The organism is Flavobacterium anhuiense (assembly GCF_050990855.1).
In the GTDB taxonomy this organism is placed as follows: domain Bacteria; phylum Bacteroidota; class Bacteroidia; order Flavobacteriales; family Flavobacteriaceae; genus Flavobacterium; species Flavobacterium anhuiense_C.
On record NZ_CP158861.1, the window covers coordinates 4,172,306 to 4,402,991 of the forward strand.

Genomic DNA, 230,686 nt, shown 5'->3' on the forward strand with positions numbered 1-230,686 from the left:
GAACGACTGGAAATACAGGACGCAGCAGAAAATACGCGAAGATGTGAGCATGACCCATCGCGCGCCCTATCCGCAGGAACATGAAATCAATATTCCAAGGCTTAAAATGAGCAATTGACAGGCTGTTTTTTGGCTTTACGGCGGCAGTCTAATATGAACTAAAAAAATAAAGAAGATGATGCTTTTTGATGACACCGAAATTTTTTCATCGGGTAATGGCGGCAGAAGAATATTTGACGTCCCCGATGCCGACCTGCTGCTGATTGATAATTTTTTCAGCAAAGCCCAGTCCGATCATTATTACAATGTCTTATATCATGGCACCCAGTGGAGGGAATATGAAATGCCGATGTATGACAAGGTGGTCACGGCTCCCCGCATGATCTCATGGTACGGGGATTCGGGCAGGCCCAAACGCAGATCCAACCCCGACTGGCCTTTGGAGCTACTCCAGATCAGGGAGCGTGTGGAAAAGGAAACCCGCATAAACTTTAACGCCGTGCTGCTCAACCTTTACAGGGATGGCACCGATGGCGTGGGATGGCACAGCGACAAGACTTCATCGAGCAACAAGGACATGAACATAGCTTCCGTGACTTTCGGGGAAACGCGCCTGTTCCGCCTGCGCCATAAAACGCTCAAACATATTGCTCCGATAGAAATTCCGCTGCACCATGGCACCTTTCTGCTCATGGCAGGCCATACCAATACCTATTGGGAACATCAGGTGCCCAAGACCGCCCGTCCTGTCCTGCCAAGGATCAATCTTACTTTTCGACAGGTCAGGGAAACCTAAGTTTTTTTTATTGTTTTATTGTTTTTGATTTATGGGGCCTTATTCTTTCATGCCTATCGCCCTTGATCCAGTGGTTTATATGGCGATTATAATTCACTGAAAATCATAGCAATCCTATAATATTCCTGTTTTATAATATAACAGCTTTGAATTTACTCAAGGTAACTTTGGATAAACCATTAAAATTAGGAATCATGGAAAATATAAACAGAACAGGGCAAGAGGAAAATGCACATATCGATATCTCCAATCAAAACGAAATACAGCAGTGGGCAGAAAAGCTCAATGTGCCTGAAGAGATTTTAAAAGATGCCGTAAGGGCGGCAGGCACAACGGTAGAAGAAGTTGTGGAGCATATCAGCGAGAATCCCCCTTCAAGGGAAAGCGCCTCGGAAGCGGTCCGCCTCAAAGACGGCCCATGGAATGATGATGATCACCATAATCCCGAAGGGAAAAGCATTGAAGAGGCAACGGATCCTTCAAAATTATCACAGCTTTAAGCTTTTAAAAACCAGTATTCACTGATTTATAGTTTTATTTTTTCTTTAATTATCCATATTAAAACTTTAAATGAAGAATAAAAAATCAACATTATAAATCAAACTATTGGATACTTTCTAAATTTTAATATAATACTAAAACAGAAGATTATGTCTAGAGAAAATCACGATAGCTGCGATCAGGATGAACGTACCTATCACGCAGCAGACGGTTCCATAAATTCAGAACTTATGGAGAAAAAAGATCCGGCAATCAACCAGCACGAAAATGATGCCACCGGAATTCACAGCGAAGATTCAGAACATCACAATCCACGTCCGGATGAGCGTGATCCAGATGCTGACAGAAGAACCCTTGACGAAGAAAAAGCCGTTGAGGATGACGATGAGGATAATTGATTCCTTGAATTTTGGTTGCCATTTAGATTAGATTAATGTGGTTTTTATGCCCTGTGACGGTTATAAGACTATTTTATGAATCAGGATCAGGCTGATGATAAATAAACAGCACAGATCGCTTGTAAACAGTGCAAGAAAACAAGATTGAAGCGATTGGGAATCTTAAGCATGAAATAAGATCTTGAAGAGAATCTGCCGGCCTTATGCGCTGCAGGTTCCCTTCAGGATTTTTATTTTGTCTGGCCTTTCTCTCTTCCCCTTTCTGTAGTTTGCTGTGTATAATAAACAGACAGTTTAGATAGCGTCATATAAAACCCTTTATATAAATATTACAACAGGTTGCAAGTAGGTTTTATCCAAAATTACAATTGCGCGACAGTGCGCCGTACAGCTTGGAAATAATTGCCTAAATTTGCATTACAGGCATTGGTCTGCCTGTTTTGAAATAAAAGTGGCCAAAAAATTATTGCTGCAGAAAATGAACGACCCGATTCTAGAAAACCTTAATCCCAGCCAGCTCCAGGCCGTGAAAACCACAGAAGGATACGTGCGTGTTATTGCGGGTGCGGGATCCGGAAAAACAAAGGCGCTTACCTCCCGCTTTGCCTACATTGTGGACAGGCTTGGGATAAACTCCTCCAACATACTCTGCGTAACCTTTACCAACAAGGCCGCCCAGGAAATGAAAAGACGTGTCAAGGCGCTTATAGGCGATACCTATGACCTGGCTTTCATCACAACCTATCATGGCTTCTGCGTAAGGTTCCTGCGCGAGGAAATCAACAAGATACATTACCCGAAGAACTTTATCATACTGGACGCCGAAGACCAGAAAAGCATACTGCGCGATATTTTCAACGAGCTGCAGATCAATTCCAAACACCTGACCTTCAAACAGGTGCTGCGCTTTATATCCAAGCAGAAAAGCACTTCAAATTACCTGGGCTACATCCTTGAAAACAAAGGCTTTGAACCCGACCAGAGCGATTCGCTCTCCAGCCGCATCTTCCAGATCTATCTGGACAAGCTAAAACGCAACTATGCCCTGGATTTTGACGATCTGATCCATTTTACGGCCTTTATTCTGGACAACAATCCCGATGTGCTCTTGAAATGGCAGGAAAACCTGCATTACATCCAGGTGGATGAGGCGCAGGACAGCTCCGAGAACCAGTTCCATCTGGTGGAAATGCTCTCGCGCCTGCACCAGAACCTTTTCCTTGTCGGGGATCCCGACCAGACCATCTATGAGTGGCGCGGTGCCAAGCCCGAATATCTGGTGGAATTTGACAGCATGTTCCCAGATACGCAGACCATTATCATGAACCGCAATTACCGCTCTACGCCGAACATACTGAAGATAGGGAACCACATTATCAAGAACAATACGGTAAGGGTGGACAAGGATATGATAACCGACAAGCCTGAAGGTTTTGAAGTGGTGCACTTTCACGGAAAGAATGACTTTGAGGAAAGCCGGTGGATAGCCGCTGAAATCAAGGAGATACTGCAGGCCGAGCAGGCCTCCTACTCGGACATCACGATACTGTACCGCTCCAATCATCTTTCCAGAAATATTGAGCAGGCCCTTATCAAGGACAATATTCCCTACTCAATTTTTGGAGGCATCCGTTTCTTTGAAAGAAAAGAGATCAAGGACGTGCTCTCCCTTTTAAGGCTCATTGTACAGGGGGACAATTTCTCTTTCCTGCGCATGCACAACCATCCTTCAAGGGGGCTGGGCAAAAAATTCCTTGAAAGGCTCAGCCTTCTGGCAGGCGAACAGAACCTATCGCTCCTGCAGGCGCTGCAAAACAATATCACCGACAAGGAACTGGCAAAAAAAGGCGCTGTTGAATTTCTGGAGCTGATTGCAGAACTGCGCGAAACAGCCAAGACAAAATCCATATCGGACCTTGTGAAGATTATACTCGATAAAAGCGGACTTTCCGAGCTCTACCGTAAAGACGGCGACGAGGACAGGCTGGAGAACATCAAGGAGCTTGTAAATTCAATGCTGCTGCTCGAAAAGGAAAACAATACTCCGGTGGACATTGTCGAATACCTGCAGGAAGTATCGCTGTATACCGATCTGGATGCCAATACCGACAATCAGGACAAGGTCAAATTGATGACCATCCACATTTCCAAAGGGCTTGAATTCCCGTATGTATTCCTGTGCGGCTTCACAGAAGGCGTGCTGCCAAGCGCGCTGTCCGTCAAGGAAAGAAGGGCCCGTGCTATTGAAGAAGAAAGAAGGCTAATGTATGTGGCCGTCACGCGCGCCGAAAAACGCTTCTATATGACCGATTCGGAAGGCTTTAATTTTACCACGGGACTCAATAAATATCCATCAAGGTTTCTTTTTGAAATCAAGGAGGAATTCTATGTCCGAAAAGGGGTGCTCTCCCAGCAGATCATAGAAAACAGCAAAAAAAGTCTGGGCACTGCCCAGTCTTTGGAAAACACCTCTTTCAGGGAAGGGGACATCGTCATGCACCCGGTCTGGAACAAAGGAAGAATACAGGCGGTAAATCTGGAGAAAAAAGAATATCTGGTGGATTTTTTCGATATCGGAAAAGTAAAGCCCATCGATTTCGGCTTCAGGCATCTCACGGCTTTTTCCGAAGAAACCGGGGATTACAATGGGGATTCTGAGGGCCCGAAGGAACTTCTGGAGCTTGCAGAGCATTTGAAGACAGCGCCGGACCCTTTTGGGAACGATCCTGCATCGGAAGCCCGGGACAATATGGACCTGCCGTCTGATTCTGTTTTTGATGCGGACCAGACGCAGGAGCCGAATGAAAATGCTGGAAAAGACAAAAAAGATGCAAAAAAATGGTGGAAGCTTTAAGAATCCTGAGGATTGGATTTTTATGTTTTTAAATCTTTTTTTTAGTTTTTATTTTTTATTTTTTGCTTTTTTTGTTTCATCCGTTAACAATGCAAAAGCCCAGTGCTGTTATCAGCGACTGGGCTTTTGTATGTTTTTCGGCTTGTATCGGTCCTGCAGGATGGGTTTATCAGGCGCTTGATCGGCTTATATCTATTGCTATACGCCGGAAAATGCGTTTTTAATGTCTAGGTGTATATTTTACTCCTTTGGGTTCTCCATGCCGCTGATGATTTTGGCCACTTCAGCCTCGGTGGATTTAAGCTTGGCCTGGCAGAACTCGATGAGTTCGGATGCCCTTTTTACTTTGGCGGCAAGCTCGTCCACGGAAATGGCCTCATCTTCCATTTCTTTTGCAATCAGGGCCAGTTCCTTGGCAGCCGCCTCATAAGTCAGTGTGTTTTCCTTCATATTCTCTTTTTTTCGTTGACCGTACTTTTCAGTATGGCATCTTTTAATACTATTTCTATTTCCTCTCCTTCTTGTATGTCCTCTGCCCCGTTTGCAATTTTGTCGTTTTTCCGTATCACGGCATACCCTCTTTTCAGCACATTCTGCGGGGACAGCAGTTTTATGGTTTTCTGGTGGTCCTCCAATTGCAGTGTGCGGCTGCGCAGATACTGGCTGGTAAAGATCTTCAGGTTCGCTTTTAAATGCTGAAGATTGCTGTTTTCCTGCTGGATGATGCGCTGCGGCCTTTGCAGCGTTTTTTGCGCAGTCAGCAGCAGGTGCTGCTTTTCTTCTGCCAGCAGGTTTCGGCTAGCCTGCGAAATATGCTGCTTTTGCAGCATAAGCCCTTCTTTCTGCGCGCCGATCAGTTCCCTTGCATTATGGCTGACCAGATTTTTGATCTCAGTGAGTTCCTTGTAATGCCCGAGGAAAAGCTGCTGGGATTTGATGGCTATGGTCCTTTGCAGGGAAAGTATGTGCTGCTCGAAACTGCGGTTGTGCGCTATGATGAACTCCGCCGCCTTGGTCGGGGTCTTGGTATGGGTATGCGCCATAAGGTCGGTGATGCTCACATTTTTCTGGTGCCCGATTCCGGTTATCACTGGAATGGGGAACTTGGCGACCGCCCTTCCGATATTGTAGTTGTCAAAAATCAGGAAATCCGACTGCGACCCGCCTCCTCTTGCAATGACAACGGCATCATAGGGAATCCCTGTATTGTAGAGCTCGATAAGCTTATTTAGGAACAGTTTAGCGTTATTGTCCCCCTGGACAACGGTATGGTAGTCATCGATCTGAAAAACATACCCAAAATCGTTATGCTGCATCGTATGGCGGAAATCCTCGTTTCCGGCAGAACTGCTCGAAGAGATCACCGCAACCCTCTGGATGACCGCAGGAAGCTTCAGACGGCTGTTGAGGGTGGAATAGCCTTCGCCTTCTTTGCGTATGAACTCATTTTCTTTTACCAGCCTTGCCAGTGTGGCATTGCGCTGCTGCTCCAGTATGCCGAGCATGAAATTGCTGTCGATATCCAGAAGGTTTACCGACAGGCCGTAAAGCGGATGGAAATCCACGCTCACCTGCACCAGCACATGAAGATTGTTGGTGAAATGCTGTCCGGTCGTGATTTCAAAATCAAGGATCTTAAGCGCTCCTGCTCCCCACGACTTGCCCAGTATTTTGGCTGTAATCGCGCTGCTGCTGGCTGATTTCTCCACCAGCTCAAAGTAATGGATCTTCTTGTCGGCCTTGAAGGAATGGTTGGTGATATCAGCCACAACCCAGTACGTCTGTCCCTTGAAGCGGGAATTGATCGTATCCTGGATCTGGTCGTTGAGCTGTGAGAGTCTGATATACTGTTCGGGTCCCATATATTTTTAGGGTCTGCTGCTGTTTGTTTTTTCTTCTTCACCGCTAAGGTAGCTATTCTGGAGCGGAATCTCAAAAACACAAAAAAAAGAGATTGATTTTCAATTTAAAACGGGTTAAAAGGGCAGCCAAAGTAGTGTCCGCCCTCACCTGCATGCGCATAACGGCTACCCGCCGCCCTTCGGGACTTATAGCACTCCGGCTCCTTGCGCCCACTGGTTCTTTGCTTTCTTTTTTCCCGTTTTTTCTTTTGAAAAATTTGCGTTGCGCAACGACGGGGAAGAAAACTCGAACAAGTATTCACTAAAAATTTTATGTCATGGAAATCACAGGACGAATTGTAAAAGATGCCTCAGTTTTTAAGGTAAAAGAAAACCGTGAGGTGCTGAACTTCTCCATAGCGGTCAACGACAGCTACAAGCCCAAAGGAAGCACCGAAACCAAAAAGATTGTAACCTATATCGACTGCTCCTACTGGCTCAGCGCAGGACTGGCGCAGTGGCTCAAAAAAGGGACTTTGGTTCAGCTCTTCGGGCGCATCGGGCTGAATGTCTATATCGGAAATGATGCTCAGGCGCACGGCTCTCTGACCTTTCATACCTCGGATATCAAGATACTCGTATTTGCGCAAGCGCAGAATAGTGCGCCTGCACCCGCTCCCAAAAAGCAGGAAGTTTCTGAGAATCCCGACGACCTGCCTTTCTAGAATTTTCAAGCCTTTAAATTTTATACACGCCTAAATACTGCATTATGAAAGCCTTACAAAAATCTTCTTATTCCCAGTACCGTGTAAGCGGTGCCTTTAATCAGATTATCCTGCGAAGCATCACTTCCTATGACGGCAAGCGCAGGGCACAGCTGAAATCCTTTTTCCTTGACCTGCAGAGGGGCGGTTGCATCAGCGGGATGATATCCGAATTCATCTACCACGATGACTGCAGGACATTTTACATCGAGTTTATCGATGACCTTGAAAATATCCGCACCGAACTCGAGGAAGCTATAGGCGAACCTATAGAAAACCGTTTTCAGACCCTGCATTACACTTTTGTATGCTGGCTCTGCTTTGAGGAATACTGCTATGACCTGTATTCAAGGCTCTTTGAGTGAATTTTTAATCTTAAATCTCTTCTTATGAAAGCTTCTGAAAATTTTAGAAAAGCCATAGAGAATTATCTCAGCACTTTGGCGCAGGGCGATGACGCCTTTGCGCCACACTACGCCAAAGCTTCCAAGAATTTGGAGAGCTGTATGCACTATATTTTCGGCGAGGTCAAAAAAACAGGCTTGTGCGCCTTTGACAATCAGGAAATCTTCGACATGGCAGTCAGATACTACACCGATGATTCCATCGGCACGCCCGCCCCGATTGCGTGCAGAGCCGTGGTGCAGACCCCTGCGCCCGCCGACCTGTTCTCACAGCCTGCAGTCCCTGCTGTGCCTATGAGAACCGAGCCTGTTCCAACAATAAAGAAAGACGTAAAACCTGCGGTGCAGACCGCCCTGACACTCTTTGACCTATGATACCCAAAACCATCATCGAAAAGCAGTTGACGGCGCTGAGCGCCTCACTTGCACCCATTAGAGAAGAGATATTTCTGTGGGCGGAGCAGAATATCTTTCTCAAATGGGGCGTATTGTCACGCTCCAAATTTTGCTGTTTGGAATGCGCCCACGTATGGAAACCCTCTTGTGCAGATACCTGCGCCAAGTTCACCACCTGTCCTGCCTGCGCAGGAAAGCTCAAAATGATGCCCTACAATCAGGTGCATTTCAAGGAAACCGAATACTTTGCCGTAGTGGAAACCTGTGCGGGGTTTCAGGTAGTGCGTATGGTCATTGCGCACAAGCACATGAAAAAGAATTTCACGCCGACCTATTTCCACAAAGAGGTCATGCAGCATTGGATAAATTCCAAAGGCGAAGTGCGCACCCTTGCGCTCTCAACCAACGTGTTTTCCTCCACCCTTGATGCATGGAAATTCTATTCCCTGCTTGAAATAAAGCCAAAGGATTTCATCCGAAATGCCAAATACTATATCAATCCTTTCAAGGTTTATCCGCAGATGAAAACGCTTCCGATTTTAAAACGCAACGGCTTCAAGACCTCGGTCTATGACATTGCGCCCCACCTGCTCTTTGCATCGCTTCTGTCCGACCCCATATCCGAGACCCTTTTGAAATCCCGTCAGCTGAACCTTTTGCAGTATTATCTCTGCGCATCACGGCAGAACATCCGCCGAAACTGGCAGGCGGTCAAAACCGTCATCCGAAACGGCTATAAAATTTCTGATGTTCAGATATGGGAGGATTACTTGGAGCTGTTGCGCTATTTCAATAAAGACCTTTCATGCGCCCTGTACGTATGTCCTGATAATCTGCACGAAGCGCACGACCATTTCGTGAAAAAGAAAAGGGAACTGTTCAGAAAGAAGAAGCTCCAAGACCTGCGCCTTGAAATCGAAAAGGCGCAGAAAAGATACGCAAGCGACAAGAAACGATTCTTTGGTCTGCTCTTTACGGAAAAAGACTTGAGCATTTCCGTAATCGAAAACGTCAGGGATTTTATGACGGAGGGCGACGACCTGCACCACTGCGTGTTCACCAACGAGTATTATGATAGAAAGGATTCGCTGATACTCTCGGCTAAAATGGGCGGGGAATCCCTCGAAACCATCGAAATCTCCCTGAGCCGTATGGAAGTATTGCAGTGCAGGGGAATGAAGAACAAACCCTCCAGGCATCACAGAGACATCCTGCGCCTTATTTCCGAGAACCTGCACCAGATAAGGGAAAGGATGAAGAAAAAGAAAAAGAAAACAAAAAAAGAATTGGCTTGAGCCGGCACTATGCCGGCTTTTTTTTCGGCGCTCAGACACTGTAAGGCATCATTTCCCGTCTGAATCCTGTAAATTTTAAGAAGCCCTGATATAACAGCCTTCATTTGGTTTTGGGCTATCTTGGCAGGCTGTTAAAATAGTCTCACTATAAACTGGAATTATGATGCTGTCCTACTTTCTGACCGGCTCACTGCATGACCATGACAATGATTTTGAACTGACCATCCGCCAGAGCGGTTCGGATGCCGGCAGCCCTCAATACATCCTCAGGCTCGAGGACCTCACCTCGGCAGAGAAACTCTGCTGGGAATCGCTCCGGACTGGTTTTGCCGATGCCCTTTCGGCGCTCAGCGATTTTACAGCCGCGAAACGCATCCGCTTCTACGGTAAAAATGCCACTTCTTCTACTATAGATCCACTGATTGACAGGCAGCTTCAGGAATTTATCTACAGCAGTGTCTCCGGACATTTATAACATTTTTTGCAATACTGCGAAAAACCATCACATGTGAATTAAGCAATAAAACCCGCATTATCGGTAAGCGGCCACAGTTCCTATGATGTATATTTGGATATTGCAAAACAGACAGGCCATGAAAGATGAAAACGATCGCACCAGGGCAGCACGAAACTGCCCGGCGTCAAGATGCAGGATGTTCCATGGAGAGAACAATGAACTGATTTTTATTAAGACCTATAACGGCGACTGGGATTCCTGGGACGATCCGCAGACTGATGCGCCTGGCGCCGGTACTGAAAATCCACCGAAAAAAGAAGCCCCGCACTAAAGGAAAATGCCAATTGCGCCCCCAATGCCTTAAGCTGCCATTTTAGCACTAAAAAAATGCAGGATTCCCTTCTGCATCAATAGCTTTTAAGACAGCATTTCGGCGGCATCGACCAGGTCTTCATCCGTGATAAATGCCCTGATGTAGTCCCGCACCTCACTGCCCCTGCCAGCCTGGGCCTCAAAGTAGTTGATATGGTACTGCTCATCCTTGTCAAGGATGTGGATGATTTCCGTGAAGCCCTTTGAGATCAGGCTTCCCTTGAGTTTTAAGATCGTGTGCTGCTCTCTGGCATCCAAATCTTTTCTCACCTGTAGTTGTATCGCTTTTTCCATTGTGAAAGATCTGTTTGTTGTTCCGTTCATTCCCTAATCAAATATAAGCAATCAAACTGGATGTGCAGTTTACTGCCGTGTTAAAAAAACGCGAAGCTGAAGATGTAAATTTTAAAACAACCGATGGTAATTGTATAAAATACAAAAACTTGAGAAAGCTACTTTTAACCCCAGCATATGCGCCGGAGCCAGACGTCCGCCTGATCTTAAAAATTACAAACTATGGAATACGAAAAAAACTGCTATGCAGCGGAAGGGCTCGGGGAAGAGTCCGGACAGGCGGAAGACCTGCTTTTCCATGAAAACACATCGGAAAAATAATTTGCTTACTTTTACAGAAAACCTAAGGCTGCTGCCCTGCGCACTCCCTGCCTAAAATTAAAGACTTGAGCCAAGACCTTGCCAATCCAGACTATTATTTCCTTCAGAACGGAGGAGAATCCGCCGAGCTTATCAGAAATATTGACTGGAAAAGCCATTCATTGGGCGCTGCGGAAAACTGGCCGGAGAACCTCAAAAATACCATCGCCACCATCGTATCTTCAAAATTCCCGATGTTCCTCTGGTGGGGCGAAGACCTTATCCAGTTCTATAACGACGCCTACCGTCCGAGTTTCGGCAGCCAGGGAAAGCATCCCAAAGCCATGGGCCAGAAAGGCGCAGACTGCTGGCCTGAAATCTGGGACTTTATCTTTCCCCTTATAAACAGGGTGCTCACCACCGGGGAAAGCGTATGGTACGACGACCTGCTGCTTCCGATTCTCAGAAACGGAAGAATGGAAGACGTATACTGGACTTTCAGCTACAGCCCCATCAGGGACGATGACCGGCAGATCAAAGGGGTTTTGGTGGTCTGCAACGAAACCACCGACAAGGTAAACAGCGGCATCCAGCTCAAACAGAACAGGGACGAACTCGAATTTGCCATCAATGCGGCTGAATTCGGGACTTATGACCTTGACCCCAAAACACAGCGTTTCTCCGCCAATGCAAGGCTTAAGGAATGGTTCGGGCTTAAAAAAAATGAGGAGATAAAACTGGGCAGCGCACTGCAGGCTATCGCCGAGAAAGACCGCCAGCGCGTCACCGACTCCATCAATACCGCACTGCAGTATGATTCAGGCGGCAGATATGACATCGAATATACCATCATACATCCCAAGACCAGGCAGCCTCGAATAGTGCACGCCCTTGGAAAAGCATGGTTTGACAGCAATAAGGAAGCCTACCGCTTTAACGGCACCGTGCAGGATGTGACCCAGCACAAGAAAGCCGCCGAGGAACTGCATAAATCAAGACAGCTGACCGACCTTACCATACAGAGTATGGGCCTCGGCCTGTTCAGCGTGGATTACGGGGCCAATACCCTTGAGTATTCCCCTGAGTTCAGCAGGATACTCTGCGGCAGCTTCAAGCCCGGGCTCAGCAGGAAGGAATTTCTGAAATACGTGCATCCCGACGACCTGCACCTAAGGGGCAGTGCCATTGAAAGCGGTATGGAAAACGGCACTTTTTATTACGCCCCAAGGGTGGTCTGGGACGACGGAAGCGTACACCGAATTGCCGTATCGGCAGCACGCATCATAAACTCCGAAGGCAAGACGGCGGCTTTTTCCGGTACCGTTGCCGATATCACCGAGAAGGAAAACAGCCGTCTGGCACTCCAGCAGGCCGAATCAAGGCTTGAGAAGACCAAGCGCGAAGCTGACCGCCATTTCAGGAACGTCACCGACAGTTCCCCTACCGGACTATGGCTTTCCAATGCAGAAGGGATGATGACCTATTTCAATAAGACCCTGATCGACTTTACGGGACTTCCCTATGAAGAGCTGCTGGCAGGCAGATGGACCTGGGTCATCGCAGAAGAGGACTACAGCAGGACAAAAGAAACATATATAAAGGCCCTTGCCGAAAAAACGCATTTTGATGTGCTTTTCAGGGCAAGAAAAAACACGGGCGAACTCGTCTGGTGCCGTGCCGCAGGCGATCCTTTCTACGATGTCGACGGACATTATGCAGGCTACGCCGGCTTCTGCATGGATATGGACGAAATCATCTCCACAAGGCAGGCGGTAATCGAGAGCCAGCACAAAGTCACTTCCATGATCGAGCAGTCCCCTGTCGGGATCTGCCTGTTCACCGGAGCGGACATGAAAATCGAGATCGCCAATGATATCATGATCGGCTATTGGGGCAAGGACCGATCTGCCGTCGGGCTTCCCATGGAAGAAGCCGTTCCCGAACTCAAGGGACAGCCCTTTATGGACATTCTGCAGCAGGTCTACCTTACAGGGGAAACCTATTACGGGCACGCCATGCCGGCAGACCTGAAGGTCAACGGCAGGGTCAGCACCTATTATTTTGAGTTTACCTATACCCCCATCCGCGATTCCAAAGGGGAAATCTACGGCATCATGGATATCGCCGTCGATGTGACCGATCAGGTGATTGCCACCAAAAAACTCGAAGAGGCCCGAATGGCGCTCAGCGGCGCCATAGAACTGGCAGAGCTTTCGACCTGGACCCTCGACGCCCAGAATAACACCATAACCTGCTCCGAGCGTTTTAAGGAGTGGCTCGGACTGGAAAACCATACGGCGGACCGTGAAGAGTTTCTGGATCGCATCAGCGAGCCCTACAGGCAGAAGGTCGCCCAAGCTCTTCAGGAGGCACTCAGCGGCTCTGCTGAGCATTTTTATGACTACGAATTTGAGATTGCCAATAAAACAACTGGACAGCACCGCACCATCCACGCCAACGCACAGGTGCAGTTCGGCAAGGACCGACTTGTATCCTCGCTCAGCGGCACGGCGCAGGATGTGACCAAAGAAAGGGAACTCCAGCAGGAACTGGCCTTCAAGGTGAAAGAACAGACCGCCGAGCTTTCCTCCAAAAATGCAGAGCTGGAAGCCAATAACAGGGAACTATCCCAGTTTGCCTACATAGCCTCCCATGACCTGCAGGAGCCTATCCGAAAAATCAGCGTATTTACCGATATGTTGAAAAGCAATCTGGACAAAAATCCTGAAAAAGTGCAGTTTTACATTGACAAGATCCTGTCTTCATCCCGAAGGATGGAAAACCTGATCAAGGATGTGCTGCAGTTCTCCAAACTGGCCAATATAGCACAGCACTTCGAACCGGTGGACCTCAATGATGTGGTCGCCGATATTCTAATAGATTTTGACCTGATCATCGAGCAGAAAAATGCCGTGATGCAGATCGGGCAGCTTCCTATTGTAGAAGCCATCCCGCTTCAGATGTCGCAGCTTTTCGGAAATCTTCTCTCCAATGCCCTGAAATACACCAAACCTGACACCATTCCGCGGATCAGCATTACAGCGCTGCCGATGCCCGAATCCGAAAAAAGGCTCCATGCCCTGAACCTGGAACTGAAGTACATAAAAATAGAAGTGCGCGATAATGGGATCGGCTTCTCCCAGCAGCATGCCGAGCAGATATTCAACATCTTCCAGCGCCTGCATGGAAATGACCAGTTCTCCGGCACCGGCATAGGACTTGCCATGTGCCGCAAGATCATGCAGAACCATAATGGGGAAATCACTGCAGCCTCCCGGGAAGGGGTCGGAACGGCATTCACTGTCATTATGCCGATACAGCATAAAAAAAACGGCGTATTGTAAGAAAACGGCGGGGAAAAATAGTATATTTGACATCCCTTAAGCTACAGTATGAAAACCATTTTTTTAATTGATGATGATCCCGACGACCGTGATTTTTCAGGAGATTCTCGGCCAGGAGCATCCGTCGATTGCATTTCAGCAGGCCGAAAACGGATCAGACGCCTTCGCGAAGTTAAAATCCGGAGATTTTGCAAAACCCGATGTAATTTTTCTGGACCTGAACATGCCCATTATGGATGGACGCGCATTCCTGCAGCAGATCAAAAAAGAAACGTCACTGCAGGATATTCCGGTAATCATCTACAGCACTTCATCAAGTGATATGGACAAAAAATTTGCAGCCGAAAACAAGGCATCGCAGTTTCTGACCAAGCAGTATTCCATAGAGCTGCTTCGAAAAGACCTGAACGCTGTGGTGGAAAAATTCCTCAAGGCATAACAGATAACGGGAATCCTTGGTCAGAGGCTTCCATTTTTTTTAAAACATGCCCGGCGGGCTTATAAAAGCCTGCCAAAACCGATCGGAAGGTCATTGAGGCGTTTTCCCGTCGCATTGAAAACAGCGTTGCGATCGCCGGGGGCATTCCCACCACATCGATCTCTCCTACCCCTTTTATCACCAGATTGCCGATGAAATCATCCTGCTTCTCCACAAAGACCACATTCAGGTCGTGGATGTCGGCATGCACCGGGATATGGTATTACGCCAGATTGGTGTTCATATATTTGCCCAGCTTTTGGTCCAGGATCGTTTCTTCATGCAGCGCCTTGCTGATTCCCCATACCATGCCGTCCAAGATCTGGCTTTCCGCTGTCTTCGGATTGACGATCGTTCCTGCCGCAACCGCTTTGAGGGTCCTTGTGACCTCAATCACGCCTAGCTGCTCGTCCCCATCTGCACTTCCACAAAAACGGCACTGTGCACCGCCCTTGCCTTCCTGCCGAATTTCAAGGGATTGGGCATCGAAGTGCTGGCCGTCTTGATCTGCTTTTCGCCGATGCCTTCAAAGATTTCCCTGATGCTGATCCCGGCTTCCATATTGTGATTGGAGATAAACGATCCGTTGGCAAAGGCTGCCTCTTCGAACTTTATGTCCCTGAGCAAGGAATAGTTTTCTGTAAACCCTTTTGCGGGCAGGTCGATCGAGGTAATGATTTCCCCGTGCTTCAGGCTGTTGTCGATATGGGGCATATCTCCCGGCAGCCTGTGGAATTCCAAAAACATGATCCTTCCTTCTCTGTGAGGTCCACTGATGTTGACCGTGGCGTCAAGTGCCGCCAGCACCACGCATATATCAGAGGGAAATACGGCAATGCAGTTCTTGCTCTGTCCCAGAATGGCATGGATGCGGTTATAACCGCACAAGGCTGAACAGCAAAAACCGGGATCACGCTTCCCCTACAAGTTTAAGCTTCAGAGAAATCTGGAGCTTTTTTATTTCTATAATTCTGATTTTCTTTGCGGGCACAGATTGCAAATCTGCACTATCGTTGTCTACATTTCGGAGGAATTGGGTAAATCAGCATTATTCATCTTCTCTATAAAAAGGTTAATCTCTTTCAACTTGTTATTCTTCAGCTTGAATGAATAAAATAGTTTTTGCTCTAGTATTTTATAAGGCTTAATTGGTGTTTTAATCAAATTTTTGTCTAACGCTTCATAACATAAATGTTTAGGAACTACACTAAATCCATTATTATTTTTTAAAGTTTCTATTATGTCCAAATAAGAGGGTAAAATGTATCTTGGAACTATTCTAGGACTGGTATTAAATCTAGAATCCCAGAACTTTTTTATATCATTTTTGTTATTGTCATATGTAAACCAAGTTTGCTTTTGCAGCCAAGTGCTGAATTGGGTATCATTTTTTTCAATATTCTCTGGAATAACAATAGAATTGGAGCAAATTAATTCTAACTCTTCATTCTTTAGGTATATGAATTGATGGTCGTAAGTTTCGTGTTTTTTTATTCCAACCAATAATTGAATTTTTTCCATTTCAAGAGCTTCAATCAATTCTTCTTCATTTCCAAATTGGGTCACTATATACATCTCAAAAGTATAAATGTGATGTATTAGTTCTTTCTTAAAAAAGTCTGTGGTACAACCAATTGCTATTGCAGATCGTTGTTTTTTTGTTCTTTGGCTTGAATAATATTCTACTTTTTCTAATTCACTTAATGGATTATTAATTTGCGAATATAAAAATTTTCCATATTGGGTAGGCGTTAATTTCCGAGTAGTCCTTTCAAACAATTTTTTCCCAATATGGCTTTCCAGGGCAGATAAATGTTTACTGACTCCAGGTTGAGTCATATTTAATTTTTTTGAAGCTTCTGTTATATTATTACATTCATATATAGCGCTGAAAGTTCTCAGCCATTCTAAGTTAATCATAACATATATTATAAATAAGCAAACAAAAATAATTAAAATTATCAATGTATTGACTCTATATTTGTAAAAAATAACACCAAAACATTCGTAATAAACTATTTAAAAAATTAAAAAAATGACAAAAACATTAGTAATAAACTATACACCCAGAAAAGGCTCTTACACCCAAATTTTATTTGATGAGTTTGTGAAACTAGCAAAAGGAAAAACAGAAATTATACATTTAAATTTAGCTGAAACCCCACCAGAATTATTATTAGAGAAAAATTTGAATTTAATTATGGAATGGAATATGGGTAAAAGAGACTTTTCGGAAACAGATCTCATAACGCTATCTAATCATCATAAACTTATAGACGAAGTTATTGCGGCTGATAATATTGTATTGGCTTTTCCCATTTACAATTTTACAATGCCAGCAACAGTAAAGGCTTGGATAGATGCTATTGTCGTTAGTGATAAGACATTTTCTTTTAGCCCTGAAACAGGCTTTAGTGGTCTTTGTAAAGATAAAAAAGCTTTATCAATAGTAGTTAGTGGATTCGATTATGATAATTCCGATAACATCAAGGAATTTGCTTCCTCTACAATAAAACAAAATTTTGATTTTATGGGCATCTCTTCAGAACAGATTTCAGCTTTTGGGGTTGACCAAAATAGACACCAATTAAATTCAATTCTTGAAAATGCGAAATTGGAAATAAAAACTTTGATTGATAGATGGTTTCCAAATTAATATAATGTTTAAGCATCCCGCTTAGTTAGTATCGTTAATCACCTAAATTTGCAAATTGTGCGAGACGTATATTTTGAGTATTTATATACTGACGTGAGAAACAATAGTTGATTTATCATCCGATAATTTAACAGGATTCGAACACCAGAATCACAATAGAAAATGGTCTTATATTGTCATAAATCCTTTTCAATTTCTATTAATATCAATAATGACATCTATTTGAAAATCTATTATTATTTGATTACCACTAATTCTATCGGCTCTCATATTTCCAATTATAACTTGCTGCTAGACTGATACAAAAAATTGTTGTATTTCTCATGAAAAAATAATTTAAATTTAGACGCAAAATCATTGACTTAAATTCCAGACTTAGCTTAAAACACTGGAATAAAAACACTTAAAATTTTAATTTCGAAAATAACTAAGCATATTATTCCTATATTTGCTTAAAAGACTGCCAGTGACGCCATTCCGATTAAAAAAGCTGGCCAAACAGTCAAAACCAATATGTCATTTACTCCAGATGTCCAATATACTCAAAAACCATATAGCCAAGTTCGCACAGGTCTCAGACAATGACTTTGAACAGATCAAAAAATTTTTCGACATAAAAGAAACGTGTAAAAAAGAAAACCTCCTAATGGAAGGGCAGATCTGCCGGCATCATTATTTTGTTTTGGACGGCCTGCTTAGAAAGTTTTATATTAACGAGAAAGGTACCGAACAAACCACGGAATTTGCCATTGAGACCTGGTGGCTTACTGATAATTTTGCCTACGAGAACCAGCTCGCGACAGAATTTTATATTCAGGCAGTAGAGAAATCAACATTGCTTTACATCACTTTGGAGAAGCAGCAGAGGCTGCTGGAAGAATTTCCGGTAATGGAGCGCTATTTCCGTTTTGTCTACCAGAGGGCTTATGCAGCCGCACAGAAACGCATCAAATTTCTTTTCTCTTTCTCTAAGGAAGAGTTTTATTTCCAGGCAGTCAGAAACCACCCCGAATTCATCCAGCGTGTTCCCCAATACCTGATAGCTTCCTATTTGGGATTTACGCCCGAATACTTGAGCGAAATACGCAAAAGGCTTCTTTCTTAAACCAGTTTAAGTTTTTTCCTTTCCTTATTGTTCAATTTTGCATGGAACAATTTAAAAATAATAATACAATGCAAAAACGACTTAACATTAAGCAGGCCGCTCCGGATGCACTAAAAGCGATGATCGGCCTTGAAAGCTACCTTTCAAAGATTTCCATATCCAAGACAGCCAAAGAACTCATAAAGATACGTGCCTCTCAGGTTAACGGCTGTGCCTACTGCATCAACATCCACACTCAGGACGCCGTTAAAAACGGCGAGTCAAACCAGCGCATTTTTCTCTTGAGTGCCTGGAAGGAAGCTGGGGACATTTTTACAGAAGAGGAAAAAGCAGTGCTCGCGGTAACTGAAGAAATAACATTAATTCATGAGAATGGATTAACGGATGAAACCTATACAAAGGCCTTGCAGTATTTCAGCGAAAGCCAGATAGCAGATATAATAACGGCCGTAATTACAATCAATCTTTGGAACAGGGTTGTTCTCAGCACCCATCTCCGTATAGGAGAAAGTCTTGCATAACATTGCAAAAAAAACTGGTTTAATTACGATGCATCCAAAAGTTTAGAATTACAATTTAAATTTGAAGACGATAGGCCCGATTTGTTTCGGGCTTATTGCTTTTACGAAAAACTCATTTAGGATAACCAATTAGCAAACTATTTAATATAGAAATAAATCAATTTCGAACTTCAGTCGAACGGGTTCTGTCGCATCTGTCAGAATCAAATATAAAAATTGAAGTAATTTAAAAGTTAGCCCGCCAATTTACAGAATGATTTAAACATAGTTATCCCTGGTCTAACCATTTGATTCTTTCTCAGCATATGCACAACTTCAATTCCGCTCAATGTTCGTCTTGCCGATTCAAAACTTTTAAAGCCTAACCCATTTTGTATCCTCCATTTTATAAATCGATGGTCCTGTTCGACAATATTGTTGAGATATTTACACTGCCGGATTTTAATCTGTGTGAATGAACGTTTGTTATAGACTTTGATAGTGGCAGTATTAGAACCGTTTTTATCAATGTTTACTACTCTTGGTCTGTAGTTATTACTAATTGCTTTAATTAGAAATGACTGCGCACTCATTCTTTGTCTTATTCTGGTCAAAAGAAAATCAACCGTATTACCTAATTTATCTACTGCCCTATATAAATAACACCAAATACCTTTTACTTTGATGTAGGTCTCATCCAATCTCCAACTCTCCCCCACTCTGCCTTTTCTCTTCTTCATTTCTGCCTCAAGCAAAGGTGCAAACTTGTAAACCCAACGCTGAATCGTCGCATGATCCACAATGACTCCTCTAATCTTCATTAGTTCTTCAACATCACGGTAACTAAGTGTAAATCTTAGCTTGAAATATACTGCCTGAAGAATTATGTATTTTGGATAACAATGACCTTTAGTATTCATCTTTTGATCGGTTTAAAATTCTAAAGATAAAAGTTATTCCCAGATGCGACAGAACCTTTCCTGTGCTTCGTATGTATGTCCCGAAAACCTTATTGAAGCGCACGACCATCTGGTGCAGAAAAAAAGGGAGCTTATAAGAAAGAAAAAACTCCATGACCTGCGCCTTGAAATCGAAAAAGCGCAGAAAAGGTACGCAAGCGATAAAAAGCGCTTTTTCGGGCTCGTTTTTCAAAAAGATGAATTGTGTATCTCGGTCATTGAAAACGTTCGGGATTTCATGCAGGAGGGCGACGATCTGGGACATTGTGTCTTCACGAACGAATACTACGAGAAAAAAGATTCGCTTATCTTATCGGCTAAGGTTGCAGAGCAGTCCGTGGAAACCGTAGAAATCTCTCTCAGCCGTATGGAAATCCTGCAGTGCAGGGGATTCAAGAACAAGCCGTCCAAACACCACAAACAGATTCTGAGCCTGCTTTCCCAAAACCTTTACAGGATTAAGGAGCGCCTGCAAAAGAAGAAGAAAATAGTCCCTTAAAGACCAAAGCCGATAAATATCGGCTTTTTTTATGCAGCAAAACAATGCTCAAAAGCCCGCCGGCCTGACTGCCGGCGGGCTCTGTATTGTCAAGATGCCATTATTATTTGATGCTGATGGTATCCACCAGGTTTTCCTGATCTATGAAAGCCGCAATATACTGCTGGACTTCATTTCGTTTATCGGTGGCCGTTTCAAAGGTATTGATATGGAACTCCTCGTCCTGGTCCAGGATATGGATGATCTCGGTATATCCTTTTGAAATCAGGCTTCCTTTGAGTCTAAGGATCGTATGCTGCTGGCGGGCATCCAAATCTTTTCTCACCTGTAGTTGTATCGCTTTTTCCATTGTGAAAGATCTGTTGGTTTTTATGTCATATTCTATTCAAATTTAGTGATTTTGATTGTAGGCAGATCTGCTGATGCGTCAAAAAAAATGGGAGTCCGTAAAGTGAAAACCTTGCAAGACCCATACAGCAGATTTTTCATCTGTTTTAAATTTGCGGCAAGTAGTTGGCGTATGCTGTTCTTAAAACAAAAACGTAGAAAAAAGCCAGGGTAAGTTTAAGTCATAAATATAATATCAAACCCAAACTGCTTTTAAAGCTACAATCTCAAAGCATCATTCAACTTTTATTACTGCCGGCGGAGTCCATTTTCCATTTACTACTTCCTGCTTTGGCCAGTAAGTGCGAAGATAAAGCGAAAAATCCCCCTTTTCAACGGCCGGAAGCCAATTGTTCAGCCTTTTTGCCTCAGTTGGTGCTGACTGGACATAAATCGTGAGCGAACCGTCCGGATTATATGCCATTGTCTTGTTCTTTGTGCCCAATGAATATCTGTTGAGCTTGTTGATTTCAAAAAAGTGATGCTCGTTATATAGCGTAAGCGACCAAAATCCATTAACAGGTGGCAGCTGCCCTTTGGCAAAAGTAATTTTATATTTGTTCGAGCTGTTCAATCGGCCTCCTTCTGAATCCAGATCCTGATAAAAATAACGTGTTTCATTAGGGGCATTGACCAGGATATTGGATTTGGCTACCGCAGTGCGCGTAAAATAATCCGTGCCCCACGATGCGCCGTTCGTTACCCCTGACCAGTGAAAAGGCAATTGGATCCCCCAGCTGCGGAATTCCATTAAAGGTTTTATTACCTGACGTTCTGTCTCAACGGCTGCGTCGATCATCGCCTGTTTCAGTTTTGGGTCTTTCTTGGCGGCTTCCACTACAGCAAGTATCTGCTTGTATTTCGCCTCTTCGCCCGGCAGTGGCTTTGCATCTGCCAGCACGATAGGAAGCTCGTCAAAAAATGTCTGGGGGTTCACCCATACCGCTTCTTCTTTTCCTCCTTCGCCTCCGGGAAGTTTTTTGATATTGGCCCAATCGATGGTTTTCATTTTGCCGTCATAATCAGACAAGGGGTACATAACCACTGATTTGAGTACCTCCTGAATTGCTTTTCGGTCTTCTTTTGTGTCATCCAGAAAAACACGGGGCCCTACAAGTCCAGTATTGGTTGACGAGCGGAAAACTTTTATTATTCCCTTAGGCACCTCTCCTTTCCAGTCCGGTCCGGCCAATAAATAAAATCCCGGCTTATTGTCGTACATTTTTCCCAATTTTGCGAAACTTTCGGTGCGCAGATCAACTATCTGGTAGACCCAGAAACGTTTGCCAAAATCAGGCACTTGCACCACAACCGGCGATTGGTCCAAAGCAAGGCATCCAATACCGTAAACCACATCCTGGTTCGGGCAGGCTATGGCACGTTCTGTCGGTATCACATAATCGGTAAGCATGGTAAACTGATTGAGCGGAGCCATAAGCAGAGGCCCGGACAAGGCCAGCTCTTTTACATCCTTGAAAGCCATTCGGCGGTTGTACATGTTTACCAGCGGCCATGCCCAAAAATACGCATCTTTAGCCGCCAAAGCGGCATACTCTTGAGTAATTTTTACATTGGTGTCGGGCCCTGCTGGCAAGGAACGTGATGCTTGAGTTGAAGTAACACTGTCAATTCCTGCAGAATTTGATGCTTCCGCATCACTGTTTTTATTTTGGCTGCATGCCGTCAAGGCAGCAATCAAAATCACGCAGATGAGTTTCTTTTCCATAAGTTTAGCAATTGGTTATTTAACCTCTTCTATATCTCCAAGTTTCCATACCCTGTCAAAAAAGGGCTTTTCCGGGCCGTAAAGCCTGAATAATACTTCAAATTTTCCTTTAGGGTCCGTTGGGATCCAATTTGATTCCTTGCCTGCAGGGGATTTTGGGCCGAAGAAAATATCGACCGAGCCATCTGTGTTCTTTTGGATCTCTGTCGCATTCGATGCTCTGCTTGCACGCGGCAGATTTTTGATAAGGCAATGTGTTGTGCGGTCGTAGACTGTTGCCGACCAGTATTGCTTGGTTGGCACATTTGCAGGCACGTGGAGCATATAGGTTTTATCGCCGTCAAGCGCGCGGCCTTCCTTGTCTTTTCCTGCAATAAGATATATTTGTGCTGTACCCAGGCGTTTTATGCCTACATAACCGATTGAATAGGTTAATGCACGGGCATCAATAGGATAAATATCAGATTCTGCATATCCGGAAGATCCCGCCTTGACAAGTTCCGGCATTGCAGGAACAGCCCATTTGGCATCAGGATTTATCGGCGGGAAGCCTTTTTCAAGCATTGCTTCCAAATAGTCATGCGCACTTTTTGCCGCCGCATTCAGAATCTCGGTGGTTCGTGCATCAGGACTATAGGGCTTCCCTTTTTCAATGCCTATGCTTTTTAGTTTATCAATCATCGCCTTATCGCGCACCAGCATAGGCTGGCTTTGCACAATGCGGTTAAGAGAGATGAAAAACCGGCTGTTGTAGGGGATGACGGAATTATAAAGCACATCCTTCACGTCTGTATATTTTGTTTCGCCGGGATTTTTGGCTTTGGCAAGCGGATATAGCTTTAGCTGTTTGCCGTAATTGACTGCATTCACTATATCGGCATCACTGTGGCTGGGCAGGTTGGAGCGGAATAATCCATAACCCTCATAGGTATCGGCTTTCAGCACAATGTATCCTTTAGGAATATTTTCCTTATAGTCAGGCGGCAATATCAGATATTTGCCGCCTGCGCCCTTGTCTGCCCCGTAAGGGCCTGCATCTTCAAGGGGCATCTGCCAGATATTGTCAATATTGGCGGCAAAGGAGCCATTTGCTGCCGCAGGAACATCTATGACTATTGGCCCGGCATCCTTTGTGTTGAAAAAAAACATAAAGTAAATCGCGTCGGGATTTGGCGTTAATGTCTGATTATGCCAGTCTACGGGTTTTGACCAAAATATGATCTCATTTTGTTTCCCTTTGGTGCTGCCCAGCATTGCCTGAAGCATAAGGTCATAATTAACGGCAGGCATGCCCCATACTAAAGCTTCGATTGCGCGCTGGTAAACAATCTGTTCCTTGATGCTGGCAGGTTTGAATTCTGCCGAAACAGCACCCTCAATATCGGCTTTCTCACCGGAATTTGCTGATGGTGTTTGGTTGCATGACGTCAATAGCAGGACAAATGAAAAGACAAAAAGACTTTTTTTCATAATATATCGAATTTTAGCAGTTATATATCTTCTTCCTTAGTTATACATCCTTCATATAAAAAAGGAAACTATTAAATAATTTGTAGTGCCATTAAAAAAAATCCCTCTGATGTGGCTATTAAAATACTAAGCTTTATGAATTCTTTAAATGCATAACATATAACACTACATATCAAATAATTACATAAAAATAAACAAAATTCCTACAACTTTTATTTTTCCTTTTATTTTTTTATCTGCCTTATTAAATTGAACGGAACTGCAGAATATTACTGTCCAATTTGATGTGCTGCCGAGACAAAAAAAGGTTTATTCCTCAGAATCGGAACGCAGGTTTTAATACATAAGTAGAAGTCTCATCGACAGCGATTTCAGGTGTAAAGTTCATATCCTGCTTTGCTCTTGCAATTAGTCATACGCAAAGAAAATCTAAAAAATGCCGCAATGTTTCAATTCAACAAAACCATTGAAAATTGGACCAGATGCTTTCTGCCGGGATCATATTTTTTTTAAAAATAGGTGTTTTCTGTTTTCTTCTGACCAGTCGAAGCATATTGGTTTTGCTGTTTACAGAGCGGTTACTATAAATTGGCTTCTTCTGTTTTTCTGATGTTCCTCTTCACCGCATATCACCCCATCTGCACACTTATTGACAAGCTGGGTCTCTCCATATCCTTTTCCTGTTAAACGATTTTTGTCCACTCCATTTTTTATGAGCCAGTTTATAGTTGATTTCACTCTTCGGTCAGACAGAGAGTAGTTATATGACCCCGTCGCCCTGCTGTCGGTATGGGAGCGAATATCGAGTTTCATTGTTGGATGCTGATTCAAGACATCCAGAATTTTTTCAAGATCGAATACTGCATCAGAACGGATATCAGACTTATCGAGATCGAAGTAAATCATTTTGATTCCAAAGCATTTTCCCAAGTCGTCCCCTACTGCAACTTTGCATAGCGATTTATCTAATGCGATTGGCAGATTGGTTTTTCCGGCAGCTTTTCCAATAGTTATATTTAACTCTTTTGTTGCGTAATCCGGTTTTTCGGCTCTTACATTATAGGTTTTGCCGCATTCTGCAGAAAAACTGTACTGCCCCGATGTATTGGAAACCGTTGAGTTTATAATTTTTTGATTTTCGTATAAAGTCACTTTTGTTTCTGGAAGCACAGCACCGTTTTCTGAATCTGTTATGGCGCCATATAATTCCTGCAGGCATTTTAACCTTCTTGTTTCCAGAAATTTATAGATATCATCAGAACCTTGCCCACCGTCTTTATTGGAACTGAAATATCCTTTTCTGGAAACGGGATCAATGATATAAGCGAAATCATCTTTAGGTGAATTGATATCATTGCCAAGGTTCCGAATACCGCTTATGGTTCCGTTGTCTTCAATCTGTCCCACAAATACATCGAGTCCGCCCAGTCCGGGATAACCGTCTGAGGCAAAATAGATTTCGTTTTCGCTGGTTGCGTAGGGAAAGGTTTCTTTTCCTTCAGTATTGATGCCTTTCCCTAGATTAATAGGCGTCCCAAAACTGCCGTTTACGTTAATGCTGACTTTGTAAATATCCGACTGCCCAAAAGTACCCGGCATATCGGATGCAAAATACAGCGTTTTTTCATCCGGGCTCAGCGAAGGATGTGCCGTGCTGTAATTATCGCTTGTAAAGGGAAGCGCTGTTACTTTTATCCATTTTCCGTTTTCAAGTCTGGCCTGGTAAATCCTTACCAGCGTAATTTTACCAGCGTCTTTGCCTTTTTTGCCGTTGGCATAATTGTTTCGGGTAAAATAAACCGTTTTTCCGTCTTTGGTAAAAACAGGAGATGATTCGTGAAAACGACTGTTGATCTCCGATTTGATTTTATTTACTTTTAACGCGCCGCCGCTTTGGGCATCAAGATTGGCACTGTAGATATTGGTGAAGTATTCTCCGGTCCATTTGTGCTTTCGCTGCGAGAAATTCCCTGTATCTCTGGCCGAGGCAAAGTATATTTTACTATCGTAGACAAAACTTCCGTAATCCGAATATTTCGAATTGATGCCGGCATCTTCAATCTTGTAGCGGCCTGAATTGGCTCTTATTTCATCCAGATAATGGGCATCATCATTATAGCGCCCTGCTCTGGAATCGTTTTTGTATCTTGCGATGAATTCATTCATGATTAAAGTGGCTTTATCCACCTGCCCTTCTGCTTTTAAAGACTGTGCGTATCTGTAATAATATTCGGCCTCGGGCGAAGCGTTTAATGCGAATAACTCGCCGTACCATTTGGCTGCTCCCTCAAACTCAGAATTGAAATAATAGGAATTTCCGAGCCTCTTAAACAGATCTTCAGACTTGTATCCCTTGTCGGCTACTCTTTCATAGGTTTTTATGGCATCGATATAGGCATAGCCATCGTATTTTTTATCCCCCGATTTCAATTTGGAATCTTGGGCATAGCTGTCAAATGAAAAACAGATTATCGTTAAGGCGAAAAGTATATAATTTTTCATAATCATTTGTTTTTTTAGAAGAAACGGGGAGTTGTCATTTTGCCATGATTTTTAAAGAATTCATAACGTAGGAATATCTCGTGCGATCCTGAATTATAATTGTTCAGTTTTGTGGTTTCACGATCATATCCATAACCTACATACAATCCGTCAGTGATCTGAAATCCAGCCATTGCGCTTAATGAGGCGCTCCATCTGTAGGCAGCTCCGATTACAAATCTGTCAATAAACATAAAATTGGCAGAAATATCAACCTGAAGCGGCGCTCCTTCTACCATTTTGGCCAGTATAGCAGGTTTGAATTTATAATACTGGTACTTATCAAGATTAAGGACATAGCCCCCCATTAAATAATAATTGATTTTGTCCTTATAAATGGCAACATCATTATCATCGTACCTGTTGGTTTCGATAAAATTAGGAACCGAAAGCCCTATATAAGCCTTGTCAGAATGCCAGTAAACCCCTGCTCCCACATTGGGAGAAAACTTGTTCTGAAGGTCTTGAAACTGCGGGTCTCCCTGATCGGCGGGATTTAGTTTATTGATATCCAGATTGAATATATTGGCAGTTCCTTTTATCCCAAAAGAGAGCTTGAAATCAGCTGAAGTCCGAACAGTATAGGATATGTCTGCCGATATATCGTTCTGGTTGGTCGGTCCGATTTTGTCGTTTACAAGCGACAGCCCTACCCCTAGATTGCTGTTGTTGATTGGCGTATTGATCGAGAAGCTGCTTGTCTGGGGCGCTCCATCTAAGCCAACCCACTGGGTGCGGTATAATCCAAAAATACTTAAAGCGCCTCGTGATCCCGCATACGCTGGATTGATATTGATCGTATTGTACATATACTGCGTAAATTGGGAATCCTGCTGGCAGTATCCTGCAATTGCCGTCAAAATCAAAACGAACGAAAAAAACTTTGTTTTCATATGTCTTTAGATTATAAAAGGGATAAAAGCTCCCTGTATGGAATTTAATTTTTTATATACAAATAACCCGATTTCTCCTGCGTCCTATTTGACCTTTCATTCTGATATTTCAAGGTATAGAAATAGGTTCCATCCGGCAGGCGGTCACCTCTTGAGATTGTTGTCCTTCCGTCTGAATATCCCTGGAATATGTTTCTGTTTGACCCATAACCCGAGGTCTCGAAGACTTTTACTCCCCAGCGGTTATAAATCTCAACACTATTATTTGGATAGCACTCCAATCCCTGTATATGGAATTCGTCATTAATTCCGTCTCCATTTGGAGAGACAGCATTAAACACTTCTATGACACAGTTAACAACATCAACCACTGTTGGATTATCACCTAAAAAATTTTCATCGTCAGAAAGGGCATTTACTTTTGCTCCCGAAGGCGACGTCCCTTCTGCCAAGGCCTGATTAGTGACTGATCCTGCATCGATATCAGCGCGTGTAATTACATACACGGCGCTGAAATTTGTTGCATTAATCTCTTGCGGCGCTAAAGTGATCGGGCTGCCGGACAGCACTATTGCAGGCAGATTATCCGTTATCAATACATTTGTCAAGGTCGTATTCCCCGTGTTTTTAACCTCAAAATTATACCTGATTGTCTCTCCTTCTTCGGCAAATCCGTTGCTGTTCTCATCTATTACAACAGCTTTTTTTATTACAGCAATGCCTGATTCTGCGGTCAATGGGGTGATGCTGCAGGTTGGACAGAGGGGATCTACCGGACATGCGGTACATGGCAGCGGATCGGTTGATATTGCAGAAACATCATTTCCTTTAGGATCTTTTCCTATTGCTTTCGCAAGGTTGTAGACTACTGATCTATCAAGATCAGCCTGCGTTACCATATGAACGGCTGTAAATGTCACGGTATCTGCCGCACCTGGGGCTAATGAAGACAAAGGTCCTCCTGCTACAGCGGCATTATCATCAAGTACGATAATATTGTTCAATATTGTGCTTCCAATATTTATCACTGTAAAAGAATATTCTATTCTGTCGCCGATATCAATTTTTCCGTCACCGTTCCCATCCACATAGGTTCCGTGTTTGGCAAGTGAAATGCCAGCGATATTGTCTGTCGGCAAATCGGTCGAACAGCCTGCAGGATTGGTACATGAAGGATCTGGATTCCCAGGATTATTAGGATCCTCCGGTTTAGAAGGCACCTCCGCCCCCCCATTTGCTGATGCTGTGGCAAGGTTTGCAATTGTTGTTATACCTTTAAGATCTGACGCTGTCTTAACTTTGAAGCTGAAGCTCTGGATCATGTCAACTCCCAAATTGGTAGCCGTAAAAATGACTATTCCGTCTGTAAGTGTCCCCCCGCTTACATAAGTTGTATTTGCTGGTACAGCATCTCTAATTGTTACAGCGTCGATTTTGGCACTTCCTGTATTTTTAACGGTAAGCCTATAGGTTAACTCTTCATTGGCCTGCGCTTTGCCGTCTCCATCTGCATCAAGTACTGTTTTCACTAAGGTAAATACAGCAGGACAATTATCTACATTCAATGTAATTAAATTGCTTTGCTTTGAAGTGCATATTCCATTACTTACCAAAGCACTGTAAGTTCCCGCATCAGAAGCTGATGCCTCTGCTATCACATAAGAGGAACTTACAGCTCCAGTGATTGCTGTGCCATCTTTATACCACTGAAAAATTCCTGTGCCTGCTGCGCTGATTGTTGCACTGTTGCCTGCACATATTGACGCTTGTCCTGATAAGCTGATAATTGGATCTTTTGGTAATGCGTTTATGGTTACAACTACAGCCTTGACTGCTGAACATCCCTCTGCTGTTGTTCCCTTTATATAGTAAATGCCACTGCTGGTTACTGCATTTGCGCTGGCAAGAACTGTTGCAGCTGCAGCATCCGTGAAATAACTAAAGGCCAGCCCTGCTGTACTACCAGTGGTTACAGCTGGCAAGGTCAGGTCAACCGAGGTGCCAGAACATACTGCTGCAGGGCTGGTGATTGCTAAAACCGGTGCTGGATTGATATTTACCTGCACTGGCTTGGTATCCCAACATCCATCTGCTGTTGTTCCCTTAATATAGTAAGTGCCAGCCGCTGTGATGGCATTGGCATTGGCCAGAGGCTGTGTACCTGCCGCATCGCTGAAATAGGAATACGTCAGATCTGCTGTGCTTCCAGAGGTTACTGCAGGCAGAGTCAGGTTCACCGAGGTGCCAGAACATACTGCTGCAGGGTTGGTGACCGCTACAACCGGTGCTGGGTCGATGGTTACCTGTACTGGCTTGGTATCTGAACATCCCACTGCAGTTGTTCCTTTTATGTAATATGTGCCCCCTGTTGCTACTGCATCTGCATTGGCAAGAGCAATAGTGCCCGCCGCATCCGTAAAATAAGCAAAACTCAGGTTTGCCGTGCTTCCAGCGGTTACTGCCGCCGCGGTAAGATCTACTGTCGTACCTGAGCATACTGCCGCCGGGCTGGTAATCACTACTGCGGGTGTTGGGGTTACAATAACAGAGCTTGTCGCATTATCAGAAAAAGTATTAACTCCATTGCTCACGGTAGCCTGCAGGCTGACAACATAAGTGCCTGCCGCCGCATAACTATGTGTAGGGGCCAGATCAGTGCTTGCCGTGGTTCCATCACCGAAAACCCAAATCAGGCCTGTCAAGGAATAGCCTGCTGCTATAGTAGAGGCGCTGGTAAATTCAAACGCATTTCCTACAAGGCACTCATTGGCAGGATACACCGAAATGTCAGCCGCCACATTCGGATTTTTGGTTATCGAAATGGCCTCACTTGCGGCTGCCGTACAGCCATAGCCGTTAGTGACTGTCAGGGCTACTGTATAGCTGCCCGCAACATCATACTGGTGCGTTGGAATAGCTGCTGAAGAAGTGCCTCCATCGCCGAAATCCCAGCTATAGCTCAAACCTGCTACCGCAGAGATTGGGGTAAAGACATACTGGTCATTTGCGTTATTGATCGCATCATAGGTAAATGACGCATCCGGCTGGGGATTGACAACGACGTTTACCGAGCTGATTGAAGAACATCCTGTGGCAGGGTCAGTCCCCTGAATATAATAAGTATCACTTGCTGCGATGGCATCAGCATTGGCCAAAGGCTGGGTACCTGCCGCATCGCTGAAATAGGAATATACCAGATTTGCTGTGCTTCCAGAGGTTATTGCCGGCAAGGTCAGGTCAACCGAGGTGCCAGAACATACTGCTGCAGGGGTGGTGATCGATACAATCGGTGCTGGATTGATGGTTACCTGCACTGGTTTAGCATCTGAACATCCCTCTGCTGTTGTTCCCTTTATATAGTAAGTGCCAGCCGCTGTGATGGCATTGGCATTGGCCAGAGGCTGGGTACCTGCCGCATCGCTGAAATAAGAATATACCAGATTTGCTGTGCTTCCAGAGGTTATTGCTGGCACCGTCAGATCAACCGAGGTGCCAGAACACACTGCTGCAGGGTTGGTGATTGCTAAAACCGGTGCTGGATTGATGGTTACCTGCACTGGTTTGGTATCCGAACATCCCTCTGCTGTTGTTCCCTTAATATAGTAAGTGCCAGCCGCTGTGATGGCATTGGCATTGGCCAGAGGCTGTGTACCTGCCGCATCGCTGAAATAGGAATACGTCAGATCTGCTGTGCTTCCAGAGGTTACTGCAGGCAGAGTCAGGTTCACCGAGGTGCCAGAACATACTGCTGCAGGGTTGGTGACCGCTACAACCGGTGCTGGGTCGATGGTTACCTGTACTGGCTTGGTATCTGAACATCCCACTGCAGTTGTTCCTTTTATGTAATATGTGCCCCCTGTTGCTACTGCATCTGCATTGGCAAGAGCAATAGTGCCCGCCGCATCCGTAAAATAAGCAAAACTCAGGTTTGCCGTGCTTCCAGCGGTTACTGCCGCCGCGGTAAGATCTACTGTCGTACCTGAGCATACTGCCGCCGGGCTGGTAATCACTACTGCGGGTGTTGGGGTTACAATAACAGAGCTTGTCGCATTATCAGAAAAAGTATTAACTCCATTGCTCACGGTAGCCTGCAGGCTGACAACATAAGTGCCTGCCGCCGCATAACTATGTGTAGGGGCCAGATCAGTGCTTGCCGTGGTTCCATCACCGAAAACCCAAATCAGGCCTGTCAAGGAATAGCCTGCTGCTATAGTAGAGGCGCTGGTAAATTCAAACGCATTTCCTACAAGGCACTCATTGGCAGGATACACCGAAATGTCAGCCGCCACATTCGGATTTTTGGTTATCGAAATGGCCTCACTTGCGGCTGCCGTACAGCCATAGCCGTTAGTGACTGTCAGGGCTACTGTATAGCTGCCCGCAACATCATACTGGTGCGTTGGAATAGCTGCTGAAGAAGTGCCTCCATCGCCGAAATCCCAGCTATAGCTCAAACCTGCTACCGCAGAGATTGGGGTAAAGACATACTGGTCATTTGCGTTATTGATCGCATCATAGGTAAATGACGCATCCGGCTGGGGATTGACAACGACGTTTACCGAGCTGATTGAAGAACATCCTGTGGCAGGGTCAGTCCCCTGAATATAATAAGTATCACTTGCTGCGATGGCATCAGCATTGGCCAAAGGCTGGGTACCTGCCGCATCGCTGAAATAGGAATATACCAGATTTGCTGTGCTTCCAGAGGTTATTGCCGGCAAGGTCAGGTCAACCGAGGTGCCAGAACATACTGCTGCAGGGGTGGTGATCGATACAATCGGTGCTGGATTGATGGTTACCTGCACTGGTTTAGCATCTGAACATCCCTCTGCTGTTGTTCCCTTTATATAGTAAGTGCCAGCCGCTGTGATGGCATTGGCATTGGCCAGAGGCTGGGTACCTGCCGCATCGCTGAAATAAGAATATACCAGATTTGCTGTGCTTCCAGAGGTTATTGCTGGCACCGTCAGATCAACCGAGGTGCCAGAACACACTGCTGCAGGGTTGGTGATTGCTAAAACCGGTGCTGGATTGATGGTTACCTGCACTGGTTTGGTATCCGAACATCCCTCTGCTGTTGTTCCTTCTATGTAATAGGTTCCCCCTGCGGTTACCAAAGAAGGATTGGACAACACAGTGGTGGCTGCCGGATCGGTAAAATACTTGAAGGCCAGCCCGGATGTGCTTCCTGCTGTTACGGCTGCTGATGTGAGGTCAACCGATCTTCCTGAACAAACTGCTGCCGGGTTGGTGACCGTTACAACAGGTGTTGGGTTAACCGTCACCGCTACGTTCTGGATTACAGAACATCCCTCTGGAGTGGTTCCTTTTATGTAATAGGTGCCTCCTGCGGTTACTGAAGACGGATTGGACAGCAAGGTGGTGGCTGCCGAATCGGTAAAATAAGCGAAGGCCAGCCCGGATGTGCTTCCCGCTGTTACGGACGCGGCAGTAAGGTCAACCGATGTCCCTGAACATACTGCTGGCGGGTTGGTAACAGCTACTGTAGGTATAGGATTGACGGTTATATGCACCGGACTGATCGCATAACAGCCCTCTGGTGTAGTTCCTTTGATATAATAAGTACCCCCTGTTGTGACTGAAGCTGGATTAGAAAGTAAAATACTGCCTGCAGCATCAATGAAATAAGTAAAGGTCAGATTTGATGCACTTCCCGTTGTAACTGTCGGTTCTGTCAAGTCAACTGAAATACCTGAACATACTGCTGGCGGATTAGTAATGTTTAAAGCTGGTATAGGATTAATAGTTACCACTACATATTGCATTGCTGAACATCCTTCTAGTGTTGTCCCTTTTATATAATAAGTGCCGCCTTCTGCTACTGCCTCGGGGTTGGCAAGGACTGTTGCAGCTTCAGCGTCTGTAAAATAAGTGAAAGTCATATTTGCGGTGCTTCCAGCAGTTATTGAGGGCGCGGTCAAATCTACTGTTGTTCCTGAACATACTGCTGATGGATCGGATGTTACCACTATAGGAGTCGGATAAACCGTTACCGTTACAGGCTGGATTGCTGAGCATCCTTCTGGTGTTGTTCCTTTTATGTAATAAATGCCGCTTGTCGTTACTCCTTCTGCACTGTCAAGTACTACAGTGCCTGCGGCATCTGTAAAATATGTAAAGTTCAGATTAGGTGTGCTTCCTGCAGTTACTTCTGCCGCAGTAATATTTACGATAGTGCCCTCGCATACTGGTGCAGGATCAGTCACACTTACAACCGGTATTGGGTTAATAGTTACCTGAACAGGACTGATTGCAGAACATCCCTCTGGTGTTGTTCCTTTTATGTAATAGGTGCCGCCAGCTGTTACTGCATCTGCATTAGCAAAAGCTGCAGTGCCGGCTGCATCTGTAAAATAAGCAAACGTCAGGTTCGATGTGCTTCCTGCCGTTACTGCCGCTGCAGTCAAGTCCACCGAAACACCTGAACATACTGCTGGCGGTGGCGTTGTTGTTACTGTGGGAGTCGGATCAATTGTTACAGTGACAGGCTCTATTGCTGAGCATCCTTCTGATGTCGTCGCTTTTATATAATAAATGCCGCTTGCCATTACTGCATCTGCATCGTCAAGGACTATTGTGCCTGCGGAATCTGTAAAATAAGTAAAGGTCAGATTGGCTGTGCTTCCAGCTGTGACGGACAGAGCCGTCAAATCAACTGTACCCGAACAAACCGCTGGCGGGTTGTCAATCACTAAAGACGGCGCTGGGTTGATCGTTACCAGTACCGGAGTAATCGCAGAGCATCCTCCCGGCGTTGTTCCCCGAATATAATAAGTGCCGCTTGATGTCACAGCGTTTGCATTGGCTAAAGGCTGCGTGGCAGCCGTATCACTGAAATAAGCAAACGATAGTCCCGCTGTGCTGCCTGCTGTTATATCCGGCGCTGTCAGATCAACTGCTGTACCCGCACAGGCTGCCGATGGGCTGTTGACAACTACAAACGGTGTTGGGGTTACGGTTACCTTCACGGGACTTATCGACGAACATCCCTCAGGCGTTGTTCCCTTAATGTAATAAATGCCGCTTGTTGTTATGGCATCTGCCCCATCCAAAGTTTGCGTCCCATCCTGATCAATAAAATAGCTATATGCCAAATTAGCGGTACTGCCAGAAGTTACTGCTGCTGCTGTAATATCTACTGTAGTGCCCTCGCATACTGCTGGCGGATTGTTAACTGTTACAACAGGAAGCGGATTGATAGTTACCTGCACCGGACTTATCGCAAAACATCCCTCGGGAGTTGTTCCCTGAATATAATAAGTACCTCCTGCTGTTACTGCATCTGGATTGGCGAGGGCCACCGTTCCTGTGGCATCTGTAAAATAAGCAAAGGTAAGATTTGATGTGCTTCCCGAGGTTATTGCCGGTGCTGTCAAATCAATAGGAGAGCCTGAACATACTGCCGCCGGATTGGTAATGGTTACTGCAGGTGTTGCGATTACTAGAACAGAACTCGTGGCATTATCGGTAAAAGTATTTACGCCATTACTGACCGTAGCCTGGAGATTTACAACATAAGTACCTGCTGCCGCATAATTATGAATTGGATTCAATGCAGTACTTACTGGTGCGCCATCGCCAAAATCCCAAATGAGACCTGTTAGCGAATAGCCCGATGCTATGATAGAGGCACTTGTAAATTCAAACGCATTTCCAATAAGGCACTCATTGGCAGGAAACACCGAAATGTCTGCTGTCACATTCGGATTTTTGCTTATGGAAATAGTTTGAGCTGTAACGTCAGTGCAGCCATTGAGATTGGCAGCGGTAAGCGTTATAGTATAGGTGCCCAGTAAATCATACTGATGTGTTGGAACAGCTGCAGAAGAAGTTCCTCCGTCTCCGAAATCCCAGCTATAAGTAACATCTGCGGCGGTAGAGATTGGTGTAAAGGTATACTCGTCATTTATGTTATTGATTGCATCATAGGTAAATGAAGCATCAGGCTGCAGGTTGACTTCTACAGCTACTGGGCTGATTGAAGAACAGCCCGTCGCAGGATCAGTTCCCCTGATATAATAAGTACCGCCTGCTGTGATTGCAGTTGCATCAGCCAAAGGCTGCGTCCCTGCTGCATCGCTAAAATAGGAATAAGTTAAACTTGGTGTGCTTCCTGAAGTCACAGCTGCTGATGTAAGGTCTACGGCTCCTGGTGAGCACACTGGTGCCGGATTGGTAATTGCAACAGTTGGCAACGGGTTTATAGTTATTGTTGCTGCAGCGCTAGACGGACACGGTGCAAATGAATATGAGGCAACAACATTTACAGTATATGTACCTGGAGTACTTGCCGCCAAATCAATCTCACCGCTATTGGGATTTATAACCAGACCGGCTGTTGAGGTGAATGTGAATGCATGTGATGCGCCGAGAAGATTGGATCCTGTCAGCCTGTGGCGGCGCAATACGGGATCTGGAGGGGCTGACCATGTGACTATCAGATCTGGCAATACTGTTCCAGATCCGCAGAAGGGACCGCCAGGATATGTCAGACTTGTATCTGCCGGCGCCAAGTTGCTTACTGCCACCGCTTTTATAGCTGAATCGCATCCTGTAACAGTATCTGTTCCTTTTATATAATACGTGCCTGGAATTGTGACTGCAGCGGGATTGGCCAATGCGATAGCACCTGCGGCATCTGTAAAATAGGTAAAAGTCAAATTTGCCGAGCTGCCAGCGGTTACCGCAGGCAAAGTGAGATCCACAGCAGTTCCTGCGCAGACGGGATCAGGGTCAGTGATTGCTAATACTGGAATGGGATTAACAGATACAGTCACAGCCTTGATTGCGGAACATCCTGCCGCAGTTGTTCCTTTTATGTAATAGGTTCCGCCAGCTGTAACTGCACCAGGCGCACCAAGTGCAATTGTCCCTGCAGCATCTGTGAAATAAGCAAACGTCAGGTTTGGAGTACTTCCAGCAGTTACTGCCGGAGCAGTCAAATCAACTGAGGTCCCCGAACATACTGCCGCAGGAGCATTGGTAACCAATGTCGGAGTCGGGTTAATTGTTACAGCCACACCCTGTATTGCCGAACACCCAGCTGCAGTTGTTCCTTTAATGTAATAAGTTCCGCTTGCCGTCACTGCGCTTGGCGAAGCGAGAACTGCTGTAGCAGCCGCATCTGTAAAGTAAGTAAACGTTAGATTTGCAGTGCTTCCAGCAGTTACTGATGGTGCAGTAAGGTTAACTGATGTACCTGAACACACTACTGGCGGAGGCGCTGTTACCACTGTAGGGCTCGGATTAAATGAAACTGCTACAGCCTTAATTGCCGAACATCCAGATGCAGTTGTTCCTTTTATATAATAAGTCCCCCCTGCTGTTACTGCACTTGGCGTATCAAGAACTGATGTTCCTGCTGCATCAGTAAAATAAGTATAGGTAAGGCCTGCTGTACTTCCAGCGGTTACTGACGATGCAGTCAGGTCGACTGGTGTGCCTGCACATACTTTAGGCGGGGCTGTGGTGACCACTGTTGGCACCGGATTGACTGTTACCGTTACAGGCTGGATTGCGGAACATCCTGCCGCAGTCGTAGCTTTAATGTAATAAGTGCCACTGGCAGCAACTGCCACAGAATTGGCAAGAGCGGCTGTGCCTGCTGCATCAGTAAAATAAGTAAATGTAACACCTGCTGTGCTCCCTGCCGTTACAGCTGCATCTGTAAGATTTACTGTACTAGGCGAACATACTGCAGCAGGATTATTAATAACAAGTGTTGGCAAGGGATTTAAAGTTATAACTAAGCCGGCGGTGTTGGTAGTATTGCAAGGCGCTCCAACAGTCACTGCACAAGTATAATTATTTACTCCTGCACTAAGATCAGTGTAGCTGACAGCCGGACTTTTTAAATTTTGATTTCCTGAATTGATACCTGGACCAGTCCATAAATAGGAAGTTGCACCAGATATATCAACATCTAATTGAATGGTGCCTGAATTTAATTTGCATAATGTTGGATTGTTCAAACCATTTGCAGAGGCTGTCGGTGCACTTGCCACACCAATTTGTGCTGACTGTGTTACAACATTTCCGCATCCATCCTGTACTTTGAAATAATAAGTTCCTTTGCTTAGTGCTGTAAACTGATTTGAGCTTTGAAAAACCCCATATGTTGTCCCTCCGTCTCTACTTAAAGCATACGACAATGCATTATTGGGAGCTGGTGAAATACTGATGGCAGTAATTGTAAGTATTCCGTCAGCTGCGCCGTCACTGCAGACAAAACCTCCAGTACTGCTTCTGTCTACCTTGACAGTATTGCTTGCGTCATAGGTAACCGTTTCAGTCAATACATTGGTATTGCCTCCCTTAATCCGCAGTCCGAAAACGTAGGTGCCGTAATTCAAGCCATTAAACGGGAGTGATGCCGTTGTACTGGCTAAATCTCTTACCTGCCCCACATTTGAAGGCCCTGAAACGATAATGACCTGATAAGCACTGGCTACATCGAAATTACCTTTCATTGTATAATTAAAACCTCCGCAGACCGGTGTCATTGTGCCAGCTGAAAGGGTTGCAACATACCCCTGTACAACTGCATTCATGGATTTCGTACCGCAGGGACCTGTTATGCTAAGCGTATAATTCCCTTTTGGCCAATATCCAGCTGGATCTGTCGGATTTACTCTTGGAAGTGTAGCATTGCCTGTCGAATTTAATGTCACGCTGCCCGTTGTTCCTAAGGGCACCAAAGGATTGCTGGATGCTGTTACAGTATAAGTCAGTACATCCCCTATTTGATAAGGAGTATTGGAAAGTATCAGCAGACCATACCCCAGCACATTTAAATTAGGCTGTACAGCTGACAAAAATTGTGAAGGTGTAAATGAAGGCTCAGCGGGAATAATTATTTGAGATGAGGGATTGCCTAAAAAATTTCCAGTTGTATTTCCCGCTGCATCAATGTAGGTAAAATTATAAGTGGCTCCTGCAGTAAAACCGCTTAAGGTCGCAGGAATACTTGACAATGTCTGTGTAATTACATCGGAAGGATCGGCAGTATTGGTAAAAACCATATCCATCGGAAGGCAGGTCAGCAAATTGGCTCTAACGCTCAGTAAGCCAGTTCCTCCACAATTAGATGTAGTTATGGTTCCTCCATTATATACGTGCCTGATTGGAAATTCTTTTGTGTTGCCGCACTGATCCATCAGTACTACCCTCATATTATTAATGTCTGCGTATATGTCTTCACGGGTAGCTGCGAGCGGCATTTTAAAACTTATAGTCTGCGGTGAAATACCATCCGCTCCTACGGTAGCATTTCCGTCTGTACCAATTCCATATAACTGGCCCTGAAATTTTATTTTCCAACTAAACAATGCTGCATCAGCAGCAGAGATAACAGTACTGTTCGAAATATATTGAAAACCAGCTTCCACCATTATGATTATCGGTGATGAACAGGCAGAAGTCTGGTGTTTAGGATACGCATAGCCTATTCCTAGTTTAAAATCGTTTACAGTTACGGTAGGATTGGTGACAGCTGTTGATCCAGTGACAGTTTGTCCGCAGGCATCTGTAGCACTTACAATGTAACTGCCTGCAGGCTGTGCATTAAAAGCAAAATTAGAAGCGCTTACGGCACCGCTATCCTGAATTATTGAACCAGGAGAAGACTGCAGTGCTATCTTGTAGGTTATCGGTAATTTACCGCCTGTAACCGTAGTTGTTAAAACTGCAGATCCTCCAGAACAGCTGGCAACTTTAGTTGGCGTCGCAATGCTCATCGGCGTATAACCGTCTGAAACTGCTATATTTGCGCTAGTAAAAATCGTACCTGTACTTGTATTGCGCCCTTTAAGCGTATAAGTCCCTGTGGAAAGAGCCTCGAAAAGAGGGTTAGTCGTAAATTGAGCAGGATCATTTGGAATTGGTGCAATCACAACATTATTTTTAAGCAATTGATACTGGGGAGAAGTCCATCCTGCATTGTTGCTGGCCGTGATAGTACCTCCGCCCAGACAGCCGGTTGTACCTGGAGTACCCGATACTGTTTGTGCAGAGGAAAAAATACTTAGAAAAAAAATTAAAATTAGAGTTAATGTAAATTTCGATTTCATAACTATTTTTATATTAAATTATAAACTTTACCACTCAAGCAATCAGGATATCCTTTAAGCAGATATTGGGCAGACTTGATCACTCCTTGCTAGCTATTATCAACTAACTGCGAAGAAAAATCTACCAAAATATCATTGAAGACTTAAAAACAATCATCTATTTCAAAAGCAGACTGCTTATCTAACCTGATTCAAATTTTTAGCTGATCAGCAATATCTTACCTTCCAATACTCTAAATTTTGCGACAAACTTTATATTTATCACTGTTTAATTTTATTATTTGGAATCTGGCTTGGGCAATGAAAATTTAACTAGACATTTTCCTTTGCAGTTATTCATTATATGGCATTAAAATAAGTACCACAACTGCAAAAAAAAATAAAGCCTTAGATCATGTAAAGCACATATTAATAGTACGGGCAAATAAAAAGTGCGAATAGGAATAAATTCAGATGGCGGAAAGAAGATAGAATATGATGTAAGACGACGCAATCAATTTTCTAAATGACAGTGCTGCAATTTTTTGAATTAAAGAACGTTGCAGTACATCTGGGCAATATCTTGCATTATCATATATAGTTAAGGCTACAATTAAAGTAAGTAAGCAATTATTATATTTTTTTTATACAATAACGTTATTTCTTACAAAAGTAAACAAGTAGATAAAAAAAAAACTGTTGCAACAACAATTTCATGTTGCAAATTATAAAATGAAACAATATTTAACATAACTGCTTAGCAATAAAAAAACTAATGCTTTAAGCTTTAAAGCATTTAAGAATCTAGTAATTTTCTTATAAAAATCATAGCAAGGTGTTTAAAAAATAAAATTGAGGCATAAAGCGAGATTAGTATTCATTTTTTAATGATTTTTAAAATTTCATTTTCAATTCAACAAAATCAATTAAAATGACACTTTTAGGTTCTGTCGTATCTATCAAAATCAAATCTAAGAATTTAGGGGATATAAAAGTTAACCCGCCAGCATACAGAATGATTTAAATATAGAGATCCCGGTCTAATCATCTGATTCTTCCGAAGCATATGCACAACTTCAATTCCGTTTAGAGTTCTTTTTGCAGATTAAAAACTTTTAAAACCTAATTCGTTTTTTATCAGCTATTTGACAAAACGATAGTCCTGTTCGATAATAGAGCCAAATAAAGACAATTCTGGCTTAATGACAATAATCTTCTCGAATCCTACATAATATTTGTAGAATTGTATATTAGTTTACTGCCATAAACCAATTTAGTTTCTATAATTTTTACATCAATCCTAACAGAACATCCAAACCAAATTTATAAAGCCAATGAAAGACAGGCACTACATGTAGTAAGCTAATTTCTTTAAATCATCCAGAAATGATGTTGTAATTTGTCCTGTCGAGGTCACAACGCCAAATGGCGCCAATTGAAGACAATTGGCGCCATTTTTTATTTATTTTTACTACATTAATCAACTTAAAATAATTTTTTCCTTTACTTTCTCTTTTTGACTGAAATTAAATTTTTACTACAGACGGAGGCGTCCATTGATTTTTAATTACGGACTGCTTTGGGCCGTAGCATCTGAAATATAAACAGAAATCATCTGCAGGGCTTGGCAGCCAATTGGCTTTTTTGTCCCCTTCCGGCTCCGCATGCTGCACATACAATGTAAGGGAACCATCGACATTGTACTTTAAATCCCGGTTTTTGGTTCCAACCGAATAGCGTTTTATGACATTGGGATAGAAAAAGTGATGCTCGTCATAAAGTGTAAGAGACCAGAAGCCGTCTACAGGCGGAAGGTTACCTTTTGCAAATGTCAGGGTATACTGTTTAGAACCATTCAGTCGAGATCCTTTTGAATCGAGATCCTGATAAAAATACTTTGTTTCTTTACCTGCATTCACCAGTATATTGGATTTTGCTATGGCTGTACGGGTGAAATAATCCGTTCCAAAAGCAGCACAGTTATCGGCAGTGGTCCAGTTCCCTGGAAGAGGTATTCCCCAGTTGCGAAATTGCAGTAATGGATCAACCAGTTCTTTGTCCGCTTTATGGGCTTCATCAATCATCGCTTTTTTCAATGCAGGATCTTTCTTTGCTGCTTCGATCACCGACAGTACCTGTGCGTAACGAGCTTCCTCGCCGGGCAATGGAGGAGCATCTTTCAATACAATAGGAAGCTGATCGAAAAAGGTATCTGGAAAGACCCATTTCGTTTCTTCAGATCCGCCATCTTTTGTCGGCGAACCTAAGGATGGAAGCCTACTCCAGTCCTGCTGTTTCATTTTTCCGTCAAATTTATCCAGAGCATAGACATCAATAGAATTAATTATGGCCTGGACTGCATTTTTATCTGAGGGCGTATCATCCTGAAAAACTCTAGGTACAATAAAGGCTGTGCCTGTTTTGCTGTAAAATACTTTAGTGATTCCTTTAGGCACCTCTCCTTTCCAGTTAGGCCCCGCCAGCATGTAAAACCCTGGTTTTGTACCATACATCTTCCCAAGCTGGGCAAAAGCATCTGTGCGAAGATCCACCACCTGATATACCCAGAAACGCTTGCCAAAATCCGGAACCTGTATCACGACGGGAGTCTCATCAAGAGCGGCAATAGCAGCTCCGTAAACCACATCCTGATTTGGACAGGCAACCCAGCGCTGTTCAGGCTTAATATAATCATGCAACATTGCCAAAGAATTTAATGGCGCAAATGGCAGTACGCCATTCATAAGACCTACTTTTGGTGACTGCTTGAACGCAAGACGTCTGTTGTAAATGTTTTCCATTGGCCAAGCCCAGAAATAGGCATCTCTTGCGACCTGTCTTGCATAAGATTCTGTAATCTTTACATTTACATCGGGGCCATTCGGTACTGAATCCGAAAATTTGCCTGAAACATCAGCATCAGTTTCTGCAGAAGATAATGTTCCATTTTTATCACTTTTATTCTGATTGCACGCTGTCATTGCAAGAAGTACAATGATTAAAATCAATTTGTTTTTCATCTTTTAAAATTTAAAAAATAACTATAGCTTATTTAATTTTTTCTACGTCATTTAGTTTCCACCTCTGATCATACAGCTTTGGAGTTGGGCCTTAAAAGCGGGCTAAAATTTTAAATTTCCCTTTAGGGTCCGTTGGAATTCAATTTGATTCGCCGGATTCAGGTGCAGTTGATTTTAGCAAAAGCATCAACCGCTAGTTGAAAATGTACTGCCAGCATGCACCAAATGGCAGATTCTATTCCTCGTTGATACAAAATCTGTTCCTGAATATTAGCGTGCTTAAAATCTGAAATTGCCGAAACCTTACATAATCTACTAAAAAATAAACAATTTCAAATTATTATACAGTTTAAAGCTACAATATTTTTTTTAAAATACATTAACTTTTATGCACAAGTATAAAAATCAACAACATTAACTAGAGCTTCTCGTCCAAGTATCGTTTTTGCTTATGTCAAGTCATGGCAATTTTTGCTCTGGACTTGGTACTATCATGCCACAAAATGTTAATGAGAATATTAAATAAGTTCAGCAAACCATTCAACTACACATATGTACACAAAATATCGGGAAGACTTATCAAACCATAAAAAAATGAAAAAGATTTATTTAAATACAAGATTGTAATTTATAGAGCCATCGAAAGACAATTTTACCTTAACTTAAAACATTCTTTCAAAATCCTCGATAATAGTTGTAGAATTGTATAGTATTTGATAGAAATAAATCAATTTTTAACCTCAATCGAACGACATTTAATGAGTTAATTAAATATTTTTTATCGTCCAGAAAATAGGCAAATTAAATGTCCAATTCAATTACTTTCTGATTGGATTAAAGCAATATGAAAACACTAGTATCCTTACCAAATTTTAATTTGAATAATCTACGAATTATTATATAATTTTACTAAAAACTGGCTCACTTTCTTCAGGAAGTAATAAATTTTATTGTCAAAAATTTTATTCTAAACCTTTATATCTTAATAAATATAAATATATAGATGTTTTAACATTTTTTAACTTTTAACCCTTACAATACATACAAACCGCTTCCAAATAAAAAATCAAAATAATTATCTTACAAATTCACTTGAAAGTAAGCCAATTTCTTTAAATCATTCATAAAATGGTTTGTAAATTGTTCAGTAAGGGTCACTCAGCCAGATGGCGCCAATTGAAGACAATTGGCGCCATTTTTTTATTTACAGTACTAAACACGCTACCTTTGAGTCATTTTTGCTTTTATTTTCTTTCTTTAAAAAAATGACTAAATTGCTTCAGTGTATATATTTACCTAAAAAGCAACACAAATAGTTAATTTGTCATTCGATAACTTAACAGGACTCGAACCCTTGAATGAAAAGAAACTATGACTAATAATTTCTTTTTTTTAATTATTGCTCAAAGTCAGAATTAGTATTGTTGTTTCATTCTTTCAAATATAATTGTCGCTCGACTAAAGCAAAAAATTGATTTATTCCCTGTTTTAAAGTTCAAGAAAAATGAGCTTACTGAAGCAGAATATTTTTGGAGTGTTACGATGTATAATCTTCCTAAACGTTTTCTTGTGCCAAATAAAATCAACAGATATTCTATAGGAAACAAAACCAAAGGCCTGAAATACGAAACAAATGGAGATTTGGTTATTTACCTGCAGAAAGATTCGCCTGGAAAAGACAAAGAGAGCAATTGGCTTCCGACTCCTCAAAAAGGACCATTTATGTTTGTTATGAGAATTTACGGCCCGGATCCTGATGTAATAAACAATGTATGGAAAATGCCTTTGCCAGAAATTTTAAAGTAAAAGCATTGATATTATTAATCATAAAAATTTGTTGATCTTAGTTTCCATATTTTATTAGCTATAGATTTTGATTAGAATATTTTCAGAATTTACATTGCATAATCATTTGAATCTCCCTTCTCATTTTTTCAAATATTATCATTCCTTGACGGAGGCAAAAAATTGATTTATTCATAAAGCGGATAATAACGTAATACAGCTGTAAAGATTAAAGTAAATACATCGTAAAACTTAGGATCATAGAATTAAATTATTGATTTTCAGTTTTTTTTTACCAAACTTTTTTTTAATAACATGCCTGCGATAAATATATAATGCTATCTTTGCTGTAATTGGTATTCTGCCAATGCTCACTCTGATAAGCAGATCTGTCCATCTTGTAAAATTTGTCCTCCCTTACTCTTCAGTTTAGGCATACAGCCGCCTTAATTTTTAAAACATTTTACATTATGAATATCTTTGTAGCAAAACTGGGGTTTGGAACCTCGGAGGATCAGGTACGCGACGCTTTCGCAGCTTATGGAACAGTAACCTCTGTAAAAATAATTATGGACCCGTTTACAGGTCGCTCAAAATGCTTCGGTTTTGTTGAAATGCCTGACCAATCTGATGCTGAAAAAGCAATAAAAGGCCTGAACAACTCTAAACTGGACAGCCAGACTTTAGTGGTAAACGAAGCCCGACCTAAGCCTGATGTTTTGGACTACAGCTCCAGCAGAGGCGCATCAAATTATTCTAAGGACAGAAGAAGATAGCTGCAGTCTCTGGCAATGCTCTGATCAGAACAGCGGCCAAATCTACATAGAGCTGATGCGTAATGGCTCGTTACTATAATAAATTTCTTTGCTTCAGACACTAATCTGAAACCAATAAATCATAATGCTTCTAGCAGGCATGGAATTAAACTTTACCTTTTTTTTTATAACGGAAATTATCTTTTTTTAAAATCAGAGCTGAAAACCTACCTGCGAAAGGCATCAGGTACAACTGCTGCTGCTTTTTTATAATCATCAATTGTATGGCGGTTGCCAGCTAAATTATAAATTTAAGATACTGCCATACATAATAATCATATTTACATGAAAAAATTTTCAGTACATGAGATCTGCACACATCTTCATGGCATAACTGACGGCAAAACGTCGGCAATGGTATCCTCTGCGGGGAGCCCTGAAACCGCCCAGCCACATCAGATTACTTTTCTCGGAAACAAAAAATTTGAAAGGCTTTGGCCGAAATCCAAAGCTCTTGTTGCTGTTGTGGATAAGAATAGCGTCCTAGATCCCGGCCCCGGCAGGGCACTGATCAAAGTAGACAGTGTTGAGCTGGCTATGTGCCGAGTGCTTGAACTTTTCAGACCTGTGGCTGTTAGGTTTGAAAACAACATCCATCACTCTGCAGTAATTCATAAGTCCGCTGAAATAGGCGATCAAACAAAAATAGGAGCCGGCGTCTACGTAGGCGTAGGATGCAAACTGGAACATAATGTCACTATTTACCCTAACGTTACCGTGCTTGACGGCTGTTTTATCGGTTCTGGAACTGTTATATGGCCTGGGACTGTCATACGTGAAAACTGTCGCATCGGCCTAAGGACAATCATACATTCCAATGCTGTTATCGGTGCCGACGGGTTTGGTTTTGTGAAGTGTCCTGTTGAAGGACTCGTAAAGATCCCCCATATCGGAAATGTTGTTATCGGTGATGATGTAGAAATCGGTGCGGGAGTCTGCATAGACCGCGCAAAATTCGCCTCAACTGTTATTGGAAATGGCTGTAAAATCGATAATCTGGTACAGATCGGGCATAACTGCATTGTAGGCGAGCACTGTATCATAGCAGGAAACAGCGGACTGGCGGGTTCTGTGAAACTTGGCAGAGGCGTGGTCATCGGAGGGGGAAGCAGCATTAAGGATCATGTCACACTTGGAGACGGAGCTACCGTCGGCGGAGGATCGGGAGTAATCTCCGATGTCTGTGCAGGTGATACCGTATTAGGATATCCTGCTCTTAAAGCTGCGGTTACTTTGAAACACTGGGCATCGATCAAAGAAAAAAAAAGTAATCCGATTGTTTAATTTAATATTGAAGGAAATATGGCCGACTCATTTTTCAAAAAAGAAAATAACAAGAAAAAAGCTGTTCTTAAAAAGCAGAAAGCACTCAGGAAGCTTGAAAGAAAAACTAACAACCTCAAGGGCAAAGGTTTTCAGAGCATGATTATCTACGTGGATGAACATGGGCATTTCACATCTATGGCTGCTGAAAGCCGCACGGTCAAAGAAAGCCACAAGAGAATGCTGTCCAAAGAACCAAAAACACCATCTGCTACAGGAAAGAACTAGATGCGGTATACTGCCGGCATGGTTGATGCACTGAGCACTGAGCTGTAAAAATTGACAGATACTCTATCGTCAATAAAACTAAAGGGCTGAAATATGAAGCCAACGAGGATTTGATTATCTACCTGCAGAGCACCTCACCACGAAAGGATAAAGAAAGCAATTGACTTCCCTCTCCAAAAATGAAAATTCATGTTTGTTACCCGAATTTATTGTCCGCAGCATGATGTCATTAGCGGTATCTGGAAAATGCCACTGCCTCAACCAGCGGAATAATTATCTATCAGTAAAACTTTATCTAAGACAAAAAATGAGGATGCAAAAAAAGGCAAATATGAAATGTAGATGATAAAGATTCCATGGATAATAAAAAACATCATGGCAGCCAATAACTTAACGCACATAACAAATTTTCATTGCTTAATTTTTCAAGGCATCATAGTAAGTATTTTTATCACTAGTCTCTTTTTATAGTTGACGACGTTTAAGAAATTTATAGTTTAAAAAAACTTACATAATTCCCATGTTAAACATGGGAATTATGTAAAAAATTTAATCTTATTTTCCTATAGCTCTTGCATTTCCGCGAAATACGGTTTTATGCAGTTAGAAATATGCACTGCTTCAGTAAATCCTTGCTTTGCAATTGACTTGAAAAGCTGTACATTTGATTTATGTTGAATTAATGCAAAAAAATATGGCGCAAAGGTTATTTAATCACATTTTGCTGGCGGACGACGATATAGATGACTGCGACTTTTTTGCCGAAGCAGTCAGGGACCACTTTCCTGATCTGAAACTCTCCATTATGCATGATGGAGCCAAATTGATCAGTCTTCTAGAAAATCCCCAAACTCCTAAATCAGAACTGGTCTTCCTAGATCTTAATATGCCTATTATGTCTGGAGAGGAATGTCTTATAAAAATCAGAAATTCAGATGCCTTAAAAAAGCATATCATTATTGTTTTCAGCACCAGCAGCAATACTGCGGATATCGAAAAAATGTATTCCCTTGGGGCAAATTATTTTATCACAAAACCAGTTGCATACAGCCATCTTCCTATTCTTATAAAAAAAGCATTATCTTTAGTGTCGCAGCCCGATAATCTCCAGCCAGCTTTTGAAAACTTTCACGTCAAGATATAAAGACTCCTTTGGGTCACTAAAAAATGGCGAAAATTAATTAGGCGCATCAATTATCATACTGTGTGCTATTCAATTTTTACATTAATCCAAGAAAAGTCGAGTCCATTCATCATAAAAAAATAATGGATTTTAAACATTTCCGCCACAAAAGCAAAGACAGATTTACACAAAATCTGCCATTCAAAATTTTATGAAAGAATGTTGCCGCATAATTTTCTTCCGTGCATCTATCTGCCTGCAAATTTTCTGCCGATATTCAAAATCGTCTATAAAAGCCAAGCATAATATAACATAAGCAGACTGAAAAAAGCGTGTCTGCGATAGAAATATGACAGCATGCCTAAATATTTAAAATCCAATGTGAAATATCCTGGTGTCTTTTTCAGAAGTCTCCCATTCCATTTCTATTACAGTTCCTGCCAGCTTTTTAAGATCTTTATAATTACTCGGCTTGACAGCATAAAAATCTGCTCCCAGTTCAAATGCTTTTTCGATGCTGGACCTATCGCTGTCAGTGGAATAGATAATGATCTTTGCTTTCATGCCTGATCCGGTTTCCTTCCTGATCGTTTCAATGAAATGAACCATCTCTATGCCAGGCATACCGGTATTGAGAAAAATAAAATCAGGAAAAATATCAGACAATTTAGATAACTGGTCTGTAAGCTGGTCTCTTGTGCTGATCTCTAGAATCTCAAATGGCTGATTTAGGGTCAGTAATGCCTCATGGAGCAGCATTCGGTCGTCCTCATCATGGTCAGCAATACATATAATCTTTTTGGAATTTTCAGGCTCGGGCATTGTATTTAGTTTGTCAGGCAAACATAAAACTATAATCTAAGAATCCGCAGCCGCTTATATTTCTATAATCCTTTGTAAATTTTTAAAAAATGGAATTACATCCGTTATCCGGTTAATAATGTTTAAAGATAGTTCTACCATTATTCCGAAACAATTAAAAGTAAAATAGTTTGACAATTTCCATGCTAAAAATGGGAATTATGTAATTTACTAGTAAGAATTTACGTTTAAAAGAATCAAACACTGATTTGACACCTTTTCTGCCGCCAAATTTTACGGCTTCCAATTTAATGAGAGGGATTACATTTGTGCCACAAAACCTAAATAGCATAAAGTAATTCATAGAGCCAAAGAAAGAGAATCCTTCTTTAAATTAAAACATTCTTTTAAAATCCTCCATAAATTTTGTAAATTTATATATCAGCTTAATACGATGAATCAATTGAGTTTTTACAATTTTTGCATCATCCTACTCAGGACAACCAAACCAGATTCACAACGCCAATAAAAGACAGACACTACATGTAGAAAGACAATCTCTTCAAATCATCCAAAAATGATGTAGTAATTTGTCCTGTCCCCGTCACAAACAAGCCAAAAGGCGCCAATTGAAGACAATTGGTGCCTTTTTTATATAACCTTTCTAATTTTTATTAGTCTAAAGAGCTGAAATATACTTTGTTTTATTATATCAGTATAAAAGCTAAGTGTACAGCAAAGCTGAGAGACAACTCCCTGTGTTGAATAGATAGACATCAATTGGGTTTGAATGGTACATCTCTCCAACACAAAAACAGGGCTCTTTGGCAGCCCTTAGCCCCGATTGCTTCGCCAGTTCGCTTCGCTCGTATGCAGTGAAATCCTTTTGTGCCGGGGTTCGGCACAAAAGATTGAAACGGATAGCGGGAAAAAGCTCCCAAAAAATAATATTACATACAATTGACCCGAGGCTGGGCACAAAAGATTGCTACGCCAGTTCGCTTTCGCTCGGGTGCATCTTACAGCGGGAAAAGCTCCTGAAAAATAAATACTAATAATATATACACCACATCCATAAAACAAAAAAGGCACCTGATTAGAGGTGCCTTTATAAGTTAACTGTGATAGTATATTATGCTACAACTACGTTTACTGCGTTTGGACCTTTACGGCCTTCTTCTACGTCATATCGAACTGCATCGTTTTGAGCGATGTTTTCTGACAGACCTGAAGCATGAACAAAAACTTCGGCCCCTCCATTATTAGGAGTTATGAATCCGAATCCTTTTTCTTCATTGAAAAATTTTACTGTACCTTCTTGCATTTTAATGTATTTAATTGCTCAAAGATAAGATTATTAAAATGGGAACCTATTAATATTGAGGGTTTTATTTTCAAAAGTAATTCTGCATCCCAAAAACAAGGTTAAAAGCGCATTATAATTACAGTACACAATGATAAAGACTATTGTTTAATCCTTATGGGATATATTCTTCTCCGAAACAAAAAATAAACTTACAACCGGTCTTAGTAAAGCTTTTGTCCAGTGCAGGAGAAAGACTTTCTTTAGCAGCAACACAAAGCCGGTAAAAGAATTCGGCTTCTGCACGTACAGATCCGCTCCCTTATCAAATGAATCTTCAATATCTGCTGGGTGGCTCCAAGTGGAGAGCATAACGGCTGGGATGTCCCGAAGCTCTTTATCGCTTTTTATTTCTTCCAGCGCCTTCTTCCCGCCTTTAACAGGCATATTGACATCGATAAAAATAATATCGGGATTGGGTTCGGACTGATCTCTGAGAGTATCCAAGAGCTCCTGCCCGTTTTCAACGGTCGTTACCTCAGAGGGGACCTGCGCCTCATCCAGGGCATCGATGAATAATTCCTGATCGTCTTTATCATCTTCTGCCAGTATAATTTTTACAGGCTCTTTTTCATTTGACCCTTCAGGGGCCAGGTGGTGATTCTCGGAACTTATCATCTCGCAGGGGTTTTAAACTTACCAAATGTACAGAATTAATGCATGCAAAGGTTTTAATAAAGCAGCATTCTTTAAATCAGAACCAGATTGCCTGAGCCAGACTCTGCACACCGCTGAGACCTTAAAAGCCAGTTTGAGGCTATTGTTCTTCCCAAAAAATATGCAGATATTTTTGAAAAACGGGCGCAATAGCTTTGTACTAATAATCTTAGATATGCTCGAAGTGAAAAGATCAATGGCGCTCTTACTATTTGCCGTACTGCCGAAAGTAAAATTGAAATTTTCCGGTACAGATTTTATTTCTCCTCCAGTATATTTTTCAGCAGTGCCGTCAGCTCTATAAAAGTATTGGGTTTACTAATATACCGCTCCGTATCATGAATAATCGACAATTGTGCAGCCGCATTTTCTGAATAGCTGGAATATATAATTACCGGAATGGGTTTGAGCTTTTCGACAGCTCTCATTTTTTCTATAAATTCATTCCCATTTAAAACAGGCATATTATAATCTAAAAAAATAAGATCAGGCAGGATTTTTGCATTTTTCAAAAACTCTAAAGCTTTAACGGGATTTGTTTCTGCCAGGCAGTTAACATTTTTATCCAAAGAATTGATGGCTTCGATAAACACATCGGCATCATCACTATCATCGTCAATCAGCAGTATATTTCTATATAACATGGCGCATAATTATTTATAGTTATTATCTAACCGCTTTTAATTTCACTGAACATGAAAGTTTAATTTCGGCATTTTTTTTTAAGTTGCATTGTTTTAAAGTAGAGATGAAACAGTTATTAAACAGAACTTTTTCAATTGGTAATTTTATGGAGATCTTTGTTTTTTTTATAATTTCAGAAAGCCGCTCGTTTTTTAGCAGCAACCGTCAGAATGCTTTAAGTTTTAACTATTCCCAAAATTAAACCACTCTCACTGCTGCATCTTACACAATACTATTTACGTATTACACGATTCAAACATAAAAATCTTTATATCAATATTTTACAGAAAAACCGTTGAAGAAGAAATGAGGATTATCAAATTATTAAAAACTTCCTGCTTGGTCAAATAGCATAGAGGATTTTTTCGTATAAAAAACTTAAAAAAACTACCGCAATTCACTGTAGATCAAAATATTGAAAATGGCAATTATATAACAATGCCTGCTAAAAATCTACTACCTTTACTATCCCGTCAAACTTATTGGTTTAAATTTTATGAAATTTATTAGTAATAATATCAAACTGCCGCAGATCAACTCTATTTAAACGATTTTAATCTTTTATATACCTTGCATTCTCATCATATTTTATCTTGGTCTTACAACTGTAATTTTTATATATGATGCATCCAAGTTAAACACGCAGTAGGTCACCTATTTTTTAAACTTTATACTTTCAATCCGTAATTTGATTTTGAGGCAGCTGCATGGTGCAGCTGCCTCAGCTGGAAACTGCATTAATTAAAGCAGAAGTGAAATGCGCTGCTAAATCAAACGAATGCTTATGGAAACTGCTGCACTTGAAAAAAATCAAATTAACCTTCCCTCTTTTCCCGTCGTTGGAATTGCTGCGGAAGGCTCTGAAATAGATATTGTTAAACAAATCCTTTCTGGTATTACTCCAAATTCCGGTATGGCATTTCTGGTTATGGAGAATTTAGAGTCCCGCCAGAATGCGGATCTTACCCAGCAGCTTGCGGATTGTGTTAAAATGCCGGTTTATGAAATAGTAAATACCGTAGAATTAAAGCCGGATCATATATACGTCATACCCGAGAAAAACTTTCTTATACTTGAAAATGAAATTTTAAAGCTAAAACCGGCCATTCGAGGCAGCAGGACTAATAACTGTCTGGATATTTTTTACAATGCTCTGGCACAAAAATACGAGAGTTATGCCATAGGACTGCTGGCTTGCCAGTCTTCTATAGATGGGGTGGCAGGACTTAAAAATATCAGAGAACAAGGCGGTGCATCGGTTTCTGCAGTCACAAAAAGCGGTTTTGAACTTAATAAGGCTAATGCTGAGTTTATTGATTACTTTACAGCCCCCCTACAAACTGCCGCTAAGCTGCTGGAGATTAGAGATAGTTATTTAATCAATGGAGCCTACGAGGAAAAGGAAGCATCAGCAGAACAGGACGAATTCTTAAGGCAAATCATTGATCTCGTGGCTGCAAGATCCGGTACTGATTTTCATCATTATAAAGAACAGACCATTCGAAGGAGGATTGCCAAAAGAATGGTAATTACCAGACAAGAAAGTGCGGAAAGCTATCTTACCTTACTAAAAAGTAAAACGACTGAACAGGATTTATTATTTAACGATATTCTTATTCCTGTAACCTACTTTTTTAGAGATCAGCTTTTCTTTGATAGTCTGTCAAAAGTAGTTTTTCCCTCTCTTGTAGAATCGCTTAGAGGAAAAGAATTAAGAATATGGTCAGCAGGATGCTCTACTGGTGAAGAAGCTTATTCATTGGCAATTTCACTTACTGAATATCTCGAACAAACCAATAACAGCGAGATCATCATCAAAATATTTGCTTCTGACTTATCCGAAAAATGTATTGAAAAAGCCCGTCTTGGCATATATACGAATCAGGATGTAAAGAATATAAGCGGGGAAAGACTGGCAAAATATTTTACGAAAAAGGAAAGCGGTTATCATGTCAGCAAGTCAATCCGTGACAGCTGTATTTTCGCTGTCCATGATCTCACAAAGGATTTTCCTTTTTCTAAAATTGATTTTATAACCTGCCGTAATGTATTGATCTATTTTAATGCTGATATGCAGAATAAGGTCCTTTCTTCTTTTCATTATGCACTTCGAGACCAAGGTTTTCTTTTCTTAGGAAAGTCTGAATCTGCCGCACGCGTCGAACAGTTATTTACAGCTGTGGAAAGACAGGTAAAAATATACCGATGCAGAAAAGCATACTATCGCTTTACCTCTGAAATGCCGGGTTATACAGCTGAAAAATCAATCAGTAAAATAGACAGTCCTGAAAATACAGTTACGAATTATAAAAAAATTGCAACTGACATGCTTCTTGAACAATATTCGCCTGCTGCTGTTGTAATTAACGAAGATTTTGAAATCGTCCATTTTCATGGTGATACGAGTTCTTTTTTGCAGCCTTCTGCTGGTAAGCCCAGCTTTAATATCATAAATATGGTTTCTCATGAAATTCGTTTTTCACTTAAAAATGCGATTTTAAAAGCCCGAAATGATAAACGAAATTGTATTGGAGGACCTATTACAATAAAAAATCAAACTTTCAGCATTTCTTTTGAAGCTGTATATCTTCCTTCGAATATTGAACTGCTGCTTATTATTTTTTATAGAAAACCAATTTCAGGGGAAAAGGCCGCACAGAATGACAATACATCAGAACAAAAAGAGATGGAAATACAGCTGTTTCAGCTACAGAATGACTTTAAATATTTGACTGAAGAACAACAGGTCTATTTTGAAGAGCTTCGCACCTCTAATGAGGAGCTTCTCCATAGAACTGAAGAACTTCAATATCTAAATGAAGAGTTACAAACTTCTATAGAGGAGCTTCATTCTAACAATGAAGAGCTCTCCTGTACAAATGATGAGCTTCAGAATCATAGGAAGCAGCTCCATTCAATGAGAAATTTCTACGAATCGATTGTTAAAACAATTCGGGAGCCGCTTTTAATAATAGACCGCAATCTCATCATCCACAGCGCCAATCCTTCCTTTTACAGCTATTTTAAAACGAGTGAAGAACTTATTGAAGGAATTTCGATTTCTGAAATAGGAAATGCCCTTTGGAATACAGTTGAATTTCAAGAATTAGTGCTGAAAAAAATAAGCAGGGATCAACCGGTTGTGAATGCCAGAATACAATTCAGTGAAAATCCAGCCGTGAAAAAAGTAATGATTATTAATGCCGCACCAATTACTGACTCTATACCTGAGGGCTTGATTTTAATTGCTCTTGAAGATATTACAGATTTGGAAAAAAGCAATGCAGATTTACAGCTAAAAAATAACGAGCTACTAAAAAGAAACACACAACTGGAATCTTTTACCGCCGCAGCGGGCGAACAGCTCTTGGAACCGATTCGAAAAATGTACATGTTCGGCAAAAAGATTATTGATCATGAACCTGAATTATCGACATCTTCCAAACATAATGTAAGACGACTGCTTCATTCGGCCGCCAATACAAACCAGCTCATAGAAGATTTGGTCACCTATTCCAAACTTAATTTTGCGGAAAAAAGATTCAAAAATGCAGATCTTAATTTAATAATAAAAAAAGCCTTAAACGATCTAAAAAAGGTTATAACAGAGCATAAAGCCATTATTACAGTAGACCCACTGCCTCCTATGAAAATTATAGCTTCTCAGTTTCATCTGCTGTTTGTAAATGTAATTTCTAACGCAATAAAGTTTGCCCAGCAGGATATAGCTCCTCATATTAAAATTGGGATGCATTATCCAAATCAGGAAATATTTGACACATTTAATGCTGATTCTGAAACAGATTATATAATACTCTCGATAAGCGATAACGGAATTGGCTTTAAAAAAGATTTTGAAAACCGCATCTTTGATCCATTTTTCCGCCTGCAGAGCAATGATGAGCAGTACGGCAGCGGACTTGGCCTGGCTTTGGTGCAAACCATTATTTCGAACCATAACGGTTTTGTAAGAGCTTCGAGCGAACCTGGAAAAGGCACGACGTTATATTTGGGCCTGCCTTTAGAAAAATCATTGGTTGATTCTTGTGCGCGAGATTAAAAAATGTGAAATAAAAATATGTTAACGCAAAACTTATAAATCAAAAATCAAATTCTGTAAGCAAAAATCAATGTGTTATAAGATATTTGGATAAATCAAACATTTGGAACAGAATAAATTATCATGTAACGCATTAAATTACAAAAATACAATTATGGGAAATTTATCAAACTACTTTGGACAAAATATCGACAGAAAACGTATTGTCATAACTGGAGGTACAACAGGTATCGGAAAAGCGACTGCCGAGCTTTTATCATCTCTTGGCGGACATGTTTTTATTTTTGGAAGAGATGAAAAAGATTTTCAAAAAGCTATGAGCGATATAAAAGCTCAAGCTCAGGGAAATGTTTTTGGCACTACAGGAGATATTTCAAAAAAGGAAGATTTACAGCTTATCTGCAAAGAAATAGACAATACTCTTGGAGGTATTGATATCTTAATCAATAACGCGGCCTTAGCTGCTGATGGAATCACGGATGAGGATTATGATAATATTAAATACGTACTGGAAACTAATGTTTTAGGATATTTGGCTTTTACGAAAGAGGCTGTTTCAAGAATGAAAAACCAGCAAAGCGGCCACATTGTAAATATTGGATCTATGAGCGCCGAAAGCAAGGAGAAAACCAGTACGGTTTACGTCGCAACAAAATCGGCTATAAGAGGATACAGCACTTCTCTGCGAAAAGAAATTAATGAGTTTGGAATAAAAGTTTCTCTTATTGAACCTGGTGCTGTTACCAGCGACATGCAGCGCGATCCCATTGAGGAACAAAAAGAAAAAATCAAAAAATTAGAAATGCTTGAAGCAGAAGATATTGCTATGAGTGTGTTATTTTGCTTATCGCAGCCCAAACGATGCGATATTGTAACTATGCAGGTTAGACCTCATTTGCAAGCTATATAACGTATCTTAATAGATCAAGAAATTTAAATTGATTTAATGATTATATTTCAGTAAAAAATAAAGCTGCCTTTACTATAAGTTAAGGCAGCTTTATCATTTTGAATACGATATTGTAAAGGTCCTATTGTACTCTTGCATAAAACTTAACCGTTTACTGTTTTGTCTTCGGCATCATGTCCCTCTAACTTAACCAGCTTATTGTAAACTCCAAGTAATAAAAATGGTGATGCCCATTGGCCTACAAATAGTGCAGTATGCTTTCTGCCCAGACATTTTAAGGTTAATGACGTTCCCATTGCAGCAAGTGCCGCGTATAAAAATAAATCTGATGGCAATTTTGAAGTTTGTTCTTCGATTGCTTTTGCCGTAGCTCCTTCTGTGTTTTGGTTTTCAAATGACATAATATTTTGTTTAAAATTAATAATTGGAAAAGTAGAACATCAGTACAGAGGGTTTTTACAGAATTCAACTCTAAAGTTACATGTTAAAAATTAATTCATTAATTATCAGACAAATAACCCAATTATGAAATTTTGTAGCAAAATTAAAAGATTCAATTAGGCAATTTTTAAAAATGTAAAGTTGGTTCTTATTATCTAAAGTTGAAACTTGAAAAATCTTCATTTGCTAAATCATACGATACTGATAATTATACAACTATAAGCTTTTAGATTATAAATTTCAACTGTCTAACTCTTTTACATTTACAAATGATATTTCGTTAAAAGTATCAACTAGCATATCAATAAAATTAATTCAATAAAAAATAATTTAAAAAAAGTATTATGAATTTAGACGCAACAGAAAACTACGGTCAGGAAGATCACGATTTTCAAAATAATGATATTAGAAAAGAAGGACATGAAAATGAAAAGTTATCAACAGATCATTCTATAACCAATAATGCTGAACCAGATTATGGAAATGAATTTAGCAACAATGAATTGAATACTAATGAATTCGAAAATGAAAATCTTGGGAATGAAAATTCAGGAGATGATGAATTTGACAACAAGGAACTTGATAAGAATGAATTTGAAACCGAAGATGATGATGAACTTGGAAATGAGGAACTAGATAACGAAGGTCTTGATGATATTGATGAAGATGCAAATCTAGATCGTACGTTGTAAACCGTATTAAACCGTCTTTTTAGACGGTTTTTTAATTGAAATTATAAAATCCCGATACTTTGCTTTTTAGGAAGATAAATCCAAAAAGTAGTTCCTGCATCAGGCTCGCTGGCAAAATTTATAATTCCATTGTGATTTTCTATAATGCGTTTACATAACGCAAGTCCAATACCATTACCACCAAACTGATCTCGCTGATGTAAGCGTTGGAACATATCAAAAATTCTTCCCGAATATTCTTTACTCATTCCTATACCATTGTCACTAACCGAAATTACATAATAATCATTTAATGATTTATCTTTTTCAAACTCATAATCATTTTCAGACATCGAAGAACAAACTGTGACAATGGGCTGAGAAGTATTAAATTTTAATGCATTATTAATGAGGTTATAAAAAAGCTGTCTAAGCTGCGAACTTATACCTATTACTGTTGGCAATGGGTTTATCGTAATTATCGCATCTTTTTCTTCTATTACCATACTAAGGTCATTTATAGTTTCGGCAATAATTTCATTTAGGTCAACTTCATGCAGATTTTGAGATTTATTGTCTATTCTAGAATAATCGAGAACATCAGTAATCAGCGTAGATAGTCGACCTGCAGCAAGAGTAATTTTGTCAAAATAGTAGAGCTTTTTCTGTTCTTCGGTTAAATATTGCGCAGCTCGGGAAAGCATAATTAAAATTTTACGAAGAGGTTCTTGTAAATCATGACTGGCAATAAAAGCAAATTGTTCTAACTCTTTGTTTTTAAACAATAACTTAGTATTGGCATTTTCAAGCTCACGCTGAATCTTTCTTAGTTCAGAATTGTCCTTAAGGGTTTCTACAACTGTCTTTTGAGCATTAATGTCTACAAAATAGATAAGCCAGCTGTTAAAAGACCCGTCGTCTGCTTTATTAGGAATTATCGATACCAGATGCCAAATATAAGAATTGTCTTTTCTGATTCTAATTTCGCTGGAAAAAGCATTTCGGTCTTTTTTAGCTTTACTCCATCCTTCATAAATGACTGTTACATCATCTGGATGAATAAAGTTTGGTAAAGTTTTTTTATCGAAAATGGTTAATGGAAATTCTAAATATTCATTTAGAGAATCATTTACAGTCGTTACATAATTTTTATCATTAACCACACAAATTAAAACCGGAAGCGTATTGGCCAAACGCCTGTATCTATTTTCACTTTCTCCCAGTTTTTCTGAAAGGGCAATTAATTCAATGTTTTTCTTTCTAATTTCATCATAAGGTGATAAAGGCGGCTCATATTTAAAATAATCAACTAGGCTTTTTATTTTTAAATCAGAAAGAAGTCCTGGCGATAATACCGATTGACTCAATTTTGTTACCGATTGATTTCCAGAATAGGTATACTCTATATTTCCAGATATTTTTGCTGCATATTGATACGCTTCGGGATTGCATTTTTTAAGGTCTATAGTATCTGTAAGTATAGCCAGAATTTCTTTTTGAGTAGGTCTGATAACATTAATGCCTATTGATAAAACAGAGTTTTTTCCTTTTGCTATAGAACATCTTGCTACTTCGGACACCGCTGTAGAAAATCTGGTTTGCGCAGAAGATGGCATTCCGCACATTTCTGAAATTTTCATTGCGCGTTTATGTGCCAGTATTAAGTCCATTTCGTTATCAAGATTAATTTTTACAATCTCTTTCATAGCACTTAAATTATTTTTCCCACAAGAACTGTTGCATCATCCGTTCCCCTAATGTTATCTTTATACAGCGAAGCAGCAATTAATCCGGGATTCTGTTTAATTATAGAAGTTAAATCATTTAAATTCCATCTCGTTCGTAATCCGTCGCTGTGCATTACAATAATCTGATGTTTTTGATACGGAACCGTTGTGCTGTTTAAGGTACGTGGAATATTATGACCAATTATACCATTATAAGGCGTATAGGTTTTGTTTTCTAAGCCAAAACAAATACGCGTACTAATGTTACCTATACCACAGATATTCCATGTTTCTTTTGCATAATCTACACATGCTATTGTAGCTACTAGTCCCCTGCTTTTTTTTACCTGATCGTGTATGTCTCTTAAAATTTCTGAAGGATCATGCTCTCCAGAATGTTTAAAAGCTTTTATAGCTTGTTGAATAGCAAGATTTGCATTTACCCCATGACCTAAACCATCTCCTACAAAAATTTGAAAACCTCTTTTTAAGTATTTTATATGATATCCGTCACCACAGACTCTTTCTCCTGGATAATTAACGCTAAACGCGGAAGAATTAAAGCCACTGGCTAATGCAGGGACACTATAATCTGATTTATCACAAATTTTAACATATTGAACTGTTCCCCAATCTTTTAAAGAATAAATTTGAAAATCATTGCTTAATCTTCTAATTGCACCCAAGCCTTGGCCCAGTGTATTAGATGATGAATAGCCATCATGCATTATTTTACTAATGTTATCAATTCCAATACCATTATCTAGACAATAAATTTCTATCTGGTTATGCCCTTCATCACAATGAGCTCTATATAACAACTCACCTCCGTTGGCATATTTAATAAGATTTGAAGTTAATTCTGCAACTATAATATCTGCCTCTCCAGCCCTATGAGCTGTAAAACCTAATTGTAGTGCCAAATTATGTATTTCTCTTTTAATAAAAGCAATTAAACTCCTGTCTTCAATTTTGTAGCAGGAAAAAGTATTATCCATTTTTCCATTTTATTATGGTTACCGTCGTTCCGTTTCCCATTTCTGTTTTGATAGCAAATTCATTTACAATTCTTTTTGTTCCCGGTAAACCAAGACCCAAACTTTTTCCTGTGCTGTAACCGTCTTTCATTGCTAAATCTATATCGGGAATACCAGGCCCGTTATCAATAAAAGTAACACGCACCCCATTTTCACGTCCATTATTTACCGCTTCAATAATCACTTTGCCCCCGCCTCCATATTTTAAAAGGTTGCGGACAAGCTCGCTTGTGGCAGTAATTAATTTGGTTTGATTTAAAATGCTCATGCCAATTTTGACACCATAATCTTTGACACGGTTACGCAGTGGAACTACATCCTGCTCTTTTACTATCGGGATTTCCTCTTTATTGGTTATCGTTATCATCTGTCTGCTCTTCGTTATCGCCATTATACATTTTCGCGCGAAGCAGATCCATGCCTTTTTCGACATTTAATGCGCTGATAACACCGTTTAAAGACAGGCCAAGTTCTACTAATGTAATGGCAACTGCTGGCTGCATACCTACTACAACAGTTTGTGCATCCATAATTTTAGACATAACTGCTATGTTTCCTAAAATACGTCCCATAAAGGAATCGATTATAGAAACAGCCGAAATATCTATTAACACACCTTTAGAACTGTGTTTATTTATCGTATTTATCAAATCAGATTCAAGGTTTTCTGCTAATTGATCGTACAAGTCTACCTGTATGGTAACAAGCAAAAAATCTCCCATCTTGAGTATAGGGATTCTTTCCATAGTATTAATCTTTTTGATTATTTCCTTTTCACAACAGTAAGCTGAAGCATATCAAAGGCTGTTTGAAGAGCACTGGCAAGAGAGGCTTTAGTGATAATGCCCGTAAGGTCTATACCTAAATGTACCACTGTCTGCGCTATTTCAGGACGAATACCGCTTATAATACATTCTGCTCCCATTAGTCGGGTGGCACTAACTGTTTTTATTAGATGTTGTGCTACAAGCGAATCTACTGCCGGTACGCCAGAAATATCCAATATGGCAATAGAACTTCCTGTGTCAACAATTTGCTGTAAGAGATTTTCCATTACTACCTGCGTTCTTGAGCTATCCAGAGTTCCAATAATTGGTAATGCAACTACACCATCCCAAACTCTGATAACAGGAGTCGAAATTTCGCTAATTTCATCAATTTGTCTTGAAATTACATCTTCACGTCCTCTCATGTAAGCTTCAAAAGTCATGATAGTCATGTTATCTAAAACCTCGCCTAATTGTAAATTGGCATCGTAGAGTTTAGCAGGATCTTTTTCAATTTCTGAAAGAATTTGTGAGGCTGCTTCTTTAAATGAAATAAGATATTGAGCATTTTCTCTAGGCGAAAAACCACGTTTTGCCCTTGAGCTTGATATACCAATTAGTAAATCATGTACTTTTTCGTATTCATCAGAATCGGCATTACCATTGGCATGGTACAATGCATCTAAAAAAAATGAGGCAAATTCTTTTGACTCTTCTTCTTCTGTAATTCCATCAGTCGATCCTTTTTCTAAAAGAAGTTTTGACCAAATAGTAAGTAAGCTGTTTTGGTGCTCTTTTAAGCTCCCTAAAATACTGTTTTGCATTTGATTTTTGTTTTTGGGTTTAAATTTTTAGACCGATAAAGATTTTAATTATAAAAAAGTCAATTTTTACGATAATTAAGTAGTATTAGCTTTACTATCAAAGCTTTAAAATCCTTATTAATTTAATAAATTTCAATCAAATGTATCTTAGATGTCATGATTTCTCTTACACAATAAAGGCATAATGTTTCAGAATTAACATGTTTGCAAAAAATAAAAGCCTAATTTTTAAAAAATGGGCTTTTACTTATCAACTAATTTTCAACTATATATTATGGTTTTGTTGTTCCGTTTATAGTATCTCTACGTTGAGGAGTTGATGTTTCGTTTTTAGGAGTAGTTCCTTTTTTCTTGTTAGAACGTTGTTTCTTAATAGTGTCTCCTTTTTTATTACCAGATTGATGTTCAGAACCATGCTTACTTTTCTTGTTGTAAGTAGAATCTGTTTTAGTAGTAGACTTTGTTTTCGCAGGAGTAGTCTGCGCTGATGCATAGACAAATGATAATGCCATACAACAGCTTAAAAATAAATTTTTCATAATTCAATAGTTTATATAATAATTTGATATAGAAACAAATAGTTTTTTGTTCTGTTGCAAATGTTGCATTGTTAAGAATGAGTTATTTATAAAACCCTTAGTATTAGTTATATGATTACCATTAATGCAAATCTAAACTTGGAGAAAAGTTCAACGTAAGACATAATATGTTTCTATCACATTTTAATTAAACATAAAAAAAACCTGTAATCTTTAATATTTAAGATTACAGGTTTATTTAATTCAAGTTTAAGAATATTTTATTCCTCATCTTCTTCAGAAGCATCAAAATTAATCGTATTATAAGCTGCCTCTGTTAAAATAGTATCCGCTTCTTTTTCTTCATCTAATGTCTGCTGCAATAATGCGGCAGCTTGCTCTTCTCCTAAGGTTGTGGCAAATGCTACCAAAGTTCCGTACGTTGCAATCTCATAGTGTTCGATTTTTTGCGATGCAGCAATAATTCCTGCGTCTCTCACTGGTCCTTCCTGCGTTTCTTCCATTATACTTTCCCCTTCTTTAATCAGACCTTCCATTGCATCGCATTTTTTTGCAGCAGCTTTTTCTCCAATTATTTCAAAGACTTGTTCCAATCTGCTTACTTGTTCTTCTGTTACAGCCAAGTGTTCATTGATCGCCGTAATTAGGTTTTCAGAAGTTGCATTTTTAGCCATCTTAGGCAATGCTTTTGTTAATGCTTTTTCTGCCCAATAGATATCTTTTAAAGAATCTACAAATAAATCTCTCAATCCTTCGGCTGCAGAAGATTTAACTTTTACCGTTTTTCCTTTAGATGCTGTGGTCGTTGCTTTTTTAGCAGTGTCCTTTGTGTTTGTCGCTTTCATAATGTTTTTTTAATAATTAACGATTTTAAAAGTAGCGGGAGATACAGATCGATTTTTACATAATTATAGTAAGCATTTGTAAGATTATCATTTAAGAATTTTCATCTAAACTAACAGAACCATTGTAGTAAAATGAATATTGTACAAATACTGCACATTATTCTATATAAAACATTGAATACGCATCTATATATTTGATTATCAATATTAAAAATACATTATTATGATACAGAGAATTGATGCACCGGCAAATGTTGCAGCATTTAGAGCAATTGGAGAGGTCACTGCAGATGACTATAAAAATATACTTGTACCAGCAGTTACGGAACTGGTTAATAAAATAGAAGAAATTAATTTTCTCTTTTTAATCGATACCGAAATTAAAAACTTTACTGCTGCCGCCTGGATGGAAGATGCTTTAATGGGAATTAAAAATATTGGAAAATGGAATCGTGCCGCCATTGTTACAGATTCTGACCGTGTTATAAGATTTACAAAAGCTTTTAGCTATCTGGTGCCCGGGGAATTCAGGGGTTATAAAAAGGATGCCTATCACGAGGCTTTGAAATGGGTTCAGGGCAATGAAATATCTTCTGTAGATTATAAAACATTAAAGCATGGACATTAATTATTACTAATTAAATAACAAACTGGTAATTATACAATTAGAAACAGTATTAGTATAAAATCGAGCTATCTCACACCCTTACATTTACCAATATATTAATTAATAAAACTATACTATTATGAGTACTTCAAACAACAAAAAAAGCACTGGTAGTGCAAAAGCATCAGATAAAAAAACTGATAAAAAAGAAACTGCTTCAAAAAGCACAGATAAAGCTGCTGATACAAAAAAGGGCACAGCAGACACTAAAAAGGGAACAGATAAAAAATAATCTTAAAAAAAACGAGTATGAGTTTAGATGAGAGAGAAAACTACGGTCAAAGTGATTCGTATTCTCAAGATGACGAAACAAGAACTGGCAATGAAGAGTATACTACTTCTTTAGATAGTACAGACTCTAACGATGAACTTCAAAATAAGGATCGTGATTTTAATCAACAGGACGATTTTACTAAAAGAGATAATCTTGATGATGATCTAGAAGATGATGATGACGATTTCGAAGAAGAAGAAGATGATCTCGAAGAAGAAGATGATTTTACCTCTAGTGAAGACGACGACGATTCGGAGCTGGATTCGGACAATGACTACAACCAAAGTGACATCAACAAATCGCTTTAAAGACAATGCTTAAACCGTCTGAATTTCAGACGATTTTTTTATTATGCAAGAAGGTAAACACAACGATCAATTGTGTAATGAAAATAAAAAATGCTGTAAGTAAAAACATTTTTAAGTATTTAATTTTAATTAATGATAAAATGCAAACAGCAGACAATTTTAAATTTATTATAAAAACTAAAAAAACAATAGTATGGAAACTCTTTCAGCATTAGCAAATAGAACTTCAAAAAAAGCACTAAAAACAAATGTATCGACGCTAGAACGCGTATTAATGGTAACAAGCGGTGCTTATCTCTTATATAACGGATTAACCAATAAAAATAAAAGTATTACCAAAGCGGGTGCCGGTGGCGCTATGCTTTTGAGAGGAATCTCGGGATATTGTCCCGTTTATGATGCTGCTGGGCATTTGATGAATGATAAAGCGTCAAACGTAAATATCAGATTTACAGCTGTTATTAATAAACCAGTTAGGGAAGTATTTGCTTTTTGGCACAATCTGGAAAACCTTCCTAAATTTATGAGTCATCTTGAATCTGTTAAAACCATCGATTCGAATATCTCTGAATGGACTGCTAAAGGTCCTGGCGGAATTGGAAGTATTTCTTGGAAAGCCCGAATTGTAAAAGACAGAAAAGACAGGCTTCTAAGTTGGAATTCTGTTGAGGGAGCTACCATTAGAAATGCGGGAAAAGTAAAATTTAAAGATAATGGAAGTTCTACTGAACTTGACATCACTATTTCTTATCATGCGCCGCTAGGTATTGCAGGCGAAAGTGCGGCGAAATTATTAAAGCCATATTTTGAAAAATTAGTTAAAAATGATATTGCTGGTCTAAAGGAATATCTTGAATCTAAATAATTCATAATTACTTCAATAAATAAAAATACCTGTAGTATATTTTCTGCAGGTATTTTCTGCTTCTATTAAAAAAAAAATGATTAAGAAAATTTACTGTTTAAACATGAAATTAATTCAACAAATAATTGCAACAGGTTTATTTTGTTTTAGCTCTAGTGTTTCGGCTCAGCAGATACAAACCGACAGACCAAATGAAACTGAAAGTCCAAACACGATTTCTGTTCATCATCTACAGGTAGAAAGCGGTTTTTCGTTTGAACAGCAAGAAGGCGAAAAAGCATACGAGATTCCTGAAATCGTATTGCGATATGGAATTTTTAAAAATGCCGAATTTCGAATTGAAAGTGCTTTTACAATAGATCATGATCACGAAGAAGATTCAGGCGGTATTAAACCCATAATATTTGGAGCAAAATATCATCTTATTGATCATAATGGGATTATTCCTGACATCAGTTTATTAGGTCGAATAAGTATTCCGTGGATGGCAGATCATTCTTTGCAGGAGCAGAAATACGGTCCCGAAATTCGAATGCTTGCACAATATTCCCTATCAAAATCGGCTCATTTAGGTTACAACCTTGGTGTGCATTGGCTCTCTGATACTGGTAGACCAGAATACATTTATACTATTTCAGGAGATTATGCTTTGACTAAAAAGATAAAACTGGTGGCTGAAGTTTACGGACTTACAGAGTCTCATCATCATGCCAAAAATACGGCAGATGTGGCAGTACTTTACGTAGTTAACAAGAAAGTGCAATTAGATTTTATCACAGGATCAGGAATTATGCATGCCAATTCTGAAAAATTCGCAGAACTGGGATTGTCTTTTAAAATTTAAGCTAATCTAAATTTCTGCTTGTCATTTTGAATCGAAAGACAATCCATCTGCAAAACTTTTTTAATTAATAGTTTGATATCTTCGAATGTACTTGGTTTTACAGCATAAAAATTGGCTCCAAGCTGCAACGCTCTATTAATAGTGAGTGGATCACTGCTGGTAGAAAGCATTATGATAGGCATTTTATTTAGTTTCTTGTTCTGTTTAATCTGTTCAAGACATTCAAAACCTCCTATTTTCGGCATATTAATGTCCAGAAAAATAACCTCGGGTAATGGTTTTGGATTTTTAGAAAGAATCTCCAGTAATTCCTTCCCATCTTCAGCCTGAGTTAAAACTGCATTACTATTAACTTCGAGCAGTGCTTCATGAAACATTTGCCTGTCATCTTCGTCATCGTCTGCTAAATAAATATACCGTTGTGATTGTGAGATCTGTAATGTCATCTGCTTAATTATTTATATCGCAAAACATAAGACAAGAATTTAGAAATCTGCAAATGTTTATATAAATATAAGCTTCTGAAAATCGATAAACGATCGAATTATATCCGTGAAACGGTTAATAATAGTTAAAGATACTCATTTAACTTAAGAAAAAACACATAAACTAATATTAACTTGAATCTAAATAGTACTATTACTGATAATTTTCAAATAAAAAAACTACATAAACTATGTTAATATAAAAATCATAAACAATTATTCTCATTCAAAAAATAAAAAATAAAGACAATTGCTTCTATTTTACTGCTTTAAACAAAGATTCTGCCATTCCTTTAGCATCTTTGGCATAATTGCGCTTATAATAATTAAGAAGCTGAGATTTCTTTTTATTTTCTCCTTTTGCATGACCGTCCCAAATTACACCCAATGACGCATAAGGCGCAAAAGTAACACCGATGCTGCAGAAAAAATTGGCAATATTTCCGGTCACATGCTCAACACCGTCAGAATCTCCCGTAATAATTACGCCTCCAATTTTACCGTCCAGTGGAGAATCTTCACCAGCCAAAATTTTGTCGTAAACCTCATCAAGACGTTCGATGCATCTTTGTAGTTCAGACGAGTGATTATTCCACCATAAAGGAGTTGCAAAGAGTAGAATTTCTGCATCAAGAATTTTCTGGTAGATTTCGGGCCAATCATCTTTACTTTCCATTTTTGTATAAGTTCCGGGAAGGATATGATGCTCTGCGAGTTTGACAACTTCATAATCAATATTTTGTTTCTCCAGATAAGTGCCCAGAAATTCTGTAAGTGTTTCAGTGTTAGAACTCCCCTTTCTTTTTAGGGTTGCTAATAGTATAATAGCTTTCATAGATTTTGTGCGTTATGAGTATTTATTATATGCTGGAAGTTTGAAATACATTGTCGTTAATTTTACTTCTTCTTTTCCCCAAAAAAGAAATAAACCTGCAGCCAGCAAATGCCACAGGTTTACAAACATTAAATAATAAACCTAGGGCAGTTACTATCTGCCTTTATTATTACTTGTTGCAGTTGAATCGGTTTTTACATTTGTTGTTCCTTCTTGTTGTGTACCCGCAGCTCCAGATCCGGTTGAACCTTCTCCTGTTGCTCCGGTTGTTCCAGCACCATTAACTGTTGTACTGTCTGTACCTGGACCAACGGTGTCTACTGTTGTAGAAGTAGAATCTGCAGTGTTATTGTAATCAGCCTCATTAGTGGATTCATTTTTTTTACAAGACAGAACAGTTGCAAACAAGGCAATCAGCATTGTAGTTTTAAATAGCTTTTTCATAATATTACTTTTTAGTTTGTATATTTTCAAATATACCTTTGCCAATAAAGCCGTTTTTACACAATTAATCTAAAATCTTACACTTTTCGATGCAGCTATCTAAATTGAAGCAATATTTTCAGGTTAACTACCAAGCAATTTGCACTATGCTATCTCCTGTAATTTTATACTCTAATAAAATTTTACTTTTTGCCGTGGGCATAATGCGTTTTTTATTGTGAAGTACATCTATTTTAATTTTACTGCTATTCTCATTAAACAGTATTTTGAAATTACAGTCAAATTCGGCACTGCCTAAAACAGTAAACTGTACCGTATTTTTTGATTTTTTATAATTTACTAGTGGATAATCTGCAAACAATAAAAAATCTTCGTCCTTAACCTTATGATATTGTCTGGTCATTACGCCAAAACCAAGTCCGGCTCCGTATACTTCCTGACCTACCTGCCCACTTTTCTCCCAACCGGTATAAAGATCCTCAAGCGGAATCCATAAATCTTTTACAATTTCACCGGTTTTAACGTCTTCAGAAAGCATTTCCTCGGGAAGCATTGTCGGATAATAATACGGTAATCGGCTTACGGCATATTTTAGAAATTCTGGAATTAAAATTTTTAATGACGGGAGTATTTCTACAGATTCCGCCTGTATTAAATATTCAGAAAGTGCGGCATACACTTCCATCTCTTCATAAGCAGCGGTGTAAGGCGCTTCATTGAGCGGAAATATAGAAAAATAATTACGATAATTTTTTCCATATCCATATTGGCAATCCCATATCTGCATGTTTTTGAAAAGTCCAGCCAGACAGGCATAACTTAAATCTAAATATTCCTGCTTATTTGTGATTTTGTATAATTCTAAAAGTGCTCCCGCAGAAAAAGCTGTAATATTGGCCTGATAAAAAATATCAAATCCCTTACCTATCAGCTTTTTAACTGATTTTTCTGCTTCATTAAAATAGCGTTTTTCATTTGTAAGCCTATACATCAGCAGCATTAGGTGAGCATAAGATCCCGGAACATCTTTTTCGCCGCCTTTACCAGGCGCAGTTTCTTCTTTTATGACTTCTAAGGTGTCCATTTTATAGAAAACCGGCCATTGGTAATTAAAATGATGCGCTACTTTAATGGCATATTCAATCGACTGCAAAACCAGTTCTTCTGCTTTTTTTTCACCCGCTAGTGCAAGCCTTGCAAGGTTCATCAGCGGATGATGCAGATACCACGAATCCATAACCATTTCCTTTTTTTGTTCTTCCGATTTATCAAGATCGTCCTTTAGCTGAGGAAGCCATCGGTTTAAGGTTTTTAATTTTGGATCATAAAAGGCATCCACTCCGCTAAGCAGATCATTATACACAGGATCAGTTTCCGCACAAGTCCAGTTTTTTAGTTCATTTAAAGGGATTAATATAGCGAGCTGTACCATAATTTCTGCAGGCGTATCATAATCGCATAAATAAGCATTGAGATACGGAATTCCTTTGGTCTGGGTCCAGCACCCTTTATTGGTAAAAATATCCTGAAGACAATTTTCTGTAATTTCAGGCCATTTATGATACTGCACTTCGGGATGGGGTAAAAAACGATACACTGCTGCAAGATTGTCTAAAAATTGTGTAGTCTGCTGAATTTCATTTTCAACAGCATCCGCTGAAAAAAGAACATAAGCATCTGAAATAATATAAGCTCGGTCTGAGGGAAGCGGTTTGTTTTCTAATACGGGTAATTTAAATCCTATTTCCGGCCATGCCCCGCCTACAGTTTCTGCCAGTGAGGTTTCTGTTGCTTCACAATAGTCGCTCATAGAACCCAGATTCTGGAAATAGAAAAAAGAACCTGTTTTGGGTTTGGTCATACTACCGAAAAGTATACCGGAGCGTGAACCGATCTGATTCATGTAAATTTTGCCATTTGTATTTTCGACACTTCCATTTTGGGTAAGCGGAATAATGTCGCGCGGCCAGAAAGGAATCATTAAAGGCTGATTTGTTTTAAATGAAGCTGTATAATGCAGCAGCGGAGCGTTATCATCCGGAAAGGAAATCTGAACTTCGTATTGCCCCAGCCTTGTTTGTAAATTGATTACAAGTAACTGCCCGTCATCAAATAAATTGGTGACTTCAAAGCAGCTGTTCATACCAAAAGCAGGACGAAAAGCCATTTTTCCATTATCGGGCCATGTGACCACAGTCCATATCGAGTCGCCGGTATTAAATACCTGAAAAGTATAGTTTTGGAATTCCTTCTCCCAAATTACGGCGCTGTTTTCTAAATCGGCGTGCACGGTTGCAGCCCACGGTGAAATTGTATGCATAAGTGATGGGTTTTAAAAGAATATTTTTATAACACAGAAATTATATCTGAGAACTGTTTATTCTCCGGTTTCCATATGTGGAGCATCTACTGGTTTAGACTGCGAAGAACCTATCTGGCGCAGATAAATGGACAACACAATAATGGCAAAAATCGAGAGAAATTCACTCTGCCAATTCTGAAAAGATTCAAACCAAAATCTTGAATCTGTGAAATATTGCGAGGCGGTTTCTAAAGCTTTTCCCTTTAGCGAAAGCTGTTGGTTTTCATCTTTTAAACTTCCATAAAAATGCAGTAAAAAAGATAAAGCAAACAACAAAAACAACGCAATGGTGAGTGAATGTTTGTAAATCACTAAAACCCAACCGCCTTTTTTAACAGCGCTTGGAGCACCTTTTCGCGAGGCTGAAGGCTCTCTGTTTACTTCTTCATCTTTATCAAAATCTTTAGATTCTGATGAACCTTTTTGCTGTAAAAAAATGGTAAGCACTACCAGAAGTCCCATTTGTAAAAACTCGCTTTCCCAGTTTTCAAAAGTAGATTCTATAAAATGCCCAGTTGTAAGATAAGAGGATAATGTTACCGCCGAGGCGCCTTCTTCAATCAGGTCTTTATTGTATTCCTCAAACCCAAAAATAATTTGTCCAGCCATTGCTGCTGCAAACAGCAGAAAGAAACAGACGGAAAGTCCGTTATTGCGTAAAAAAGTTTTCATGATTTAATATTTAGTATAAAGATGAATTGATTTAAGAACATTTTTTTACATCATTCTTGTATGATGTTACATTATTAAACTTAATCCTTACTATAATCTTTATGCGGCAGTAACTTTAGGATACAACTTGATAATCAAACCTTTAAGTCTATTTTGATAATCTTCCAACAGCCATGTCTTATAATTTCTACTGGCATTATCCAGACATTTTACATACTGTTTTACACGCCAGTCTATCTCTGGTTGCAAAGCTTCTGCCAATGCGATTGCCTGTGAGAGTGTTTCGGCATTGTCCATACACATTTTGGCGTGCTGCCTGATCGATTGCTGAATGACGGTTTTTGGTTTTTTATCGGTATCAATAGCTTCCTTATAATGTCCTTCGATATCAAATGTCATTTCCAACGTATTAGGAAATTGAGCACGTAATTCGGCAGAAAGTCCGTGCGATTGTACTGCTGAAGAACCTCCACTCAATTGATAATGCAGTTGTTTTGCAAATTCCTCCGGACGTTCAAAAACATATTTCCAATCTACAGGTTCTTCCCAAGCCCCGAAACGCTGGATATTATTCCCCAGATCGATAATCGTAAAAGTTTTTTTAGACGGAAGTTTTCTTGATCCGCGACCTATCATTTGATGATAAAGTGTTATCGACGTTGTGGCGCGGTTCAAAATAACATTCTCTACTGTAGGTTCATCAAAACCAGTGGTTAAAATAGAAACCGAAGTCAGAACTGAATCTTTGGTTTTCTTAAACCATTTTAGAATTTCTTTACGTTCGCTATCTGGTGTTTTATTATCAAGATGTTTGATGGCAATTCCTGCTTCAGTAAAAGTTTCATATACTTTTTGAGAAGCTGCAATTCCGTTGTTAAAAATCAGCGTTTTTTTCCTGAACCATTTTCGCTGTAGGCTTTTAGCAATAATTCCAGCATTGCGGGAGAACTATATAATTCATTGGAAGAACTTACTGTATAATCGCCATGTATTCCTGTTTTTAGCGAATTTAATTCTACTTCATATACATGCGATTGTGGTTTTGCTAGAAAACCTTGTGCAATAAGTTCTGAGATATTCTCGCCCACAACCAGTGATTTGTAATGCTTTTTCATAGGTTTAGAAATATCAGAACTAAAAGGCGTGGCAGTAACTCCAATAACGAAAGCATTTTTAAAACTGCTCATTAATTTTCGGAACGAATTATGATGTGCTTCATCTACAATTACAAGACCAACATTATTGGTTTTTATTCTTTTATCTTTTATGCGGTTACGCAGCGTTTCTACCATAGCAACATAACAATCAAAATCAGATTTAAAGTTGCCGCTTGTACTGCTTATAATGTGGTTCTTGATTCCCATCTTTTTTAATGTCGACGAAGTTTGGGTAGATAATTCTTTTCTATGCGTCAGGATAATAACTGTTTTATTAAATTCTTCTGTAAACCTTCTTGCAATTTCAGAAAAGATTATAGTTTTTCCCCCGCCCGTGGGTAACTGATATAAAAGCTTCCCGTTATTTTCACTTTTGATATGATCAAAAATAGTTTCGATATCTTTTTCCTGATAAGCATAAAATGCTTTTTTAGGCTGCGTATTAGTTTTCATTTTGATCTAATTAAATTTATTTTTTGCTTTTTATTCCGCCAGCGACAATTGCGATTCCATAAATTTTCCCGTTACAATTGTACCTTCTTCATCTTCCCATTGTGTAATGACGTTTTCAATCAATTCTGGTTCAAAACCTATGACTTCCATAACCTTATTCCCAAATTCCTGCTGTACTCTTTGACCTTTCTTAAACATATTTTTATAGTTAAGCTGTTATCTAATTTCTTTCTGTGTCAATCAGGTATCAAGATACCTGCATCGCCTTTTTAATACTTTAAAATTACCGTTCGGATAGCTTTGCGAATTACATTATTATTTGAAGATTTTATATTATTATTCATCAGGAAGGATTTGAAAATAAGTTACTTATAAAAACTAGAGTAAAATGAAAATTCTGTAAGAGGCAAGCCAAATTATGTAAAAACCACTCCTCTTCTACCGTTATATTTGAATTCCTGAAAACCAAAATTCTACATCAGGGCTTTTTATTTTAACCACTAATACTGTACAATATGAAAAATTCGCAGGATGATAAACAGAGAGATCTGTCGGTCAACAAATCTGACGGCACTAATAAATTCCTGACCACGAATCAGGGTATTAAAATTAATGACGACAATAATACTTTAAAGGCAGGCGAAAGAGGTCCTTCTTTATTAGAAGACTTTATTTTGAGAGAAAAAATTACGCATTTTGACCACGAAAGAATCCCTGAACGAGTAGTTCATGCGCGCGGCTCAGGAGCACATGGTTTTTTTGAAGTAACAAATCCGATTCCTGAATTAACAAAAGCAGGTTTCTTGCAGGAAATGGGACAAACTACACCTGTTTTTGCAAGATTTTCGACTGTGGCAGGATCGCGAGGATCTACAGATCTCGCACGTGATGTAAGAGGTTTTTCGGTAAAATTTTACACGCAGGAAGGCATATATGATTTTGTTGGAAATAATATTCCTGTATTTTTTATTCAGGACGCTTCTAAATTTCCAGATCTTGTTCATGCCGTAAAACCAGAACCACATAACGAAATTCCGCAGGCAGCATCTGCGCACGATACTTTTTGGGATTTTATTTCCTTAATGCCAGAATCCATGCACATGATCATGTGGGTTATGTCTGACCGCGCCATTCCTAGAAGTTATCGAATGATGGAAGGTTTTGGAGTACACACATTTCGATTCATAAATGAAGCAGGCGACTCTTCTTTTGTAAAATTGCATTGGAAACCAAAATTAGGAACTCATGCAGTGGCTTGGGATGAGGCGCAGAAAATTTCTGGTAAAAACCCAGATTTTCACAGACAAGACCTTTGGGAAGCTATCGAAATGGGGAACTTTCCTGAATGGGAATTAGGAGTTCAGGTAATTCCAAATGAAGACGAAAACAAATACGAATTTGATCTCCTTGATCCGACAAAGATAGTTCCGGAAGAATTGGTTCCCGTAACGATTGTGGGAAGAATGGTTTTGAACAGAAATCCTGATAATTTCTTTACAGAAACGGAGCAGATCGCTTTTCATCCCGGACATGTTGTTCCTGGAATTGATTTCTCTAATGACCCATTATTACAAGGAAGATTATTCTCATACACCGATACGCAGCTTACAAGATTAGGAAGTCCTAATTTTCATGAAATTCCAATTAACCGCAGTATTGCTCCGACTCATAATAATCAGCGCGATGGACATATGCGACAGGAAATCAATAAAGGCCGTGTAAGTTATCACCCAAATTCTTTAGGCGGAGGATGTCCGTATCAGGCACAAATCAGCGAAGGCGGATTTAATAGTTTCCCAGAACGTATTGAGGCGCATAAAGTGAGAGAAAGAAGTGAAAGTTTCTCTGATCATTTCGGGCAGGCAAAATTATTTTTTAACAGCCAGACTCCAGAAGAAAAAAGCCATATTGTAAAAGCGCTTCGTTTTGAATTGGGTAAAGTAGAAACCACTGCTATTCGAGTTAGAATGCTGGGATTGTTATCTCAGGTTGATACAGAACTTGCTGAAAAAGTGGCGATTGGACTTGGAGCAACTGTACCATCCAAACTTGAATTTCCGGTTAATAAAGGCGTTTCACCAGAAAATGAAGGCGGCGAACAGGAACCTAAAACAGTAGAACAATCTGTTAGTTCATCGGATGCGTTAAGCATGCTAAAAAATCCAACCAATACTCCAACAATCGAATCCAGAAAAGTAGCAATACTTTGTTCTGACGGCGTTTCTGAGGCAGCGGTAACGAATATGAAAAACGCACTTAAAAAGGCAGATGCTAAAGGTTTTGTGATTGCACCGCATTTAGGTGCTGTACTTACAGATTCTGACGGAGCTCTTAAGGCTGACTTTAGTTTTCTTACCGCATCTTCTGTATTATTCGATGCAGTTTATGTACCTCACGGATTAGGTCTTAGTGTTTTAGCCGAAAATGACGACGCATTGGAATATCTAAATGATGCTTATAAACACTGCAAAGTAATTGGAGCAGACGGTCAGGCATCAGAATTGCTGAGCGAAACCACTTTTGCTTCAAAATTAACCAATGATGATGCTGGAATTATTGTCACGAGCGATGTTGCATCAGAAGCATTTGCTCAAGAATTTATTGACGCAATGGGTTTACACCGTTTTTGGCAGCGTGAACCAAACCTATACTTATAACCAAAAAAAATCAAACATGAAAAATTCAGAAAAACAAGGTCAGACCAATGCTCCTCAAGCAAAGGCATCTGAAACAAAAGCTATAAAAAATAACAATAAAATCAATATTGTCGAACCATCATCGGATGCAGCGACAGATTTAAAAGAACTTTTTGTTGACAGTTTAAAAGATATTTATTGGGCAGAAAATGCATTAGTCGGCGCATTGCCAAAAATGGCAGCAAATGCAACATCTCCGGGACTTGCAGGCGCAATTCTAGAACATCTTGACATTACTAAACTTCAGGTAAAAAGATTGGAGCAGATTTTTGATCTGATAGGAGAAAAAGCAGAAGGCAAAAAATGCGAAGCGATGGCTGGATTATTAAAAGAGGGCGATTCTATTATTTTAGAAACAACTCCTGGTCCTGTCAGAGATGCCGGAATTATTGCTGGCTCGCAAAAAATTGAACATTACGAAATCGCAACATACGGAACTCTTGTGGCTTTTGCTAAAACTCTGGGAGAAAATGATGCTGCAAAACTGCTGACTCAAACTCTTGCCGAAGAAAAAGAAGCAGACTGTGTGTTAAATGACGTTGCTTTGAATACAGTCAATACTACAGCTGCTGAATACGAGTAGTAAATAATTCATAGACTTTATATTAAAATAAACCCGACAGTTTTAAAAAAGCTGTCGGGTTTATTATATATTGAAATTTCATTTAAAATTTGTTAATGAAAACGATTCTATAATTTACTTCCAAGGATCCAGCACTACTTTCACACAACCGTCTTCACGTTTTTTGAAAATATCATAAGCATGCGCAATTTCTGACAATGGCAGTCTATGCGTAATAATATCATCCAGTTTTACTTTTCCCTGAACTACATATTCCAGCAATTTATCTATATGTTTATGAGCCGGAGCCTGTCCGCCTTTTAAGACTATACCTTTATCAAAAAATTGCCCTAACGGAAAGTTATCATAATTAACTGGATATACGCCTAAAACTGCAACAATTCCACTTCTGCGTACGGCGCTCATACAAGCTTCTAAAACTTTGGTAGATCCTTTTTCAAAATTAATGGTAGCTTTGATTCTGTCACCCAAATTTCGGTCTGGTTCAAAACCTACAGCTTCAATACACACATCGGCACCACGCCCATGCGTTAAGGAACGAATCTGTTCTACAACATCTTTTGGTCCATCTTCCCATAAAATAGTTGTACAGCCTGTGCTTAGTTTTGCTTTATCGAGTCTGTATTGAAGCGTATCGACTACAATAACTTGTGCAGCACCTCTTAAAACAGCACTTTTAGCAGCCATAATTCCAACTGGACCAGAACCAAAAATCGCCACTGTTTCTCCGCCTTTTACTTCTCCCCAATCTACTCCTGTATATCCTGTTGGAAAAATATCAGTTAGAAAAAGAACCTGCTCATCGCTGAGATCTTCGGGTACAATTCTTGGTCCATAATTAGCATATGGAACTCTTACATATTGCGACTGGCCTCCATCATAACCTCCGTATAAATCAGTATAGCCAAAAAGCGCACCGCCTTTTTGGGTCAGTATTCCTCCTTCTGGTCCATAATGCTCGGGATTACTGTGCTCACAATTCCCAGGAACATCATGATTGCAGAAAAAGCAATTTCCGCAGGCAATCGGGAACGGAACCACTACTCTGTCTCCTCTTTTTAAATGGGTAACATCAGATCCAACTTCTTCTACTATTCCCATAAATTCATGCCCTAAAACCATAGGTCTTGGCTGCGGTAATCCTCCCGAATAAATGTGCAAATCAGATCCGCATATGGCTGTGGAAGTTACTTTGAGTATAATATCATCTTTTGCTTTTAAAATGGGATCGTCTACTGTATCGTATTTAATAGATCCGGGACCGTGTATAACTGCTGCTTTCATAGTTCTTTTTATTAAGATTAATAGAAAGCTAATCAACTATTAATAAAGCACTTAATCTTACAGTATTTTGACAAAGTATTATATAACATACACAATGGCAATGATATAAACTTAAAATTTTAACATGTAAATTCTATACATAAACGTCTTTTAAATTTGGCTTAAAACCTTTTTCAACTAAAAAAATAAAATCATGAATAAGATAACAGATCAAATTAATAACGGAAGTATTTCATCAGGAGAAAATGTATCGTTTTGGATTGATTCTACTCCTCCGATAGCCTATAATATCCCTGATCAAAATTGTGGAGCCGAAGTACTTGTCATTGGAGGCGGAATTGCAGGCCTTAGTACTGCTTACAAGTTACTAAAGGCTGGTAAAAAAGTCGTCGTTGTCGAGGATGGGTTTATAGGCAGCGGCGAAACAGGTCGTACTACCGCACATTTAACCTGCGCGCTTGATGACCGCTATTATTATCTGGAAAGTACTTTTGGCAAAGAAGCCTCAAAATTAGCCGCCGAAAGTCACAGCAAAGCAATTGATGAAATTGAAAAAAATGTAAATGATCTAAATATAGACTGTTCCTTCAGAAGAGTCAACGGTTATTTATTCCTGCATCCGAGTGACAAACCGGAGAATTTAGAAAAAGAATATGAGGCTACCAGAACGGCAGGAATCAATACATCGTTTCTAAAAGCAACACCTGCCATAACAGGCGGAGAAAAAACACATTCTATAGTTTTTCATAATCAGGCGCAGTTTCATGTTTTACATTATTTGAAAGGTCTAGCCGATGCCATTACAAATTTAGGAGGCATTATCTACACAGAAGCGCGTGCAGAAAATATAACCAAACATGGTGCAGAAGTAAATGGTTTTACTTTTTCGGCAGAACATATTGTGGTCGCTACCAACTCTCCTATTAATGATACGCTCACCATGCATACTAAACAAGCTGCCTATAGAACTTATGTTATTGCAGGTAAAATACCTAAAGGATTATTGCCTTATTCTCTGTGGTGGGATACTGGTGATGCAGATTCTGAATGGGTTGCAGAGCCTTATCATTATGTGCGTTTAGAAAATTTTGACGATCAGTATGATCTGCTTATCTCAGGTGGCGAAGATCATAAAACAGGACAGGAAGATCAAGAAAATATTTCTGCAGCCGAACGTTATGAAAGGCTCGAACGCTGGACAAGAAGTTATTTTCCTATGCTTGAAGATATATCCTATCATTGGTCAGGCCAGATTATGGAACCTGTGGACGGTTTAGGTTTTATGGGCAAAAATCCCGGAGACGACAATATTTATATTATCACAGGCGATTCTGGAAACGGAATGACACATGCCACTATTGGCTCTATGATTATCAGTGACCTTATATTAGGGAACAAAAATCAATGGGAGGATTTATACAGCCCATCAAGAATTACGCTAAAATCTACAGGGGACTTTTTGAAGGAAGCTGGAAATATGGCCTCACAATACCTAGACTGGATTAAAGGTTCTGACTTGAAAAATACAGCTGATCTACCTGCCGGCGAAGGTGGTGTACTCTCTTCGGGGCTTAAAAAAATTGCGGTTTATCGAGATTACGACGATACTTTAAAAGCCTTCTCTGCAGTATGTCCGCATTTAGGCTGTATTGTTCATTGGAACACTGACGAAAAATCTTTCGATTGTCCTTGTCACGGTTCGAGATTTTCTACAGACGGAACCGTGATCAATGGTCCGGCACAAACTGATCTTAATCCTATACAAATTAAATAAAAATTTTATATATGGACTTTTACACACTGATTCAAATCGTAGTCTCGTCAATCGCAGCTACTTCTGCCATGACTTTGTTTAGTTATGCAGTATCAGCAACTGCCAGAGAACTGTACAAAGAACCTGTACTATTGAGCTATATTTTAAGTCATCTACATTTAGAAGTATCACCTAGTGTCAAAAATATACTGGCGTGGATTTTACATTATATAATTGGTTTTGGTTTTGTAATTGCTTACCATTTTTTATGGATTTATAAAGTTCTCGAGCTAACATGGCCAATTGGTATTCTTTTAGGAGCAATTAGTGGTATTATTGGCATAATTACATGGTTCGTTTTATTTAAAATGGTACCTCAAAAACCCAACATTGACTTTAAGGGGTACTATTTACAGCTTTTTGCAGCACATATTATTTTTGGTTTTATTGCTTATGCAGTTTATATTCTTTTTTAATAATAAAAACTTAACAGCAATTAAAATCTCTACTCAATCCCATTTTTGAAGAAAAAACAAAGTTCAATATTCTGGATTGGTACAAAATTCGCATGCAAAATATTCTACAATAAATATGTTGTTTTTCCTTACTCTACTAATTCCTGAGAGTATATAAAACATCCCCCTGTTAATTACAGATATATCCTTACTGAATCTTGAAGTTAAAATTTAAAAAAAACTTGCCTTTAATTGTGTAACAAAGCAGGAGAATTCTGTAAAAAACACATGTTTTACAAGTCTAGATTTGAATCCGTTAAATTTTACAAGAAAAGATCATTTAACAAATAGTAATCACATTTAAAATAATTATCGACATGCAGACAAATGTACACACCCCAAAAAATAAAGTGACAGAATGTAATTTTTCTACAAGCAGCAATGAACCGCCTCAAAATTACGATATGGTTGTTTTTTGCCATTTAAGATGGCAGTTTGTTTACCAGCGTCCGCAGCATTTAATCAGCAGAATGTCTAAAAACATGAAAGTGCTGTTAATAGAAGAACCAATTGCCTTTGATTCTCATCAGGAAAACACAGCCAATCTTATTATTATCAATAACAACTTGCATGTTTTGCAGCCTCGTGTAAAGAGTATTGAAGACATTGCCACTATATTGCCGCAATACATTAAAAATAAAAATGTCACAACAGGATGGTTCTACTCAGCATCATTTAGTCCTTTAATAGAATCCTTTGAATTTGAAACGATCATATACGATTGTATGGATGAATTAACATTGTTTAAAGGAGCTCCTGAACATTTGATTCATCAGGAAAAATATTTAATGGCCAATGCACATATTGTTTTTACTGGCGGAAAATCATTATATGAATCAAAAAAGCAAAACCATTCTAATGTTTACTGTTTTCCAAGTTCTGTAGATGAAACGCATTTTGCACAGGCATTGAACGGAATTGAGATTCCGGCAGACATTGCAAATTTGCAGTCGCCGGTCGTTGGCTACTTCGGCGTCATCGACGAGCGCATCGATTTAAAATTACTGCATGAAACTGCCTTAAAACTGCCAAAAGTTTCCTTTGTGATGATTGGCCCATTGGCAAAAATTGACCAAGCGGATCTTCCAAAAGAAGAAAATATTCATTATTTGGGAATGCGATCTTATAATGAGCTCCCGAATTATATTAAAGGTTTTGATATTGCAATGATGCCCTTTGCAATAAACGATGCAACTAAATATATAAGTCCGACAAAAACGCTGGAATATATGGCAGCCGGAAAACCTATTATCTCCACTAAAATCACCGATGTAGTAAGGGACTACAGCAATTGCGTAAGCCTTATCGAAACCGCTGAAGATTTTTGCGATGCCATTACCCTGCTTTTTGATAAGAGAGCAAGCGCATTGATTCCATTGAAATATACCGAGATATTAAAAAATACATCTTGGGATAGTACCGCTGCAAGAATGCAGGAAATAATTAAAGAATTTTCAAAATGAAACAAGTAGATATTTTAATAATCGGTGCTGGAATTTCCGGATCGGTATTAGCAGAAAGATATGCCTCGATAGGAAAAAAAGTCCTTATTATCGAAAAACGAAATCATATTGCAGGAAACTGTTACGATTATATAGATGGAAACAATATTCTTGTTTCAAAATATGGAGCACATCTGTTTCATACCAATGAAGAAAGTGTTTGGAAATATGTAAATCAGTTTTCGGACTGGTATTCTTGGGAACATAAAGTTATCGCGAGAGTTGATGAAAAAACAGTGCCGATTCCAGTAAATATTACAACGGTTAACAGACTATTTGGTACAGATATTAATTCGGAGCAGCAAATGATCAGCTGGCTTGAAGAAAACCGTACGCCAATAGAAAAACCTGCAAACGGTGAAGAAGCAGTTCTAAACCGTGTTGGTTCTGTATTGTATGAAAAAATGTTCAAACATTACACCAAAAAACAATGGGACAAATATCCTGCTGAATTAGATGCATCTGTTTTAGATCGTATTCCGGTTCGTTATAATTATGACGACCGTTATTTTTCGGATACTTATCAGGCATTGCCACAAGGCGGTTATACACAATTATTTGAAAATATTACAAAGCACCCCAATATCGAAATTTTACTCGATACAGATTACTTTGATGTAAAAGAACAGTATACGGGATATGAAAAATTATTTTATACAGGTCCCGTGGATCGTTTTTTTGATTTTAAGCATAGTCTGAGGGAAAAGCTTGAATACCGTTCGATCAATTTTGTAAGTGAAACTATTGACGCGGCATTTTTTCAGGAGAATTCAGTCGTCAATTATCCTGGAACTGAAGTAGATTTTACCCGAATTATCGAGTACAAGCATTTTGGAAATCAAAAGTCGGAAAAAACAACTGTAGTAAGAGAATATACAGTGGATGAAGGTGAACCTTATTATCCTGTTCCAAATCCGAGAAATGCAGAAATTTACAAAAAATACAAGGATGAAGCCGAAAAACTTCTTGATGTGCATTTTGTGGGCAGACTGGCGAATTATAAATATTTCAATATGGATCAGGCATTTAAAAATGCCCTTGACCTTTTTGATTCTCTGGAGAAAAAAGACAAAATTACTTATAAGACAGCAGGCTGATGAAAATATTCAATACTTTTTTTATGGGTGGTTATGAATGTGCTGATCATATAAACAGATCAGGGCATCGCATTAATCTTTTGAAAGAAACACAGCATGATCTCAGAGCTGCTGAAGATTATGACATGCTTTCTTCAATTGGTATTAAAACGGTAAGAGAGGGAATATGCTGGAGCGAAGTTGAGACATCGCCTGGTTTCTTTGACTTTTCAGAAGTTTATAACCGCATGCAAACCGCAGAAGAATATGGGATTCAACAGATATGGGATTTGATTCATTTTGGCTATCCAGATGGAATTTATCCCACACACCCTAATTTCTGCGAACGTTTTGCTGCTTTGTGTCATGCTTTTGCAGTGTTTTATTCTGAAAATTCTACGCAGGAATTGTATGTCGTGCCCATAAATGAAATCAGTTTTCTCTCCTGGCATTCCGGTGATGTAAGAGGAACTGTGCCCTTTGCGGTAAACAGCGGATGGGATATTAAATATCATCTCTGCAAGGCAGCAATTATAGGTATAAAAGCTTTAAAGGAAGCAGATCCTGACTGTGTCATCATTTTGGTCGAACCCTTAATAAAAATTCATGGGAATCTTCAGGAAAATGCAGAGCAAATGCATGAGCTAAATGAGCACCAGTTTCAGGCAATGGATATTATCGCCGGCAGAATGTGTCCTGAACTGGGAGGTTCTGAAGAATTTCTGGATATTTTAGGTTTTAATTATTATTGGAATTGTCAATGGAACATAGATGATACTCCGCTGGAATGGCCGGAAACATTAAAACGAAGAACACCGCTTGCGGATCTGCTGCAGATGGCTTACAAAAGATATGAAAAGCCGATTTTTATTTCCGAAACGGAACATTTTGGATCTGGAAGAGTAGAATGGATTGACGAAATTACGCAGGAATGCCTTACTGCAAAAAAACGTGGTGTAGATCTTAATGGTATCTGTATTTATCCGGTTACCGACAGACCAGATTGGGACGATCTTTCGAGATTCAGTAATTGCGGAATTTGGGATCTTGATATTGATGGAAACAGGCTGCCAAATATCCCCTATATTAATGCATTGGAAAGAGCCCAGGCAGAGTTTACAAATACAAACAAGATCTTGGATTTTGTACTTAACTTTTTTAAAAACTAAAATTCATTACGATGGAACTAACGAAGACAAAAACCGGAATTACATTTAGTGCTTTTGATTTGCTTCATGCAGGACATGTAAGAATGCTTGAAGAAGCCAAATTGCATTGTGATTACCTGATTGTAGGTTTGCAGACAGACCCTACAATAGACAGGCCGGAGAAAAACAAACCTACACAATCTGTTGTAGAAAGATACATTCAGCTTAGAGCATGCAGGTTTGTAGACGAGATTATTCCTTACACAACCGAGCAGGATCTTGAGGATATTCTTCAGACTTTGTCAATCGATGTACGGATTCTGGGAGACGAATATAAAGATGTCGCTTTTACAGGAAAGGAGTATTGTGAAAAAATGAATATCGAACTGGTTTACAATAAACGGAATCACCGTTTTTCAAGCAGCGGGCTTCGTAAAGAAGTATATCAATGTGAAAGCTTAAAGATTGTAAATGGTTAACTTTTATTCATTTAACCTCTTATAAAGTTTATTCATTAACCTCTAAAAACTACAGTTATGCCTTCAGAATTTGTAACAAAATGCAGTAAAGTTTTAGCAGCAAAGGAATGGAATATTGCCTTTGCAGAAAGTGCCACTGCGGGAAGAATGAGCGCAGAATTTTCGATGACTAAAGAATCAGGGAAAATTTTGCGCGGCGGCATAGCCTGTTATGAAGTTTTTGTAAAAGAACAAATTCTTAATGTTCCGCATGCAATGATTGAAAAATATACACCTGAGTCAGCAGAAGTCACAAAAAAACTTGCCGAGCAAATGTCAAAATTGTTTAATGCAAAAGTTACGGTAGCAGTTACCGGACTTACTACACCCGGCGGAAGTGAAACCCCTGAAAAACCTGTAGGAACATTTTTTTTCAGTATCATAACTCCCTCTGAAAATATAAATAAGCGCAAAGTATTTAAAGGAGATTCGGAGCAGATAATCATTCAGGCCATTGATGAAGCTGCCAAACTCGTTATTGAAAGTATTGCGAGTTTGTAGTAAAACCAATTCAGACTTTCTATAATGAAGAATATCATTTCTTCTAAATTAATTAAAACATTATCCGATGGAAAAAATAAACGACTCGAAAAAAGATAATGACAAATCTCTTACTTTATATCTAGGTAATAAAAATTTCATAAATCATAAAGTTTGTTGCCAAAATGTATACCTATCTATCTTAATCAATTAATTATTAGAACGTAATTTTAAAAGGATTTAAATCATTGTGTAAGTTTCAATATTGATAAAAACAACGGAAATTCCCTAGGAGAATCGTGGCGCATTATACAAATGGGATGGACAACAACTGCTATCCCTCTTCCTCCGCTGATGGCTTAAGAGGAAACTTTTCAAAATCTACAAATTCAAGCAAACTCTTTATTTCAAATATTTATAATATATTTTTAAAACTAAAAGGATAATAGAACTGCATTTTAATTCGTTAATGTTTTATTTTAATTTTTGTACATAATTTAATATTGGAATAGCAAAAGTTTGAATTTGGGAGCAGAATCGGTGCATTTGATCCAAGACATTTTATAAAATCTGGTATAGACAGCACTTCAGCGATAAAGTTCGAATCCTGCTCTCCTCATCCCTAGTAAATATGCATAATTACCTACTAATTAAATTAAAGCGGCGTAAAAACTCTAATTTCCCAACCAAATTTTGATTTGAATAATCTCCAAATTATTATATAATTTTACTAAAAACTAACCCTTTCTCTTTACATAGTACCAAATTTTATTTTCAGGAATTATATAAAAAGCTATTACATCTTAATAAATTTAAATATACATATGTTTTAACATTTTTTAACGTTTAACCCCTACGATACATACAAACCGCTTTTGAATAAAAATTCAAAATAATTATCTTACAAATTCACTTGAAAATAAGCTAATTTCTTTAAATCATTCATAAAATGGTTTGTAAATTGTTCAGTAAGGGTCCCCTTACTATACAAACCAAACCATTACACATCCTTCATAAACAATTGATTATCTTTACATTACAAACAACAGTAAAAAGATAAAAAAATGGAATACAATGAAAATCAGCGTGGAAAAATTACACCTGAAAAAGCATTAAAAATGTTAACTGACGAAGGGATGAATGTAACCCTAGAAGAAGCTACGGAAATATTATCTTTTTTAAGAATTTTGGCTGAAGCAAGAGTGAAGCATTTTTTAAAAGATTCGGAAAGCCATGAAATCGTAAAAGATGATCAATTGAATCAAAATATTCACAATCCTACTAAAATTAGGCAGAAAAAAAAACTCTCTCCCGAAGGAATAATTTATTGCAAAACTTGTAAATTTTAAACAACAATTTTTAGTTAATACATATTAATTTAACTGTAAAACAAATTTTAAACTTTCAGTATTTTTAAAAACAAGCCTTACTAATTAATAAGGCTTGCTTTATTTCTAAATATTATCCTAATGATATTCTGTTTGCGGCATCCCTTTTTTTCTGGTCAATCACCTTTACATATACCTGCGTGGTCTTAACGCTCCTATGTCCTAGCATTTTTGAAATGGTAAAAATATCTGTTCCCGCAGTCAGCTGGAGCGTAGCATAAGTATGCCTAAAGCAGTGAAAGGTAATATGCTTATTAATGCCTGATAATGCTACCCATACTGGAAGTACCCGGTCAACATCCCATTTATTTAATCCTTTAAACACCAATTCCTTTTCACCTTTTCTTTTTCCAAGCAGTTCAAAAGCTTCATCAGAAATAGGCATTGTTTCTGCTCCTTGAGTTTTTTTCTGGCGGAATATGATATAGTAGCCATCATTTTCAATGTAATGGACCTCAGACCAGAGCAGCTTCGCAATATCTACATAACGTATTCCTGTCAATACAGAAAACATCGAAATTTTACGCACTAAGGAATTTGGACAGGGAGTAGAAAAAAGTTTTCGGGTCTCTTCAATAGTCATAAAATTGCGCTGGGATTCCATTTCTTTAATGGATCCAATTTTTGCGTTTATATCTGTTCTTAGTTTATCTTCTTTATACGCCCCCTTTAGAGTTGTTTTTATTTTATTGTAATAGGAAAGCGCAGTATTGCGAGAAATCTGTTTATTATTCTTCCTCATGCTTCTTGCTTTGAGAAGATAATCCCTGAAGTCTTCAATGACTGTAACCGTAACATCTTTAAACAGCAGATCATTTCCATTTAAAAATGCTTCAAAGTGCGCTATAGCACAGTTCCATATAGATAGATTATTTCCTGTTTTTTTCTCTCCTAGCTTTTTATAGTATTGGAGAAATGATTCGTTTCCGCGAGCCTGAATCTGCAGCTGTTCTTTTTCAAATGGAGAATAGATCTCCGATTTATTGATTTCATTCTGTCTTCTTGCACGGATCAGTTCAGCCGTATGCAGATTTTCAGAATTTGACAGCTTCTGATACTGATCTGCCGGTTTCTGATATATATAGAGTTTCAAAAACTCGCGTCTGGTGTAGTCGTTTGTTCTTGAATCCCACACGGGAGGATAGAAATCCAAATAGAGAGACATTCTTCTCTGAGAAATAGCTTTCTTTCTGAGTGTTACGATACTTTTACTCATGGCTCTGAATGTTAAATAATAAATCTACATCTCTTTTGGAAACATAAACAAACCTGCCTACACTGTATTTTTCAATCCTTGCTCTCAGCAAAATGCCGTATAAAGCAGCAGGAGAAATATTCACCGTCTTCTGTATTTCAGAAATTGTATAGCAGTGCTCAATTCCTGGAAATTTCTGAACAGTTTCTTCATTTTTTCTGCTTTCGTACAACCATTCAAAAAAACTATCAATGTCCGAACGTCTTATAATAGTTTTAGCTCCAATTTTACTAATGGCAATTTCATTCCTTGAAATTACCCTATAAAGCGTCCTCCTGCTTACTCCCATAAAAAGACATGCTTCATCAATAGTGAAAATTTCAAGTTTTTCCAGCTGCTCGATACCTGCGTCATGCATGGATTTCATTTCTTGCCGTCTGGCCTCTTTCTTTTTTTCGCTGCTTCTCTTCTTGTAATTCTTGCTTCCGCAGGTTAACGAGCAAAATTTTGTTTTAATTGTCTTTGCTGTAAATTCACTATTACAGAACTGACAGATTTTGGAAATCCTAATGTTTGAACCCATAATTTTTAAATTTAAGTTTCCTACTGCACTTAAATGTCCTTCGAACTTCCATAATTACTTTCCAAACTCTGGAATCTGCCTTGCCAAAATAAAGGGGCACAGGACAAACGATATGCTCAAAAAATAACATATTTGCTAATTTCTCCTCCAGAAATCCAATCTTTGAAAACCTCAGCAAAATGTACATTTGTGCCATCATTTATCCCGTTTTGTCGCAAAATTTGTACCTCGAAATCCGAGGTACAAATAAGGTACAGATTTAAGCAAAGCAATACCAAATATTCCAAAATAAAAATCAATAAAAAAAGAGTCAAAATGTTAATTACCAACACCTTAACTCTTTTTGTTATTTTTTGTTTTGCGTTTCTTTGTTCCTTCTACTTGCCGATGCAAAAGTTTGCAAAAATATTCCCCAACAATTCGTCATTAGAAACTTGCCCCGTAATCAGCCCAAACTGATATAGAGCTTCACGAATGTCAAGCGCCATCAAATCGCTTGAAAGACCTGATTCTAAACCGAATTTCACTTTCTGAATCTCTTCTAAGGCCTTCAATAACGAATCATAATGTCTTGTATTGGTTACGATAGTTTCGTTATTACGAAGTGCTCCTGTATTTACAAAAGATAGTAATTCATTTTTTAAATCCTCTACTCCTATTTTTTCTTTCGCAGAAATCAATAAAAGTTTCGCATTTAAATTTTCTAACTGATTGGTAATATTTGCTACTTCTTCCGTAGATAAAATATCTTTTTTATTCACCACAATAATTAAGGGTTTCAGCGGATATTTATTCTTAATCTGTTCGATTTCATTAACAAACTCTGAACTCGAAGTTTGAAATTTTAATCCGTCAAACAAATAAATTACTACTTGCGCCTGCTCTATTTTTTCGAAGGTTTTCTTGATTCCGATGCTTTCTACAACATCTTTTGTATCACGAATTCCAGCAGTATCTATAAATCTAAATCCGATACCGCCAATTACCAATTCGTCTTCAATGGTATCGCGAGTTGTTCCAGCAATATCAGAAACGATTGCGCGTTCTTCATTCAACAAAGCGTTCAGTAAAGTTGATTTACCAACATTCGGTTCACCGACAATTGCAACTGGAATTCCGTTTTTAATAACATTCCCAACCGCAAAAGAATCGATTAAACGTTTTAAAACAAATTCAATTCGATTTAACAATTCATGAAATTGCGTTCTATCGGCAAACTCAACATCTTCTTCTGCAAAATCCAATTCTAATTCAATTAAAGAAGCAAAATTTAGAAGTTCTTCACGAAGCTTTGCAATTTCATTACTGAATCCGCCTCGCATTTGCTGCATTGCAATTTGATGAGACGCTTCATTATCAGACGAAATCAAATCGGCAACTGCTTCGGCTTGCGACAAATCCAACTTTCCGTTTAAGAAAGCTCTTAAAGTAAATTCACCCGCGTCGGCCATTCTACAGCCATTTCGAAGCAATAATTGAATAATCTGCTGCTGAATATAAGTCGAACCGTGGCACGAAATTTCGATAGTATCTTCGCCCGTATACGAGTTGGGTCCTTTAAATACCGAAACCAAAACTTCGTCTAAAGTTTTACTTCCGTCTACAATATGCCCTAAATGCAGTGTATGCGTTTTCTGCTTCGTTAAATCTTTGTTTTTAATAGATCTAAAAACCGAATTACCAATTGTAATGGCATCGGCTCCGGAAATACGTATTATGGCGATAGCTCCAGCTCCCGAAGGCGTGGCCAAAGCAACTATAGAATCTTGATTTATCATGCTGCAAAGGTATAAAAAAAGGCTCAATTTCTTTTCTGTGTTAACGTGTCACTCTTCACAATACAAAATCTTTAAATTAATTAAGATTAATAAATCATTAAGTGTTAAAATACTGATAAATATCAGGTTGATTTCTTCGCAGAATGAGTAAATTTGAGAGACAAACCTTAATCTTAAATACGATGAAAAAGATACTATTCCCAACTGATTTCTCTGACGCTGCTACGAATGCATTTATTCATGCTTTAGAATTTGCTAAAGTTGTAAACGCCGAATTAATCTTACTTCATACATTCGAGATTCCTGTTTACGACAGTCAATTCTTTCCAGAGAATTATGCTTCTATATACAGTTCAATTGAATTAGCTAAATTCGAAATGTTTAAGGACGAAATTCCGAAATTGAGAACCATTGCAACCGAACGTAATTTAGAAGATATTGTGATCAAACACCGTTTAATGGATGGCGATCTTATTTACAATCTAAAAAATGCTGTAGAAGAGGACCAAATCGATTTTGTAATCATGGGAACCAACAGTGTTTCTGATTGGACCAAATTTTTCACCGGCTCTAATACTGAATCTGTAATTTCTGGAGTTGAAGTTCCTGTTTTATGTATTCCTATTGAAGCCAAATACAAAAAAGTAAAAACAATTGGCTTCACGACACGCTACCGCGAAAAAGACAAAAAAGAACTCAAAAAAATCTTAAAAATCGCTAAAAAGACAGATGCCAAGGTAAAAAGTTTATATGTAAAAACATCTAATTCAGATGTTACCGATGCCATTAGAAAAGAATTTGAGGCAGAATTTGCTGGAGAAAATGTGGAGTTTTTGGTTTTGCCAAGTGATGATGTTAAAGAAACAATTTTAGATTTTGTACTTTACAAAGACATTGATATTTTGACTACAATTACTCATAAACGCTCTTTCTTTGAAAGTCTTTTTGATTCAAGTTTCAGTAAAAAAATAACAAAAGAAGTTCAGATTCCAATCTTAGTCATGCACGAAGATTAAATTTTAATATCTCATTATTTTGTCGCTTAAAAGCTATATTTGTATTTCAAGCAAACTTATAGAATGAAAGCATATTTAGACAACGTTACAAAATATTCAGAGTTATATAATAAAACCAACAAAAAATACAACAGCATTAGCCTTTTGAGGTTATTAAGCATTTTTCTCTTCTTGTTTTTTATGTTTTATTACATCAAAACAGATCAAATGCTTTATGTAATGCTAGCTGTTTTGTCTTTTGCTGGTTTTATTTTTTTAATGAAAATACATTCTCGAATTTCATTTCAAAAATTGCTGGCAGAAACGTTATTAAAAATCAATCAGAATGAAATTTCTTTTTTGAAAAGAGAAAAAACATCTTTTGAAAACGGAGTAGAATTTATCGACTTTCATCATCCGTATGCTTACGATTTAGATATTTTTGGCGACCATTCTTTATTTCAAAATCTCAACAGAACTGCTTCTTTCGTTGGAAAAAAAACACTTGCTGCACTGTTGCTTCATACACTTCCTCAAACTGAAATTTTAGAAAATCAAGAAGCAGTAAACGAACTGAAAAGCAAAATCGATTGGAGGCAAGAATTTCAAGCTTTAGGTATTATTAGCAATGATTCCAAAGCATCGTACGAAGCCATAAAACACTGGACATCTTTTAAAAACAATTCATTACCTAAAGTTTTAGTTGCACTTTCCTTTATTCTTCCTCTAACTTTTTTCGGGTTTCTAGCAGTTTATTTTATTACCTCAAAAACCATTTTACTTTCTTATCTCACTTATATTTTCATTGCCAATTTATTGGTTTTAGGAAGATCGGTAAAGAGAATTCAATCGGAAATAGCAAAAGCAGATAACGTTGATAACATCATAAAGCAATACAGTTTATTGATTGAAAAAATTGAGAAAGAATCTTTCCAGTCTAAAAAACTAATTCAATTACAGGAACAGCTTAATTTTAAGAATGCAAAAGCGAGCCAGCATTTAAAACAACTTTCTGAGCTGTTCTCGAGAATGGACACGATAAATAACTTTGTAACAGCGACTTTATTCAACGGAACATTCTTATTTAATCTTCATGTTCTAAGAGCGCTTTTAAAATGGAAAGAAGATTATGCTTCCGAAATGAATCATTGGATTTCTATTATTGGCGAAATTGAAGCTTTAAACAGTCTGGCAAATTTAGCCTATAACAATGAAGATTTTGTTTTCCCTGAAATCAATTCGGAGTATAAAATCGAATTTAAAAACCTAAGCCATCCACTGCTTAATCCTGCAACGAGAGTTGGAAACGACACACAATTCCATCCCCAATCTTTTGTGATTTTGACTGGATCTAACATGTCTGGGAAAAGTACGTTTTTAAGAAGCTTAGGGATTAATATGGTACTTAGCGGAATTGGCTCAGTCATTTGTGCATCAGAAGCTAAAGTTCATCCACTTCCAGTATTAGTTTCAATGCGATTGTCTGATTCTTTATCAGATTCTGAATCTTACTTTTTTGCTGAAATTAAACGTTTAAAACAGATCATGGATGCGCTTGAAAATCAGCCAGCTTTCGTTTTATTAGATGAGATATTAAGAGGCACAAATTCAGACGACAAAAGAAACGGAACAATTGAAGTGGTAAAGAAGATAATTTCTAAAAAAGCAATCGGTGCCATCGCAACTCACGACATCGAAGTTTGCCTGACAACAAACGAATATCCTGAAATTTTAACCAATCAATGTTTTGAAGTGGAGATTCAAAACAACGATTTGCACTTCGATTACAAACTCCGAAACGGAATCTGTAAAAATAAAAGCGCGACATTTTTAATGCAGAAAATGAACGTGATTTAATTGTGAATGGTGAGTTGTGAAATGTAAAATATTGATTGTGAAATATTGAATGAGAAATATTGAATGAGAAATATTGAATGAGAAATGTTGATTGCGAAATGTTGATTGCGAAATGTGAAAAAAACTTTGTCAAAGTTTTAAACTTTGATAAAGCTTGATATCGTCCCTGCTTTACAATTCACATTTCTCATTCAACATTTCTCATTTCACAATTAACTAGTTTTCCTCGTACATTTCCATCCACAAACGCGTTTCTTCCAAGTCTAATTCTTTTTCTATTTTACGGAAGATTTCTTCGTTTACAGAACCCAATTTATGCATCGATTCTAATTTGGCTCTTTCTACATTCAATAAATCGATTTGAATTTTTGTAAAATCATTAAAAATTTCGCCACCCAAAAGTTTTCCATTTCCGAAGAAATTGGCAGGAAGTTCCGTCTTTTGCAGACGATTGAATTTTACTTCATATTTGCTTTTTATGTTATGAAGCAATTCATCATTCAATAAAGAGAAATTATCTTCGATATGCGCGATTGTTTCCGAAACAATTACATTTCTAATATTATATTCCTCTGCTAATATCGAATAACGCTCAATTTTCAGCTTCTTAATAAGCCAAGGAAGAGTCAAACCTTGGATAACCAAAGTAGAAAGAATCACGCAGAAAACTAAATAGATGATCAAATTCCGAAGCGGAAAATCTTCTGTTTTATTCAACATTAGCGGAAGCGCCAAAGCTGCTGCCATAGAAACCACACCACGCATTCCAGACCATCCAAAAATGATCATATTTCGATAATCAAAATCTTCTTTTTCACGAATCTTCTTGCTGATTATTCTCGGAAGCATTGTAGCCGGAATAACCCATAAAAAACGAACTAGAATAACTACAACACTTATAACAGCTCCCCAAATAACTAACGTATTACCAGAATAATTACTGATTCCTGCAATAATTTGTCTTAATTGAAGTCCGATTAAAATAAAAATCAAACCGTTAAGAATATTATTTAAAACATCCCAAATGGTATTGGTCATAATTCGGCTTTCATGAGAAAAAATCGTTCCTGACCTCGCTGCCAAAAAAAGCCCTGTTGTTACTACAGCCAAAACTCCCGAACCTTCAAAATGTTCCGCAAGCAAATAAGAAGCAAATGGCGTTAATAAAGTAAGCGTTACTTCAATAATATCATCACAGACAAATCTTTTATGGATGTAGTACATAATATAACCCACAGCCAAACCAATTGCGATACCCAAAACCGACATTAAAACAAAATTTAATCCCGCTTGCCACAAAACGAAATTTCCAGCTGTAATCGCCGTAAGCGCATATTTGTATGCCACAAGACCACTTGCGTCGTTTACTAAACTTTCTCCTTCTAGAATAGCAATTAAACGCGGATTAAGCCCTAAACCTTTTGTAATGGCTGTCGCAGAAACTGCATCAGGAGGAGAAACAATAGCGCCAAGCAAAAAAGCTAACGGCCAAGACATATCATCTATCAGCCAATGTGCAAAAACAGCAACTAATCCTGTGGTAAAAAAAACCAATCCAACAGCAGCAAAAGTGATCGGACGTATAGACTGTTTAAAATCAGACCAGCTGGTATGCCATGCCGCATGATATAAAAGTGGCGGCAGAAAGATAACAAATACGATTTCTGGACTCAAAGCTATTACAGGAAGCCCAGGAACAATACTAATGACAACACCGCATAAAACCAAAACAATTGGAATCGGGAAATTATATCTTTTACTCACAAGACTAAGAAAAGCAACGCCAAAAAGCAGCATTATAATAACGGTAATATTCTCCATTTGAGGTGGTATTTTATAAAGTTTTGGGTTATGTAATTTGGCCACTAAATTAAGATTTTATGACAACTAAATTAGATTAACATTAAAAAAATAGAATATCAATTTATTGACTTACATCAAACTTTTTGGTTTCAAACAAGTCTAGATTTGCTTTTTATTATTTCTAAAAAAGGTTTTATGATAAGTACAGAATTAAATCCGTTGGTGCAATTTGGGGTTTCGAGTAAAGAACGTGTTGAAAATGCTTTGGAACAGCTTAAAATCGGAAAAGGTGTTCTCGTGACGGATGATGAAAACCGCGAAAACGAGGGAGATCTTATCTTTTCTGCTCATCATATGAATGTTCAAGATATGGCATTGATGATTCGCGAATGCAGCGGCATTGTCTGTCTTTGTCTAACAAATGAAAAAGCTGACGAACTAGAACTTCCATATATGGTAAAAGAAAATACAAGCAGTTTTCAAACTCCTTTTACGATTACTATAGAAGCTAAAAACGGAGTTACAACTGGCGTTTCTGCCAAAGATCGAATTACTACTATAAAAACAGCAATTGCTTCAAATGCAAAATCACAAGATTTAGCAAAACCAGGACATATTTTTCCGCTTAGAGCGAATGACAAAGGTGTTTTAGGAAGAAATGGCCATACTGAAGGCAGTGTAGATTTAATGAAATTAGCGGGTTTACAACCCGAAGCTATTCTTTGCGAATTAATGAACGAAGACGGAAGTATGGCTAAACTAGACAAAATTGTTAGCTTTGCACAAGAACACGATTTGATAGTTTTATCTATTGAAGATATTTTGTATTACCGCAAATTCGTTAGAGATTATAATTAAATGATATACGAACAGCTTGGCAATTCCATACGAAAAAGCATTGACGTTTCTGATGAAGATTTAGAGACCATTCTTTCCTATTTTAAACTTGTAAAAAAAGGAAAAAATGAGATTTTGTTAGCACAAGGACAAATTAGTCAAGAAACTTTCTTTGTGGCAAAAGGTTGCTTAAGAATCTTTTTTATTAATGAAGAAGGAAAAGATGCCACTCGATACATTGCTTTTGAAAATCAGTTTGCAACGGCTTTAGTTAGTTTTATTACGAAAATGCCAGCTTTAGAAAGCATTCAAGTGGTTGAGAAATCGGAATTACTGGCTATCTCTCATGAAGATTTTAACCATTTGATGAAAATTATTCCAAAATGGCGTGAGTTTTACAGCAGTTATTTGGAGAAAGCGTATGTCAATAATGCCAATCGTTTAATGTCTTTTACCACTATGGATGCTTTGGAACGATATAATCAGCTTTTGAAGATAAATCCTGCGATAGTGAAAAGGCTGCCGAATAAAATTGTGGCTTCTTATATTAATGTTTCTCAGGAGACGTTGAGTCGATTGAAGTCTAAGGTTTAGTTTTTTATTGATTGAGGAGTTACTTGTGGAGATTCCTCGTTCCTCGGAATGACAAACTGCATGGAAATAAATTGCGGAATTTCTAGTGAGATTCCTCGTTCCTCGGAATGACAAACTGCATGGAAATACATTAAATAAAAATCTGTTTAAATCTGCCAAATCTGCGAGAGACATTTCAACGCATTTTAAAATAAAAAAAAGCCAAATCAATTAAGATTTGGCTTTATGATTTTTATGATTCACAACTGCTGCAAGAAACAAGACTTGTTACTAATTCCTTTGAAACACTTTGGCTTCTTTGGTAGTATAAACTTTTTACTCCTTGTTGCCAAGCTTCGATCATTAGGCGGTTTACATCTTTAATTGCCAATTCCGCTGGAATATTAAGATTTAAACTTTGCCCTTGATCAACAAATTTCTGGCGAATTCCTGCTTGCTGTACAATTTCTAACTGACTGATTTCTTTAAATGTTTTGAAAACATCTTTTTCTTCTCTCGTCAATTGTTCCATATGCTGAACACTTCCTCCGTTTAGCATAATTCCTCTCCAAACTTCTTCGTTATCCAAACCTTTTTCTTCCAACAGTTTTTTAAGGTATTTGTTTTTACGCATAAAATTACCTTTGCTTAATCCAGCTTTGTAATAATTACTGCTGAAAGGCTCAATTCCTGGCGAAGTTTGTCCTAAAATTGCTGATGAAGATGTCGTTGGAGCAATTGCCATTGTGGTAGTATTACGTCTTCCGTAACCTTTTAGCAATTCTGGTTCTCCGTAAATTCTAGCCAATTCCTGACTTGCTTTATCGGCTTTATCACTAATATGTTTGAAAATCTCTGTCGTTTTCATTTTAGCTTCCATTCCTTCAAATGGAATCATATTTTTTTGCAAATAAGAATGCCATCCTAAAACTCCTAAACCTAATGCACGGTGTCTTTTAGCAAATTTATTCGCTGCCGAAAGATAATAATTACCCTCCGTTTTTTCGATGAATTCTTGTAAAACAGCATCTAAGAAAAAGATCGCTAATTTAACCGCTTCAGTGTCTTTCCATTCATCATACAATTCCAAGTTCATAGAAGAAAGACAACAAATAAACGATTCATCATGAGTTGACGGAAGCATAATCTCACTGCATAAATTACTTGCATTGATTCTTAGATTCTGATCTTTATATACTTGCGGTTTATTTTTATTTACGTTGTCACTAAAGAAAATATAAGGCAAACCTTTCTGCTGACGGCTTTCTAATACTTTAGCCCAAACTTGTCTTTTTTCTGCATCACCATCAATCATTTCCTGCATCCAGTAATCTGGTACACAGATTCCAGTAAACAAGTTCTGAATTGGGTTTCCAATACTTTTTATTTTCAAAAACTCTTCGATATCTGGGTGATCCACATCCAAATAAGCGGCAAACGCACCACGACGAACTCCACCTTGAGAGATCGTATCCATAGCCGTGTCAAAAAGCTTCATAAAGCTAACCGCTCCACTACTCTTTCCGTTATCAGTTACAGCACTTCCTCTCTCACGCAATTCACCAAAATAACCAGAAGTTCCGCCTCCAATTTTGGTTTGCATAATTACCTCTCCAAGCTTATGCGTAATTCCTTCAATTTTATCTGGAACATGCACATTAAAACAAGAAATTGGCAATCCTCTTTCTGTTCCCATATTGGCCCAAACAGGCGAACTGATACTCATCCAGCCTCTTTCGATCATTTCCATGAAAGATTCTTTCAATTCTGGTTTGTATAACCTTCTCGCTGCAGCAGTACAAATTCTATCGATTGCTCCTTCTACAGTTTCTCCTTTTAAAAGATAACCGCGGTTTAAAATCTGTTCACTTTCAGAGTTTTTCCACCACATTTTACTGTCGGCTTGTGGCTCAAAATTATTTGCTGGGTTTGTGTCTATCGTATTCATATTATTATGGGCTTGTATTAGAAAAGGTCGTTTGCTGTGATACTTTTATCGTGTTTAGTATATTCTACAGGTCGTTTCGCAAAGAAATCATCTAGACTATTTGCAAAAACTTCTTCTTCAAACCAAGTCATTTTTGAATACTCTTCTGGAGAAACATTAAAAATCGTTTCGATATTGATTTGTTTCAAACTTTCATCAATTCTAAATTTCATGAAGTTTACCAAATCTTCTTTGTTTATCGTTTCAACTGGACCGTTTTCAAAAATCCAATCTAAAATATCGGCCTCAACAGTAATAGATTCTCTAACAGTTTCTCTAATTAACTCCAAAGTTTCAGCATCGAAATATTCTGGGAATTCTTCACGGATTTTATTAATGATAAAAATTCCGCCATTGGCATGAATTTGTTCGTCGATTGAAGTCCAAGCAATAATATTGCTCACATTCTTCATATATCCTTTAAATCTTGTAAACGATAATAAAATGGCAAATTGGCTGAAAAGAGAAACGTTTTCAATCAAAATACTGAACAAAATCAGCGAAACCATGTATTTTCTGTTGTCCTGAGATTTTGTGTCTTTCAATACATTCGAAAGATAATCTACACGTCTGCGAATTACAGGAACATCCAACAATCTTTCAAATTCATCATTATATCCTAAAACTTCCAATAAACGAGAATACGCCTCAGAATGTCTAAATTCACATTCAGCAAAAGTAGTTCCCAATCCGTTGAATTCTGGTTTTGGAAAATGCTCGTATATATTACCCCAAAAACTTTTTACAGCTACCTCAATCTGTGCAATTGCCAATAAACTGTTTTTGATTGCCGTTTTTTCTGCCAAATCCAAATGCGCATGAAAGTCTTGCGTATCGGCAGTAAAATCTACTTCAGTGTGTACCCAATAAGCTTTATTAATAGCTTCGGTAAATTGCAGAACCTCTGGATATTCAAAAGGTTTATAATTGATTCTTTTATCAAAAATTGACATATATATAGAGTTTTAAGTGACTATTTTGAAATAGAAATCCGAGCGCTTATTTTGGGGGAGGTATTAGCGTGATTTCTATACTTACAAATTTAACCCACAGTTATTCTTTTGTCTAGTTTTAGATGTTAAAAATCTGTCCAATTATCAACAGTTTTAAAACTTCAAAAAATCAGGATTTAGCAAATTTTATCAACATGAAAATAATGTTCTGTAATTGACAATGAACTAGCAGTTTCACTAAAATTAATATCAAGTTATCAACATGAAAAAGGCTGCATTTTTGGGTCAGAAACGAAAACAGTTATCAACAGTCACTTTTTGAAAATGGAAATTTGAAGAATAATTTCAATTGAAAAAAACGTCAGTTATTAATAATTATTCTAAATAATATATTTAAGAAAAAAGCTATCTTAAAAAAGATAAACAACTACACATCAACATTTTGCAAACAACAAGTAAGACCCCAAAATAAATCACTGCCTTTTAAAAACCTATTCTTCGAATAAAAAACATGCTGAAAAATCTTTATTTTGAAAAAACAGACTCGTTCGGCATAAAAAAGAAAAATAAGACAAAAATCTATTTGAATCCGTTTTAAAAATCAATTTCAAATCTTTCAAACCACTCTTATTCTTTTATCATTTTCAGAAAAAATATTTTTTACTATTTTTACTACACCAAATACATTCGCCAAACACAAATTAATGTCCGCCAAAAAAATATACTGCATCGGTTTATTCTTCTTCGCATTTTTTATAAATGCACAAAAACTGAAAATTAATGCCTCAAATAATAATATTAAGGACATCGAATTTATACTTCGACAAGAAAAAACTTTTGGCAATGATACTTTAGCATTAAAAAATTATCTAGAACCTCTAAGAAAAGTACCAAAATATCAAATTGTATACGAAGGCTTGCTGGCAAATGGTTACAGCAACTTTTACAATTCTATAAATAAAACCAGCGACCATTATTATCTACAATCTATTAAAAAAGCCAAAGCGTCAAAAAATCTTTCGTTAGAAATCTGGTCGCAGTTCAATTACATTAGTTATTTGTACTATTATCGCAATTTAGTCGATTTAACGCCGCTTTTATTAGAGGTAATTGACAAAACCAAAGAACTGCCTACAGAAAAAATTATTCTTGCAGACGAAACATTCAAAAAAATAGGATGGATACTGCAAACTTTTGGCGATTACAAAACGGCTTTGCATTATCTAAAATTAGCCGAAAATTTATCTGCCAAAAAAACTTCTGAATATGTTAGTATCCTGAATGCTATTGGCGCCACTTATTTATATTTAGCAGACTTTAAACAGGCAGAAAATTATTTAAGAAACACAGCCGCAATTTCATTAGAAATTAATGACAAGGTTCGTTACGCCAAAGCACTTGGCGACTTGGCTTTAATTGCTAAGAAAAAAGGCGATTTTAAAACTGCAATTGATCTTTTGAAAAAGGATATTCAAATTTCTAATGAATATAAAAGTAATCAAAATACAATGTATGCTTCGATCGTTTTGGCTGAAGTATATATTGCAGACAAACAGCTTGAAAACGCAAAAGAAGCATTAAAAAATGCGGAACGCATTGCAATTTCAAAATCGTATTTTAAAAAATCGGAACTCCAGATTATTAAACTGAAATTGGAGATTTTAAAACTCCAAAATTCGACAGAAAACGAATTGGTTTTAAGAAGAAGAATGCTTGTTTTGGAAGAATCACTGCAAAATGAAGACGGCGATCTTGCTATAGACAAGGCCAATTGGATTATTGAAAAAACAAAATTCCAGAAAAAGATTGCTACTGCAAAAAAGGAAATCAATTATGAGTCTACGCTAAAGAACTTGTACATTATTATATTTACAATGCTTTCTTGTGTTGCCTTGTTAGTATTTTTATTTTTTAGAAAACAATATAAAAACCGTCAGCTTCAATACGAAGAAGAAGTGGCTGCTTTGGAACATAAGAAAGTTAAAGCCGAGCAAAAACTATCAGAAGTTAGAGAAGATTTAAACGCCCAAGTTCAGTATTTAAAAGAAAAAAACACGCAGATAAAAAATCTGAAAACGGCAATCGAAAACATCAAAAAATCATCTTCTTATTATTTAGAAAAAGAAAATGGCAAATTGAATGCTTTGTTAGAATCTCATCTAATGACTGATAGCAACTGGAATGCTTTTAAAAAACAATTTCAAAAAGAGTATCCGGATTTTTATAACCTCGTGCAAGAAGATTTTCCAGAAATTACCGATTCTAATAAGCGAATTTTACTATTGCAAAAACTGAATTTCAGCAATAATGAAATCGCTGAATTGCTTGGTATTACCAACGAAGCCGTTAAAAAATCGAAACAACGATTGAAGAAAAAACTCGGAGATAAATATCAAACCCTTTTCGAGCACATTGGAAATTGACACTTCTCTAAAAACAAATAAAATTAAAAGAAAATTAAAATTTGCTTAAGCAATCCTTAATTTTTGAACAAACTACACTCAAAATGCCTTTTTACAGCAAATAATTCTTGGTTTAAGAATATTAATTTTTACATTTGTCTTTATTTTTATTTATTCTAAATAGAATAAAAAACATTCCCGAAAAAATAAATTAATCTTGTACAATTCAATAACCATAAATTATCAAAATATGAAAAAGAACCTTTTTGTTTCTTTTGCATTTGCTGCTACTTTATTTGTAAATGCGCAGCAAAAAAATGCGTTGCTAGATGCTGCTTTTTGGAAAACTTCTCCAACTGTTGAAACGGTTCAGGCAGAAATTGCGAAAGGAAATAATCCAGCTGAAGCCAATGCAAACGCATTTGACGTTACTACATTAGCTATTAATAATGATGCGCCTTTTGCCACAATCAAATTTTTAGTAGAACAGCCAGGAAATTCAATTACAAAATTAACTCACGATAATCGTATCTACTTGCACTGGGCTGCTTATAGGGGAAATACCGAATTGGTTCAATATTTAATTGCTAAAGGTTCTGATGTGAATTTTGAAGACAGCCACGGAACTGCACCTGCTGATTTCGCTGCTTCAAACGGTCAATCAGCTCCAGCGATGTACGATGCGTTCTTCAAAGCTGGACTTAATCCGACAAAAAAATATGCGAATGGAGCCAATCTTTTACTTTTGGCGATTGCATCTGATAAAGACTTAAAAGCAGCTGACTATTTTTCTACTAAAGGAATGTCTTTAAAAGATGTAGATAATGACGGAAATACCGCTTTTTCTTATGCAGCAAGATCTGGAAATATTGCTCTTTTGAAAAAACTTTTAGAAAAAGGAATTAAACCAACTAGCGATGCACTTTTATTTGCGGCTCAAGGAAGCCGTAGAGAAACGAATACTTTAGAAACTTATAAATATTTGGTTGAAGAAGTAAAAATTAAAGCGACGGCTCAAAACAAAGCAGGACAAAATGTATTTCACTTTTTGGCTAATAAACCAAATCAGACAGAAATCATTAAATATTTCCTAGGAAAAGGTGTTGATGTAAACAAAGCCGATAAAGAAGGAAATACGCCAGTTATGATAGCAGCTGGAGCTAGAGAAACAGCTGTTTTAGAATTGTTTCTTCCTTCTGTAAAAAACATAAATGCTCAAAATTTAAAAGGCGAATCTGCTTTGACTTTTGCTGTTAGAAACGGATCTCCAGATGCTGTAAATTTACTTTTAGCTAAAGGAGCAGATGTAAACGTAAAAGATAAAGACGGTAACAACTTAGGTGTTTATCTTGTACAATCTTATCGTCCTGCAGGTAGAGAAAAGGCTGCAACAGATCCTTTTGATGCTAAAGCAAAATTACTTCAAGACAAAGGATTAAACCTTGCAGCTCCTCAAAAAGACGGGAACACTTTGTATCATTTAGCAATTACTAAAAATGATGTTTCACTACTTAAAAAAATCACTGATTTAAAAGTGGACATCAACGCTAAAAACAAAGATGGTTTAACTGCTTTGCACAGAGCGGCGATGACTTCTAAAGATGATGCTATTTTAAAATATTTAGTTTCTGCTGGAGCTAAAAAAGACATCAGCACAGAGTTTGACGAAACGGCTTACGCCTTGGCGAAAGAGAATGAGCTTCTAACTAAAAACAACGTTTCTGTTGAATTCTTAAAATAAACAATTAATTAATAATCAATATTTGAAATTCCAAATTCCAAACTTTACATTTGGGATTTGGGATTTCACATTACAAATCCACACAAATACATAATTTCAAATGAAATCAATATTAAAAATTGCTCTTACAAGTGCTTTTATTTTTTTATTTTCTTTCCAATCTCAGGCGCAATCAAGCAAATACAAGATTATGCTGCAAATGAATAACTATATGGGAGAAGGTGCCTATATCGTTGTTTCTCTTGTTAATTCGGCTAACGAGTACGAAAAAACGCTTTACGTAATGGGCGATGACAAAAAATGGTACAAATCTTTAAAGGAATGGAATAAATTTCATACTGCAAAATCAGATGATATTAGCGCAAAAACAGGTGCTTCTGTAACGGGCGGAGATCGTAGTGTTACTACAATCGAAATTGAAAATTCTAAAATTAATAAAGGCTACAAATTACGTTTTGAATCTGCTGTAGAAGATCAGAAATATTATGTAAGCGATCTTGAAGTGCCGCTTACCACTGAAGGTCTTGCTGCAAAAACAGATGGTAAAGGCTACATCAAATACGTAAGATTAAGCAAAATATAATCCGATTACATTTCTAGAATACATTCAATGACTCTTTCTTTTTGGCGTTACGCACACTTGGCTTTGGCCTTATTTTCTTCTGTTTTTTTGCTTTTGGCTTCGGTAACAGGAATCATTCTGGCCATCGATGCGGTTCAGGAAAAATCACTTCCGTACAAAGCAGAAGATTTTAATACAATAACTTTAGGCGAAACGCTGTCCATTTTAAAGAAAGAGTATGCTGAAATTACAGAATTGAGCGTAGATTACAATCAGTTTGTAACGCTTGAAGCCATTGATGATGATGGAAATGACGTTAAAGCATACATCAATCCAAAAACTGGAAAAGTATTAGGAACTCCTGCAAAGAAAAGCGAATTCATTAACTGGATTACAAGTTTGCATCGTTCGCTGTTTCTTCATGAAGCAGGACGATTTTTTGTGGGTGTCATTTCTTTTTGCTTGCTATTAATATCAATTTCGGGTTTCGTGTTGGTCTTGAAAAGACAACGCGGCATCCGAAATTTCTTTTCTAAAATAATCAAAGAGTACTTTGCACAATATTACCATGTGCTTTTAGGAAGATTGGCTTTAATTCCGATTTTGATTATTTCGCTTACAGGAACTTATTTATCATTAGAGAGATTCAATTTCTTTATGGGTGAAGAAAAAGCAAAACCTGTAAAAACTGAACTTTCAGATAAAGCCAAAACCACTTCCATTTTTAATACCACTTTATTATCTGATGTAAAAAAGATCGAATTTCCTTTTACTGATGATCCAGAAGAATATTACATCATCGAACTGAAAGACAGAGAAGTTGAAGTCAATCAGGCTACGGGGGCTGTAATTTCTGAAAAGCTTTCGCCAATGACCGCTCAATTTGCGGCATTAAGCTTAGATCTACATACAGGAAGAATTAACGTAATCTGGGCAGTAATTTTAGGAATTGCCTGCATCAATATTTTGTTCTTTATTTATTCTGGTTTTGCCATTACTTTAAAAAGAAGATCAAGCCGAATCAAGAATAAGTTTAAAGCCAGCGAAAGCACTTTTATTCTTTTGGTTGGTTCTGAAAACGGAAGCACGTTCCGATTTGCCAATTCAATTCAAAAACAATTAATCAATCACGGACAAAAAGTTTTTGTTAGCGAATTGAATAAATATGCTACTTATCCGAAAGCAGAGCATATTATTGTTTTTACGTCAACTCACGGTTTAGGAGACGCGCCTTCTAACGGAACACAATTGAAAACTTTAGTAGAAAAACAAAATCAAGATCACAACATTCATTTTTCAGTGGTTGGTTTTGGTTCTAAATCATATCCAGATTTTTGCCAATTTGCTATTGAAATTGATCAGCTTCTTGGAAAGCAAAAATGGGCAGATCGTTATTTGGATTTACAGACTGTAAATGATAAATCGGCTGTTGAGTTTGTGGAATGGGTAAAATTATGGAGCGAGAAAACAGGAATTCCTTTAGCTACAACTCCATCATTATACAATCATGTTCCGAAAGGTCTGCAAAAATTAATGGTTTTGGATAAAACGCCAATTTCTGAAACTGAACATACTTTTATTCTGACTTTAAGAGCTAGTTCAAGAGCAAAATTTAGTTCAGGTGACTTATTAGCCATTTATCCTGCAAACGATTCTAGAGAACGCCTCTACTCGATCGGAAATCATTCTGGAAATATTCAATTAGTTGTAAAACTTCATCCAAACGGATTGGGTTCTGGTTTTTTGAATGCTTTAGAACCTGGAAATGTTATAAAAGCTCAGATTGTAAAAAATCCTGCTTTCCATCTTCCGAAAAAAGCGCAAAAAGTGGCTTTTATTTCTAACGGGACGGGAATTGCTCCTTTCTTAGGAATGATCGAACAAAACAAAGCAAAACAGGAACTTCATCTTTATAGTGGCTTTAGAATGGAAACGCCAACTTTAATGGCTTATAAAAAGTTTGCAGCTATAATGATGCAAAAAGAATATCTGGATAATTTTCATGTCGCTTTATCGCGTGAAGCAGAACATATTTATGTGATGGACTTAATAAAAAGAGATTCTTCTTTCTTTACGAATTTATTGAAAAAAGATGGTGTCATTATGATTTGCGGTTCGCTTGCGATGCAGAAAGATGTTGAAGCAATTTTAAGCGAATTATGCCTATCAAAAGGATTAAAAACACTTGAAGAATATAAAGCCAACAAACAATTTTTAACGGACTGCTATTAATTATTTTAGATTGTTGATTTTAGATTGTTGATTTTAGATTTTAGATTGCTGATTGTTGACATTTTATTTTCGACTTTTGACTTTAAACTAGACTTTTATGCATAAATTATTCACCTATAAAATTTCATTCCTTTTTGCAATTACTTGCTGTTTATCAATGCATTCGCAAGTATTACGAAAAAGAACGACTTTGCTTATGGGCGGACGTTTTGATATTAGTATTGTTGATAAAGATTCGCTTTCGGCAGAACAAAACATTGATATTGTAATTGGTGAAATTACTCGAATTGAGAACTTAATCTCCGATTGGAAACCCACTTCTCAGGTTTCTGAAGTCAATCAAAATGCAGGAATAAAACCCATAAAAGTAGATCGAGAAGTTTTTGAACTGGCACAAAGAGCGATTAAACTTTCTGAAATTACCAATGGCGCATTCGACGTTAGTTTTGCCGCTTTAGACCGAGTGTGGAAATTTGACGGTTCGCTGAAAGAAATGCCTTCGGCGGAAGCCATAAAAAAATCGGTCGAGAAAGTTGGGTATAAAAACATTATTTTAGACAGCGCAGCATCGACTATTTTCTTGAAATTAAAAGGGATGAAAATTGGTTTTGGCGCTCTAGGCGAAGGTTATGCAACCGATAAATGCCGCTCCATGATGATTGCAAAAGGTGCTCAAGCCGGAATTATAAATGGTTCTGGAGATATGAGCACTTGGGGAAAACAACCCAACGGAAAAGATTGGAAAATCGGAATTACGAATCCGTTTATGCCTGAAAAGATTTTGGCCGCTGTTCCACTAAAAGAAGGCGCTGTAACAACTTCTGGCAGCTATGAAAAGTTCGTTGTTTTTAACGGAAAACGTTATTCGCATATTATAAATCCTGCAACTGGTTATCCTGCAACCGGTTTATGCAGCGTAACCGTTTTTGGTCCGAACGCCGAAACCGCCAATGGATTAAGCACTTCGATGATGGTTTTAGGCCAAAAAGAAGGTTTGCTTTTACTTCAAAAATTCCCTGATTACAGTTGTGTCATGATTACAGATAAAGGGAAAGTGGTTAAGTCTAAAAACTTTTCCTATAAATTGTAAATTATTAATGGTGAATGGTTAATTGTGCCATTCTTTGTTTTTCTGAACGAAGTTATAGATTCTTTTTTTAATCTCGCAGAGTCGCTAAGGCACGGAGTTTAAGTTTTCCCAAAAATATTTTCACACAAACTTGTCATTTCGACGAAGGAGAAATCTCCGCGAGAAACTCTACAAAGATTGGCTTATTATTGCGGAGCTACTTGCGGAGATTTCTCCTTCGTCGAAATGACAAACTTTGCGACAAAAAACTTAAAATAAAACTTTGCGACCTTGCGCCTTTGCGAGATTATTTCATTTCCATTAGAAAAAAATACTTTGCGCACATTTTTCGACTTCACTCAAAAAGACAAGTAGAGCAAATTTCACCTTTTACATTTTACAACCAACAGTTAACATTAAAACAACATTAGAACCCACCTAGCAATTCTAATAATCTTCTAATTGTTTTATTTAGATTAAATTTAAATTATCGTATAAGTTTGCAGCACTTTTACACGCAGACTCAATATGAGAACAACTTTACTACTCTTTTTATTTACCATTTCAGCTTGGTCACAAACCGGTAAAATTACAGGAAAAGTATATTTTACTAATAACGAAACCGCTTTTGGAGCTTCGGTTCAAATTGCTGGAACAAAGAAATTTGTCGTTGTTGATAATGACGGTCAATTTGAAATAAAAGGTTTGGCTTACGGAAGCTACAACTTAGAAATTTCTTCTATGGAAGCGAAACCGAAAACAGTAAATATTTCGGTTAACCGTCCGTTGCACGAGATCAATATTTCGTTAGAAAAACTAACAGATCCGAAGGCGCTTAAAGAAGTAAAAATTGAGAAAAAAACTTTCAAAAAAGAAATTATAGAAAAAGGCTTTGCGGTTAATATTATCGAAACGCAAGAAGCCGCAAAAAGAAACTTGCAAACCAACGATTTATTGGATCGCTCAGGCGGTGTTAGAATCAGACAAAATGGAGGTTTGGGTTCTGCTGTTACTTACAATATTAACGGAATGTCTGGAAATGCGATTCGAATTTTTATCGATGGTGTTCCAATTCAAACTTATGGAGCCTCGTTTAGCTTAAATAGTATTCCGCCTGCTTTAATTGAAAGAATTGAAGTTTTTAAAGGTGTTGTTCCTGCTTATTTGGCAGATGATTCTCTTGGCGGTGCTATTAATGTAGTTTTGAAAAAAGGTGCTAAAAATAGCTTAAATGCTTCTGTTTCTTATGGTTCTTTCAATACTGTCCAATCTAATGTAAATGCTTCTTTTAGAGACAAAAACGGATTTACTGTAAAAGCAAACGCCTTTCAAAACTACTCAGACAATGATTATGAAGTTTGGGGAAAATGGGTTTACAACATAGCGCCAAACGGACGTTACGAATATATTCGCGCCAAACGATTTGAAAGCATGTATCGTTCTTTTGGAGGAAGATTAGAAGCTGGTTATACTAATGTAGATTGGGCAGATAATCTTCTTATTAGCTACAATGGATCTCAAGATTACAATCAGATTCAGCATGGGCAATATATGACTAAACCTTATAAAGGTCGTTTTAGCGAGTCTGCCGCAAATGTTTTTAGTCTGAATTACAGCAAAAGAAACTTCCTAATTAAGAACCTTGACTTTTCTCTTATCTCTGTTTACAGCCATAGAAATGACGTAATCAACGATACGGTAAAATGGAATTACAATTGGAATGGCGAAAAAGCACTTGGTCTTTATGGTCAGCCTATTTTAACCAATACGGGAGCTCAGCAAGGCGCACCAACCATTAACCACATGAAGTCGGATGTTTTTAATACTCGAGCGGGATTAAGTTATTCGATTACCGAAAATCATAAGATTCTTGTAAATGTCATGACTTATATATTGGATCGAAATGATTATGATGAAATGAAACCAGAAATTACAAGAGATTTTATCATTACGAGAGATTTAGCCAAAACGGTTTCTTCATTTGCTTACGAAATGACTGCTTTTCAATCTCGATTGAGGGCGAATCTTTTCGTTAAAAATTACAACATGAAAAATGAGCAGAGAGATCCTCAAGTTGTAACTGAAAATGGTCAGAATGTGGTAAAAGAAGTGGTTACTTCAAAAAAAACAAATTATACGGGTTACGGAATGGCTACCTCCTATTCTATTCTTCCAAAAGTAATGGTAATGGGGTCGGCTGAAAAAGCAATCAGGCTTCCTTCCGAAAATGAAATTTTTGGTAATCCTGGAGAGAATATCATTAGTAATTCTGGATTAAAACCGGAACAGAGCAATAATTTTAATGCAGGTCTTCGTTTTGGTCCGTACGAAATGAATAATCATAAACTTACGGTTTCTGGAAATGCTTTTTGGAGAAATACCGAGGATAAAATTGTCCGCCAAATTAGTGATCGTGTCAATGAAGCCATTCAAGCTTCTCCATTTGTCAATTTAGGAAAAGCGCAATCTGTAGGTTTTGAAGCTTCTTTCCAATATTCTTATCACAATCGTTTTTTTGCAGGGATGAATCTTTCCAAATTCAATTCGCTATTTAAAGACAAATACGATAAAAACGGAAACGTTCTGCCCAATTACAACAAACAGCTTCCAAATGAGCCTTTCTTTAATTTAAATGCCAATCTTCAGTACAATTTTAGAAATGTAATTCAGAGCAAATCAGAATTGAATCTGTATTACTACTGCGGTTATGTCGCGCCGTTTTATACTTCGTGGTTGGAAACCGATAAAACAACAGCGCAATTTCCTCAAGATTTAGGTTTGAGCTATGTTTTTCCGAACAAGCAATTCACGGTAAGTTTTGATGCCCGAAATGTATTCGACGAACAGGTTTATGACAATTTCGCAGCTCAAAAACCTGGAAGAGCTTTTTATTTAAAACTCAACTATACCTTAAATAAATTTTAATCATTCAATAAATAACTAATTTTTAAATACTATAAAAATGAAAAAAAACACATTTAAATTATTTACATCTAGCTTACTAGTTGGTGCGTTTGCATTTACAACAGCTTGCAGCAGCGACGATAATAAAAGTGCAGAACCCGTAAATCCTGTAACAGACGGCCGTTGGATTACGGTTGCAGGAGCAGTAATGCAGACAGATCCAGGTGATGGAAATGGCGGAACTAAAATTTATGCGATCAGTAAAGAAAATGCGATTGATCCTAATTTTTCTGTAAATGTTTACGATAATGGTACTCCTGTTCAATCTAGCAGAACAGCTCGTTTGCAATCTTCTATAGACGGAACTACACTTTTCAACATTACTTATAATGGCGCAAATGGCGGTGAGTTTATGACGTATAAAGTAAACGGTGGAAACAATTTTACACAGTCTGATGCTAAAGTTAATATCTCTCAATACGCAGGTGTAACACCGAGATGGGTAAAACTTTTTGATGGTGACAAAACAGGTGTTGCTGTAAACGTAGCAACTCCAGTTGTTAACCTAAACGAAGATAAAAGCTATAAAAATACAAGAGGGAAAGCTACTGTATTGTCTTTAGATATGAAGCAAACTTTAATTTCTGCTTACAAACAATACGATATTCCATTAACTGCTGAAGAAGAAGCGCAAGGACATCATATTTTCCGTTTGGATGCGCCAACATTGAACAAAGCAGGAAACAAATTAATTATTGGAACATGGATGCGTAAAACAAATCTAAATGACTTGACAAAAAACGAAAGTTCTTTTACACGTTTAGGTTCAAAATCTGTTATTGTTGATTATCCTTCTTTAGAAAATCCAGTTGTAATTACTTCAAAAGTTGCTTTTGGCGATACTAGCGGTTACAGAAGTTTCAACAGCTTTGTGGCAACTGATGGAAATATTTACCAAGCTACTCAAAGAGACACGCAAAAAGGTTCTTATATTTTAAGAATTAACCAAAACAATCAATACGATGATAATTATGTTTTTAGTTTAGATACAGCTTTAGGCGTAAAAGGAAGTTACATTGATGCTTGGAGATATGCAGGAAACGGAATTGCTTATGCTGTATATACTTTCGAAGGAACTAACCAAGGTTACTTAGCGAGATTGGATTTGAACGCAAGAACGGCTCAAAAAGTAGAAGGAATTGACTATGATGCTGACTTAGATTTTGGACAATATCAAGGTTTTGTTGTTGATGGAAACAGTTTCTATATCGCTGTTACTCCTGTTGGAAAAGACGGTAACATTTATGTAATTGATATTCCTTCTGGAAAAGTTACTAAAGGAGCCAAATTGGTAAACAAACCAGGAAACCACTACATTGGGGTATTCTAAAAAATACGGACTGTGAAAACAGCCTGTGAACAATTCTCATTTTGAGATTTTTTTTTAAAATTGGAACATTCCGCTTCTATTCTTAGTAAGCGGAATGTTTTTTTATTGATTAGAATTTTGAAGCAAATTCTTTAGCAAAATCTTCTAATTTGATTTTACCATCAACTTTGCCATCATGGTTTAAGAAATCGGCAGCAATGGTTTCGTTTCTTAATCCTGTTCCCATTTCGGTATATAAACCAGCCATTTCTTCTGGAACACCAGCTTGCGTCATTCCTCCAAAATATTGTTCGTCTGTAAATTCAATCCACGGAAGTTCTGGTTTATCTATCGCAGTTCCAAATGCTTTTACAATTTCTGCAGGTGTTTTTATATCACTAATAATATATCGAATGTTTTTGCCTTCTTGGGTTTTCTGCAATTCTTCAGCCGCAGCCGTTGCAATATCTTCTGGATGCACTAACGGAATACGATTTGATGCTGGGAAATTAGCTCCCATTATCCCCGCTCCTTTTATCATCGGGATATCGTTGAAGAAGTTAATGTAGAAATATCCTGCTCTTAAAAACGTGATAGAAGTATCTAATTTCTCGTAAATCTTCTCAATATTATGCAAACCTGCAATTGGTCCGTTTCCAGTTGGTAAATCGGCTCCAATACTACTTAGCATTACTACTCTTTTAATGTTGGCTGACTGAATCGCTTTCGCGAAAGCGGTACCAGCATCGGTAGTGTTTTTAATAATATTTACTCCGCCCATGTTTGGAGGTGTCATTGCAAAAAGAGCATCTGCATCTGCAAAAGTTTTAGAAAGAAAATCAGCATCGCTAACTGAACCTATTGCGGCTTTTGCTCCTAAATTCTCAATAGCTTCTTTACGATCTGCATTGCTGCTAATAACCGTTACGTTGTGTCCTGATTGTACTAATTGTGCCGTTAAAGGCTTTCCTATGTTTCCTAATGAACCTGTGATTATAATTTTCATCTTAAAATGTTTTTTTATTTAATAATACAAAGGTATCTTTGTACTTACTTTTATACAAGTACTTACCCTAAAGTATGTATCATGGCAGCAATTAAAGAATCGTCTACTATTCAGGAAAACAAGCAGTATGCATTGGAAAAATGTCCTGTAACTTTTGTTATGGAGAAAATTGGAGGCTACTGGAAACCTATTATTTTATATCATTTATCGACTGGAGATAAACGTTACAGCGAATTGAAAAGAGCAATTCCGGCTGTAACAGAAAAAATGCTTATTCAGCATCTAAAACAACTTGAAGCAGACGGATTGGTTATTCGAGAAGCAAAACCCGTTGTACCGCCATTTGTAACCTATAGATTAAGCAATGCAGGAACGGGTTTGATGCCTGTGATTGATGCCATGGCTTCATGGGCTTTTAAAATGAAAGATGGTGTCTATAACATTTAATAAACACCGCCTTTATGCCTAATTATTGTCCTTTATCTTCTTGATTTTATCTATCATTTTTTCGGCATTCCCGTTTGTTCCACCAAATTGTATTGCTTTTTCGTAACTGTTTAATGCTAAATCGTATTGTTTATTTGTGTAATAGGCTTCCCCTAAACTATCAAATAGATTGGCATTTGTAGAAAATTCTTTTGCTGCCAATTTAAATATTTCTATTGACTCAATATTTTTGCCAGCCCTTAATAGTTCATATCCTAATGTATTCAGTTCACTTGGATTCTCAAAGCTGTACTCTTTCTCAGAACTTTTTTTGAGTAAATAGTATGTTTCAATACCTTTATTTACATCATTAAGCGCTTCTTTTCTTATCGCTCGATAAATAGATTTTTTCGGGATTTCGTATTCTTTTCCTAACATTAAGTTGTGAATAATATGCCCTAGATCCCAAACTCTATTTAGATTATTAGACAATAGAATTATCGTGATCTTATTTTTAAAATCGTTTAAAAAAATGGATTCAAATTTATACGATACTCCATTGTGTCTCTGCAGTTCATCTTTTTCAAAGTATCTGCCAAGTGATCCGCCTTCGTCAATTGCATATGGATTTTGCAGCAGCGTATAGAAGGACTCTTTTGATATTAAACGATTATTATTCATCGCCTTAATCCATTTATAGAGATCATTTATATCTACCCAAAGCCATCCGCTAATAAATTCCAATTCTGGGCATTTCAAATTATCAAAATCATAACAAGACGTTCGATTCTTGTAGCCAAATTTTGGCTCAAATACCGAATTTGTCATTTCCAATGGTTTAATTATATTTTTAGTAACAAATTCCTCATATGGCATTCCAGATACCTTTTCAATAATCCTTCTTTGCAAAAAAACATTACTATTGTCATACCTATAAGCAGTTCCAGGTTCAAACAACAAGCTATCGCCGTTTTTTAAGATTTTCCAAGCTTCCTCATCATTTTTAGGCACAAGTGGGTCAATTCTAGGAATGCCGCTAGCATAATTGATAAGATGTCTTATCGTAATTTTTTCTGACCATTTGGGCAATCCTAAATTAAATTTGGATATTTTGTCATCCAGATTAAGAAGGCCTCGTTCAGCCAAAATCATTATTGAAACCGCATTAAATTCCTTTGCAATAGAGCCAATGTTAAATATTGAATTATTGCTTAAAGCAGTTTGTTTCGTTTCATCGGTAAAACCAAATGATTTTTGGTAGATGATTTTATCATTTTTAGCGATTAGGACATTTCCATTAAATAAACCCCTTTCATAGCACGTTGCCATTAAAGAATCAATTTGATTGATATTATTAGCTAATTCCTGTTTAGTCGAATTTTGATGTATTTTCTCTGCTTCTTTTAAATTATTTAATTTTTGGGCAGAAAGCGCATTTGTAAATAAAATTACTGCTACTAATAAAAATTTGATCTTCATTTTTAATTAATTTTTCGGAGATAGAATTTGATTGATTGTCTAAAACTTGCTGCAAATATGCTTTAAAACGTCTCAATAAACGACCGACTAAAAAAAGTCGAACCCTTTTCTAAGAAAAAAATGAATTAATTTGAAGGCTTTCTAAAATCACTTGGAGTTTTTCCAGTATATTTTTTAAAAGAAGCACTAAACGACGATTTGGAATTGAAACCAACCTTATAGAGAATTTCTTGAATGGTAAGTTCTTTTTGCAAAGGATCTTTAAGCATTTGTTTAGCTTTTTCGATTCTATATTCATTTACGAAATCAAAAAAGTGCTTATTCATATACAGGTTAATTAAAGTAGATAAATCTTTAACGGGCATTTTTAATTGTTCTGCCAAATCCTGAATCGTTAATGAACAGTCTAGATAAGGTTCATTTTTAATCATAAAATCTTTTAGAGATTCTATTTGCTTATTTTTTTCTTCATCAATTACAGGAGACAATTTTTGTTTTGGGGCAACATCTGTAATCGGTTTAAATTGAGAATTGATGCCTCTAAAAAACTCTGGATTATTTAACGCAACAAAAAGATACCAACAGGTACAAAATAAAAATGCAAAACCATCAAGGGTTACGATCCAAGCTCTTATTTCTCCCCAACCAAAGATAAAAGTAACCAGCCACCTCAAAAGCACAATAAAATGTAAAACATAATACAGAATTGTAATTTTATAAAGTGCGCCCAGCAAAGAGATATCTGGATTTGTGTAATTCTCGAGATAGATGGTTTTAGATTTTTTAATCACCAAAAATGAAGCGATAAAATAAACTTGGAATAAAAATTCAAAGAGAAAATAAAAAAACTGCATAGTAAACGTCTGACTCATACCGTTTATAAAACTTATTTTCGCAGCCCTATCTTCAAAATATATCCCAGACATTAAATACAAATTGAAAGCAACAAACGGAATCGTGTGTAGTAAATGTTTCGGTTTTAAGCGAAAGTTGGAAAAACAAATCGATAATACATAGAGATAAAATGATGCTGAAACCAAATAGTTAATACTCCAACGAAATGCCTCGAGATTGATGAAATTAACAGGGAAATCACGCATCAAAAATTTTAATGCATCTACGGCATTAGCAAAAAGAAAGAAAGCAAGAAGGCGATTTCCTAATTTATATTTTGTTTTAACGGTAAACAAAAATAAGGCAAGAAACAGCACCAAAAATATTCCTATAAGTGCTGCTATTTCCAAAAAGCTGTATTTGTCCATAGTTTTTTAACTTAGGCGCAATTTAGAATTTAAATAGGAAAGCTTAAAAAAGTATAGAAGATTTTCTCCAAATTTTAAAAAATATTTCGCCAAGTGCTAAAAGTGGTATTGTTATAAATAGTAACGCTGTCATGTTCTATGCTTATTTTAAAATAGTTAAAGACAAAGCTTAAAAAATAACCTTTAAAAAGTCTTCCCAAATCTTGCAAGTGATCTAAGATTTAAGACTTAAATAAAGTAAATAAAAATGGCGCCAACCATATTTAGTTGGCGCCATTTGGCAATTTTTGAATCTTTTTAGTGTTTTAAACTAATTTATTCTTTATTGAAAATAGCTTTGTTTTAATTTTGTTTAATAAAAACCAAAGCTTCTTCGTAATTGGCTATTTGGATAAGGGCATTAAAAATATACTTCGCAACCAATGCTCCTCCTTCTGAATTAATCAGTTCAATATCATCATCTGGCGTGTGGTATTGCGGATGTCCGCCTGTATGGAAGCCAACTGCAGAAATGGATTCTTTATAAAAAGAAACATGATCGGAACCTCCGACATCGCCAGCGTGAATCACAGGATTTAAGCTACTGTTTTCTTGCAGTTTTTTCATTAATTCTACACCATTCGGAAAAGTTCCTGCTCCACCCATATAAAGCTCTTTTTTCTCATTTAATCTTCCGACCATATCCATATTCAGCATCACTTTTACGGCTTCTTTTGGAACTGGAAGATGATTAATGAAATATTTTGAACCCAACAATCCTTCTTCTTCTCCACTAAACGAAATAAAAATGATGCTTCTTTTTGGTTTTACTTTCATCTTAGAAACTTCTTCTAAAATGCAAAGCAAAGCTGAAACTCCAGAAGCGTTATCGTCTGCTCCGTTATGAATGGCGAAAACTTCTTTCTTTTTGCTTCCAGAGCCTTGTCCGCCCCAACCCCAATGATCGTAATGCGCTCCGATTACGATATATTCGTTTTTCAAAATTGGATCCGAACCTTCGATGTAACCAACGACATTCTGTGTGGCAACTGAATCGGATTTCATTTTATTGATACGTTCTTTAACAAAAAGTTGAAACGGTTGATAGTAGGATTTTCCGAATTCTTTTAAACCAAATTTTTTAAAATATTTTTTAATATATGCTGCAGCATCGTTATTTCCTTTAGTTCCTGGAAAGCGACCTTCTAATTTATCTGATGAAAGATATTTATCATGTTTATAAAAGGTCTGCGACATTTGTGCATTCACGAAAGTGGAGCAAAAGAAAATAGTTGTAATGAAGAGTTTTAATTTCATAATGGGTTGTCTATAGAATGGAACGCAAAATGGGACGCTGATCGCGCGGATTCGCTTTCGCGAATACGCAGATTTTTATGGATTTTATTTAAAGGAAAACAAAAAAAATCCGCCTTTATCCGCGTCTTTACGAAGTAATCTGTGTGATCCGCGTTCCATCACTCCAAGATTATAAATCAAAAGAGGTATGTTTAATATATTTTCGATCGTAAGTATACAAAACGTGTATTTTTTTGTCGGTAGTTTGAATGATGGCTGGATAGCTGAACTCTCCTTTTTCTTGTTTTTCTAGATCGAATAGTTTCGTCCAGTTTAAACCGTCTTTAGAATATTCTACGTCTAGAATATTTCGCCCGTTAAACCAATCTTTGCCAATTGGAAGTGGATTATTGACTAATAGAAACAAATTTTTGTCGACTGTTAAAGCATCAATACCAGAATTCGAATTGATGACATTTATCGTATTGGTTCTAATCCAGCTTTTTCCGTTGTCTCCCGACCAGCTCGATACTACTTTGTTGTGTTTGCTTCGAGATAGCATCTGAATATCGCTCTTGCTATGAATTAAAAATGTCGGCTGAATAATATCAAAATTCTGATTGTTTTCTACCGCTATTTTCTTCCAAGAATCTGTTGCTTCAGTATATTCTTCAACATGCACACGCCATTCGTCTGTATTGACACTTTCTGTACTGCTTCCGCATAAAATTACACCAGGAGTTGTTTCAATTGGTTTGTTTCGAATTGGACCTAAAATTCCGTTAGGAAGATATTTTGGTTCTCCCCAGGTTGTTCCGTTATCTTTCGAAACAATCATAGCGCCGAACCATTCTCTCGGATTTTTTCCAATTTTATAAAACAAATACAAATTCTGGCTTTTGCTTTTAAACAAAACCGGATTCCAACAAGGCAATGTATCTCCGTTTTTAATTAGTGGCTGAATCAATTCTTTAGGCGAAGACCATTTTTTGTCTTTGTAAGCCGAAATATAGATTCCGACATCTTTTGCACCTTCATATTTTCCGCCAAACCAAGCTGCTAAAATTTCGTTTGGTTTATATTCTACCAAAGTCGATGCGTGACTGTTGGTTGTAACAGGCGGATCTGCAATATAACTGCTTTCGATATTTACGGCTTTTATTTGTGCTTTTATTTCATTAGAAAAAAGAAAAAAAGCCAATAAAGATGCAACAGTATATTTAGTCTTTAAAATCATTTTATTGTAATAAAAATTATAATTGCTTGTAACGAATTAAAGCTGGGGCAAAAATTCACTGGTTTATTTATAAAACAAAAGGAGAGTTACCTCTCCTTCTGCTCAAGTAACAAATCTGTTGATTCTTTACTTTACCAAATTAATTATTTTGTGTCCCACCAAAGTCTTGTTCCACCTGAATCTGGACCTCCTAATTTAGAAACTCCGTCTTCTACAGCTGCTTTGTTTGATGAGTACTCATTTGTAGTGTAAATAATTCTTTTCATTAAAGATTTACCAACTCCAGCATCTGGGTTATCAGTATTTAAAACTGGATAGATAACTTTAGCATCGCTTCTACGTAAATCTGCCCAAGCTTCCCAAGATTCTGGGAAAATTGCTAAGTATTTTTGAACCGCAATTTGCGTTCTTTGATCAGCTGTAGATGCAGACCAAGCCACTGGCAATTTAACTGGAATATCTTGTAAATCTAAAGTTGGGTATAATGTCAAAATGTTTGGCAATGTTGGCAATGTAACACCGTTGATATAAGCATTAACTGTAGCTGCCTCCGTAATTCCCCATTGTGCAAGAGATAATCTAATACCTGTTTCATACAAAGTTTTAGCATCTCCACCCATGTTCCAACCATTTAAAGCTCCTTCTGCTCTACTCAAGTAGTTTTCAGAAGCCATAAAGATCTCGATGTTTTTAGTTTCACTAACAGTGTTAGCAGAACCATTACCCATAATTTCATTATTGAATTTAGAGAATTCTGTAGCTCCAAATTGATCTTCTAAACCACCAACTGGATTTCCTCTGTATGGTCCTGTAGAAACCGGAGCAAACCATTTTGATAAACGTGGATCGTTGTACCCAACTAAGATACTTTCCATAGAAGCTGTCATTACATAACCCCAGCTGTTTACAATCATATTTAAATTGTTTGGAGTAATGTTACTAGCTTTAAAGAATGCACTTTGATCGTTTGTTTGCATAACTCCTGCAGCTACCGCAGCTTCTGCTTGAGTTTTTGCAGTTCCAGGCTCTTTATCAGAAATTCTTAGAGCCAAACGCAATCTCATACTGTTTCCGAAAATTCTCCATTTGTCAACGCTTCCTGCATAAACTCTATCGTTTGGCGCAAGAGAAGCAACTGAAGTTGCAGAAGTAGAAGTTAATGTTGCATTTGCTTCATCCAACAATTTGAAGAAGTCTGCATAGATAAATTCAACACTATCGTAAGGAACTTTATCCTTTCCGTTTCCTGCTTCTGTGTAAGGAATTGGTCCGTAAGCATCAACCATTTGATTGTACATGAAGACTTTCCAAATTTTAAGTACTGCTAAAGCTTCTGCATTTCCTTCAGATGCTTTAAAAGCATTTGATAAAGCTGGAGCCGCTACTGTATAAAATCTTGTCCATCCTCTACCTTCATATCCGTTAACGAAAGCATTTCTTTCCGTTCCATAGCCACAGTTTAAGTAGTGGATAAAAGTTGACGATAAAATACCTGTTGCAATACCCCAAGTACCTTGATCATCTACTCCTGGAGATGAATAAGAACCATTGTGAATACCAGCGTATAGTGCTGATGCAAATGCAGGTCCTGCTAATGTAGCATCTAACTGATCTTCAGTCAATGAATTAGGGTCTTTGTTTATTTCATCAAAATCGCCTGTACAGCTTGATAAAATCGAAACTGCCATTAATGCAACTCCTAATGTTTTTATTTTAAAACTATATTTCATGATATCTCTTTTTTAATTAAAATCCGAATTTAACATTAACTCCATAATCTCTTGTTGATGGAATGTTGAAAGATTCTATCCCTTGTAAGTTTCCTGTACCTGCTCCAGCTTCTGGATCAAAATGTTCTGCTTTGTTTAAGAAGAAGAATAAGTTTCTACCTACTAATGAGAAATCAACACTTGTAAATCCTGAGTTACCTAATAAACGTTTTGGCATTGAGTAACCAAAAACAAGCTCTCTTAATCTGATGTTTGTAGCATCATAAACGAATGGTTCTGCAATTGGCGTTCTTTGTCCGATTGCTGTCCAATATTGTTCAGCATTAATACTAGTAGTGTTTTGCGTGTAAGTTCCGTTTCCGTTATCTACTACACCATCCACAACGATTCCACCATTTCTTCCTGCTAAAGTGATATCGCTTACCCCTAAACCAGCTTGTCTCGCTTGCGTGTACGAAATAACTTCACCACCAATTCTGAAATCAACTAAGAAGCTTAAAGAGAAATCTTTGTATTTGAAGTTATTTTTGAAACCTGCAGTCCAATCTGGATTAAAGTTACCAGCACGAACATCAAAACCATTTGTAGCTAATGGGATACCAGCGCTATTTACAATGATTTGTCCTGCATCGTTTCTTTGGAAACCTTTGATGTATAAATCACCATATTCTCCACCAACAACAACTTTACTTCTAACTAAACGTCCTTCTCCGATTACTAATTCATCACGTCCTTCAAAGATAGATTTTACTTTTGACTTATAAGAAGCATAGTTCGCTGTAATATCCCAAGTAAAGTTTTCTGTTTGAACTGGCGTTGCAGTAAGCGTGAACTCCAGACCTTTATTTTCAATATCACCACCATTTACAATCGCTCTAGAGTATCCAGAAGGCTCAGGCGTATTGATGTAGAAAATTTGGTTGTTTGTTAATGTTTTAAAATATGTGAAATCTAAACCTAAACGGTTGTTGAAAAATCTAACATCTACACCAAACTCATTTGAAGAAGAAATCTCTGGCTTCAAGTTTGGATTTGCTTTTGTGTTTTGTCCGTATAACATACCACCGTTACCACCGATGTATGAGAATCTCTGTTGTGTTTGATAAGGATCTGTATCGTTACCAACTTCAGCGTAAGAAGCTCTTAATTTGGCAAAACTAATTACTTCTGGCAATGTAAACATATCAGAAAGAACTGCTGAAAGTCCGAAAGATGGGTAGAAATAATCTTCTGGTAAAGTAGAAGACCAGTCATTTCTAGCTGTTAAATCTAAGAATAAATAATTTCTGAAACCAATTTGACCAAATCCGTAAACAGAGTTGATTCTTTTTTCTGAAGCTGTAGAAGTAGATTGAACTGTTTGCACGTTTGATAACGCGAAGAAGTTTCTTTTACTTAAAACACCACCAGAACCTAAAGCTGAACTATTTTGTTGCAACGAACTCGCACCAGCATTAAGTCCCACAGAGAAATCGCCGAACTTTTCGTTGTAAGTAAGTAAAGCATCAATGTTTAACTCGCTAACTGTTTCGTAAGATTCGCTGTAAGATCCCATGTTACTATTGAATGCATTTGTAGCATATCTGTTTCTTACGTTTTTGTTTGTCATTTGGTCTAAACCAGCTCTACCTTGTAAACTTAATGTTTTTGTAAAATCGTATTTAAGAGAAGCTAAACCAATAAATCTATTTCTTTTATCTGTACGAGCATCATCTCTTAAAGCAGACCAGAATGGGTTTCCACCTGGAGCTCCAGTTTCGTCAAGGAAATAGTTTACTTGTCTTTGTCCTGCAGCATCAAAATATTCAAAATCTTTGTAATCGTTATAAGCGATACTACGAGGCAACAAATAAGCAGATGTTCCGATAGATTCTTCACCAGTTCTCAATAAGTTATCGATATCTTGTACGATGTAGTTTGTTTTTACATCCAATGATAATTTATCAGATATTTTGCTTGTCAATCTTAAGTTAAGATTGTGTCTGTCCATTTGGTTTCCTCCAACAATACCTTCAGCACGTGTGTTAGTATAAGAGAAATAACCCTGCGCTTTTTCGTTACCAGCTGTAACTGTTAAGGTATTTGCTAAGTTATAACCTGTTTTGTAGAAATCAATAACGTTGTTTGGCTGTGGAGAATAGCTTTGTGTAGCAGGTCCAGCATAATTTGGATTACGAACCAATTGCCATGCAGAAACCTGACGCCCGTCTAAAGGTGCTCCCCAGCTTGAGCTTGAGTTATTAACATAAGCACCATTTGTACCTTGTCCGTACTCATTTTGTAAATTCATCAAATTATAAGCAGATGAAGCCATAAAGTTAGATGATAACGAAACTGAAGTTTTTCCAGATTTACCAGATTTAGTTGTAATTACGATTACACCATTTGATGCTCTAGATCCATAAAGAGCTGCTGCAGATGGTCCTTTCAAAACAGTCATCGAAGCAATATCTTCTGGGTTAATGTTAGAGATACCGTCAGGTTGCGTAGTTCCTCCTGTATCAATATCAGGGTTAGTTGTTGTTGTTCCGTTACTAATTGGCACACCATCTACTACATAAAGAGGCTGGTTGTTTCCGTTAAGAGATCTGTTACCTCTTAAAGTAATTCTAGAAGAAGAACCAACACCATTAGAAGTTGTAGAGAAGTTAAGACCTGCTACTTTACCAGAAAGTGAATTGGCAACGTTTAATGATCTTGCCTCAGAAAGTTCGTCTACAGAAACGTTTTGTGCAGAATACGTAATTGCTTTTTTCTCTCTTTTAATACCAAGAGCCGTAACAACTACTTCTCCTAACTGCTGCGTATCTGGACCTAAAGATACGTTAATTGTAGATTGTGATCCAACAGCAACTTCTTTAGTAGCAGATCCTACATAAGTAAAAACTAAAACTGCTGATTGATTAGGAACATTAATGCTGTATTTACCATCAAAATCTGATGAAGCACTTGTTTTAGTTCCTTTAACAATAATATTTGCTCCAGGAATTGGAATTCCGCTTTGAGCATCTGTTATCGTTCCTTTTACTGTTGTCTGCGCTTGTAGGCCTTGGAACCCAAAAAGGCATATGACAAACAGTAATTTTAGTACGCTTTTAATCATATTAGTTGTTTTTTTAGAGTTAATAACATGTTAAACTTAAGAATACATTCTGTTAACAAAATATAATTTCGACAAATGACATTTTTTCGCAGGTGTTGGTAATTCTTTGGTCAGTTATTGAAAGAAAACGTTTTCATTTGTAATCCTACTCTGCCTTATAAAAAAAGCCAAAATCTATTAATCTAATAGATTTTGGCCTTTTTTAATTGTATTCATTTTTTTAACGAAAAATCGTTTAAAAATATTCGGTATTTAACACTTTTTAATTCGAAACCTTGAATTTAGTTTTTAAGACATCCGTTGAGTTGCCACCAACCATTACTTCGAAGTCTCCTGGCTCTACAACAAACTGCATTTGCCTGTTATACAAGCCTAATTCGTCTTTAGTAAGTGTGAATTCAACAGTTCTAGTTTCTCCTTTCTTAATATTTAATCGTTTAAAACCTTTTAATGTTTTTTCTGGAGTCGTTACAGAACTATAAACATCATTTACATATAATTGCACCACTTCATCTCCATCCAAATTTCCGATGTTTTTCACATCAACAGAAACTTTCACTTCTCCGTTTGGCTTAATTTCGTTGGCACTTATTTTTAAATTCGAATATTCAAACTTCGTATAACTTAAACCATAACCGAAAGTGTATAAAGGATTTTCGCTTTCGCTAACGTATCTGTGAATCGCAGATGGTTTTTGATTGTAATATATAGGTAATTGTCCAACAGATTTTGGAACTGTAATCGGTAATCTTCCACCCGGATTGTAATCTCCAAATAAAACATCTGCAACAGCTCTACCGCCAAATTCTCCTGGAAACCATCCTTCTAAAACCGCTGGAATATTATCAGCAATCCAATTAGTAGAAAGCGGACGACCGTTTAACAATACACAAACGACAGGAGTTCCTGTTTTCTGAATCGCTTCAATCAGTTCTTGCTGTATTCCGTGTAAATTCAAATCAGCGACGTCTCTATTTTCTTCAACCAATTCGTTTGATTCTCCTAAAACCACAATTGCAACATCTGCTTTTTTTGCCGCTTCGATTGCTGGCTGCATGTTTACTTTTTCTAAGTTCCAACGTAAGTGCGCTCTGGCTCCCCAGCCTCCTTCCCACATTTCAATGCGGACTTTGTATTTTTTACCTGCTTCAATTTTTTTAGGAGTGGTAACAATGCTTGTCGCTCCTTTTGTCCAGTTGTCTACAACCAATTGATCGTCCACCCACATTCTAATTCCGTCATCAGAACTTAAACCTAACCAGCCGTCAAACGATTTGTCGGATTGAATGTAACCTGTCCAACGAATAGAGAAATCATCTACATTCACACCATCTCCAGGAGCCCAAGGCCAGTCAAATTCTAATTGGCTGTCAATACGAGTTAAAGCTGGAGTTCCTTCCAAATTTCTGTTATTGAAATATTCTCCTTTTAATCCATTTTGAGATCCGTCTGAGGTAAATAGATATTTAGATGGAATTGCTTGACCTTTTACAATCAGTGGCACACCTTCTTCATAAACAACATTTGCTGTTTTGCCCATTACTTGCTGAACGCCTTCAAAAACAGTAACTCCAACACTATTTTTAGGAGAATAACCTCCAAGTCTTGAAGCATTTGCGTTTGGCCCGATAACAGCGATGTTTTTAATATTTTTGCTTAATGGTAAAATATTGTTTTCATTTTTCAACAAAACCATTGATTTCTGAGCCGCTTCTAAAGCAACAGCTTGGTTTTCTTTTGTATGAAAACGTTCTTTAATCAAGTTTTTATCTGTGTACGGATTTTCAAATAATCCTAATAAGAATTTCAAACGTAAAACGGCTCCCGCAGCACGGTCAATGTTTTCCATTGTCAATTTCTTTTCGTTCACCAATTCAATGATTGTGTTTTGCCAGAATTCATTAGAAAAATCATAAAACTGCATATCAACACCTGCAGAAACTGCTTCTCTAATACTTTCTTTTGGAGAATCAGAAACTTTATGAGTCGTTTGAATGTATTTAATAGCACCTAAATCAGATACTACAAGTCCTTTAAAGCCCCATTCTTTTCTTAAAACATCAGTTAGTAACCAATGGTTTGCCGCACAAGGAATTCCGTCCAATTCAGAATAAGCGCACATTGTTCCTAAAGCACCGCCTTTTGTAAATGCTTTTTGGAAAGATGGCAAATGATCTTCTCTAGCAGAACGTTCTCCAACCAAAATTGGCGAAGAATTTCCTCCCGCCTGTGGAATACCGTGAACGGCGAAGTGTTTCGGCTCAGCAATAATTGAACGATCCGATTTTAAATCATCCCCTTGTAATCCTTTAATGAATGCCAAACCAATTTCACTGTTTAAGAAAGCATCTTCCCCAAAAGTTTCAGCAACTCTTCCCCATCTTGGTTCACGTCCTAAATCTAAGTTGGGACCGAAACCAAAATGAACGCCATGAGCTCTAGCTTCCATACCAATTACTTTACCTACTTTATCCAAAACAGAAGTATCCCAAGTTGCTCCAAGTCCGATATTCATTGGAAAAGTTGTACTTCCTTCGTCCAAATAACCATGAAGCATTTCGCACATAATCAAAGCAGGAATTCCCCAACGGTTTCCTTTGATTACATTGGTTTGAAGATCGTTGATCATTTTCGCTGAACGCGGATACAAATCATGAATCGCTCCAATTCCTAACTTCCCAATTTTTTCAGCTGATTTCCCTTTTGCAAAATCTTCTTTTTCTTTAAAAAAATCTCCTCTATACATATCCATCTGACGTACTTTTTCTTCAAGTGTCATATGGCTTAACAAGTCTTTTACTCTGTCTTCAACAGGCGCTTTAGCATCTTGATACAGATACTTTTTTTGGGCGTGGGTCTGATTAAAAAAACCCACAGCCATTACAAAAATAATGGCTGTTTTCCTCATTCTTAATTGTAACATAGTTGTATTTGTGTGTGTGTTTAGTTTTGAATCACTTTGAGCTTTGTTCCATTCACAAAATCATCATGTGAAATAAAAAAGGTATTAAGTGATTTTCCGTTTAGCTCTATCGAATTGATTTTTCCATCATTATTGATTTGTCTTTCAATTACAATGCTTTCTTTTTTATAATATCTTGGATCTAATTTGATTGTCACTCTATGAAACATTGGTGCTGTAATGGTATAAACCGGATCTCCTGGAGAAATTGGGTAAATTCCCATCATCGAATACACCAACCAAGCTGACATAGTTCCTGTATCATCATTTCCTGGCAATCCTTTAGGATTATTTTGGAAATGTTCTCGCACCAATCTTTTTACATTTTCCTGAGCTTTATACTCTTCTCCTTTCACGTAATTGAACAAATACGGATTTGCAATGTCTGGCTCATTTGCCATATCAAATTGTTTGGTATCGAAGATTTTCTGCAATTGTGCCGAAAATACTTTTTCACCGCCCATTAATTTCATTAATCCCTTAATGTCATGCGGAACCATAAAATTATACTGATAAGCATTTCCTTCTATAAAACCAACATTTTCTTCAAAATTAGCTCCAGAAGTAGGATCAAAAGGTTCGTACCAATCTCCGTTTGCAGTTCTTGGGCGAAGCAAATTCAGATTCTTATCAAATAATTTTCTGTAGGATAACGAACGATTATAAAAACGTTTTACATTGTCTTTATCCCCAAATTCGTTGGCCATTAACGATATAGCATGGTCTGAAATATTGTATTCCTGAGTAGTCGAAACTGGACCTTTATCATCAGTTGTCAAATATCCTTTTTTGATATAATCTTTCAATCCCGGACGAAGTGGGTTATTTTCAGTATTATCTGCTCCTTTCAACATCGCATAGTACGCTTTACTAACATCATAATCACGAATACCTCTCAAGTAGGTATCTGTAATTACAATACTTGCAGGATCACCAACCATAGTAAAAGTTTCAGTCGAATTCAATTCCCATTTTGGTAACCAACCGTTTTCATCAAACATATCCAACATACTTTTTATCATATCCGACTGCTGTTTTGGATAAACCAATGACATCAACGGATGCACGTTTCTGTAGGTATCCCACAATGAAAATACGGTATAACGAGTATCTTTGGTTTTACCAATTTTACTTCTTTTGATTACTGGATATTCTCCGTTAATATCATTTAAAGTATTTGGATGGATTAGTGTATGATACAAAGCCGTATAGAAAATCGTATTGTCATCTTTTGAACCACCTTCAACCAAAATTTTAGATAATTCTTCATTCCATTCGTTGTAGGTTTCTTTGTAAATTGCATCGAAAGACCTGTTACCTACTTCTTTTGCCAAGTTTTCACGGGCATTTTCGATACTTACGTACGAAATTCCAATCTTCACTTCAACCGTTTCTGGTTTATCGAATTTATACGTAAAATAACTTCCAATACTATCACCTACAACGGTCTTAATGGTATTATCCATCATTCTCGCTTTTCCGTTGTAACCCATCCATTGCGCTTCAACACCGTTGTATTTCGTAGGCTTTTTCCAAACTCCGAATTTATCGGCAGGTTTAGAAAATTGAGCTACAAAATAAACTGGGTAAGCATCTTCAGGGCTGTTGTAACAAAACGAACCAACCGAACGCATTCCTTCAATTTCTGTCGGTGACACTACTTTTATCATCGCACCTTCTTCATTTGTTAAACCTAAACCAAGATTTAATAAAATATTAGACTGCCCTTTCGGGAAAGTGAATCTGCTAATTCCAACTCGTTTTGAAGCCGTGAATTCTCCTTTTACTTTATACTTGTCGATGTTTACGCTGTAATAGGCTGCTTTTGCCACTTCATTAGAATAAGTAGAACCGTATTTTAAATGATCGATTTCTACTGCTCCAGTCGTTGGCATTAATAAAATAACACCTAGTTCTGGACATCCAACGCCACTTAAATTCACCTGGCTAAATCCTGTCAAAAAGGTATTTTCGTTCACATAAGGATTAGAAAGCCATTGACTGTCTTTTTCCATCGGAGTGTTTTTTACTCCAGCAACATTGAATGGACTAATGCTTGCCATTCCGCGCGGTGCAATCGGTCCTGGAAATGCTGCGCCATAATTGGAAGTTCCAATTAACGGATTGACAAAATCGACAGGTTCCTGCGCAAAAATACTGATGCTAAAAAACAGCATGTACAAAATACATGCTGTTTTGAATTTGTTTTTATTATTTAAAACCATAGGCTTCATTCTTATCTGTTAATCGCTTCGATTTTTAATGTCCAAGCTTCTTTTGCAGGAAGATTGTTTCTTAAGCTTTCTGGAATAACTACTTTAAATCCGTTTCCTTCTTTTGTCCATTTTAAAGAAGTTTTAGAACCTAACATGGTAATTTTTGTTCCTTTTTTAGGACTGATTGCTTTTACTGTAACTTCAGCTGGAATTTTATCTTCTCCTTCTTTCGCTAAATAAAACGCAAATACATTTCCGGCTTTATTTTGTGTAAAACAAATATTTTCTTCTTTGTAAGGCTCGATTGGTTTTGTGTTGTAAATCGCTGTGCTGTTTACTTTCATCCAATCTCCGTAAGCTTGTAATAATTCATAAGCACCTTTATCCCACTCTCCTTCTGGACTTGGCGCAACGTTTAATAATAAGTTTCCACCTTTTGCTACAATATCAATTAATAAATGAATTCCTTGTCTTCCAGTCATGTAAGTTGCACCTGGAGAATAAGACCATCCACCGCCAGCTGGAATACAAGATTCCCATGGGTAAGGCAAAGTTTTAGCAGGAACACGTCCTTCTGGAGTTAAGTAGTTTTGGTTTTTACCGTGAACTGCTCTGTCAACTACGATTAATCCTGGTTGTTTTGCTCGCGCTTTTACAACCAATTCATCCATTTTCGGATCTTGATCAACAACTCTGTGTTTAATGAAACCGTTTTTAGATTCGTTTTCTGTAAACTTCTCATCGTAGTTTTCTTTGATGTTTACTTGATCTCTTTTTCTAACCCATCCTCCATCTAACCATAAGATGTCTACTTTACCGTAGTTTGATAAAATTTCTAAGATTTGGTTATGAGTAAAATCAACGTATTTCTGCCATTTTTCTGGATATAATGAAGGATCGTAGTTTACGTTTCTGTCGAATGGCGGAAAGTATGGATCCCAGTAGTTTTCGTTATGCCAGTCTGGTTTAGAGAAATAAGCTCCTGTTGAAATTCCTTCTCCTCTAAAAGAATTGAAAATTTCTTTTAAAACATCTGCTTTTGGATTGGTATGGAAAGGAACGTCTTTACTCGTAATCTTATAATCAGAATATTTAGTGTCGTACATATTAAATCCGTCATGGTGTTTTGTAGTGAAAACCATGTATTTCATTCCCGCATATTTAGCCGCTTTTGCCCATTTTGCAGGGTCGAATTTTACTGGATTGAATGTTTTTCTTAATCCTTCATAATCTTTTATATAATCATTATAATTGGATGGGTTGCTGCCTTTTTTACGCTCACACCATCCGTAATCTTCTGGACAAATAGACCAAGACTCTACAATACCCCACTGGCTGTAAGTTCCCCAGTGCATTAGCAAACCAAATTTTTTGCCTTGCCATTCATCTAGGTTTTTTAATACTAACGGATCTGTTTCTGGTACGTATCTTTCATCTTCATAAATCGCCTGAGCGAAAATCTGAGCTGAAAATAAAAGGGCGATAATGAATATTCCTCTTTTCATCTTTAATCTATTTATTAGGTTTTATTTATTCTTTTGTTTTTTGTCTAATAGGTTTTCTTAATTTAACTTTTCAAGTATCGGCTGGTCTGTAAAAGTTAATTCTGTTTGGTTATTTTCATTAAGCTGTTCCAATACAACAAACTTATTTTCACCTGCTTTCAACCAACAGCCTGGCACATAAAGCGTTTGTTGCGGTCCTACTTTCCAGTAGCGTCCAAGATTGTGTCCGTTTACGAATACAATTCCTTTTCCCCAATTTGTCATATCAAGAAAAGTGTCTGATGGTTTATCTATATTTACTGAAGCTTCATATAAAACTGGACGTCCAGGTTTTACCGTTTCATTTTTAATAACAGGCACATCATTCATCGGCATTTTATACATTTCCCATCCCCCACTAATTTCATATTCATTTAAATATACTGGAGAGATAATTCCTTTAGTATTATGTACTATTTCGGCACCGTAATTAATACGTCCCATATTTTCCACTAAAATTTCCAAAATACCGTTAAAAGGAATCGTAACTGTCAACTCGTAGTTCTTGAAAACTCTATTGAGTTCACCCGATTTAACTCCGTTTACATAAACTGTAGCAAAGTCTCTCAATCCTTCAATTTTTAATTTACCAGAAATAGGTTGCGTAAATCTTTTTCTATACAAAACATATCCATGTCCTTGATCCAATTTTTCAAATGTTAAGGGTTGATCATTTACAACAGGTTTTTCTTTTTTTATCCAACTTAAAACATCCATATTGGATTTGATAGTCTGATTAGGATATTTTGCAACTGGAATTTTTTCTGGAATCGGTGCTAATTTCGTTTTAGAATACTTTTGCATTACGTCACGTATCGCCATATATTTTGGTGTTGCCCAACCTGCTTCGCTAATAGGCGCATCATAATCATAGCTTGTAATATCAGGCTGAATATCCATTTCTTCATTATAATTTGCGCCAGAAGTAAATCCGAAATTAGTACCCCCATGTACCATATAATAATTGAAAGAAACTCCTGCATCAAGATATTTTTTAGTTTGACTTGCAATCTCCTCAGATCCAATTCTAATAAATGGTTCTGCCCAATGATCTAACCAGCCAGAATAAAACTCTGCCACCATATAAGGCCCTTGCCCTTTATGGTATTTATCAACTTCCTTCTTTAAATTATCAATATTTGATTCTCCATTTGCAGTTGGCAAAACACCTTCGACACTACCGCCTTCAAACAACCAAGTACCATCAGAAGTAAAAAAAGGTTCTGGAAATCCTGTTTCTTTCAGCATATTGTAAATTGCAGTTTTGTATGCCTTATGATCCTCAGCTTTAATATCTGTTCTTTGAGAAACATACGAACCAAATTCATTTTCAGCCTGAACCATAATAATTGGCCCACCTTGATTAGCAAAAAGTCCTTTTACCTCTGCATACAAATGTTCCATATAGGTTTTACAAGCTTCTAAAAATGCTTTGTTATTGGTACGAATAACTAAATCTGGATTATTTTGCAGCCACCAAGGGTATCCTCCAAATTCCCATTCACCACAAGCATATGGTCCTGGCCTAAGAATTACATACAATCCTTCACTTTTAGCAAGACGAATAAACTCTGCCAAATTTTTATTTCCTGTTTTAAAATCCCACACACCTGGCGCTATTTCGTGATAATTCCAAAATACATAGGTAGCTACAGTATTCAATCCCATAGCTTTGATCATTTGCAATCTATGTTTCCAATATTCTTTTGGAATACGCTCATAGTGCATTTCACCTGAATGTATTTTAATAACTTTCCCGTCTTGCTTAAATTCCCCATTAGATATAGAAAATCCTTTTGTTTGCGCCTTACTAAAAAAAGGCATCAAACAAATCACTAATAACCCGAGCTTAAATAATATCTTATTCATTTTCTTAAATAATTAATCAATTAAAATTTCATCGACAAATAACCAAGAGCTTTCTCCTTTTGGACTTTTCTTTAAGTTGCCTGCAATTACTTTTACAAAACGTGCATTTTGTTTTTGGAAATTGATTTTAAAATCTTTCAATTCTGGAACTGCATTTACAGCATAAGGACGCATAATTTTCCCTACCTGAGTATATTTAACTCCGTCTGTAGAAATCAACACCTTAACTTGAATTGGAAAATTAACTCCTGCTCCTTGGCTTTCTAAAGCGCCTACTTTTACCTGCTCAATACTTTCTATTTTTTCTAGGTCAATTACCAATTCCATATCGTTAACCAACCACGCTTGCCATTGCCCGTCATGGAAATTTTTGCTTCCGCGAATGGTGTTAACCATAGTATTAGCGTCTCCTTTATAACTCTGATTGAAAGGCGTTAAGTATTTCACTTTTTTTGCAAATGCTTTATGGAAAACAATGGTATCAGTATACATTTTTCCAACTGGTTTGTCATCTTGAAATAAAGACGCTTTTAAAACAGTAGTTGCTGCGATTGCAATTGGACTTGTGTATTTTATTGCATGGTGATCAATACTTTGATTTCCTAAAACGTAACGAATGTCTGGATTAGGAAACTCGTTTTTCAACTCTACCTTGATTTGTTTATTAGGTAAATCAGCTGTTGATGAAGCAGTAACCAAATAAGCACTTTTTGCATAATTGATTCCTAAGTAGTCATAGCGTTTAAATAAGAAGAACAATCTCGACGTAAAATCATTCCAATCGCGTTTCTCTTTTGGACTCCATAACGTTTCTGATAATGCTGCCAATCTTGGGAAAATCATATACTCAGAATCTTTTGGCAATGCTAAATGTTCTGCCCATAAATTTGCCTGTCCTCCTAGAACATGTGCAGCTTCCTGAGGTGTCATAGTTGCAACTACAGGATCAAATTTGTACACTTCGCTTAACGGATTATAAGCATCAAAAGCTAAAGGTTCTTCGTTTTGTGGCCCTTGATAAAAGTTGAAATAACAAGGAGATTCTGGAGTCATAATCACATCATGACCTTGATCTGCAGCTTCAATTCCACCTTTCATTCCTCTCCAGCTCATAACCGTCGCATCTGGAGCTAAACCACCTTCTAAAATTTCATCCCAACCGATCACTCTTTTACCTTTTGAGTTGATGTATTTTTCCATACGTTTTACAAAATAGCTTTGTAATTCGTCAACACTTTTTAAATGTTCGTCTTTGATTCTTTTTTGGCAATGCGGACATTTTGCCCAATTCGTTTTGGTTGCTTCATCGCCACCAATATGAATATATTTTGAAGGGAAAATCGTAATTACTTCATCTATTACATTTTGTAAAAACTCGAAAGTCGATTCTTTTCCTGCACAATAAATATCTGTTAAAGGCCAAACGCCACCAGATGGGACACCAATTCTTTGATTGAAACAAGCCAATTCTGGATAAGCCGCAATTGCACTGCTGACGTGAGCTGGCATTTCGATCTCAGGAATAATTTCAATTCCTTTAGCTGAAGCATATTTTACAATTTCTCTTAATTCATCTTGAGTAAAAAATCCTCCGTAAGTTCCTTTTTCATCAGGATTTGTAGTCAATCTGGCATTCCAACTTGTGTTTTCCTGATCGACTCTCCACGCACCCACTTCTGTAAGTTTTGGATATTTTTTAATTTCAATTCTCCAGCCCTGATCATCAACTAAATGCATATGTAAAACGTTCATTTTGTGCATTGCCAAACGATCAATCGTAGCCAGAACATAATTTTTATCAAAAAAATGACGCGATAAATCCAACATTAAACCTCTCCATTTGAAACGAGGTTCATCGTTAATTGTTAAACTTGGAATCTCCCATTTTGCAGAAGTGATGCCATATTTACTTTCAATTGCTTCTGGAAGTAATTGCCTAACACTTTCTAAACCGTATAAAAATCCAATATTTCCTTTCGCAGAAATCACAATGCTTGATGGATTAACGTCTAAAACGTAAGCTTCATTTTTTAAGTTTGGATCTACTTTAAACTGAACAAAATTGCTTACTGGAGCTTTTGTTGTCGTTTCTGGTTTCCAACCTGCAGCCACTTCAAATTTAGAAGCCAAAGCATTTGCAGCATCTTTCTGGAAATCACCGTTTACGACAAACTTAGTATCTTTTGTAAATTCAAAAACACCTGTTTTAATAAGAGTCTGACTCGGTTTAGGAATGATGCGAATATCACTTTCCGTGTAAATTTTCTGCGAATGAGCAGAGAAAACTGAAGTGATTAAGGTTAATAGGAATAGTATTTTTTTCATTCTTTGTTTTTTGGTTTCCTTCTTAATTTCTTATTTGAAAGAATAAGAGAGATAGTTTTTTTGTTTAGTTTGTCATTTCGATTGAAAAGAGCAATGACAAATGTTGCGTCTAATCTTTGTCTTCAACGGATTAAAATCCGTCGCTATAATATGTTTCGTTCCTATGGAACTTTTACGAAAGAGCCTTCGGCTCAAACATATTGTAGGGGTGGATTTTAATCCATCCATTTTGCAAAGTTGTTTGCTATTAATTTCGTTTTTTTTGTCATTTCGACGAAGGAGAAATCTTCGCGAGTAGCTCCTCATAGTAACTCACCAATCTTTGTAGAGTTTCTTATGGAGATTTCTCCTTCGTCGAAATGACAAATATTGCGTTTAATCCATTTAAAACGTCATAAATTATTTATTATCCCAAGACATTTTAAATTTTGCGTCTTCCATTCTGTGACCTTTTGCATCATCAGAAACCGCGTAATTAAATCCTGATCTTAAGCTGTAACCTGCGTATTCACCATTTTTATTTAAAGCAATAAAACCAACTTGCAGGTATTCCATGTCTTTGTGGTTTTTATGTTTGTTGTAAATACGTTCGGTAATTTCTTTACAAGCATCATAAGGCGATTTTCCCTGACGCATTAATTCGACAACCATTGCGCTTCCAGCAGTTCTAATTACAGCTTCCCCTAAACCTGTTGCCGCTGCAGCTCCTACTTCGTTGTCCAAGAAAAGACCCGCGCCGATTATTGGGGAGTCACCGACGCGTCCGTGCATTTTCCAAGCTGCACCGCTCGTGGTACATCCGCCAGAAAGGTTGCCATCTTGGTCTAACATTAGCATGCTTATGGTATCGTGATTTTCTATATTAATAACTGGCTTGTATTTAGAGTCTTCCAGCCATTTTTTCCAGTCTTTTTCAGATTCTGGAGTTAGTAAATTTTCTTCTTTAAATCCTTCTGACAAAGCAAATTGCAACGCACCTTGTCCCGCTAACATAACGTGTGGCGTATTTTGCAAAACTCTTTTTGCAACAGAGATAGGGTGCTTAATTCCTTGCAAGAAACAAACAGAACCGCAGTTGCTGTTATGATCCATAATACAGGCATCAAGAGTCACTTTTCCTTCGCGATCTGGATATCCTCCGTAACCAACACTGCGAACAGTTGGATCGGCTTCTGGAATTTTCATTCCAGCTTCGATAGCATCCAAAGCTGATTTTCCTTCTTTTAGGTTTTTCCAAGATTCTTTATTCGCAGGCAAACCATGATTCCATGTCGAGATGATAATCGGTTTGGTCTGTTTTTTTTCTTTTGATTCAGCTTCTGGTTCATTTTCGTGATTTGCAGCAAATCCGCTTACGCCCAAAACAGAACTAATGGCTAAGGTGCCTAAAGTTGTTTTCTTTATAAAATCTCTTCTATTTGACATGTCTTTTGGTTTAAATTCAACTTTCAGAAACCGATGTTCTTAATGTTGCTAAATTAATCAGTAATAATTTTTAATCCCAGTAAAATCGATTATAACGCCGATTTTACCTCTTTAATCGTCTTTAAATTACTATCTGATAAAGCATTTCCGTCAAAAAACGAAACTCCAGTTGCACCATTTTTCTTAGCTTCTAAAATCGCTTCTTTCAATTCTGCATCCGATTTTAGACCTGGAATGTAAATTCCAGTATTTACTTTCGTTGGTTTTCCTTCTAAATCGGCTACGCCTTGTTTTGTTGCGTAACCCACCCAGTCAATTTCTTCATCATAAAAACTATGATAAATCATTGGATATACTTCATCAATATTCCATTTATCCCAACGCTGACGCACCATATGATCTGCCATTTCTGGATAAGGAAATACTGCTGCCGTTAATTTTTTATTGTGTTTATGAGCGATTTTGTAAGCATCGTCAACCACGGCTTTTACAGCATTTAATCTGAAATTTTTCCATTCCATATCAATTGCAGTATTGTGGCTTTGTTTTGGATTTTTATGATGTTCTTTTTCGAATTTGCTTACACAAGCATCACAATAACAGAAATCAAATTGAGGCAATTCTACATCTTGAACCAAGTTGTATTTTGGCAATAAACTGATTGGCAAAAAAATATCTGGGAAACGAATGTAATCTAAATGTACACTTTCGATTCCTTCTACTTTTGCTAAACCTTCAACTAAACCTAAAACATGGTTTCTAGATTCTTCTTTAGTCGGACAAAGCCATTGATAATAATCTACATACGGACGGTTATCAAAACAAGATTTTCCTTCTTTGCTTACCTGATACCAATCTGGATGCTGTAATGCAACTGAATCATTTGGGCGGTTTATTGCCATAATCCAAGCGTGCACTTTTAGTCCTTCTTTTGTTGCAAGCGGAACTAATCTTGCTAATAGTTTTGGGTCGGTTTGGGTGTTAATCAACACTTCATCAATACCGCCGTCTTTGTATTTTTTAAATTCTTTCGAATAATCTGCATCCGATTTTTTAGCGTCAGCAGTCGTCCAAACACCAAAAGTGAATTTTCCGTTTTCTTCTGCTTTAGCGTCTTTTTGTCCGCATGAGAATAAACTCAGCGAAAGCGCAAGAACTATAATTTTTGAAAAGTTCTGTAACTTATTCTTTCGTAATAATTTTACCATCTTCTTTAATTATTAAGGTTTTGTTTGAAAAAGGACTCTTTACCAAGATATTAAATCCTGATGAATGATTTTCTAAAACTGGTTTTAAAGTCTTTCCGTCCACCACTATATTTTTTTTACTGATACTTTGAAGTGATTCCGCCCAAGATTTATTCTTTTCAAAATATCTTTTTTGAGCGCGATACAACGTATACAGTTCCCATTTTACCTTTTCTTCCTGCGGAATTGAAAATTTATCATTGCTTTCTTTCGATGAGAAGTATACATAAGCCCATTTTTCGGGCTCATGCATATTTATCACTCCCATAGGCGACCAAACCCAATTGTATTCTGGGAGAAATTTTCCTTCCTTATCTTTTTTGCGTTCGTATTTTCCATCAACAATATCATGTTGCCAATTCACTCTTGAGAAATTCACTTTCCAAAATTTATCCCTCGGAACAATATCATCGAAATAAGATGTTTTATAAACCGACCACGGAATTGCAATTTCTAATGTCCAGCCTTTATCAATATCTGAAGCATTATTTAAAGTTCCGTCAATTTTTACAGCCGATTTTAATCCGTCGATATTCCAGTCGTTTAAAACCGTATTTTTTTCTCTGTAAGGTTTATTGATGAATAAATCCCAAGCAGTGTTCAACGCATTAATTTCCAATTCATAATAATTATGAGTATCATTATCGGGATCAATAAAAACCTCAAAATCATTATTATAAAAAATAATGGTGTCGCGTTGTCTTAGATTTGCCCAAACGTGAGGCTCTTCTATTTTTGCTAGGATATAGTAGTAATTATCGTCCCATAACATTTTGACTTGAGTCTTGTATTTTGGAGTTTCAACGCCTTCTATGTCTACAAAAGGTGTTGTCCAAGCTGCTTTTTCCCAAGCTTTATCTGTGCCGTCTCCGTCAATAACAATTTCTTTTGAAGTTTTATACGCAATATAACTTTTAGGACTGACCTCCTTTTCAGATTGCGCATAACTCATCAATCCAACAAAAAAAACGGCAAGGGACAATAATTTACTTCTACTATGCATCTTTATATTATAAACTATTATCTTTTGTAAACTGAATTACTTCACTTAATTTCCCGAAAGCAATTGCTACGTGAGTATCTGCCGCACCGTAATAAACCGCTAATTTATCTTCTTCTGTATCGTGTAAAGCAGCGCAAGGGAAAACTACGTTTGGAACATCTCCAACCATTTCATAAGTTTCTGCTGGACCCAATAGATAAGGTTGTGTTCTGTATTTTACTTGATCTGGAGAATCAACATCTAAAAGCGCGGAACCCATTGCATAACGGAAGCCGTTGCAAGTATTGATCACTCCGTGGTAAATCATTAACCATCCTTCGTCAGTTAAAATCGGGATTGGTCCTGCTCCTACTTTTGTACATTGCCAAGCACTTTGCTCAAACGGAGATGGTTTCATAACCAATCTGTGTTCTCCCCAATATTTCATATCTGGGCTGTAGCTAATCCAGATATCTCCAAATGGCGTATGTCCGTTATCACTTGGACGGCTTAACATGGCATATTTTCCGTTTATTTTTTGAGGGAATAAAACTCCGTTTCTGTTGAATGGTAAAAAAGCATTTTCGCATTGGAAAAATTCTTTAAAATCGAAAGTATAACCAATACCGATAGTTGGTCCGTTGTAACCATTACACCAAGTAATCCAGTAACGGTCTTCGATCCAAACCACACGAGGGTCATATTTATAAGCAGATTCGATCATTTCTGTATTACCAGATTTCATCTCGATTGGTTCGTGATTAATGTCCCAATTGATACCATCTTTACTGAAACCAGCAAATATGTTCATTTGAACCGCTTTGTTATCACATCTGAAAACCCCAGCATATCCGTCTCCAAAAGGTACAACTGCACTATTGAATATACTGTTTGATGAAGGAATCGAATATCTATCGATAATTGGATTCTCAGAATATCTCCACATTACATCTTTACTGTTTTCGGGTCTGTCTTGCCAAGGAATAGTACTCATTTTGTTTGTTTTTTTATTTATTAGTTTTTTTTCTTGTTTTTGTTTTGAGTGCTTATTTTATTAGAATATCCACTCAGTTTTGTCATTTCGACGAAGGAGACTCGAGCGATAGCGAACAGACGGAGTAAATCTCCGCAAGAAGCTCCGCAATCCTTATCGCTAATCTTTGTAGATTTCCGATGCGTTCCCATAGTTGAAACTATGGGCTATGTTGCCAATCTTTGTAGAGTTTCGAGTGTGATTCCTCGTTCCTCGGAATGACAAACTGCAAAGAAACTCTCAACTCTAAAATCTTGCTTCTTGCTTCTAAAATCTTTCTTCTATTTTCTTTCTTCTAAAATCTACTCTTCTATCTTTCGAACTCTATCCAACCAAGTAAATTTCAAAATTGTCGTTGTTATCAAGAAAACCGCTAATGCCACTAATGCTTTCGGATAATCTCTGATAATGAAATAAATCGGAAGCAGAATCATACTAGACTGCCAAACAATTCCGATGATACAATTCATCATATCTAAATAGAAATCATTATTTTTTTGGAAAGATTGATTTTCCGCTTTTAATTCTTTATAAACTGGATTCCAGAATCCCCAAGGTCTAACATTTGAATAGAAAGATTTTAAAACTTCCATATCTGTAGGTTTGCTTAAGTAAGTTCCTAAAAGACAACCTAAAATTGACATTCCGAAAATTAATGGAAATAAGTAAATGGATGGTACTTGCGAAAGATCGTGCAAGAAAGTTCCAGCTGCAAGATTTCCTTTGTTTTGATCTAAAATAAACTGAAGAGAAGCCGCAATTAATCCTCCGACCATTCCCCAGAAATAACCCCATCCGTTGAAACGCCACCAAATCCATTTTAAGAAGTTGGCTGCAACGTAACCTCCGTACAGCGCACTTGTAATCCAAAGTGTTAACGAGTTGATAGAATCTGCGAAGAATCCCATGAAAACTCCAAGGCCAACCACCAAGAAAGAAGAAATCTGGCTTACTTTAATATAGTGCTTGTTTGAAGCAACTGGCTTGAAATATTTTTTATAAATATCATTTACAATATACGCTGGCCCTGCATTTACGAAAGCAGAGAATCCAGACATGAAAGCAGCTAATAAACCTGCCAAAAGAATTCCTTTAATTCCAACTGGAATATAAAGATTCACCACTTTTGGCATTAATAATTCTAGATCTGCACCTGTTAAATTTACGTTTGCATTTAATTCTGGAGCTAGATTCACTAAAGCAATTACCACAATTCCTGTAATTAATAAATATCTAGGAATGAATAAAATCAAATTCGTGAACCCGCTCATGTAAGCTGCTTCTTTTACTGATTTTGTAGAAAGAACACGTTGTAAATCGTAACTTGGAGTTGGTCCAGCCACACTCGCGAAGAATCCTTTGAAAAGTGTCATTCCGATGAAAGCGCCAAACATTTTGTAACCTTCCGTATCAATTAATCTGTTGAATGTTTCGAATTTATCGCTCCATTGCGTTTCAAATTCCCATCCAAAGAAAACATTTTTCCATTCTGGTGTAATAACCGAATTGATTTGAATATCTGTATAATTAATGAAGGCATAACCAGCGATTAAAACTCCAGCCACAATCATAATAATATATTGTACAACCTCTGTCGCTACTACCGAAAACATTCCGCCCTTTACAGTATAGATAGTAGTTAAGAAAATGATTAACAATGCATAAGCCTGTTCTGAAGTCAAGAAAACGCCTCCATTCATGTGAACTGTCAAATCCCAAGGAAGAATAATCGTTACAAATTTTCCGATTCCAACAAAGAAATAAGCGATGAAACCAATAGTAGAAATGATTGCAAAAATTGCCACAATAATATGTGAAGCTTTTCCTGCCTGATCGCTTCCAAAACGAGTTAGAATCCATTCAGAACCCGTCATGACCTTCGATCTTCTGATCCAGACTGCGAGAAACATCATGACAAAAATCTGATTCCAAATTGGCCAAAGCCACATAAACATGAAGCTTTTTACTCCATATAAAAATAAAACTCCAATCATCCAGGAAGTTCCTGAAACATCAAACATTCCTGAGCCATTGCTCAATCCTAAAAAATACCATTTGATTGATTTTCCGCCAAGGAAATAATCGTCAAGTCCTTTTGATGCTTTTCTTGAAATCCAAATTCCTATACCAACCGAGAGTACGATATAGATTAAAATGATTGATACGTCTATTATGTTCATTAAATTATTTATTTTGAGTTAGTTAGTTCAGACCCCAGTTTTTGTTTGGCTGTGCTCCCATTACAAAATGAAGCACACCGCCTTTTAGCATTTCTTGGTGAGAAATGGCTGTTTTATTCAATGCTTTTCCGTTTAAAGTAGCCGATTGGATATAGAAATTTTTGTTTGAAACATTCTCTGCTTCAATCACAAAAGTTTTTCCGTTTGGAAGATTTAAAGTTGATTTTTCGAAAATCGGACTTCCAATTTCGTATTCTCCAGAAGCTGGATTCATTGGGTATAATCCCATTGAACTGAATACGTACCAAGCTGACATTTGTCCGCAGTCTTCGTTTCCGCTCAAACCGTTCGCAGTCGTATTATATTGCGTGTCCAAAATATGGCGCACCCAATATTGCGTTCTCCAAGGCTGTCCAGCGTGATTAAACATATAAGCAATGTGGTGACTTGGCTCGTTTCCGTGTGCATATTGCCCGATCAAACCAGAAATATCTGCCGAAACATTGTTTCCTGTAATCTCAGAACTTTCGGTAAATAATTGTTCTAGACGTTTTGTAAAAATGTCGTTTCCTCCGTGAAGCTTAATAAAATTGTCCACATTATGAGGTACAAACCAGCTGTGTTGCCAAGCATTTCCTTCTGTATAATCGGTATGTTCTCTGTGGTTAGAGTGTTTTGGGTCGAAAGGCTCGTTCCAAGATTTTCCATCTTCTGATTTTCCTCTCATGAAACCAGATTTCGCATCAAATAAATACTCGTAGGCTTTTGCACGTTTAGAGAAGAACTCATAATCGGCTTGTTTGCCTAAAGCTTTTGCCATTTGCGCTACGCACCAATCATCGTAAGCATATTCTAAAGTAATAGTAACCGATTCGTCTAATAAATTATAAGGAATGTATCCGTATTTTTTGTAGAAATTCAATCCGCGTTCGTCTTGCATCATGGTTGCTTTCATTGCTTCAAAAGCTTTTTCAGCATCAAAACCTTTTATACCTTTTAGATAAGCATCAGCAATAACCGGAATCGAATGATATCCTGTCATCGTATTGGTTTCATTAGCGTATAAAGTCCAAACCGGAAGTATCTTTTTAGTTTCGTAATACGCCAACATCGAATTAACCATATCTGAAACTCGATTCGGATCTAAAATAGTAAGCAGCGGATTTTCAGCTCTAAAGGTATCCCAAAGCGATAAAGTAGAGTAAGCCGTATAATTTTTTGAAGTAACAATTTTATCGTCTTCCGTTCTAAATTGTCCGTTTTTATCGCTGTACGTTACCGGCGCAACTTGAGCGTGGTATAAAGCTGTGTAAAAAATTGTTTTTAAGGAATCAATTGGAGTTTCAACTGTAATTTTGCTTAAAGCTTTGTTCCAAACTGCGGAAGCATCTGTTTTTACTTTTTCAAATTGCTGATTTTCTTTGTCTAAATTATCTTTCGCATTAGCGATACTAACTGAAGAAAGTGCTACTTTCACGCCTAATTCTTTAGATTTTTTACCATCGAAGAATAATTGCAACGATGTATTTTCACCTTCAACATTTTTTCCTGAAACTACTTTTTTGTCAGCAGTAATAATAGATTCTGTAATAGGTTTAGAAAACTTCGCTACAAAAAATACTTTCTGATTTTTTGCCCAGCCTGTACTGAAACGGTAACCGCTAATCGTGTTTTCGTCTTCAACTGTAATAGCTGTTTTTGTTGCTTTGTCCCAATTAATAGCAAAACCTAAATCGACCACAACAGATTGTGTGTCGTTAGTAGCATAGGTATACTTATGGTAAGCGGTTCTTTGGGTAGAAGTTAATTCTACATTGATTTTAGGATCTTCAAGAAAAACTTGGTAATAACCCGGTATTGCTTTTTCGTTAACATGACTATATTTTGATTTATACGGTAGGAAATCGCGTGATGCGGCTTTGGCGGTTAAGTCTAACTTTTTGTTTGTCGGCATAAATAAAATATCTGCCAGATCACCGATTCCTGTCCCGCTTAAATGTAAATGACTAAATCCAGAAACTATGGAGTCAGAATAATGATAGCCAGAACACCAGTCCCAGCTCGAAATTCCATTATCAGGACTCACTTGCAGCATCCCAAAAGGAACTGTTGCACCCGGATACGTATGTCCGTGACCTCCAGTACCTATGAAAGGATCTACATAATTTGTTGCAAAACTTTGTTGATGTTGATTTTTATCTACATTTATTTTGCAACTTGCAGTAAAAATTACCGTCAGAGAAAGCAGCGTAATTTTCCTCATATCAAAACAATATTAATTTAACTTTAAATTTAGATAAATTCAACTTTTACCAAAATATTTTTAGACGGACGACATTTAAACAGCTCTAAACATCAAAAAACAGTAACAAACGACATTATAAATTATCAATATGATTTTTAACACAAGCAAACTGCATAGAGTGCCAATACGCTTTCATGTTTACTTTTGGCTGACCTATTTTGTATTCAATACATTTCGCTGGGGAAGCTATTTTAACGATTACGTTTATTCGTTAAAAACAACTTTACTTGGATTCCCAATTCACATGGCCTTGTGTTATCTAAACATCTTGGTTTTGATGCCACATTTGGTTTACCGCAAAAAATACTTCCTATATATTATAACAGTGCTTTCGGCTATTTTTGTGATGGTGGTATTAAAATTCAATCTGACTTATTTACTGATCACGCATGACGTATGGCCTGAAGGACCTGAAACCATTAATGAGCTCACTCTTAATTACACGATAGACATGATGATGGGCGAATTGTACGTAATGACTTTTGTGACGGCAATTAAAATCACATTTGACTTTCTGCAGGAACAAAGACGCGTAACTGATTTAGAGAAATCACAACTAGAAACCGAATTACTATTTTTAAAATCTCAGATTTCACCGCACTTTTTCTTTAACACCTTAAATAATATATATTCCCTTTCAGTAGAAAAATCAAACAAAACGCCTAAAATCGTTTTGAAGCTTTCTGAATTAATGCGCTACATGCTCTATGAAACAAAAGGCAAAAAACAAAGTCTTGAAAATGAGATTATGTGTATTCAGAATTATCTGGATTTGGAAAGAATCAGAAACGGAGAGCGCCTAGAAGTCGATATGTCTATTTCTGGAGACATTCACGATAAAGAAATTTCTCCAGTCCTACTTTTGACTTTCGTTGAAAATGCTTTTAAGCATGGTGTCAACAAAAACACTGGTAATGTTCTAATTGACATCAGATTTAAAGTAAAAGGAGATTTTTTACATTTCACCATTTCAAACCCAATGCCCGAATTTACCGTACATAAAGATAATTTTAACAAGTCAAGTGGTATAGGTATTGAAAACGTAAAAAAAAGACTCGAATTAGGATATAATAAAAGCGACTATAAGCTTTCATTTAAAAATAAAAAGAATATTTTTGTCGTTAAACTAGTTATAAAAGTCACATAGCCTCTGCTTTTAGCTATAACTAAAATTATACTTACAAGAAACCACACACTGGCCAAAAATAACAGTACAAATGAAAATAAAGTGTTTAATTATCGATGATGAGCCATTGGCAATAAACGTTATTAAAAATTACATTGAACAGATTGAAGATTTAGAATTAGTAAACACCTTCAGCAATTCTATTGAAGGATTAAATTTCTTAAAAAACAATACAATTGATGTAATTTTTCTAGATATCAATATGCCTGTTTTGGACGGTATTAATTTCATTAAAAGTTTAGAAAACCCTCCTCTACTTATCATTACAAGTGCTTACGACCAGTTTGCGATTGAAACTTACGAGCTCGACGTTTTGGATTATCTGGTAAAACCAATTGAGTTTCCTAGATTGATGAAAGCGGTAAACAAAATCAACAAACGTCTTAATAATTCTAGCAAAACACCACAGGAAAACAGCAAAGAAAATCCCTTTATTTTTGTGAAGATCGACAAGAAAAAAATGAAGAAGATTTTCTTAAACGAAATACTAGTTATCGAAAGCCTAAAAGATTACCTAAAAATCAGCACAACTTCTGGAAAGTTTATCATTCACAGCACTTTATCTGATTTTACAAGCTTATTACCAGAAAGAGATTTTATCAGAATCCACAGATCATACACAATCGCGATTGACAAAATTGACGCCGTTGAAGGAAATAGTATAGAAATTGAAGGACTTAGATATGTGATTGGAAGATCTTATATCGATGAAGTAAAACAGAAAATCTTGAATTCTTCTATTTAATTTTAACCGCATTTTTTTTTACCGCAAAGGCGCTAAGGTTTCGCAAAGTTTATTTAGCCACAGATTAAAAAGATTAAAAGGATTTTAAAAATCTTGTAAATCTTTTAATCTGTGGCTAACTTTTTTATAAGCATTTCTCAATTTATTCTGAACATAGCCCAAGGTTTCAACCTTGGGTACGTATCGTATTCCAATCCTTGTATACCCAAGGTTGAAACCTTGGGCTATGTTTTTTAATCATAAAGTAAACTGCACAAAACTTTGCGAACTTTTTTTATTCTCAATATTCACGCAGCTAATAATAAACCTTAGCGAACTTTGCGTAAATCCTAGCGCCTTTGCGGTAAAAAACTTTGCAGTTAAAAATAAAAACGAAAATGCGGCCAACCACGACCGCATTTTCTCTCAATTATAGGTAACTAACCAAAATAAACCATGAAATAGTCTATTATCTTTATTGCTGCAAACCACTAAAAGTGATATCTCTTAAACGCCTCGATAGCCGAATAATCTGCTAAACCTAAGCTGTGATATTTTTCTGCAGTCAATCTATTTCTGTCTTCAACTCGAACCCAAAACTCTCTGCTATCATCACCTTGAAACATAACGCCGTCTTTTTGAGACTGGTGATAAAAAATAGCATGTCGTTTCTTTAAAACTTGGTCAGGACTCATTGGAACTGCCATGTCAATTTGGTACGATTCCCATTCATGCCAAGCGCCTCGGTACAGCCAAACCCAGCAATCGTTCATAAAGTCTTTATGTTTCAATCTTTTTAAAGCTTCAAACAAACTGTCTAAACACACTTTATGAGTTCCATGCGGATCTGCTAAATCTCCAGCGGCATAAATTTGATGCGGTTTTATTCTTTCAATAATGTCACACATAATGTCGACATCTGCATCCGAAAGATTATTCTTCTTAACTGTTCCTGTTTCGTAAAACGGAAGATCCAAAAAGTTTACATTAGCATCTGGCAAACCAATGTAGCGAGTTGCTCCAAAAGATTCACTTCTTCTAATTAATCCTTTTAATTTTCTAACTTCTGGCGAATCGATTTCTGTTCCTTTTCTTTTGGTAAGAAAATCTATTATTTCCTGAGAAACTCTAGAATCTGGATTTACCGCTTTAGAAATTTCTGCAAACTTCAAAGCTTCTTCGTTAGAAACTGCAATATTTCCAGAAGTTTGATACGCCACATGAACCTCATGTCCTTGCTCTACCAAACGGTCGAAAGTTCCACCCATCGAAATCACATCATCGTCTGGGTGCGGGCTGAAAATGATAATTCTTTTTTTCTCCGGCGTGGAACGCTCCGGTCTATAAGTATCATCTGCATTGGGTTTTCCGCCCGGCCATCCAGTGATGGTTTGCTGCATTTTATTAAACATTTTAATGTTTAAATCGTATGCAGTTCCTTCCTCCGTCAAAAGACTCGACATTCCGTTGTCATTATAATCTTTATCCGTCAGTTTCAAGAAAGGTTTCTTCGTTAACTCACTTAACCAAGCTACAGCTTTCAATTTTAATTCGTCTGTCCAAATACATGATTTTACCAACCATGGTGTTTTTACTCGTGTCAATTCAGACGAAGCTTCTGTATCTAGAACAAATGTTGTGTTGTTATGCTCTTGCAAATACGTAGCTGGAACGTGTGAAGAAACTTCTCCTTCGATTGTCTTTTTTATAATGCCTGCTTTACTGATTCCCCAGCCAAGCAAAACGATTCTTTTCGCATTTCTAACGGTTCCAATTCCCATTGTAATGGCTTTTCTCGGAACATTATCAATTCCTAAAAAGGAAGAAGCCGCATCGACACGCGTGATATGATCCAAAGTAATACTTCTAGTTCCCGAATTTACGTGAGAACCTGGCTCATTAAAACCGATGTGTCCTGTTCTACCAATTCCTAAAAGCTGAAAATCTAAACCTCCATAAGAGATAATTTTCATTTCATAATCGATGCAATATTGCTGTAATTCTTCAGCACTCACCTGCCCGTTTGGAATATTGATATTTTCTGGAAGAATATTGACATGATGAAATAAATGCTCGTGCATAAAATGATAATAACTTTGAATATCATTTTTATCCATAGGATAATATTCATCTAAATTGAAAGTAACTACGTTCGCAAAACTCAGACCTTCTTCTTTGTGCATTCTAACCAATTCTTCGTAAACCTTAATTGGCGAAGAACCTGTAGCCAAACCTAAAACACAAGGTTCGTTCAGCTCATTTTTTCTCTGAATTAAATTGGCAATTTCCTGCGCGACAAGTAAAGAAGCTTCTTGCGACGATTCAAAAATAACATTGTGAATTTTCTCAAAACGAGTTTCTTCAAATTTCCCTGCTTCTCTAAAACCTATATCTTCTTTAATCATTTGCCTTGCCATTTAATTTCTAAGATAAAAGTAGAATTAAATAATCCGTTGCTGTCAAAAATTCGACTAATAACGACTGCGCTTCGGCAAAAGACAAAAATAACAAGGAAATAGTACGCTGATAAAACAGATTCGCTTTACGAAAACGCGGATACTCACAGATTTTAATATTCCGTTAGGAATATCTGGTCGGTAAAAAAATGATGCAAACGTTGTGTAGTGTCCTGTAGGGACACCTGATATCATATAATGTATCTCCGTTACGCTGATCAAACGTTCCTACGGAACGTACAATCATAACGCATTTTTTTTCTACCGACGAAACATTCCTACGGAATGAATTATCTCTGGGAACTTATATTTATTCCACAACGCCAATTTCGGCAATCGAAACCGTTTGTCCATTTCCTACGGCAGCTGTGGCTACAAATCTTAAAAACCTTGCTTTTACTGCAACAAAACTCTTAATTTGTTCAATTGGGTTATGTTTGATATTAGAGAATTCTCCCTCCGATTGTTTTGTCCAAGTGATATTATCTTCGCTGGTATAGAATTCATAATTCGAAATCAAATTCAAATTATTTCCAACTTGCTGTGGAATATATGTAAAACCTTTTATTTCTCTTTCTTCGCCCATATCAATAGTGATAGCTTGAGGCAATTTATTTTCATTATTTCCAAATCCCCAATCTGTATTGGCGTCACCATCAATAATTCTTTCAACCAATTTATCGTCTCCGCTCGAAACCGAAATCACTCTCCATTTTTCTTTAGAAACACCATATTTAGCCGTTTTCACCGCACTATTGATTTTTTCTTTCGTATTTCTCGAAATGGCTTTAATTTCTACCGCTTTATTATAAACAAAAGGAGCTTTGTATAAAGTGCTTTTTTCTGAAGGATTTTTTCCGTCAAGCGAATAATAAACAGCATTTCCATCTTCCGATTTAATCGTAACCAAACCATTTTTATCACGAAGAATTTGAGGTTCTTTAACGAAACTTGGCGCATTAAAAGCTTCAATTGTACTAATTACAAATCCCGCTTTAGCATCTAAAATGTTCACTCGAAGTGCAGAAGCCGTAACACGATCTAAACGCAGAATTCTTTTGTAACCAATTGTAGTTTCATTAGCAATCGTTTTCCATTGTCCGTTTACATTGGCTTCTACTGAAAATGCTTTTACGCGCTGTCCAAGTTTTATATATTCTTGAAGTAAAATTCTATTAATTGCAGTTGGCTTTTTAAACGTAAACTCAATTGTAGCTTGTTTTACTTTATCATCTGTTGCCCAATACGTATCTTTGTTTCCATCAATTACATTTTGAGGTCCAAAATTAGAATCGACTGCTCTGGTGTTTGAAGCTTGAACTTTTGTTCCCTTAAGTAATTCTGCTTTAAAATCGGCTTTGATTGTCGCAACCAGTTCTTTTAATCTTGCTTCATCATTTTCATGAACCAAACCACGTCTATCAACAGGAAGATTCAATAATAAAGTCGCATTTCGTCCAATTGATTCATAATAAATATCTACCATTTCGTCAAGCGAACGAACTTTGTCGTCTTCAACTGAATGATAAAACCATCCCGGTCTGATCGAAACATCTGCTTCGCCAGGAACCCATTTTTCTCCGTCTTCATGTCCAGACATAAATTCGCTGTAATGCACTTTTCCAGCCAATTCATCTTTTTGGCGCAATAATGACCAATTGGTTTTACCTGCACGACCTTCTTCATTTCCAATCCATCTTGCTTCTGAAGGTCCAACTCCCCAAACCAAAGTTTTTGGTGCGATGTCGTAAATTAACTTATACGTTTCGTCCCAATTGTAATACGTCAACGTATTGATTTTTCGGGTTTCGTTTGCTCCGCCGTAATAGCCATCACCGCCATTTGCACCATCAAACCACATTTCAAAAACGTCCCCATAATTCGTCAATAATTCTTTTAACTGATTTCTGAAATACGTTACATATTCAGGTTTTCCGTATTGCGGATGATTTCTGTCCCAAGGCGAAAGATATAATCCCAGTTTTAAATCGTATTCTTTACAAGCCGCAGCCAATTCTTTAACCAAATCGCCTTTTCCGTTTTCCCAAGGAGAATTCTTTACAGAACGTTCCGTATATGCAGAAGGCCATAAACAGAAACCATCATGATGTTTCGCAACGAGAATAATTCCTTTCATTCCCGCTTCTTTCACCACGCGCGCCCATTGGCGAACGTCTAATTGCGATGGATTAAAAAGTTCTGGCGATTCGTCTCCGTAACCCCATTCTTTATTAGTAAATGTGTTTAATGAAAAGTGCACAAAAGCATAAAATTCCATTTCCTGCCAATCGATTTGTTTCTGCGTCGGAAGCGGTCCAAAAGGCTTTGGAGCATTCGCCAATTCCTGACTAGAAGCATTAGAAATTGCACCAAAAAGACATAAGGAAAGGAATATTTTTTTCATTCTGAACTGCTTTAAAATAGTCTATAATGTATAAATGTACTATAAATTGAAATCCATCAGACAGAATTTCGACCAACAGCAAGTTTTAAAGCGTTTTGGTTCTGATTTTAGAAATAGAAATTAAAATAACCGATAAGACCACAAAAGCAATTAAAACAAATAACCCGTTTACAAGAGCAGTTTCAAAACCTAATTTAGTAACATCAATAAAGGGATACGGATAAAAATTGGTCAATATTCCGTGAAATAAAGTGTAGATGATATAAATAATCGGATAAACTAGCCAGTACAGAATAACCTTAAAAGAAATCTTTTCAGAACTAACAAAAAGCAGCCAATAAAAGAAAAATAATGTTGGAACAACGGTATGAAATATTTCGCTGACGATAAGATGATGTCCCTTTAGATCAACAATTGGACGAAGGAGTAAATTAAAAACAATTCCAACAATTAAAATATAAACCGTAATTGCGGCAATAGTGGTACATTTTCTAAAAAAGAAATTCAGTTTGCATTTTCCACCAAATAAAAGCATTGCACTGCAAAGAAAAACTAAGATATTTGTTAGAATTGTAAAAAAACTGAAGAAACGCACTGCAGCACTGAAAAAAGTAAATTCAGATCCTTTTAGCACTAAATAAAATTGTACGGGCAAGGCATATAACTCTAGGGCAAAAATAATACCCAGCAAAATCTCTCCTTTTATTGTTGTGGTATTTTCTATTTCCATAGTTATGTACTATAAATCAGCTTACTAAAATAAGGATTTTTATTCTATTTTTTTACATAACTCTTTTCTGCTTTTCGCTTTCAGTAATAGTTTTTTCTAGTCTTGACAATTGTGTTTTTTCTTGTTTGGCGCTCATAATCCAATGAATCATAACTTTCTTGTAAGATGGTGCTTGCTTTTCGAAAAATTCCCAAGCTATTTTATTGCTCTTAAATTCCTTTTCATAAGTTTCTAAAAGCGGAACTGGTGTTTTCTCGTGCGAATAGATTTTGGATTTATTTTCTGTTCTGAAACTAAAGGCTTTTAAACCTGCATCGGTCATTAAACCCGCTTTCGTCAAATCTTCTATTTTCTGAATATTGATAGCGCTCCAAATGCTTGAAGATCTTCTTGGAGTAAAACGAATCGTATAACTGTCTTCATCAATTGATCTTCGAACACCATCAATCCAACCAAAACAAAGCGCTTGATCTACAGATTCTGACCATGTCATAGAAGACTTTTTACTAGTAACTTTATAAAAACCAACCAAAAGTTCTGTCTCATTTTGATGATTTTTCTCTAGCCATTTTCTAAAGTCTTTCTGATCTGAAAAAAAAGTAGGTGCCATTTTGTTTTTTTATAAATATATAAAGAATCTCGCAATCCCGATAAATATCGGGATGACGACATTAATTCACTTTAACTTCAATTGTCGAAGTTTGTAAATTTCCTGTCGTCGCTTTCAACTGAATCTTTTCTTTCTTTCCGTTAGATTGAATAATGACAACACATTTTCCATTAAAAAGCTTGCAAGAATTCGCTTTAAACGACTCTAAATTGGCTTGATAACCATTGTCAACTCCAACTAATTTCCCTCCGCCAGTAACTTCAAAATTGATTAAATCCATTGCGTTTGGAACTAGATTCCCGTCTTTATCAGTCATCGAAATGGTTACGTAAACCAAATCGTAAGTATCGTTTTTGATAGTGGTTTTATCTGCTTCTAAATTCAATTTAGAAGCTTCTCCAGCCGTCTTAATTTCTTTTTCTAAAACTACTTTTCCGTTCTTTCTTGAAATAGCTTTTAATGTTCCTTGCTCAAATTTCAATTTCCATGAAACATGCAAATCATCATTTTGTTTGGATTTCTTGCCAAGAGATTTTCCGTTTAAGAATAATTCTACTTCGTCAGCATTGTTGTAATACGCCCAAACATTGATTTCTTGATCTTTTTTCCAGTTCCAATGTGGTAAAATATGTAGAACCGTTTTATTCGACCATTCGCTTTGGTACATATAGTACACATCTTTAGGAAGTCCGGCTAAATCGACAATTCCGAAATACGAACTTCTCGCAGGAAACGGGTACGGATCTGGTTCGCCGATATAATCAAATCCTGTCCAGATAAAAGTTCCCGCCATGAAATCCTGACTTTTTATTGTTTTCCAGTTTTCCTCGTGTGTTGCTCCCCAATATGATTTTATTTGATCGTAAGCCGAAACCGTCCAATCTGCATTTCCATCAAATGGAGCTCCGTGTTTTACAGGCCAAGCTTGAATAATATCTGATTGATCGTAATGACCACGAGTTTCTAAAGCGGAAACACTTTCTGAAGCTAATATTTTTTGCCCTTTAAATTTAGTTGGGAAATCTTTATAATCTTCATGTTTGTAATTGAACCCCAAAAGATCCAAAGCACCTGATTGATAAATGAAGTTTTTCTCAATAACATTTTCTGTCAAAGCAGAAGTTACGGGACGAGTCGTATCTAAGGATTTTACAATCTTAGCCAACTCTCTCGTAATCGCGATTCCCGTGCTGTCAAATTGTTCTCTGATTTCGTTACCGATACTCCACATCATAACCGATGGATGATTGCGGTCTCTTTTGATAAAATCTTCTAAATCCTGTTTGTGCCAAGCATCCCAATCTTTGTGGTAATCGTTGGTTACTTTTTTCTTCTTCCAAACGTCAAAAGCTTCGTCCTGAACGATAAATCCCATTTCGTCGCACAATTGCATCATTTCTAAAGAATGAGGGTTATGAGACATTCTGATAGCGTTCACTCCCATTTCTTTCATCAAAGTCAGTTTTCTTTTAACCGCGTGAATATTTTCTACAGCACCCAAAGCACCGTTATCATGATGCAGGCAGACTCCATAAATTTTAGTTGGAACACCATTTAAAGAAAACCCTTTCTCTGAATCGAAATTAAAATATCTAAATCCAAGCGGCGTTTCGTAATTGTCAATCAACTTCGATTTCTCATAAACTTTTGTAATGACTTTATACAAATACGGATTCTCTGTATTCCATAATTTTGGCTGTTTTACTTCCAGATTATGAATCTTTTTTTCTGATGTTTTTGCTCCGATTTTCTCTGTTGAAGTCATATTTACCACTTCAACATTTTTTGCATCTACAATAGAAGTAACGAGTTTAAACTCTTTCGCAGAAGCATTATCATTATCAATTGTAACTTCAAAATGTACTTTTGATTTTTCTGCAGCAACTTCAGGTGTAGTTACAAAAGTTCCCCACTTTCCAACATGTAGTTTTTCTGAAGCAACCAATCTCACATTTCTGTAAATTCCAGAACCTGTATACCATCTTGAATTGGGCTGAGAATCATTGTCAACCTTAACCGCAATAACATTTGATTTTCCGAAGTGTAAATATTGCGTTAAATCATATCCAAAAGAAATATATCCATTCGGACGCATTCCTAATGATTTTCCATTAATGAAAACTTCGCTGTTCTTAAAAACACCATCAAACTCAATTGAAACCGTTTTGTTTTTCCAATTCGCAGGAACAGTAAAAACTTTACGATAATAGCCTTTTCCAGCCGGCAAAAATCCCTGTGCTTGTTTGGTCTTAGCATCTTTATCAAAAGCACCCTCTATACTCCAATCATGCGGCAATTGAAGCGTTCTCCAATCTGATGCATTAAAATTAGCATTTATAGCTTCTGGATGTTCTCCTAATTTGAAGTTCCAGTTTTTATTGAAATCTTCGACAATTCTGGCCTGTTTTTGTGCAAAAATTGATACCGAAAATAGTAATGCAAGTGTAATGGTTTGAAAAATGTTTTTATGCTTAATCATAAATATGTTTTTTTATTCTAATCTAAATCTATACGTTGTTTTTGTCATTTCGACCGAAGGGAGAAATCACACTAGAAACTCCGCACAGTTATCTCCATTCTTTGTAGAATCCCGCGTGTGATTTCTCGTTCCTCGAAATGACAAACTAGGCTTAATAAAAATCTTCGTAAGTAACTCCTCAACGTTTATCGTAGAGACGCACTGCAGTGCGTCTAACACACAGTATGGAAATTTGGAACGTAGACGCACTGCGGTGCGTCTCTACAATGAAAACCTGTAAACCTTTGCCCCTTTGTTGCTCTGTCACTTTGTCCCTCACAAAAAACCTATTGAAACTCAAAATTATCAATCAACAGCCCTTTCAAATCATCTCCTTCCAAAGTAATTTTATAAGTTCCTGCATTGATATAACCTCCCGATGTTGTGTTTAAAATTTTCCATTTTTCTGGTGAAGGGAAAAATTCAATGGTATCGTTTCGCATTAGAATTCCGTACGCATCTTCCATTTTGAATTTCACTTTCAATGGCGTTTCATTTCGATTCATAAAACGGAAACGCATTAGATAAATTCCGGCAACACCTGGTTTTACTTCAAATTCGATACTGTTATTTGTCTTCTTAGTGAACTCAACATAATCGGCTTTTTTGAAATTTCCTTTTTCGATTCCTGTTCCTGTTGTTTTTGTCTTTTCAGCTTCGATAATTACGACAGGTCTTGAATCGTCTTTTTCGCCCATATCGTAAGCCGGAACAACTGCAATTGTCGAAATTGTTTCCCCATTATCAAAAAGAACCTTCTCGCCTTTTTTTACTTTTTTAGTGAAAACATCAAAAGAAATTCCGTTGTTGTTTTTCGCTTTTTCTTCGATTTTTTTATAATCTGAAAGTTCTTTTAATGACTTTATTTTATCATCAACTAAAACAAAAATTGTTGATTCTTCTTTTGCTGCGAATGAACCTGAAGCTTTTGAATTAGCAGCAAATTGTAAATAATCAGCACCAAAAACTTCTGAAGGCAGTTCCGTAAAAATAACTTCAGAATTTGAATATTGTTTTGAATTAATATCCAACCAAGAACCCATTTTAAAATCTTTAGCATCTAAACTTACATTCTGGATATTTCTTGGAGACTGATCTGCTGGTTTTACATTTTTATCTTTTGTTGCAATCGCAATTGCTGAAATAATGGCTTGTCCTGCTTTTACATTCGGGAATGAAATCACGATTTTTCCATTGACACTTTTTACAGTAAAAGTTTTCTTTAAAGCTTTGTCTTGTCCAGCTTCTGCCCAAATATCGAAATCTTTTAAAACGACCTTATTATTGACGGCAACATCAAACAAACGCCAACCTTTGCAGTCCAATCCGCCACCAGTTCCGTACCAAGGTTCTGTGAAATACAATTCCACTACATATTCTCCATCTGGAGCAGGAAATTCGTAACGTAATTTATCAACTCCGTATCTGAAATTCTGGAATAATTCAGGATCTTTTGTACCATTTACAGGATCAAAACTGCTTCTCTGGCTTGCAAAAAAGTTTGGCAGTTTTTCAAAATTATCTGTCCAAGATAAAGACCCCCAAGTATTTTGTCCGCTTTTATGTGTATCAGTTAACCAAGTATTTCCATTACTATCTGTAAATTCAGACCCGCCACAATTAACTCTGTAGATATAATTTAAACCAGTTTTTGCTTTTAAAATATCCGTTTTATCAGCAACTAAAGATTCCAAATTTGGCGCTTTCGGAAGAGTATTTAAAACAATATAATCTTTAGCAACGGCTTTTCCATTTACATATCCAACAGCATATAAAACATTGTATTGAACATTAACATTATTAAATTGAAAATGCTTTCCAATTCCCGGATTATTTAGTTTTCCAAGAGAAACTTTATTCACGTCATTAAACAATTCTACTTCGTCACAATTAGAATAAATATCGATTCCGTTTTTGATTCCGGATTTTCCCCAACGGCTTGGCCACGTGTGCGAAACAATATAAACCATCGGATTAGTTTTCTTTGAAGCATAATTGGCGCGATACATATAAAACGCATCCAAAGGTTCGCCCCAAATTGTGAAAAGCCCTTTATAATTTACTGGACCTACTTTATCAATATCTCTAAATCCTTCGCCGTTCTGAACACGTCCCGGATTTTCGTGCGAAGCAAAAAGCCAATTGAATTGTCCCGCAATTTTATCTCTTACCGATTCAGCTTCTCTCACTTTAATTTCCATTAACTGAGAAAAACGATTTTCGCTTAAAGTTCCTTTTTGATCAAATTCTCCTTCTGTATGTAAATCGGCAGAACGCCAAGCGCCATATTCTCCATTTAACAACTGAGTCGTCATTTCTAAATGGTACTTTAACGGATCTCCGCCATACGTTCCTGACCAGTTTTGAACGACATTCCAATCTGTTCCTTCTCCTCCGTTACAAGTCGTAACGATTCTCTGCGAAGCCGATAACGGATCCATTTCGCGGATAATCTGTGTGCATTCTTCGGCAAATTCTTTTGGAATTGTACTTTCGTTCTGCAGGCCCCACATGACAACCGATGGACTATTTCTGCGTTCTTTAACCCATTCGCGCAATAACGTTTTGAAATTCTCTTTGAACTCAGGTGTGTCATACCAAATATGTGCCGAAAACTGACTCCAAAATAAGATTCCATTTTCATCTAATTCTTTTTGATACAATAAATTATGAGGTTGATGTGCTTCTCTAAAGGCATTAAATCCACCTGCTTTGATTTGTTCGATTCTCGCGTGAATTTGTTCGTCTGAAAACGCATGACTGTTTCCAATTTGATGTTCGTATTCGCAAACACCGTTTATAAAAACTGGTTCGTCGTTAATGAAAAAACGATTGTCTTTTCCGTCACGACTTACTGGCCAACTTACCCAACGAATTCCGTAAGGTGTTGTTACTTGATCTATTATTTTTCCGTTATCATAAACAGAAGTAACCAATTTATACAAATACGGATTTGACGGTGACCATAATTTCGGATTTTGAATTTCTGGTAAAGTCTGAGCAACCGATTTGATTTCTCCTGAAGCATTTTTAACAGTACTTTTTGAACTTACGACTTTCTTTCCTGAAGCATCAAAAAGAACATTTTCGATCGTCAGATTTGGATCTGAAGTTCCATAGTTTTTGATTTCAGTTGTAGTCAGTAAAATCGCTTTTTGTTTCGAAACCGATTTGTCATTCCAGATGTGAACACCAAAAGGTTCGATTCTAACATCGTTTGTAACGACTAAAGAAACGGGTCTGAAAATCCCCATTGGCTGAGAACCTTCTGAGAATCCCCATTCGCCAGAACAACCTCCGCAAACCCAAGGAAGATCTGCTATAAAAGAGGGATGGGAAGCTTTTACTAGAATTTGGTTTTCTTTTTCTAAAGAAACGGCTTTGGTAATATCAAGCGTAAAAGTGGTTCGACCACCTTTGTGTTCGCCCACTTTTTTTCCGTTTACCCAAACTGTCGCGTAAGAACTAACGCCTTCAAAAAACAAAAAGAGCCTTTTTCCAACCGCAGCTTTATCGAGTTTTAATGTTCTTTTGTACCATGCAGTACCGTGTAAATTTCCATGTTTTGTTCTTCTGAAACCATAATACTGATCCCAATTGTGAGGCACACTAACCTGCTGCCAATTGGAATCAGTTTTTGGATGGTCTACAAACCTCTCTTCCTGCACCGGAAGATTTTCCAATATTATAGTTTCCCAAGACGAATTCAGTGAAATCTCTTTTCGAAATTTACCTGAATCTTTGCTCTGACTCCAAACAAAGCAAAGACTTGAAAAAAAACAAAAAATAAAAAAAACTATTCTGTTCATATTTTCTAGTTCCTGCAAGGTTTTCAAAACCTTGTAGGTTTAATTTTTAAAGTTCATTTATAATACCTACAAGGTTTTGAAAACCTTGCAGGAACGTAGACTAATAAAACAACCAATCCACCGCAGCTTTTTCTCCTGCATCGATATATCCAACATCGCGTGGCGTAATGTTTTGATCTGCGTCGATGAAACCTAAAATCAATACTTTTCCTTTTCCTAAATCTAATTTATTTTCTCCAGGCTGGAAAGTATAGGTATGAATATTTACACGTGGCAAATCTTTCAAATTCATGGCGCTTGCTAAAATTACTTCGGCTTGACCGTGCGCATTTCCTGCAGCATCTGTTTCTAAACTTGGCGGCAATAAAAATCTTTTTTGATCTGAATTGAAATACCCAACCACTAATTTAACTGCTTTTGTATTTCTAAATTTCAAATGTGTTCCTTTTTCATTTTGATCATTCTCGACGAATGAAAATCCTCTTAAGTTTTGAAGTTCAGGAGCAATTTTTGTCAATTCAGAAATGTCTGTTCCGTACACTTTTGTTCCTGTTTTCACTAAATAAGTTCCCGGTTTTTCGTCAATGAAAGTTACTTCTGCCGTTTTCCAAGGTTTTCCTTCTTTACTTTCTACTTTTCCATCTTTTGAAGATTTTAACTTGTCCAGATTTCTTTTGAAATTAGCTAATTCACGCTCATAATGAGGTAATAATTCAGCCCAAGTTTTATTGTTTCCGTCGTCTCCTCCAATCGGAATTCTACGTTGTGCCGTCTGCATACTGTTGGCATAGTAATACGTATCTTTCGTTAGTTTTACTAATAATTCATAGTATTCTAAACTTTTTTCTAAATGAGGCATTGCTTTATCTAAATCAGCAATATCATTTGAATAACTGTATCTTAAAACCAACAACGCTGCTTTTACTTTTTCTGAGAAGAAATCAGCGAAAGCTTTATACGCATGCATATCATTTTTAAGACGTGCAAATTCTTCTTTGTCTTTCGTTACGCTTGCTTCAGCTTTGTCGATGGCTTCAACAGCTAATCTTCCGTGTTCTGTAATCTCAGCAATAATCTGCGTTGGAAGTTCGCCTGAATGTGGCTCTTTGTTCCATTCTTTTTTAGCATATTCTAAAAGCAATTCGCCTGCTGGTCCGCAAGATTCGTGGAAACCTGGATACACTCTCCATTTTGACGGATTCACCAATTGGCTTTCGAACATTCCTAACAATAACGTTTGTCTGTTTCCTTCTGTGATTCCAAAACGTCTTAATGTTTTTGGAGCAATTTCTCCAGTTTCTTCGTAGGCTTTTAAAATATTATTGGCAGCTTCTTGAGTCGTTCCAAATTTCGCTGCTAAATCTTTATCCCAATATTTAACTTCTTCGTTTCTGTCTCTTTTACTGTCCCAAGCATATCTTGCCCAAGCTTTGTACCAAATCCAATCGCGATCCATTTCTAACAAACGTTCCCCCGATTTTGTTTTATCGGCAGAATACGGCCAATCCCAATAAGAGGCTTGCGGATACAAGTGCAATGCATTGGCTCCGTGCACACTGTGCATTGCTTTTACCGTTTTTTGGATAAAATCTGGAGAACCGTATCTGAAAGGTTCTAAGTTTGCCAAAATGTGAACGTTTTCAATATGAATTGATTTTAAAGCGCTCAATTGTTTGTGGGTTTCGCCCCAAGGTCCACCTGGCGTATAAGTCGTTAAAGACTCGCCTGTATATTTACTTTCTGTATATAAGTTTTTGTATAACGGAAGCGATTTCTCCATTACCAAAGGTCCGTCTGTATCGTGAGAACGCAAAATAATCGGCGGTTCTTCTGTTTTTCCTAATGCCTGCAAACCATCGCGAACTCCTGGAATAATCGTTTTGGTAAACCACTCTACATCATCATCAACGGTATTGATTGCTTCTCCTAAACAAACCATTAAACCAACGTTTGGATATTTTTCGATGAAAGCCGCAATAGATTTTCTGGTGTAATCAGACAACAAAGGCGTGATTGGTCTAGAACGATCTTGTGTTTTAATGTTATAATGCTCTGCAAAAGGCTTAGAAACAATAATGTTGTAGAACATTTGAATGACCCAGATTCCTCTTTTGTTGGCTTCAACTGTCAGGAATTTATAAATTTCTTCGTTCTTTTTGAAATCTTCATCACTTACTTCAACTGCAAACGGATACTCTTTCAATTTTACTAATGAAGCAAACGGATGTCCGTTCCATAAATACAAAGAGTTCATGCGGTTGTCTACCAACATATCTAGGTATTTAATCCAAAGTGCTTTATCGTAAAACCAAGGAAAAGTTTCTGGCGTGTATGGATATTCGTAAACATCGCGTCCTGGAAGATAAACTGGTTTCTGCATTCCGATACAAGCACCACGCAACACCATTTCTGGACTATCTTGGATATTGATTTCTGAAGGAAGCTGACCTGAACTTTTAATTCTGTCTACCAATTCCATTGCACCGTACAAAGTACCGCTTGCATCTGTTCCTTCAATAAAAATGATATTTTTTTGAGTGCGAATTAAGAAACCTTCTTTCTTAGTTAATTTGCTATCGTCGATTTTAGCGCTTTTCGCATTCTTTTTCCAAAAGTCAGTTCCTTTTTCTCCTATAACAATTACTTTCTCTTTTGAGCTTTTTAATTTATCTGCAGAAGCAACTGTGAAGCCTTTTGCTGAAAGCGTTTCTGCTAGTTTCTCTGCTCCAAACTTTGCTCTTGGCGAAGTTGCATCACTAACAATAGTAATGTTTTGCGCTGTCGCGAAAGAGACGTAAAGACATAAAAAAAGTAATTGTAAATATTTCATGGTATGCTGTTTTTTTGGGTATTCTTTTAAAAATAATCTGCTAAATCTGCGTGATCTGCGAGAAAATATAACTCCCGCAGATTAAGCAGATTCGGCAGATTTGTAGTGATAATTTGTTTAGTTTAACGATTACATATTGATCACTATATTTTTCAATCTATTTAATTCTGGAAGATTTTCTTCAAGTACGCTACGTTTGCTCCGTAATTGGCTTTTACATTATGAACTTGATTAACATCTCTTGAACGCTCTACAATCAGCCAACCGCTCCATTTCATTTCATCCAAAGTCTGTTTGATTTTTGGCATATCAATCGCAGGATCTTTTTCTAACCAAAATTGATCAGTATTTGAAGCGTGAATCTGCGCTACATATTTCTTTCCCAAAATCTTTAATTCTGACGAAATATCTCTTTTATTGTCTAAAGCATTCGCAAAGTTGAAAGAGCTTTTAATGTACTTTGAGCCTATTTCGTCTAAAAGTTTTTTCTCTTCAGTTGCGCTTAAGGAAGTTTCAATCGCAATTACACCACCTATTTTACCAACTTCTTTTCCTGCCCACTGCAATCTTTTAATTACTTCCGGACGCAGTTCTGGATTTTTAACCAAATCGGTTTGTGTTCCTAATGGCAAATACGCTACTTTAACTTTCATGTTTTTCATTGCCTGAACACAATCGTTAATCATAGGTGTGATTTCTCTTGTAGCAAAAGATTGTGCATAAAATCCAGACATCGCAATTGAACTGATTCCAACTCCTGTCTCTTTAGATTTATCTAAGAATTTTTGTCTTTCTACAGGATCTCCTAGCTTGCTATCAAAGGTTGGTCTATTCCCTAAACCTCCCATATCTAGTTCGATTCCGTCAGCTTTTAATTCAGCAGCTAGACCAAAAGCACCTAATTTTTGTCTTTTTAAAATCATCCAGTCGCAAACTGCCACTTTATATTTTTGCTTTTTATTTGAAGACTGAGCCGTTGCACAGCTGTTGAATGTTGTTGATAGCACAACAAGGAATGCAATTAATAAATGTTTTTTAGATTTCATGTTTATATTTTTTTGCCACAGATTAAAGGATTATTTGGATTAAAAAATCTGCGATATCTGCTAAATCTGCGGGAAAAAATTTTACTCTCGCAGATTGAGCAGATTTTGGAGATTAATGAGAATAAAAATCATTTTTAATCCTTTTAATCTGTGGCTTATATTTTTTTACTCTTCTTCAGCTTTTACAGCCGTAACTACTTTTCCTTCTTCACCTGGCCAAACACCATTTTTGATAGGAAGCGCTACTAACTTACTCGGATCAACTTTTACATATTTCAGTTTTTCTCTCCTCCAAGTGTACACGATATGCACCATTCCGTCTGAGCTTTGAATCATGGAAGGATAAGAATATTGACTGATTTTTGAATCTTCTAAAACCAAAGCCGCATTCCAGTGAATTCCGTCTTTAGAAACCGAAACATTTAAAGGCGTTCTTGGTCCTTTTGCTTCTTTTCCTGGAGGAAGAACGTGATTGTAAACCAATAAATGTCTTCCATCTTTAAGTGTTACAGCATCTGTGCCAGAGTTGTTATTTGGAAGTCCGATTAACTCAATATCCGACCAAGTTTTTCCGTTATCTTTTGAGAAAGTGCTAAAAATTGCTCTGTTTCGAGTTCTTCCGATTGCCTGAATACTTCCATCTTTATGGAATAAAATACTAGGCTGAATCGCATTGATTTTTTGTTTTCCTCTTGGAAGCGTATCACCCATCACCCAAGTTTTTCCAAAATCTGGGGTAGATTCCATACGAAGTCTCCAGCCATCGCCTTCAATACTTGACGGACATAATAAAGTTCCGTTACTCAATAAAACAGGTTTATTTTTGATTGGCCCTAAGAAACCATCTGGCATTTTTTTCGCTTCAGACCAGGTTTTCCCGCCATCAGATGAAGTTCTGATTACGCCCCACCATTCCGATGGTTTAGGTCCAATTTTGTAGAAAAGCATTAAATCGCCACCCGGAATTTGATATAAAACAGGATTCCAAGTCGGTAATCTTGGCCCTTCTTTCATCACACCGTCAGCCACTTTTACGCCCTCATTCCAAGTATCACTTCCTTTTGGTTTAATGGCAACGTAAATACAAACGTCTGGATTTCTTTCATGAGTTCCTCCAAACCAAGAAGCAACTAAATCACCATTTGTAGCTTCGACAATTGTAATCGCGTGGCAAGACGGATAAGGCGCTTTATCGTAAACAAATTGATCTACAAGAATTCCTTCTTTCCAAGTCTTTTTTTCTAAAGCCGACTTACAACTTCCTAAAAGGAAAAGTCCAAACAAGACAAATGCTAATTTTGTTATCTTCATTCTTAATTATATTATGAATTATTTTTTTCGACTATAAATATATACCTAACATTTTTTTAGGTAAAAATATTTATTAAGTGTAAAAATAACACTAAAAAATTAACAATGTATCCTGTACTGTCCCGAAAAACTAAAAATGCAGCTTATTTAACGTTTATCGCATAATTTCCTGACGAAAGTGTAACGATAACTTGATTTTTATCTGTAGAATGTGCGTAAGAAGTCTTATCTAGCCTTTGTTTATTGATTGAAACAGCCGAAATATCACTCGCTGGTAAATACACCACAGCAGAAGTATTTGCAGGTACGGTAATATTCCAAACTAAAGCCTTTTTGTCTTTTTTCCAATCACTTTTAATTGTTCCATAAACTGATTCGTAAGAAGCATTTACGTAGGTCAATCCAGCATTGAAATCGGGTTTCATGATAATTTGTTTAAAACCTGGAGTTTCAGGATTGCTCTTGATTCCCGCCATGTTTTCATAATACCAAATCAATAAATCACCTAAAAGCATGACGTGGTTTTGCGAATTCATCGCTGGATCTGCCGTGTTTCCGTTCCAAAGTTCCCAGATTGTTGTGGCACCGTTTTCAACCATATAACCCCAACTTGGATAGGTTTTGTTTGATGCTAATTTGAAAGCCAAATCACCACGACCGAAATTAGTAAGTGTTCGCATTAAAAACTGTGTTCCGATAACTCCTGTACTTACATGTCCGTTTTTAGTCACTTCAACTTCATGCACTAAATTTTCAAATATTTTGGTTTGAAGCCCGTCTGGAACCATTCCGAAAGTTAAAGGCAATAAATTGGCTGTAACTGTATTATTTGCGTAACTGTTTTTGTCTTTATTGAAATATTTAGCATTGAAAGCTTTTTTAATTCTTAAAGCCAAATCATCATAATGCTGAATATCATTTTTTGCATTTGCAATAACAGCAAATTTCTTCATGATACTCAAAAGCTGATAATAAAACGCGCTCGAAATCAATTCGCCATCGGTTAAACGAGCTGGATCTTTTGAACGAATTAATTCTAAAGATTCTGGCGGAACACACCAATCTCCATATTTATCTTTGGTCATTAAATCACCAACCAGATAATTTTCTTCCATATAATCCATCCATTTTTTCATGTATGGATATTGTTTTTCTACAACTTTTGCGTCGCCAAACTGTTGATACAACATATCGGCAACTGTGATATAAGTTCCTGGCCAAGTTACATTGTCGCCATAATAACGCCAAAAAGCAGGTGCAACATCAGGAAGTCCGCCGTCTATAGTTTGCGAATTTTTAATATCGTCTAACCATTTTGCGTATAAAGTATTATTATCGAATAAGAAACTTTCGCCATAAGCCCCCGTTGTTCTATCTCCCAACCAAGGCTGACGCTCGTTTCTCTGCGGACAATCAATCGGCATTCCTTTGTAATTCCCGCTGATTCCCCACCATGCATTCTTAAAAATCTGATTCATGGTTGGGTTCGATGAATCGAAAGTTCCTATCGTCTGAATGTCATCATAAACGACTTTCCCAACAAAATTTTCTAATGTTGGCTTTGTGGTAAATCCTGAAATTTCAACAAATCTAAATCCGTGGAAAATAAAACGAGGTTCCCAAACTTCTTCTCCTTCGCCTTTTAAAGTATAAATATCTGTAGTTTTTGCATCGCGCAAATTGGCAATATACAACGAACCGTCTGGCTCAAGCGATTCAGCAAATTTCATTGTGATTTTATCGCCTTTATTTCCTTTGACTTTCAATTGCAACCAACCCACCATATTTTGTCCCATATCTAAGATATAAGTTCCTTTTGGCGTTTGTTTTATAGAAATCGGTTTTACTTCGCGCTTCACTTTCATATTAGCCGACATCTGTCCTTCGTAAAATCCGCCTGGTTCTTGAACATATTCAGCAGAAAGCCATTTTTTGTCATCAAAATTAACGGTGTTCCAACCTTTCATTTCTTTGCGAGCATCGTATTCTTCTCCGTCGTATTCGTTGTTGGATAAAATTGGTCCGTCAGTCGTGATTTTCCAAGTATCATCGGTTCTGATGACATCTTTGCTTCCATCGGCATATTCAACAAATAATTGCAAAGCCATTTTCGGATAACCAAAAGTTTTGATTTTGTACGGTTTGTAATCCTGACGCATGGTGAAAAAACGTCCATTTCCTAAAATCGTTCCTAACATGTTTTTGCCTTCTTGCAGCTGCGAAGTCACATCAAAAACATTGTATTTTACATTCTTCGTATAATCGGTCGGAACTGGCGCTAAAACCTGATCTCCGATTTTATTGCCGTTAATGTAAAGTTCATATAATCCCATTCCGATAATATAAACCTTGGCATTTTTGACTTTCTTTTTCAGGTTGATTTCTTTTCGAAGATAACGCGCTGACAATCTCGAATACTGCGAAATACTATCTCCAGGAGAAGCTTTTTCATAACCAATCCATCGCGTAGATTTCCAATCGGCATAAGTCAAAATTCCGATGCTGAAATGTGCATTTTCTTTCGTTTGAATTTCTCCTTTATTGGTAAAAACAGTTACTTTCCAAAAAACATCTTGACGGTCTTTTAGCTTTTTTCCGTTGTAGATCACATTTACAGAAGCGTCGCTTTGCACTTTTCCGCTATCCCATAAATCGCCATTTCCGGCATTTAATTTTTCTAAACTTGAGGAAGCAATAATTTGATAAGCCGTTTGTTTTACATCGTTTACGGCTGCTTTTATTTTCCAGCTCAATCTTGGCTGTAAAACGTCTATTCCTTCTGGATTGGTCAGCATTTCGCATTTTAAATCACTTACAACAATTTTGTTTTGGGCTTTCGCCGAAATTGTGAAAAGTGAAATGATTAAGGTAAGATGTAAAAAAAACTTTTTCATGGTATTATTTTTAAGCTTTTTGAGGCTTTATACTTTTGTTCTCTCGCAGATTTTGCAGATTGAGCAGATTTTCTTTTCTGCCACTGATTTCATAGATTATAAAGATTTTTCATCTGCTTGATCTGCCAAATCTGCGAGAGTAAATTTTATGCTCATTTTTTGTCATTTCGACAAAGGAGACCCGAGCGATAGCGAACAGGCGAAGCAAATCTCCGTAAGTAACTCCGCAATAGTGTTCCAATCTTTGTCGAGCTTCTCGCGGAGATTTCTCCTTCGTCGAAATGACAAAAATGAGCGAAAAACGCAGCGTAAAATCCATTTAATCTGTGAAATCTGTGGCGAATATTTACTCCGAAATCACTCGCTCTAATTTCTCAGAAAAAGCAATTTCTTTTCCGTTTTTGAAAACTCTAAAACCTTTTCCTTTTTTATATTTCTCTCCCGTTTTATCCCAAAGAATGGTAATAATATCGCCGTGATACAAAACATTATCCAGACAAAACCAATCCCATTTTTCTTGCGGAATCAACGGATTCACTTCAATTTTTTCATCAGCTCTCGGACGCAAACCAACCAAACCAGTGATCATTAAATCGTTGAAAGTCGAGTGATTGTAATAACGGCTTCTTTCTCTGTCGCCCATCAGCCAATAACCTGTCGTTTCGTCCAAATATTCGCCAAGATAAGGTTTTCCTCTGTAATACTGCGATTGCACGTACAATTCCATTTGTTTGAAATAATCTGGTTTTGCAACGAAATCCTGATTGTAATTATTTAAAACGTTAGCCATAGCCGTTAAAGTCTGCGAACTTGCAAAAGGCCAAATGGCACCGTCCCACTCACAAGTTCCTGTTCCGTGAGTTCTAAAACGCGGACTTCTTCTTTCAGCTGTTGTTAAACCAAACGGAGCCGAAAATCCTTTCTCATCTTTCACCTGTTCCCAAGCTTTTTCAAAACCTTTTCCTTTTTCAGGAAGATTAAAATACCATGGAATAAATCCGATTGCTTCGCGCACTAGTGCTAGCGTATCTTTTTGTGTCAAAGTTTCAAAAAATTCATTTTTTGGATTCCACAATTTCGTTTCCACTAATTGTTGTAAGGCATCTGCTTTAACTTTGAATTTTGCTTCCACTTCTTTATCGCCTTTCATGGCAGCCATTTTAGAAATCGCTATAGCATTCCCAAACATATAACTGTTAATCGTTGGTCTTGCATTTTGTACTTTTCTCCCACCGCTTAAAGACTCTTCCATTCCGTCTTTCACATCATGCTGCCAAAACAAACCATCTTTGCGCTGACGGTCTTTCTCCCAAACGGCATAATCGGTAACCATGTCTGGATACAAATCCAGTAAGAATTTTTCATCTTTATTCACCAAATATCGATTGTACAAAGCATAAGCTGTCCAACTGCTGAATTTATACAATTTGTTCATCGGTTTTCCGTCATTTCCTCGATACCAAAGCTTCACATCCTGCTCAATGTATTTCGGATCGTGAACCCATCTGAATTCATTAATATGATGTCCCAAAGCACAACTGATCATATTGTATTTATCAGCATACGAACGGTCTACCAAAAACTCTGTAATCGCAAATCCTTGTGGCGTATTTTTGATGTGTTTACGAACGCTCCACCATCTGAAATAATAGATTTCCTCAAAGTTTTGCTGCGGACATTCAAACAACGGAATATTCTTTTCCATCCAAGACCAAGCACTGTCATTCGGAATGGCAAATTTTAAGTTTTCATCTTCCATCGTGTTGAAATAATCAACATAATGTTTGAAATCTTTTTCTTTTAAAATAGCCGATTTTCCCAATTGCGAAGATCCTGCACCAGATTTGCAACTGCTGTTTAAACACGCAATTATGATGGAAAGAGCTATTATTTTGTATTTAAAATCTCGTAACATTTTTAATTCTATTAATTTAATATTTTGGGCGTGTTCGCCGCGGCGAATCGTGCTGTCCGTTCCCGCTTCCCGATGAAAAATCAGGAGAGCTCCACTTCCATCACTCACGCAAAAGAAATTTTCGTTTTTTTAACACCTCTATTTCTCCTGCAAGGTTTTCAAAACCTTGTAGGTATTTTATTGAGCTCTTTTGGCTAAAGCCTTTTACTGCATAATTCCTAAACCTCCAGCTAAAGCTGGAGGCAATTCATTTTTTTTTCACAATCCTCTCGTTATAAAGCTAGAATTGCTATTTCATACCTACAAGGTTTTGAAAACCTTGCAGAACAGACCTAACTTTATATTTTCTTATATTACTTATATGGTTCAAAAAATTAATTCCCAGTAAAAGTATATGTCTGCCCTGCTTTCATATTCACATCGTAAATATTATAATTTGGCAGTTTTACTTTTTCTAGTTTTGCTTCACTTGAAATAATCGGTTTCTTCACTTCAACATCATAAAACAAAGGATTTCTGTTTTTACCTTTTGCTTTTTTGATTGAAGATCCACTCAAAGTATTTTCTACTTTTAAACGGCAATTTCCTCCAATTTTTGAGTAGATTTTTAAAGTCGAAACTTTATTATTTTTCCAAGTCATATCGATTACAAAACCGCCTCTTGCTACTAAACCTTTTATGCTTCCGTCTTTCCAAACCATCGGTAAAGCAGGCAATAACTGAATTGCATCTTCCTGACTTTGCATCAGCATTTCGGCAAAACCGGCTGTACATCCAAAATTTCCATCAATTTGAAAAGGCTGATGCGCATCTAACATATTCGGATATGTTCCTCCTCCTTTTCTTTGGTCAGCCGTTACCAAATGCAATTGATCCTGAATCAATTTATAAGCGTGATTTCCGTCTAATAATCTTGCCCATAAATTCACTTTCCACCCCATTGACCATCCTGTCGATTCATCGGTTCTGTAAATTAAAGATTGTTTAGCTGCTTGAAATAATTCTGGTGTTTTGATTGGCGAAATCTGATTACTAGGATATAATCCATACAAATGCGAAACGTGTCTGTGATTGTCTTTCGGATTATCCCAATCATCCTGCCATTCTTGCAACTGATTGTGTTTTCCAATTTTCATTGGAGGCATTTTTGCCAAAGCATCGCTTACTTTTTTTGTATAAGCAGCATCTGGTGAAACCAATGCAGAAGCTTCCATAACATGCGTAAACAAATCAAAAATCAGCTGATTGTCCATTGTCGTTCCTGATGCAATTGTTGCTTTTCCTGTTCCGCCAGCGTGTGTATTTTCTGGAGAACTTGAAGGCACAACAACCAAATATCCCGTATTTGGATCCACAATCATAAAATCCAAAAAGAAATCAGCAGCGCCTTTCATGATCGGATAAATTTCTGCTAAATATTTTTTATCTCCTGTATACAAGTATCGTTCCCATAAATCCTGACAAACCCAAGCGCCACCCGTCGGCCACATTCCTGAAGCTGCTGAATCAACTGGAGCGGTTACACGCCAGATATCAGTATTATGATGTAAAACCCATCCGCTGGCATTGTACATCGTTCTAGCCGTTTCTGCACCCGTTACACTTAATTCTTTTGCCATTTGAACAAAAGGTTCGTGCATTTCCTGCAGATTCGTTACCTGCGCTGGCCAGTAATTCATTTCGGCATTGATGTTTGTCGTGTATTTACTGTCCCAAGGCGGTGTAACCATATCGTTCCAAATTCCTTGCAAATTCGCTGGCTGTCCGCCCGGCTGTGAACTTGAAATTAAAAGATAACGACCAAACTGAAAATATAAAGCAGCCAATTGTGGATCGAATTGTTTCGAGAAATCTCTAATTCTTTCGTTTGTTGGTTTCTTAATCAAATCATTCGAACCTAAATCTAAAGAGACCCTGTTGAAGAATTTTTGGTAATAATCAACGTGTGCTTTCTTAATCGTCTCAAAATCTTTTACTTCAGCTTTCGCTAAATAATCTTTACTTTTTGCAATTTCATCACCAGAAATATCTTGGTAGTTTTTAAAATTAGTTGCAATCGAAATGTATAAAACAACTTCATCGGCTTTGTTGATGCTTAAAACGCCGTTGCTAGCCTCAATTTCTCCGCCTTTGTTTTTAGCCGTAAGTCTTCCTTGGAACTTTACTTTTCCTTTTACACCTTCAAAATTAGTCCCTACTCCAGAAAGAATTATTTGGTTTCCTTCTGTAGAAGCCACTGTTTTATCGATCGGACTGTTCATGAAAACATTACACGTAATCTGACCCGGTTTGCTCGCAGAAAGCTTAACCATAATCACCTGATCTGAAAATGCGGTTAGAATTTCTCTTGTAAATTCAACGCCATTTACTTTGTATTTTACTTTCGCCGTAGCATTGCTGATATCTAAATCTCTATAATAATCCGTATATTTTTGATGTCCATTGAATGAAATATAAACACTTCCAAAAGTCTGATACGGCATTCCATCATTGGTTTGCGACATGATATCTTTCGTAGCTAAATCTTGCGCTTCGTCAAATTTTCCGTCAAAAATAAGCTGTCTTACTTTTGGCAAAGCTTCGATTGATTTTGTATGCGCATTACTGTTTGGAGATCCTGCCCAAATCGTTTCTTCGTTCAATTGCAAACGTTCCACTGCTGGATCGCCAAAAACCATGGCACCCAAACGTCCGTTGCCTAATGGTAAAGCTTCGTTCCAGATTGCAGCTGGTTTATCATACCATAATTTTAAGTCGTTTTGTGCTGTTGCAGTCAACGAAAAAATTCCAAAACAGATTGCTGTGATTTTAAATTTTAACTTCATAAATATGATTTTTTTCGCCACGAATTACACTAATTCGCGCTAATTTCTTTTTTATTTTCAGCCACTCCCGATAGCTATCGGGATAAAGGATTTCCACTGATTAAAATCTGCTGAATCTGCTAAATCTGCGGAAAAAATTTTTACTCTCGCAGATTTAGCAGATCAGGCAGATAAAAAAAATCCTTTTTAATCTTTTTAATCTGTGGCAAACAAATAAATCGTGCCAATTCGTGTAATTGCTTCGCCTATTCGCTATCGCTCGGGTCGTGGCAACTAACTTTATTTCTTAACCTCGTAAACCTTCAGATTTTTTTCTCCGAACATTTCATATAATTTATTGATGTCTTTTAGAGCATTTTTCGGCAATTTTTCTCCTTTATCTCCAAAAACAAATAACTTTTCTTTTGGTTCAATTACACAAGTTGATTCGTCGATTTCACCTTTTTCATTCTTTACTTTATTCAAATCTAAATTTAAATATTTCGCCATAAAGGGATACAAAGCCATACGTTTCGAAATTCCGAAATCATGTCCTTCTTTTGCAAAATGAGCGTTTTCAACTAAATCTTTTTTGCCGTATAATTCATAAGTTCTTTGAATGAACGGAAACTCCAATTCTGGAACTGCTAATGTCCAATCTTTTCCATCTGAAACAATTAATTGCGGTTTTGGAGCCATCATGGCTGAGATTTCGGCATTGTTTGTTCCATTCCCGCACAAGTGGATTCCGCGTCCGCTTTCGCATGGGCATCCGCCTGAAAAGTGAGACGAAACCATTACCACTGGAGCAGAAACTTTTACTCTGTCATCAATAGCAGCTAAAAACATCGTATGCGAACCTCCACCAGAACCTCCTGTAACGCCAACTCTTGTCATGTCAGCATTTTTTACAGTAGCTAAATAATCCAAGAAACGAATTCCTGTCAATACCTGAACTGTCGATGCAATGCTATTTCTGTGCGTTTCTTCAGGAAATTGCAATAGCGATTCTCCCCAAGCAAATAAGTCATAACCCACAACAATTGCTCCCATTTTGGCCATCATGGCACATCTGTACTGCTCATCTTTTCTATATCTACCGTCTCCGAAATGTCCGTCGGGAGTTAGAATAACAGCAGCTTTTTTATTTAGCGGATACGGTTTATAAATCGAACCCGTCGCGTAGACCCCTGGTAAAATTTCCAAAGCTATATTTTCAACACTATAATCTTTGTAAATTCTCTTTGGAGTTAAAAGTGGCTTAGATTTCGGTGTAGGGGGCGCCTTATCCAAACCAAATGATTGAATCATACAAGCTTTTAACTCCATTTTACGTTTTTCCCATTCTTCTTTAGTCGAATAAAGACTTTCTAAGTAAAACAAGCGTTCTTTTCCTTTATCGACAGAAACTTTATGGTTTTCATACTTACGAATGATGTAGGTTCCATCCGGTTGTTTGAAATACATTAATTCGAATGGAGCCAAAATATTGGTCAACGAAAGCGGCAGATTTCCTGGTTCAATTCTCCAATCGGCATAGTCCAGTTCTTTTCCTTTTAATAAACCTCTGTCATCGTTGATTGTTACTTTAAAAAGCGTTTCAATTTTCTTTAAAGTTTCTGATACTGGTTTTCTAAAATTAGTATCAGAAGTGCTTTGTGCATTAGCAAATGTCAAAGCGAAAATGGAAACTAAGATGATGTATTTTAAATTTTTCATTATTAAATGTTTTTTGAATTGCCTCCAGTTTTAACTGGAGGAAAACAAATTGATTTTCAAAAATTGGCTTTAGCCAAACTTATTCATTTGGCTGAAGCCTTCTGACTTGCTTTATTTTGAAACCTCCAGTTAAAACTGGAGGCAATTAATTTTTATTTTTTCTGAGCCTAACTACAATTCATAACTCATAACTCATAACTTATAACTCATAATTCCAATTACAACTTACATTCTATCGTATAGATTCCAGATCCTAATTCTAAAGTCGGTTTTTGCTCTTTTTCATTAAAACCTGCTCTAACCTTTTTATCATCAATTTTGATTTCTGAATTCTTCGAAACAGGCAGTTTGATTGTCGCTGTTGTATTCACAGGAATTTGAACATTCAAAATAAACTTGCCGTCTTTTTTCTCCCAAGAAGAAGCAATTTTTCCATAAACCGATTGATAATCCGCTTTCGCGAAAGTCATATCGCCAACCACTTCCGGTTGAATGAAGAAATGTTTGAATCCCGGTTTTTCAGGATCAGACATAATTCCGGCTAAACTTTGGTAAAACCATTCTTCAATTTGTCCCAACATAAAGTGATTCCATGAATTTCCTTTTCTCGGATCCCATTGTTCGGTTAAAGTGGTCAAGCCAAATTTAATCTGAAAACCATAACCCGGAGCATCATAATGATTGTGCATTCTGTACATGGTTTCGTTTTCGCCGTTTCTTGCCAGAGTTTGAAATAAATAACGATTTCCAACATCTCCCGTTGTCAAACGATCTCCTTTTTCCTTGATATCAGCCAATAAATTTTGCATTACTGCTTCTTTGTACTGAGGCTCTACAATATTCATAAAAACCGGAACCGAGTTACTAAACTGACTATTTGTTCCGTATTGTTTGGTTTCTGGATTGAAAAATGCTGCGTTGAAAGCTGTTTTTATTTCAGAAGCCAATTTTTCGTATTTTTCAAAATCTTCGGTTTTGCCTAATAACTTAGCCGCTTTAGCTGTCAAATAAGCTCCGTAATAATAATGAGAAGTCGCCGAAAGCGCAATCGGACTATTTTTTGAATATCCAGCAGCATGAGTTCCGTAATCGTACCAATCGCCTAATCCGTGAGAAACGATATGGTTCGTAGATTTTGTTTCTAAGTAATCGACGTACTTTTTCATGATTGGGAAATATTTCTCTAATAATGAAGCATCTCCGTAATATTCATAATACATCCAAGGCAGAATTACGCCCGTAACGCCCCATTCTGGAGAATCGGTAAAATCGCCTCCGAAAATCACGTATTCTGGAACAATTGTCGGAATTAAACCGTTGTCTCTTTGTGAATCAGAAATATTCTGCATTGTTGCCGGAAGGAAAGTCTGCAAATTATAATTGAACATTAAACCAGGGCCGTTCAACTGAATTTCTTCTAACCAGCCTAATTTTTCACGTTGCGGACAATCGGTGAAAACGCTTTGGAAATTACTTTTTATTGAGTTATTAATCAGCTCATGTGTCTTATTGAAAATCTCATTTGAACACGCAAAACTTCCCGCTTCTCCAGCCGAATTGTAAATGAAATTCGATTTTAAATCTACTAAAGTTGGAAGTTCCTTATTCTTCGCATCTTTATAATTAATGTTTTCAATTTGAACATATTGATAACCGTAGAAACTGAATTTTGGTGTCCATTCTTCTACTCCATCGCCTTTCAAGGTGTAATCGTAATAATATGGTTTTCCTGATCTTCCTTGCGCGATTGTGCCTTCTTCATTTAATCCTTCCGCAACCCAAACACGAATTGATTGTCCTCTTTTTCCTTTTACTTTGATGGTTGGAAATCCAGAAAGATTCTGTCCCATATCAAAAACATAAAAGTTCGGTTTCAACTCTTTGACCGTTTTAACTTCATATTGTTTTTGGATTGTAACTGGCGGTGCTGTCTGAGGTCTTAAAACTCCTTTTGGCGCTTCTTGAATCACTACTTTTTTCCAATCTCTATCTTTAAAACCTTTTTTGTTCCAGTCTTTTTGTTCTAAGTTGGCATTAAAATCTTCTCCTCCAAAAATACTGTTGTATGTAATCGGACTTTTACTGTATTTCCAACTTCCGTCTGATTTTACAATTTCTTCTGAACCATCATTGTATTTGATTTTCATTTTGAAGAATAAAGTCGGCGGGCCAAAACTTACAAAGAACTTCGTATATCTTTCAGCCAACGTATTGTACATTCCGTTTCCTAACAAAACGCCAATAACATTATCGCCTTTTTGAAAATCTTTTGCGCTTAATTCGTAAACATTGTAATTAACCGTTTTATCATAATCAGTCCACAAAGGTGCAAATTGACTATTCCCTACTTTTTTTCCGTTGATTGTCAGCTCGTAATGTCCTAAACCTGAAATGTAAACAACAGCTTCTTTGACTACTTTTTCCACTTCGAAAGGTTTACGAAGCATGATACTTCTTCGTGCCAACGAATCGGAAGCATTGATAAAAGAGTTCTTTTTTTCTCTGTTGAAAGTCGCTGTATGATAGGTTCTTCCTTCAGGTAAATGACTGTCCGCTTTTGTAATTGCACCAATCCAAGTTGGATTTAAATCTGATTCCAACGGAGCAGTTCTGAAAGTTGCATTTCTACTCCATTTTGAAACTTTTCCAGCTTGATTCCAAACTTTCACTTTCCAGAAATATTTGGTTTCGTTTTTTAACGGTTTTCCGTTGTAAACAATATGCAGATTTTTATCAGTATTAACTCTTCCGCTGTTCCAAATATCGCCGTCATCCATTTTTAGTTTTTCTTCAGAAGAAGCTACTAAAATCAAATAAGCGACTTGTGATGCATCTGATTCTTTTGAAACTAATTGCCAGCTTAATTTTGGTTGATTCTCTACAACTGCTAATGGATTTTCAGCCATTTCTGTTGTTAAACGTACAGGCAGAATTTGTCCATTTGAAATGAAAAAGAAAAAAACAAAAATGAAGGATAATATAGATTTTGAAATATTCACTTTATAAATTTTTAATTGAACCATTAAGATATTAAGAGAATTAAGCTCACTAGCTGTAAACTTTGTCTTAAGTTCATTAAGCATTCAGTTACGTTGATTTTTCGTTCTCAAAACTTTATGCTCTCAAGATAAGTCTAATTAAACATACAGCTTAATTTTCTTAATCTCTTAATGGTAAAAATCATTATAATTTTTTAGTTACCAAAGACTCGATATTGAATACTGCTTCTGGAATTTGTTTTCCGGTTTGAGGCAAGTCGTCGTAATCGTCTGTATCAGGCGCTGTGTCTGGATTTGGATTATATCTTTGTTCTCCTGTGCGGAACATGATTCGCTCAAAACCATCTGTTGGCGCATAAAAAATCTTTGTTGATTCTTTTGCGTCGTTTACTTTTATAGTGTATTGACGGTTTTTAGCATCTAATTTAACTGTGATTTTATACGCTTTGTTTGCTTCGTATTTTGTAACCGAACTCAAACGAGCGCCGTTTTTCACTTTTAATTCTCCATCCGAATCAAAAATTAGTCGTACTGAAGGCAAACCTTGTTTATTTTGGAATTCAATCTGCAATAAGCCATGATTATTTTGTTCTGGCATTACGGTGAAAACAGCTTCCATTTTTGATGCAAAAGGAATAACTCTTTCCGCTCGAGAATAATCAAAATAATCCTGATCTCTTAAAGTCAGCCATTTTTTGCCGTCAGCTTTCTTTTCAATTTTTGTGGATGCCCACGAAAGATCGTAAGTATTCCACATTTTCAATTCTTCTCCGTTTGGTAGATTATTGAAAACATCATTAACCTGTTCTGTCACAACAGAAGTTACTGGAACCGGAATCGAAGCTACCCAAATATCTTCTTTATTTACGCTGTAACCTACCCAAATTTTTCCGTCTGGCGGAGTTCCATCGCCTTCTGTGATGCCGCGTACGTATTGAGGACCAGCAGATTTGTAGTTTCCACCATAACGCATCGGACTCACTTCTCCGTGAACTAACAATAAATCTTTATAATTCAATCCGTCATCACTTGTAGAAATTGCCAAAGGCCAACGATATTCTGACGGATTATAAAGCGTAGCATAACGATTATCCGACGTTTTTTGTCCCCAGATTTTAGCATTGCTGTTTACAAAACCTGGCGCACGCAATGGCATGTAATCCCAAGATTTTCCTCCGTCTCTACTGATCGAAGTCAAAGCGTGTTTCCATAAACCCACTACATTTCCGTTTGCTAAATGATAATAACTAAAAGCTTTATACGGTTTCTGTAACGGAATCAATTCGTCATCGCGATCTGCTTCTTCTACCCATTGCTGTAACATCAACGGATTAGATAAAATTTCTTCACAGGCTTTTTTGAATCCTTTGTCTTTTGACGTTGTATAAAATGGGAATTTTGATTTCGATTTGTCCCAAGTTTTATTATATCTGATGAAATAGATTTCGCCAAAACTTCCGTCTTTTTTGATTTCGCGAATCACACGACCAATTCCTTTTCCGTCGTTTGGATCGTCTTTTTCATCCATTGCGATTCCGTAATACGCCAAAGCAAAAAGTCGTTTGTCTTTAGACGTATAAAAGCCCATTCTTTGATGCATAATCGCATCCAAATCTTTGGCAACGCCTTCAACGCCTTCTTTTTTCCATCCATCAGGAATTCTATAAATTGGAAAAATAACCCGAGGTTTTGTCCAAGTTACTCCGTCTTTAGAACTCATAATTAAAGTCTGACTTGGCGGAATATGTTCTCCCGAAGGATCGCTTAAATAATGAAGATAAAAGGTATTATTCCAATACGCCATCATCGGCTGGTGATTGTACGTCCATCCAAAACCATCAGCTTTTTCTGGATGCTCACGGCTTGCACGCATGATTTGTGTCGCGTGAACTCCAACTGCCGGACTTAACATTCCGTGATGGTAATCGATGTTTGAAAGTGTTTTACCAACATAACGAACGGTGTCGTTTTGAGCATTTACAGCCGATCCAACCAAAAGAATTGTAGCTGTAGTGATTATGTTGGTTTTTATGTTTTGGAAAGTAATCATTGGTATTTTATTTTTTTGCCACAGATTAAAAAGATTAAAAAGATTTTTTTTCTGCTTGATCTGCAAAATCTGCGGAAAAAAAATTACTCTCGCAGATTTTGCAGATTTATTTTGTAATTAAATCCTAAATAAGTGAAAAATCATTTTAATCTGTGTAATCTGTGGCTTTATCTTTTATTTCTTTTCAATTAATCCTTTTAAAACTTCGCTTGAAATTGTTGTAATCGTTCCGTGTTTGTGACCTTCTGGAAGACTTATTTTAGATGAAACATCTTCAAAATGAACAAAATCTGAAGTGCTTAAAGCTTTATAATTTTTTGAACCGTAATTGTCATAATACAACAGCCAGTTTTTACCCACTTTCACCACTGTTGGACCTTCTGATAAATATTCGGTTAAAGGTTCAGAGCTTTTCTCAAACGGCCCTAAAGGCGATTTTCCGAAAGCTACTTTTATGTTTCGCATTGGCCTTGTGTTGTCTTTTAAAACCAAAACATAATCTTTCTTTCCTTTCTTGACAATCACACAATCGATTACGCTGAAACCTGGGTCGTAATATAATTTTGTATCCGAAAAAGTTTTGAAATCTTTAGTCGTTACATAATACATTCTGTGGTTGTTTTTCTCTTCTTCCACGCCTTTTGGAAATCTAAACGGAATTGTTGATGCCCAAATAATAATGTATTCCTTTTTTACATCATCGTAAAAAATCTCCGGCGCCCAAACATTTACTACCTCAGGCTCGTTTTTCATTACGGGTATATATTGTTGTTCTGACCAATGCATCAAGTCTTTTGAACTTGCGTAACCGAAACCATTTCCGCCTTTCCAATCGGTTGTCCAAACCATGTGGTACGTTCCGTCAGCTCCTTTTGTGATTGAAGGGTCGCGCATGATTTTACTGGCTCCGATTTCTGGTTTTAAGAATGATCCTTCTAGTCCTTTCCAGTTGTAACCGTCTTCGCTGTATGCCAAATATAAACCTTCTGTTGCGGGCTCTCTAAAAGATGTGAAAAGATAGAGTTCTTTCTTTTTCTGCGCGTAAGATATCGCAAAAAGTGAAAAGGTTAATAGGATGAATATTTTTTTCATGTTTTTTTCTGTTCTCCTGCAAGGTTTTCAAAACCTTGTAGGTTTGTTATGTTTAATCCAAAAGCCTACTAATTACAAAAAAGCCAAATCTTTCTCTTTAGCCCCGATCGCAGTGGAAATCCTTTTGTGACGTCCCGATAGCTATCGGGAGGCACAAAAGATTGCAACGAAGAGCGGGACGATGTTTCCAAAAATGCCTATTGTTTCTGCTTCTAAATATAATTATTAAAATACCTACAAGGTTTTGGAAACCTTGCAGGAACGTGGAATTATTCTGTAATCGCTTTTTTATCTAAAGAAGCTCCTTTTTTAATTTTCGTTGTCACGTTGTTTAAAACATTGTTTTTCAAGAAAATATTTTTCGTTTCTTTTCCATCTGCTTCGATAAAAATATCGGTTGGATTAAATGGAAAATTATTATTAATCAACACATTAGAAACATTATCTAATTTGATAACTGGAACACCTTTAATTGGTGTTGAAGATCCAACATTATCTAAAATCACATTTTTTGAATCTGAAATTTTGAATGAAGAACCCACTGTTGCATTTACTTTTACATCATGAAATTCAACATCTGTTGCTGTGCTTACAGTAAAACCTTCTTTTCCGTCCATATTGATGTTTGAAAAAGTGATATTTTGAATTGGCATTTCTGTAATTCCTAAAATCTGCCCTGCTTTATTCACATTTGAAGCCGTAATATTACTCATGTGAATGTTTCTGAAAATTGGCGTTTTTTCTGTAACAGGTTCTACCGTAGTGCCTTTATCGTAAAAAAGACTTAATACAATCGCTTCTTCTTTGATGTTTTTCATCACGATATTATCAACGCGAATATCTTCTACAACTCCACCTCTTCCTCTAGCCGATTTGATACGAATTCCTCTATCTGTTCCATCAAAAACACAGTTTGAAATCGTGATTTTTTTGATTCCGCCCGACATTTCGCTTCCGATAACCACTCCGCCGTGACCGCTTAACATCGTACAATTTGTGATGGTTACATTTTCTGTTGCTTTTCCGTATTTACGTCCATCGCCATCTCTTCCTGATTTGATGGTAATACAGTCATCTCCAACGCTGATATGGCAGTTTGAAATATGAACATTCGTGCAAGAAGAAGGATTGATCCCGTCTGTGTTTGGCGAATGCGGATTGAAAATCGAAATTCCTGTAACCGTTACATTATCGCAGAATTCTGGGTTAATGGTCCAGAAAGGCGAATTTTTGAATGTAACGCCTTCGATCATAATATTTTTACAATTATACGCCTGAAAGAAAGATGGTCTGAAGAATTTTTTGTCGACCGTTCTTTTGTAATAAGGTTCTGTATAAAGGCCTTTATTTTGCTCTTCCCACATGGTTTGGTATTTTGTTGGAGGCAAAGGTTCTTTAGCTGATTCGATTCTGTACACTTCATTCCACCATGCTTTTCCTTGTCCGTCGATTACGCCTCGGCCTGTAATCGTGATGTTTTCTACATCTTTTGCGTAAAATAAAGGCTGGAAACTTTTCATTACAATTCCTTCGTAACGCATTTCTACATAAGGAAGAAAATCATCGAAGTTTTCCGAGAACTTTAAAAGCGCTCCTGAATCTAAATGAATGGTGATGTTACTTCTTAATGTTAAAGCTCCCGTTAGGTATTCTCCCGCAGGGAAATAAATCGTTCCTCCGCCATTTTTAGATGCTTTTTCGATCGCATTCTGAATGGCTTGAGTGCATTTTTGGCCTTTGTTGTTTCCGCCTTCGTTTAAGATGTTGTACCAGCCATCGTGTGCGAATGCTGTTAAACTGGTGATGAAACAGAGTATGAATAGTATATTTTTGATTTTCATGGTTGTGTTGTTTTTATTTACTCTCGCAGATTGTGCAGATTAAAAGGATTTTTTTTATCTGCTTGATCTGCAAAATCTGCGAGAGGATCATATTCTCATTTTTTGTCATTTCGACGAAGGAGACTCGAGCGATAGCGAACAGGCGAAGCAAATCTCCGCAAGAAACTCAACAAAGATTGTCGATTCACTTTATGGAGCTACTTGTGGAGATCCCTCGTTCCTCGGGATGACAAGATTGATGACAATCCTCAAAGTCTTTTGACTAATTACTTTTTACTTTTCACTAATTACTACTTTGACTTCAAAATCAAAACCCAGTCATTACCATCTTCTTTTTTGCCTTCTGGTTGAAAATTTTGAGTGCCTTCTTTGTTATCAAATATTCCGATTTTGGTTTTCTTACCGTTTCTTGGATTGTACCAAGTCGCTTCGAATTTATCACCGGCAATTTTTCCAAGTTTTGCTTCAATTATTCTCCCGTTGTACGTGTAAAGCAAAGCATATTTTTCTCCTCTTATCGCTGGAATATAATCGTATTTTTCTCCTTGATTAACCACTAATGAAACATCTGGAGTTCCTTCTAAGAACGGAAATTCTTCCATTAATTTCTTGATATAAACCATTTGCTTTGCTCCAGGCGCATTAATCGCTGATGTCCATAATTCTTTATTTCCATAAGCTGGTTTGTCGCCTTTTCTGAACATCTGCATTACGGCGTTGTGTCCGTATGTGTAACCTGCTGCTCCTGATAAAACTGACCAATATCCGTAACGACGTACATCGCTTGCGGTCCATTTTGGCTGTAAAGTGTCGTGCAAACCGTGTGGAATTCCTTCGTATGAAGGTTCTCCATCAAGCGTAGGTTTTGTTGGTTTTAATTCGAAATCTCTTAAAACAAATTTGTAATTGTCTTCTTTGAAATTCGTTTTGATAGAATCCTGATCGTATCTTCTGTGTCCTGATTGGAACATATTGAAATCCAACCATTTTTCGTTGTGGAAGTTCTCTGAAGAATCGGTTCTTCCAAACGGGTGAAAAGTCACTAACTGATTTGGATTGCTGGTTTTTAAAGTATTCCCGATAGCCTTCCAGATATCCTGAAATTCATTTCCGTGTGTGTCTCCACCGTTTAACCAAATTACGTTGGTTCTGCTTTTATATCTATTTGCCAAGAACTGAGCGTATTCTGTTGCTTGCTCTTTGCTTACTTTATTTCCTTTTGAAACGTTTGTTCCCCAAACTGGAACCATCGCAACGTATATTCCGTTTTTCTGAGCCACGTCTAAAGTGTAATCTACGTGATCCCAGTAATCGTATTGTTTTGGATCTTTGAAATCATTTCCAGCCGTAATCAACGGTTTAGAAACGTCTTCGTTGATTAAAGCCGAAGACCCATAAACATTAACGGCATTGATGTTATGCAAAACCATTACCTGAACAACATTGAATCCTTTTTCTTTTCTATCTTTAAAGTATTTCTCAATTCCTGCTCTATCTAATTTTCCGAATGCCAGCCAGCCTGTGTCGCCAAGCCAGAAAAATGGTTTTTCGTTTTCGGTAACAAAATAATGCTGATTTTTAGATACTTTGATTTCAGGCAGTGATGCTTTTGTTTTAGCAGATTGCGAAAATCCGCTTTGTGCTGCAAACATAAAGCTTATACTAAAAGCGTATAAAGATTTTATTTTCAGATTCATTATAATTTATTTTGAATTGTGTTTCTATTTTTTTTTGACACGAATTTCACTAATTTCTCGAATTTTTATTCTGCTTGTGTCTTTTGTTTCAAGCAGATTCGGCAGATTTAATTTTAAATTAAATTCGTGCTAATTGGTGTAATTCGTGGCGAACATATATTTTTTTAGCCACAGATTTCACTGATTTAATGGATTTTCCAAGCTATGTCTTAAGATTTTCTCTCGCAGATTTAGCAGATTTTTTAATCCTTTTAATCTGTGAAATCTGTGGCAAATTATTTCTTCACTACAAAAAGCACTTTTTCTTTTATTTCTGCTTGTGGAATTGCTACTTGTTTTCCTCCGCTGATGTTGGCTTTTTTGGTTATATTTCCTGTTGAAGCATTGATTGCGAATACTTCAAATGTTCCTTTTGCGTTTGATAAATCAATTGCAATATCTTGATCGTTTTTCAAATAGAAAAGATAGCTTTTTCCTTTGTTTTCTAATTTCCAAAGATTGTCTGAGAACGTATTTCCGTCAACTAATTTCATTTCGCTTAAAGCGGCATAAAATTGAGACAATTCGATTTTTGGAATGTTAGCCATTGAAGCACCTCCCATCAAAGCTGGCCATCCGAAACGAGAAGAACCGTCTGTTGAATATAAAATCACTTTTTCAGGATACTTTTCTCGGTATTCTCTAACGGCACGATACACTTGATTGTCAGTCTCTTTTCCTGTTTTCAGTTTTCTGGCGTGCTGTCTTGGTGCTAAATTAACACCTCCTTGTGGAGCATAAGCCGAACCGTCTTCTTTGTAATACCAATAACGAATGTCGATAACATCAACTGTTTTTACTCTTTTGGCATCATTTAAAATCGCATCCTGAACATCTTTAGTTGCACTTAAACCGATTAATCCTTTTTTACCTGTTTCGTCTTTCCACTTTTGAGCTTCGTCTAACCAGAATTCCATAAAATGAAGCGGACCTGTATATTCGGCGCTTGTTAACTGAATTACGTTGCTGTTATCTTGAAAGTTTTCGAAAGATTTTCTAATGAAACCTTGGTGTAATTTTCTTCTATCAGCATTCGTAATATCGTAAAACTGCTCCGCCATGAAAATACGTTTGTCTCCTGCATAAGGCGGTGGCTCAGGAAATCCAGAGTTGTTTATATTATTTGCCGAACGCCAAGGTGAACTTGCCCAATGCGCTCCCGCTTCTAAAATATTGTGCTGAAAATATTGCTGATTGATTAACATTTGTCCGTTTGGTTCTGCCAAAGTTGCAAACTGCGCTAAACGGCTCCAGTACCAATCGTTGAATTTCGTTAAGTCGTATTTACTTAAATGATCCCAAGCCAAGTCTTTTCCGCTTCTTGCAAAAGGCTGTTCGTAAAACGGAGGCCAAGTATCATCGTCGATTCTTCGTACACGTTCGTGATCGTCCATTCTGCGGTCGTACCACAAACCATAATTGTGTTCTAAGGCGATGATATTATTCGAAGTCAAATAATCAACTGTTTCCTGAACTCGGTCTGTTAATCCGTTTCCTGTTCTTCCTGGCACAAAACGAGTTACGTGCGGTAATGATTTATTTACGAAATCATCTGTAAGATCACCTCTCCACCAAGCCACATTCATTTGTTTTCCGGCAATTACTTTTCCGTTGAAAGTCAACCAGCCATTTTCTGTGATTACTTTTGACTTATTTTCCGATTTATTCGAAGAAGCAATCTTTAAATCATTTGCATTTTTTAAACCTGAATTATTAATGTTAATCGGGTTTTGTTTTGAAACTTCTGCAATCCATTCCGGTAAACTTTGTTTGGTTGTAACCGAAGCTTTAGTCAATTCTTGCGCCACTTCGATCGTTGGACTTGAAGAGGGTTCTGATCCTAAATCGTAAATAAAAGCTGGTGAAGGAAGTTTTCCTAATCTGCTTTCTAATTGCGTGTAGAATAAACTTCTAGGGCTTATATGTCCGTTTACGTCTTTCCAGTGTCCGTTTCCTCCAAATTGTCCCCAAACTCCAAATGCCCAGTTTTGAGCTGTTGGCGGACTATAACATTCTACTTTTGAAGCTGAAGATTCCCAGATAACAGAATTTGCAGCTGTCCATCCAGCTCCTCTTCCACCCTGTTCTCTGTTGTTGTAACTCAATGCTGCACCGTCAATATTAGCAATGTCAAATAGAACTCCAGTTGCCCAGCTTCCGATTGCGCCGCTATTGCTGAATGGAAGATGCGATTCGCACTGAACAAAAGCATTTGGACCTGTTGTTCCAAATCCTCCCACAGCGAAATCATGATATCCAAATTCTGAATAACAACGTTGGAAAAGCGTTTGTTGGCCTTCTGTATAAAATGTATGTCTTCTGAATGAAGCGATTTCTGAAACAGGTTCAGTCGCGATACAATCTTCAACTGTAATCTGCTGACTTGTTTTTAACACCGTAACGGCTCCACCCGCAAAATGTTTAAAATTAACTTGTTTTACCCAAGCATTTCTAGTGTTTTCAATACTGATTGCTTGCCATCTATGTTCTTCGTCTTTTGCATTTGAAGCATTAAAAGTTGATTTAATCAAGATGTTTTCAATTCCAGCGTTTTCAACTCTTCCTGGCCATGAATAAACCGTCACTTTTGAAACTCCGAAAACATCATCTAACGACATTGTAATTGGAGCATTCAATGTCACTTCATTTCCGTTGACCTTAGTTACAACTCTATTCCAAGTCATACTCCAAGCGCCTTTTTTCCATCCAATCCAAGAAGTTTCTCCACCGAAATCCTGCATGTTTACTTCTTTAATGAAATTCTCTGTCAAAGGTTTGCTGATTTCTATTTCGTCTGAAACTTTTAATTTCGAAGTGTTTTTTAATTGGATTTTCTGAGTTCCAAGCGGTGTATAAGCGTTATTAAATTCGAATGAATCTTTATACACTTTATCGTTTACACCTAAAATTCTAATTAAAGCTTCTCTTTCTAAACCTGTTCCTAAAAGTACAGTTCCGTTTTCAGCATTTCCACTTCCTCTTAGGACAACACCCGATTTTCTGATGTATAAAGTTCCGCTAACCTTGAAAATTCCTTTATCTAAAAGAACTGCTCCGCGAAAACCTGATTTGTCTGGTTTTAATGCGCTTACATAATCGATTGCATTTTGAATTTTCTGCGTGGCATCGTCTTCTTGTTTGGAAACAAAAATCTTGTTTTCCAAATTCGGAATTGCAACTTCAGAATTTCTATATCCTGCAAAAGAGAAATCAGGAATCTGGTTTCCTTGATTGTCTGTGGTAAAAGAAAGTTTTCCTTCTTTGTTTTTTACAATGTCTGGGAAAGTGTTTTGGGCTGTGATGTTCCCACATATAGACATAGTAAAACACATTACGAATAATGTGTTTTTTAAAGAAGTAATATTTTTTAACTGAGTGAAATTCAATTTAATGATATTTTAGTTTTATATTCTTCACAATCTTGTCATTTCGACGAAGGAGAAATCTCACGCGGGATTCACGCACTGTTGTCGAGTTACTAGTGTGATTTCTCCTTCGTCGAAATGACAAACTGGATGGTTATATTATATTTAAGAGACCTAACAGGTTTTAAAAACCTGTTAGGTCTTCATACATTCGCTATTGTAATAATGACTTTAATTTAGCCAACGTATCAGTGTTATTATCGATTTTCGTCCAATCTGTTTTACTTGTTGGATCGATTCCGTTAAAATACTTTTCAATGTTAGTATAACCGTCTCCGTTTAAATCTTTATTGGCATCTGAAGCATCATTTGGATTTAAACCATATTTTTTCTCCCAAGCATCTGGAATTCCGTCATTATCAGAATCTTTGTATGCTTTCCCTTTATAAGTTGGATAACCGCCAACTTGATTTGGATGTGTTATAATTCCTTTTTTATAAGAATCTGCTGGCAATCTTCTTTTGATAAATTCTTTTCCAATTGAATTTTCTAAACCGTCTTTTGCTTCGATTTTTCCTGTACGAACTTGCTTAATCACTCTTTCATCAACAGCATCTCTTTTTGGAATTGTCGCTCCAACATTTGCCAAAACAAATTCGTATGCTTCTTCTGCACCCATAATTTTGAATTGAGGCATTGAGAACGGTTTTGGCTGTTTAATAGCCGCTAAGAACTCTTTTGTTTCTGCTTCTGGAAGGCTTTCCAATTGTACTCCGCCATTCCAGTTATCTGCTGTAACTTCTGGAGAACCTACAATGAAATTTCCTGAAACATACGCTCTTCCATATTGTTTTGGCTCAATATATCCAGACTCAGGTTTTACAATTCTATGCGAAATTGGCTCACCTGCTGGCGTTATTGGACCCGGTTTAAAATAATTATTGATGATATTTAACATCGAACGGTAATCACCGCCATCTAAGGTACGATTCCACCAATTAAATACTACGTTATTCACAAAATTAAAGTCACCGTACATTCCGATAGAAGCATTTCTAGAAATGTTGTCGGCCCATAAGTTACGCATAAAAGTACTATTTAATCCGCCAATTGTACTCCCGAAAGCGTGATTATAAGTATCTAAACCTTCAGATGAGATCGTATTTTGAATTGTGATATTACAAGCTGGCAATTTCTCTAATTTAGATTTTGAATTAGCTGCAAATTGATGTCTGTATAAAGAAATGTTTTCATCTAATCCCCAGCTTACAGAACAGTGGTCAACGATAATATTTCCCATTGGATTTCCGCCAAGAGCATCATCTCTTCTTGTTACTTCCGTTTCGCCACGTCTAAAACGCATGTGTCTGATAATAACGTCATGAGTGTCAATTTCTAAAGTTTCACCTGCGATGCAAATTCCATCTCCAGGAGCAGTTTGTCCAGCAATAGTCACATAAGGCGCACGCATGCTGATTCTCTTTTTTAAACGAATAATTCCTGAAACATTAAAAACAATTGTTCTTGCGCCAACTGCTTCACAGGCTTCACGGAAAGTTCCTTTTCCGCTATCTTCTAAACTCGTAACTACGAATATTTTTCCGCCGCGTCCGCCTTGCGTATAAGCTCCTCCTCCTTCAGCACCTGGGAATGCAGGAATTTCAGCAAAAACAAAATCTTTTGGATAGGAAGCCCAAGGTAAATATGGTTTTCCTTGTTTTGCTTCTTCTTTGATAATATGAAGGTTTGCATTCCAGATTTCGCTCAATCTTGTTTCTTCATCAGCTAAAATAGCATCTGCTTTTGCTTGAACGTCTTTAGGAATTACGGGATATTGGGCATACGCCGATGATACAAGGGAACAAAATGAAAAAGCCATTAATGTTCTCTTTAAAGTACGGTTTAGAAAAATATTTTGCATGAAATTGTGTGGTGTAGTTAATAGTTATTAGTGTAAAATTGAGAGATTATTCTTTTGAAGTAGAATCTTTTACTTTGTTTTTCTCTCTTTGTTCAACACGTTCGTGCCAGTCTTTACTTTCTTTATTTAGATCGTAACCTTGTTTTGATAAATAGTTGTTGATTCTTCCTTTGTATTTACCAAACCAGCCATGTTTTTCTTTAGATGAACCTCCGTCCATTGCATGCTCTCTGGCTTCAACTAAAGCATTGTAGATATATTCTTTTTGTTCTGCAGTTAAGTTTGGAAGCATGTCGTTATAACCTGCAACCGTAATTGGAAGCACCCCGTAAGTCATTCCGTCTTTAACTTCAGTAATTTTGTCTTCTGATAATTCTTTACCTAATTTTTTTAGGTAAGATTTATGCAATTTAGCAATTGACTCGTCTGCTTTTGTTTTCAGCTTGTCAATTTTCTCATTTTGTTTTTCTTTCGCTAAAGAAGTATCTTCTTTTACTTTTTTGATGTCAGCATCTCTACCATCGTGAATTTCGCTTAAATCTCTAAACTGCTGTGCTATTATATTTGAAACCGCTTTTTCTTTTGCTTCATTTTTCAAATCTAATTTTACAACAATTTTAGCAGCTCTTTCGTTAGTAACTTTAATATATTCAGGATCTAAATGCTGTTGTGCATTTAAAGTTGAAAATGCGAAAACGATTGATAATAAGCCTGCGTTTATTTTATTTAGTCTCATGATTTTACTTTTTTAAAATTTAAAGGCGCTTTCTTTTTAATCTCGCAAAGTCGCTAAGACGCAAAGTTTTTACTCTTCACTTTTTTTAATATACTTTGCGTCTTAGCGACTTTGCGAGCAATTTTTTCAGCTTTCGCGAAAAAAAATAGTTGCGCTTTCTATGTTTTCAAAAACTGTTCCTATTTTAAATCTAACAGCGGTCTAACTAATGTTTCTTTGTTATTAGCTAAATCTTTCCAGTTTACTTTTATTGCAGGATTTACACCGTTGATGTAATCTTCAATATTAGAATATCCGTCTCCATTTAAATCTCCTTTTGCATCTGATGGATCGTTCGGATTTAATCCGTATTTCTTCTCCCAAGCATCTGGAATTCCGTCTTTATCTGTATCTACATAAGGTTTTCCTTTGTATTCAGGATATCCTCCAACTTGAGAAATATCTGTAATGATTCCTAATTTATAAGAATCCATCGGAAGGCGTCTGTGTTCGAACTGGTAGAAAGTCTTTTTCTCTAAACCTTTTGCATATTCTGGAACTCCTGTTTTTACAGTTCTTACAATCCTTTCGTCAACTTTATCTCTAAGAGGCAATGTTGCTCCTGCATTTTTAAGCACGTAATCATACGTTTCTTGAGCAGTCATAATTTTGTCAAACCATGGCATTGGCATTGGTTCGTTTACTCTCATTTTTGGAAAATATGCTGATGCTTCTGCAAAGCTCATCAATTCTCCTTTTTTAGTTTCCATTTGCACACCGCCATCCCAGTTATCTTTAGAAACTTTTTCGTTTCCTTCTACAACATTTCCGTTTACATATGCTCTTCCGAATTCCATGTAATCTAATTTGCTGCGTCCAGCTTCTGGTTTCAGAATTCTGTAGCTAATTGGCTCATTTTTATTAGTAGCTGGTCCTGGCTTAAAGTAGTTATTGATAATGTTGTATTTTGCTGTATAATCTCCTCCATCAATAGAACGGTTTACCCAGTTGAACACAACGTTGTTTACAAAATTGAAAATTCCGTTCCATCCAATTGATGGATTTCTACCTGTGTTGCTAGACCACATATTTCTTAAGAATGAGCAATTTTCTCCTCCTAATGTACTTCCGAAAGCGTGGTTATAAGTGTCTAAGCCTTCTGCAAACAAACTATTTTGAATAGTAACGTTTACTGTTGGTAATTTTTTATCTGCAGAATTTGGTGTTCCATCGTTATACATGTGTCTGTAAAAAGACATATTTTCATCTAATCCCCAAGTTGCAGAAACGTGGTCAATGATAATGTTTCCAACTGGATTTCCACCAATTGCGTCATCTCTTCTTCCCACGAAAGTTTCTCCTCTACGGAAACGCATATGTCTGATAACTACGTCATGTGTATCAACCCAAATGGACTCTCCTGCCACACAAATTCCATCTCCAGGAGCAGTTTGTCCTGCAATGGTCACATAAGGCGCACGGATAATTAATGGGCTTTTTAATTTGATAATTCCAGCAACATTAAAAACGATTATTCTCGCTCCTCCTTTTTCACAAGCTTCACGTAAAGTTCCAGGTCCACGATCTTCGAGACTTGTTACAGTGTAGATGTTTCCGCCACGACCTCCAAAAGAATACATTCCTCCTCCTTCAGCTCCTGGAAAAGCAGGAATGCTTGCTTGTGGTAAATCGGTTGGTCTTGCAGCCCATGGAATATATGGTTTTCCTTGTTTTGCTTCTTCTTCAATAACAACTAAAGCTTTTTGCCAAGCTTCATCAGAAAGTCTTTGAGCTTCTTCTTTAATTGCTTTCTCCTGAGCCTGAACTTCTGGACTAATTTTTGGATACTGAGCAAAACATTTTGCACTTCCCAAAAAAAGCAGAGATGATGCGATAAATAATGCGGAATTTTTCATGTTAATTTTTAATTACGGTAATTCTTTTTAAACAAATCACCTGTATCTTTTGACAAATACAGGTGAAAAGTTTTGTGTAATATTCTGTTTTTTATTCTAAAAATTTATTCTTGATAGTTGAATGTTCCTTGCGCTCCGAAGTTATCATTCCAACCAATAGTTTGTAATAACCATGGATTTGCAGTTAATGCTGTTGTATTTAAACCATTAATGTAATAATTAGGATTAAACTTAATATTAACCGGCGCCCCGTTGAAATTATCCATCGGAGTAATTAATGCTGTACGAATAAAGTTTGTATTATAGAATGTTGCCAAAGTTGCTAACTGTGCACTAAAATTTGCAGCATCTGGATCAACTACTACACTTGCACGAGCAGCCGCTAGCGGATCTGTAGTCGCTGAAGATGTTGCAACTCTATATTGCAAGAAATTACCAGTACGTTTTGTTCCGTTAATTGGTGTTAAACCTAATTTACTTACAGTACCTCCTACAACTCCAGGCAATGCTTCATTATCATACAACATCCATCTTTGAACATCCCAAAAACGTTTTCCTTCGTAAGCTAATTCTACTCTTCTTTCATATAAAACAGCTTCGATAGCTTGGTATTTATCTGCTAATGTGCCAATTCCATAATTGTTTGCTGAAGGTATGCCAACACGATTTCTAATTCTTCCTAAGTAAGTCAAAGTATTATTAGTTTGCCCTAAAGCCGCATAGCATTCAGCAATATTTAATAATAATTCAGCGTAACGATATTCATAAATATCTGTTCCAGAATATTGGAAGTTCGTTTCTTTACTAGCAGCAGTATTACTCATTTTTCTTACAAAAGCAGGGCTTGATATTGCTGTATTCCCATCAGAAAAGCCAGCTTTGTTTGAACCATCTACCCAACGGTAAGCCCAAAGAACGCTATTTGGAGTTTCTTTACTTCCCCATTTCATACCTGAAAAAGCAAAAGTTCTGTAAAATCTAGGATCTCTGTTAAGGAAGAAAGTAAAATCGTTATAACCATTAGCTGCAGTTGGTCTTTTCCCGTCTGCCATTGGAAACAAGTCAATCATTTCTTTAGGAGCAGCAACTCCTCCTCCTGTTCCTCCTAAACTTAATAATCGGATTCCTTTTTCCCAAGAATTATTAATTGCTTGAGAAGCAACACCAAATCCGCAAAGCTGAACTGTAATTGCTTCTGAACAAAAAGCATTATCAATCAAGAACATTTGCTCCCATTGTTTTGCAGTACTTCCATATAGACCGTAACCATCTGCAGTCAATTGAGCTTCTGCTTCTAATCCTGCTTTCAAAGCAGCATCCCAACGTTCGTTTGAACCATCCCAATTTTTATTGAATAGTGGGCTGGCAAATGTTAAAAGCACTCTTGACTTTTGAGCCAAAGCAGCTCCTCTAGTGAAACGTCCATAAGCTGCAGCTCCCCAAGTTCCTGGTAATAAACTTGCAGCCATATCTAAATCTTTAACTATTTGGTCTACAACTTCAGAAACTTTTGCTCTAGGCAACTGAATTGAAGGATCAGTAGCCGATGCATCCTGAACAGAAGTTACAATAGGAACTCCCCCGTAAACACGCATCAAATCAAAATATTGCATGGCGCGCATATAATACATTTGCCCTTTTGCTTGATCGCGGAAAGTTTTATCCAAGTTTGAACCTTTTACATCAATATCTTCTAAAAATGCATTACACTCTCTAATTCTATTATATGGATGATTATTAATGCTAGTTGCTAATTTAGCTCCATAATAACCACTTGCGTCAGCAGAGTTTATAAGTGTTTTATTTGGATTAATAAAATCCTGCGTTCCCCCTAACTCTTCTGTTAATCTTGAATTTGCATCTGTATAAGAGCCAATGATTGTAGCTGTTGGAGATTTATAAGCATTATAAAAATCATAATATTGATTATCTACATAAGCTTGTGCACGCTCTTGAGTCTGATAGAATGTGTCATCGTAAAAGCCATAGCCTTTTTTATCCTTTAAAAAATCATCACTACAAGAAGCAGCACCTACAGCAAGCAATAGTGATAGCGTTATATATTTAAATGGTGTTTTCATAGTTTCTTTTAATTTTGATTAGAATGATACGTTAAAATTAAGCGACCAAGTTCTAAGTGTAGGATAATTTACGGAAGAATTATCATACATATTTCTGTAATGATCTGGATAAGGATTGTATAAATCCCAAAGATTATTACCTGTAACTCCCAGCGTTATAGCAGCAATTTTAGTGTCTGCAAAAACTTTTTTAGGAATGTCATAGTTAAGACTTAAGTTTCTAACAAAACAACGGAAAGTATTTAGCTGCCAGAAATCTGATGGACTAGACATATAAGTCCATTGTGCTACGTTTGGATATTTACCATTCGGATTATCATCACCATACATATCGCTCCAGAAACTCTCACGAGACCACATATTGTGTGCAGATGATGTCCCTTGATTTACTAAATCTACAAAATTAGCACCTCCCCAAGAAGTTGATATTTGAGTTCTTAAAGAGAATCCTTCATATTTAAAACCTAAATTAGTTGTGAAACCATAAGTTCTACTGCTGTTAGCCAATTTCACATAATCATTCTCTTTCATGATTTGCCCGTCTGCTGGTGCTAAAGTTCCATCTGGATTAAGCTGTCCAGCAACATCTTGATAAGCTAAAGATCCTTTTCTCATACCTGCCATAGAATTGATATCAAAATATCTTGGCACTCCTCCAACTGCAGTAGCACGTTCTGTCAAATATGCCCAGTAATTTGCGATATCTTCATCTGTACGTAAAATACCATCTCCTGTTGAAGTTCCTTTCCAAACTGCAAATCCCCAAACTGGATTAAATGATGAATATCCTACACGTGTTGTATTATTAGATGGTACAAGATTTCCTTGATCTGGATATTTTTTGATTTCATTGTTATTATAGCTAAAGTTGATTCCAACATTGTAACTCATATTACTTTTGATCTTATCACTCCAGTTGATAGCAATCTCATGTCCCCATGCATCTATCTCACCATAATTTTGTTCTGCATAAGCTCCACCTACAGAAATTGGCACACCTACAGCGCTGCTCATATCTGTTAACATCTCTTTATTTTTATCGTAATAGTAATCATACGTTAAGCTTAATCTGTTTTTCAACACATTAATATCAACTCCTAGGTTGTTTTTTATAGTAGTATCCCATGTAACATTTCTATTTGGGTTTACTCTAGGAGTTAGACCATTTCCATTCCATCCTCCACCGCTCGTAGCTGTACCAGGACCGAACTGAAATCCTTTGTCTACGATAAGATCATAATATTGCTCCCATCTCCAAGGCTGAATATTATCTTTTCCTGTTTTACCAATAGAGTAACGAATTTTAAAGAAGTCAACCCAAGGCAAACTTTTTTCAAACCAGTTTTCTTTTGACATTACCCAACCCAATTGAACAGATGGGAAAGTTCCCCAATAATTCTCTGGTGCAAATTTTGTCGAAGCATCGCTACGTAAAATAAACTGGAATAAATATTTTTGTTTATAACTGTAATTCAAACGTCCAAAATAAGACAACGTTCCTCCTTCAACTTTGGTAGCTTGACTATTAGAAGTACTTAGTGTTCCAGCAGTACGATAATCACCTAAATAGTCTTTTCCTGTTTGCTCATATGCCAAACGAGTAAATGTACTATATACTTCTGAAGCTTCACCACCTACCATTGCTCCAATTTGGTGATCTCCAAAAGTTCTGTCATAATTAATTAAGAAATCCCCTTGAGTACTTTTACCGTTTGTAGTATTGTAATAAACTCTTGAATTTCTTACGTTAGTTTCTAATACATAGCTACCTGTCGGATTAGTAGTTGCATTATAAAAACTAGGATTAGCCGCACTTGCCAAGTGTTTATCCTGTAATTGATAATCTCTAATTCTAACCAAATCGTATGGCAATTGAATTTGCTCACTATAAACTGAGCTCTGATTTCTCGAATACGTTACTTTAAAAGACAATCCTTTAACTGCTGCTAACTTATAATTTAATGAGGCATTGACATTAAATGTATTATCATCCGTAGTTTGATGTGAACCATTATTTAAATTTGCAAAGTAGTTCCATCCTGCAATATTATTATTTGCATTAGCGCTTCCAAAATTTTTGTTTGAATTAGGAAAAGGAGAGACATAGTAATTTTTACCATCCACAACTGTTTCCCAAGGCACGTGTTGCGGCATGTGCAACAAGAATCCATAATCGGCTTGTTCTCCACCAGCTGCAGAACCATAACTACCGTCACTTATATTAGATGATGCCTTTGTAAATGATTTATCGACAAATCCAACATTTCCAGAAACAGAAGCAGAAAAATCTAAATTTTTAGCAATTTTTGCATTAATTCCTGTACGGAAGTTCCATTTATCATATTTCTGATTTCCTAAATTGGCATCTTGTGTTAGATAAGTTGCACCTGCGAAATAAGTAATATCTTCACTACCTCCACTTACGTTGAAAGAGTGTTTTTGCTGAATAGCTGGTTTCCAAGCTTCTTTTAACCAATCATATTTCAAGCCTTTCATTTGCTCCAACTCTGCATCTGAGTATATAGTAGCCGGATCAATAACAGCTGGAGCAGCTACTCTCGATTTAAAAAACCTGTTACTAAAAACGCCAAACTCATACGCGTTAAGCACTTTACTATGACTAACTGCATCATTTATAGCGAATTGGCTATTGTATGAGAATTTTGCTTTCCCAGATTTACCACGTTTCGTTTTTACAATAATTGCTCCTTGAGAAGCGCGAGAACCGTAAATTGCAGCAGAACCATCTTTTATCACAGTAATACTTTCAATCTCTGAAGGATCTAATCTATTAAACTGCTCTAATGTAGGTTTACCGTTACTCGGATCAACTTGAATCATATCGTCAATGATAACTAATGGAATACTAGATCCTCCATCTTTAGACAAACTAAAAGTTTGACGAATTTGAACACTTCCTGCTTCACCAGGACGTCCAGTTCCACTAGTAACACTAACACCTGGAACTAATCCTTTTAATGCGTCAGATAAATTGGTTACTGGCAAGTCCATTAAGTCATCAGCCTTAATTGTAGCAATCGCTCCAGTAAGTTCCTTTTTCTTCTGACTACCATAACCAACTACAACAATATTCTCTAATTGGTTAAAATCGTCTTCCATTTTTGCATTCACAATAGAACGATTATTAAGCGGTATTTCTATTTTTTTCATTCCGATGAAAGAAAAAACTAAAGTTCCACCACTTTTAACTTTAATCTGGTACTTTCCGTTGTAATCTGTAGTGACCGAATTTTTGGTAGATTTCTCAGTTATGTTAACTCCAGGTAACAGTCCACCTAAATTATCTGTAACGGTTCCCGTTACTGTAACTTGATTACTTTGAGCATAACTCAATACACTCATCAGAGTAAACAAAAGAAAACTACATCTTTTTATAAGTGCTTGTTTCATAAATGTTTTTTTTGGTTAGGTTATTAATGTTAGTTAGTCATGTTTTAATGTGTCTTGCTACTAACAAAATTTTTCTTAATGGAATCTTAAATCAATTTTATTAAATGTTTAAAACACATTTATTTTTATATTCCAAAAATATGACGATGACACATTAGAACCGTCCTGCTCTATCCTGTTTTAATCGTGTTATTTCAAAAAAAAAGAGTCAAAAAAAACAATATTAATAAAAAACGAATGGAAAAAATAGATGAATTAAAATATTTAAGATAAATGTTTGCTTAATACAAAATTTATAAACCTATTTTGACTAAAAAACAATAAGATTATTATCAAAAATAAACATATAGTATATATTCTGCAAAACTTAATACTATTACATCTGATAAATAAGAGCTTATAAAATACTAAATTTTACGAAAACGATAGAGATAAATACTCCGAGTATATTTTTTTTACGTTAAAAAACTTACAAAAGAGTATACAGGACAGTTACAGGATACTACAAAATTTACTTAAAAGTTCTTTAATAAAATTTTTAATTTTTAAACGTAAATTCTGACCAACGAATTGTAAATAATCATTTTTCTAAATTTAGGATGCGCGCATACAAAAAAAAGCCCGCCAAATCCTATGATCAGCGGGCTTACATTATTTTGTTTGATTTTATAAATTCTTCATTGCGTTAAAAACCAATCGGGCCACTTCGATTCCGCCCTCGGTTTGAAAATGCGTATTATCTTTTTGTCCCTCTGGAAAAGCAGGATACTTACCTGCTCCAAAATTCATGAAATAGTTGTTAGTTACATACTCTTGACCTTTAGAAGAAAAGAAATTCATCGAAAGCACATTAAGATCAATGTATTTTACGTTCAGTTCCTTAGCCACATCAATAGCTGCTTGGGGATAATCGCCATGAATATTGCTGAGTTTTCCATCCTTCCACGGATAATTTCTCGCTACTGGTGTTAGTACAATTGGAGTTGCACCTTTTTCTTTAGTCTGATTAATGAAAAGTCGAAGAAACTCTTTATATCCTTCAATATTGACATAACGCTCGGTTTTTTCTACAGAAGCATCATTATGACCAAATTGCATCATGACAACATCTCCTTTTTGAAGTGAATTGTACACCGAAGACCATCGTCCTTCCTGAAAAAAAGTTCTTGTACTTCTTCCGCCTTTTGCGCGATCATCGATTTTTACTTCTTTGGCCGAACCTAAAATATTCTTGACCAATTTTAAACTGTCTTTTTGAAAGAAAGGCTGAAAAACCTGTCCCCAACCTACTTGCGGAAATCTCTTATTTTGATAATTTTCTTCTAACGAATAATCAGCAACGGTAGAATCTCCAATTAAATAAATCGTCGTTACTTTTGACTTAAAACTAAAAGAGCCCAGTACTATAACTGAGCATATTCCGAGCATAAAAAATCTAAAGTTTTTCATAAGCTTATTTATTTGGATTCCATCCGTTTAAAACTAAATCTCTATTGTATTTCTTACTATCTTCTTTCGTTAATTGATGCGACCATGCAACACGTTGCGATGCATATTTTGCACTAGAACCTTTGCTTCCAAATTCCGCATAATAAGCGGTTTTGTCTTTATCTGGAAATCGAGTATCAATCCATGCGTTCCATCCTTCGGGAATAATATGTGAACCAATATCTGTATTGATGAAAACCGTTTGCGCATAAGGCCTCCAAGGCCTTCCTAAAAACACCTTATCAACCGACTTGTCTTTTGCGGTAAGTTTGCAATCTGCAAAAACAAAACCATAAGCTTGTCCTTGCGGAGTTGAAGCAGCCGTAATATAAGAGTTGATTAAACTTTCAATAGTACATTTATAAAAATAAGCCGTTGCTGCACCAAAAATAAAATCGGTTGTTCCGTTGATGAAGCAATTTTCAAAATAGGTGCGTGTATTTCCTTCTGATAAATAAAGTGTATCCTGATTGGCTAAAAGATTGCAATTCTTAACGGAAACTCTATCGCCTTTGATATGAAGTGCAACCGCCTGCCCTACTCTTCCTGCTGTGTTTTCGACCGTTAGATTTTCAAGTGTAGTATCGTTTCCTAAAATCAAAAAAGAATACGAAGTTCCTGTTCCAAATGCCTTTTTCCCTGATGGATCTGGTTCACGAAGCGGTTTTCCAGAGTAATCATCAAATGAAATAATAGTTTTATTTCGATCTGTTCCTTTTAAAGTAATGAATGTTTTAGAAACTGGGATTTCTAATTTCTCCACATATTTTCCTGGTTTTATCGTTATTACAATTCGTTTTTCTGAATTGTCTTTTACATTATTTACCGCTTCCTGAATCGTTTTAAAATCTCCAGAACCGTCTTGAGCTACGGTTAACGCCAATTTTTTATCAAGCGTTTGGGCTGATAAAAATGCTGTAGTTATGAATAAAAGTAAAGCTAAAGTTGATTTCATATCTTTTTCGTTAATTAATCTCATTTTAAAGGTTCGAGAAATTTTTATAAAATCCGTGTTAATTCGCGTCTTTACGAAGTAAATCCGTTTCATCAGCGTCCCAAAATACTAATGCGACATCCAAACCGTCATTTCACCCTGCCCTTTATTTCCCCAAGCAAAATACGGAACTAGCTTTACGTTTATCGCTTTTCCTTCCTTTGAAATTGGTTTGTAAAGCATGTGTTTCCACAAATGACTGTCTTCCTTAATGGTAGATGAAGCTTCTATAGTTAAAAGTTTTCTATTTTTTAATTCAGTGAATTCAGTTTTAAAATCAGAATTCAAATTTAAAATCACATCGTTAACACTTGTGTTAGCAGGAAGCTGATCTGATTCTAAGCAATATACCAAAGGTCCTCTTTTTACCGCAACTTGATTTTTAACTTCTTCTACCAACGGATTCGCTTCCATCAATTCAACCTTCATTGGAAGATTCAATTCGATGATATCTCCTTTTTTCCATTTTTGGTTTATTTTGAAATAAGTTCCCGAAAACATTTTGCCCATAACCTGCGAATTATTTACAAATACTTGTCCGCCAGAACCCCAACCTGGAATTCTTAAAAAGAAAGCATAATCTTCTTTTGGAGCTTTTACAACTTTCAAAGTGATTTTTCCATCCCACGGATAATTCGTTTGCTGTTCAATTTCAATCGTTTCTCCATTTAATGTTTTTGTATTCAAAGTATTGCTTCCGTATAAATTAACATACAAACCTTCTTTTGAAAGATTATAAGCATAATTTCCAACTTCGGCAACTGTTCTTGTTACGTTTGGCGCACAACAGTTTGATAAAGCAATATAACCCTCACGCACATTTCCCCATCTTTGGTGAAAAGGCAAATCGTTTGAAACATTCAACGGATTGTTATACAAAAATTTATCTCCTTCTAAATTCATTCCCGAAAGCACACTGTTGTAAAGTGCTAATTCGACAATATCAGCATATTTTGCATCTCCAGTGATTTGAAGCATTCTCCAGTTCCACAACACGTTTCCAATATTGGCACAAGTTTCGGTGTGAGCCGTTGCGTTTGGCAATTGGAAAGGTCTTCCATAGGCCTGATGAATCTTCTGAACCACTGTTGGATCGTAAGAAGTTCCATCTGGTGAAACTCCGTCGTATAAAGAACCACAACCACCTGTAATGTACATTTTGCGATACGTTACATCATCCCAAATCGATTCTAGATTATCTAGTAATTTCTTTTCTCCCGTTTCGGCATACAAATCGGCAACTCCCGCGTATAAGTAATTGGCTCTCACAGCGTGCCCCATTGCAGTAGTTTGCTGTCTAAACGGCACTCTATCCTGATTATCATCGGTTCCATCATTTGTAGTTCCTTTAATGTCAATCAGATTATTAGCCAATTCTAAATATTTCGGATCTTTTACGGTTCTGTACATTTCGACAATTCCCATATAATGAGACGGACAAATGGCATTTCTAGCCAATTCTGGAGATGCTTTTTTGTAGAAATCATACAAGAAATCGGCAACACCTTTGGCAATATTCAAGAAATTCGTTTTTCCTGTTACACGATAATGAATACAAGCTGCAGTCATTAAATGACCCATATTGTATTTCTCGAAACCTAATTGTTTTTTAACTTCTTCCGGACCTAAAGTTCCCCAGCGTTCGTCAATTAAAACCGGAGTGTGAATATAACCGTCTTTGCGCTGTACTTTCGCGAAAAGCGCAATCGCTTTATCCATTTCGGCATCGAGCTTTTTGTCTTTTGTAACCGCATAAGTTGCAGCCATTCCTTCAAAAATCTTATAAAAATCACCATCATGAAAAGAAGGTCCTTTGAAAGTTCCTTTAGCTAATCCTGCTGCAATCTCGAAGTTTTTGTATGCGTGCGAAGTTTCACTATGATACAAATCCCACATGTACGGCAAAGTGTTTTTGGTTTCTACATCAAATTGTTCTTTCCAGAATCCGTTGGTCCATTTTACATCTTGCAAACCAACGCTCTGCAATTTAGAATACGGACTTTGTGAATTCCCCACTAAACCTTTGTTTTGTGCAAAGATTACTGTTGAAAGAAATAACGATGATAGGATGATGTTCTTTTTCATTTTGAATATATTTTTGTTTGCCACGAATTACACGAATTGCACTAATTTTTTCCTTTTTTCTGCCACAGATTAAAAGGATTAAAATGATTTTTTTATAAATAATCTGTGCTAATCTTTTAATCTGTGGCAAAAATTAATTCGTGGAAATTTGTGTAATTCGTGGCAAAAACATTTTTTTTATTTTACAAAGAAATTAATAGTTCTACTCATTGAATCTCCTTCGGCATCTTTTACTGTAATTACAAATGATGCAAAACCTTTAGTTTCAGCTGTGAACTGAATTTCTTTTCCTTTTAAACTCACTTTTCCGTTTTTAACTTCAGAAAAAGTATAAGTTGGTTTGTTTTCGTATCCTTTGAAAAAATCGGCAACTGCCAAAGACTTTTTATCTTTTAAATTGATAAAATAGTGAGGCTGAGCCAACCAATCTAAATAATTATCTAGTTGTGTGAATCCATCTTTATCAAGATCTGAATTCGCATCTGAGAAATCTCCTGCTGGTGAATTTTCATTTAAACCAAAAGCTTTTTCCCACCAGTTTGGCAATCCGTCGTGATCGGTATCCCAATCTGCAGCACGAGTTTCTGACGGAAAGTTTGGCCATCCTCCAGCATCTTCTTCATTGTCAATCATTCCTCCTAAACCGCTTTTGCTTCCTTTATAAGTAAACGTTCCTTTCTTCGTTTCGTCGATAATTCTATTATCGTGTTTATCAAAAAACGGCTGATTTGCTCCAACATCCGAAAGTACATTTTTGTAAGCTCCCTTAGCCGATTGCGTGTTTACGAAAGATTCAAAAAATGGTTTATCAACGAAAGTTTCATAATTCACAATTTCGTTATGACTGATTGTTGATTTTCTGCCTTTATCCTGCGTTTTTTCGTCGAAATAACCCGGCATCACATTTCCGTCAAAGAAATAGCGCTGCATTCCTTTTCCAACACCTTCGTGTTGTGCATTCAAAGCAACAAAAATTCCAGTTGAAGCTCCTGGTTTGTAATAGTTGTTTACAAAATTCACTTCATTTGCTCCTCCGTCAGTTGCTCTTTTTCCCCAATTATAAACGACGTTATTACGAATATCCAATCTTCCTGTATAAAACCCATCACCGCTTAGACCGCCACCAATACTCCAGTTTCTTCCTTGATTGTGCGCTAATAAATTGTGGTGAAAACTTCCAATATCGCCACCAATTGTAGCAGCATATCCGTGCATTTTTCCAGCTTCGTATTTATCGTGTCCCGCCACATTTAAAGCTTCAGAAATTAAAGTTCGTTGCAATGTAATATGATGTGCGCCACGTGAACTAAATGATTCATCAATTGTCCAACTTATCGAACAATGGTCTATAATACTGAAATTAGCGCCCGTTAATCCCATTCCGTCAAATGTTTTTCCACCACCAATTCTCACTTTCAAAAAGCGAATTACACCTTCATTTCCTGTCAATCCAATCGGTGCTCTCGTAACCGTAATTCCTTCGCCTGGTGCAGTTTGACCGGCAATCGTAATATAAGGCTGATTTACAACCAATCTCGAAGCCAGTTTAATATTTCCCGAAACATTAAATACAATCGTTCTAGGCCCAATTTCCTGATTAATCGCATCACGCAAACTTCCTGGTCCGTCATCATTCAAGTTAGTTACTTCAACCACTTTTCCGCCACGTCCTCCTACAGCATAACGTCCGTAACCTTCAGCACCTGGAAAAGCCAATTGAGCTGGTTTAAAAGACCACACATTTCCTAAAGTTTCTTGCCCATTATTATCAACTTCATCTACTCTCCAATAATAAGTTGAACCGCTGTACAAATCTGAAACTGAGAAATTTTTATCAACTAATTTACCTTTAAATTCTTTAGAAGATTCTGTTGCATTTGCCACTGCATTTTGATCTAAACCAAAATACAATTTGTGAGCCACCACATTTTTTGGAGCATCCCATTTTAAAATCACATTTTTAGTGACTTCAACATGTTCGTCTCTGTTTGCTGGTTCTGGAAAACGTGCCTGATTCATCAAGTTTGGCGTATCGATCTCAAAACCATTGACAACGATTTGTTTTACAATATCTGGGTTGTTTGCTGGATCAATTTCAAAACGCACCACTACATCTTTTCCTTTTTCTGCATTGAAGGTAACATAAGCCATTGCTGCGTCCGCTTTTGCATTCGCTCTCTGACTAGTATTTACCGTTTCCTGAAGTTTTCCGTTAACGATGATTTTTATCGGTGAAAAAGTCTTTCCTGTAATGACATCAAATGCATTATGAAAAGTCAAAAGTGTGTGTTTTCCTTCTTTTAAACCGCTAATTTTCAATTCTAAATTTTCAGCTGTAACCAATCCGTCAGCCGCTAATTTATTGTAAAACGGAGCGCTCATTCCAACTTTGTACCATTTTGAAGTAAAGTTACCTTTTAGTTTAAAAGTCACTCCATTAAAAGTTTTCTGATCTTCTTTATTTTCATTGATCACCCACGAATCGTAACTCGGATCGTGAACTTCTTCTAATCTTCTTTGGAAAAAGTCAAAATCGACTTTTACAATCTGCTTATCAGCATTCTGTGCTTGCCCATTTGCTGCTAAAAGCATTGCTAAAGCAAAAGAGCTAACTAATTTTTTAATCATTTCAAGGTAATTTTTTCAGTTTCTGATTTTCCAATCAGGTTTATAATGTCTTTTTTTCTTTCTTCTGGAACTACTCTTAAAACCTTTACTTCTCCATTAATCAATTCAGCTTCAATTGTAGTATTTTGTTTTGCGTGTAATTTAAAATGAACATTCCATTCTTTTGGCCAAGCTGGAAAAAGATAAATTTTACCGTTTGCTTCCTGTAAAAGCATTTCCTGCATGCCTATCATTCCCGAACCGCCCCAATTATGATCTGGAACCCAGTCAAAACCTGGTCCCCAGAATGCTGGAAAACGTCTTTCTGAATTTGCCATTTTCAACGTATTGTATTTTGCCGCTTCATTGGTCAAGCCTAAACGAGCTGCGAAAATATTATCTTGTTTCCATCCCACGTGACTTCTAAATTTTAAGGCGTCTGGATCGTATTTCCATGTATTTAAAGCCGTTTCTAAATCAGGATTTCCAATGCCGTAAATTCCCCACGGATAAACGGGATACAATTGCGGCACTTCCGAATTATTAACGCGTTCCCAAGTTTTCGCAGGAAGCAAAACTTTATGATTCTCAATCTGTCCAAAATTCAAAGGCGGAATTCTATTTTGAAATGCTTTTATATATTCAACGTCTTCTTTTGACAATTCATTTGCGGAAAGGTTTAAAAGACTTTCTGTAATTACTTGCAAAGCTGAAATCGTACTATTGGCATTATTTGCCATTTTGTAAGTTTCAGCACCTGAACCCGGAAAAAGAACTAATTTTCCATTTCCATCTAAGGCTTTTCTTCCTCTTTGTTTCGCTAAATATTGATAATGTTCATCGAAAAATCTTAAACAACTTATGATAAATGGATTGTATTTCTGAATATCTTCTTTAGCATATTCTTTCTGTTGCAACATCATTTGGCAAAATTCCAAAACAGTGTCCCATTCGTATTCTAACCAAGCGTTATATTCCATTCCCGGATCGTAATCTGCAGGACGTTTCCATTCGTATTCAGCTGGATTTGGAAGCCCAAAATTTTCTAATTGTTCTGTGAAAGAAGCTCCATTATGTTTCCAATAGACTTTACTTCGTAATTCGGCATTTTTTTGAAGACTTACGTAATAATCCAACTGCGATTTCATCATATCAAAATCACCGCTTTTTACCATTGGAAAATAAACCAATCGCTGGTTTTGAGCCGTCATTGTTCCTCCTCCCCAATTTCTAAAATCGGGTGTGAAATTTAAATCTTTATTCGTGTAAACAGGATCAACTGTAAAAAGTCCGCCGTTAAATTTCGTTGGATATTTTCCGTAAGCGTTACATCCCAATATGTATCTAAACAACTGATAATTCTGTCCAATTTGATAAACCGAATCTTTCTCAATCGATTGATTTTTTTGCGTAAAAATAAAACTGCGGTTCCAGAAATTATTCCACCATTTTATCGTGTTTTTCTCGGCTTGTTTTGCTGTATTTTTATTTTCAGCAATTAGATTTTGCAATCCGTTATTCCAAGTAGAAAAATCAGATTGGCTGGTGTTTAAATAAATCTCTAATGAATGTTTTTTTGAAGTTTTTAGACTTGTCAAATTAAAACCTTTGAAATCGGTGTCTTGGTATTTTCCTAAATAAGTTCCGTCTGGTTTTAAGTTATCGCCTTTCATGAATCCGCCGAAAGTTAAATTCGTAATCGGGTTCATCATTTGATCTTTAACCGACTCCATTTTTTGTTGTTTTACAGCAACATCAAAAACGGTTTGTTCGCGATTTCTATGATAGAATTTAAGTCCGTTATTTTCAAAAGCAATCGAATCTTTAAAATTAATTAAATCTCCCTGAGGCGCCCATTTATAAGAATTGGCATTGTTTTCTTTTCCTTTTGAAATACGGTTCTGATGACGCCAGCTTTCATAAGAAGCTGTCATTTTCAACGGATTTTTACTTTCTAAATCAACATGGATAATTGGTTTAAAAACATCGACCCAAAGTTTGATTTTGGTATCATTTTGTCCAACTAAAACATAGCCATCTTTTAGTTCCAATTCCTGACGAAATCCTTCTTTTACCTCAAACGGATTTGGACTTAAAGTGATTTTTACGCGACCCAATTTCAATAACGTATTATGTTCATCAAAAGTGCCGCTTCGCGAAAAATAGAAATACAAATCTCCTTTTTCTACCCAGACATTCATACCAATATCACCGCCTCCCAAAGGCATTGATTCTGATGAATTGTTGCTTTGCGTTGTCCAGACTTGATTGTAAGTATCGAGTACGGGAATCTGCGCTTTGATGCAAAGCGTGGTGAAGAAAAGTATAAATAGTATTTTATTTCTCATCGTTTTCTTTCCTGCAAGATTTTTAAAACCTTGTAGGTATTAAATTTTTATTTTTCTCTCGCAGATTTGGCAGATCTTATTTTATCTGCAAGATCTGCTAAATCTGCGGGAGACATAATTCAATCTTTGTCGAGCTTCTTGTGGAGATTCCTCCTTCGTCGGAATGACAAACTAGGTGGAAACTCATAACTTATAACTCATAACTTATAACTCATAACTTATAACTCATAACTTATAATTACCATTCATCAGTCCTAAACGAAGAAACCGGCAATCCTCCAGCACTAAACAATTCCGCTTTTGCGAAATCTTTCCATAAATAACGCACTGCAACTGGTTTCTTTACTTTATCAGAAGTCAAAACCACTGATTTTCTTCTTACGACTGTTTTCGCAGGATAAAAAACTTTGTCTTCGCCAGCTATTTCAAAACCTGCTACTTCTTTGTCGTAAGACGTAATTCCGTTGGCAACATCATCAAAAGAAACCGTTACAGCACCGTCTTTGATTTCCATTGATTTATATTTCGGACTTTCGAATTCGAAACCTTCCATTCCGTATGTTCTTGCTAAAGCTTGAAAAGCCAAACGATTTCCTCCTTTTTCTTTGTCCATTGGGTGAATATTATTTTCTTCCCCAACATCCATTAAAACCGCCATTGCTGAATTCGGAATTTCCTTTGAAGCCTTAAACTGTGCCTCTCTCAAATAAGCCGAATTGTATTTTTCTACATAATCTTTCGGATGAAACGAAGCATAATTAAAGGGAGCAATTTGGGCGAAATAAAAAGGAAATTCTCCTTGATTCCACATCGTTCTCCAACTGCTAACCATTTTTTTCATTAAAGCCGTATATTCATTTGCTCTTTCGTAATTCGATTCTCCCTGATACCAAATACAGCCTTTGATTCCGTATCCAATAACAGGCGAAAGCATTCCGTTAAACAAAGTAGTTGGAACACGATTTGGATCTTTTGCCAATTCTTCTTTTGTAGTTGGAATTTTAGCGCTAACGAAATCTTTCAGCATTTCCTTATTCATCCAAGCTTCCATGCTCGAACCTCCGTACGAAACATGAATCAATCCAACAGGGACATTTAAAACTTCCTGTAAAAGCGCTCCAAAATACCAGGCTGTTGCGCTAAAATTGGATGTTGATTTTGGAGAAGCTTCTTCCCATTTTCCTTCAAAATCGTCTTTTGGTTCTAAAACCGTCGCACGCGGAACTGTAATTAAACGAATGTTTTTATTGGTCGATCTTACAATGATTTCATTTCCGTTTCTAACTGGCTGCCCTTGAAATCCTTTTAATGGCATCTCCATATTCGATTGTCCTGAACAAAGCCAAACTTCGCCAATTAAAATGTTTTTGATGGTTACTTGTTCCGTTCCTTCTGTAACTTCAATTGTAAATGGTCCGCCTGCAACTGGTGTTTGCAATTCTGTTTTCCACTTACCAGAAGCATCAGCTTTTGTCTTGTAAATTTTAGAATCCCAAGATGTTTTGATCGTGACATTTGCATTCTTTTCTGCCCAGCCCCAAATGGGTGCATTTGATTTTTGCTGCAGCATCATATTGTCTGAAAACAATGCTGGCATTTTGATTTTTGCATTGATTTGCAGACTTGTTAGAACTAATAAAAAAGCAATAATTGATTTTTTCATTTTTATTTATTTTTTTTTTATTGCCACAGATTAAAGGATTAGAAAGGATTTTTAATCTGTGAAAATCTTTTAATCTGTGGCTAAACTTATTTTCTTTTCAATTGCCTCCAGCTTTAGCTGGAGGTTACAATTGTTTTCTCGCAATTGGGCTTTAGCCAAATTGTTAGTTTGGCTAAAGCCCTTTTGTCATATTCTTTTCTAAACCTCCAGCTAAAGCTGGAGGCAAATGAATTTATTTCTTTTTGCTACAGATTAAAATCCTTTCTAATCCTTTAATCTGCGGCGAAAAAATTATTTCTCTTTTACAATACTTACTGGCCCTAACAATCCCGCTTTTAGCAACGGATTTCCTTCCAATCTAAAAGGCGCTGTTGTCCACGTCAATCTTTCTTCTTTTGGCAATTTTTGATCACCAATTAAACGGTTTGCCCACGTATTGGTCACTTTTATTACGATTGTATTTTTTCCTTTTTGTAATACTTGGGAAATATCCGTTTTGAAAGGGAAAGTCCAAAGTGTTCCGCAATCTTTTCCATTGATTGAAACTTCAGCAATATTGGCAATTTCGCCTAAATCAAGCCAAATCTTGTTGGTGTCTTTTCCTTTCCAAACAAACTCTTTTTTATAAACCACCGTTCCTGCGTAATACTTAATTTGATCATTTTCTGAAGTGCTCCAATCAAAAAGTTTATTTGTTTTTACGACTTCTTTTGGACCTTTGAATTCTGGATCGAATTGAAGTTCCCAGTTTTCATCTAAAACCTGAACTTTTTCAAATTCAGACACTTTTCCTTTTGCTAAAACTTCTTTTGTTTCTTCTTTAAAAATCACAAAACCAGATTCGTTTGCCTCTAAAGTTAAAGAAACAATTATTCTTCCGTTTTCTATTTTCCAATTAGTTAAAACCGAAGTTTTGTCCGTAACAGGATTGTACCATTGCGGCACTTTTCCAGCTATTCTGAAAGAAACTTCAAATATTCTTTTTTGCTCTTTTTGATTCGAAAGGAAATATACTTCTTCGTTATCTGCTTTTCGATGTGCCCAAGCAATCGTTTCTGAATCGGCTCTGTTTAAATTTGGAAAATAAACATCTTGTGTAATTCCGATGGAAGCAAAATCATTTCCTAAATAAGGCAATTTAACAACCGTTCCTTTTCCGATTTTCCATGAAGAGGAACTGGCATTATTCCAAATTTCATCAATTACATTTTGCCATGTCTTTTGATTGGCTTCTGATTGAATTCCTGGTTGAATAGTTGGTTTTTCATCTACAAAAATCGTTGCTCCATCTTTTAGCAATTGCAGGATTTTTTCGGCTGAAGCTAAAGACAATATTTTATTTGGCGCCATTTTATGACTTCCTGGAAACAGTAAAGCTCCATACTCGATTCCGCCTTCAAAAGTTACTTTTCCGTTCACCACTTTTGCTCTGTTGATTAAAACATCAGCGTTGAAAGAATCGTATTGATAACCATTTAAAGCATTAATCCATTGCGATAGATCAGTGATATTTTTAGAATACGTCACTTCTTTCGGCATTTTTGCAGTTGGCTGACCTTCGTTTTCTAAACGGATTTTCTCGCTTTCTAACCTTTCTTTTCCAAAAACATTCGGAATAAATGGCACCAAACGATCTGGAACAAAAGAACGCGAAGGAAAATCTTCTCCAATAAAAACCGCCAAATCAATTACAGGTTTTCCTTTCTGCAATTGAAACTGCACTCTTTGGCAATAATCAAACCAAGCTTTTCCGGGTTTCCACCAAGTCTGATCTCTTTGGAAAAAAGTTCCGATATCGTCTAAAGTCATTCCCGGTTTTCTGTCTGTCCACGGATTATGAACAAAAACATGATAGAACAAACGGTTGATTCCCAAGGCATAATTTCGGTCAGCCGTTGTTTTTAGATTTCCTGGATGTTCGTCCCAATCCATTCTCAAAGCCGTAAAAGATTCTGCTTGAATAATGTCTTTTCCATAAATATGTCCTCCCGAAATGGCATCCACCATATCAAAAGGTTTGTCGTGTGTTGGACTTTTCAACCAAAATTCACCTCCCGGATAATCGACATATTTATAATGCAATAAAGCATCGCTCATCATAGTTGGAGCGACATTTTCAGAACTTAATTTAACCTTATATTCTTTAGCAATTTGAGCGACAGTCCCGTAGAAGTTATCTGCTACTAAATCGCCAATTGTTTTTCTAACATCGTATAAAACTTTCTCTGAGAAATCGGCGTTTTCTACTGGAATTCCAGCCATTACTGGCAAATATTCTACAATATCGTAACCGCGTCTCTTTTTAAATTCAGTCTGAAAAACCGAAGACCAGTTCTGGCTTCCGCATTCCCAGCTGTCAAAATGTAATATTTCTAGAACTCTTGAAGCCACTTCTGGACCCGCAGAACGAACGGCTTCTCCAAACCAATGATCCAATTGGAAACGAATTAATTCTGGATCAAATTTATCTACTTCTAAACCTTTTCCAGCTCCACCCGTTGCATTTTCATGTCCTGTAGAAGTATGCCCCATTCGGATAATTTTCCATTTTCCTTTTGGAGCTTTCCAGTTCAAGTTTCCGTCATCATCAACAAAACTCGAAATATTGATAATTTCTGATTTCTTGAACGCATCTGTATTCGGAATTTGTTTTTCAGTTGTTTCTGGAGTCAAACGCCAGATTGCTCCTGATTTTCCTTCGTAATTATTGATTAAGGACTGATTCGAAAGTGTAATTTTACTTACTTTCAGATTCTGTTTCCATTTCGCAAAATCCAAATCTTCTGCACCCGGTTCTGTTCCAACTGGATCATACACAAATCTGAAATATTTTGCTGTAACAGGCGTAATAGTATGCGTATTCGGAAAATCCATATCCTGCCAACCGTGGCGTGGTGCAATGAGTCTTTCGTGGAATTTAAAATGAACTCCATCATCACTTACTTCCACAATTAAGCGTTGTGCCTGATAATCTCTTCCTTTGGTTTCAATCACAATAGATTTGCAAGTAAAAGGATGTCCAAATTCGTACTGAATCCAACCTGCATCTGCAAATTTGAAGTTTTCGTCTTTTTTAGGATCAGCCAAAAACGAAGCATCGGTATTGTTTGATGTTGTTACTTTTGGCAATTGAATCTGCGAAGTAGTTTGATACTCTTTTATTGGAAGCGCAAAAACCGCAATGTCCTTATAATAATCTTTATAATGCTCTGGAACAGGAAGTTTTGAAACGATTTTCTTTCCTCCTAAAATTTCAGTTGTCGACCAGACTACTCTTTGCATCGACATTTCTGGCTTAATCCAGGGCCCTCCTGCAACTGCAAATCCGTCTGCTCCGTGAAAAGCGAGTTTTAAGCCTAAACGATCGGCTTCTTTAAAAGCCCAGCTAATCATATCCCAAAATTCAAGAGTAAGCTGTAAAACAGGCGGATCGATCAACGGCGGATTTGCTGGACCTTTGATCGTCATTAAATAGGCGCCTGCAATTCCGTTTTGTTTCATGGCTTCTAAGTCGGCTGTGATTCCTGCTTTAGAATAGGCCGATTTCATCCAATACCAATACACCCAAGTTTTGGAGGATTCTAGTGTTGGCTGAAAAGTTTCTTTTTTATGGACTTCCTGCGCAGAGACGATGCTTGCGAGAAGCAAAAATATTACAGTCGAAAGTTGGAAAGCCAAAAGTCGAAAGTCCTTTGCAAAAAGAAAAAATGGTTTACGGTTAGACATTTTTATATTTTAATTCAATTTGATCTTCTAAATTTCATAATCTGCTTGATCTGCAAAATCTGCGGGAAAATTTTACTCTCGCAGATTTTGCAGATTTAAGAGATTTTTTTCTCCTAGTAAACCCGATAGGTTTTTAAAACCTGTCGGGTTTGGTATTGATATTCTTTGTTTTTTTGTCATTTCGAGGAACGAGAAATCACACTAGAAACTCCTAAACGTTTGTCTTCAATCTGTGTCGAATCCCGCGTGTGATTTCTCCTTACGTCGAAATGACAAACTGCATCGCTTATTTTAATTGTCAATTTTTAATTGTCAATTATCAATTTACTAATACTTAAATTTCTTCAAACTACTTTCTAACTGATTCTTCGATCCGTTGAAAGGCGTTAAATAAAAACTATATTGATAATTTCCAGACTTAATCTGATATTGTTCAATTGGCTGTGCTACAATCGTCCAACTGTCGTTTCCTCCCACTCCCATTTGGATCAAATCGATGTTCAACGTCAAAAATCCTGGATCTTTTAAATCATACGTATGACCTGATGCGCTTAGGTTTTCTTGTGTGTAAGGCCAAGCGCTCATGCTTAAAACTTTGGAATCATTAACTACCATAAAACCTTGATTTTTCTGAGGAGTTGTCAATGCCATCCATCTTACATCACATCTGTTTCCGTTTTCTTGCGGTTTTGGATAATGTTCGATAAAGTCATTAATTGGAAGTGAATATTTACCAACAAACGAGCCAAAACTTCTGTCGCTGTAATTTTCCAATTCCCCTTTCCCGTACCAAGAAATCTGATCGAATTTTCTTTGAACTCCCATTTGCATTCCGATTTTTGGAATATTTGGCAGTTTGTCTGAAGCTTTCAAACTATAATCTACTTTTATCACTCCGTCTGGGCTGATGTTGTAAACCACATTTACGCTCGCACTGTCTTTTATAATTTCGTAATCGCTTATCACTTTAATTTCAGAAGCCGATTTATCGATTTTTACATTCACCAATTTTGGTTTTGCTTTGTACCATTGTTTCAACAACTTTTGCGATTTCCATCCACGTTTGTCGTTGTCTGTCAGCGGTCTTACGAAGTTAGGCAACAATGGCGCAAAAACTTGTTCTTCTCCATTGAAAACATACGAACTCAAAGCTCCGTTTGTTTTTGCAATGGTAATATCGAAAGTTTTTCCTTTGATTTTAAATTCTGAATCCGATTCTGAAACATTCAAAGCTTCTTTTTTAGCATTTAAAACCAAAGCTTCTTTCTTTTTCAACTGAAATTGATCTTCGGCAACAACATATCCTTTTGAAGCCCAAAGTTCATCTGCTGAAAGCTGAAATTCAATATTTAAAAGATATTCCGCATCATTTTTCATTTTTGGAAGAGACGAGCTTACATCTATTGTTGTCGATTGCCCTGCTTCTACTTTTAATGGTTTTAAAATCTGAGTTTTGATTACGTTTCCGTTTTCTAACACTTTTAAAACTGGAATATATCCTTCTAAAGATTTAACCGCCTGACGATTTTTAATTTCTAATTGATTTCCGTTTAAAGTTGAAATCGCTGGCTGATACACCCATTTATTTTCAAAAAGAGAACCTTTTGGTTTTCCATTAGAATCTACAATTCCTTTTGTATTGAAGTTTCCATCATGGTATTTTTCGCCAAAATCTCCACCATGCGCAAAATAATTCTGACCTGATCTTGAATCATATTTCACGATTCCCTGATCTTTAAATTCCCAAATACAACCTCCGATAACTCTTGGAAGCGAACGGAATTCATCCCATAATTCTTTTAAATTTCCAACTGAATTCCCCATGGCATGAGAATATTCAACGAAAATAATCGGACGCGTATCTTTCTTTTGATCTACTAAAAATTTCGGTGTAAAAACGCCTGGATAAAAACGGCTCACCATATCTACATACGAATCATCTTGCGGATTTTCGAATCGGTACGCGTGATCGATTGTTTTTGGATAACGTGGATCAAGCGGATCGATGTAACCGTCTAATTTCGCATTTCCTTGCGCTGGTTCATAATGTACCGGACGCGTAATATCGAAATCGTGAACCCAACCCGACATTGCTGCATGATTTGGTCCTTTTCCTCCTTCGTTACCCAAACTCCACATTACCACTGACGGATGGTTTTTATCGCGCTCTACCATTCTGATCATACGCTCCATATAAGCATTTGTCCATTGTGGATCGTTGCTTAATTTACCGCCAATTCCGTGCGTTTCTTGGTTGGCTTCGTCCATTACCATGATTCCGTATTGGTCGCATAATTCGTAGAAATAAGGATCGTTTGGATAGTGGCTTGTACGTATAAAGTTGAAATTAAACTTCTTAATCGTCGTAATATCTTGTTTGATGTCTTCTCTCGTAACGGCTTTTCCTCTCGTTGGATGATGATCGTGACGGTTTACACCATACACATAAGTCTCTTTTCCGTTGATGAGCATTTTTCCGTTTTCTTTCGAGAATTCAATCGAACGGAAACCCACTTTACAGCTTTTGGCTTCTGTAACATTTCCGTTTTTGTCTTTTATCGAAATCACCATCGTATATAAATTCGGTTCTTCTGAACTCCATTTTTTAGGATTTTTGATGTTTTCTTGGAAGAATCCGAAGCGAACATTATCCAGACGAGGATAACTTTCATTGATCAAATCGATCACCGGTCTTTGAAGCGGTTCTTTGAACATTGCCGTATTATTGGCATCGTACAACTGAACATTCATAGTATAATCTTTGATTTTTTCTCCCGTAAGATTTTCAACTTTTGGTCTCAGTTTGAAAATCGCGTCTTTGTATTCTTTGTCTAATTTCGTTTGAACAAAGAAATCCTGAATACGCAATTTTGGTTCTGCCATAATGAAAACTTCACGCTGGATTCCGCTCATGCGCCAGTGATCCTGATCTTCTAAATAAGAACCATCTGTCCAACGGATTACACGAACTGAAACTACATTTTCTCCTGCTTTCAAATAAGGCGTAATATCAAATTCTGATGGAAGAAAACTATCTTCTCCATATCCTAAAAATTCTCCATTTAACCACACTTCAAAACCTGAACTTACAGCTCCAAAATGTAGCGTAACCGTCATATCTTTCCAGTTTTCTGGAACGGTAAAACTTCTTTGGTAAGAACCAACTCCGTTATAATCTTTAGGAATGTAAGGCGGATTTATAGGTCTAAATGGATAAACGGCACTTTTGTAAATTGGATTGTCATACCCTTTCATTTCCCAATTGGAAGGCACTTCGATTTTATCCCAACCTGAGACTGTGTTTTTATAGAAATCTTTATTTGCTTCTTTTAAGTTTACTGCATATTTAAAGTTCCAATCGCCATTCAGCATTTGGATTCTACTTTTGGTTCTGTCGCCTTTTAAAGCGTCTTCAACACTTGTGTACGAATAGGCTGTTGCTCTAGACGGCTGTCTGTTGATACTTGTAATCGTTGGATCTTCCCAAGGTGCAAATTCATATTTTTTATGAAGCTCTGGAACTCCTGCAGGTTCTCCTGTTACGGATTGGGCCTGTATTGTGTAAGATGTGAATAGTAAAATGTAAAAGGTGAATACTGATTTTGGTATCGAAAATCGAAACCTTGAAAAGTGATTATTTTGAATTGGTTGAAACATTATTTTATTTTTAGTTTTTTTGTCATTTCGACGAAGGAGAAATCGCAATAGAAATTCCGCAACTATAATCGACAATCTTTGTGGAGCTACTCATGGAGATTTCTCCTTCGTCGAAATGACAAACTGGATGTTTATTTTATGGTTATTAAACCTGATAAGTTTAAAACGTACTATATCTTAATTCTTTGTACTTTGTACTTTGTACTTACTTCTTTTTCTCTTTCTTCTCCGGCGGCGCCACAAAATTCAATTTGCTTTTTCCTAAATCTTTAGAAGTTGCGATTGCTATTCCTCTTTGTTCTGCTTTGTTAACCGCACAGTAAAAATGATACACAACGCCATCATGTTTCACCACAAATGATTTATGAGCGAACAAATCATCATATGGTTCAGATGATTTCACTAAATCGTCACCTTTCCAGTCCGTCCAGTTTACTAAATCATTTGAAACTGCGAAACGGTTAAACGCGCCTTGATTCCAGCCTGTCCAGAAAGCTCCAAAATAGAACATCACCCAAGTATCATTAATACGTTGAATATAAGCATCTCCCGAAATTCCTTTATGATGATTGATTAAAGGCTTGTTTCCATAACGCTCCCAGTGTTTCATATCGTTTGAAACCGCCATTGCAATGCGTTCAGCACCTTTCGCAGGATTGATACTATCTCCACGAGCATTGTAGTACATGATAAAATTGTGTCCTGTCAATTTATCTTTATCACGAATCACACTGTTTTTATACATTGTACTATTATCCCACCATTTAGCATCTTTATCTTTTGGCGTTAAAACTGGATTTTCTAATCTCTGGAATTCGTGCGGTTTTGTCGGCGCTTCTTTTGTATAAGCCATTCCGATTGATAGAACACCTGCTTCATAACCTTTGCTGTCTCCGCCAAAATAACTCATCCAGTATTTGTCCTCGTATTTTTCCCATTCGTAGCTTCCGCCCCAAGTCATGTCTTGCAACGAAATATATCCTGCTTTTTGGTTGACATCCCAGTGTTTTTCGTTTTCTGAGAACGACATTACTTTTCCTAGATGTTTCCAGTCTAGTAAATTATCGCTTTCTGCTAACCAAGTTTCATAACCTCTTCCATCGTAAATTAAATACGTCATGTACCATTTTCCGTCTTTTCTGAAAACGCTTGGGCAATCCATTTTATAAGAGTTGTCTGTTGGTACCATTACCAAACCGTATTTGTAAGGCGTTTTTACTTCTTCGTAAATTTCCTGCATTACGCTGTAGGTAATTTCTCTTTTCTTGTATTTGGTTGCGCAGCTTGTTATGGCAAGCGCTGAAATGGTTAGGATTAGATACTTAATTTTCATTTTGCTTTGTGTATATTTTTGGACGCGGATGACGCGGATTTACTTCGTAAAGACAGATTGTCACGGATTTTTTGTTTTTATTCTCTCGCAGATTTTACAGATTTAGCTGATTTTTTTATCTTCTAAATCCAAAAAATCTTGCCTCTTGCTTCTTTCCTCTACCCCGTCTATTACTTCTTCAATTCTTTCAACTTCGATTCCATCACATCTTTGTTCAATTTTACTTTTACCATTCCTGTTGGATGAAATCTTCTTTTTAAATCGATGGCATTATAAACTATGGTGTAAACATCATTTCCTTCTGGGATTAGGCAAAGTGGTGTTCTCATAATATCCCACCATTTATCTACTTTGGTTTCTATTGGTAAATAATGAGCTTCTGCCCAATTCACGCCGTCTGCTGATAATGAATACGCAATCATATTTGGTAAATGATGTCCCCAACCGTCTGGGCCTCCGTCGAAAATTGCGATGTATAAACCGTTTGGTAATTGACTCACAATTGGATTTTCAACAAAAAGCGGATGCATGGTTTTTATTGGTTCCAAACCTTTGTTCATTCTTAACCAAGGACCTTCTAAACTTTTGGATTCGGCTAAAGCCACAAACCATCCTTTTCCTGATTTTTTTGGATAGTCTGCCCAAGAATTAAACGGGTATGCTCCACTATAAAATCCGAAATATTTGTCGCCTACTTGGTATGGAAAAAAAGAAGCCACACCTTGACGTCCTTCCCAAGGCTGAGAATCTAATCCTGGTTCCATAATAATTCCCATATCTTTGTACGGACCGCCAATTCCGTTGATTCCATCTACAGTCGATTCACAACGCCAGATTCTTCCAAATGAGTGATTTGGTTCTATTTCTTTACTCACAGTATAAGCCAAATAATAGCCATACCATTTGTTTGCTTTTTCATTAAAAACCGGCATATATGACCAAATTGCTGCGCGACGATCGTTCATCGGGTTGTCATCTTCTGTTACGGCATAAGTTCCGCTCGCTTGATAAATGGTCGATTCTCTTTTCCAATGAATGGCATCTTTACTTGTCCAATGTCCGATTTTGGTTTTTACACGATCATAGTAGTAATCAACTCCTTTTTCCCCAGCTCTTTCTGTTGGAAACATATGATACGTATCGCCCACTTTTACCACACGTCCACCTTCAAAACCTCCTTGAATTCCTTCAGTTCCAGACATTCCTTCATCAATAACCGGTTTGTTTTCTCCGCCTATAACTTCGAAAAGTGGTTTTTCATCTGAAAATCCTTCAACAATAAAAGTTGGATTCCACAATTTTCCGTCTGGTAGTTCGGCATTTCTTAATTTTAGATTTTCAGAAGCTTTTACAACTCCTAAAACAGCAAATAAACCTTTTCCTTGTGGATTTATAGTTTGAGTTCCTTTTGGAAAAGAAAGCCCATAAACATTTACTGGAGGTAATCCTGTAATCGTAACTCCATTTTCTAAAACCAATTTGGCATTTTGAAGTTTATCTGCTTGAAGATATTCAGCATTTTTATCTTGAAAAACACCAATCAAAACTGTAATAGATTCTTTAAATTTTAATTGCAAAGGAGAATTCGTCCCGTTTGTATATTTATCTAAAGGAAGTTCTATTCCTGTCAAGCCTTGTAATTCTGGGGCTAAACGAACAATATTGTGTTTGCTTCCTGAAAAAACGTGAGCGTATTGAGTGATTTTGAACGTTTTGTAATTTGATTTTACAATTTCAAATGAAGCTGGTTTCCATGCGTTTTGTGCTGTAACTGAAAGTTGTAAGCAGATTGAAAACAATGCTAGAAAAGCTGTTTTTAATTTGAAATTGTTTTTTGTGTTTTTTGAAAACATTGGTTTTTTATTTTTTATTGATTCCAGAATTCCCCTCAATCTTGTCATTTCGACGAAGGAGAAATCTTCACGAGAAGCTCTACAACGATTGGTGACATTCTGTGCGGAGCTACTTGTGAAGATTTCTCCTTCGTCGAAATGACAAACTGGGCGGATAGCTATGAACTAATTACTAATTACTAAGAGCTAATTTTACTAAGCACTAATTACTAAGAACTTTAAATCGCTTTATAACTCACAACATACTCCACATTCGGTTTTACGATCAACTGATATTTATTTTTTGCTAATTCTGTAATTGTTCCTGAGTTTGTTTTTGGTTTGCTTGCGCTTTTGAAAATTAATTTTCCTTCTCCTTCGCCAGCTTTTACTTTAATTTCTTTTGTACTGCAATACACCGCAACTTCTCCGTTTGGTGTTGGCACTTTTCCTTCCATCCATTTTAAACCACCCAAATTTGGTTTAATTTCATATTCTGAATAACCTGGAGCAGTTGGCTTTACACCTAAATAATATTTTCCTAATAAGTAAATCGGACTTGCTCCCCAAGCGTGGCAAAGGCTTTTCCCGTAAGGGCGACCGTACATTTCTAAATGCTCTTTTCCACTTTGTTTTGGATCATATTTTTCCCAGAAAGATGTTGCGCCGAGATTTAACATTCCGCCCCAATAATCACGAATTTCATTTAAGACAAATTTCTGTTCGTCCATTGCGCATAAAGCTTCCAACTCGTAAAAACGCATGTATGGCGTTGTAATTTGAAGAACATCTTTATTCAACAACACTTTATTTTTTACACTTTGCTTTTGTTCTTCCGTAAAATAATTGAAGAAAATACCGAACATATTAGCATATCTGGTTACAATATTCTGCATTTTACCGTCGATACGCTGGTGCTTCATTACGTTTTCTTTTTTATCCCAAAAGACATCAAATAAACTTGTTTTTAAATCAGCTGCTAATTTTTGATATTGTTTTTGGTCTTCATTTTTACCAGCGATTTCAGCACTTACCGCCATAGATTCTAAACTTCTTGCTAAAAGCATTTGCTCAAAACTAACCTCGCCTGTTTTTGGTAATCCGTCGGCCCAATCAATGAAAACCCAGTCGCCTTCTAACGGTTCTAAGAATCCGTTTTTGTTTCTTCTTTCTAAACAGAAATCCATAAGCGATTTCATTCTTGGATAAAAAGTTTTGATGTATTTTGTATCGCCTGTATGCAAGTAATAATCGTAAACACCTACAAACCAATACAGCGAATAATCCATGATAATATTTACGTGAGCCGTTACAGGATCTTTTCCGCGAAGAGCCGACATCGTTCGTTCTACAGAAGGCGAATCAAAGAACAAATAATAATTCATTAAATAACTTTGATAAGCATCGCCAGACCAAACCCATCGGTCGCGTTTGATTCCGTCAATAAAAAATTCACGAGACGTTAAATGCATCGTATACGCCGACACATCCCAAATTTTATTCAGTAATTGGTCTGAAGATTTGAATGCACCGCGATAATCCAACGGCAAATATTCATAAAGCATTGAAATCGAATCGTATTTTACACCTGCATCTGCTTGCACTTGAACATATCGGAATGCTTTTGATCCGTCGTGCGTGTAAGTTTCAGATTGTTTTCCATCAAAAGACAAATGATCTAAAGTTTCGCATTTCGCAGAATCCAAAGCTTCTTCGCGAGATTCTCCGTAATAAAGCGCTACTTTGCCTTTTCCTTTTAAACCGTGAATTTTGATGTAACCAAAAGTTTCTTTTCCGAAATCTACTAATTGACCACCCACTATTTTTTCTGTTTTCTTAGCACTTAAAGGTTTTGTAGTTAATTTAAATTCAGAAGGTTTATTTTCTGCTGAATCAAAATTCCAAGAACCAACAGGAACCCACGGCGTACCAGATTGCTGTGCTTTTCCAGCTTCGTCAATCCAAAGTTTATCTTCGTTGGTTACTTTCCAAGAAGAATCCGATTTAACGTATTGACCCGAAATATAAATAGCTGGCAACACTTCTTGATTGTAAACTTTAAAGGAGATTTTATGTTTTCCGGCAGGAACTGTAATTGATTTTGGCTGTCCGTAAATTTGAACGCCGTCTAAAAGTAACTGAAAAGGTCCTTCAGAGAAGATTTTAACTTGATCTGGTTTTGGAATATCTACTTCGGTCTGAAAAGTTACCAAAGCGTATGGACTATAATATTGCCAAAGCGGCGGAAAAACGGCTTCACGTTCTGTACGTCTTACCTGCATTTTATTGCTTAACCAAACTTCGAAATCGCCTGGATACCAAATCCATGTCGCTTCTTTTGATTTCTCTTGAGCAGACAAAGAAACGGAAGGACAGAAAATAATTAAAACCAATAAAAGTTTAAAAATGGAAGAGCGGTTTAGCATAGTAAGTTTATTTTGGGACTAAAGATAAGTGTTATAATTACATTTCACAACCTGCACTGTCCTGCTATTTCATAAAAGATAGTGCTATTTGATAATTTTTTAAGGGAAAAATTATGGGTTATCACTTTTTTAGTATTAAAAAAAATGATGTTACGATTTTTATGGAACGCAGATGAAACGGATTCGCTTTCGCGAAGACGCGGATGAAAACGGATTTTTTTTATTCTAACATATAGAAACATAGCTAAAAATGCGCGAAAAAGGCGTTTCACTTATTTTAACAAACATAGCTATGTGTTAATGACTAGTCATTTTTAATCAGCTCTATTTTTTTAGTTAGATAAAAATCTATGTTTCTATGTATTTAAAAAAAATAAAAAATCCGTGTAAATCCGCGTTTTTACGAAGTAAATCCGTGTCATCCGCGTTCCATCACGTATTTATGCAATCAGTTTTTCAGACTCGTTTTCATCTTCTAAAATATAGTTAGAAGGTGTTGTTCCCAAATGCTTCTTGAACATAAAAATGAAAGCGCTGGCTGTTTCGTAACCTAAATCTAAAGCGATTTCTTTTATGGATTGCTTTTCCCCTAATCTTTTAATCGCCTCCAGCAATTTCATTCTGGTACGCCAATCGCTGAAATTCATCCCTAATTCTTTTATAAATAAGCGCGATAAAGTTCTACTGCTCATAAAAGAAAGCTCTGCGTAATAATCAATTGTTTGTTTACTTGAAACATCATTCATTAAAAGCTCAACTACTTTCTGTAACCTTTCATCATTTGTAGTAGGCAAAAAAGTGGCACTTGGTATAATCAAGGCCAATTCATCTAAAAAAACATAAATGATTCGTCGTTGTGAATCGGTTAAGTTGCCGCTTGTTCCGAAAGAAATGATTTTGAAAACCAATTGCTTCAAAAACATCGGAATATCAAATGAAAAACTTCTATCTGGTAGTCCTTCCATAGCAGATGGATCCACAAAAATGCTATAATAATTAACATCTTTCTGAAAAGTAACCTGATGTTCTACTCCGCCTGGAAGCCACAAACCTTGAAGCGGATTCACAACCCAAATATTATTGCCCACTACAACATTCATTACACCGCGAGTTGCATAGATCAATTGCCCTCTTGGATGTGAATGCGAAATACACTCTTCGTTGGTTACCGTTTCGGTATAACCTATAACCGGGATCGAGGAATCCACTTTGTATCCAAAATCCGTCGCTACTCTATATGTCCGATATTGACTATTCATTGTCCAAATATAGCAATTTTGACATTTATATTTGTTTCAATTTTGTAAAAAATTAATACAGCTGTAATTTCAAAAATACCATTAACCTAAAAAACAACTCATGGAAACCGTTAAAGTACAACAAGAAGTTATTAAAAAAACGACATACTCAATACTTTTCATAATCAGCTTTTCGCATTTAATTAATGATCTTTTGCAAGCTGTTGTTCCGTCAATTTATCCGCTTATCAAGGACAATTTTGGATTGAGTTTTACTCAAATTGGAATCATCACTTTTACTTATCAAATCGTTGCATCCATTCTGCAGCCATTCGTTGGAATGTACACTGATAAAAATTCTAAACCTTATTCGTTAATAATCGGAATGTGTTTTACAATGGTCGGATTATTTCTAGTTTCTATTGCCTCAAACTTTGCTTTCTTATTAATGTCAGTAAGTTTGATTGGAATTGGATCCTCTATTTTTCACCCAGAATCTTCGCGTGTAGCACATTTGGCTTCGGGTGGTAAAAAAGGTTTGGCGCAATCAATTTTTCAATTAGGGGGAAATGCAGGAAGTGCTATAGGACCTTTATTAGCCGCTTTTATCATTATTCCGCACGGACAAAGTTTTGTGGCTTGGTTTTGTATTATCGCTTTAGTTGGAATTTTTGCTTTGTATAAAATTGCGATTTGGTACACTGAACATTTATCTGAAAGAAATGCCAACAAAGCGGCAATGAAAATTGAAACGCACCATTTATCTAAAAACCGTGTGATTGCTTCATTAGTAATTCTATTGGTTTTAATTTTCTCTAAATACTTCTACATGAGCAGTATTACGAGTTATTATACTTTCTTTTTGATTGATAAATTCCATATCTCAATTCAACAATCGCAAGTGTATTTATTCTTGTTCTCAGGAGCCGTTGCGGCTGGAACTTTGATCGGGGGGCCAATCGGAGACCGTTTTGGAAGAAAATATGTAATCTGGGTTTCTATTCTTGGCGTTGCACCATTTACTCTGATGTTGCCTTACGTTTCTTTATTCTGGGTTGGAACTTTATCTGTAATTATCGGATTAATTCTTTCTTCTGCTTTCTCTGCCATTTTGGTTTATGCAACAGAATTAATGCCTGGAAAAGTTGGTTTAGTAGCAGGTCTTTTCTTCGGATTTGCTTTCGGAATGGGCGGATTAGGTTCTGCTGTTTTAGGAAAAATCGCCGATGCAACGAGTATAGAATATGTATTTAAAATATGTGCCTTCTTGCCTTTAATTGGTGTTATCACTGGGTTTTTACCGAATATTGAGGGGAGAAAAAAGACTGAAAAATAATTTTTCTTTTTTCTAAACACATAGAAACATAGTATTTAGATTGTCTGAAAAAGGCATTTCTTTAATAATAAAACACATAGTTTTCTGGATGGGAACTATGTGTTTTTTATTTGTAAATTATTGATTTTCATTATTAACAGTAATAATAATTTTATTCTTCTCGTGCTCGACCGTAACAGAATTCCCGCAATTAAAACCGATTTCTTGAAGCCATTTTCCGCAAAGACGAATTTCAGGAAATATGACATAACGACTATACGACCTTGAAATGTATTTTCTATGAATTTTTAATTGTCTTTTTGCTGATTGTTTCATTTTATTTTTCTTTAACTGAAACAAAAATAGTAAAAATTATACTACAAATTATAACAATGCATTCTTAAATTATAATTTTATGATGTTTTTGAGCAATAATATTATATTTTTTATTATATTTAAAATACATCATATTTGCATATTATAGCAATAAATCATCATTGTGTCGAAACTTAAGTTAAATAGAATAAAAGTTGCTTTAGTTGAAAACAACAGAAGTAATAAGGAATTAGCCAAACATTTAGGCAAAACAGTAGCAACTGTTTCGCGTTGGTGTACGAACGAATATCAGCCTTCTATCGAAACACTTTATGAGATTTCTAAATATTTGAAGGTTGATATTCGGGAGTTGTTGGTTTCGACTACGAAATGATAAAAAATCCATTTATATAAACAAAAAATACATCCATTAAAATACAATTAACACAAGCATGTTGTATTTTCATAAAAGAATCAAAATACTTGAAAAATTAGATGTCCATCAGTAAAATATCTTTAATTGACTTACTCAAGTCAATTAGGTAACCATTCTTTTTAGTAATATTATTAAAACGATAGTCAATTTTTAAAAAATTAGTACGTGCAAAATAGTCTACCAAAAGTTTCATCTCATGTTCATAAGTAGCACTTTTATATAATTCTTCTCGTTCTACATCACCTCCTTTTTTAAATGCATTAATGAACTCTTTAAAACTAAAAAGAAGTTTATCTTTATTTGGTTGAGATGAAATATATAATAATATACTATTAAAATCTTTTCTAGATATTTCATCAACATTAATGTCCAAATTTTTAGATTTTAAACTTTCGTTTATATTATTCAAACTTTCAACTTCAGATTTTAATTTCTTTATTTCTTCTAAAGATTTTGATAGCTGTTCTCTAAGAAAACTAACTTGTTCATAACTTTCTATTTGAGATGAAATTTCTTTATCTTTTCGATAAAACCACTTTAAACAAAAATTAATAGTCGTATTTAATATTGTAAATAAAACAATTAATATTACTGCAATAATTAAACAATCAAAAATTCTTTCATAATATAGCTCGGAATAATTGTCTTTTACATATTTTATTTTAGATGATGCAGTTGATGATTCAAAAAACAGATAAAAGAGTATATCCCAATTATGAATAACTAAAACACAAACATAGGTCAAGATAATAGGAACTTTTAATTTTTCAGTAATAGATTTAGTAATGTTTTCAAGTATTTTTTCTTCTTCCATATCGAATAAACCTAAATTTGAGTAATCATTTTAACAAACATACTATTTATTTTACTAAAGACTTCTATAATTTTATTATCCCATTTTAACAAAGTTGTTTTTTATATATTTTAAAAGAATTAAAATGCTATTTAATTCCCATTAAAAACCAAATACAAAGCCAAAATCACTAATCCCAGCACTCCAAACAACAACTTCACTTTCTTACTAGTTTTAGGAATATCAGTTTCATCTGAAACATTAACCTCAGGATTTTTATCGGTTAACGAAATTAGCACTGCTAAAACTAAAAGCACAGCAAAAATGTAAAACGAAATCAATAAAAAGTGAGGCCAAACTGGGTATTTATCTGCAGGGAAAATCCACAGATATAAAACTCCAACAAATAAACTAAAAGCAGAACCCCAAGAAAGCGTTGCATTTACGGCTTTTTTAGTGGTGCGTTTCCAGAAAACACTCAAAAGGAACACAACAGATAATGAAGGCGCCAAGAAACCTAAAACCGCCTGAAAAATGTTGAATAAATTCTGTCCTTTGATATTATCAATTGCAACGGCAATCAAAATCGCAAATACACATCCTGCTGCAATCGTTAAACGACCAATTCTAATTTGATCTTTAATAGTCGCCGTCGGATTGATTTTCTTTACATAAATATCATTCGTAAAAACGGTACTCAAAGCATTCAGCGAAGAACCAATTGTTCCTACCAAAACGGCAATCATTACGCAGATTACCAAACCGTTCATTCCGCTTGGGAAAAGATTTGTAACCATTGTCATATAAGCCAAATCGGAGTTGCTTCCTAATTCTGGATATAACGCGTAGCACAAAATTCCAGGTAAAATAAATAACGGAAGCGCCATGACTTTCAACCACCCGATGAAATTAACTCCAAGTTGTCCTTGTTCTAAATTTTTCGCTCCCAGAACACTCTGTACCATCGATTGATCGGTACAGAAAAAAGCAACTGCTGCAACTGGATATCCTAATAAAATAGCAGGCCACGGATAATGAGCATCGTCTGAAGGACGAACTAAATTCCAAAAATTAGATGGTGTTTTTGCTGCTAAAGCTTCGATTCCGCCCACTTTCTGCAATCCTAAATACGAAAGCGTTAATGAAACTACAATCAGTAAAATCATCTGAAAAACATTGACTTTAGCAATTGCTTTTAAACCTCCTGCAAAAGTGAAAATTCCAGAGAAAATCACTAAAACGGTAACGCTCTGCCACATCGGGATTCCTAGAATCTGACGCACTAAAACGCCTCCGCTGAATAATCCTAAAGAAAGCCAGCTTACCAAGATTTTAACCAAAGCATACCAAGCTAAAATGTTTTGGGTGCTGTCGCCGTAGCGTTTTCCCATATATTCTGGCATTGTGCTTACTTTACTCGCAATATAACGCGGTGCAAAAACCATAGCTAAAAGCAGTAAAAAAACAAAGGCATACCATTCGAAATTTCCTGCTACGATTCCCGTTGCATAACCAATACTCGCAAAGGCTAATAAAGATGACGGACCAACATTGGTTCCCCACATATTAAATCCGATGCTGTACCAGTTTAATGAATTTCCAGCCAGAAAAAGCGTTTCGTCTTTCTTTCGCTGCTTGACACTTACCACGTAACCAATGATTAATAATGCGACTAAATAACCAGCCACAATTACAAAATCAAGTGTCGTTAATTTATCGTAGATACTGTTCATAGTCCGTATTCGTTAAGAATATCGGCAATTTTAACCGGCATTCCAGTTTGCAGCGATTTGTCCATTGCTTGCAATAAAGCTACGGTTCCAATTCCTTCTTCCATGTTTGGATAGGCTTCGAAATTCTGTTCGATACTGTCTACAAAATATTCTAAATAGTTCTGATATTCTCCGCCGTGATGACTTTGTCCTTCAAAACGGAAATAATATTTTAAAGTGCTATCGCCCCAAGTTACCACCTTTTCTTCGCCCGTTTTATCGGTAACTGCATAACGCAATTCGTGATAATCGGCTTGACTTGCCCCTTCTGTTGCTCTTAAAATCGTGCTCATTCCACTGTCACGCTGCACTGGCTGAGTCGGTGACGTATAAACACCACTTACACGTGCAATTCTGCCGTCAGTTGCTTTGAAGATAAAGTGCATTGTGTCTTCATTTTTCAATCCAGCTGATTGTCCGTTTGCACTGATCATTCCGTACCCCATTACTTCTTGAATGTTTGGCAAATACCATCTAATGAAATCTACAGGATGGCTCAAACCTCCATACAGCCATTTAAACGACTGTAATAAAGACCATTCTTTCTTTAAAAACCATCTGTGATCGGCGTGGTATTGCGCTTCAATAGTTATTAAATCTCCAATTAATCCTGCTTCGTAATCGGCTCTTTGTCTTTTTGCTGGTTCGAAGAAACGTGAACTTTGTCCAATAAAAACCTTTTTTCCTGTTGATTTGCTTAATTCTAAAAGCTCTTTAGCATCAGATAAATCATCGATGAACGGTTTTGTACAAACAACATGTTTTCCACTTAATAAAGCTTGTTTTACGTGTTGTGCGTGCAAATGATCTGGCGTATAAATCGCGATAATATCAATTGATGCATCGTTTAATAAATCTTCGTAGTTGGTTGTGTACGAATGAAAATCGAATTCTTTTGCTCTCTGCTTGCAGATTTCTTCGTTTCTGTCGCATACTTTTACAAGTTCTAATTTTGAACTTTCCAAAGCCGCTGACATTGTGCTTCGTCCTTCTCCAAGTCCCAGAATGGCTATTTTTAACATGAGGTGTGGTTATTTTAGATTGTTGATTTTAGATTTTAGATTGTTTTCGAAATCTTCTTTGAGGTTAGTTTTATTTTTCACGCAGATTGAGCAGATCAAACAGATTTCTTTCTTCTTGCTTCTTTCCTCTTTTATTTCTTCTCTTCTACATTCACTTTATTCAAGAAAATCCACGTTTCATCTGGTTTTGTGCCATCGATGCCGCTTTGGTATTTTTTCATTAAAGCATTCCAGTCGTCAACGCGTGGATTGTTTTGTGTTGTTTTTGGATTTAGTTTATCCAGATTTTCACCTTTCGGAATACTGATTACCAAGATTAATTGTCTCTCTTTTTTAAAGACTTGCAATTGCTGAAAATCGGCATTACAGAAACCTTTTGCTACTTCTGGCCATTTTTCGAATTGCGTTTTATGATAGTCTACGTATTCTTTCTGCAGTTTTTCGTCAGCAGGAAGATTCGCTGTTAAAACCACATTTTCCCAATCTGATGCTGGTTTAGAATCTTTACATCTTTCGAAGTTTTGGAAATCGTAAACAAGATCTTCATAAATTTTTATTTCTAAAGAAGGAAAAGCACCCGCCAGTTTTCGTTTTGTTCTTTCAGGCTGATTCATTTTCCCGTAAATCACCAAATGATTTTTCCATTGGTACAATTCCTGACCCACAATTCTGAATCCTACTAAAGTCGATTTGATTTTTTCGATGTCGAAATCAGAACCGATCAACTCGATTGCGTATGGTTTTGGCATTTCCTGCAATCCCCATTTTTCATCGATTACAACTTCTTTTTCTAAATCTTTGTAAGGTGCTCTAATTCCTGCAGCATCTTTAATTTTAGCACTTACATAAGGATCGTTATGTTCCCAAATATTGCCTTTTGGACCATTATGGTTTTTAAGGATTTTCTTTTCTGCAATCCAGTTGTTTTTAATTGTAAAACCTTCAGAACCTTCATCGGTATATAAATACAGCCATAAAAACGGATCGTGCGCATACGGACTGTTGTACACTTTATCAATATAATTTTCTTCAATTCGGCTTCCTGGCTGTGCAGAAAGCGTATAGATTCCCGCAACATCATGTAAATGCTTGGCGTAATGATGAATTTTATTTCCTAAAATTTTATTATTCTGCATCACGTTTGGCGTATGCGTCCAGCCCCAGCCCATTGCCATTCCAGAGTACGATACATCTGAAATTTCGTTGTGTTCAATCGTAATATTTCTAACAAAACCAGCGCTGATTCCTAAAGTTCCCCAATCTTCATTGGTCACGTTTGTGATTAAGTTATCAGCAATCACTTCATCAGAACACATTTCTCTTTCATCTTTGATAATTAAAGGCAAATGCGCTTCAAAAGCTTCTTCAGAGAAAATCCCAACATTGATGGCACTTCCACCAATATCTTTAAATAAATTTCCTTTTATTGTATTGTGATTTGTTCCTTTATTTAAATCTAAGCCCGTCGAAGCCAAATGCTCAAAACGGCAAGATTCAAACTGAATATTATTCGAATAATTGACTTCAACCGCTGCACGAGGTCTTCCAACCCAAGCTTGGTTTTCTAAATTCGCCTGATTTGGAGTTCCAGGCTGTTTCAATTTATAAGCATCTAACAAATACAAACCAGATTGCAACGGCACGTGACCTTGCTGTGAAGGACGAAGCCAGTTGCTGTATTGAAACGAAATTCCTTTAAATCTAAAATGATGCACAGGAGAATCGATCGTTCCTTTTACTTCCACTAAATTTTCTAAAACTGGCGCTGTAACCGTAACCGAATTAATTTCTTCACCAGCTCTTGGAATGTAATAGATTTTAGCATTTTTCTTGTCTAAATACCATTCTCCAGGCTCGTTTAAAAGTGAAAAAGCATTGTTTAAGAAATAAGCCGAATTACCGTTGTTTTTAGAAATCCACGGTGCAGGCCAAGGGTGCTCGCTTTGAATACGGCTTTCTGGCTCTTCAAACGAAAGTTTCGCGCTGTCTTTTTTAACTTCAATATTTTTAATACGTAGGTTGGCATTCGACCACCATTGTACAATAAACATTTCCATTCCCGGCTCAAACTTAACCGATTTATCTTTAAACGGAATCCAACACGTTTGCTCTTCGTGATTCCATGATAGAATACGTTCCATTGTGGTTCCTGCTGTGTTTTTAGCTCTTACGGCTTTTTTACCATTTACCCATAATTGTCTGTAATCGATAAGACTTCCCGCTTTTTTTGGAGCATCGGCCACCCAAACAGTCCCTTTTTTAAGTCCGTTGATAACCGTTGTCGATTTTGTCCAGTTTTTGATTTCGATTCCGCCGCTGATTATTGGTTTTGCATTCACATCCGCCTCAATTGTCGTCGGACTCTCTGCAGTTCCAGAATCTTCTGGTCTTACAAACAAAGGTTCATTTAAATAATACGTTCCATTCATTACAATGATACGAATACCGTCTTTTACAGAAGGATCTTTTAAACGACGTAGTTCTCTGGCTTTTCGCATTGCCATATGAACTGTTGCCAGCGGATTTTCTTTTGTTCCTGAGTTTTTGTCGCTCCCTTTCGGGGAAACCCAAATTTCGGCCGCACTCATAGAAAGTGAGGTAAGAATCAACAAAAAGACAGTTAGTATTTTAGTAATAGAATTTAAGCGCATTATTTAGGTTTTTGATTTTTTTATTGCAATAAAATTACGAGGCATTTAATTAAAACAGTATTTATTTTACAAATAAATGTGTTTTTAACACTTTTACCAAATAATTCGTCCAATTTAAACGAACATAAAAATATTGGCATCCTGTACCCTCCTGTATCCGCTCAGAAAAACAGCGTTTCTTAGCAGACCATACACTGTTTTCTTCTAAAATCAAATTTCTAATTTCTCGCCATTAATCCATTAAAAAAATCAATTCCATAAAAAATCTGTTATAATTAAAGCAAAATTCTAGTTTCATAATATTTTTTTAATAGATTTGTGTAATCGATTACATTATTAAATTTTAGTTTTTACACTTAAAAATTATTCATCAGTTAAAAAAATCCTGAATTAAAAACGGACTTTACATCTAGCAATCATTAAAAATAACCATAATACAATTTAGAATGAAAACTAACTTACCTCACTTTTTTTGCACTGCACTGAGCATATTGGCATTGAGTTTCTGTAACCCAATTGCTGCGCAAAAAGCAAATGACTACAATGTCGAGTTTACTATGTCGAAAATTAATGAACCTGTTATTCCGAATAACACTGTAAACATTAAAGACTTTGGAGCAGTAAACGGTGGCTATACATTAAACACAAAAGCATTTGCAGATGCCATAGATGCTGTTTCTAAAAAAGGTGGTGGAAAAGTGGTAATTCCTCCAGGAATCTGGCTTACAGGCCCAATCATTTTAAAAAGCAATATCGAATTGCATGCTGAGAGAGGCGCACTAATCAAATTCTCTACCGATAAATCGCTTTATCCGCTTATCGAAACTAATTTTGAAGGCCTAAATACTTGGCGATGCATCTCTCCTATTTACGGTAAAAATCTTGAAAACATTGCTTTTACCGGAAACGGTGTATGGGATGGTTCTGGAGAGGTTTGGAGACAAGTCAAAAAAAGTAAGTTGACTGAAAGCCAATGGAAAGAAGTTATTTCGAGAGGTGGAGTTTTAAATAAAGAAAAAACGAGCTGGTATCCGTCAGAAACTTTTATGAATGCTTCGAAAGGCGCAGACCAAAATGTGCGTCCTGATTTAAAGACAAAAGAAGAATTTGAAACAATTCATGATTTTCTTCGTCCAGTAATGGTTAGCATTCAAAACAGTAAAAGAGTTTTATTTGACGGACCTGTTTTTCAAAATTCACCAGCTTGGAACATTCACCCTTTTATGGTGGAAGATTTAATTGTGAGAAATACAACCGTTCGCAATCCATGGTATTCTCAAAATGGAGATGGTCTTGACGTAGAATGCTGTAAAAATGTATTGGTAGAAAATTCAAGTTTTGATGTTGGAGACGATGCCATCTGCATTAAATCTGGAAAAGATAAAGACGGACGCGAAAGAGGTGTTCCGTGCGAAAATATTATTGTGAGAAACAATATTGTATACCACGGTCACGGTGGTGTAACAGTTGGAAGCGAAATGTCTGGCGGTGTCAAAAACCTTCATGTTTCAAACTGTACTTTTATGGGAACTGATGTTGGTTTACGTTTTAAAAGCGCTCGTGGAAGAGGTGGTGTTGTAGAAAACATCTTCATTTCTGATGTTTTTATGACTGATATTCCTTCTCAGGCCATTTCATTCAACTTATATTACGGAGGAAAATCTATTGCTGAAACTCTAGAAGAAGGCGGAGATAAAATTGTCAACAAAGCAATGCCTGTAACAGTTGAGACGCCTCAGTTTAAAAATATTTCAATTAAAAATATTACAATCAAAGGCGCTCAACAAGCTGTATTTTTGCAAGGTCTTCCTGAAATGAATTTAGAAAACATCGAAATTTCAAACCTTATGGCAACTGCTGAAAAAGGTTTTTCTATAATTGATGCTAATAAAATTAAAATCGAAAATGTGAAATTAGATGTAAAAGCTAAAAATGCATTTGAAATCTACAATACTCAAAATCTTACTTTAAAGAATGTGGAATTCAAGCCTGCTTCAGCAAATACCATTACAATTGATGGTGGAGTAACTAAAAATGTTGATTTAAGCGGTTTATCTAAAACCACTACAGTTGGTAAAGACGTTCCAAAGAAAGCGGTAAAATTCTAAAACCATAGCGGTATGTTTAAATTTAATTCCGTAATGCGTTCAAAATTGCTTTTATCAGCTCTTTGCACCTTTTCATTTGTATGCTCAAATGCGCAATCTACTGATATCAGTACAAAACCTTTTACAGACGGCACTAATCATTGGTATTTTATAAAGGACAAAACCAATATCGTAAATCCAATTCCCAATCAGCCGAAATATGCTGAAACGGATTACACTAAAATCGCCGATAACATTCTATATTTCCAGCGTGATAATGGCGGATGGCCAAAGAATTATGATATGAAAGCCATCTTGACACCACAACAGATTGATAGTGTCATTAAAACGAAATATATTGAACATACTACTTTTGATAATGAAACGACTTATACGCACATACATTATTTAGCGCAAGTTTATACATTAACAAAAGATTCCAAATATAAAGAGGGCTGTCTACGGGGCATTAATTTTACTTTGAAAGCACAATATCCAAACGGAGGATGGCCACAATATTATCCTTTGGAAAAAGGTTACAGCCGTCATATTACGTTTAATGACGGAGCTTATATGGGAATTATGAATCTCTTGAAAAAGATTGTAAATAATGATCCAAACTATGCTTTTGTCGATGATCACACCAGAAAAAAAGTAACCAAAGCTTATGAAAAAGGACTGGATTGCATTTTGAAAATGCAGATTAAAGACAAGGGAAAATTGACCGCATGGTGCCAACAACATGATGAAGTGACACTTGAACCAGCATGGGCGCGTAAATTTGAACCGCCAAGCATTTGTAATGCAGAAAGCGTAGATATTGTTTTGTTTTTAATGGACATTGATAATCCGAATGAAAAGGTTATTAATGCAGTTCAAAGTGCCGTGAAATGGTTTGATGATTCTAAAATTTACAACACTAGAGTCGAAAGTTTTGAAGCTCCTGAAATGGAATCAAAATATAAGAAAATCAAAAATGATGTGAGAGTTGTAAACGATCCTACTGCGCCACCAATCTGGACGCGTTACTATGAGTTAAAAACACACAGACCATTATTTTCTGACCGTAACAGCGAAATATTATATTCACTCGCAGAAGTAAGCCGCGAAAGACGTAGCGGCTATGCTTGGTATACCGATAA

Annotated in this window: 158 protein-coding genes and 2 pseudogenes (2 of these 160 cut by a window edge); 58 read left to right on the forward strand and 102 right to left on the reverse strand. The window is 36.9% G+C overall.

Going from position 1 to position 230,686, the window contains the following annotated elements; translation table 11 throughout:
• The 5 genes and pseudogenes from ABTV69_RS18345 to ABTV69_RS18365 form a co-directional block, all read left to right on the forward strand.
• Nucleotides 1-118, forward strand: a pseudogene (locus ABTV69_RS18345) (DNA polymerase III subunit alpha) (it extends 2,939 nt beyond the left edge of the window).
• A gap of 57 nt (nt 119-175) precedes the next feature.
• Nucleotides 176-796 (forward strand): alpha-ketoglutarate-dependent dioxygenase AlkB family protein, encoded by a 621-nt coding sequence (locus ABTV69_RS18350; protein WP_433831349.1) that lies wholly within the window; start codon nt 176-178, stop codon nt 794-796.
• 194 nt (nt 797-990) lie between these two features.
• The gene (locus tag ABTV69_RS18355) at nt 991-1,296 is read left to right on the forward strand and encodes a DUF3606 domain-containing protein (RefSeq protein WP_433831351.1); all 306 of its coding nucleotides are present in this window, start codon (nt 991-993) and stop codon (nt 1,294-1,296) included.
• Nucleotides 1,297-1,446: 150 nt separating this feature from the next.
• Nucleotides 1,447-1,695, forward strand: a complete 249-nt coding sequence (locus tag ABTV69_RS18360; protein WP_433831353.1) for a hypothetical protein — start codon at nt 1,447-1,449, stop codon at nt 1,693-1,695.
• Nucleotides 1,696-2,146: 451 nt separating this feature from the next.
• Nucleotides 2,147-4,549 carry an ATP-dependent helicase gene (locus ABTV69_RS18365; RefSeq protein WP_433831355.1) on the forward strand — a complete coding sequence of 801 codons (2,403 nt, stop codon included), beginning with the start codon at nt 2,147-2,149 and terminating at the stop codon, nt 4,547-4,549.
• Nucleotides 4,550-4,789: 240 nt separating this feature from the next.
• Here the strand turns inward: ABTV69_RS18365 and xseB are convergent, their stop codons facing one another.
• On the reverse strand, nt 4,790-4,999 hold the full coding sequence (gene xseB / locus ABTV69_RS18370; protein WP_433831357.1) for an exodeoxyribonuclease VII small subunit: 210 nt from the start codon (nt 4,997-4,999) through the stop codon (nt 4,790-4,792).
• Nucleotides 4,996-6,411, reverse strand: a complete 1,416-nt coding sequence (xseA, locus tag ABTV69_RS18375) for an exodeoxyribonuclease VII large subunit (RefSeq protein ID WP_433831359.1) — start codon at nt 6,409-6,411, stop codon at nt 4,996-4,998. Before xseA ends, xseB begins: the two co-directional genes overlap by 4 nt.
• A gap of 317 nt (nt 6,412-6,728) precedes the next feature.
• Here xseA and ABTV69_RS18380 point away from each other — a divergent pair, with 317 nt between their 5' ends.
• The 6 genes from ABTV69_RS18380 (at nt 6,729) to ABTV69_RS18405 (ending at nt 10,037) form a co-directional block, all read left to right on the forward strand.
• Nucleotides 6,729-7,115 (forward strand): single-stranded DNA-binding protein, encoded by a 387-nt coding sequence (locus tag ABTV69_RS18380; protein ID WP_433831361.1) that lies wholly within the window; start codon nt 6,729-6,731, stop codon nt 7,113-7,115.
• 44 nt (nt 7,116-7,159) lie between these two features.
• Nucleotides 7,160-7,519 carry a DUF7222 domain-containing protein gene (locus ABTV69_RS18385; RefSeq protein WP_433831363.1) on the forward strand — a complete coding sequence of 120 codons (360 nt, stop codon included), beginning with the start codon at nt 7,160-7,162 and terminating at the stop codon, nt 7,517-7,519.
• A 24-nt stretch (nt 7,520-7,543) separates the two neighbouring features.
• On the forward strand, nt 7,544-7,933 hold the full coding sequence (locus tag ABTV69_RS18390; protein ID WP_433831365.1) for a PcfK-like family protein: 390 nt from the start codon (nt 7,544-7,546) through the stop codon (nt 7,931-7,933).
• Nucleotides 7,930-9,249, forward strand: coding sequence for a PcfJ domain-containing protein (locus ABTV69_RS18395; protein ID WP_433831367.1), 1,320 nt, complete (start codon nt 7,930-7,932; stop codon nt 9,247-9,249). The genes ABTV69_RS18390 and ABTV69_RS18395 overlap by 4 nt, the downstream gene beginning before the upstream one ends.
• Nucleotides 9,250-9,409: 160 nt before the next feature.
• Nucleotides 9,410-9,724, forward strand: a complete 315-nt coding sequence (locus ABTV69_RS18400; protein ID WP_433831369.1) for a hypothetical protein — start codon at nt 9,410-9,412, stop codon at nt 9,722-9,724.
• Nucleotides 9,725-9,842: 118 nt separating this feature from the next.
• Nucleotides 9,843-10,037, forward strand: coding sequence for a hypothetical protein (locus ABTV69_RS18405; protein WP_160781413.1), 195 nt, complete (start codon nt 9,843-9,845; stop codon nt 10,035-10,037).
• Nucleotides 10,038-10,123: 86 nt separating this feature from the next.
• Here ABTV69_RS18405 and ABTV69_RS18410 read toward each other — a convergent pair whose 3' ends face one another.
• A complete protein-coding gene (locus tag ABTV69_RS18410; protein ID WP_160781414.1) occupies nt 10,124-10,372 on the reverse strand; it encodes a hypothetical protein in 249 nt (82 codons plus the stop codon).
• 386 nt (nt 10,373-10,758) lie between these two features.
• Here ABTV69_RS18410 and ABTV69_RS18415 point away from each other — a divergent pair, with 386 nt between their 5' ends.
• Nucleotides 10,759-14,016 (forward strand): PAS domain-containing sensor histidine kinase, encoded by a 3,258-nt coding sequence (locus ABTV69_RS18415; RefSeq protein ID WP_433831371.1) that lies wholly within the window; start codon nt 10,759-10,761, stop codon nt 14,014-14,016.
• Nucleotides 14,017-14,086: 70 nt separating this feature from the next.
• Complete coding sequence (locus ABTV69_RS18420; protein ID WP_433831373.1) at nt 14,087-14,455, forward strand: response regulator; 369 nt, start codon at nt 14,087-14,089, stop codon at nt 14,453-14,455.
• Here ABTV69_RS18420 and ABTV69_RS18425 read toward each other — a convergent pair.
• The 4 genes from ABTV69_RS18425 to ABTV69_RS18440 all read right to left on the reverse strand — a co-directional run bounded on the left by ABTV69_RS18425 (nt 14,445) and on the right by ABTV69_RS18440 (nt 16,414).
• Nucleotides 14,445-14,705 carry a hypothetical protein gene (locus ABTV69_RS18425; RefSeq protein WP_433831375.1) on the reverse strand — a complete coding sequence of 87 codons (261 nt, stop codon included), beginning with the start codon at nt 14,703-14,705 and terminating at the stop codon, nt 14,445-14,447. The two genes, ABTV69_RS18420 and ABTV69_RS18425, sit on opposite strands and share 11 nt — an antisense overlap.
• Before the next feature lie 12 nt (nt 14,706-14,717).
• Complete coding sequence (locus tag ABTV69_RS18430; protein WP_433831377.1) at nt 14,718-14,891, reverse strand: molybdopterin cofactor-binding domain-containing protein; 174 nt, start codon at nt 14,889-14,891, stop codon at nt 14,718-14,720.
• A gap of 2 nt (nt 14,892-14,893) precedes the next feature.
• Nucleotides 14,894-15,382 carry an FAD binding domain-containing protein gene (locus ABTV69_RS18435; protein WP_433831379.1) on the reverse strand — a complete coding sequence of 163 codons (489 nt, stop codon included), beginning with the start codon at nt 15,380-15,382 and terminating at the stop codon, nt 14,894-14,896.
• A gap of 129 nt (nt 15,383-15,511) precedes the next feature.
• Nucleotides 15,512-16,414 carry a LysR family transcriptional regulator gene (locus tag ABTV69_RS18440; protein WP_433831381.1) on the reverse strand — a complete coding sequence of 301 codons (903 nt, stop codon included), beginning with the start codon at nt 16,412-16,414 and terminating at the stop codon, nt 15,512-15,514.
• 115 nt (nt 16,415-16,529) lie between these two features.
• Here ABTV69_RS18440 and ABTV69_RS18445 point away from each other — a divergent pair, with 115 nt between their 5' ends.
• The 3 genes from ABTV69_RS18445 to ABTV69_RS18455 all read left to right on the forward strand — a co-directional run bounded on the left by ABTV69_RS18445 (nt 16,530) and on the right by ABTV69_RS18455 (nt 18,776).
• Nucleotides 16,530-17,150 (forward strand): NAD(P)H-dependent oxidoreductase, encoded by a 621-nt coding sequence (locus ABTV69_RS18445; RefSeq protein WP_433831383.1) that lies wholly within the window; start codon nt 16,530-16,532, stop codon nt 17,148-17,150.
• 529 nt (nt 17,151-17,679) lie between these two features.
• Nucleotides 17,680-18,255 (forward strand): Crp/Fnr family transcriptional regulator, encoded by a 576-nt coding sequence (locus ABTV69_RS18450; RefSeq protein WP_433831385.1) that lies wholly within the window; start codon nt 17,680-17,682, stop codon nt 18,253-18,255.
• Between the two features lie 68 nt (nt 18,256-18,323).
• Complete coding sequence (locus ABTV69_RS18455; protein ID WP_433831387.1) at nt 18,324-18,776, forward strand: carboxymuconolactone decarboxylase family protein; 453 nt, start codon at nt 18,324-18,326, stop codon at nt 18,774-18,776.
• A 233-nt stretch (nt 18,777-19,009) separates the two neighbouring features.
• On the opposite strand, the gene ABTV69_RS18460 is transcribed toward ABTV69_RS18455, so the two are convergent.
• Nucleotides 19,010-19,675 carry an IS6 family transposase gene (locus ABTV69_RS18460; protein ID WP_433831389.1) on the reverse strand — a complete coding sequence of 222 codons (666 nt, stop codon included), beginning with the start codon at nt 19,673-19,675 and terminating at the stop codon, nt 19,010-19,012.
• Nucleotides 19,676-19,718: 43 nt separating this feature from the next.
• Between ABTV69_RS18460 and ABTV69_RS18465 the strand changes: the two genes are divergently transcribed.
• Nucleotides 19,719-20,213 (forward strand): PcfJ domain-containing protein, encoded by a 495-nt coding sequence (locus tag ABTV69_RS18465; protein ID WP_433831391.1) that lies wholly within the window; start codon nt 19,719-19,721, stop codon nt 20,211-20,213.
• Between the two features lie 103 nt (nt 20,214-20,316).
• On the opposite strand, the gene ABTV69_RS18470 is transcribed toward ABTV69_RS18465, so the two are convergent.
• The 7 genes from ABTV69_RS18470 to ABTV69_RS18500 all read right to left on the reverse strand — a co-directional run bounded on the left by ABTV69_RS18470 (nt 20,317) and on the right by ABTV69_RS18500 (nt 42,318).
• Complete coding sequence (locus ABTV69_RS18470; RefSeq protein WP_113678652.1) at nt 20,317-20,562, reverse strand: hypothetical protein; 246 nt, start codon at nt 20,560-20,562, stop codon at nt 20,317-20,319.
• A gap of 273 nt (nt 20,563-20,835) precedes the next feature.
• Nucleotides 20,836-22,326, reverse strand: a complete 1,491-nt coding sequence (locus ABTV69_RS18475) for a DUF1254 domain-containing protein (protein ID WP_433831393.1) — start codon at nt 22,324-22,326, stop codon at nt 20,836-20,838.
• A gap of 15 nt (nt 22,327-22,341) precedes the next feature.
• Nucleotides 22,342-23,796: a DUF1254 domain-containing protein gene (locus tag ABTV69_RS18480; protein WP_433831395.1), complete on the reverse strand. Its 1,455-nt coding sequence runs from the start codon at nt 23,794-23,796 to the stop codon at nt 22,342-22,344.
• Nucleotides 23,797-24,363: 567 nt separating this feature from the next.
• Nucleotides 24,364-26,298, reverse strand: a complete 1,935-nt coding sequence (locus tag ABTV69_RS18485) for an OmpA family protein (protein ID WP_433831397.1) — start codon at nt 26,296-26,298, stop codon at nt 24,364-24,366.
• A 14-nt stretch (nt 26,299-26,312) separates the two neighbouring features.
• Complete coding sequence (locus tag ABTV69_RS18490; RefSeq protein WP_229355295.1) at nt 26,313-27,230, reverse strand: PorP/SprF family type IX secretion system membrane protein; 918 nt, start codon at nt 27,228-27,230, stop codon at nt 26,313-26,315.
• A gap of 44 nt (nt 27,231-27,274) precedes the next feature.
• A complete protein-coding gene (locus ABTV69_RS18495) occupies nt 27,275-39,319 on the reverse strand; it encodes a PKD domain-containing protein (RefSeq protein ID WP_433831399.1) in 12,045 nt (4,014 codons plus the stop codon).
• A gap of 1,505 nt (nt 39,320-40,824) precedes the next feature.
• The gene (locus ABTV69_RS18500) at nt 40,825-42,318 is read right to left on the reverse strand and encodes a DUF1254 domain-containing protein (RefSeq protein ID WP_113678646.1); all 1,494 of its coding nucleotides are present in this window, start codon (nt 42,316-42,318) and stop codon (nt 40,825-40,827) included.
• A gap of 1,470 nt (nt 42,319-43,788) precedes the next feature.
• Between ABTV69_RS18500 and ABTV69_RS18505 the strand changes: the two genes are divergently transcribed.
• From ABTV69_RS18505 to ABTV69_RS18525, 5 genes are all read left to right on the forward strand, one after another.
• Entirely contained in the window at nt 43,789-44,124 is a 336-nt protein-coding gene (locus tag ABTV69_RS18505; RefSeq protein WP_433836726.1) for a DUF1214 domain-containing protein, read from the forward strand.
• Between the two features lie 449 nt (nt 44,125-44,573).
• Nucleotides 44,574-44,879 carry an RNA recognition motif domain-containing protein gene (locus ABTV69_RS18510; RefSeq protein WP_433831401.1) on the forward strand — a complete coding sequence of 102 codons (306 nt, stop codon included), beginning with the start codon at nt 44,574-44,576 and terminating at the stop codon, nt 44,877-44,879.
• A 324-nt stretch (nt 44,880-45,203) separates the two neighbouring features.
• Nucleotides 45,204-46,202 (forward strand): UDP-3-O-(3-hydroxymyristoyl)glucosamine N-acyltransferase, encoded by a 999-nt coding sequence (gene lpxD, locus ABTV69_RS18515; protein ID WP_433831403.1) that lies wholly within the window; start codon nt 45,204-45,206, stop codon nt 46,200-46,202.
• Between the two features lie 18 nt (nt 46,203-46,220).
• Nucleotides 46,221-46,469 (forward strand): hypothetical protein, encoded by a 249-nt coding sequence (locus ABTV69_RS18520; protein WP_331139918.1) that lies wholly within the window; start codon nt 46,221-46,223, stop codon nt 46,467-46,469.
• Nucleotides 46,470-47,133: 664 nt separating this feature from the next.
• Nucleotides 47,134-47,613: a response regulator gene (locus tag ABTV69_RS18525; RefSeq protein ID WP_433831406.1), complete on the forward strand. Its 480-nt coding sequence runs from the start codon at nt 47,134-47,136 to the stop codon at nt 47,611-47,613.
• Between the two features lie 348 nt (nt 47,614-47,961).
• On the opposite strand, the gene ABTV69_RS18530 is transcribed toward ABTV69_RS18525, so the two are convergent.
• The 4 genes from ABTV69_RS18530 to ABTV69_RS18545 form a co-directional block, all read right to left on the reverse strand.
• Nucleotides 47,962-48,435, reverse strand: coding sequence for a response regulator (locus tag ABTV69_RS18530; RefSeq protein WP_433831408.1), 474 nt, complete (start codon nt 48,433-48,435; stop codon nt 47,962-47,964).
• Nucleotides 48,436-49,525: 1,090 nt separating this feature from the next.
• Nucleotides 49,526-49,717, reverse strand: coding sequence for a cold-shock protein (locus tag ABTV69_RS18535; RefSeq protein WP_091490833.1), 192 nt, complete (start codon nt 49,715-49,717; stop codon nt 49,526-49,528).
• A 147-nt stretch (nt 49,718-49,864) separates the two neighbouring features.
• A complete protein-coding gene (locus tag ABTV69_RS18540; RefSeq protein WP_379813146.1) occupies nt 49,865-50,374 on the reverse strand; it encodes a response regulator in 510 nt (169 codons plus the stop codon).
• A gap of 296 nt (nt 50,375-50,670) precedes the next feature.
• Nucleotides 50,671-51,057 (reverse strand): response regulator, encoded by a 387-nt coding sequence (locus tag ABTV69_RS18545; RefSeq protein ID WP_433831411.1) that lies wholly within the window; start codon nt 51,055-51,057, stop codon nt 50,671-50,673.
• Nucleotides 51,058-51,881: 824 nt separating this feature from the next.
• On the opposite strand from ABTV69_RS18545, the gene ABTV69_RS18550 reads away from it, so the two are divergent.
• Together ABTV69_RS18550 and ABTV69_RS18555 are read left to right on the forward strand one after the other, a co-directional pair.
• Entirely contained in the window at nt 51,882-55,157 is a 3,276-nt protein-coding gene (locus ABTV69_RS18550) for a CheR family methyltransferase (RefSeq protein ID WP_433831413.1), read from the forward strand.
• 154 nt (nt 55,158-55,311) lie between these two features.
• A complete protein-coding gene (locus tag ABTV69_RS18555) occupies nt 55,312-56,067 on the forward strand; it encodes an SDR family oxidoreductase (RefSeq protein WP_433831415.1) in 756 nt (251 codons plus the stop codon).
• Between the two features lie 143 nt (nt 56,068-56,210).
• On the opposite strand, the gene ABTV69_RS18560 is transcribed toward ABTV69_RS18555, so the two are convergent.
• Entirely contained in the window at nt 56,211-56,468 is a 258-nt protein-coding gene (locus tag ABTV69_RS18560) for a hypothetical protein (RefSeq protein ID WP_229351007.1), read from the reverse strand.
• Nucleotides 56,469-56,852: 384 nt separating this feature from the next.
• Here ABTV69_RS18560 and ABTV69_RS18565 point away from each other — a divergent pair, with 384 nt between their 5' ends.
• Nucleotides 56,853-57,200: a hypothetical protein gene (locus ABTV69_RS18565; protein WP_433831417.1), complete on the forward strand. Its 348-nt coding sequence runs from the start codon at nt 56,853-56,855 to the stop codon at nt 57,198-57,200.
• A gap of 41 nt (nt 57,201-57,241) precedes the next feature.
• On the opposite strand, the gene ABTV69_RS18570 is transcribed toward ABTV69_RS18565, so the two are convergent.
• The 7 genes from ABTV69_RS18570 to ABTV69_RS18600 all read right to left on the reverse strand — a co-directional run bounded on the left by ABTV69_RS18570 (nt 57,242) and on the right by ABTV69_RS18600 (nt 62,918).
• Nucleotides 57,242-58,885 carry an ATP-binding protein gene (locus tag ABTV69_RS18570; protein ID WP_433831419.1) on the reverse strand — a complete coding sequence of 548 codons (1,644 nt, stop codon included), beginning with the start codon at nt 58,883-58,885 and terminating at the stop codon, nt 57,242-57,244.
• A 5-nt stretch (nt 58,886-58,890) separates the two neighbouring features.
• A complete protein-coding gene (locus ABTV69_RS18575; protein ID WP_433831421.1) occupies nt 58,891-59,904 on the reverse strand; it encodes a SpoIIE family protein phosphatase in 1,014 nt (337 codons plus the stop codon).
• Nucleotides 59,897-60,310 carry an anti-sigma regulatory factor gene (locus tag ABTV69_RS18580; protein ID WP_433831423.1) on the reverse strand — a complete coding sequence of 138 codons (414 nt, stop codon included), beginning with the start codon at nt 60,308-60,310 and terminating at the stop codon, nt 59,897-59,899. Before ABTV69_RS18580 ends, ABTV69_RS18575 begins: the two co-directional genes overlap by 8 nt.
• A complete protein-coding gene (locus ABTV69_RS18585) occupies nt 60,291-60,689 on the reverse strand; it encodes an STAS domain-containing protein (RefSeq protein ID WP_433831425.1) in 399 nt (132 codons plus the stop codon). The genes ABTV69_RS18580 and ABTV69_RS18585 overlap by 20 nt, the downstream gene beginning before the upstream one ends.
• Before the next feature lie 17 nt (nt 60,690-60,706).
• On the reverse strand, nt 60,707-61,534 hold the full coding sequence (locus tag ABTV69_RS18590) for an STAS domain-containing protein (protein WP_433831427.1): 828 nt from the start codon (nt 61,532-61,534) through the stop codon (nt 60,707-60,709).
• Between the two features lie 272 nt (nt 61,535-61,806).
• Nucleotides 61,807-62,073 carry a hypothetical protein gene (locus ABTV69_RS18595; protein ID WP_433831429.1) on the reverse strand — a complete coding sequence of 89 codons (267 nt, stop codon included), beginning with the start codon at nt 62,071-62,073 and terminating at the stop codon, nt 61,807-61,809.
• A 260-nt stretch (nt 62,074-62,333) separates the two neighbouring features.
• The gene (locus tag ABTV69_RS18600; protein WP_433831431.1) at nt 62,334-62,918 is read right to left on the reverse strand and encodes a ferritin-like domain-containing protein; all 585 of its coding nucleotides are present in this window, start codon (nt 62,916-62,918) and stop codon (nt 62,334-62,336) included.
• Between the two features lie 223 nt (nt 62,919-63,141).
• On the opposite strand from ABTV69_RS18600, the gene ABTV69_RS18605 reads away from it, so the two are divergent.
• From ABTV69_RS18605 to ABTV69_RS18625, 5 genes are all read left to right on the forward strand, one after another.
• Nucleotides 63,142-63,546, forward strand: a complete 405-nt coding sequence (locus tag ABTV69_RS18605) for an STAS/SEC14 domain-containing protein (protein ID WP_433831433.1) — start codon at nt 63,142-63,144, stop codon at nt 63,544-63,546.
• Nucleotides 63,547-63,664: 118 nt separating this feature from the next.
• Nucleotides 63,665-63,817, forward strand: a complete 153-nt coding sequence (locus ABTV69_RS18610; RefSeq protein WP_433831435.1) for a hypothetical protein — start codon at nt 63,665-63,667, stop codon at nt 63,815-63,817.
• A gap of 17 nt (nt 63,818-63,834) precedes the next feature.
• Entirely contained in the window at nt 63,835-64,167 is a 333-nt protein-coding gene (locus ABTV69_RS18615; RefSeq protein ID WP_433831437.1) for a hypothetical protein, read from the forward strand.
• Between the two features lie 193 nt (nt 64,168-64,360).
• Nucleotides 64,361-65,032 (forward strand): SRPBCC family protein, encoded by a 672-nt coding sequence (locus tag ABTV69_RS18620; RefSeq protein ID WP_433831439.1) that lies wholly within the window; start codon nt 64,361-64,363, stop codon nt 65,030-65,032.
• Between the two features lie 103 nt (nt 65,033-65,135).
• A complete protein-coding gene (locus ABTV69_RS18625) occupies nt 65,136-65,876 on the forward strand; it encodes a transporter (protein ID WP_433831441.1) in 741 nt (246 codons plus the stop codon).
• Here ABTV69_RS18625 and ABTV69_RS18630 read toward each other — a convergent pair.
• The 9 genes and pseudogenes from ABTV69_RS18630 to ABTV69_RS18670 all read right to left on the reverse strand — a co-directional run bounded on the left by ABTV69_RS18630 (nt 65,873) and on the right by ABTV69_RS18670 (nt 72,482).
• Entirely contained in the window at nt 65,873-66,322 is a 450-nt protein-coding gene (locus ABTV69_RS18630; RefSeq protein WP_433831443.1) for a response regulator, read from the reverse strand. The two genes, ABTV69_RS18625 and ABTV69_RS18630, sit on opposite strands and share 4 nt — an antisense overlap.
• 295 nt (nt 66,323-66,617) lie before the next feature.
• Nucleotides 66,618-67,196 (reverse strand): flavodoxin family protein, encoded by a 579-nt coding sequence (locus tag ABTV69_RS18635; protein ID WP_433831445.1) that lies wholly within the window; start codon nt 67,194-67,196, stop codon nt 66,618-66,620.
• A gap of 153 nt (nt 67,197-67,349) precedes the next feature.
• The gene (locus ABTV69_RS18640; protein WP_379813160.1) at nt 67,350-67,640 is read right to left on the reverse strand and encodes a hypothetical protein; all 291 of its coding nucleotides are present in this window, start codon (nt 67,638-67,640) and stop codon (nt 67,350-67,352) included.
• 127 nt (nt 67,641-67,767) lie between these two features.
• The gene (locus ABTV69_RS18645) at nt 67,768-69,960 is read right to left on the reverse strand and encodes a hypothetical protein (protein ID WP_433831447.1); all 2,193 of its coding nucleotides are present in this window, start codon (nt 69,958-69,960) and stop codon (nt 67,768-67,770) included.
• Between the two features lie 57 nt (nt 69,961-70,017).
• A complete protein-coding gene (locus tag ABTV69_RS18650) occupies nt 70,018-70,674 on the reverse strand; it encodes a DUF6766 family protein (protein WP_379813162.1) in 657 nt (218 codons plus the stop codon).
• 99 nt (nt 70,675-70,773) lie between these two features.
• Nucleotides 70,774-71,310: a hypothetical protein gene (locus ABTV69_RS18655; RefSeq protein WP_433831450.1), complete on the reverse strand. Its 537-nt coding sequence runs from the start codon at nt 71,308-71,310 to the stop codon at nt 70,774-70,776.
• Nucleotides 71,311-71,349: 39 nt separating this feature from the next.
• A pseudogene (locus ABTV69_RS18660) lies at nt 71,350-71,604 on the reverse strand (DEAD/DEAH box helicase); the annotation flags it as partial.
• Nucleotides 71,556-72,284 (reverse strand): DEAD/DEAH box helicase, encoded by a 729-nt coding sequence (locus ABTV69_RS18665; protein ID WP_433831452.1) that lies wholly within the window; start codon nt 72,282-72,284, stop codon nt 71,556-71,558. The gene ABTV69_RS18665 and the pseudogene ABTV69_RS18660, both read right to left, overlap by 49 nt.
• A 30-nt stretch (nt 72,285-72,314) precedes the next feature.
• Nucleotides 72,315-72,482 (reverse strand): hypothetical protein, encoded by a 168-nt coding sequence (locus tag ABTV69_RS18670; RefSeq protein ID WP_433831454.1) that lies wholly within the window; start codon nt 72,480-72,482, stop codon nt 72,315-72,317.
• 317 nt (nt 72,483-72,799) lie between these two features.
• Here ABTV69_RS18670 and ABTV69_RS18675 point away from each other — a divergent pair, with 317 nt between their 5' ends.
• Both ABTV69_RS18675 and ABTV69_RS18680 read left to right on the forward strand, forming a co-directional pair.
• Nucleotides 72,800-74,941, forward strand: a complete 2,142-nt coding sequence (locus tag ABTV69_RS18675) for a catalase (RefSeq protein WP_379813165.1) — start codon at nt 72,800-72,802, stop codon at nt 74,939-74,941.
• Between the two features lie 16 nt (nt 74,942-74,957).
• Nucleotides 74,958-75,563 carry a ferritin-like domain-containing protein gene (locus tag ABTV69_RS18680; protein ID WP_379813166.1) on the forward strand — a complete coding sequence of 202 codons (606 nt, stop codon included), beginning with the start codon at nt 74,958-74,960 and terminating at the stop codon, nt 75,561-75,563.
• Between the two features lie 114 nt (nt 75,564-75,677).
• Here ABTV69_RS18680 and ABTV69_RS18685 read toward each other — a convergent pair whose 3' ends face one another.
• Nucleotides 75,678-76,847: a zinc-dependent alcohol dehydrogenase gene (locus tag ABTV69_RS18685; RefSeq protein ID WP_433831456.1), complete on the reverse strand. Its 1,170-nt coding sequence runs from the start codon at nt 76,845-76,847 to the stop codon at nt 75,678-75,680.
• Nucleotides 76,848-77,040: 193 nt separating this feature from the next.
• Between ABTV69_RS18685 and ABTV69_RS18690 the strand changes: the two genes are divergently transcribed.
• The 8 genes from ABTV69_RS18690 to ABTV69_RS18725 all read left to right on the forward strand — a co-directional run bounded on the left by ABTV69_RS18690 (nt 77,041) and on the right by ABTV69_RS18725 (nt 85,188).
• Nucleotides 77,041-78,621 carry an FAD-dependent oxidoreductase gene (locus ABTV69_RS18690; protein ID WP_379813168.1) on the forward strand — a complete coding sequence of 527 codons (1,581 nt, stop codon included), beginning with the start codon at nt 77,041-77,043 and terminating at the stop codon, nt 78,619-78,621.
• Between the two features lie 11 nt (nt 78,622-78,632).
• Complete coding sequence (locus ABTV69_RS18695; RefSeq protein WP_433831459.1) at nt 78,633-79,076, forward strand: hypothetical protein; 444 nt, start codon at nt 78,633-78,635, stop codon at nt 79,074-79,076.
• Nucleotides 79,077-79,432: 356 nt separating this feature from the next.
• Nucleotides 79,433-80,578, forward strand: a complete 1,146-nt coding sequence (locus ABTV69_RS18700) for a glycosyltransferase (RefSeq protein ID WP_433831461.1) — start codon at nt 79,433-79,435, stop codon at nt 80,576-80,578.
• Nucleotides 80,575-81,714, forward strand: coding sequence for a UDP-galactopyranose mutase (glf, locus tag ABTV69_RS18705; protein WP_433831463.1), 1,140 nt, complete (start codon nt 80,575-80,577; stop codon nt 81,712-81,714). Before ABTV69_RS18700 ends, glf begins: the two co-directional genes overlap by 4 nt.
• Nucleotides 81,715-81,794: 80 nt before the next feature.
• Nucleotides 81,795-82,862 (forward strand): hypothetical protein, encoded by a 1,068-nt coding sequence (locus ABTV69_RS18710; RefSeq protein WP_433831465.1) that lies wholly within the window; start codon nt 81,795-81,797, stop codon nt 82,860-82,862.
• Nucleotides 82,863-82,873: 11 nt separating this feature from the next.
• Entirely contained in the window at nt 82,874-83,320 is a 447-nt protein-coding gene (locus tag ABTV69_RS18715) for an adenylyltransferase/cytidyltransferase family protein (protein ID WP_433831467.1), read from the forward strand.
• 57 nt (nt 83,321-83,377) lie between these two features.
• Nucleotides 83,378-83,860: a CinA family protein gene (locus ABTV69_RS18720; RefSeq protein WP_433831469.1), complete on the forward strand. Its 483-nt coding sequence runs from the start codon at nt 83,378-83,380 to the stop codon at nt 83,858-83,860.
• A gap of 1,043 nt (nt 83,861-84,903) precedes the next feature.
• Nucleotides 84,904-85,188, forward strand: a complete 285-nt coding sequence (locus ABTV69_RS18725) for a hypothetical protein (protein WP_433831471.1) — start codon at nt 84,904-84,906, stop codon at nt 85,186-85,188.
• Between the two features lie 112 nt (nt 85,189-85,300).
• Here the strand turns inward: ABTV69_RS18725 and ABTV69_RS18730 are convergent, their stop codons facing one another.
• From ABTV69_RS18730 to mnmE, 3 genes are all read right to left on the reverse strand, one after another.
• Nucleotides 85,301-86,443 (reverse strand): site-specific integrase, encoded by a 1,143-nt coding sequence (locus ABTV69_RS18730; RefSeq protein WP_111425846.1) that lies wholly within the window; start codon nt 86,441-86,443, stop codon nt 85,301-85,303.
• Nucleotides 86,436-87,005: a helix-turn-helix domain-containing protein gene (locus ABTV69_RS18735; protein WP_433831473.1), complete on the reverse strand. Its 570-nt coding sequence runs from the start codon at nt 87,003-87,005 to the stop codon at nt 86,436-86,438. Before ABTV69_RS18735 ends, ABTV69_RS18730 begins: the two co-directional genes overlap by 8 nt.
• Before the next feature lie 377 nt (nt 87,006-87,382).
• The gene (gene mnmE / locus ABTV69_RS18740) at nt 87,383-88,783 is read right to left on the reverse strand and encodes a tRNA uridine-5-carboxymethylaminomethyl(34) synthesis GTPase MnmE (RefSeq protein WP_433831475.1); all 1,401 of its coding nucleotides are present in this window, start codon (nt 88,781-88,783) and stop codon (nt 87,383-87,385) included.
• Nucleotides 88,784-88,965: 182 nt separating this feature from the next.
• Here mnmE and ABTV69_RS18745 point away from each other — a divergent pair, with 182 nt between their 5' ends.
• A complete protein-coding gene (locus ABTV69_RS18745; RefSeq protein WP_433831477.1) occupies nt 88,966-89,799 on the forward strand; it encodes a universal stress protein in 834 nt (277 codons plus the stop codon).
• Nucleotides 89,800-89,862: 63 nt separating this feature from the next.
• Complete coding sequence (locus ABTV69_RS18750; protein ID WP_433831479.1) at nt 89,863-91,635, forward strand: MutS-related protein; 1,773 nt, start codon at nt 89,863-89,865, stop codon at nt 91,633-91,635.
• A gap of 216 nt (nt 91,636-91,851) precedes the next feature.
• On the opposite strand, the gene ABTV69_RS18755 is transcribed toward ABTV69_RS18750, so the two are convergent.
• The gene (locus ABTV69_RS18755; protein ID WP_433831481.1) at nt 91,852-93,456 is read right to left on the reverse strand and encodes a Na+/H+ antiporter; all 1,605 of its coding nucleotides are present in this window, start codon (nt 93,454-93,456) and stop codon (nt 91,852-91,854) included.
• 177 nt (nt 93,457-93,633) lie between these two features.
• Here ABTV69_RS18755 and ribB point away from each other — a divergent pair, with 177 nt between their 5' ends.
• Complete coding sequence (ribB, locus tag ABTV69_RS18760) at nt 93,634-94,296, forward strand: 3,4-dihydroxy-2-butanone-4-phosphate synthase (RefSeq protein WP_433831483.1); 663 nt, start codon at nt 93,634-93,636, stop codon at nt 94,294-94,296.
• Nucleotides 94,297-94,869 carry a Crp/Fnr family transcriptional regulator gene (locus ABTV69_RS18765; protein ID WP_433831485.1) on the forward strand — a complete coding sequence of 191 codons (573 nt, stop codon included), beginning with the start codon at nt 94,297-94,299 and terminating at the stop codon, nt 94,867-94,869.
• Between the two features lie 232 nt (nt 94,870-95,101).
• On the opposite strand, the gene ABTV69_RS18770 is transcribed toward ABTV69_RS18765, so the two are convergent.
• Entirely contained in the window at nt 95,102-96,796 is a 1,695-nt protein-coding gene (locus tag ABTV69_RS18770; protein WP_433831487.1) for a ribonucleoside-diphosphate reductase subunit alpha, read from the reverse strand.
• A gap of 17 nt (nt 96,797-96,813) precedes the next feature.
• Nucleotides 96,814-97,788: a ribonucleotide-diphosphate reductase subunit beta gene (locus ABTV69_RS18775; RefSeq protein ID WP_433831489.1), complete on the reverse strand. Its 975-nt coding sequence runs from the start codon at nt 97,786-97,788 to the stop codon at nt 96,814-96,816.
• 704 nt (nt 97,789-98,492) lie between these two features.
• On the opposite strand from ABTV69_RS18775, the gene ABTV69_RS18780 reads away from it, so the two are divergent.
• From ABTV69_RS18780 to ABTV69_RS18810, 7 genes are all read left to right on the forward strand, one after another.
• Nucleotides 98,493-100,211 carry a tetratricopeptide repeat protein gene (locus ABTV69_RS18780; protein WP_433831491.1) on the forward strand — a complete coding sequence of 573 codons (1,719 nt, stop codon included), beginning with the start codon at nt 98,493-98,495 and terminating at the stop codon, nt 100,209-100,211.
• 229 nt (nt 100,212-100,440) lie between these two features.
• Complete coding sequence (locus ABTV69_RS18785; RefSeq protein ID WP_433831493.1) at nt 100,441-101,931, forward strand: ankyrin repeat domain-containing protein; 1,491 nt, start codon at nt 100,441-100,443, stop codon at nt 101,929-101,931.
• 100 nt (nt 101,932-102,031) lie between these two features.
• Nucleotides 102,032-102,514 (forward strand): DUF2271 domain-containing protein, encoded by a 483-nt coding sequence (locus ABTV69_RS18790; RefSeq protein WP_433831495.1) that lies wholly within the window; start codon nt 102,032-102,034, stop codon nt 102,512-102,514.
• Nucleotides 102,515-102,541: 27 nt separating this feature from the next.
• Nucleotides 102,542-104,725, forward strand: a complete 2,184-nt coding sequence (locus ABTV69_RS18795; RefSeq protein WP_433831497.1) for a PepSY domain-containing protein — start codon at nt 102,542-102,544, stop codon at nt 104,723-104,725.
• A gap of 97 nt (nt 104,726-104,822) precedes the next feature.
• On the forward strand, nt 104,823-105,815 hold the full coding sequence (locus ABTV69_RS18800; RefSeq protein ID WP_433831499.1) for an FAD:protein FMN transferase: 993 nt from the start codon (nt 104,823-104,825) through the stop codon (nt 105,813-105,815).
• A 507-nt stretch (nt 105,816-106,322) separates the two neighbouring features.
• The gene (locus tag ABTV69_RS18805) at nt 106,323-108,719 is read left to right on the forward strand and encodes a TonB-dependent receptor (protein ID WP_433831501.1); all 2,397 of its coding nucleotides are present in this window, start codon (nt 106,323-106,325) and stop codon (nt 108,717-108,719) included.
• Nucleotides 108,720-108,756: 37 nt separating this feature from the next.
• Nucleotides 108,757-110,088, forward strand: coding sequence for a hypothetical protein (locus ABTV69_RS18810; RefSeq protein ID WP_433831503.1), 1,332 nt, complete (start codon nt 108,757-108,759; stop codon nt 110,086-110,088).
• Nucleotides 110,089-110,197: 109 nt separating this feature from the next.
• On the opposite strand, the gene ABTV69_RS18815 is transcribed toward ABTV69_RS18810, so the two are convergent.
• Nucleotides 110,198-111,073, reverse strand: a complete 876-nt coding sequence (locus ABTV69_RS18815; RefSeq protein ID WP_433831504.1) for an NAD(P)H-binding protein — start codon at nt 111,071-111,073, stop codon at nt 110,198-110,200.
• Nucleotides 111,074-111,154: 81 nt separating this feature from the next.
• Between ABTV69_RS18815 and ABTV69_RS18820 the strand changes: the two genes are divergently transcribed.
• Nucleotides 111,155-111,520: a winged helix-turn-helix transcriptional regulator gene (locus tag ABTV69_RS18820; protein ID WP_433831506.1), complete on the forward strand. Its 366-nt coding sequence runs from the start codon at nt 111,155-111,157 to the stop codon at nt 111,518-111,520.
• A gap of 18 nt (nt 111,521-111,538) precedes the next feature.
• Here the strand turns inward: ABTV69_RS18820 and ABTV69_RS18825 are convergent, their stop codons facing one another.
• The 17 genes from ABTV69_RS18825 to ABTV69_RS18905 all read right to left on the reverse strand — a co-directional run bounded on the left by ABTV69_RS18825 (nt 111,539) and on the right by ABTV69_RS18905 (nt 141,631).
• Nucleotides 111,539-112,978: a serine hydrolase gene (locus ABTV69_RS18825; RefSeq protein WP_433831508.1), complete on the reverse strand. Its 1,440-nt coding sequence runs from the start codon at nt 112,976-112,978 to the stop codon at nt 111,539-111,541.
• Between the two features lie 125 nt (nt 112,979-113,103).
• Entirely contained in the window at nt 113,104-114,240 is a 1,137-nt protein-coding gene (locus tag ABTV69_RS18830; RefSeq protein WP_433831510.1) for a helix-turn-helix domain-containing protein, read from the reverse strand.
• Nucleotides 114,241-114,582: 342 nt separating this feature from the next.
• Nucleotides 114,583-115,536: a M20/M25/M40 family metallo-hydrolase gene (locus ABTV69_RS18835; protein ID WP_433831512.1), complete on the reverse strand. Its 954-nt coding sequence runs from the start codon at nt 115,534-115,536 to the stop codon at nt 114,583-114,585.
• A 169-nt stretch (nt 115,537-115,705) separates the two neighbouring features.
• Nucleotides 115,706-116,752: a sialidase family protein gene (locus tag ABTV69_RS18840; RefSeq protein WP_433831514.1), complete on the reverse strand. Its 1,047-nt coding sequence runs from the start codon at nt 116,750-116,752 to the stop codon at nt 115,706-115,708.
• Between the two features lie 143 nt (nt 116,753-116,895).
• Complete coding sequence (locus ABTV69_RS18845) at nt 116,896-118,482, reverse strand: SusD/RagB family nutrient-binding outer membrane lipoprotein (RefSeq protein WP_433831516.1); 1,587 nt, start codon at nt 118,480-118,482, stop codon at nt 116,896-116,898.
• Nucleotides 118,483-118,498: 16 nt separating this feature from the next.
• Nucleotides 118,499-121,585, reverse strand: a complete 3,087-nt coding sequence (locus tag ABTV69_RS18850; protein ID WP_433831518.1) for a SusC/RagA family TonB-linked outer membrane protein — start codon at nt 121,583-121,585, stop codon at nt 118,499-118,501.
• Between the two features lie 262 nt (nt 121,586-121,847).
• Complete coding sequence (locus tag ABTV69_RS18855; RefSeq protein ID WP_433831520.1) at nt 121,848-124,493, reverse strand: glycoside hydrolase family 3 N-terminal domain-containing protein; 2,646 nt, start codon at nt 124,491-124,493, stop codon at nt 121,848-121,850.
• A 35-nt stretch (nt 124,494-124,528) separates the two neighbouring features.
• A complete protein-coding gene (locus ABTV69_RS18860) occupies nt 124,529-126,772 on the reverse strand; it encodes a GH92 family glycosyl hydrolase (protein ID WP_433836728.1) in 2,244 nt (747 codons plus the stop codon).
• 11 nt (nt 126,773-126,783) lie between these two features.
• Nucleotides 126,784-128,268, reverse strand: coding sequence for an alpha-L-fucosidase (locus ABTV69_RS18865; RefSeq protein ID WP_433831522.1), 1,485 nt, complete (start codon nt 128,266-128,268; stop codon nt 126,784-126,786).
• A 57-nt stretch (nt 128,269-128,325) separates the two neighbouring features.
• Nucleotides 128,326-130,176, reverse strand: a complete 1,851-nt coding sequence (locus ABTV69_RS18870; RefSeq protein WP_433831524.1) for a glycoside hydrolase family 35 protein — start codon at nt 130,174-130,176, stop codon at nt 128,326-128,328.
• A 12-nt stretch (nt 130,177-130,188) separates the two neighbouring features.
• On the reverse strand, nt 130,189-132,501 hold the full coding sequence (locus tag ABTV69_RS18875) for a beta-N-acetylhexosaminidase (protein ID WP_433831526.1): 2,313 nt from the start codon (nt 132,499-132,501) through the stop codon (nt 130,189-130,191).
• Between the two features lie 399 nt (nt 132,502-132,900).
• The gene (locus ABTV69_RS18880) at nt 132,901-133,926 is read right to left on the reverse strand and encodes an isoaspartyl peptidase/L-asparaginase family protein (protein ID WP_433831528.1); all 1,026 of its coding nucleotides are present in this window, start codon (nt 133,924-133,926) and stop codon (nt 132,901-132,903) included.
• A gap of 89 nt (nt 133,927-134,015) precedes the next feature.
• Complete coding sequence (locus ABTV69_RS18885; RefSeq protein WP_433831530.1) at nt 134,016-135,134, reverse strand: putative glycoside hydrolase; 1,119 nt, start codon at nt 135,132-135,134, stop codon at nt 134,016-134,018.
• Nucleotides 135,109-136,176: a carbohydrate-binding family 9-like protein gene (locus ABTV69_RS18890; RefSeq protein WP_433831531.1), complete on the reverse strand. Its 1,068-nt coding sequence runs from the start codon at nt 136,174-136,176 to the stop codon at nt 135,109-135,111. The genes ABTV69_RS18885 and ABTV69_RS18890 overlap by 26 nt, the downstream gene beginning before the upstream one ends.
• 7 nt (nt 136,177-136,183) lie before the next feature.
• Nucleotides 136,184-137,149, reverse strand: coding sequence for a glycoside hydrolase family 130 protein (locus ABTV69_RS18895; protein ID WP_433831533.1), 966 nt, complete (start codon nt 137,147-137,149; stop codon nt 136,184-136,186).
• Nucleotides 137,150-137,490: 341 nt separating this feature from the next.
• Nucleotides 137,491-139,368, reverse strand: a complete 1,878-nt coding sequence (locus tag ABTV69_RS18900; protein ID WP_433831535.1) for a sodium:solute symporter family protein — start codon at nt 139,366-139,368, stop codon at nt 137,491-137,493.
• Nucleotides 139,369-139,390: 22 nt separating this feature from the next.
• Nucleotides 139,391-141,631 (reverse strand): GH92 family glycosyl hydrolase, encoded by a 2,241-nt coding sequence (locus tag ABTV69_RS18905; protein WP_433831537.1) that lies wholly within the window; start codon nt 141,629-141,631, stop codon nt 139,391-139,393.
• Nucleotides 141,632-141,761: 130 nt separating this feature from the next.
• Between ABTV69_RS18905 and ABTV69_RS18910 the strand changes: the two genes are divergently transcribed.
• Together ABTV69_RS18910 and ABTV69_RS18915 are read left to right on the forward strand one after the other, a co-directional pair.
• Entirely contained in the window at nt 141,762-142,820 is a 1,059-nt protein-coding gene (locus ABTV69_RS18910) for a sensor histidine kinase (protein WP_433831539.1), read from the forward strand.
• 70 nt (nt 142,821-142,890) lie between these two features.
• Entirely contained in the window at nt 142,891-143,604 is a 714-nt protein-coding gene (locus tag ABTV69_RS18915) for a LytR/AlgR family response regulator transcription factor (protein WP_433831541.1), read from the forward strand.
• A 470-nt stretch (nt 143,605-144,074) separates the two neighbouring features.
• Here the strand turns inward: ABTV69_RS18915 and nagB are convergent, their stop codons facing one another.
• The 36 genes from nagB to ABTV69_RS19095 form a co-directional block, all read right to left on the reverse strand.
• Nucleotides 144,075-145,988 (reverse strand): glucosamine-6-phosphate deaminase, encoded by a 1,914-nt coding sequence (gene nagB, locus ABTV69_RS18920; protein ID WP_433831543.1) that lies wholly within the window; start codon nt 145,986-145,988, stop codon nt 144,075-144,077.
• Between the two features lie 361 nt (nt 145,989-146,349).
• A complete protein-coding gene (locus ABTV69_RS18925) occupies nt 146,350-148,443 on the reverse strand; it encodes an alpha-L-fucosidase (protein ID WP_433831545.1) in 2,094 nt (697 codons plus the stop codon).
• An 85-nt stretch (nt 148,444-148,528) separates the two neighbouring features.
• A complete protein-coding gene (locus ABTV69_RS18930) occupies nt 148,529-149,173 on the reverse strand; it encodes a Pr6Pr family membrane protein (protein ID WP_433831547.1) in 645 nt (214 codons plus the stop codon).
• Nucleotides 149,174-149,225: 52 nt separating this feature from the next.
• Nucleotides 149,226-149,783 (reverse strand): YdeI/OmpD-associated family protein, encoded by a 558-nt coding sequence (locus ABTV69_RS18935; protein WP_433831549.1) that lies wholly within the window; start codon nt 149,781-149,783, stop codon nt 149,226-149,228.
• A gap of 61 nt (nt 149,784-149,844) precedes the next feature.
• Nucleotides 149,845-152,262, reverse strand: a complete 2,418-nt coding sequence (locus tag ABTV69_RS18940) for a sugar-binding domain-containing protein (RefSeq protein ID WP_433831551.1) — start codon at nt 152,260-152,262, stop codon at nt 149,845-149,847.
• A gap of 326 nt (nt 152,263-152,588) precedes the next feature.
• A complete protein-coding gene (locus ABTV69_RS18945) occupies nt 152,589-155,984 on the reverse strand; it encodes a malectin domain-containing carbohydrate-binding protein (RefSeq protein ID WP_433831553.1) in 3,396 nt (1,131 codons plus the stop codon).
• Nucleotides 155,985-156,210: 226 nt separating this feature from the next.
• On the reverse strand, nt 156,211-158,940 hold the full coding sequence (locus tag ABTV69_RS18950) for an alpha-d-galacturonidase (protein ID WP_433831555.1): 2,730 nt from the start codon (nt 158,938-158,940) through the stop codon (nt 156,211-156,213).
• 161 nt (nt 158,941-159,101) lie between these two features.
• A complete protein-coding gene (locus tag ABTV69_RS18955; RefSeq protein ID WP_433831557.1) occupies nt 159,102-159,986 on the reverse strand; it encodes a sugar phosphate isomerase/epimerase family protein in 885 nt (294 codons plus the stop codon).
• 165 nt (nt 159,987-160,151) lie between these two features.
• Entirely contained in the window at nt 160,152-161,297 is a 1,146-nt protein-coding gene (locus ABTV69_RS18960) for a sialidase family protein (RefSeq protein ID WP_433831559.1), read from the reverse strand.
• A gap of 143 nt (nt 161,298-161,440) precedes the next feature.
• The gene (locus ABTV69_RS18965; RefSeq protein ID WP_433831561.1) at nt 161,441-164,191 is read right to left on the reverse strand and encodes a glycoside hydrolase family 78 protein; all 2,751 of its coding nucleotides are present in this window, start codon (nt 164,189-164,191) and stop codon (nt 161,441-161,443) included.
• 346 nt (nt 164,192-164,537) lie between these two features.
• Nucleotides 164,538-166,106: an MGH1-like glycoside hydrolase domain-containing protein gene (locus tag ABTV69_RS18970; RefSeq protein WP_433831563.1), complete on the reverse strand. Its 1,569-nt coding sequence runs from the start codon at nt 166,104-166,106 to the stop codon at nt 164,538-164,540.
• 374 nt (nt 166,107-166,480) lie between these two features.
• On the reverse strand, nt 166,481-168,931 hold the full coding sequence (locus tag ABTV69_RS18975) for a glycoside hydrolase family 95 protein (RefSeq protein ID WP_433831565.1): 2,451 nt from the start codon (nt 168,929-168,931) through the stop codon (nt 166,481-166,483).
• 279 nt (nt 168,932-169,210) lie between these two features.
• Entirely contained in the window at nt 169,211-170,629 is a 1,419-nt protein-coding gene (locus tag ABTV69_RS18980) for an acetylxylan esterase (RefSeq protein ID WP_433831567.1), read from the reverse strand.
• Nucleotides 170,630-170,847: 218 nt separating this feature from the next.
• Complete coding sequence (locus ABTV69_RS18985) at nt 170,848-173,628, reverse strand: glycoside hydrolase family 78 protein (RefSeq protein ID WP_433831569.1); 2,781 nt, start codon at nt 173,626-173,628, stop codon at nt 170,848-170,850.
• A 184-nt stretch (nt 173,629-173,812) separates the two neighbouring features.
• Nucleotides 173,813-175,678: a six-hairpin glycosidase gene (locus ABTV69_RS18990; RefSeq protein WP_433831571.1), complete on the reverse strand. Its 1,866-nt coding sequence runs from the start codon at nt 175,676-175,678 to the stop codon at nt 173,813-173,815.
• Nucleotides 175,679-175,852: 174 nt separating this feature from the next.
• The gene (locus ABTV69_RS18995; protein WP_433831573.1) at nt 175,853-176,770 is read right to left on the reverse strand and encodes a glycoside hydrolase family 43 protein; all 918 of its coding nucleotides are present in this window, start codon (nt 176,768-176,770) and stop codon (nt 175,853-175,855) included.
• A gap of 269 nt (nt 176,771-177,039) precedes the next feature.
• A complete protein-coding gene (locus tag ABTV69_RS19000) occupies nt 177,040-178,611 on the reverse strand; it encodes a glycoside hydrolase family 28 protein (protein WP_433831575.1) in 1,572 nt (523 codons plus the stop codon).
• Nucleotides 178,612-178,901: 290 nt separating this feature from the next.
• The gene (locus ABTV69_RS19005; protein WP_433831577.1) at nt 178,902-180,308 is read right to left on the reverse strand and encodes a glycoside hydrolase family 140 protein; all 1,407 of its coding nucleotides are present in this window, start codon (nt 180,306-180,308) and stop codon (nt 178,902-178,904) included.
• A gap of 275 nt (nt 180,309-180,583) precedes the next feature.
• Complete coding sequence (locus tag ABTV69_RS19010) at nt 180,584-183,733, reverse strand: DUF6298 domain-containing protein (protein ID WP_433831579.1); 3,150 nt, start codon at nt 183,731-183,733, stop codon at nt 180,584-180,586.
• A 193-nt stretch (nt 183,734-183,926) separates the two neighbouring features.
• Nucleotides 183,927-185,633 (reverse strand): polysaccharide lyase, encoded by a 1,707-nt coding sequence (locus tag ABTV69_RS19015; protein WP_433831581.1) that lies wholly within the window; start codon nt 185,631-185,633, stop codon nt 183,927-183,929.
• Between the two features lie 46 nt (nt 185,634-185,679).
• On the reverse strand, nt 185,680-186,369 hold the full coding sequence (locus tag ABTV69_RS19020) for a DUF3826 domain-containing protein (protein ID WP_433831583.1): 690 nt from the start codon (nt 186,367-186,369) through the stop codon (nt 185,680-185,682).
• 179 nt (nt 186,370-186,548) lie between these two features.
• Nucleotides 186,549-188,264, reverse strand: coding sequence for a polysaccharide lyase (locus tag ABTV69_RS19025; RefSeq protein WP_433831585.1), 1,716 nt, complete (start codon nt 188,262-188,264; stop codon nt 186,549-186,551).
• Between the two features lie 104 nt (nt 188,265-188,368).
• Nucleotides 188,369-190,345 (reverse strand): RagB/SusD family nutrient uptake outer membrane protein, encoded by a 1,977-nt coding sequence (locus tag ABTV69_RS19030; protein WP_433831587.1) that lies wholly within the window; start codon nt 190,343-190,345, stop codon nt 188,369-188,371.
• Between the two features lie 18 nt (nt 190,346-190,363).
• Nucleotides 190,364-193,756 carry a SusC/RagA family TonB-linked outer membrane protein gene (locus ABTV69_RS19035; RefSeq protein WP_433831589.1) on the reverse strand — a complete coding sequence of 1,131 codons (3,393 nt, stop codon included), beginning with the start codon at nt 193,754-193,756 and terminating at the stop codon, nt 190,364-190,366.
• Between the two features lie 666 nt (nt 193,757-194,422).
• A complete protein-coding gene (locus ABTV69_RS19040) occupies nt 194,423-195,205 on the reverse strand; it encodes a rhamnogalacturonan acetylesterase (protein ID WP_433831591.1) in 783 nt (260 codons plus the stop codon).
• A gap of 4 nt (nt 195,206-195,209) precedes the next feature.
• Nucleotides 195,210-196,223: a pectinesterase family protein gene (locus ABTV69_RS19045; RefSeq protein ID WP_433831593.1), complete on the reverse strand. Its 1,014-nt coding sequence runs from the start codon at nt 196,221-196,223 to the stop codon at nt 195,210-195,212.
• Between the two features lie 84 nt (nt 196,224-196,307).
• The gene (locus ABTV69_RS19050; RefSeq protein ID WP_433831595.1) at nt 196,308-198,323 is read right to left on the reverse strand and encodes an aceric acid hydrolase; all 2,016 of its coding nucleotides are present in this window, start codon (nt 198,321-198,323) and stop codon (nt 196,308-196,310) included.
• Nucleotides 198,324-198,500: 177 nt separating this feature from the next.
• Complete coding sequence (locus ABTV69_RS19055; protein ID WP_433831597.1) at nt 198,501-200,951, reverse strand: pectate lyase family protein; 2,451 nt, start codon at nt 200,949-200,951, stop codon at nt 198,501-198,503.
• The gene (locus ABTV69_RS19060) at nt 200,948-203,278 is read right to left on the reverse strand and encodes a DUF5703 domain-containing protein (protein ID WP_433831599.1); all 2,331 of its coding nucleotides are present in this window, start codon (nt 203,276-203,278) and stop codon (nt 200,948-200,950) included. The genes ABTV69_RS19055 and ABTV69_RS19060 overlap by 4 nt, the downstream gene beginning before the upstream one ends.
• Before the next feature lie 238 nt (nt 203,279-203,516).
• On the reverse strand, nt 203,517-204,941 hold the full coding sequence (locus tag ABTV69_RS19065) for a sialate O-acetylesterase (protein WP_433831601.1): 1,425 nt from the start codon (nt 204,939-204,941) through the stop codon (nt 203,517-203,519).
• 291 nt (nt 204,942-205,232) lie between these two features.
• Nucleotides 205,233-208,667, reverse strand: a complete 3,435-nt coding sequence (locus tag ABTV69_RS19070) for a glycosyl hydrolase (RefSeq protein WP_433831603.1) — start codon at nt 208,665-208,667, stop codon at nt 205,233-205,235.
• A 327-nt stretch (nt 208,668-208,994) separates the two neighbouring features.
• Nucleotides 208,995-212,324, reverse strand: coding sequence for a glycoside hydrolase family 2 TIM barrel-domain containing protein (locus ABTV69_RS19075; protein ID WP_433831605.1), 3,330 nt, complete (start codon nt 212,322-212,324; stop codon nt 208,995-208,997).
• A 205-nt stretch (nt 212,325-212,529) separates the two neighbouring features.
• Nucleotides 212,530-213,657, reverse strand: a complete 1,128-nt coding sequence (locus ABTV69_RS19080) for a glycosylase (RefSeq protein ID WP_433831607.1) — start codon at nt 213,655-213,657, stop codon at nt 212,530-212,532.
• Between the two features lie 170 nt (nt 213,658-213,827).
• Nucleotides 213,828-215,510 (reverse strand): hypothetical protein, encoded by a 1,683-nt coding sequence (locus tag ABTV69_RS19085; protein WP_433831609.1) that lies wholly within the window; start codon nt 215,508-215,510, stop codon nt 213,828-213,830.
• Between the two features lie 218 nt (nt 215,511-215,728).
• Nucleotides 215,729-217,915, reverse strand: coding sequence for an alpha-rhamnosidase (locus ABTV69_RS19090; protein WP_433831611.1), 2,187 nt, complete (start codon nt 217,913-217,915; stop codon nt 215,729-215,731).
• A 440-nt stretch (nt 217,916-218,355) separates the two neighbouring features.
• On the reverse strand, nt 218,356-219,174 hold the full coding sequence (locus ABTV69_RS19095) for an AraC family transcriptional regulator (protein WP_433831613.1): 819 nt from the start codon (nt 219,172-219,174) through the stop codon (nt 218,356-218,358).
• A 100-nt stretch (nt 219,175-219,274) separates the two neighbouring features.
• Between ABTV69_RS19095 and ABTV69_RS19100 the strand changes: the two genes are divergently transcribed.
• Nucleotides 219,275-220,489, forward strand: a complete 1,215-nt coding sequence (locus ABTV69_RS19100) for an MFS transporter (RefSeq protein WP_433831615.1) — start codon at nt 219,275-219,277, stop codon at nt 220,487-220,489.
• Nucleotides 220,490-220,606: 117 nt separating this feature from the next.
• On the opposite strand, the gene ABTV69_RS19105 is transcribed toward ABTV69_RS19100, so the two are convergent.
• Nucleotides 220,607-220,804 (reverse strand): SymE family type I addiction module toxin, encoded by a 198-nt coding sequence (locus tag ABTV69_RS19105; protein ID WP_433831617.1) that lies wholly within the window; start codon nt 220,802-220,804, stop codon nt 220,607-220,609.
• A 163-nt stretch (nt 220,805-220,967) separates the two neighbouring features.
• Here ABTV69_RS19105 and ABTV69_RS19110 point away from each other — a divergent pair, with 163 nt between their 5' ends.
• On the forward strand, nt 220,968-221,177 hold the full coding sequence (locus ABTV69_RS19110; RefSeq protein WP_433831619.1) for a helix-turn-helix transcriptional regulator: 210 nt from the start codon (nt 220,968-220,970) through the stop codon (nt 221,175-221,177).
• A 97-nt stretch (nt 221,178-221,274) separates the two neighbouring features.
• Here ABTV69_RS19110 and ABTV69_RS19115 read toward each other — a convergent pair whose 3' ends face one another.
• The 4 genes from ABTV69_RS19115 to ABTV69_RS19130 form a co-directional block, all read right to left on the reverse strand.
• Nucleotides 221,275-222,033 (reverse strand): hypothetical protein, encoded by a 759-nt coding sequence (locus tag ABTV69_RS19115; protein ID WP_433831621.1) that lies wholly within the window; start codon nt 222,031-222,033, stop codon nt 221,275-221,277.
• Between the two features lie 131 nt (nt 222,034-222,164).
• Entirely contained in the window at nt 222,165-223,745 is a 1,581-nt protein-coding gene (locus ABTV69_RS19120) for a sodium:solute symporter (protein ID WP_433831623.1), read from the reverse strand.
• Complete coding sequence (locus tag ABTV69_RS19125; protein ID WP_433831625.1) at nt 223,742-224,806, reverse strand: Gfo/Idh/MocA family protein; 1,065 nt, start codon at nt 224,804-224,806, stop codon at nt 223,742-223,744. The genes ABTV69_RS19120 and ABTV69_RS19125 overlap by 4 nt, the downstream gene beginning before the upstream one ends.
• Nucleotides 224,807-224,937: 131 nt before the next feature.
• Nucleotides 224,938-227,457: an L-rhamnose mutarotase gene (locus ABTV69_RS19130; protein WP_433831627.1), complete on the reverse strand. Its 2,520-nt coding sequence runs from the start codon at nt 227,455-227,457 to the stop codon at nt 224,938-224,940.
• Between the two features lie 446 nt (nt 227,458-227,903).
• On the opposite strand from ABTV69_RS19130, the gene ABTV69_RS19135 reads away from it, so the two are divergent.
• Nucleotides 227,904-229,565, forward strand: a complete 1,662-nt coding sequence (locus tag ABTV69_RS19135; protein WP_433831629.1) for a glycoside hydrolase family 28 protein — start codon at nt 227,904-227,906, stop codon at nt 229,563-229,565.
• Between the two features lie 12 nt (nt 229,566-229,577).
• Nucleotides 229,578-230,686: the 5' portion of a pectate lyase gene (gene pelA, locus ABTV69_RS19140; RefSeq protein WP_433831631.1), read on the forward strand. It continues 76 nt past the right edge of the window; the window shows 1,109 of its 1,185 coding nt (coding positions 1-1,109); the start codon lies at nt 229,578-229,580; the stop codon falls past the right edge of the window.

Coding starts and splice junctions, on each gene's coding strand:
- ABTV69_RS18350 (WP_433831349.1), top strand. CDS start 176: ATGATGCTTTTTGATGACACCGAAATTTTTTCATCGGGTAATGGCGGC.
- ABTV69_RS18355 (WP_433831351.1), top strand. CDS start 991: ATGGAAAATATAAACAGAACAGGGCAAGAGGAAAATGCACATATCGAT.
- ABTV69_RS18360 (WP_433831353.1), top strand. CDS start 1,447: ATGTCTAGAGAAAATCACGATAGCTGCGATCAGGATGAACGTACCTAT.
- xseB (WP_433831357.1), bottom strand. CDS start 4,999: ATGAAGGAAAACACACTGACTTATGAGGCGGCTGCCAAGGAACTGGCC.
- xseA (WP_433831359.1), bottom strand. CDS start 6,411: ATGGGACCCGAACAGTATATCAGACTCTCACAGCTCAACGACCAGATC.
- ABTV69_RS18380 (WP_433831361.1), top strand. CDS start 6,729: ATGGAAATCACAGGACGAATTGTAAAAGATGCCTCAGTTTTTAAGGTA.
- ABTV69_RS18385 (WP_433831363.1), top strand. CDS start 7,160: ATGAAAGCCTTACAAAAATCTTCTTATTCCCAGTACCGTGTAAGCGGT.
- ABTV69_RS18390 (WP_433831365.1), top strand. CDS start 7,544: ATGAAAGCTTCTGAAAATTTTAGAAAAGCCATAGAGAATTATCTCAGC.
- ABTV69_RS18395 (WP_433831367.1), top strand. CDS start 7,930: ATGATACCCAAAACCATCATCGAAAAGCAGTTGACGGCGCTGAGCGCC.
- ABTV69_RS18400 (WP_433831369.1), top strand. CDS start 9,410: ATGATGCTGTCCTACTTTCTGACCGGCTCACTGCATGACCATGACAAT.
- ABTV69_RS18405 (WP_160781413.1), top strand. CDS start 9,843: ATGAAAGATGAAAACGATCGCACCAGGGCAGCACGAAACTGCCCGGCG.
- ABTV69_RS18410 (WP_160781414.1), bottom strand. CDS start 10,372: ATGGAAAAAGCGATACAACTACAGGTGAGAAAAGATTTGGATGCCAGA.
- ABTV69_RS18420 (WP_433831373.1), top strand. CDS start 14,087: ATGATGATCCCGACGACCGTGATTTTTCAGGAGATTCTCGGCCAGGAG.
- ABTV69_RS18440 (WP_433831381.1), bottom strand. CDS start 16,414: ATGATTAACTTAGAATGGCTGAGAACTTTCAGCGCTATATATGAATGT.
- ABTV69_RS18445 (WP_433831383.1), top strand. CDS start 16,530: ATGACAAAAACATTAGTAATAAACTATACACCCAGAAAAGGCTCTTAC.
- ABTV69_RS18450 (WP_433831385.1), top strand. CDS start 17,680: ATGTCCAATATACTCAAAAACCATATAGCCAAGTTCGCACAGGTCTCA.
- ABTV69_RS18455 (WP_433831387.1), top strand. CDS start 18,324: ATGCAAAAACGACTTAACATTAAGCAGGCCGCTCCGGATGCACTAAAA.
- ABTV69_RS18460 (WP_433831389.1), bottom strand. CDS start 19,675: ATGAATACTAAAGGTCATTGTTATCCAAAATACATAATTCTTCAGGCA.
- ABTV69_RS18465 (WP_433831391.1), top strand. CDS start 19,719: ATGCGACAGAACCTTTCCTGTGCTTCGTATGTATGTCCCGAAAACCTT.
- ABTV69_RS18470 (WP_113678652.1), bottom strand. CDS start 20,562: ATGGAAAAAGCGATACAACTACAGGTGAGAAAAGATTTGGATGCCCGC.
- ABTV69_RS18475 (WP_433831393.1), bottom strand. CDS start 22,326: ATGGAAAAGAAACTCATCTGCGTGATTTTGATTGCTGCCTTGACGGCA.
- ABTV69_RS18480 (WP_433831395.1), bottom strand. CDS start 23,796: ATGAAAAAAAGTCTTTTTGTCTTTTCATTTGTCCTGCTATTGACGTCA.
- ABTV69_RS18485 (WP_433831397.1), bottom strand. CDS start 26,298: ATGAAAAATTATATACTTTTCGCCTTAACGATAATCTGTTTTTCATTT.
- ABTV69_RS18490 (WP_229355295.1), bottom strand. CDS start 27,230: ATGAAAACAAAGTTTTTTTCGTTCGTTTTGATTTTGACGGCAATTGCA.
- ABTV69_RS18495 (WP_433831399.1), bottom strand. CDS start 39,319: ATGAAATCGAAATTTACATTAACTCTAATTTTAATTTTTTTTCTAAGT.
- ABTV69_RS18500 (WP_113678646.1), bottom strand. CDS start 42,318: ATGAAAAACAAATTGATTTTAATCATTGTACTTCTTGCAATGACAGCG.
- ABTV69_RS18510 (WP_433831401.1), top strand. CDS start 44,574: ATGAATATCTTTGTAGCAAAACTGGGGTTTGGAACCTCGGAGGATCAG.
- lpxD (WP_433831403.1), top strand. CDS start 45,204: ATGAAAAAATTTTCAGTACATGAGATCTGCACACATCTTCATGGCATA.
- ABTV69_RS18520 (WP_331139918.1), top strand. CDS start 46,221: ATGGCCGACTCATTTTTCAAAAAAGAAAATAACAAGAAAAAAGCTGTT.
- ABTV69_RS18535 (WP_091490833.1), bottom strand. CDS start 49,717: ATGCAAGAAGGTACAGTAAAATTTTTCAATGAAGAAAAAGGATTCGGA.
- ABTV69_RS18540 (WP_379813146.1), bottom strand. CDS start 50,374: ATGATAAGTTCCGAGAATCACCACCTGGCCCCTGAAGGGTCAAATGAA.
- ABTV69_RS18545 (WP_433831411.1), bottom strand. CDS start 51,057: ATGTTATATAGAAATATACTGCTGATTGACGATGATAGTGATGATGCC.
- ABTV69_RS18550 (WP_433831413.1), top strand. CDS start 51,882: ATGGAAACTGCTGCACTTGAAAAAAATCAAATTAACCTTCCCTCTTTT.
- ABTV69_RS18555 (WP_433831415.1), top strand. CDS start 55,312: ATGGGAAATTTATCAAACTACTTTGGACAAAATATCGACAGAAAACGT.
- ABTV69_RS18560 (WP_229351007.1), bottom strand. CDS start 56,468: ATGTCATTTGAAAACCAAAACACAGAAGGAGCTACGGCAAAAGCAATC.
- ABTV69_RS18565 (WP_433831417.1), top strand. CDS start 56,853: ATGAATTTAGACGCAACAGAAAACTACGGTCAGGAAGATCACGATTTT.
- ABTV69_RS18570 (WP_433831419.1), bottom strand. CDS start 58,885: ATGAAAGAGATTGTAAAAATTAATCTTGATAACGAAATGGACTTAATA.
- ABTV69_RS18575 (WP_433831421.1), bottom strand. CDS start 59,904: ATGGATAATACTTTTTCCTGCTACAAAATTGAAGACAGGAGTTTAATT.
- ABTV69_RS18580 (WP_433831423.1), bottom strand. CDS start 60,310: ATGATAACGATAACCAATAAAGAGGAAATCCCGATAGTAAAAGAGCAG.
- ABTV69_RS18585 (WP_433831425.1), bottom strand. CDS start 60,689: ATGGAAAGAATCCCTATACTCAAGATGGGAGATTTTTTGCTTGTTACC.
- ABTV69_RS18590 (WP_433831427.1), bottom strand. CDS start 61,534: ATGCAAAACAGTATTTTAGGGAGCTTAAAAGAGCACCAAAACAGCTTA.
- ABTV69_RS18595 (WP_433831429.1), bottom strand. CDS start 62,073: ATGAAAAATTTATTTTTAAGCTGTTGTATGGCATTATCATTTGTCTAT.
- ABTV69_RS18600 (WP_433831431.1), bottom strand. CDS start 62,918: ATGAAAGCGACAAACACAAAGGACACTGCTAAAAAAGCAACGACCACA.
- ABTV69_RS18605 (WP_433831433.1), top strand. CDS start 63,142: ATGATACAGAGAATTGATGCACCGGCAAATGTTGCAGCATTTAGAGCA.
- ABTV69_RS18610 (WP_433831435.1), top strand. CDS start 63,665: ATGAGTACTTCAAACAACAAAAAAAGCACTGGTAGTGCAAAAGCATCA.
- ABTV69_RS18615 (WP_433831437.1), top strand. CDS start 63,835: ATGAGTTTAGATGAGAGAGAAAACTACGGTCAAAGTGATTCGTATTCT.
- ABTV69_RS18620 (WP_433831439.1), top strand. CDS start 64,361: ATGGAAACTCTTTCAGCATTAGCAAATAGAACTTCAAAAAAAGCACTA.
- ABTV69_RS18625 (WP_433831441.1), top strand. CDS start 65,136: ATGAAATTAATTCAACAAATAATTGCAACAGGTTTATTTTGTTTTAGC.
- ABTV69_RS18630 (WP_433831443.1), bottom strand. CDS start 66,322: ATGACATTACAGATCTCACAATCACAACGGTATATTTATTTAGCAGAC.
- ABTV69_RS18635 (WP_433831445.1), bottom strand. CDS start 67,196: ATGAAAGCTATTATACTATTAGCAACCCTAAAAAGAAAGGGGAGTTCT.
- ABTV69_RS18640 (WP_379813160.1), bottom strand. CDS start 67,640: ATGAAAAAGCTATTTAAAACTACAATGCTGATTGCCTTGTTTGCAACT.
- ABTV69_RS18645 (WP_433831447.1), bottom strand. CDS start 69,960: ATGCATACAATTTCACCGTGGGCTGCAACCGTGCACGCCGATTTAGAA.
- ABTV69_RS18650 (WP_379813162.1), bottom strand. CDS start 70,674: ATGAAAACTTTTTTACGCAATAACGGACTTTCCGTCTGTTTCTTTCTG.
- ABTV69_RS18655 (WP_433831450.1), bottom strand. CDS start 71,310: ATGATAGGTCGCGGATCAAGAAAACTTCCGTCTAAAAAAACTTTTACG.
- ABTV69_RS18665 (WP_433831452.1), bottom strand. CDS start 72,284: ATGAAAACTAATACGCAGCCTAAAAAAGCATTTTATGCTTATCAGGAA.
- ABTV69_RS18670 (WP_433831454.1), bottom strand. CDS start 72,482: ATGTTTAAGAAAGGTCAAAGAGTACAGCAGGAATTTGGGAATAAGGTT.
- ABTV69_RS18675 (WP_379813165.1), top strand. CDS start 72,800: ATGAAAAATTCGCAGGATGATAAACAGAGAGATCTGTCGGTCAACAAA.
- ABTV69_RS18680 (WP_379813166.1), top strand. CDS start 74,958: ATGAAAAATTCAGAAAAACAAGGTCAGACCAATGCTCCTCAAGCAAAG.
- ABTV69_RS18685 (WP_433831456.1), bottom strand. CDS start 76,847: ATGAAAGCAGCAGTTATACACGGTCCCGGATCTATTAAATACGATACA.
- ABTV69_RS18690 (WP_379813168.1), top strand. CDS start 77,041: ATGAATAAGATAACAGATCAAATTAATAACGGAAGTATTTCATCAGGA.
- ABTV69_RS18695 (WP_433831459.1), top strand. CDS start 78,633: ATGGACTTTTACACACTGATTCAAATCGTAGTCTCGTCAATCGCAGCT.
- ABTV69_RS18700 (WP_433831461.1), top strand. CDS start 79,433: ATGCAGACAAATGTACACACCCCAAAAAATAAAGTGACAGAATGTAAT.
- glf (WP_433831463.1), top strand. CDS start 80,575: ATGAAACAAGTAGATATTTTAATAATCGGTGCTGGAATTTCCGGATCG.
- ABTV69_RS18715 (WP_433831467.1), top strand. CDS start 82,874: ATGGAACTAACGAAGACAAAAACCGGAATTACATTTAGTGCTTTTGAT.
- ABTV69_RS18720 (WP_433831469.1), top strand. CDS start 83,378: ATGCCTTCAGAATTTGTAACAAAATGCAGTAAAGTTTTAGCAGCAAAG.
- ABTV69_RS18725 (WP_433831471.1), top strand. CDS start 84,904: ATGGAATACAATGAAAATCAGCGTGGAAAAATTACACCTGAAAAAGCA.
- ABTV69_RS18730 (WP_111425846.1), bottom strand. CDS start 86,443: ATGAGTAAAAGTATCGTAACACTCAGAAAGAAAGCTATTTCTCAGAGA.
- ABTV69_RS18735 (WP_433831473.1), bottom strand. CDS start 87,005: ATGGGTTCAAACATTAGGATTTCCAAAATCTGTCAGTTCTGTAATAGT.
- mnmE (WP_433831475.1), bottom strand. CDS start 88,783: ATGATAAATCAAGATTCTATAGTTGCTTTGGCCACGCCTTCGGGAGCT.
- ABTV69_RS18745 (WP_433831477.1), top strand. CDS start 88,966: ATGAAAAAGATACTATTCCCAACTGATTTCTCTGACGCTGCTACGAAT.
- ABTV69_RS18750 (WP_433831479.1), top strand. CDS start 89,863: ATGAAAGCATATTTAGACAACGTTACAAAATATTCAGAGTTATATAAT.
- ABTV69_RS18755 (WP_433831481.1), bottom strand. CDS start 93,456: ATGGAGAATATTACCGTTATTATAATGCTGCTTTTTGGCGTTGCTTTT.
- ribB (WP_433831483.1), top strand. CDS start 93,634: ATGATAAGTACAGAATTAAATCCGTTGGTGCAATTTGGGGTTTCGAGT.
- ABTV69_RS18765 (WP_433831485.1), top strand. CDS start 94,297: ATGATATACGAACAGCTTGGCAATTCCATACGAAAAAGCATTGACGTT.
- ABTV69_RS18770 (WP_433831487.1), bottom strand. CDS start 96,796: ATGAATACGATAGACACAAACCCAGCAAATAATTTTGAGCCACAAGCC.
- ABTV69_RS18775 (WP_433831489.1), bottom strand. CDS start 97,788: ATGTCAATTTTTGATAAAAGAATCAATTATAAACCTTTTGAATATCCA.
- ABTV69_RS18780 (WP_433831491.1), top strand. CDS start 98,493: ATGTCCGCCAAAAAAATATACTGCATCGGTTTATTCTTCTTCGCATTT.
- ABTV69_RS18785 (WP_433831493.1), top strand. CDS start 100,441: ATGAAAAAGAACCTTTTTGTTTCTTTTGCATTTGCTGCTACTTTATTT.
- ABTV69_RS18790 (WP_433831495.1), top strand. CDS start 102,032: ATGAAATCAATATTAAAAATTGCTCTTACAAGTGCTTTTATTTTTTTA.
- ABTV69_RS18795 (WP_433831497.1), top strand. CDS start 102,542: ATGACTCTTTCTTTTTGGCGTTACGCACACTTGGCTTTGGCCTTATTT.
- ABTV69_RS18800 (WP_433831499.1), top strand. CDS start 104,823: ATGCATAAATTATTCACCTATAAAATTTCATTCCTTTTTGCAATTACT.
- ABTV69_RS18805 (WP_433831501.1), top strand. CDS start 106,323: ATGAGAACAACTTTACTACTCTTTTTATTTACCATTTCAGCTTGGTCA.
- ABTV69_RS18810 (WP_433831503.1), top strand. CDS start 108,757: ATGAAAAAAAACACATTTAAATTATTTACATCTAGCTTACTAGTTGGT.
- ABTV69_RS18815 (WP_433831504.1), bottom strand. CDS start 111,073: ATGAAAATTATAATCACAGGTTCATTAGGAAACATAGGAAAGCCTTTA.
- ABTV69_RS18820 (WP_433831506.1), top strand. CDS start 111,155: ATGGCAGCAATTAAAGAATCGTCTACTATTCAGGAAAACAAGCAGTAT.
- ABTV69_RS18825 (WP_433831508.1), bottom strand. CDS start 112,978: ATGAAGATCAAATTTTTATTAGTAGCAGTAATTTTATTTACAAATGCG.
- ABTV69_RS18830 (WP_433831510.1), bottom strand. CDS start 114,240: ATGGACAAATACAGCTTTTTGGAAATAGCAGCACTTATAGGAATATTT.
- ABTV69_RS18835 (WP_433831512.1), bottom strand. CDS start 115,536: ATGAAATTAAAACTCTTCATTACAACTATTTTCTTTTGCTCCACTTTC.
- ABTV69_RS18840 (WP_433831514.1), bottom strand. CDS start 116,752: ATGATTTTAAAGACTAAATATACTGTTGCATCTTTATTGGCTTTTTTT.
- ABTV69_RS18845 (WP_433831516.1), bottom strand. CDS start 118,482: ATGAAATATAGTTTTAAAATAAAAACATTAGGAGTTGCATTAATGGCA.
- ABTV69_RS18850 (WP_433831518.1), bottom strand. CDS start 121,585: ATGATTAAAAGCGTACTAAAATTACTGTTTGTCATATGCCTTTTTGGG.
- ABTV69_RS18855 (WP_433831520.1), bottom strand. CDS start 124,493: ATGAGGAAAACAGCCATTATTTTTGTAATGGCTGTGGGTTTTTTTAAT.
- ABTV69_RS18860 (WP_433836728.1), bottom strand. CDS start 126,772: ATGGTTTTAAATAATAAAAACAAATTCAAAACAGCATGTATTTTGTAC.
- ABTV69_RS18865 (WP_433831522.1), bottom strand. CDS start 128,268: ATGAAAAGAGGAATATTCATTATCGCCCTTTTATTTTCAGCTCAGATT.
- ABTV69_RS18870 (WP_433831524.1), bottom strand. CDS start 130,176: ATGAATAAGATATTATTTAAGCTCGGGTTATTAGTGATTTGTTTGATG.
- ABTV69_RS18875 (WP_433831526.1), bottom strand. CDS start 132,501: ATGAAAAAAATACTATTCCTATTAACCTTAATCACTTCAGTTTTCTCT.
- ABTV69_RS18880 (WP_433831528.1), bottom strand. CDS start 133,926: ATGTCAAATAGAAGAGATTTTATAAAGAAAACAACTTTAGGCACCTTA.
- ABTV69_RS18885 (WP_433831530.1), bottom strand. CDS start 135,134: ATGGTAAAATTATTACGAAAGAATAAGTTACAGAACTTTTCAAAAATT.
- ABTV69_RS18890 (WP_433831531.1), bottom strand. CDS start 136,176: ATGCATAGTAGAAGTAAATTATTGTCCCTTGCCGTTTTTTTTGTTGGA.
- ABTV69_RS18895 (WP_433831533.1), bottom strand. CDS start 137,149: ATGAGTACTATTCCTTGGCAAGACAGACCCGAAAACAGTAAAGATGTA.
- ABTV69_RS18900 (WP_433831535.1), bottom strand. CDS start 139,368: ATGAACATAATAGACGTATCAATCATTTTAATCTATATCGTACTCTCG.
- ABTV69_RS18905 (WP_433831537.1), bottom strand. CDS start 141,631: ATGAGGAAAATTACGCTGCTTTCTCTGACGGTAATTTTTACTGCAAGT.
- ABTV69_RS18910 (WP_433831539.1), top strand. CDS start 141,762: ATGATTTTTAACACAAGCAAACTGCATAGAGTGCCAATACGCTTTCAT.
- ABTV69_RS18915 (WP_433831541.1), top strand. CDS start 142,891: ATGAAAATAAAGTGTTTAATTATCGATGATGAGCCATTGGCAATAAAC.
- nagB (WP_433831543.1), bottom strand. CDS start 145,988: ATGATTAAAGAAGATATAGGTTTTAGAGAAGCAGGGAAATTTGAAGAA.
- ABTV69_RS18925 (WP_433831545.1), bottom strand. CDS start 148,443: ATGAAAAAAATATTCCTTTCCTTATGTCTTTTTGGTGCAATTTCTAAT.
- ABTV69_RS18930 (WP_433831547.1), bottom strand. CDS start 149,173: ATGGAAATAGAAAATACCACAACAATAAAAGGAGAGATTTTGCTGGGT.
- ABTV69_RS18935 (WP_433831549.1), bottom strand. CDS start 149,783: ATGGCACCTACTTTTTTTTCAGATCAGAAAGACTTTAGAAAATGGCTA.
- ABTV69_RS18940 (WP_433831551.1), bottom strand. CDS start 152,262: ATGATTAAGCATAAAAACATTTTTCAAACCATTACACTTGCATTACTA.
- ABTV69_RS18950 (WP_433831555.1), bottom strand. CDS start 158,940: ATGAAATATTTACAATTACTTTTTTTATGTCTTTACGTCTCTTTCGCG.
- ABTV69_RS18955 (WP_433831557.1), bottom strand. CDS start 159,986: ATGAAATCTAAAAAACATTTATTAATTGCATTCCTTGTTGTGCTATCA.
- ABTV69_RS18960 (WP_433831559.1), bottom strand. CDS start 161,297: ATGAAGATAACAAAATTAGCATTTGTCTTGTTTGGACTTTTCCTTTTA.
- ABTV69_RS18965 (WP_433831561.1), bottom strand. CDS start 164,191: ATGAAAAAGTTTTTTTTACATCTTACCTTAATCATTTCACTTTTCACA.
- ABTV69_RS18970 (WP_433831563.1), bottom strand. CDS start 166,106: ATGTTACGAGATTTTAAATACAAAATAATAGCTCTTTCCATCATAATT.
- ABTV69_RS18975 (WP_433831565.1), bottom strand. CDS start 168,931: ATGAAGTTAAAATTTAAAATCACAGCAATCTGTTTTGGAATTTTTTCG.
- ABTV69_RS18980 (WP_433831567.1), bottom strand. CDS start 170,629: ATGAAAAATTTAAAATACATCATCTTAGTTTCCATTTTCGCTTTGACA.
- ABTV69_RS18990 (WP_433831571.1), bottom strand. CDS start 175,678: ATGATTACTTTCCAAAACATAAAAACCAACATAATCACTACAGCTACA.
- ABTV69_RS18995 (WP_433831573.1), bottom strand. CDS start 176,770: ATGAAAAAAATATTCATCCTATTAACCTTTTCACTTTTTGCGATATCT.
- ABTV69_RS19000 (WP_433831575.1), bottom strand. CDS start 178,611: ATGAAAATCAAAAATATACTATTCATACTCTGTTTCATCACCAGTTTA.
- ABTV69_RS19005 (WP_433831577.1), bottom strand. CDS start 180,308: ATGAATCTGAAAATAAAATCTTTATACGCTTTTAGTATAAGCTTTATG.
- ABTV69_RS19015 (WP_433831581.1), bottom strand. CDS start 185,633: ATGCAAAATATTTTTCTAAACCGTACTTTAAAGAGAACATTAATGGCT.
- ABTV69_RS19020 (WP_433831583.1), bottom strand. CDS start 186,369: ATGAGACTAAATAAAATAAACGCAGGCTTATTATCAATCGTTTTCGCA.
- ABTV69_RS19025 (WP_433831585.1), bottom strand. CDS start 188,264: ATGAAAAATTCCGCATTATTTATCGCATCATCTCTGCTTTTTTTGGGA.
- ABTV69_RS19030 (WP_433831587.1), bottom strand. CDS start 190,345: ATGAAAACACCATTTAAATATATAACGCTATCACTATTGCTTGCTGTA.
- ABTV69_RS19035 (WP_433831589.1), bottom strand. CDS start 193,756: ATGAAACAAGCACTTATAAAAAGATGTAGTTTTCTTTTGTTTACTCTG.
- ABTV69_RS19040 (WP_433831591.1), bottom strand. CDS start 195,205: ATGAAAAACTTTAGATTTTTTATGCTCGGAATATGCTCAGTTATAGTA.
- ABTV69_RS19045 (WP_433831593.1), bottom strand. CDS start 196,223: ATGAGATTAATTAACGAAAAAGATATGAAATCAACTTTAGCTTTACTT.
- ABTV69_RS19050 (WP_433831595.1), bottom strand. CDS start 198,323: ATGAAAAAGAACATCATCCTATCATCGTTATTTCTTTCAACAGTAATC.
- ABTV69_RS19055 (WP_433831597.1), bottom strand. CDS start 200,951: ATGATTAAAAAATTAGTTAGCTCTTTTGCTTTAGCAATGCTTTTAGCA.
- ABTV69_RS19060 (WP_433831599.1), bottom strand. CDS start 203,278: ATGAGAAATAAAATACTATTTATACTTTTCTTCACCACGCTTTGCATC.
- ABTV69_RS19065 (WP_433831601.1), bottom strand. CDS start 204,941: ATGAAAAAATCAATTATTGCTTTTTTATTAGTTCTAACAAGTCTGCAA.
- ABTV69_RS19070 (WP_433831603.1), bottom strand. CDS start 208,667: ATGTCTAACCGTAAACCATTTTTTCTTTTTGCAAAGGACTTTCGACTT.
- ABTV69_RS19075 (WP_433831605.1), bottom strand. CDS start 212,324: ATGTTTCAACCAATTCAAAATAATCACTTTTCAAGGTTTCGATTTTCG.
- ABTV69_RS19080 (WP_433831607.1), bottom strand. CDS start 213,657: ATGAAAATTAAGTATCTAATCCTAACCATTTCAGCGCTTGCCATAACA.
- ABTV69_RS19085 (WP_433831609.1), bottom strand. CDS start 215,510: ATGTTTTCAAAAAACACAAAAAACAATTTCAAATTAAAAACAGCTTTT.
- ABTV69_RS19090 (WP_433831611.1), bottom strand. CDS start 217,915: ATGCTAAACCGCTCTTCCATTTTTAAACTTTTATTGGTTTTAATTATT.
- ABTV69_RS19095 (WP_433831613.1), bottom strand. CDS start 219,174: ATGAATAGTCAATATCGGACATATAGAGTAGCGACGGATTTTGGATAC.
- ABTV69_RS19100 (WP_433831615.1), top strand. CDS start 219,275: ATGGAAACCGTTAAAGTACAACAAGAAGTTATTAAAAAAACGACATAC.
- ABTV69_RS19105 (WP_433831617.1), bottom strand. CDS start 220,804: ATGAAACAATCAGCAAAAAGACAATTAAAAATTCATAGAAAATACATT.
- ABTV69_RS19115 (WP_433831621.1), bottom strand. CDS start 222,033: ATGGAAGAAGAAAAAATACTTGAAAACATTACTAAATCTATTACTGAA.
- ABTV69_RS19120 (WP_433831623.1), bottom strand. CDS start 223,745: ATGAACAGTATCTACGATAAATTAACGACACTTGATTTTGTAATTGTG.
- ABTV69_RS19125 (WP_433831625.1), bottom strand. CDS start 224,806: ATGTTAAAAATAGCCATTCTGGGACTTGGAGAAGGACGAAGCACAATG.
- ABTV69_RS19130 (WP_433831627.1), bottom strand. CDS start 227,457: ATGCGCTTAAATTCTATTACTAAAATACTAACTGTCTTTTTGTTGATT.
- ABTV69_RS19135 (WP_433831629.1), top strand. CDS start 227,904: ATGAAAACTAACTTACCTCACTTTTTTTGCACTGCACTGAGCATATTG.